The sequence below is a fragment of the Nocardia sp. NPDC047648 genome (assembly GCF_040642815.1).
GTDB lineage: Bacteria > Actinomycetota > Actinomycetes > Mycobacteriales > Mycobacteriaceae > Nocardia > Nocardia gamkensis.
In genome coordinates, this window is sequence record NZ_JBEYSX010000006.1 from 1 (window position 1) to 228,311 (window position 228,311).

Annotated in this window: 219 protein-coding genes, 2 tRNA genes and 1 pseudogene (1 of these 222 running past the window's edge); 142 read left to right on the forward strand and 80 right to left on the reverse strand. The window is 68.6% G+C overall.

The window, feature by feature from the left end:
- Positions 1-279 precede the first annotated feature (279 nt).
- From ABZ803_RS14500 to ABZ803_RS14530, 7 genes are all read right to left on the reverse strand, one after another.
- Positions 280-2,403, reverse strand: a complete 2,124-nt coding sequence (locus ABZ803_RS14500) for a RecQ family ATP-dependent DNA helicase (protein ID WP_357037204.1) — start codon at positions 2,401-2,403, stop codon at positions 280-282.
- A gap of 70 nt (positions 2,404-2,473) precedes the next feature.
- A complete protein-coding gene (locus ABZ803_RS14505) occupies positions 2,474-2,959 on the reverse strand; it encodes a hypothetical protein (protein ID WP_357037207.1) in 486 nt (161 codons plus the stop codon).
- Between the two features lie 115 nt (positions 2,960-3,074).
- On the reverse strand, positions 3,075-4,007 hold the full coding sequence (locus ABZ803_RS14510) for an alpha/beta fold hydrolase (protein ID WP_357037210.1): 933 nt from the start codon (positions 4,005-4,007) through the stop codon (positions 3,075-3,077).
- Positions 4,008-4,053: 46 nt separating this feature from the next.
- A complete protein-coding gene (locus tag ABZ803_RS14515; RefSeq protein WP_357037213.1) occupies positions 4,054-5,277 on the reverse strand; it encodes an RtcB family protein in 1,224 nt (407 codons plus the stop codon).
- A gap of 93 nt (positions 5,278-5,370) precedes the next feature.
- A complete protein-coding gene (locus ABZ803_RS14520) occupies positions 5,371-6,450 on the reverse strand; it encodes an amidohydrolase family protein (protein WP_357037215.1) in 1,080 nt (359 codons plus the stop codon).
- 1 nt (position 6,451) lies between these two features.
- Positions 6,452-7,822 (reverse strand): glutamine synthetase family protein, encoded by a 1,371-nt coding sequence (locus ABZ803_RS14525; protein WP_357037218.1) that lies wholly within the window; start codon positions 7,820-7,822, stop codon positions 6,452-6,454.
- Between the two features lie 51 nt (positions 7,823-7,873).
- Positions 7,874-8,752: a ribokinase gene (locus ABZ803_RS14530; protein ID WP_357037221.1), complete on the reverse strand. Its 879-nt coding sequence runs from the start codon at positions 8,750-8,752 to the stop codon at positions 7,874-7,876.
- 110 nt (positions 8,753-8,862) lie between these two features.
- Here ABZ803_RS14530 and ABZ803_RS14535 point away from each other — a divergent pair, with 110 nt between their 5' ends.
- The 15 genes from ABZ803_RS14535 to holA all read left to right on the forward strand — a co-directional run bounded on the left by ABZ803_RS14535 (position 8,863) and on the right by holA (position 27,026).
- The gene (locus ABZ803_RS14535; protein ID WP_357037224.1) at positions 8,863-10,128 is read left to right on the forward strand and encodes a glutamate-5-semialdehyde dehydrogenase; all 1,266 of its coding nucleotides are present in this window, start codon (positions 8,863-8,865) and stop codon (positions 10,126-10,128) included.
- Between the two features lie 83 nt (positions 10,129-10,211).
- Positions 10,212-11,117, forward strand: coding sequence for a MoxR family ATPase (locus tag ABZ803_RS14540; protein WP_357037227.1), 906 nt, complete (start codon positions 10,212-10,214; stop codon positions 11,115-11,117).
- A gap of 3 nt (positions 11,118-11,120) precedes the next feature.
- Positions 11,121-12,548, forward strand: coding sequence for a VWA domain-containing protein (locus tag ABZ803_RS14545; RefSeq protein WP_357037230.1), 1,428 nt, complete (start codon positions 11,121-11,123; stop codon positions 12,546-12,548).
- A 9-nt stretch (positions 12,549-12,557) separates the two neighbouring features.
- Entirely contained in the window at positions 12,558-12,899 is a 342-nt protein-coding gene (locus tag ABZ803_RS14550; protein WP_357037233.1) for an MmcQ/YjbR family DNA-binding protein, read from the forward strand.
- A 53-nt stretch (positions 12,900-12,952) separates the two neighbouring features.
- The gene (locus ABZ803_RS14555) at positions 12,953-14,803 is read left to right on the forward strand and encodes an HSP90 family protein (protein WP_357037236.1); all 1,851 of its coding nucleotides are present in this window, start codon (positions 12,953-12,955) and stop codon (positions 14,801-14,803) included.
- A 2-nt stretch (positions 14,804-14,805) separates the two neighbouring features.
- Positions 14,806-16,767, forward strand: coding sequence for a hypothetical protein (locus tag ABZ803_RS14560; protein WP_357037239.1), 1,962 nt, complete (start codon positions 14,806-14,808; stop codon positions 16,765-16,767).
- Between the two features lie 103 nt (positions 16,768-16,870).
- On the forward strand, positions 16,871-17,512 hold the full coding sequence (nadD, locus tag ABZ803_RS14565) for a nicotinate-nucleotide adenylyltransferase (RefSeq protein ID WP_084499312.1): 642 nt from the start codon (positions 16,871-16,873) through the stop codon (positions 17,510-17,512).
- A gap of 28 nt (positions 17,513-17,540) precedes the next feature.
- On the forward strand, positions 17,541-17,951 hold the full coding sequence (gene rsfS / locus ABZ803_RS14570) for a ribosome silencing factor (RefSeq protein ID WP_040865522.1): 411 nt from the start codon (positions 17,541-17,543) through the stop codon (positions 17,949-17,951).
- The gene (locus tag ABZ803_RS14575; protein ID WP_040865576.1) at positions 17,945-18,607 is read left to right on the forward strand and encodes a histidine phosphatase family protein; all 663 of its coding nucleotides are present in this window, start codon (positions 17,945-17,947) and stop codon (positions 18,605-18,607) included. The genes rsfS and ABZ803_RS14575 overlap by 7 nt, the downstream gene beginning before the upstream one ends.
- Before the next feature lie 748 nt (positions 18,608-19,355).
- Complete coding sequence (gene octT, locus ABZ803_RS14580; protein ID WP_357038105.1) at positions 19,356-20,051, forward strand: diglucosylglycerate octanoyltransferase; 696 nt, start codon at positions 19,356-19,358, stop codon at positions 20,049-20,051.
- 3 nt (positions 20,052-20,054) lie between these two features.
- Positions 20,055-20,897: a DegV family protein gene (locus tag ABZ803_RS14585; protein WP_357037243.1), complete on the forward strand. Its 843-nt coding sequence runs from the start codon at positions 20,055-20,057 to the stop codon at positions 20,895-20,897.
- Positions 20,898-20,969: 72 nt separating this feature from the next.
- Positions 20,970-21,455 (forward strand): GNAT family N-acetyltransferase, encoded by a 486-nt coding sequence (locus ABZ803_RS14590; protein ID WP_357037246.1) that lies wholly within the window; start codon positions 20,970-20,972, stop codon positions 21,453-21,455.
- Positions 21,456-22,351: 896 nt separating this feature from the next.
- A complete protein-coding gene (locus ABZ803_RS14595; RefSeq protein WP_357037249.1) occupies positions 22,352-23,185 on the forward strand; it encodes a ComEA family DNA-binding protein in 834 nt (277 codons plus the stop codon).
- 59 nt (positions 23,186-23,244) lie between these two features.
- The gene (locus ABZ803_RS14600; RefSeq protein ID WP_357037252.1) at positions 23,245-25,959 is read left to right on the forward strand and encodes a ComEC/Rec2 family competence protein; all 2,715 of its coding nucleotides are present in this window, start codon (positions 23,245-23,247) and stop codon (positions 25,957-25,959) included.
- A gap of 95 nt (positions 25,960-26,054) precedes the next feature.
- Positions 26,055-27,026, forward strand: coding sequence for a DNA polymerase III subunit delta (gene holA / locus ABZ803_RS14605; protein WP_357037255.1), 972 nt, complete (start codon positions 26,055-26,057; stop codon positions 27,024-27,026).
- Positions 27,027-27,398: 372 nt separating this feature from the next.
- Here holA and ABZ803_RS14610 read toward each other — a convergent pair whose 3' ends face one another.
- Entirely contained in the window at positions 27,399-28,031 is a 633-nt protein-coding gene (locus tag ABZ803_RS14610; RefSeq protein WP_357037258.1) for a maleylpyruvate isomerase family mycothiol-dependent enzyme, read from the reverse strand.
- A gap of 615 nt (positions 28,032-28,646) precedes the next feature.
- Complete coding sequence (locus ABZ803_RS14615) at positions 28,647-29,717, reverse strand: aldo/keto reductase (protein ID WP_062976549.1); 1,071 nt, start codon at positions 29,715-29,717, stop codon at positions 28,647-28,649.
- Between the two features lie 123 nt (positions 29,718-29,840).
- Between ABZ803_RS14615 and ABZ803_RS14620 the strand changes: the two genes are divergently transcribed.
- Positions 29,841-30,896 carry a helix-turn-helix transcriptional regulator gene (locus ABZ803_RS14620; protein WP_357037263.1) on the forward strand — a complete coding sequence of 352 codons (1,056 nt, stop codon included), beginning with the start codon at positions 29,841-29,843 and terminating at the stop codon, positions 30,894-30,896.
- A gap of 7 nt (positions 30,897-30,903) precedes the next feature.
- On the opposite strand, the gene ABZ803_RS14625 is transcribed toward ABZ803_RS14620, so the two are convergent.
- Together ABZ803_RS14625 and rpsT are read right to left on the reverse strand one after the other, a co-directional pair.
- Positions 30,904-31,149: a hypothetical protein gene (locus tag ABZ803_RS14625; protein WP_040865529.1), complete on the reverse strand. Its 246-nt coding sequence runs from the start codon at positions 31,147-31,149 to the stop codon at positions 30,904-30,906.
- Positions 31,150-31,324: 175 nt separating this feature from the next.
- A complete protein-coding gene (rpsT, locus tag ABZ803_RS14630; RefSeq protein ID WP_063053356.1) occupies positions 31,325-31,585 on the reverse strand; it encodes a 30S ribosomal protein S20 in 261 nt (86 codons plus the stop codon).
- A 604-nt stretch (positions 31,586-32,189) separates the two neighbouring features.
- Between rpsT and ABZ803_RS14635 the strand changes: the two genes are divergently transcribed.
- Entirely contained in the window at positions 32,190-32,978 is a 789-nt protein-coding gene (locus ABZ803_RS14635; RefSeq protein WP_357037268.1) for an aquaporin, read from the forward strand.
- A gap of 42 nt (positions 32,979-33,020) precedes the next feature.
- Here the strand turns inward: ABZ803_RS14635 and ABZ803_RS14640 are convergent, their stop codons facing one another.
- Both ABZ803_RS14640 and ABZ803_RS14645 read right to left on the reverse strand, forming a co-directional pair.
- Positions 33,021-33,425, reverse strand: a complete 405-nt coding sequence (locus ABZ803_RS14640; protein ID WP_357037271.1) for a DUF5360 family protein — start codon at positions 33,423-33,425, stop codon at positions 33,021-33,023.
- A gap of 7 nt (positions 33,426-33,432) precedes the next feature.
- Positions 33,433-33,984 carry a type II toxin-antitoxin system PemK/MazF family toxin gene (locus ABZ803_RS14645; RefSeq protein WP_357037274.1) on the reverse strand — a complete coding sequence of 184 codons (552 nt, stop codon included), beginning with the start codon at positions 33,982-33,984 and terminating at the stop codon, positions 33,433-33,435.
- Between the two features lie 373 nt (positions 33,985-34,357).
- Here ABZ803_RS14645 and lepA point away from each other — a divergent pair, with 373 nt between their 5' ends.
- Complete coding sequence (gene lepA / locus ABZ803_RS14650) at positions 34,358-36,259, forward strand: translation elongation factor 4 (protein WP_357037277.1); 1,902 nt, start codon at positions 34,358-34,360, stop codon at positions 36,257-36,259.
- A 4-nt stretch (positions 36,260-36,263) separates the two neighbouring features.
- Here lepA and ABZ803_RS14655 read toward each other — a convergent pair whose 3' ends face one another.
- Both ABZ803_RS14655 and ABZ803_RS14660 read right to left on the reverse strand, forming a co-directional pair.
- Positions 36,264-37,511, reverse strand: coding sequence for a HAMP domain-containing sensor histidine kinase (locus ABZ803_RS14655; protein ID WP_357037280.1), 1,248 nt, complete (start codon positions 37,509-37,511; stop codon positions 36,264-36,266).
- A complete protein-coding gene (locus ABZ803_RS14660; protein ID WP_040865535.1) occupies positions 37,508-38,200 on the reverse strand; it encodes a response regulator transcription factor in 693 nt (230 codons plus the stop codon). The genes ABZ803_RS14655 and ABZ803_RS14660 overlap by 4 nt, the downstream gene beginning before the upstream one ends.
- 396 nt (positions 38,201-38,596) lie before the next feature.
- Between ABZ803_RS14660 and ABZ803_RS14665 the strand changes: the two genes are divergently transcribed.
- Complete coding sequence (locus ABZ803_RS14665) at positions 38,597-40,792, forward strand: hypothetical protein (RefSeq protein WP_357037284.1); 2,196 nt, start codon at positions 38,597-38,599, stop codon at positions 40,790-40,792.
- An 81-nt stretch (positions 40,793-40,873) separates the two neighbouring features.
- On the forward strand, positions 40,874-42,679 hold the full coding sequence (locus tag ABZ803_RS14670) for a dynamin family protein (RefSeq protein WP_357037287.1): 1,806 nt from the start codon (positions 40,874-40,876) through the stop codon (positions 42,677-42,679).
- Positions 42,680-42,738: 59 nt separating this feature from the next.
- Here the strand turns inward: ABZ803_RS14670 and ABZ803_RS14675 are convergent, their stop codons facing one another.
- Positions 42,739-44,739, reverse strand: a complete 2,001-nt coding sequence (locus ABZ803_RS14675; RefSeq protein WP_357037290.1) for a glycoside hydrolase family 15 protein — start codon at positions 44,737-44,739, stop codon at positions 42,739-42,741.
- Positions 44,740-44,851: 112 nt separating this feature from the next.
- On the opposite strand from ABZ803_RS14675, the gene ABZ803_RS14680 reads away from it, so the two are divergent.
- The 10 genes from ABZ803_RS14680 to ABZ803_RS14725 all read left to right on the forward strand — a co-directional run bounded on the left by ABZ803_RS14680 (position 44,852) and on the right by ABZ803_RS14725 (position 54,039).
- Entirely contained in the window at positions 44,852-45,130 is a 279-nt protein-coding gene (locus tag ABZ803_RS14680) for a hypothetical protein (RefSeq protein WP_357037293.1), read from the forward strand.
- Positions 45,131-45,420: 290 nt separating this feature from the next.
- Positions 45,421-45,510, forward strand: a complete 90-nt coding sequence (locus ABZ803_RS14685; protein WP_312038717.1) for an Ms4533A family Cys-rich leader peptide — start codon at positions 45,421-45,423, stop codon at positions 45,508-45,510.
- Between the two features lie 206 nt (positions 45,511-45,716).
- Positions 45,717-46,763 (forward strand): sulfate ABC transporter substrate-binding protein, encoded by a 1,047-nt coding sequence (locus ABZ803_RS14690; protein WP_357037296.1) that lies wholly within the window; start codon positions 45,717-45,719, stop codon positions 46,761-46,763.
- A 126-nt stretch (positions 46,764-46,889) separates the two neighbouring features.
- Complete coding sequence (cysT, locus tag ABZ803_RS14695; protein ID WP_174315480.1) at positions 46,890-47,690, forward strand: sulfate ABC transporter permease subunit CysT; 801 nt, start codon at positions 46,890-46,892, stop codon at positions 47,688-47,690.
- Positions 47,687-48,493, forward strand: a complete 807-nt coding sequence (gene cysW, locus ABZ803_RS14700; protein ID WP_062976531.1) for a sulfate ABC transporter permease subunit CysW — start codon at positions 47,687-47,689, stop codon at positions 48,491-48,493. Before cysT ends, cysW begins: the two co-directional genes overlap by 4 nt.
- Complete coding sequence (locus tag ABZ803_RS14705; protein ID WP_040865543.1) at positions 48,490-49,485, forward strand: sulfate ABC transporter ATP-binding protein; 996 nt, start codon at positions 48,490-48,492, stop codon at positions 49,483-49,485. Before cysW ends, ABZ803_RS14705 begins: the two co-directional genes overlap by 4 nt.
- Positions 49,486-49,653: 168 nt before the next feature.
- Positions 49,654-49,974, forward strand: a complete 321-nt coding sequence (locus ABZ803_RS14710) for a hypothetical protein (RefSeq protein WP_357037301.1) — start codon at positions 49,654-49,656, stop codon at positions 49,972-49,974.
- A 193-nt stretch (positions 49,975-50,167) separates the two neighbouring features.
- Positions 50,168-51,274 (forward strand): Hsp70 family protein, encoded by a 1,107-nt coding sequence (locus ABZ803_RS14715; protein WP_357037304.1) that lies wholly within the window; start codon positions 50,168-50,170, stop codon positions 51,272-51,274.
- A gap of 164 nt (positions 51,275-51,438) precedes the next feature.
- Positions 51,439-52,446 (forward strand): diiron oxygenase, encoded by a 1,008-nt coding sequence (locus tag ABZ803_RS14720; protein ID WP_062969780.1) that lies wholly within the window; start codon positions 51,439-51,441, stop codon positions 52,444-52,446.
- Between the two features lie 6 nt (positions 52,447-52,452).
- Complete coding sequence (locus ABZ803_RS14725) at positions 52,453-54,039, forward strand: FAD-dependent oxidoreductase (protein WP_357037307.1); 1,587 nt, start codon at positions 52,453-52,455, stop codon at positions 54,037-54,039.
- 65 nt (positions 54,040-54,104) lie between these two features.
- On the opposite strand, the gene ABZ803_RS14730 is transcribed toward ABZ803_RS14725, so the two are convergent.
- Entirely contained in the window at positions 54,105-54,866 is a 762-nt protein-coding gene (locus ABZ803_RS14730) for an SDR family oxidoreductase (protein ID WP_357037310.1), read from the reverse strand.
- 535 nt (positions 54,867-55,401) lie between these two features.
- Between ABZ803_RS14730 and ABZ803_RS14735 the strand changes: the two genes are divergently transcribed.
- Together ABZ803_RS14735 and ABZ803_RS14740 are read left to right on the forward strand one after the other, a co-directional pair.
- Positions 55,402-57,657 (forward strand): Hsp70 family protein, encoded by a 2,256-nt coding sequence (locus ABZ803_RS14735; RefSeq protein ID WP_357037313.1) that lies wholly within the window; start codon positions 55,402-55,404, stop codon positions 57,655-57,657.
- 97 nt (positions 57,658-57,754) lie between these two features.
- Complete coding sequence (locus ABZ803_RS14740; RefSeq protein WP_357037316.1) at positions 57,755-58,549, forward strand: HAD family hydrolase; 795 nt, start codon at positions 57,755-57,757, stop codon at positions 58,547-58,549.
- Positions 58,550-58,571: 22 nt separating this feature from the next.
- Here ABZ803_RS14740 and ABZ803_RS14745 read toward each other — a convergent pair whose 3' ends face one another.
- The gene (locus tag ABZ803_RS14745) at positions 58,572-58,976 is read right to left on the reverse strand and encodes a VOC family protein (protein ID WP_040865585.1); all 405 of its coding nucleotides are present in this window, start codon (positions 58,974-58,976) and stop codon (positions 58,572-58,574) included.
- A 99-nt stretch (positions 58,977-59,075) separates the two neighbouring features.
- Between ABZ803_RS14745 and ABZ803_RS14750 the strand changes: the two genes are divergently transcribed.
- Positions 59,076-60,035, forward strand: coding sequence for a YafY family protein (locus tag ABZ803_RS14750; protein ID WP_357037320.1), 960 nt, complete (start codon positions 59,076-59,078; stop codon positions 60,033-60,035).
- Between the two features lie 5 nt (positions 60,036-60,040).
- On the opposite strand, the gene ABZ803_RS14755 is transcribed toward ABZ803_RS14750, so the two are convergent.
- Positions 60,041-60,724 carry an SGNH/GDSL hydrolase family protein gene (locus tag ABZ803_RS14755; RefSeq protein WP_357037323.1) on the reverse strand — a complete coding sequence of 228 codons (684 nt, stop codon included), beginning with the start codon at positions 60,722-60,724 and terminating at the stop codon, positions 60,041-60,043.
- 8 nt (positions 60,725-60,732) lie between these two features.
- On the reverse strand, positions 60,733-62,145 hold the full coding sequence (locus ABZ803_RS14760; protein ID WP_357037326.1) for an MFS transporter: 1,413 nt from the start codon (positions 62,143-62,145) through the stop codon (positions 60,733-60,735).
- Between the two features lie 102 nt (positions 62,146-62,247).
- Between ABZ803_RS14760 and ABZ803_RS14765 the strand changes: the two genes are divergently transcribed.
- Positions 62,248-62,880 carry a TetR/AcrR family transcriptional regulator gene (locus tag ABZ803_RS14765; protein WP_357037329.1) on the forward strand — a complete coding sequence of 211 codons (633 nt, stop codon included), beginning with the start codon at positions 62,248-62,250 and terminating at the stop codon, positions 62,878-62,880.
- On the opposite strand, the gene ABZ803_RS14770 is transcribed toward ABZ803_RS14765, so the two are convergent.
- From ABZ803_RS14770 to ABZ803_RS14800, 7 genes are all read right to left on the reverse strand, one after another.
- Positions 62,808-63,563, reverse strand: coding sequence for a hypothetical protein (locus ABZ803_RS14770; RefSeq protein WP_357037331.1), 756 nt, complete (start codon positions 63,561-63,563; stop codon positions 62,808-62,810). The genes ABZ803_RS14765 and ABZ803_RS14770 overlap by 73 nt on opposite strands.
- A 99-nt stretch (positions 63,564-63,662) precedes the next feature.
- Entirely contained in the window at positions 63,663-64,484 is an 822-nt protein-coding gene (locus ABZ803_RS14775) for a sirohydrochlorin chelatase (RefSeq protein ID WP_357037334.1), read from the reverse strand.
- Entirely contained in the window at positions 64,484-65,779 is a 1,296-nt protein-coding gene (locus ABZ803_RS14780; RefSeq protein WP_040865592.1) for a GTP-binding protein, read from the reverse strand. Before ABZ803_RS14780 ends, ABZ803_RS14775 begins: the two co-directional genes overlap by 1 nt.
- 1 nt (position 65,780) lies before the next feature.
- Positions 65,781-66,707 (reverse strand): sulfate adenylyltransferase subunit CysD, encoded by a 927-nt coding sequence (gene cysD / locus ABZ803_RS14785; RefSeq protein WP_357037337.1) that lies wholly within the window; start codon positions 66,705-66,707, stop codon positions 65,781-65,783.
- Positions 66,704-67,420 carry a phosphoadenylyl-sulfate reductase gene (locus tag ABZ803_RS14790; protein WP_062969769.1) on the reverse strand — a complete coding sequence of 239 codons (717 nt, stop codon included), beginning with the start codon at positions 67,418-67,420 and terminating at the stop codon, positions 66,704-66,706. The genes cysD and ABZ803_RS14790 overlap by 4 nt, the downstream gene beginning before the upstream one ends.
- 20 nt (positions 67,421-67,440) lie before the next feature.
- Complete coding sequence (locus ABZ803_RS14795; RefSeq protein ID WP_357037341.1) at positions 67,441-69,255, reverse strand: nitrite/sulfite reductase; 1,815 nt, start codon at positions 69,253-69,255, stop codon at positions 67,441-67,443.
- 125 nt (positions 69,256-69,380) lie between these two features.
- Complete coding sequence (locus ABZ803_RS14800; protein ID WP_357037344.1) at positions 69,381-69,473, reverse strand: Ms4527A family Cys-rich leader peptide; 93 nt, start codon at positions 69,471-69,473, stop codon at positions 69,381-69,383.
- A gap of 213 nt (positions 69,474-69,686) precedes the next feature.
- Between ABZ803_RS14800 and ABZ803_RS14805 the strand changes: the two genes are divergently transcribed.
- The 3 genes from ABZ803_RS14805 (at position 69,687) to ABZ803_RS14815 (ending at position 71,836) form a co-directional block, all read left to right on the forward strand.
- On the forward strand, positions 69,687-70,094 hold the full coding sequence (locus ABZ803_RS14805) for an SgcJ/EcaC family oxidoreductase (protein ID WP_357037347.1): 408 nt from the start codon (positions 69,687-69,689) through the stop codon (positions 70,092-70,094).
- Positions 70,095-70,349: 255 nt separating this feature from the next.
- Positions 70,350-71,513 carry a radical SAM family heme chaperone HemW gene (gene hemW / locus ABZ803_RS14810; protein ID WP_357038110.1) on the forward strand — a complete coding sequence of 388 codons (1,164 nt, stop codon included), beginning with the start codon at positions 70,350-70,352 and terminating at the stop codon, positions 71,511-71,513.
- Positions 71,510-71,836, forward strand: a complete 327-nt coding sequence (locus ABZ803_RS14815; protein ID WP_357037350.1) for a hypothetical protein — start codon at positions 71,510-71,512, stop codon at positions 71,834-71,836. Before hemW ends, ABZ803_RS14815 begins: the two co-directional genes overlap by 4 nt.
- A gap of 3 nt (positions 71,837-71,839) precedes the next feature.
- Here the strand turns inward: ABZ803_RS14815 and ABZ803_RS14820 are convergent, their stop codons facing one another.
- Positions 71,840-72,805 (reverse strand): helix-turn-helix domain-containing protein, encoded by a 966-nt coding sequence (locus ABZ803_RS14820; RefSeq protein ID WP_357037352.1) that lies wholly within the window; start codon positions 72,803-72,805, stop codon positions 71,840-71,842.
- Positions 72,806-73,046: 241 nt separating this feature from the next.
- Here ABZ803_RS14820 and ABZ803_RS14825 point away from each other — a divergent pair, with 241 nt between their 5' ends.
- The 5 genes from ABZ803_RS14825 (at position 73,047) to ABZ803_RS14845 (ending at position 77,912) form a co-directional block, all read left to right on the forward strand.
- On the forward strand, positions 73,047-73,868 hold the full coding sequence (locus tag ABZ803_RS14825) for an alpha/beta hydrolase (protein ID WP_357037355.1): 822 nt from the start codon (positions 73,047-73,049) through the stop codon (positions 73,866-73,868).
- A gap of 14 nt (positions 73,869-73,882) precedes the next feature.
- Positions 73,883-74,686, forward strand: coding sequence for an alpha/beta hydrolase (locus tag ABZ803_RS14830; RefSeq protein ID WP_357037358.1), 804 nt, complete (start codon positions 73,883-73,885; stop codon positions 74,684-74,686).
- Positions 74,687-74,836: 150 nt separating this feature from the next.
- Entirely contained in the window at positions 74,837-75,868 is a 1,032-nt protein-coding gene (gene hrcA, locus ABZ803_RS14835; protein WP_062969765.1) for a heat-inducible transcriptional repressor HrcA, read from the forward strand.
- A gap of 151 nt (positions 75,869-76,019) precedes the next feature.
- The gene (gene dnaJ, locus ABZ803_RS14840) at positions 76,020-77,171 is read left to right on the forward strand and encodes a molecular chaperone DnaJ (RefSeq protein ID WP_040865605.1); all 1,152 of its coding nucleotides are present in this window, start codon (positions 76,020-76,022) and stop codon (positions 77,169-77,171) included.
- A complete protein-coding gene (locus ABZ803_RS14845; RefSeq protein WP_357037363.1) occupies positions 77,172-77,912 on the forward strand; it encodes a 16S rRNA (uracil(1498)-N(3))-methyltransferase in 741 nt (246 codons plus the stop codon).
- A gap of 40 nt (positions 77,913-77,952) precedes the next feature.
- Here ABZ803_RS14845 and ABZ803_RS14850 read toward each other — a convergent pair whose 3' ends face one another.
- Positions 77,953-79,197, reverse strand: coding sequence for an MFS transporter (locus ABZ803_RS14850; protein ID WP_357037366.1), 1,245 nt, complete (start codon positions 79,195-79,197; stop codon positions 77,953-77,955).
- A gap of 100 nt (positions 79,198-79,297) precedes the next feature.
- Here ABZ803_RS14850 and ABZ803_RS14855 point away from each other — a divergent pair, with 100 nt between their 5' ends.
- From ABZ803_RS14855 to era, 6 genes are all read left to right on the forward strand, one after another.
- Positions 79,298-80,200: a LysR family transcriptional regulator gene (locus ABZ803_RS14855; RefSeq protein WP_357037369.1), complete on the forward strand. Its 903-nt coding sequence runs from the start codon at positions 79,298-79,300 to the stop codon at positions 80,198-80,200.
- 152 nt (positions 80,201-80,352) lie between these two features.
- Positions 80,353-81,414: a PhoH family protein gene (locus ABZ803_RS14860; RefSeq protein WP_357038113.1), complete on the forward strand. Its 1,062-nt coding sequence runs from the start codon at positions 80,353-80,355 to the stop codon at positions 81,412-81,414.
- A 62-nt stretch (positions 81,415-81,476) separates the two neighbouring features.
- Complete coding sequence (ybeY, locus tag ABZ803_RS14865; protein ID WP_357037372.1) at positions 81,477-82,031, forward strand: rRNA maturation RNase YbeY; 555 nt, start codon at positions 81,477-81,479, stop codon at positions 82,029-82,031.
- Positions 82,028-83,392, forward strand: coding sequence for a hemolysin family protein (locus ABZ803_RS14870; protein WP_357037375.1), 1,365 nt, complete (start codon positions 82,028-82,030; stop codon positions 83,390-83,392). Before ybeY ends, ABZ803_RS14870 begins: the two co-directional genes overlap by 4 nt.
- Positions 83,389-83,775: a cytidine deaminase gene (locus ABZ803_RS14875; RefSeq protein ID WP_357037378.1), complete on the forward strand. Its 387-nt coding sequence runs from the start codon at positions 83,389-83,391 to the stop codon at positions 83,773-83,775. The genes ABZ803_RS14870 and ABZ803_RS14875 overlap by 4 nt, the downstream gene beginning before the upstream one ends.
- A complete protein-coding gene (gene era, locus ABZ803_RS14880) occupies positions 83,768-84,676 on the forward strand; it encodes a GTPase Era (RefSeq protein ID WP_357037381.1) in 909 nt (302 codons plus the stop codon). Before ABZ803_RS14875 ends, era begins: the two co-directional genes overlap by 8 nt.
- A gap of 58 nt (positions 84,677-84,734) precedes the next feature.
- Here era and ABZ803_RS14885 read toward each other — a convergent pair whose 3' ends face one another.
- The 6 genes from ABZ803_RS14885 to ABZ803_RS14910 all read right to left on the reverse strand — a co-directional run bounded on the left by ABZ803_RS14885 (position 84,735) and on the right by ABZ803_RS14910 (position 90,996).
- Positions 84,735-85,178 (reverse strand): hypothetical protein, encoded by a 444-nt coding sequence (locus ABZ803_RS14885; protein WP_357037384.1) that lies wholly within the window; start codon positions 85,176-85,178, stop codon positions 84,735-84,737.
- Between the two features lie 734 nt (positions 85,179-85,912).
- Positions 85,913-87,334 (reverse strand): amidase, encoded by a 1,422-nt coding sequence (locus ABZ803_RS14890; RefSeq protein ID WP_357037387.1) that lies wholly within the window; start codon positions 87,332-87,334, stop codon positions 85,913-85,915.
- Between the two features lie 80 nt (positions 87,335-87,414).
- Positions 87,415-87,876, reverse strand: a complete 462-nt coding sequence (locus tag ABZ803_RS14895; protein WP_357037390.1) for a hypothetical protein — start codon at positions 87,874-87,876, stop codon at positions 87,415-87,417.
- Positions 87,876-88,388 (reverse strand): nucleotide exchange factor GrpE, encoded by a 513-nt coding sequence (gene grpE / locus ABZ803_RS14900; RefSeq protein WP_357037393.1) that lies wholly within the window; start codon positions 88,386-88,388, stop codon positions 87,876-87,878. The genes ABZ803_RS14895 and grpE overlap by 1 nt, the downstream gene beginning before the upstream one ends.
- The gene (locus tag ABZ803_RS14905) at positions 88,385-89,479 is read right to left on the reverse strand and encodes a tetratricopeptide repeat protein (protein ID WP_357037396.1); all 1,095 of its coding nucleotides are present in this window, start codon (positions 89,477-89,479) and stop codon (positions 88,385-88,387) included. The genes grpE and ABZ803_RS14905 overlap by 4 nt, the downstream gene beginning before the upstream one ends.
- A gap of 2 nt (positions 89,480-89,481) precedes the next feature.
- Complete coding sequence (locus ABZ803_RS14910; RefSeq protein WP_357037399.1) at positions 89,482-90,996, reverse strand: Hsp70 family protein; 1,515 nt, start codon at positions 90,994-90,996, stop codon at positions 89,482-89,484.
- Between the two features lie 597 nt (positions 90,997-91,593).
- Here ABZ803_RS14910 and ABZ803_RS14915 point away from each other — a divergent pair.
- Entirely contained in the window at positions 91,594-92,334 is a 741-nt protein-coding gene (locus ABZ803_RS14915) for a response regulator (protein WP_357037402.1), read from the forward strand.
- 35 nt (positions 92,335-92,369) lie between these two features.
- Here the strand turns inward: ABZ803_RS14915 and ABZ803_RS14920 are convergent, their stop codons facing one another.
- Together ABZ803_RS14920 and ABZ803_RS14925 are read right to left on the reverse strand one after the other, a co-directional pair.
- Complete coding sequence (locus ABZ803_RS14920) at positions 92,370-93,101, reverse strand: response regulator (RefSeq protein ID WP_357037405.1); 732 nt, start codon at positions 93,099-93,101, stop codon at positions 92,370-92,372.
- Positions 93,102-93,316: 215 nt separating this feature from the next.
- Entirely contained in the window at positions 93,317-97,090 is a 3,774-nt protein-coding gene (locus tag ABZ803_RS14925; protein WP_357037407.1) for a hypothetical protein, read from the reverse strand.
- A gap of 161 nt (positions 97,091-97,251) precedes the next feature.
- On the opposite strand from ABZ803_RS14925, the gene ABZ803_RS14930 reads away from it, so the two are divergent.
- The 8 genes from ABZ803_RS14930 (at position 97,252) to recO (ending at position 103,879) form a co-directional block, all read left to right on the forward strand.
- On the forward strand, positions 97,252-98,691 hold the full coding sequence (locus ABZ803_RS14930; protein WP_357037410.1) for a phenylacetate--CoA ligase family protein: 1,440 nt from the start codon (positions 97,252-97,254) through the stop codon (positions 98,689-98,691).
- Positions 98,688-99,818, forward strand: coding sequence for a ThiF family adenylyltransferase (locus ABZ803_RS14935; protein WP_357037412.1), 1,131 nt, complete (start codon positions 98,688-98,690; stop codon positions 99,816-99,818). Before ABZ803_RS14930 ends, ABZ803_RS14935 begins: the two co-directional genes overlap by 4 nt.
- 251 nt (positions 99,819-100,069) lie before the next feature.
- Positions 100,070-100,318: a hypothetical protein gene (locus ABZ803_RS14940; RefSeq protein ID WP_357037414.1), complete on the forward strand. Its 249-nt coding sequence runs from the start codon at positions 100,070-100,072 to the stop codon at positions 100,316-100,318.
- 68 nt (positions 100,319-100,386) lie between these two features.
- On the forward strand, positions 100,387-101,253 hold the full coding sequence (locus ABZ803_RS14945; protein WP_357037416.1) for an alpha/beta hydrolase: 867 nt from the start codon (positions 100,387-100,389) through the stop codon (positions 101,251-101,253).
- Positions 101,240-101,845 (forward strand): TetR/AcrR family transcriptional regulator, encoded by a 606-nt coding sequence (locus ABZ803_RS14950; protein WP_357037419.1) that lies wholly within the window; start codon positions 101,240-101,242, stop codon positions 101,843-101,845. The genes ABZ803_RS14945 and ABZ803_RS14950 overlap by 14 nt, the downstream gene beginning before the upstream one ends.
- 162 nt (positions 101,846-102,007) lie before the next feature.
- The gene (locus ABZ803_RS14955) at positions 102,008-102,421 is read left to right on the forward strand and encodes a hypothetical protein (RefSeq protein ID WP_357037422.1); all 414 of its coding nucleotides are present in this window, start codon (positions 102,008-102,010) and stop codon (positions 102,419-102,421) included.
- Entirely contained in the window at positions 102,418-102,618 is a 201-nt protein-coding gene (locus ABZ803_RS14960; protein WP_357037425.1) for a DUF6186 family protein, read from the forward strand. Before ABZ803_RS14955 ends, ABZ803_RS14960 begins: the two co-directional genes overlap by 4 nt.
- Positions 102,619-103,108: 490 nt before the next feature.
- Positions 103,109-103,879 (forward strand): DNA repair protein RecO, encoded by a 771-nt coding sequence (recO, locus tag ABZ803_RS14965; protein ID WP_040865627.1) that lies wholly within the window; start codon positions 103,109-103,111, stop codon positions 103,877-103,879.
- Here recO and ABZ803_RS14970 read toward each other — a convergent pair.
- Complete coding sequence (locus tag ABZ803_RS14970; protein WP_051174996.1) at positions 103,836-104,216, reverse strand: DUF1870 family protein; 381 nt, start codon at positions 104,214-104,216, stop codon at positions 103,836-103,838. The genes recO and ABZ803_RS14970 overlap by 44 nt on opposite strands.
- A gap of 121 nt (positions 104,217-104,337) precedes the next feature.
- Between ABZ803_RS14970 and ABZ803_RS14975 the strand changes: the two genes are divergently transcribed.
- Positions 104,338-105,156, forward strand: coding sequence for an isoprenyl transferase (locus ABZ803_RS14975; RefSeq protein ID WP_357037430.1), 819 nt, complete (start codon positions 104,338-104,340; stop codon positions 105,154-105,156).
- 14 nt (positions 105,157-105,170) lie between these two features.
- The gene (locus ABZ803_RS14980) at positions 105,171-105,581 is read left to right on the forward strand and encodes a hypothetical protein (protein ID WP_062969797.1); all 411 of its coding nucleotides are present in this window, start codon (positions 105,171-105,173) and stop codon (positions 105,579-105,581) included.
- A gap of 17 nt (positions 105,582-105,598) precedes the next feature.
- Here the strand turns inward: ABZ803_RS14980 and ABZ803_RS14985 are convergent, their stop codons facing one another.
- The gene (locus tag ABZ803_RS14985; protein WP_357037434.1) at positions 105,599-106,216 is read right to left on the reverse strand and encodes a TetR/AcrR family transcriptional regulator; all 618 of its coding nucleotides are present in this window, start codon (positions 106,214-106,216) and stop codon (positions 105,599-105,601) included.
- 103 nt (positions 106,217-106,319) lie between these two features.
- On the opposite strand from ABZ803_RS14985, the gene ABZ803_RS14990 reads away from it, so the two are divergent.
- Entirely contained in the window at positions 106,320-107,291 is a 972-nt protein-coding gene (locus ABZ803_RS14990; protein ID WP_357037437.1) for a hypothetical protein, read from the forward strand.
- Between the two features lie 449 nt (positions 107,292-107,740).
- On the opposite strand, the gene ABZ803_RS14995 is transcribed toward ABZ803_RS14990, so the two are convergent.
- The 3 genes from ABZ803_RS14995 to ABZ803_RS15005 all read right to left on the reverse strand — a co-directional run bounded on the left by ABZ803_RS14995 (position 107,741) and on the right by ABZ803_RS15005 (position 109,622).
- On the reverse strand, positions 107,741-108,706 hold the full coding sequence (locus ABZ803_RS14995; protein ID WP_357037440.1) for a hypothetical protein: 966 nt from the start codon (positions 108,704-108,706) through the stop codon (positions 107,741-107,743).
- A gap of 127 nt (positions 108,707-108,833) precedes the next feature.
- Entirely contained in the window at positions 108,834-109,268 is a 435-nt protein-coding gene (locus ABZ803_RS15000; protein WP_040865631.1) for a Fur family transcriptional regulator, read from the reverse strand.
- Positions 109,269-109,271: 3 nt separating this feature from the next.
- On the reverse strand, positions 109,272-109,622 hold the full coding sequence (locus ABZ803_RS15005; RefSeq protein ID WP_040865632.1) for a metalloregulator ArsR/SmtB family transcription factor: 351 nt from the start codon (positions 109,620-109,622) through the stop codon (positions 109,272-109,274).
- Positions 109,623-109,817: 195 nt separating this feature from the next.
- Here ABZ803_RS15005 and ABZ803_RS15010 point away from each other — a divergent pair, with 195 nt between their 5' ends.
- Positions 109,818-111,209, forward strand: coding sequence for a glycine--tRNA ligase (locus ABZ803_RS15010; RefSeq protein WP_357037444.1), 1,392 nt, complete (start codon positions 109,818-109,820; stop codon positions 111,207-111,209).
- 47 nt (positions 111,210-111,256) lie between these two features.
- Here ABZ803_RS15010 and ABZ803_RS15015 read toward each other — a convergent pair whose 3' ends face one another.
- Positions 111,257-111,646, reverse strand: coding sequence for a DUF1707 domain-containing protein (locus tag ABZ803_RS15015; protein ID WP_357037447.1), 390 nt, complete (start codon positions 111,644-111,646; stop codon positions 111,257-111,259).
- Between the two features lie 14 nt (positions 111,647-111,660).
- Entirely contained in the window at positions 111,661-112,290 is a 630-nt protein-coding gene (locus ABZ803_RS15020) for a transcriptional regulator (protein ID WP_357037450.1), read from the reverse strand.
- A 70-nt stretch (positions 112,291-112,360) separates the two neighbouring features.
- Here ABZ803_RS15020 and ABZ803_RS15025 point away from each other — a divergent pair, with 70 nt between their 5' ends.
- On the forward strand, positions 112,361-113,623 hold the full coding sequence (locus ABZ803_RS15025) for an acyltransferase (RefSeq protein WP_357037453.1): 1,263 nt from the start codon (positions 112,361-112,363) through the stop codon (positions 113,621-113,623).
- Between the two features lie 18 nt (positions 113,624-113,641).
- Here ABZ803_RS15025 and ABZ803_RS15030 read toward each other — a convergent pair whose 3' ends face one another.
- Entirely contained in the window at positions 113,642-115,615 is a 1,974-nt protein-coding gene (locus tag ABZ803_RS15030; RefSeq protein ID WP_357037456.1) for a TPM domain-containing protein, read from the reverse strand.
- 30 nt (positions 115,616-115,645) lie between these two features.
- Here ABZ803_RS15030 and ABZ803_RS15035 point away from each other — a divergent pair, with 30 nt between their 5' ends.
- The 3 genes from ABZ803_RS15035 (at position 115,646) to ABZ803_RS15045 (ending at position 118,338) form a co-directional block, all read left to right on the forward strand.
- Positions 115,646-116,323 carry an MBL fold metallo-hydrolase gene (locus ABZ803_RS15035; RefSeq protein WP_357037459.1) on the forward strand — a complete coding sequence of 226 codons (678 nt, stop codon included), beginning with the start codon at positions 115,646-115,648 and terminating at the stop codon, positions 116,321-116,323.
- Positions 116,324-116,393: 70 nt separating this feature from the next.
- Positions 116,394-117,074 carry a YdcF family protein gene (locus tag ABZ803_RS15040; RefSeq protein WP_357038116.1) on the forward strand — a complete coding sequence of 227 codons (681 nt, stop codon included), beginning with the start codon at positions 116,394-116,396 and terminating at the stop codon, positions 117,072-117,074.
- Between the two features lie 4 nt (positions 117,075-117,078).
- A complete protein-coding gene (locus tag ABZ803_RS15045; RefSeq protein WP_357037462.1) occupies positions 117,079-118,338 on the forward strand; it encodes a deoxyguanosinetriphosphate triphosphohydrolase in 1,260 nt (419 codons plus the stop codon).
- 12 nt (positions 118,339-118,350) lie between these two features.
- Here the strand turns inward: ABZ803_RS15045 and ABZ803_RS15050 are convergent, their stop codons facing one another.
- Entirely contained in the window at positions 118,351-118,923 is a 573-nt protein-coding gene (locus ABZ803_RS15050; RefSeq protein ID WP_357037465.1) for a hypothetical protein, read from the reverse strand.
- Between the two features lie 2,877 nt (positions 118,924-121,800).
- Between ABZ803_RS15050 and ABZ803_RS15055 the strand changes: the two genes are divergently transcribed.
- From ABZ803_RS15055 to dnaG, 3 genes are all read left to right on the forward strand, one after another.
- Positions 121,801-122,955 carry an FIST N-terminal domain-containing protein gene (locus ABZ803_RS15055; RefSeq protein WP_062969729.1) on the forward strand — a complete coding sequence of 385 codons (1,155 nt, stop codon included), beginning with the start codon at positions 121,801-121,803 and terminating at the stop codon, positions 122,953-122,955.
- On the forward strand, positions 122,952-123,701 hold the full coding sequence (locus ABZ803_RS15060; RefSeq protein ID WP_357037468.1) for a Mut7-C RNAse domain-containing protein: 750 nt from the start codon (positions 122,952-122,954) through the stop codon (positions 123,699-123,701). Before ABZ803_RS15055 ends, ABZ803_RS15060 begins: the two co-directional genes overlap by 4 nt.
- A 154-nt stretch (positions 123,702-123,855) precedes the next feature.
- Entirely contained in the window at positions 123,856-125,775 is a 1,920-nt protein-coding gene (gene dnaG / locus ABZ803_RS15065; RefSeq protein WP_357037471.1) for a DNA primase, read from the forward strand.
- Between the two features lie 72 nt (positions 125,776-125,847).
- Here dnaG and ABZ803_RS15070 read toward each other — a convergent pair whose 3' ends face one another.
- Positions 125,848-126,093, reverse strand: coding sequence for a hypothetical protein (locus ABZ803_RS15070; RefSeq protein WP_357037474.1), 246 nt, complete (start codon positions 126,091-126,093; stop codon positions 125,848-125,850).
- Positions 126,094-126,296: 203 nt separating this feature from the next.
- Here ABZ803_RS15070 and ABZ803_RS15075 point away from each other — a divergent pair.
- Positions 126,297-126,369 (forward strand) — tRNA-Asn (locus ABZ803_RS15075).
- A gap of 582 nt (positions 126,370-126,951) precedes the next feature.
- The gene (locus ABZ803_RS15080) at positions 126,952-128,415 is read left to right on the forward strand and encodes an MDR family MFS transporter (RefSeq protein WP_357037477.1); all 1,464 of its coding nucleotides are present in this window, start codon (positions 126,952-126,954) and stop codon (positions 128,413-128,415) included.
- A 109-nt stretch (positions 128,416-128,524) separates the two neighbouring features.
- On the opposite strand, the gene ABZ803_RS15085 is transcribed toward ABZ803_RS15080, so the two are convergent.
- Positions 128,525-128,923: a hypothetical protein gene (locus ABZ803_RS15085; RefSeq protein ID WP_357037480.1), complete on the reverse strand. Its 399-nt coding sequence runs from the start codon at positions 128,921-128,923 to the stop codon at positions 128,525-128,527.
- Positions 128,924-129,239: 316 nt separating this feature from the next.
- Between ABZ803_RS15085 and ABZ803_RS15090 the strand changes: the two genes are divergently transcribed.
- From ABZ803_RS15090 to ABZ803_RS15150, 13 genes are all read left to right on the forward strand, one after another.
- The gene (locus ABZ803_RS15090) at positions 129,240-130,490 is read left to right on the forward strand and encodes a helix-turn-helix domain-containing protein (protein ID WP_357037483.1); all 1,251 of its coding nucleotides are present in this window, start codon (positions 129,240-129,242) and stop codon (positions 130,488-130,490) included.
- 603 nt (positions 130,491-131,093) lie between these two features.
- Positions 131,094-131,693, forward strand: coding sequence for a toll/interleukin-1 receptor domain-containing protein (locus ABZ803_RS15095; protein ID WP_357037486.1), 600 nt, complete (start codon positions 131,094-131,096; stop codon positions 131,691-131,693).
- 2 nt (positions 131,694-131,695) lie between these two features.
- Positions 131,696-132,022, forward strand: a complete 327-nt coding sequence (locus ABZ803_RS15100; RefSeq protein WP_040865663.1) for a hypothetical protein — start codon at positions 131,696-131,698, stop codon at positions 132,020-132,022.
- Between the two features lie 228 nt (positions 132,023-132,250).
- On the forward strand, positions 132,251-132,535 hold the full coding sequence (locus ABZ803_RS15105; RefSeq protein WP_357037490.1) for a helix-turn-helix transcriptional regulator: 285 nt from the start codon (positions 132,251-132,253) through the stop codon (positions 132,533-132,535).
- Between the two features lie 521 nt (positions 132,536-133,056).
- Positions 133,057-134,631, forward strand: coding sequence for a hypothetical protein (locus ABZ803_RS15110; RefSeq protein ID WP_357037493.1), 1,575 nt, complete (start codon positions 133,057-133,059; stop codon positions 134,629-134,631).
- The gene (locus ABZ803_RS15115; protein ID WP_357037496.1) at positions 134,529-135,881 is read left to right on the forward strand and encodes a KH domain-containing protein; all 1,353 of its coding nucleotides are present in this window, start codon (positions 134,529-134,531) and stop codon (positions 135,879-135,881) included. The genes ABZ803_RS15110 and ABZ803_RS15115 overlap by 103 nt, the downstream gene beginning before the upstream one ends.
- Positions 135,878-137,827, forward strand: a complete 1,950-nt coding sequence (locus ABZ803_RS15120) for a vWA domain-containing protein (RefSeq protein ID WP_357037499.1) — start codon at positions 135,878-135,880, stop codon at positions 137,825-137,827. Before ABZ803_RS15115 ends, ABZ803_RS15120 begins: the two co-directional genes overlap by 4 nt.
- Positions 137,828-138,000: 173 nt before the next feature.
- Positions 138,001-139,161: a hypothetical protein gene (locus ABZ803_RS15125; protein WP_357037502.1), complete on the forward strand. Its 1,161-nt coding sequence runs from the start codon at positions 138,001-138,003 to the stop codon at positions 139,159-139,161.
- 8 nt (positions 139,162-139,169) lie between these two features.
- The gene (locus ABZ803_RS15130) at positions 139,170-139,484 is read left to right on the forward strand and encodes a hypothetical protein (RefSeq protein ID WP_357037505.1); all 315 of its coding nucleotides are present in this window, start codon (positions 139,170-139,172) and stop codon (positions 139,482-139,484) included.
- Positions 139,485-139,613: 129 nt separating this feature from the next.
- A complete protein-coding gene (locus ABZ803_RS15135) occupies positions 139,614-140,285 on the forward strand; it encodes a hypothetical protein (RefSeq protein ID WP_357037508.1) in 672 nt (223 codons plus the stop codon).
- Positions 140,285-141,283 (forward strand): protein phosphatase 2C domain-containing protein, encoded by a 999-nt coding sequence (locus tag ABZ803_RS15140; protein ID WP_357037511.1) that lies wholly within the window; start codon positions 140,285-140,287, stop codon positions 141,281-141,283. The genes ABZ803_RS15135 and ABZ803_RS15140 overlap by 1 nt, the downstream gene beginning before the upstream one ends.
- Before the next feature lie 11 nt (positions 141,284-141,294).
- Positions 141,295-143,361, forward strand: coding sequence for a hypothetical protein (locus ABZ803_RS15145; RefSeq protein WP_357037514.1), 2,067 nt, complete (start codon positions 141,295-141,297; stop codon positions 143,359-143,361).
- On the forward strand, positions 143,361-144,602 hold the full coding sequence (locus ABZ803_RS15150; protein WP_357037517.1) for a serine hydrolase domain-containing protein: 1,242 nt from the start codon (positions 143,361-143,363) through the stop codon (positions 144,600-144,602). Before ABZ803_RS15145 ends, ABZ803_RS15150 begins: the two co-directional genes overlap by 1 nt.
- Here the strand turns inward: ABZ803_RS15150 and ABZ803_RS15155 are convergent.
- From ABZ803_RS15155 to ABZ803_RS15165, 3 genes are all read right to left on the reverse strand, one after another.
- Positions 144,569-145,822: an acyltransferase gene (locus ABZ803_RS15155; RefSeq protein WP_357037520.1), complete on the reverse strand. Its 1,254-nt coding sequence runs from the start codon at positions 145,820-145,822 to the stop codon at positions 144,569-144,571. The genes ABZ803_RS15150 and ABZ803_RS15155 overlap by 34 nt on opposite strands.
- 13 nt (positions 145,823-145,835) lie before the next feature.
- Positions 145,836-146,696: an SGNH/GDSL hydrolase family protein gene (locus ABZ803_RS15160; RefSeq protein ID WP_357037523.1), complete on the reverse strand. Its 861-nt coding sequence runs from the start codon at positions 146,694-146,696 to the stop codon at positions 145,836-145,838.
- Positions 146,697-147,345: 649 nt separating this feature from the next.
- Positions 147,346-147,741, reverse strand: a complete 396-nt coding sequence (locus ABZ803_RS15165) for a DUF6010 family protein (protein ID WP_357037526.1) — start codon at positions 147,739-147,741, stop codon at positions 147,346-147,348.
- A gap of 243 nt (positions 147,742-147,984) precedes the next feature.
- Here ABZ803_RS15165 and ABZ803_RS15170 point away from each other — a divergent pair, with 243 nt between their 5' ends.
- Positions 147,985-148,236: a CsbD family protein gene (locus tag ABZ803_RS15170; RefSeq protein WP_062969707.1), complete on the forward strand. Its 252-nt coding sequence runs from the start codon at positions 147,985-147,987 to the stop codon at positions 148,234-148,236.
- 85 nt (positions 148,237-148,321) lie between these two features.
- Here ABZ803_RS15170 and ABZ803_RS15175 read toward each other — a convergent pair whose 3' ends face one another.
- The gene (locus ABZ803_RS15175; RefSeq protein WP_357037529.1) at positions 148,322-149,512 is read right to left on the reverse strand and encodes a lipase family protein; all 1,191 of its coding nucleotides are present in this window, start codon (positions 149,510-149,512) and stop codon (positions 148,322-148,324) included.
- A 197-nt stretch (positions 149,513-149,709) separates the two neighbouring features.
- Between ABZ803_RS15175 and ABZ803_RS15180 the strand changes: the two genes are divergently transcribed.
- Positions 149,710-150,708 carry a YdcF family protein gene (locus tag ABZ803_RS15180; RefSeq protein ID WP_357037532.1) on the forward strand — a complete coding sequence of 333 codons (999 nt, stop codon included), beginning with the start codon at positions 149,710-149,712 and terminating at the stop codon, positions 150,706-150,708.
- 1 nt (position 150,709) lies between these two features.
- On the opposite strand, the gene ABZ803_RS15185 is transcribed toward ABZ803_RS15180, so the two are convergent.
- Positions 150,710-151,453: a glucose 1-dehydrogenase gene (locus ABZ803_RS15185; RefSeq protein ID WP_040865675.1), complete on the reverse strand. Its 744-nt coding sequence runs from the start codon at positions 151,451-151,453 to the stop codon at positions 150,710-150,712.
- A 175-nt stretch (positions 151,454-151,628) separates the two neighbouring features.
- On the opposite strand from ABZ803_RS15185, the gene ABZ803_RS15190 reads away from it, so the two are divergent.
- Positions 151,629-152,525, forward strand: a complete 897-nt coding sequence (locus ABZ803_RS15190) for an alpha/beta hydrolase (RefSeq protein ID WP_357037536.1) — start codon at positions 151,629-151,631, stop codon at positions 152,523-152,525.
- Between the two features lie 48 nt (positions 152,526-152,573).
- On the opposite strand, the gene ABZ803_RS15195 is transcribed toward ABZ803_RS15190, so the two are convergent.
- A complete protein-coding gene (locus tag ABZ803_RS15195; RefSeq protein WP_357037539.1) occupies positions 152,574-153,965 on the reverse strand; it encodes a wax ester/triacylglycerol synthase family O-acyltransferase in 1,392 nt (463 codons plus the stop codon).
- 198 nt (positions 153,966-154,163) lie between these two features.
- On the opposite strand from ABZ803_RS15195, the gene ABZ803_RS15200 reads away from it, so the two are divergent.
- Genes ABZ803_RS15200 through ABZ803_RS15210 form a run of 3 tightly spaced genes read left to right on the forward strand, consistent with a single transcriptional unit; the run spans position 154,164 to position 157,968 of the window.
- Entirely contained in the window at positions 154,164-155,066 is a 903-nt protein-coding gene (locus ABZ803_RS15200; protein ID WP_357037543.1) for a metal-dependent hydrolase, read from the forward strand.
- Positions 155,063-156,160, forward strand: a complete 1,098-nt coding sequence (locus tag ABZ803_RS15205) for a PDR/VanB family oxidoreductase (protein ID WP_357037546.1) — start codon at positions 155,063-155,065, stop codon at positions 156,158-156,160. The genes ABZ803_RS15200 and ABZ803_RS15205 overlap by 4 nt, the downstream gene beginning before the upstream one ends.
- 29 nt (positions 156,161-156,189) lie before the next feature.
- Complete coding sequence (locus tag ABZ803_RS15210) at positions 156,190-157,968, forward strand: SDR family oxidoreductase (RefSeq protein WP_357037549.1); 1,779 nt, start codon at positions 156,190-156,192, stop codon at positions 157,966-157,968.
- On the opposite strand, the gene ABZ803_RS15215 is transcribed toward ABZ803_RS15210, so the two are convergent.
- Positions 157,969-158,445 (reverse strand): hypothetical protein, encoded by a 477-nt coding sequence (locus tag ABZ803_RS15215; protein WP_357038119.1) that lies wholly within the window; start codon positions 158,443-158,445, stop codon positions 157,969-157,971.
- Positions 158,446-158,802: 357 nt separating this feature from the next.
- Complete coding sequence (locus ABZ803_RS15220) at positions 158,803-158,958, reverse strand: hypothetical protein (protein WP_357037552.1); 156 nt, start codon at positions 158,956-158,958, stop codon at positions 158,803-158,805.
- 76 nt (positions 158,959-159,034) lie between these two features.
- Here ABZ803_RS15220 and ABZ803_RS15225 point away from each other — a divergent pair, with 76 nt between their 5' ends.
- On the forward strand, positions 159,035-160,030 hold the full coding sequence (locus tag ABZ803_RS15225; protein WP_357037555.1) for a zinc-binding dehydrogenase: 996 nt from the start codon (positions 159,035-159,037) through the stop codon (positions 160,028-160,030).
- Between the two features lie 64 nt (positions 160,031-160,094).
- Positions 160,095-160,259: a hypothetical protein gene (locus ABZ803_RS15230; protein ID WP_357037558.1), complete on the forward strand. Its 165-nt coding sequence runs from the start codon at positions 160,095-160,097 to the stop codon at positions 160,257-160,259.
- Here the strand turns inward: ABZ803_RS15230 and ABZ803_RS15235 are convergent.
- Positions 160,244-160,693: a nitroreductase/quinone reductase family protein gene (locus tag ABZ803_RS15235; protein WP_357037561.1), complete on the reverse strand. Its 450-nt coding sequence runs from the start codon at positions 160,691-160,693 to the stop codon at positions 160,244-160,246. The genes ABZ803_RS15230 and ABZ803_RS15235 overlap by 16 nt on opposite strands.
- Before the next feature lie 106 nt (positions 160,694-160,799).
- Between ABZ803_RS15235 and ABZ803_RS15240 the strand changes: the two genes are divergently transcribed.
- The 3 genes from ABZ803_RS15240 to ABZ803_RS15250 all read left to right on the forward strand — a co-directional run bounded on the left by ABZ803_RS15240 (position 160,800) and on the right by ABZ803_RS15250 (position 162,506).
- Positions 160,800-160,873: transfer RNA gene (locus ABZ803_RS15240), tRNA-Ile, on the forward strand.
- A gap of 97 nt (positions 160,874-160,970) precedes the next feature.
- Entirely contained in the window at positions 160,971-161,903 is a 933-nt protein-coding gene (locus ABZ803_RS15245) for a tyrosine-type recombinase/integrase (RefSeq protein ID WP_357037564.1), read from the forward strand.
- A 72-nt stretch (positions 161,904-161,975) separates the two neighbouring features.
- Positions 161,976-162,506 (forward strand): HD domain-containing protein, encoded by a 531-nt coding sequence (locus tag ABZ803_RS15250; RefSeq protein ID WP_357037567.1) that lies wholly within the window; start codon positions 161,976-161,978, stop codon positions 162,504-162,506.
- 18 nt (positions 162,507-162,524) lie between these two features.
- Here ABZ803_RS15250 and ABZ803_RS15255 read toward each other — a convergent pair whose 3' ends face one another.
- Both ABZ803_RS15255 and ABZ803_RS15260 read right to left on the reverse strand, forming a co-directional pair.
- A complete protein-coding gene (locus ABZ803_RS15255) occupies positions 162,525-162,995 on the reverse strand; it encodes an NUDIX domain-containing protein (protein WP_357037570.1) in 471 nt (156 codons plus the stop codon).
- 6 nt (positions 162,996-163,001) lie between these two features.
- Positions 163,002-163,742 carry a helix-turn-helix transcriptional regulator gene (locus ABZ803_RS15260; protein WP_357037573.1) on the reverse strand — a complete coding sequence of 247 codons (741 nt, stop codon included), beginning with the start codon at positions 163,740-163,742 and terminating at the stop codon, positions 163,002-163,004.
- Between the two features lie 149 nt (positions 163,743-163,891).
- Between ABZ803_RS15260 and ABZ803_RS15265 the strand changes: the two genes are divergently transcribed.
- From ABZ803_RS15265 to ABZ803_RS15360, 20 genes are all read left to right on the forward strand, one after another.
- A complete protein-coding gene (locus tag ABZ803_RS15265) occupies positions 163,892-164,104 on the forward strand; it encodes a helix-turn-helix domain-containing protein (protein WP_357037575.1) in 213 nt (70 codons plus the stop codon).
- Positions 164,101-164,373, forward strand: coding sequence for a hypothetical protein (locus ABZ803_RS15270; protein WP_228783076.1), 273 nt, complete (start codon positions 164,101-164,103; stop codon positions 164,371-164,373). The genes ABZ803_RS15265 and ABZ803_RS15270 overlap by 4 nt, the downstream gene beginning before the upstream one ends.
- Positions 164,374-164,518: 145 nt before the next feature.
- A complete protein-coding gene (locus ABZ803_RS15275; RefSeq protein ID WP_357037579.1) occupies positions 164,519-164,860 on the forward strand; it encodes a hypothetical protein in 342 nt (113 codons plus the stop codon).
- Positions 164,861-164,880: 20 nt separating this feature from the next.
- Positions 164,881-165,189 (forward strand): hypothetical protein, encoded by a 309-nt coding sequence (locus ABZ803_RS15280; protein ID WP_357037582.1) that lies wholly within the window; start codon positions 164,881-164,883, stop codon positions 165,187-165,189.
- Complete coding sequence (locus tag ABZ803_RS15285; RefSeq protein WP_357037585.1) at positions 165,186-165,596, forward strand: RRQRL motif-containing zinc-binding protein; 411 nt, start codon at positions 165,186-165,188, stop codon at positions 165,594-165,596. The genes ABZ803_RS15280 and ABZ803_RS15285 overlap by 4 nt, the downstream gene beginning before the upstream one ends.
- Positions 165,593-166,654: a hypothetical protein gene (locus ABZ803_RS15290; protein ID WP_357037588.1), complete on the forward strand. Its 1,062-nt coding sequence runs from the start codon at positions 165,593-165,595 to the stop codon at positions 166,652-166,654. Before ABZ803_RS15285 ends, ABZ803_RS15290 begins: the two co-directional genes overlap by 4 nt.
- Positions 166,651-168,654 (forward strand): hypothetical protein, encoded by a 2,004-nt coding sequence (locus ABZ803_RS15295; protein WP_357037591.1) that lies wholly within the window; start codon positions 166,651-166,653, stop codon positions 168,652-168,654. The genes ABZ803_RS15290 and ABZ803_RS15295 overlap by 4 nt, the downstream gene beginning before the upstream one ends.
- 37 nt (positions 168,655-168,691) lie before the next feature.
- A complete protein-coding gene (locus ABZ803_RS15300) occupies positions 168,692-169,315 on the forward strand; it encodes a hypothetical protein (RefSeq protein WP_357037595.1) in 624 nt (207 codons plus the stop codon).
- A gap of 23 nt (positions 169,316-169,338) precedes the next feature.
- The gene (locus ABZ803_RS15305) at positions 169,339-169,704 is read left to right on the forward strand and encodes a hypothetical protein (protein ID WP_357037598.1); all 366 of its coding nucleotides are present in this window, start codon (positions 169,339-169,341) and stop codon (positions 169,702-169,704) included.
- A 36-nt stretch (positions 169,705-169,740) separates the two neighbouring features.
- Complete coding sequence (locus tag ABZ803_RS15310; protein ID WP_357037601.1) at positions 169,741-171,297, forward strand: hypothetical protein; 1,557 nt, start codon at positions 169,741-169,743, stop codon at positions 171,295-171,297.
- Position 171,298: 1 nt separating this feature from the next.
- Positions 171,299-171,718: a hypothetical protein gene (locus ABZ803_RS15315; RefSeq protein WP_357037604.1), complete on the forward strand. Its 420-nt coding sequence runs from the start codon at positions 171,299-171,301 to the stop codon at positions 171,716-171,718.
- A gap of 3 nt (positions 171,719-171,721) precedes the next feature.
- A complete protein-coding gene (locus tag ABZ803_RS15320) occupies positions 171,722-172,057 on the forward strand; it encodes a hypothetical protein (RefSeq protein WP_357037607.1) in 336 nt (111 codons plus the stop codon).
- A 2-nt stretch (positions 172,058-172,059) separates the two neighbouring features.
- Complete coding sequence (locus ABZ803_RS15325; protein ID WP_357037609.1) at positions 172,060-173,097, forward strand: toprim domain-containing protein; 1,038 nt, start codon at positions 172,060-172,062, stop codon at positions 173,095-173,097.
- Between the two features lie 28 nt (positions 173,098-173,125).
- Positions 173,126-173,533: a hypothetical protein gene (locus tag ABZ803_RS15330; protein WP_357037612.1), complete on the forward strand. Its 408-nt coding sequence runs from the start codon at positions 173,126-173,128 to the stop codon at positions 173,531-173,533.
- Between the two features lie 3 nt (positions 173,534-173,536).
- Positions 173,537-174,457 (forward strand): DUF2637 domain-containing protein, encoded by a 921-nt coding sequence (locus tag ABZ803_RS15335; RefSeq protein WP_357037617.1) that lies wholly within the window; start codon positions 173,537-173,539, stop codon positions 174,455-174,457.
- Positions 174,454-174,654, forward strand: a complete 201-nt coding sequence (locus ABZ803_RS15340) for a hypothetical protein (protein WP_357037620.1) — start codon at positions 174,454-174,456, stop codon at positions 174,652-174,654. Before ABZ803_RS15335 ends, ABZ803_RS15340 begins: the two co-directional genes overlap by 4 nt.
- A 1-nt stretch (position 174,655) precedes the next feature.
- On the forward strand, positions 174,656-174,835 hold the full coding sequence (locus ABZ803_RS15345) for a hypothetical protein (protein ID WP_357037623.1): 180 nt from the start codon (positions 174,656-174,658) through the stop codon (positions 174,833-174,835).
- Positions 174,836-175,528: 693 nt separating this feature from the next.
- Entirely contained in the window at positions 175,529-176,434 is a 906-nt protein-coding gene (locus ABZ803_RS15350) for a hypothetical protein (protein ID WP_357037626.1), read from the forward strand.
- A gap of 248 nt (positions 176,435-176,682) precedes the next feature.
- The gene (locus ABZ803_RS15355; protein WP_357037629.1) at positions 176,683-178,125 is read left to right on the forward strand and encodes a PIN-like domain-containing protein; all 1,443 of its coding nucleotides are present in this window, start codon (positions 176,683-176,685) and stop codon (positions 178,123-178,125) included.
- A 1,306-nt stretch (positions 178,126-179,431) separates the two neighbouring features.
- Complete coding sequence (locus ABZ803_RS15360) at positions 179,432-179,749, forward strand: hypothetical protein (protein WP_357037632.1); 318 nt, start codon at positions 179,432-179,434, stop codon at positions 179,747-179,749.
- 129 nt (positions 179,750-179,878) lie between these two features.
- Here ABZ803_RS15360 and ABZ803_RS15365 read toward each other — a convergent pair whose 3' ends face one another.
- The gene (locus tag ABZ803_RS15365) at positions 179,879-180,805 is read right to left on the reverse strand and encodes a helix-turn-helix transcriptional regulator (protein ID WP_357037635.1); all 927 of its coding nucleotides are present in this window, start codon (positions 180,803-180,805) and stop codon (positions 179,879-179,881) included.
- A 396-nt stretch (positions 180,806-181,201) separates the two neighbouring features.
- Between ABZ803_RS15365 and ABZ803_RS15370 the strand changes: the two genes are divergently transcribed.
- Positions 181,202-181,354: a hypothetical protein gene (locus ABZ803_RS15370; RefSeq protein ID WP_357037638.1), complete on the forward strand. Its 153-nt coding sequence runs from the start codon at positions 181,202-181,204 to the stop codon at positions 181,352-181,354.
- Between the two features lie 105 nt (positions 181,355-181,459).
- Here ABZ803_RS15370 and ABZ803_RS15375 read toward each other — a convergent pair whose 3' ends face one another.
- From ABZ803_RS15375 to ABZ803_RS15385, 3 genes are all read right to left on the reverse strand, one after another.
- Positions 181,460-181,684 (reverse strand): DUF6374 family protein, encoded by a 225-nt coding sequence (locus tag ABZ803_RS15375; protein ID WP_357037641.1) that lies wholly within the window; start codon positions 181,682-181,684, stop codon positions 181,460-181,462.
- Between the two features lie 122 nt (positions 181,685-181,806).
- On the reverse strand, positions 181,807-181,950 hold the full coding sequence (locus tag ABZ803_RS15380) for a hypothetical protein (RefSeq protein WP_357037644.1): 144 nt from the start codon (positions 181,948-181,950) through the stop codon (positions 181,807-181,809).
- On the reverse strand, positions 181,947-182,612 hold the full coding sequence (locus ABZ803_RS15385; protein ID WP_357037647.1) for an LLM class flavin-dependent oxidoreductase: 666 nt from the start codon (positions 182,610-182,612) through the stop codon (positions 181,947-181,949). The genes ABZ803_RS15380 and ABZ803_RS15385 overlap by 4 nt, the downstream gene beginning before the upstream one ends.
- A gap of 293 nt (positions 182,613-182,905) precedes the next feature.
- Between ABZ803_RS15385 and ABZ803_RS15390 the strand changes: the two genes are divergently transcribed.
- The 3 genes from ABZ803_RS15390 (at position 182,906) to ABZ803_RS15400 (ending at position 185,363) form a co-directional block, all read left to right on the forward strand.
- Positions 182,906-183,850 (forward strand): ATP-binding cassette domain-containing protein, encoded by a 945-nt coding sequence (locus ABZ803_RS15390; protein WP_357037650.1) that lies wholly within the window; start codon positions 182,906-182,908, stop codon positions 183,848-183,850.
- Positions 183,847-184,608 (forward strand): ABC transporter permease, encoded by a 762-nt coding sequence (locus ABZ803_RS15395; protein ID WP_357037653.1) that lies wholly within the window; start codon positions 183,847-183,849, stop codon positions 184,606-184,608. Before ABZ803_RS15390 ends, ABZ803_RS15395 begins: the two co-directional genes overlap by 4 nt.
- 110 nt (positions 184,609-184,718) lie before the next feature.
- Entirely contained in the window at positions 184,719-185,363 is a 645-nt protein-coding gene (locus ABZ803_RS15400) for a hypothetical protein (protein WP_357037656.1), read from the forward strand.
- A 117-nt stretch (positions 185,364-185,480) separates the two neighbouring features.
- On the opposite strand, the gene ABZ803_RS15405 is transcribed toward ABZ803_RS15400, so the two are convergent.
- Entirely contained in the window at positions 185,481-188,654 is a 3,174-nt protein-coding gene (locus ABZ803_RS15405) for a BTAD domain-containing putative transcriptional regulator (protein WP_357037658.1), read from the reverse strand.
- Between the two features lie 240 nt (positions 188,655-188,894).
- Between ABZ803_RS15405 and ABZ803_RS15410 the strand changes: the two genes are divergently transcribed.
- Both ABZ803_RS15410 and ABZ803_RS15415 read left to right on the forward strand, forming a co-directional pair.
- Positions 188,895-189,095, forward strand: a complete 201-nt coding sequence (locus ABZ803_RS15410) for a ferredoxin (RefSeq protein WP_357037661.1) — start codon at positions 188,895-188,897, stop codon at positions 189,093-189,095.
- Between the two features lie 41 nt (positions 189,096-189,136).
- Positions 189,137-190,363 (forward strand): cytochrome P450, encoded by a 1,227-nt coding sequence (locus ABZ803_RS15415; protein WP_357037664.1) that lies wholly within the window; start codon positions 189,137-189,139, stop codon positions 190,361-190,363.
- Between the two features lie 51 nt (positions 190,364-190,414).
- Here ABZ803_RS15415 and ABZ803_RS15420 read toward each other — a convergent pair whose 3' ends face one another.
- Positions 190,415-191,017, reverse strand: coding sequence for a hypothetical protein (locus ABZ803_RS15420; protein WP_357037667.1), 603 nt, complete (start codon positions 191,015-191,017; stop codon positions 190,415-190,417).
- A gap of 57 nt (positions 191,018-191,074) precedes the next feature.
- Between ABZ803_RS15420 and ABZ803_RS15425 the strand changes: the two genes are divergently transcribed.
- The gene (locus ABZ803_RS15425; RefSeq protein WP_357037670.1) at positions 191,075-191,992 is read left to right on the forward strand and encodes a hypothetical protein; all 918 of its coding nucleotides are present in this window, start codon (positions 191,075-191,077) and stop codon (positions 191,990-191,992) included.
- A gap of 231 nt (positions 191,993-192,223) precedes the next feature.
- A complete protein-coding gene (locus ABZ803_RS15430) occupies positions 192,224-192,682 on the forward strand; it encodes a hypothetical protein (protein WP_357037673.1) in 459 nt (152 codons plus the stop codon).
- 26 nt (positions 192,683-192,708) lie between these two features.
- On the opposite strand, the gene ABZ803_RS15435 is transcribed toward ABZ803_RS15430, so the two are convergent.
- The 3 genes from ABZ803_RS15435 to ABZ803_RS15445 all read right to left on the reverse strand — a co-directional run bounded on the left by ABZ803_RS15435 (position 192,709) and on the right by ABZ803_RS15445 (position 197,709).
- Positions 192,709-194,565 (reverse strand): DNA/RNA non-specific endonuclease, encoded by a 1,857-nt coding sequence (locus ABZ803_RS15435; RefSeq protein ID WP_357037676.1) that lies wholly within the window; start codon positions 194,563-194,565, stop codon positions 192,709-192,711.
- 158 nt (positions 194,566-194,723) lie between these two features.
- The gene (locus ABZ803_RS15440) at positions 194,724-196,595 is read right to left on the reverse strand and encodes a KUP/HAK/KT family potassium transporter (RefSeq protein WP_357038122.1); all 1,872 of its coding nucleotides are present in this window, start codon (positions 196,593-196,595) and stop codon (positions 194,724-194,726) included.
- 139 nt (positions 196,596-196,734) lie between these two features.
- Positions 196,735-197,709 (reverse strand): helix-turn-helix domain-containing protein, encoded by a 975-nt coding sequence (locus ABZ803_RS15445; RefSeq protein WP_357037679.1) that lies wholly within the window; start codon positions 197,707-197,709, stop codon positions 196,735-196,737.
- 138 nt (positions 197,710-197,847) lie between these two features.
- On the opposite strand from ABZ803_RS15445, the gene ABZ803_RS15450 reads away from it, so the two are divergent.
- From ABZ803_RS15450 to ABZ803_RS15465, 4 genes are all read left to right on the forward strand, one after another.
- Positions 197,848-198,273, forward strand: coding sequence for a VOC family protein (locus ABZ803_RS15450; protein ID WP_357038125.1), 426 nt, complete (start codon positions 197,848-197,850; stop codon positions 198,271-198,273).
- A 109-nt stretch (positions 198,274-198,382) separates the two neighbouring features.
- Positions 198,383-198,874: a DUF4254 domain-containing protein gene (locus ABZ803_RS15455; RefSeq protein ID WP_357037682.1), complete on the forward strand. Its 492-nt coding sequence runs from the start codon at positions 198,383-198,385 to the stop codon at positions 198,872-198,874.
- Between the two features lie 228 nt (positions 198,875-199,102).
- The gene (locus tag ABZ803_RS15460) at positions 199,103-199,540 is read left to right on the forward strand and encodes an anti-sigma factor (protein WP_040865700.1); all 438 of its coding nucleotides are present in this window, start codon (positions 199,103-199,105) and stop codon (positions 199,538-199,540) included.
- Positions 199,533-200,342, forward strand: a complete 810-nt coding sequence (locus ABZ803_RS15465) for an RNA polymerase sigma factor SigF (RefSeq protein WP_040865701.1) — start codon at positions 199,533-199,535, stop codon at positions 200,340-200,342. The genes ABZ803_RS15460 and ABZ803_RS15465 overlap by 8 nt, the downstream gene beginning before the upstream one ends.
- Before the next feature lie 16 nt (positions 200,343-200,358).
- Here ABZ803_RS15465 and ABZ803_RS15470 read toward each other — a convergent pair whose 3' ends face one another.
- On the reverse strand, positions 200,359-200,853 hold the full coding sequence (locus ABZ803_RS15470; RefSeq protein WP_357037687.1) for a MarR family winged helix-turn-helix transcriptional regulator: 495 nt from the start codon (positions 200,851-200,853) through the stop codon (positions 200,359-200,361).
- An 86-nt stretch (positions 200,854-200,939) separates the two neighbouring features.
- Here ABZ803_RS15470 and ABZ803_RS15475 point away from each other — a divergent pair, with 86 nt between their 5' ends.
- On the forward strand, positions 200,940-203,045 hold the full coding sequence (locus ABZ803_RS15475; RefSeq protein WP_357037690.1) for an MMPL family transporter: 2,106 nt from the start codon (positions 200,940-200,942) through the stop codon (positions 203,043-203,045).
- Between the two features lie 111 nt (positions 203,046-203,156).
- On the opposite strand, the gene ABZ803_RS15480 is transcribed toward ABZ803_RS15475, so the two are convergent.
- From ABZ803_RS15480 to ABZ803_RS15490, 3 genes and pseudogenes are all read right to left on the reverse strand, one after another.
- Positions 203,157-203,330 (reverse strand): CsbD family protein, encoded by a 174-nt coding sequence (locus ABZ803_RS15480; RefSeq protein ID WP_174189293.1) that lies wholly within the window; start codon positions 203,328-203,330, stop codon positions 203,157-203,159.
- 205 nt (positions 203,331-203,535) lie between these two features.
- Complete coding sequence (locus ABZ803_RS15485) at positions 203,536-204,351, reverse strand: hypothetical protein (RefSeq protein ID WP_357037693.1); 816 nt, start codon at positions 204,349-204,351, stop codon at positions 203,536-203,538.
- A gap of 300 nt (positions 204,352-204,651) precedes the next feature.
- Positions 204,652-204,797: pseudogene (locus ABZ803_RS15490) on the reverse strand (PLP-dependent transferase); the annotation flags it as partial.
- A gap of 73 nt (positions 204,798-204,870) precedes the next feature.
- Here ABZ803_RS15490 and cutA point away from each other — a divergent pair.
- Positions 204,871-205,197 carry a divalent cation tolerance protein CutA gene (cutA, locus tag ABZ803_RS15495; RefSeq protein WP_357037696.1) on the forward strand — a complete coding sequence of 109 codons (327 nt, stop codon included), beginning with the start codon at positions 204,871-204,873 and terminating at the stop codon, positions 205,195-205,197.
- Between the two features lie 72 nt (positions 205,198-205,269).
- The gene (locus ABZ803_RS15500; RefSeq protein WP_357037700.1) at positions 205,270-205,584 is read left to right on the forward strand and encodes an antibiotic biosynthesis monooxygenase; all 315 of its coding nucleotides are present in this window, start codon (positions 205,270-205,272) and stop codon (positions 205,582-205,584) included.
- A gap of 5 nt (positions 205,585-205,589) precedes the next feature.
- Here the strand turns inward: ABZ803_RS15500 and ABZ803_RS15505 are convergent, their stop codons facing one another.
- Positions 205,590-205,853 carry a hypothetical protein gene (locus ABZ803_RS15505; protein WP_357037703.1) on the reverse strand — a complete coding sequence of 88 codons (264 nt, stop codon included), beginning with the start codon at positions 205,851-205,853 and terminating at the stop codon, positions 205,590-205,592.
- Between the two features lie 541 nt (positions 205,854-206,394).
- Between ABZ803_RS15505 and ABZ803_RS15510 the strand changes: the two genes are divergently transcribed.
- The gene (locus tag ABZ803_RS15510) at positions 206,395-206,835 is read left to right on the forward strand and encodes a hypothetical protein (protein WP_357037706.1); all 441 of its coding nucleotides are present in this window, start codon (positions 206,395-206,397) and stop codon (positions 206,833-206,835) included.
- Positions 206,836-206,858: 23 nt separating this feature from the next.
- Entirely contained in the window at positions 206,859-207,359 is a 501-nt protein-coding gene (locus ABZ803_RS15515; RefSeq protein WP_357037710.1) for a hypothetical protein, read from the forward strand.
- Positions 207,360-207,408: 49 nt separating this feature from the next.
- Here the strand turns inward: ABZ803_RS15515 and ABZ803_RS15520 are convergent, their stop codons facing one another.
- From ABZ803_RS15520 to ABZ803_RS15530, 3 genes are all read right to left on the reverse strand, one after another.
- Complete coding sequence (locus ABZ803_RS15520; RefSeq protein WP_040865707.1) at positions 207,409-208,704, reverse strand: bifunctional o-acetylhomoserine/o-acetylserine sulfhydrylase; 1,296 nt, start codon at positions 208,702-208,704, stop codon at positions 207,409-207,411.
- A gap of 48 nt (positions 208,705-208,752) precedes the next feature.
- Positions 208,753-209,268, reverse strand: coding sequence for an OsmC family protein (locus ABZ803_RS15525; protein ID WP_357037714.1), 516 nt, complete (start codon positions 209,266-209,268; stop codon positions 208,753-208,755).
- An 84-nt stretch (positions 209,269-209,352) separates the two neighbouring features.
- Positions 209,353-210,489 carry an AI-2E family transporter gene (locus tag ABZ803_RS15530; protein ID WP_357037717.1) on the reverse strand — a complete coding sequence of 379 codons (1,137 nt, stop codon included), beginning with the start codon at positions 210,487-210,489 and terminating at the stop codon, positions 209,353-209,355.
- Between the two features lie 137 nt (positions 210,490-210,626).
- Between ABZ803_RS15530 and ABZ803_RS15535 the strand changes: the two genes are divergently transcribed.
- Positions 210,627-212,084 carry an SDR family oxidoreductase gene (locus ABZ803_RS15535; protein ID WP_357037720.1) on the forward strand — a complete coding sequence of 486 codons (1,458 nt, stop codon included), beginning with the start codon at positions 210,627-210,629 and terminating at the stop codon, positions 212,082-212,084.
- 7 nt (positions 212,085-212,091) lie between these two features.
- Here ABZ803_RS15535 and ABZ803_RS15540 read toward each other — a convergent pair whose 3' ends face one another.
- On the reverse strand, positions 212,092-213,156 hold the full coding sequence (locus tag ABZ803_RS15540; RefSeq protein ID WP_357037723.1) for an alpha/beta hydrolase family protein: 1,065 nt from the start codon (positions 213,154-213,156) through the stop codon (positions 212,092-212,094).
- Positions 213,157-213,387: 231 nt separating this feature from the next.
- Between ABZ803_RS15540 and ABZ803_RS15545 the strand changes: the two genes are divergently transcribed.
- The 4 genes from ABZ803_RS15545 to ABZ803_RS15560 all read left to right on the forward strand — a co-directional run bounded on the left by ABZ803_RS15545 (position 213,388) and on the right by ABZ803_RS15560 (position 218,810).
- The gene (locus tag ABZ803_RS15545; RefSeq protein WP_357037726.1) at positions 213,388-214,809 is read left to right on the forward strand and encodes a condensation domain-containing protein; all 1,422 of its coding nucleotides are present in this window, start codon (positions 213,388-213,390) and stop codon (positions 214,807-214,809) included.
- On the forward strand, positions 214,806-216,527 hold the full coding sequence (locus tag ABZ803_RS15550) for an MFS transporter (protein ID WP_357037729.1): 1,722 nt from the start codon (positions 214,806-214,808) through the stop codon (positions 216,525-216,527). The genes ABZ803_RS15545 and ABZ803_RS15550 overlap by 4 nt, the downstream gene beginning before the upstream one ends.
- Positions 216,524-217,429, forward strand: coding sequence for a glucosyl-3-phosphoglycerate synthase (locus ABZ803_RS15555; RefSeq protein WP_357037732.1), 906 nt, complete (start codon positions 216,524-216,526; stop codon positions 217,427-217,429). Before ABZ803_RS15550 ends, ABZ803_RS15555 begins: the two co-directional genes overlap by 4 nt.
- Positions 217,430-217,514: 85 nt before the next feature.
- A complete protein-coding gene (locus ABZ803_RS15560) occupies positions 217,515-218,810 on the forward strand; it encodes a VWA domain-containing protein (RefSeq protein ID WP_357037735.1) in 1,296 nt (431 codons plus the stop codon).
- A 109-nt stretch (positions 218,811-218,919) separates the two neighbouring features.
- On the opposite strand, the gene ABZ803_RS15565 is transcribed toward ABZ803_RS15560, so the two are convergent.
- On the reverse strand, positions 218,920-219,195 hold the full coding sequence (locus ABZ803_RS15565; protein WP_040865712.1) for a hypothetical protein: 276 nt from the start codon (positions 219,193-219,195) through the stop codon (positions 218,920-218,922).
- A gap of 294 nt (positions 219,196-219,489) precedes the next feature.
- Between ABZ803_RS15565 and ABZ803_RS15570 the strand changes: the two genes are divergently transcribed.
- The 5 genes from ABZ803_RS15570 to ABZ803_RS15590 all read left to right on the forward strand — a co-directional run bounded on the left by ABZ803_RS15570 (position 219,490) and on the right by ABZ803_RS15590 (position 225,111).
- Entirely contained in the window at positions 219,490-219,783 is a 294-nt protein-coding gene (locus tag ABZ803_RS15570) for a hypothetical protein (protein ID WP_040865713.1), read from the forward strand.
- 216 nt (positions 219,784-219,999) lie between these two features.
- Positions 220,000-221,409, forward strand: coding sequence for a DUF1254 domain-containing protein (locus ABZ803_RS15575; protein WP_357037739.1), 1,410 nt, complete (start codon positions 220,000-220,002; stop codon positions 221,407-221,409).
- Between the two features lie 154 nt (positions 221,410-221,563).
- The gene (locus tag ABZ803_RS15580; protein WP_357037741.1) at positions 221,564-222,970 is read left to right on the forward strand and encodes a DUF1254 domain-containing protein; all 1,407 of its coding nucleotides are present in this window, start codon (positions 221,564-221,566) and stop codon (positions 222,968-222,970) included.
- A 177-nt stretch (positions 222,971-223,147) separates the two neighbouring features.
- On the forward strand, positions 223,148-224,377 hold the full coding sequence (locus ABZ803_RS15585; RefSeq protein ID WP_357038127.1) for a cytochrome P450: 1,230 nt from the start codon (positions 223,148-223,150) through the stop codon (positions 224,375-224,377).
- A gap of 8 nt (positions 224,378-224,385) precedes the next feature.
- A complete protein-coding gene (locus ABZ803_RS15590; protein ID WP_357037744.1) occupies positions 224,386-225,111 on the forward strand; it encodes a TetR/AcrR family transcriptional regulator in 726 nt (241 codons plus the stop codon).
- A gap of 7 nt (positions 225,112-225,118) precedes the next feature.
- Here the strand turns inward: ABZ803_RS15590 and ABZ803_RS15595 are convergent, their stop codons facing one another.
- Complete coding sequence (locus ABZ803_RS15595; RefSeq protein ID WP_357037747.1) at positions 225,119-227,146, reverse strand: TerD family protein; 2,028 nt, start codon at positions 227,144-227,146, stop codon at positions 225,119-225,121.
- 85 nt (positions 227,147-227,231) lie between these two features.
- Here ABZ803_RS15595 and ABZ803_RS15600 point away from each other — a divergent pair, with 85 nt between their 5' ends.
- Positions 227,232-227,732, forward strand: a complete 501-nt coding sequence (locus ABZ803_RS15600; RefSeq protein ID WP_357037750.1) for a hypothetical protein — start codon at positions 227,232-227,234, stop codon at positions 227,730-227,732.
- A 19-nt stretch (positions 227,733-227,751) separates the two neighbouring features.
- On the opposite strand, the gene pabB is transcribed toward ABZ803_RS15600, so the two are convergent.
- Positions 227,752-228,311, reverse strand: the final stretch of a protein-coding gene (gene pabB / locus ABZ803_RS15605; protein WP_357037753.1) for an aminodeoxychorismate synthase component I. 1,657 nt of this gene lie beyond the right edge of the window; only the last 560 of its 2,217 coding nucleotides appear in the window; its start codon lies off the right edge, out of view; its stop codon occupies positions 227,752-227,754.

The following is a 228,311-nucleotide window of genomic DNA, read 5'->3' on the forward strand; positions in this document are numbered from 1 at the left end:
CGCTTGCTCCTTCGTCGCCTACGCGACGGCCGCGCAAACGCGAGCCGGGCCGCGAACGGCGCATGCTCGGTCTCGCTTCGCTCGAAACCGGGAGTCGGGGTGAGCGGGGCGCGTAGGACGGTAGCCGTGCCACCTCGATGTGCCGCCGTAACGCCGGTGGGATTGCCGCTGGGCTTCGTAGCGTATATGTGGCGAACGATTCGACGGACGCCGGTAAACGTGTTCGACGTGCGGGGTGACTCTCTCTGGGGCGGTAGGAGACCGGTCTAAGTCGGCAGACTACGTCGGCGTGGCCAACGCGAACGGGAGGATGGCGTCGGCGCCGACCGCTCGGAGGGCGTGGGCGGCGACGGTGAAGGTCCAGCCGGTGTCGGTGATGGTGTCGACCAGCAGGATCGGGCCCGGCACGTCGGTGAGGTCGGGGATCTCCCAGGAGTCGAACAGTCCGGCTACGCGGTGTGCTGAGTTGGCCGCCGAGACGGGTGGGCGGTCGGGGCGGGTGCGCAGGGTGCCGAGGTCCCGCAGGCGGCCGACCTCGGCCAGCCGGGCGGCGAGGGTGGCGGTGAGCACGGGATAGCGCGGGGATTCCAGTGCGAGTACCGACCTCGGGCGGTTGGCCCAATCCCATTCGCGCAGCACGGCGACGCAGGCGTCGAAGACCGCGTCGGGGACCGGATCGTCCGGGCTGTCGAGCAGCGCGCGCAGTCGCTGCCCCCAGCCCAGGTCGGTCAGCCTGCCGAGGACGCGGCCGGTCTCGGCGCCGCCGGTGATCTTGCCGGACAACGGGATTCCCAGCTTGGCCATGCCGGTGGGCCACTGTTTTCGGGGCGCGAGATCGATGCCGGGGCGGTCGAGCCGGGCCTTGGTGGCGGCCACCGCGTCGGCGGCGACGGTGCGGTCGGGGCGGCTGCCGGTGCAGTTGTCGCAGCGGCCGCAGCCGGGCGAATCCGCCGCGTCGGCGGACAGTCCCGGGTCGTCGAGCTGGCGGCGCAGGAATTCCATCCGGCAATCGGTGGTGGACTGGTAGTCGATCATGGCTTGCTGTTCGGCCTCGCGGGCGATGGACAGGCGCTCGTAGCGCTCGGTGTCGTAGGTCCACGGAAGGCCGGTGGCGATCCAGCCGCCGCGCACGCGGCGCACCGCTCCGTCCACGTCGAGCACCTTCAGCACCATCTCCAGCCGGGAGCGATTCAGCTCCACCAGCGGCTCCAACGCCGCGGTGGACAACGCGCGGTCGGAGTCCAGCGCGTCGAGCACGGCGCGCACGATGTGCTCCCGGGGGAACGCGACGGAGGCGAAGTAACTCCAGATGCGCGCGTCCTCGGGGCCGGGGAGCAGGATCACCTCGGCCCGGTCGGTGCCGCGCCCGGCGCGTCCGACCTGCTGGTAGTAGGCGATGGGGGAGGACGGCGCGCCGACGTGCACCACGAACCCGAGGTCGGGTTTGTCGAAGCCCATGCCCAGCGCGGAGGTGGCGATGAGCGCCTTCACCTCGTTGTTCAGCAGCGCCGCCTCCAAAGCCTCGCGTTCGGCGGGGTCGGTCTGCCCGGTGTAGGCGGCGACGGTGTGGCCGTGTGAGTTCAGTACGTCGGCGAGATCGTGCGCGGCGGCGACGGTGAGCGTGTAGACGATGCCGGAGCCGGGCAGCCGGTGCAGATGGCCGCTGAGCCAGGCGGTGCGTTCCACGGCGTCGTCGAAGCGGACCACCGACAGGTGCAGCGATTCGCGATCCAGCGTGCCGCGCAGCACCAGCGTGTCGGTGCCGATCTGGGTGGCGACGTCGGTGACCACCCGGTCGTTGGCGGTCGCCGTGGTCGCGAGTACCGGGACGTCGGAGCCGAGGTCGGCGATCAGCGTCCGGATGCGCCGGTAGTCCGGCCGGAAGTCGTGGCCCCAGTCCGAGACGCAGTGCGCTTCGTCGATCACCACCAGCCCGGCGTCGGCGGCGAGCCGGGGCAGGACCTGATCGCGGAAGTCCGGGTTGTTCAACCGCTCCGGGCTGACCAGCAGCACGTCGACCGCGCCCGCGGCGACGTCGGCGTGGATCTCGTCCCACTCGGTGACATTGCCGGAGTTGATGGTCGCCGCGACCACCCCCGCGCGCTGCGCCGCCGCCACCTGGTTGCGCATCAGCGCGAGCAGCGGCGACACGATCACCGTCGGCCCGCGACCCGCCCTGCGCAGCAGCTTCGCGGCGATGAAGTACACCGCCGACTTTCCCCAGCCGGTGCGCTGCACGACCAGCGCCCTGCGCCGCCGTACGACGAGCGCCTCGATCGCGGTCCACTGGTCCTCCCGCAGCCGAGCGCCCGCACCGGCCAGCTCGCGTAGCAGCTGTTCGGCGTGCTCGCGCAGGTCGGGGGCGGTGAGATCGATCGAAGACGCGCCGGTGGCCGTGGTCATGCGCTCCATCGTGCCCGACGACTCCGACAGGTCGCCGCGTGCCCGACCGCCGCCGCGCCGGGCTCGCCCACTACCGGGTCAGCCGGGCGGCGCCTTCCGGCCACACGATCTCGACCGGCACGTCACGCCGGCGAGCGAGCGCGACCACGGATCCGGTGCCGCCGCGCTGCCCAGCCGCGCCGTCCCATATCGCGATCAGCCGATCACACGACGCCAGCATCGTCTCGTTCGCCGCTTCGTAGGCCTCGAGCCCCGCGTCGTCGAAGTCCATCACCCGTACCGCCGTCGCGCGATCGACCAGTTCGTCGAAAAGGCAGGCCTGGTCGGGCCGCACCTGCGCTTCGCGGTAGTTCCGCGACGGCAACACCACTTCCAGTCGCCCGCCGGCATCCAGGACGGCTTTCGCGAACATCGAGTCTGCGCCGCGGGCGAGGCAGCTCACGCCGACCAGGTCCGGGGCGGCGTACGCGGCGAGAAGAGCACCGATCACGGCGGACACCAGCGGCTCGGTGGCAGGCGTGAAGTTCGTATGCCCGGTGACCCCGATGCGCACCATGCAGGTTTCTCCTATGCCGTCATCACCTGCGGTCTCGCAGCTCTGTCCCGAGTTTCACATAGTCACCGGGTGAGCATTCTTCCCACGCGGTCGTCGGCTCGCCGCCGGTCGGACCTCAAGCGGGACGCGCGGTCGCCGCCGCCAGCTCGGCCAGCCGGGCGCGGACCAAGTCCGGGCGTTCCTCGACGATGAAGTGGCCGCAGTCGCGGACCAGTTCGAGCCGGTAGTCGTCGGCGCGGGCGGTTTCGGCGGCGGCGAGCGACGGATGGATCGCCGCGTCCTCGACGCCGAACAGGGCCAGGATCGGCACCCGCGCTCGGCGTTGTTCGCCGCGCCCGGCCGATCGGGGCACTTCGCGCAGCAGGAAGGTGCGGTAGGTGTCGGTCGCCGTGCGGGCACAGACGGGGTCGCGGAAGCGGTCCGCGTATGCCCGGATCACCTCGGGTCCGAACGCCTCGCGATGGCGTACGGCGCCGGCGAAGACGAACTGCTCCAAGAAGCGGGTACGCCGGTGCAGGTAGGTGCCGAACGCCGCGACGGCGGGCTGGTAGAGCAGGAACCGCCACGCGTGCGGGAGGAAATCGCGCGGCGTCTGCCACGGGTGGGCGATGTTGAGCGCCAGCAGCGCGTCGAAGCGCTCCGGCTCGCGCAGCACGAGCAGGTGGGCGATGTAGCCGCCCCAGTCGTGGCCGGCCAGCAGGACGCGGTCCAGGCCGAGCGCGTCCAGCAACGCGAGCAGGTCGGAGGCGACGTCGTCCTTGGCCCACCGGTGTGGCGGGGGACCCGACCAGCCGTACCCGGGCAGATCGGGCGCGATGATCCGCAACCCGGCCGGTGGATCGGCGAGCAGGTGACGGTAGGCGTAGTGATGCTCGGGCCAGCCGTGCAGCGCGAGCACCGGGCGTCCGTCCGCAGGACCCGCCTCGGTGACGTGAAAACGCACGCCGCGGGCGGTCACCTCCGACCGGCGCACGCCGGGAATCTCCGGCGGCCCCGCCGCCGGGTCGGAACCCGGAGCGGGGGCGAAGAAGGACGGCCGCCAAGGCATACCCGATGGTATCCAGGAAGCGGCCGACGGATCCAGACCGCGACGGTCAGCCCTTCACGCAGAGCACCTGACGCAGCGTCGCGACCACGTCGACCAGGTCGCGCTGTGCCTCGATGACCTCGTCGATGTCCTTGTACGCGGCCGGGATCTCGTCCACCACGCCCGCGTCCTTGCGCGACTCGACGCCCTCGGTCTGGGCGATGAGATCGGCCACGGTGAACTGCTTCTTGGCCGCGTTGCGGCTCATCCGCCGTCCCGCGCCGTGCGAAGCCGACTGGAACGAGGCCGGATTCCCCTTGCCGCGCACCACGTACGAGCGAGTACCCATCGAGCCGGGGATCAGCGCGAGATCACCCGCGCCCGCGCGCACGGCGCCCTTGCGGGTGACCAGCATCGGCACACCGTCGATCAGCTCCTCCGCCACATAATTGTGGTGGCAGCTGATGGGCTGCTCGAAACGCACTCCCCGCTCGGCGAATTCGGCGGCGACCGCACGGCAGACCAGGGCGAGCATCACCGCGCGGTTGCGCGCCGCGTACTCCTGCGCCCAGGTGAGGTCGCGGCGGTAGGCCTCCATCTCCGGCGTGCCGGAGACGAAGACCGCCAGGTCGCGGTCGGGCAGATCGATGTTGTGCGGCAGCGTGCGCGCGATCGCCATGTGCCGCTCGGCGAGTTCCTTGCCGATGTTGCGGCTGCCGGAGTGCAGCAGGATCCACACCCGCTGCTCCTGATCCAGGCAGACCTCGATGAAGTGGTTGCCGCCGCCGAGCGTGCCCATCTGCTTGTGCGCCTTGGACTCGCGCGGCTGTACCCGGGCGTCCAGCGTGCCGAACGAACCCCAGAAACGCTCCCAACCGGCCCGCAGCGTCGTAGTGCTCGCGCCGAGCCCGGCGACCTGGGAGCCGAGCCGGGTGACGTCCACGGCGTCGTGATGGGCCTGGAAGCCGACCGGCACCGCCGCCTCGATCCGCGACCGCAGCGACCGCAGGTTATCGGGGAGATCCGCGGCGGTGAGGTCGGTGCGCACGCTCTCCATGCCGCAGCCGATGTCCACGCCGACCGCGGCGGGCGACACCGCATCCTTCATCGCGATCACCGATCCGACCGTGGCGCCCTTGCCGAGGTGCACGTCGGGCATCACGCGGACGCCGTGGACCCATTTCAGCGCGGCGATGTTGCGCAGCTGCTGCAGCGCGGACTGCTCGACCTCGTGCTCGTGGGCCCACATGAGCGTCTGCGCCTTGGTGCCGCGCAGCTCGACGGGAAACATGGTCTCGATCCTTCCGTTGGTCTTCACTGTCAACGGTAGGTACCGGCGGCACCCGGCGCACCCGAATATCCGACCGACCGGGACGGTGGACGGTCAGCCCACGGGGTGTTCGAATCGTGCCCGGTAGACGCGCTCGGCATTCCCGTGGGCGATGGCGTTGACCAGCACTTCGGCGTCGGCGACGGTGATCGCGTCGTCGGCGATCCACTCGTCCATGAGCTTGCCGAGCCCGCGCCGCCAGAGCAGGGCGCCGAGGTAGTGCAACTCCGGTAGCCCGTAGCCGTCCGAGGAGTAGCACAGCGCCCGGAACGGGGCGAGTTCCAGCGTCTCGGCGAGCACGGCTCCGGCCCGCTGCCCGACGTAGGGAATGGTCAGGCCGAGATCCAGGTGGACGTGATCGAAGACGTGCGCGAGGTAGGCGGCGTGGCGATGGAAGGGCCAGCAGTGCAGCAGCATCACCGACAGCCCGGTGCCCGCGGTCCGGCGCAGGAAATCGGTGAGCAGCAGCGGGTCACTGTGCCGCAGGCCCAGATCGGGGTCGCCGAACCCGGTGTGGAATTGCAGGGGCAGACCGAATTCGGCGCCGATCCGCGCCCCGAGACCGACCAGCCAGCCGAGCACGTGCGGATCGGTGAGCCGGTGTTCGGGCGCGAAGCTGGTCGGCGGGTGATCCCGCACCGGGAAGTCCAGACCGCACCGGTAGGCGACGATCGTCTTCAACCCGACGGCACGGGCGGCCCGCGCGCGCAGTTCCGCCTCGATCCGCTCGTAGACCCCGGACACCGCGCCGACCTGGGCGACGACCCGCTCGGCCACCTCCTCCAACCGGACCACCTCGCGTACCTCGCCGTCCACCAAGGCGGCGAAATCAGCCGTGCCGCCGCCGATTCCGGTGTCCAGGTACCACCGGGTCACCCCGGTGGCGCGCAACAGTCGCGCGGCGACCTCCCCGGCGCCGAGCCGGGTGCGATGACGCAGGTAGACATCCGGGCTGACATGGGCGGGCAGGTCGAGCGCGGGGGCACACCAGCGGCGCACCGCGAGCCCGATCGCGGAATCGAAACTTCCGTGCGCGCCCTCGCCGAGCAGGCGCTCGAAGCCGCGCCGGTCCAACTTCCCGGTGTGGACGCCGTGGCAGTGGTGATCGGTGAGCCGCACCCCGTCGGTGAGCATGTCAGAACCGCCAACGTGTCAGGGCGACCAGTTCTTCGGCGCTCGCGGCGGCGTACCGCTCGGCCTCCGCGCGGCGCACGGTGAGCAGCGCGTCGTGCAGTTCGGCGCCCATGGCGTCGGCGAGCACCTCGGACGCGGCGAGGTGGTCGGCGGCTTCGGCCGGTGTGGTGGGTAGGCGGCGCACATCCGACATCATGCGTGCTTCGGCGTCGAAAGACGCGGGGTCCCCGGTGATCTCGACCGGAAGGCGTAAGCGTTCGGCCACACCGGCGAGCCCGGCCGCGATCACCGACCCGACGATCAGGTACGGGTTACCGGTCGCGTCGAGACATTTGATCTCGGCGTTGGCGGCCCACCCCTCGGTGCCGCGGACTCCGGTGACGAAGCGCAGGGCGGCCTCCCTGGTCTCGCGGCCCCAGCACTGCCAGACCCCCGCCCAGCGCGACGGCGCCAGCCGCAGGAAGCTCGCCGGGTTGCCCGCACCGACCGCGACCAGCGCGGGCAGTTCCCGCAACACTCCCGCCAGGAACGCCTCACCGGTCCGCCGCATGCCGTGCGGGCCGTCGCCGCCCGCGAACAGGGGGCCCTCCTCGTCGGTCACCGACAGGTGCAGGTGCGCTCCGGAACCGGCGCCGCCCGGCTCGATACAGGGTGCGAGCAGCGCCCGCCAGCCGTGCCGCGCGCTCATCTGACGGATCGTATGCCGCACCAGCACCGCCTGGTCCGCGGCGGCGACCGGCTCGGACGGTTCGACCGACAACTCCAATTGCGCGAGCGCGTATTCCGGATGGAACTGCGCCACCGCCACACCTTGCCGTTCGAGCGCAGCGACCAGGTCGGCGGCGTATTCGGCGACCTGCCCGAGCCGCACGATGCCGTAAGCCGGGCCGTGGATCGCGGGTGTGAAGCCCTCGGTGCCGTCGGCGCGGCCCACTGCCCATTCGGTTTCGAAGGCCATGGCCAACCGCAGTCCGGCGGCCTGCGCCGCAGCCGTCTGACGTGTCGCGAAGTGGCGCTGACAGGCGACGAAACGGGTGCCGTCCTGGGTGTATTTGTCGGTGGGCGCCCACGCCCAGCCGGGCTGGCAGGCCAGTTCGGTCAGCCCGGCCGGATCCGGGATGAGCCGCAGATCGCCGTCGGGGCCGCCGAGATAGCGCCCGACCGCCATCACGTCGTCGAAGGCGAAGGTCTCGAAGCACGGCGAGACCCCGACGCCGTACCGGGACGCGCGATCCAGCCGCTTCGCCGGGACGGCTTTCACGCGCGTGATGCCCGCGTTGTCCACGAAGCTCAGGGCGACCATGGACGCGTCGACCCTGTGTATCGGAGCGGTGTCGCCGTCGGCGGGGATGCGATCCGGCGTGGTGGCCATGCCCTCACGATATCGGCTCGGGCGCAGCGGGAGCCGTCGTGGCGCGCGCCGTTACTCCGCGGCCAGGGCGGCGGTGATCTCCTCGCGGGCGGGGATCGAACTGCTCGCGCCCAACCGGGTCGTCGCCAGCGCTCCGGCTGTGCACGCCCAGGTCAGCGCCCATTCCGGGCCGCGATGCCAGGCCGCGGCCAACGCGCCGGTGAACGCGTCGCCCGCCCCGGTGGTGTCGACGACCTGCACCCGCGGGCTGGGCCGGGACAGGCGGGCGCCATCCGGTCCGCGATAGTCCGCGCCCGCCGCCCCGCGGGTGACGACCACGTGCGCGACCGCGTCGAGAGCCGCGCCCAGTTTTTCGGCCTCACCCGAATTCACCACGGCGACATCGATATTCGCCCACAGTTCGGCGGGCGATGGGCGCACCGGCGAAGGGTTCAGCAGCACCGTCGTGTCGTGCGCACGGGCGTGGCGGGCCGCGGCGGCGACCGTTTCGACCGGAATCTCCAACTGGCACAGCAAGATATCGGCGGCCGCGATCGCCGTCAGGTCGTCCTCGGTCAGCTCGGTCATCCGCGCGTTGGCGCCCCCGACGACGATGATGCTGTTCTCGCCGTCGTCGTCCACCACGATGGTGGCGATGCCGCTCGGTCCGGCGACGGTGCGCAGCCGGTCGGCCGACACCCCCGCGGCGGTGAGTGCGCCGCGCAGTTCGCCCGCGAAGACGTCGTCGCCGACCGCTCCGAGGAAGCGGACCGCGCCACCCGTTCGCCGCGCGGCAATGGCCTGATTGGCGCCTTTCCCGCCCGGCACCATGGCGAAGCCGCTGCCGAGGACCGTCTCGCCGGGGACGGGCCTGCGCGCCGTCGTGGTTACCAGATCCATGTTGACGCTGCCGAGCACCGCGATCGCGGGAGCATCCGGTTCGACCGTCATATCGCCGGACGGTAGTCGCCCGGCCCGGGCCGCGCACGTGACCCGCGCGCCCGCGTCTGCGCGGCCCAGCGGGTGGGATCGGCGCTGTGCCCCTTGCGTAGGCTGTACCCATGACGGTAGGAACGACCACCCAACCGGATGTCCGTGCGGTGGTGCACGAGGCCGCGCGCAAGGCCAGGGTCGCATCTCGGGCGTTGGCCCAGCTGACGACCGCGCAGAAGAACGACGCACTGCACGCCGCCGCCGACGCGCTGCTCGCCGCCGCCGATCGGGTGCTGGCGGCCAACGCCGAGGACATCGCCGCGGCGCGGGCCGCGGGCACCGAGGAGTCGCTGCTGGACCGCCTGCGGCTGACCGAGCCGCGCATCGACGGCATCGCCTCGGGGTTGCGGCAGGTGGCCGGACTGCCTGATCCGGTCGGTGTGGTGGTGCGCGGCTCGACCCTGCCGAACGGGCTGGAGATCAGGCAGGTGCGCGTCCCGCTCGGCGTGGTGGGCATGGTGTACGAGGCCAGGCCGAACGTCACCGTCGACGCGTTCGGGCTCGCGCTCAAGTCCGGTAACGCCGCCCTGCTGCGCGGCTCGTCCTCGGCGGCGCGATCCAATGCCGCGCTCGTCGCGGTGCTGCGCGAATCGCTTGTCACGCAAGATATCCCGGCCGACGCCGTGCAGCTGCTGCCGAGCGAGGACCGGTCCAGCGTCACCCATCTGATCCAGGCCCGCGGCCTGGTCGACGTCGTCATTCCGCGCGGCGGCGCCGGGTTGATCAGCGCGGTCGTCCGCGACGCGCAGGTGCCCACCATCGAGACCGGCACCGGCAACTGCCACGTCTACGTGCACGCCGCCGCCGATCTGGCCATGGCCGAGCGGATCCTGATCAACGCCAAGACCCGCCGTCCCAGCGTGTGCAACGCGGCCGAGACCGTGCTGATCGACGCCGCCATCGCGGACACCGCGCTGCCGCGGCTCACCGACGCGCTGGAGCGGGCCGGGGTCACCATCCACGGTGACCTCCCCGGCCAGGTTCCGGCCACCGACGCGGACTGGGGCGAGGAGTACCTCACCCTGGACATCGCGCTCAAGGTCGTCGACGGCCTGGACGCGGCGGTGGAGCACATCAACACCTGGGGCACCGGCCACACCGAGGCCATCGTCACCGGCGATCTCGCCGCGGCGCGCGAGTTCACCGGCCGGGTCGACGCCGCCGCCGTGATGGTGAACGCCTCCACCGCCTTCACCGACGGCGAGCAGTTCGGCTTCGGCGCCGAGATCGGCATCTCCACCCAGAAACTGCACGCGCGCGGTCCGATGGCCCTGCCGGAACTGACCTCGACGAAGTGGATCGTCTGGGGCGAGGGGCAGATCCGGCCGGTCTGACCGGTGGCCGGTCTGCCCGGTATGCGCGGCGGCCGCGGAGGATGCCGAGTCGGTGTCCGCGCCGCGCTGCCGTAGCGTGGGGGATGGTTCGGAAGAAAGGTGCCCGGGTGGTGTCGGAGAGCGCAGTACAGGAGCCGGTCTTCTCGTCGGTGGAAGACGTGCTCGAACGGTTGGCGAGCACGGGCTACCTGGCGGACAAGGCCACCGCCACCTCGGTGTTCCTGGCCGATCGCCTGGGCAAGCCGCTGCTGATCGAGGGACCGGCGGGTGTGGGCAAGACCGAGCTGGCGCGCGCTGTCGCGCAGACCTCGGGCGCGGAGCTGGTGCGGTTGCAGTGCTACGAGGGCGTCGACGAGGCCCGCGCGCTGTACGAGTGGAATCACGCCAAGCAGATCCTGCGCATCCAGGCCTCCAGTGAGAACGACTGGCAGGAGACGAAGGCCGACGTCTTCACCGAGGAATTCCTGCTGTCGCGCCCGCTGCTGACCGCGATCCGGCGCACCGATCCCACGGTGCTGCTGATCGACGAGACCGACAAGGCCGACGTCGAGATCGAGGGCCTGTTGCTGGAGGTGCTCAGCGATTTCGCGGTGACGGTGCCGGAGCTGGGCACGATCACCGCCAGCCGCAAGCCGTTCGTGGTACTCACCTCGAACGCCACGCGGGAGCTGTCCGAGGCGCTCAAGCGCCGCTGCCTGTATCTGCACCTGGACTTCCCGGACGAGGAGCTGGAGCGGCGCATCCTGGCCAGCCGGGTCCCGGAGCTGTCGGCGGCCGTCGCCGCGCAGCTGGTGCGGATCGTGCACGTACTGCGCGGCATGCAGTTGAAGAAGCTGCCCTCGGTCGCCGAATCGATCGACTGGGGCCGCACGCTGCTGGCGCTGGGCCTGCGTGACCTGGACGACACGACCGTTCGCGCCACTCTCGGTGTGGTCCTCAAACACCAGAGCGACCATCAGCGCGCGCTGGCCGAACTGAAGCTGGCCTGAGCCGTGGCGGCCGGGTCGGTCCCCGCCGAGGTCGCGTCGCTGAGCGCGCCGCACGGTATTCCGGGGCATCTGGTCGGCTTCGTGGAGGCGCTGCGGGCGCGCGGCATACCGGTCGGCCCCTCGGAGACGGTCGACGCGGGCCGTGTGGTGACCGTGCTCGACCTGATGGACCGCGAGGTCCTGCGCGAAGGGCTGGCGTGCTCGTTGCTGCGGCGCACCACCCACCGGGCGACCTTCGACGGTCTGTTCGACCTGTGGTTCCCGGTCGCCGTCGGGGAACGCGCCGCCGCGGAGGACGAGATCGAGATCCCGCACACCCGCTCGGGTGATGTGGACATCCCCGCCCTGCGCGAACTGCTCGCGCAACTGCTGGCGCAGGAGTCGGCGACCCCGCAGCTGGAGGCGCTGGCCGCGCAGCTGGTCGAGCAGCTGGGCCAGTACCAATCCGCCCGAGGCCCGTCTTTCTCGTCGTATCAGGCGCTGAAAGAAGTGCAGCCGCAGACCTTGCTGGCGAAGATCCTCGCGGGTATGGCCCTCGGGCCGGACGCGAGCGAGTTCGACGCCGAGATCGCCCGCCGCGCGGCCCGCCAGCGCATCGCCGGTTTCCGCGCGACCGTCGAGGCCGAGACCAGGCGGCGGGTCGCCGAGCGGATCGGCCGCGAACGTGTGGCGAGCTACGGCGTGGCCCGCCAGGCCGAAGAAGTCGATTTCCTGCGTGCCTCCGAAGCCGAACTCTCCGAACTCAAGCGCAGCACCCAGCGTTTGGCTCGCATCTTGGCCGCGCGCCTCGCCGCGCGCCGCAGGCACGCCCGCCGCGGTGCCATCGACCTGCGCCGGACCCTGCGCGCGTCCATGTCCACCGGCGGGGTTCCCATCGATCTGGTGCACCGCAAGCCGCGCCCGGGCCGCCCGGAACTGGTGCTGCTGTGCGACGTCTCCGGTTCGGTGGCCGGCTTCAGCAACTTCACGCTGCTGCTGGTGAGCGCGCTGCGCGAACAGTTCTCCCGGGTGCGCATCTTCGCGTTCGTCGACCAGATCGACGAGGTGACCCGATTCTTCGACCCGCACACCCAGCTGGATCGGTCGATGGCCCGGATCTTCGGTGAGGCGAGCGTCGTCGGACTGGACGGGCACTCCGACTACGGCAACGCGCTTGCCGGGTTCGCCAGGGATTACCCGGATGCCGTCACCAGCCGCAGCTCGCTGCTGATCCTCGGCGACGCCCGCACGAACTATCGTGACCCCGAGTTGAACACGCTACGGTCGCTGGTCGAGGTCGCCAAACACGCGCACTGGCTCAATCCGGAACCGCGCAGCCAATGGGGCTCCGGCGATTCCGCCGCCGATAAGTACCGCGACGTGATCGAGATGCACGAGTGCCGCTCGGCCAAACAGCTCACCGCGGTTGTCTCGCGGCTGCTGCCGGTGTAAAAGACCGGCATGGACGATGCCGCGCTGCTGAGCTACTGCCTGGCCAAGCCGGGCGCCTGGCAGGACGAGCCGTGGGAGGGCGACGTGGTCGCCAAGGTCGGCGACAAGATCTTCGCCTTTCTCGGTGCGACGTCGGTCGGCCTCAAATGCGGACGCACTCGCGAGGAGGCCGACGAACTGGTCCGGGTGTATCCGGACGACGTGGCGGCCTCCGCCTACATCGGGCGATACGGCTGGAACGTCATCCAGTTCGGCGGCGCCGTGTCGGATAACGAACTGTACGAGCTGGTCGATCTCTCCTACGAGGCCGTCGTGCGCAAGCTGCCGAAGAGCAAACGCCCGACCGCCTGATCGAAAGGGTTCGTTAAGCGAACCTTTGGCGTGCGCCGACAAGATCGGCGGCCATGGTGAACAGAACGCCGCACGATCCGGCGGCGGTGCACAACAACTATTCGTTCCAGGTCGACCTGCGCGGGATAGTCGATCTGCTGTCGCATCACCTCTACTCCAGCCCTCGGATCTATCTCCGTGAGCTGTTGCAGAACGCTGTGGACGCGGTCACCGCTCGCAACCGACTGGATCCGCTGGCGCCTACCGCGATTCGGCTCACCGTAGGCGAAACCGGCTTGCGGATCAGCGATCCCGGCATCGGCTTGACCGAGACCGACGTCCACCGGTTCCTCGCCACCATCGGCCGCTCGTCCAAGCGCGACGACATCGAAGGCGCACGACGGGAATTCCTCGGGCAGTTCGGGATCGGCCTGCTGGCCTGCTTCACCGTCGCCGAGACCATCCGAGTGGTCAGCCGATCGGCCACCGACCCGACGGCGGCGCCCGTCGAGTGGCTGGCCTCGGCCGACGGTACCTATTCGGTGCGCGCGCTCGACCCGGCGGACTACGCCGAGCCGGGCACCTCCGTATGGCTCACCGCGCGTGGGGGAGCGCGGGAGTGGTTCCAGCCGCGGCGGGTGACCGATCTGGCGCGTGAGTTCGGGTCGCTGCTGCCCTACGAGGTGACGGTGGAGTCGGACGCAGGGGCGACGACGGTCACCGAGGGTGTCCCGGTCTGGCGGCGCGTATTCCCGTCGGCGGATCAGCGCAGGACCGCCCTGCTCGAATACGGGCGCCGGACGCTGGGCTTCGCCCCACTCGACGTCATCGAACTCGAGGCCGGTGCGGCCGGGGTCAGCGGCGTCGCCTATGTGCTGTCCCAGCCGGGAAACCCGTCCGACAGCAGCGCGCACCGGGTGTACCTGAAGGGCATGCTGCTCGGCGACGCGGTGCGCGGCGTACTGCCGGACTGGGCGTTCTTCGTGCGCGGGGTGATCGACACCGACACGCTGCGGCCCACCGCGTCGCGGGAGGGGCTCTACGAGGACGAGCGGCTCGCCGTGGTGCGTGAGGTGCTCGGCGATCGGATCCGGGACTGGCTCACCGAGATCGCCGCCGAACAGCCCCAGCGGCTGGCCGCGTTCCTGTCCGTACACGCGCTCGGGGTGAAGGCGGTGGCCAGGCATTCGGCCGACCTGCTGCGGATCATGCTGCCGCATCTGCATTTCGAGACCACCGACGGGCGCGTGCCGCTCACCGAGTTCACCCGCAACCACCGCACCGTGCGGGTGACCGCGACCGTCGAGGAGTTCCGTCAGGTGGCGGCCACCGCCGCCGCGCAGGGGATCGGCGTCGTCAACGGTGGCTACGCCTACGACCGCGAGCTGGTCGCGCAGCTGCCCCGGCTGATACCCGGCGTCGAGGTGGTGGACCTGGACGCGGGCGCGATCACCGCGGCGCTCGACCCGGTCGACCCCGGCGAGGAATTGGCGCTGGCCTCGGTACTGGCGCTGGCGCGGACCGTGCTCGACCCGCTCGCGTGCGATGTGATCGTGCGCGCTTTCCACCCGGTCACAGTGCCCGCGCTCTACCTCGACGGCCGCGCCGCCCGCAACGAACGGGCCAGGGCGCAGACCGCCGAGGACGCCGACGAATTGTGGGCCGAGATCCTCGGCGCGTTGGCGGTCACGACGCCGCGTGCTCAGCTCGTGCTCAACCATCACAGCCCGATCGTGCGCAGGTTGTCCCGCATCGGCGACCCGGCCTTCCTGAGAACCGCGGTCGAATCGCTCTACGGCCAAGCGCTGCTGATGACCCACCGTCCGCTGAGCGCGGCCGACACGGCGTTGCTCAACCGCGCCTTCGGCGAATTCCTCGGCTGGGCCACCCAACGCGCCGCCGGCCGCGGCGAAGAGACGGAGTGAGCATGGACGCCGCCGAGATCAACGCCGCACTGGCGCACATCTACCCGCTGCCGCACGGCCGGACGCGGACCGAGCGACTGGAGACCCTGGCCGCGGCCGCGAAAACCGGTCCGGATCGCGCGCTCGAAGGCAGGGTGCTGCTGGAGCTGGCGCAGTCCTACACCTACGCGGGCGAACGCGATCTGGTGCCCGTGGTCTACGGCAGGTTGCTGCGCGTCTACGACGATCATCCCGCCGAACTGGGCCCGATGACGCATTCGGTGCACTGGTACCTGAAATGGATGACCTGGGGCATGATCGACAACCCGGCGATACCGCTGGCCACGATCGATCGCTGGTTCGACGAGCTGGACAACCGCTACCGGCAGCGCGGCTACAGCCTTCGCCCGGTGCTGGCGCTGCGCTCCGAACTCGCTCGCGAGATCGGTGACACCGCGGCCGCCGCCGCGTGGCTGGCGCAGGCCATGGCCGCCGCGCGCGACAGCATGTCCGACTGCGACGCCTGTGAGCGCAGCGAATGGGGTGTGACGAGCGTGTACCTCGGCGACGACGAGGCCGGGCTGGCGCGGTGGAAACCCGTGCTCGACGGCGACCGGTCGTGTGCCGAGGAACCGCACCGCGTGCTGGCCGAGGCATTGCTCCCGCTGGTGCGCACCGGGCGCGTCGCGGCCGCGCGCGGCGCGCACCTGACCGGGTACCCACTGGTCCGGCACACCGAGGACCTGCGTCCGTCGGTGGCGTTGCACGTGGAATTCTGCGCGCTGACCGGCAACGAGGCGCGCGGGCTGGAGATCCTCGCCGAACACGCGAGCTGGCTGGCCGATCCCGGCGCCGACGCGGGCGCGCGGCTCGCGTTCGCGACCGGTGTGTGCGTGCTGCTGCGCAGGCTGGTCGCGCTGCGCCTGGGCGATCTCCCGCTGGCGGACGGGACGGTGGAATCGGTGCGCGCGAGGCTGGAAACCGAGATCGGCGCGCTGTGCGCCCGCTACGACGCCCGCAACGGCAACAGCGCGGTCAGCCTGCGTACGGCCGCCCGGCTCGCCGCCGAGCCGCTGCTCGAGCGGTTGCCGCTCGGTGTCCGCAGCACGCTGCCTCGCGCCGCGCACATGCCCGACAGCGCTCCGGCGGCCGACGACTTCTCCGGCGATCGAGCCGGTGAGGTGCGCAGGCTGGCCGAACTCGGCGCCGCCCGGCTCGCCGATACGCCCGAGGAGGCGGAAGCGCATCTGCGGGAAGCGCTGGCGCTCGGCACGCCGGTGCTGACGGGGGAGGAGGCTGCCCGGCTCGGCGCGCAGCTGGTCATCGCCATCGCGAGCCAGCCGGACCGCGAGCTCGATCTGGCCGACGCCGCGGTGCGCGCCGCCGCGCGCTGGGAGGGACTGTCCGAACCGGACGTGCTGCACCACACTGTGGTCGCCGCGCGCGCGTTCCACCGCGCCGAGCGCCACGGCGAGGCGGTCGCCCTGTTCGAACAGGCGCTGGCCGGCGGCGCCATCCCGTATCCGTCCGGTGAACTGGCGGTGGTGCGCGCGCAGTTCGGCCGCTCCCTGGACGCACTCGGCCGCCCGCGCGAGGCCGCGCGGCGGTTCCTCGAAGGGGCGCGTCTGGTCGAGCACGATCCGGAACGGACGAAGCTGCACGCCGAGCTGGCGTGGTCGGCCGCGGGCGCGCTCGAGCACTGCGGGCAGGACGACGAGGCGGTGGCGGCCTACCATCGCGCCGCCGAGCTGTGGGGCCGCCTGGGCGCGGTGGCGGCGCGGGCGGCCTGTCTACGGTCGGCGGCCTGGCTCCAGGTGTCGCCCGGAGCCGACTCCGAGCCCTGGCTCACCTCCATGCGGGCGCTGACCGCCGAGCTGGCCGTGCTGGCCGAACGGTCGGCCGAGGCGGCGGAGGAACTCGCGCACACCCGCGAACAACTGGCTCGCATGCTGCGAATCGGCGGCGTCCCGGAAACCAGCGCCTGAGGCTTGCGGCGGACCGGACTGCGGGCGGGTGTCCCCAGTTCGGTGCCCGCCCCTCGCTGACCGGCCCGTGCGGGCCGTGCGCGACCCGTTAAGCTCGGCAGTCATGCACGAGAGAGGTCGGCGCGGCCGCAAGCTCGGGGTGATGGGCGGCACGTTCGACCCCATCCACCACGGGCATCTGGTCGCCGCCAGCGAGGTCGCGCACCGGTTCGACCTGGACGAAGTGATCTTCGTCCCGACCGGGCAACCGTGGCAGAAATCGCACAAACAGGTCAGCCCGGCCGAGGATCGGTATCTGATGACCGTCATCGCGACCGCGTCCAATCCGCGGTTCTCGGTGAGCCGCGCGGACATCGATCGCGGCAAGATGACCTACACCGTCGACACCCTGCGGGAGATGCAATCGGCGCACCCCGGTGCCGAGCTGTACTTCATCACCGGTGCGGACGCGTTGGCCAGCATCCTGACATGGCAGGATTGGGCGGAACTGTTCGACCTGGCGAAGTTCGTCGGGGTGAGCCGTCCGGGGTACGAGCTGAACATCGATCACCTTCAAGAGCACCTGCGGGATCTTCCGGCGGATGCGGTGACCATGATCGAGGTCCCCGCGCTGGCTATCTCGTCGAGTGAATGCCGTCGCCGCGCCGCCGAGAACCGGCCGGTGTGGTACCTCGTCCCCGACGGCGTGGTGCAGTACATATCGAAGCGGCACCTGTATGTGCCCGGAGCAGCGGAAGGTAGCTGAGCGTGAGCGAGCGCAGCGAGGTGCGGGCATGACGGCGTCGACCGAGTCGGTGGAGATCGCGCAGGTCGCCGCGCTGGCCGCGGACGAGAAGCTGGCGTCGGACGTGGTGGTGCTCGACGTGTCCGAGCAGCTGGTGATCACCGACTGCTTCGTGATCGCGTCGGCGCCCAACGAACGCCAGGTCAACGCCATCGTCGACAACGTGGAGGAGAAGCTACGCGCGGCCGGGCACAAGCCGGTCCGGCGCGAGGGCACCCGCGAAGGCCGCTGGGCGCTGCTGGACTACGTCGACGTCGTCGTGCACATCCAGCACAACGACGAGCGCAATTTCTATGCGCTGGAACGTTTGTGGAAGGACTGCCCCGTCGTGCCGGTCACCGGCCTCACCGGGCCTCCGGAGACACGCTCGGCGGCGACGGAGGACGAGGCGCGATCGTGAGCAGACATGCCGGCGTGCGCACCTTGATCCTGTTGCGCCACGGGCAAACCGAATGGAACGCCGCCGACCGGATGCAAGGCCAGATCGACACCGATCTCACCGAACTCGGTCGCAGACAGGCCAAAGAGGCCGCCCGCGAACTGGTTTCGCGCAACGCCATCGCCATCCACTCCTCGGATCTGCGCAGGGCCTTCGACACCGCGACGGCACTGGCCGAGCACACCGGCCTCACCGTCGTGCCCGACACCAGGTTGCGGGAGACCAACCTCGGCGACTGGGAGGGCCTGACCCACCTGGAAGTCGATGCCGACTACCCGGGCGCGCGCATGACGTGGCGGCTGAACGCGGACTACACCCCGCCCAACGGCGAGAGCAAACTCGAGGTCGGCGCACGGTCGCTGCCGGTGGTGCGGGAGTTGCTGGTCGAGCGGCAGGACTGGCCCGGCCGGACTATCATCCTGGTGGCGCACGGCGGGCTGATCGCCGCCCTCACGGCCGCGCTGCTCGACCTGCCGCCGCAGAACTGGCCGATCCTCGGAGGACTGGCCAACACCAGCTGGGTGCAGCTCAGCAGTCACGGCCCGAGCATCGAACAGCCCGGCTGGCGTCTGGATGTGTGGAACGCGGCGGCGAAGGTAGCACCGGATGTCCTCTGAAGAGCCGATCAGATCGGTCCCCGACGAACTGTTCCGTAAGGTGTCGGCCAAGCCCGAACGGCAGTTGCCGGACGCGTTGTTCGGCGGCCCGACACCGGCATCCCGCGAACCCGAGGCAACGTCCGAGGACGCCTCCGGCTCGGCCGTGGAAAACAACGGCCGGTCCGAGTCCGTCGAGGAATCCGACGCGGAGGACGACGTATCCGGCGGCATCGTCGCCGGAGCGGAGCCGCGACCGCACGCCGACACCTCGCCCGTCGCCGTTACGAGCGACGCCCCGGAACCGGTCGCCGAGTTGACGGAAGCGCTCGGCGAATCGGTGGCCTCGGCTGCGAGCGGAGCCGGGGCAGCGGACGCCGCATCTTCCGCCGCAGCACCGAATAAATCCGCGGAGTCCGGCGAACCGGTTGCTACGAACGCGGTGGCGGCGACCGCGGAATCGGTTGCCGCGGTGCCGATCGGGTTCACAGCAGAGTCGGGTGAACCGGTGGCTATGGCGGCGGACGAGCTCGCGGCCGACGCGCTCGCCGAAGCTGTCGCGCCGGATGGCCCGGCAGCAGTGCTCGGCGAATCGGTGGCGGCCGAAGCGATCTCCGCGCCCACCGACGCCGTGATCGAACCCGCCACAGCGCCGAACGGGCCCGCCGTTTCAGCGGAAGCCGAACTCGCGGCGTCCGAGCCGGCCGCTGCCGCTGCGGAATCCCTTGCCGCCGACGATCCGGCCGAAACACGCGAAGTCGCGCGCCCGGTGCTGCTGGTGATCGCCGACTCGCTCTCCTACTTCGGGCCCAAGGGCGGACTGCCCGCCGACCATCCGCGCATCTGGCCGAACCTGGTTGCCGCCGAGCTCGATTGGGACGTCGAATTGGTCGCGCGGATCGGCTGGACCTGCCGCGACGCCTACTGGGCGCTGATCGGCGATCCCCGTGTATGGGCCGCGGTGCCGCGTGCGGGTGCGGTGGTCTTCGCGGTCGGCGGTATGGACACGCTGCCCTCGCCGCTGCCCACCGCCCTGCGCGAGCTGATCCGCTATGTGCGCCCGCCCGCTCTGCGCCGCGTCGTGCGCGCCGGCTACAACTGGTTGCAGCCCAAACTGTCGAAACTCGGCAGGCCCGTGGCGCTTCCGCCGAAGGTGAGCGTCGACTACCTGGAACAGTCCCGTACGGCGCTGGCGCAGTTGCGCCCCGGCCTGCCCGTTGTCGCGGTACTGCCGTCGGTGCACGACTGCGCGGCCTACGGTCGCGTGCACTCCGGTAGGCCACGGGCCGTCGAGGCACTGCGTGCCTGGTCGGGCCGGACCTCGGTGCCGCTGGTCGACCTCGGTGAAGCGGTGCGCGACAACATCTTCTCCGGCGAGGCGAACCCGGACGGCATCCACTGGGGCTGGGACGGGCACACGGCGGTGGCCAACGCGATGGTGAAGACCCTGCAGGAGGTTCGGTAGTCCGTGGCAGTCGTGGTCGTCACCGATTCGTCCGCCGGCCTCCCTGCCGAACACCTCGACGAACTGGATATCGCCGTTGTCCCGCTGCACGTCCTGGTCGGTGACCGGGCGATGCGGGAAGGCGTGGATCCCGTCGACGTCGACTATGCCTCCGACACGGTGACCACCTCCGCCCCCTCACCCGGGGAGCTGCGCGAGGTCTACGAGCGGGCCTGGGAGCGCAGCGGCGGCGACGGCGTTGTCGCGGTGCATCTTTCCCGTCGGCTGTCCGGGACCTGGGAGGCCGGGCGGCAGGCCGTGCGCGACATGGACGCCGCCGACCGCGTCCGCCTGGTCGACTCGCTGGGGGCGGGGCTGGCCACCGGGCTGCCCACGCTGGCCGCCGCGCGCCGAGCCTCGGGCGGGGCGCCGCTGGACGTGGTCTACGACGCGGCGGTCGCCGCCGCCGCGCGTGCCCGCACGTTCATCCTGGTCAATCGCACCGAGCAGCTGCGCCGCGGCGGCAGGCTGTCGTCGGCGGCCACGTTCTTCGGCAGCGAGCTGGTCACCAAGCCACTGCTGCACATCGTCGAAGGGCGGCTGGAACTGCGCGAGAAGGTCCGGACGCGCTCCAAGGCGTACGCGAAGCTCGTCGCCGCGGCGGTCGACGCGGCAGGCGAGGACGGCGCCGCGGTGGCCGTGCAGCACCTCGGCGCCGAGGAAGCGGCGCAGACCGTCGCGGGCCAGTTGCGCGAACTCGTGCCCGGCATCAGAGAACTCATCGTCGCCGAATTCGGACCCGCGCTGGCGGTGCACTTGGGGCTGGGGGCGCTGGGTGTGCTGGTGGTGCCGGGCGGGTGCCACTGAACGTCGCCGAACACAGCAATCTCGGTGATCCGAATAGGGGCGGGCTGTTCGTCCTGTGGTTAGCGTCGGGGCATGAGTGTGTCGAGGCCGCCGCTCCGTTCGCCGCTCACCGTGACCTCGGTGGACTGGGATCATCCTGACGCGGTGACATTGCGCGCGGAGATGGCTGCCGAGGTCGGGCCGCGCTATGCCCACTTGGCGAAGCAGTTGTCCACGAATCCGAACGCCGTCGACCCGGCCACCGTGCACAGCACCTTCGTCGCTTACTCCGGCGGTCCGGTCGGCCATGCCGCCCTGCGGTGGAACGCGGGGGAACTCGAGGTCAAGCGGATGTTCGTCCGTCCCGCGCACCGTGGCTCTGGCGCCGCGGCCGTGCTGCTCGCCGCCGCCGAGGATGCCGCCCGCAGGGCCGGGCAGCCGCGCCTGATACTGCAAACCGGTCACCTGCAACCGGAGGCCGTTCGCTTCTACGAGCGCAGCGGCTATCACCGTATTCCGATTTTCTCGCCGTACGAGGTACTGCCTTTGTCGAACTGCTTCGCCAAGGATCTGGGCTGAGCCGGGAATTCCTTCGATCCTCCGCAGGCAGAGTCTGCCGCGGCATCGGCGAGGCCGGTCATCCGCTCGCCGTGTTGCGGTGCCGCATGGTGGGCGTCGACGAGGTTAGCTGACCAAAAGGTTCCGGTCGGAGGCACAGTCTGCTCGACGCGTCGGCCCCGATCCGGCGGGCTCGGTGCGCTCGGCCGGAATCCACCGAGCCGTGTCCCGGGAAGTTGGTATGCGAACTACGCGGCGTGTTCGGAGGAATGCGCCAACCGCTCCAGGGCGAGTTGTGCACAGCGCTCCGGTTATCAACAGGTTCGTCGAATCCGCTGGTCGGACAGATTTTCCGGCCGTGTGGCGGCACTACCGTCGCCGCCATGTCACGACAGGACGAACGCGAGCGGGTACGACGGCGATTGGGTGAACTGACCGCCCGGGTCGGCGCGAGCAGAACGGCCGGTGTGGGCGCCGAGACGACGTCGCCGGAAGCCGAACGGGCAGCGTCTATTCGGGCGAAGGCACGATTCCACAGCGGCGAATCCGGACGGATGATCGGGCAGCCGGATCGTGCGGGCGAGTCGAGTGCCACCCGGGCAGCCGCCCAACGCGTGGGGCGGTCCGGCGCGGGGGCACGTTCGCCGTTTCCCCGCGAAACCTCCTCACTCGCAGCGGTTTCAGGATCGGTGATTCGCACACCGCAGGTCGATCGTCCTCAGCCGGTGACTGGGGAAGCGCCGTCCACATCTCGTTCTGGCGGGACAGCGGTGGACACCCGGGCGACCGGATCCGAGGAGGACGAGGACTGGCGCGGATCGACACACGAAGGGGGCTTCGCCGATGGTGTTACGCGACAGGGTGAACCAGGGCCGGACGATAGTTCCGGCGGGGCGGGGAAATGGAATCTCCTGCGGTTGCCCGGCCATCCGGCCCCCGACCGGGAGTCCGAAGACGATGTCGGTCGCGTTCGGTCCCCCGGCTGGCTGGCGGAGCCGGTGACCGGGCCCGACTGGCGGCACCGCCTGGTGCCCGAACGATTGCGGGGCATCCGATTCGATCCGGGGCGTCACGGGGTGCGTGCGCTCGCGCTCGTCGGGCTCGCCGCGATGGTCGTCGCCGGCGTGATCGTTTTCCGCGATCGCCCGATCGCCCAGCCGGTGCCACCGTTGGCGCTCGGGCAGGCCGTTGCCTTGGCAACACCGGGTACTGCCGCTTCGGCGAGCGCCGTCGCAGCACCACGGGAGCGCGTCGACCCGCCCCCGCCGACGCCCGAATTGGTCATCAGCGTGGTCGGCCTGGTCCAGCGCACCGGTTTGGTCCGCCTCCCCGAAGGGTCGCGTGTCGCCGACGCGCTCGCCGCGGCGGGCGGCCCGAGCGCGGGCGCGGACACCACCGGCCTGAATCTCGCGCAGCGGTTGTCGGATGGCGACCAAGTGCTGGTCGGACCGGTCGCTCCGAGCCCCGGCGGGCCGCAGCAGAGCAGCAGCACGATCGGTGCGGGCGGGCGACCGTCCTCCGGATCCGCCGCCACACCGAATCGCCCGTCGGGCCCGTCGGGTCGGATCGACCTGAACACCGCCTCCGAGTCCGACCTCGACGCTCTTCCCGGTGTCGGGCCGGTCACCGCCCGCGCCATCGTCAGCTGGCGTGCGGCCAACGGACGTTTCACGTCCGTCGAGCAACTCGGCGAGGTCGACGGCATCGGCCCGGCCCGGCTGGCCCGGCTGCGGGAGCTGGTCCGGGTATGACCGCCGACGGTTCGATCGAGCTGGCCCGCCGGAGGCTGGGCTCTAGTGTGGAGTCGCCGGTGGCCGGCACGGGCGCAGGCGTTCGAGGTTCGGAGCAGGGCGTCGCGGCGGAGGATCCCGGTACTGGCCAGGTGCTGGACGCCCGCCTCCTACCGGCCGCGCTGTCGTGTTGGGGCGCAACGATCGTGGCTGTGACGGCGGGGTGGCGAGCCGGGGTGGGACTGGCGGCCGCGTTGACAGTTTCGGCCATCGGGTTGTGGGTTCTGCTGCTGTGGGCGATCGCGCACCGTGGCGAACGTCGGCGAGCGGTAGCGGTGGTGGCCCTCGCGGCTGTGGTTTTGGGAGCGGGCTTCGCGGCTGCCGCGGCATGGCGGGAACATCGGGTGGCGAACCATCCGTTGCGGGCGGCCGCGGGGCAGTCGCTGCGCGTGGTGGTCACCCCGACGGACGACCCGAAACCACTGCGTGCCAAGGTCGCCGGTGCGGACCGGCAATGGGTGGTCCGGGCGGATCTGCGCGAATACCGGCGCGGGGGTGTGACGGTGCGGGCCGGTGGCGCGGTGGTCGTCCTGGCTTCCGGACCGGAGTGGGCCGACTTGTCGCCGGGCGGCCCGGTCGAGTTCCGGGCCCGGGTGGACCAGCCGCGGCGGCCCGACCTCACCGTCGTGACGTTGCACGCACAGGGAGCGCCGGTCGCCGCGGGGCCGCTGCCCTGGTGGCAGCGCATCGCCGATTCGGTGCGTACCGATTTCGCGGCATCGGCCATGCGGGCACTGCCGCCCGACGCCGCGGGATTGTTGCCCGCGCTGGTCGTCGGTGACACCTCGGCGCTGTCCGGACAGGTGCGCGAGGACTTCGAGATCGCCGGGCTACAGCACCTGACCGTGGTCAGCGGCGCGAATTTCACCATCCTGCTGTCCGTCGTGTTGTTCGTCGTGCGCGTGCTGACCCTCGGCCCGCGCGGCGCGGTGGCCGTCGCCGCGGCGGCGCTGCTCATGTTCGTCGTCGTCGCGCGGCCGGACCCGAGCGTGCTGCGCGCCGGTGCGATGGGCGCGATCACCCTGCTGGCCGTGCTCACGGGTCGTCGTAAGCAAGCGCTGCCCGCGCTGTGCGCCGCGATCATCGCGCTGCTCGCCCTGTGGCCCGGGCTCGCCGTGAACGCCGGGTTCGCGCTGTCGGTGATCGCGACGGGTGGCCTCATCCTGCTGGCGCCGAGCTGGGGCGACTGGTTGCGTGCCAGGGGATGGTGGCGCGTGCCCGCCGAGATAGTCGCCGTGTCCGCCGGGGCGTTCGTGGTGACGACGCCGATCGTGATCGCGCTCACCGGACGGCTCAGCCTGGTCGCGGTGCTCGCGAATGTCCTTGTCGCCCCGGTCATCGCGCCGATCACCGTCGTCGGGGCGGGTGGTGCGGTGCTCGCGAGCCTGTGGTCGCCGCTCGCCGACCTGGTCTTGCGTTGTGCTACGCCGCCGCTGTGGTGGTTGCTGTGGGTGGCCCGCCACGCGGCCGCGCTGCCCGGCGCATCCGTCGCGGTGCCGGGTGGTGTGGCGGGCGGGCTGATCGCGGGTGCCGTCGTGGCGGGCGCGATCGCGGGCATGCGTGCCCGAGCCGTGCGGCGGATCGCCGCCGCGATGGTGCTCGGCGTCGCGGTGGTGCTGGTCCCGGTGCGGCTCTGGCATCCGGGCTGGCCGCCGAGCGGTTGGATTCTCGCGGCATGCGATGTCGGCCAAGGCGACGGCCTCGCCCTGTCGGTCGGTTCCGGCGCCGCCATCGTCATCGATGTCGGACCGGATCCGCGCCCGATCCGCACTTGCCTGGATCGGTTGGGCATCGCGCGCATCCCGCTGCTGATCCTCACCCATCCGCACGCGGACCACATCGACGGGCTCACCGGAGCACTGCACGAGCGTGCGGTCGACGCGATCGCCGTCGGAATCCACGAGCTCGACGGTCTTGCGCCGCCTACTCCGCCCGGCCCCGGCCGGCCGACTTCCGAAGTCGAGCCCGGCTGCGGCTCCGTGCCGACCGCTGCACCGGCCGCGAATGCACCGGCGCTCATCGGTGCCGCGACGCGCGATGCGGAGAATCATCGCACCCCTCCGACCGGCCGGAGAGACGCGCGAAGGCTGGCGCCGGGCATCTACGAGCACTCCTCCTACGGGAGCACGCGCGAGCAACTCCATTGTGATGCAGCCGAATTCGAGAGCAAACGGTCGGTGCGCCCATCGGGTGACGCCCGTACTCCTGCCTCGGGGCTCGCCCAGGTCGCGGCCATCGCCAGAAGCGCGGGAGTGCCGCTGCTGGAGTTGTCGGCCGGGCACCTGCTGAGTTTCGGGTCGATCGAACTCGAAGTGCTCGCGCCGTCCAGAAGCGGGCCGCGACCCGTCCGGGGCGCCGAAACCGAGGATGCCAACGACCGTTCGGTGGTCGTCACCGCCCGCACGCCCGCGGGCCGGATCCTGCTCACCGGGGACATCGAAGCGTCCGCGCAGCGGGCTCTGATGCATGCCGGGATCCCCATCCAGGCGGACATCCTCAAACTCCCGCACCACGGATCACGTACAACAACCAAAGAATTCCTGGACGCAGTACGGCCCCGTCTGGTGCTCGTCAGCGTCGGCGCCGACAACACCTTCGGCCATCCCAACCCCGCCGTCCTCGCGGACCTGTCCGCCCTCGGCGCCATGGTGTCCCGAACGGACCGGGAAGGCGACATCGTGGTGTCCGGCAGCAGCGGACACCTACGCGTGACGAGTTCACGAGGTGTCGGTTGAGAACCGTAGGATCGGGCTGTGGACGAGCGCGGCGGATGGAGCAATGCGGCGGTTCCTCGGGGCATGACGCCCTCCGGTATCGAGGAGGCGCTGTCGTGAGCGAGCGGCCCGCGTCGGTGCACCTGGTGCTGGGGGAAGAGGAACTGCTGATCGAGCGGGCGCTGGGGGCGCTGACCGCGCAGGTGCGGGCGTTGGCCCCGGACCCGGACGCGGTGCCGGTAGATCGCTTGCGCGCGGGGGACGCGAGCACCGCGGAGCTCGCGGAACTGCTTAGCCCGTCGCTGTTCGCCGAGGACCGGGTGATCATCCTCGAGGCCGCGGCCGAAGCGGGTAAGGACGCGGTCGCTGTGATCACCGAGGCGGCTCAGAGTCCGCCCGAGGGTGTGGTGCTCGTCATCGTGCATTCCGGTGGCGGGCGAGCCAAGGCGCTCGCGCCCGCTTTGCAGAAAGTCGGCGCGGTCACCCACGACTGCGCCAAGCTGACCAAGGCCGCGGAGCGAGTCGAATTCGTCCGCGGTGAGTTCCGCAACGCCGGCGTGCGAGTGTCGGGCGAGGTGGTCCAAGTGATGCTGGAGGCGGTGGGTTCGGACCTGCGTGAGCTGGCGGCGGCGTGCGGGCAGCTGGCCTCGGACACCGGCGGGAAGATCGACGTGGCGGCCGTGCGCCGCTACTACTCGGGCAAAGCCGAGGTCTCCGGCTTCGACGTGGCCGAACTGGCGGTGGCGGGGGATCGCCCCGGCGCGATGGAGGCGCTGCGCTGGGCGAACGATCGCGGCGTGCCGCACGTCCTGCTCGCCGACGCGCTCGCCGACTCGGTGCACACCATCGCGCGCGTCGGCTCGGCCGGGCGCGGTGACCCGTTCAAACTGGCCCAGCAACTCGGCATGCCGCCGTGGAAGGTGAAGAAAGCGCAAGCCCAGGCCCGCAACTGGACTCCCGCGACCATCGGCTCCGCCCTCCAGGTGGTCGCGACCCTCAACGCCGACGTGAAGGGCGGCGCCGCCGACGCGGGCTACGCGCTGGAACACGCCCTCACCCGAATACTCGATCTGCACGGCGCGGGCTGATCGGGGCCGGTTCGGTCATCGCGCTGGCCTCGCGTGAGATCGAGTGGCCCGCTCGATACGGAGGCGGGTAGTGGTCGGTGCGGACACTTGCGGCAGGGCCCGCCGCATCCTGCTTGCCGAGAATGGGCGTGCTCGGTCACATCAGGGCCAGTTCGCTTCGGCCGGTGAGGACGTCGTGACCTGGCGGATCGAGACGACCATCGGTTCCGAGCACTGGGAATGACCACGTCGACCAGGCCGCGTGTCGTGATCAAGTGAGGTGTTCGCGCTTACGAGCCGCCAGCCATTCGCCAGGCACCGTGCCACCGCCGACCAGAATGCGCGCCGCTCCGCCTCGTGATCCATGTCTGCGCATCCCGACCGGCTCGACCGCTACAGCGCGCGGGCGAGGTTTTCCACACCCGCGCCCGTCAATCCGGCGAGCCCTGCCGCACGTCCGGTCGCCACGAGCAGCAGATCGCTCAGCGGTCCCTCGATCTCCGCCGTGCCGGTGTCGGAGGACCACTCCGCGTCGGTGGCAACCAGGCGCAGACCGCGCAGACGCTTCTTGCCCCCGTAGAACGGGCTGCGCAGCACGTGTTCCAGTGCGACGACGGCCTGCTCGAGGGGCATGGTGTGTCGCCTGCCGAGCGGGCGGGCGATGTCTTGCCCGTGAATCATGGTGTCGATCAGAGGATCCAGTGGCCCGGCTCCCGGCGCCCGCCGAGTCCAGGCGGCGCCTTCGCGCAGTTGCGCGATCAGCTCGGCGGGTGAGTAGCGGCTCGCGCGGTCGCGTGCCATGCGCTCCGTCATCCGATTCCAGTCGCCTCGCGCCCGGAGGATTCCCGCGATCGTCGCACCGAAGGTGACTCGATTGGACAGGGTCAGGTGAGCCGAGACGTCGTGCACGGTCCAGCCGGGGCACAACGAGTCGGCGGTCCATTCGTGGTCGTCCAGGTCGTCGAGGAGGTCGGCGATGGCGAGACGTTCGGCGCGCGTCCACATCGTGATCTCGTCCAGGTCCATGGCCACTCTCCTCGGTCGTTGCGGTCAACGATGTGGACGGTGCGGCGCACCCGAACTGATCGAACTGTGAGTCTCGTCACTTTCGTCGGATCAACGGCCACGTGAGCGTCTGAGGGAGATCGGTGAGTACACTGCGCGATGGCCGCGATGGCCGCGATGGCCGCGATGGCCGCGATGGCCGCGATGGCCGCGATGGCCGCGATGGCCGCGATGGCCGCGATGGCCGCGATGGCCGCGGCTCCCCGGATCGGCGATAGGGCCCATGTGATCCGTGCTGACGAGTTCTGCGGCATCGCCTCGGCGCGGAATCCCGGGGGCGCGGCGCGCCAGTGGCGCGGACGTGCAGACGATCACCCTGTCGCGGCGATCCACGTGCGCGATGGGCGGGTTCGCGCTGGTCGGGGCGTCGTTCGTCCGTCCAGTACCCGCCTGGGACCATCACACGCCGAGACACCGCCGGTGCTCGGCCGGGCGATGCAGGTCAGGAGGTCAGCGGCCCCGAGTACGAGCCCGGTGCGCCGTAAGCCGAGGCGTGCTCGGGAAGTGCGCGACGCCGAGGTCACAGCCCTGTGCGGCGGCGCGGTTCCAGTTCCGCACCGCCGCACGGGTCGACGATCAGGCGCGCCCTTCGATCTTCAGGTCGCCGAAGGTGACGCTCTGGGTCATGGGGCGGTTCAGGAACTCGTGCGGGAAGCCGAGGTCCACCGCGCTGGCCTGTTCGAGCCGGGCGAGCTGAGCGGCGTCGAACTCCACATCGAGGGCGCCGAGGTTGTCCTCCAGTTGCGCCGCGGTGCGGGCGCCGATGAGTGGCGAGGTGACCGCGGGGTCGCGCAGCGTCCAGGCCAGCGCGACTTGCGAAGGCGTCTTGCCGATTTCGTCGGCGACCTGCTTGACGACATCGGCGATGGCGAGCCCGCGCTCGGTGAGCGAGCCGTTGGCGGCGGCCACGTTCTTGCGGCTGCCCTCGGGCGAACCGTCCGCCTCGTGGGCGAGATCGGCCCGGCTGTACTTGCCGGTGAGCACGCCGCTGGCCAGCGGCGACCACGGGATCACGCCGAGGCCCAGTTCGCGCGCCATCGGGATGAGGTCACGCTCGACGGTCCGTTCGATCAGGCTGTACTCGATCTGCAGTGCGATCAGCGGCGACCAGCCGCGCAGGTCCGCGATGGTCTGCATCCGCGCGATCTGCCAGGCCGGTGCGTCGGAGATGCCGAGGTAGAGCACTTTGCCCGAGCGCACCAGATCGTCCATGCCGCGCAGGATTTCCTCGACGGGGGTCAGGAAGTCCCAGGCGTGCAAGTAGAGCAGGTCGATGTAGTCGGTGTTCAGCCTGCGCAAGCTGGCCTCGACCGAGCCGATCATGCTCTTGCGATGGTTACCACCGGAGTTCGGGTCGCCCGGGCGGCGCAGCATGGTGTATTTGGTGGCCAGCACCAGGCTTTCGCGGTTGTCCGCGGTGAATTCGCCGAGCAGTTGCTCGGAGGTGCCGTTGGTGTACTGGTTGGCCGTGTCGATGAAGTTGCCACCGCGCTCGACGTAGGTGTCGAAGATCTTGCGGGCTTCGTCCCGGTCCGCGCCCCAGCCCCAATCGGCGCCGAAGGTCATGGTTCCCAGGGACAGCGGAGAAACTCGAAGTCCCGAGCGGCCGAGCAGCCGGTAGGTGTCGAGGGTGCGGGCTCCGGACATGTCCAGCTCCTTGTGTTCGCGATGCCGTGTTGTCGATAGCCAGTTTTCAACGGCGCGCGAAGCCGAGTAAGGGAAGCTTCATCCTGGGAAGGCCAGTCCTAGGCAGCCGTAGGATCGACGGTGATGACTGGCACGGTGAACTCCACCCAGCGCCGCGAGCTCGGGCCCGGCGGTAGCTCGCGCACCCAAGCGCCCGGGAACGGCGCGGATTCGACTCGGCGCCGCGACCTCGGATCCGACGGCGGCAGCCCACGTGGTCAGGGGCAGCCCGAGAGCGCGGCGGATCCGACTCGGCGCCGTGCTGCCTCCGGCGGCGGCACTCCCGGTGACCGCGCAGGTCGCGGCGGCGCGGATCGGGTGCAGGAAATGGGCGCCTTCCTGCGAGCCCGCCGGGAGCGGTTGACGCCGGAGGATCTCGGCTTGCCGCAGCGCAGGCAGGCCCGCCGGACACCGGGGCTGCGCCGGGAAGAGGTCGCCGAACTCGCGGGCGTGAGCACCGACTACATCGTGCGGCTGGAGCAGGGGCGCGGCCTGCGTCCGTCGGTGGAGGTGCTCAACGCGCTGGCGCGAGCACTGTGCCTGAACGACGACGAGCGTGCCTATCTGTTCGATCTGGCGCTCCAGCGGCAGCCGGACCATGGCAAGCCGAGCACCGCCCCGGCGCCCGCACTGGCCATGCTGGTGCGTGATCTGTCGCCGCTGCCCGCGATGCTGGTGAACCACCGCTACGACATCCTGGCCTGGAATCGGGAGATGGCGGCGCTGATCACCGATTTCGGCGCGCTCCCGGAGCGGCAGCGAAACTCCATGTGGTTGTGCCTGCTCGACCCGAGCATGCGGGATTTCTATGTCGAGCGCGAACGCGTCATTCGTGAGGGCATCGCGGATCTGCGCGCGGCATGGGCCGCCCACCAGGACGACCGCGCATTGGCCGAGCTGATCGCCGAGTTCACCGCGCACAGTCCGGAGTTCGAGCAGGCGTGGGCCCGCCACGACGTGCGGGTGCAGGGACGAGGGAACAAGCCGCTGCGGCATCCGCTGGTGGGTCCGCTGGTCGTCAGCTACGAGGTGCTGATGCCTGTGCAGGATCCCGACCAGCGGATCGTCATCTACCGCGCCGCCGACGCCGATTCCCAGGCGGCGCTGGACCGGCTGGTCGCCGCTCTGGACGCGCCGTGACCAGGGGCTATTCCGCGGAACTCAGGATCAGTTCACCATCGTCGTCGGCGTCCTCGTAGCGGCCGTCCCACTCCTCGTAGGCGGGCACGTCCTCGTCGCGCGTGACGATCCACTCCAACGAGTAACCGCCGTCGTCGTCGGGAACGAGCACATTCTCGATCTTCAGTCCGAAGCCGAGCACCTCGGCCGCGCGGATCACATCCGGCAGATCCTCGGCGCGAACGACCGTCTGATTGGCATACACGGTTACCATGCGCGGAATGGTAGCTGGAACCTCTGACACGGCGCGGGCCGAATCCCGAAACCCCAGGTAGAAAGGGCGGGACGCACTGTTGCCATCGGGGCACGACAAAATCCGCCGTGGTCGTCGAGGCCACGGCGGCTGCGTCACAGCACGAGCGCGGTACCGGCGTGCGGTACCGAGTGGATCAGAGCTTGTTGAAGGCCAGCGACAGGGCCGACTTCTTGTTGGCGGCCTGGTTGGCGTGGATGACGCCCTTCGAGGCGGCCTTGTCCAGCTTCCGGCTGGCGAACTGCAGGCGCTCGGCGGCGGCGTCCTTGTCGCCGGCGGCCGCGGCCTCGCGGAAGCTGCGGATGGCGGTGCGCAACGCGGACTTGACCGACTGGTTGCGCTTGCGCGCCGCCTCGTTGGTGCGGATCCGCTTCAGCTGGGACTTGATGTTGGCCACGCCGGTTCCTCGTGTTCCTGTCTGGTTGGTCTGTCCTGGGAAAGTTCGTCGAGCGCGCGACATACCCGAGGTGGACGGGTAACGCAGCGCCGAAGATCGAGGTTACCAGTCGCCGTCCTGCGCACGAAATCGACACTCGACCGGTCGGACGGCCGCCGCTCGGATAATCGCCCGTCGGGCGATCGGGCTTCCGTCCTGCGCGGGTTCGTGCTGCCGACCTCTACCTGCGCTCCGGAGGGCATCGCAGCCGTGCGCCCGGCATGCTGCCGCGCAGAGGGCGCCCCTGACGCGGGGTGGATTTCTGGCTACCCCGGTTGCCTGGCACGCTCCCGACGATGCCGAGACATCGGAGTCGGCCCGGCGCGAACGGCGGCATAACCCTGGAGACCAGCATTTTTCCTCGAGTCCACCCTCGATCGACGCCGACGTTCCGCTGTTGACTGCTCCCTTCCCGGGGACGGCTCGGCGGACCCCCGAAGTCGTTGTAGAGATCACTCGACTCGCGTAGCGTCCTCAGAGCAACCGTTGCTCTTCGAGCGGCTCTGTTGTCGAAGCGGTACCACGACTAGTCCGAGCGCAGGTCTGGAACGCGGAAGGTGGACAGATGTCTCCAACGGCCCAGGAAGTAGTCGAAGAGGCTGTCGAGAACAAACCGATTCCCGAGAGCAAGAAATGGGGCGCCGAGGCGCTCGGCACCTTCGTCCTGGTGATCGGTGGCGTCGGCACCGCGGTGCTGGCGGGGGAGAAGGTCGGTCCGCTGGGCGTCGCGCTCGGCTTCGGCCTGTCGCTGATGTTCCTGGTCTATTCGATCGGGCCCATCTCCGGCTGCCACGTCAATCCGGCGGTGACCGTGGGGCATCTTCTGCTCGGCAGGCTCAGCGGCGTGTCCGCCGCGGGATATGTGATCTCGCAACTGATCGGCGGACTCCTCGCCGGACTCGTGCTGTTCGCGTTGGCCAAGAACCTGCCGTCCTACGATCGGCCGGTCGACGGGCTCGGCGCGAACGGGTGGGGCAAGCACAGTCCGTCGGCGATCCGGGGACCGCTCGGCGAGGTGGTGGTGCAGAACGGGTACGGGGTGGCCGCCATGATCATCGTCGAGGTGATGCTGACGGCGCTGCTGGTCTTCGTGGTGCTGTCCTCCACCGACCAGATCTCCGACGTGCCGCTGGCCGGGCTGTCCATCGGCGTCACGCTGGCGGTGATCCACCTGGTGTCGATTCCGGTGGACAACACCTCGGTCAACCCGGCCCGCAGTCTCGCCGTGGCGCCCTATCAGGACGGTGCGATGGGGCAAATCTGGGCGTTCATCGTCTTCCCGCTGATCGGCGGCGCCCTCGGTGCGCTGCTGTACGGCCTGCTGTACGGCCGCTCCCGCGAGATGATCTCCTGACGCGGTTCCCCGGGTCATCGATCCGCAGGCGCGTCGGCATCGTCAGTTCGCCGATTGCTCCTGCGGGCCGTCGCATACCAGGGTGACCAAGGCGGGGAGGGGGAACAGCAGCAGGAAGAGGTTGGGCGCCCACCACACCGGGTTGAAGTCGCCGCGCAGCGTCCAGAACGCGAGTGCTTGCAGCCCGGCCACGCTGGTCAGAGTCAAGGAGATGGTCATCAGGGTGCGCCCGCCCGGCCCGCTGCACAGGCTGGCCAAGCCGGTGGCGCTCGCGGCGAGGTCCAGCACGACGAACGAGTAGTTCCAGTCGCCGAGTATCGGGTCGGCGTAGTCCTTGTAGGCCCATTCGGGGGGAATCAACTGGGCGAACGCAATCGCCCAGTAGAGGAGGAAACCGACATCGGTGACCAGCATGGCGATCTTGGTCGGCCCCGCTACGCGTGACATTTCGTCCTCAGTGCCAGGCGTACTCGGCGCAGAGCCGGTGGGCGACCAGATCGAAGGTCTTGCGCGGCAGGATGGCGCCCTCCCGGCGGATGCCCGCCTCCGGCACGTCGAGCACCCGATCGAGTCGCACCCAGCTGGGGCGGCCGTCGTGGTCCCACGCACCGCTGCCGATGCCGATCCAATTGCGGTCGTAGGCGCGTTCCGGATTCGACGACAGCATGAGGCCGAGCAGCGTGCGACGGTCGCGGCCGACCACCAGCACGGGCCGGTCCTTGCCGTTGCCGGGATCCTCTTCGAACGGCACCCAGGTCCACACGATCTCGCCGGGATCGGCACGTCCGTCCAGTTGCGGCGAGTAGACGATCTGCCGGGCCCGCTCCGCGGTCGGCACCGGCCGGGAGGCGGCGGGCCGCACCGCGACGCCGGTCGCGCGCCGCTGGGCCAGCGACCCCACCAGCCGGTCGACCAACCCGGGCCGCTGCTGCTTGACGATCTCGGGACCCTGTTGTTTGGCGATCAGACCGATCTGCTTGCCGAGGGTGTTCCAACTTCGGGCCATCCCTGGAGAATAACGGCGCACCCGCCGCTTCTCACCCGCATGGGACTCGTTGTGTCGTCCGGACTATCGACCGCGACGTAACCACTGGCCCCAACATCGCACGTTGTCGGCCCCGCCTCTCATGCCATGAGGGGCCGCTCGACGAACAGCCCGCCCCCCGCTCGACCGCACCCCAGCCCCCGCCCCGCTCGATCGCACCCCAGCCCCCCGAGTGCGAGTCTTACGAGCACCGTTCGCGGCCCGTCTCGCGTCCGAGTGACCGAAGCGCATGCGACGAAGTCGCGAGTCTCGGTCGCTCGGACGCGAGACTTTCCGGGGCCGTGAACACGCAGCGCCGCAGGCGCTGCAAAAACCAACACAGCATCATGGGACGATGGACGGCAGTTTGCCGATACCCATGAGGAGTGGAGTGCCCGCCAGCTTCGCCGACACGACGTTCACCGATCCCGCCCGGATCCGGAACTTCTGCATCATCGCGCACATCGACCACGGCAAGTCGACGCTGGCCGACCGGATGCTGCAACTGACCGGTGTGGTCGAGGAGCGGCAGATGCGTGCGCAGTACCTGGACCGGATGGATATCGAGCGCGAACGCGGCATCACCATCAAGGCCCAGAACGTGCGGCTGCCCTGGAAGCCCCGGACCGGAGAGCACGCGGGCACCGATTTCGTGCTGCACCTCATCGACACACCGGGCCACGTGGACTTCACCTACGAGGTGTCGCGCGCCCTGGAGGCGTGTGAGGGCGCGATTCTGCTGGTCGACGCTGCGCAGGGGATCGAGGCGCAGACGCTGGCCAACCTGTACCTGGCGTTGGACAAGGATCTGACGATCATTCCGGTGCTGAACAAGATCGACCTGCCCGCCGCTGACCCGGACCGTTACGCCGCCGAGCTGGCGCATATCGTCGGCTGCGACCCGTCGGACGTGCTGCGCGTCTCCGGCAAGACCGGCGAGGGCGTGACCGATCTGCTCGACCAGGTGATCGCGCAGGTCCCGCCGCCGGTCGGCGAAGCCGACGCGCCCGCCCGCGCGATGATCTTCGATTCGGTCTACGACACCTACCGCGGCGTGGTCACCTACGTCCGCGTGGTGGACGGCAAGCTCACCCCGCGCGAGAAGATCAAGATGATGTCCACCGGCGCCACCCACGAGCTGCTGGAGATCGGCATCGTCTCGCCCGAGCCGAAGCCGACCCAGGGTCTCGGCGTCGGCGAGGTCGGCTATCTGATCACGGGCGTGAAGGACGTGCGTCAGTCGAAGGTCGGCGACACGGTGACCGGCGCGCGCGGCGGCGCGAGCGAACCGCTCACCGGGTATCGCGAGCCGCGCCCGATGGTGTACTCCGGCCTCTACCCGGTGGACGGCTCCGACTACCCGGACCTGCGCGACGCGCTGGAGAAACTGCAGCTCAACGACGCCGCACTGACCTACACGCCGGAGACGTCGGTGGCGCTGGGGTTCGGTTTCCGCTGCGGCTTCCTCGGCCTGCTGCATATGGAGATCACACGCGAGCGCCTGCAGCGCGAGTTCGATCTGGACCTGATCTCGACCGCGCCGAACGTGGTGTACCGGGTGGAGATGGAGGACGGCACCGAGCACGTGGTCACCAACCCCTCGTACTGGCCGGAGGGCAAGGTCAAGACGGTGTACGAGCCGGTCGTGAAGTGCACCATCATCTCGCCGAGCGAGTTCATCGGTTCGATCATGGAGCTGTGCCAGTCCCGCCGCGGCGAGCTCGGCGGCATGGACTACCTCTCCGAGACGCGCGTCGAGCTGCGCTACACGATGCCGATGGCGGAGATCATCTTCGACTTCTTCGACTCGTTGAAGTCGCGCACCCGCGGCTACGCGAGCCTCGACTACGAGGAGTCGGGCGAGCAGGAGTCGCAGCTGGTGAAGGTGGACATCCTGTTGCAGGGCGAGGCGGTGGACGCGTTCAGCGCGATCGTGCACCGCGACGCGGCGCAGGCCTACGGCCACAAGATGACCACCAAGCTGCGCGAGCTGATCCCCCGCCAGCAGTTCGAGGTGCCGATCCAGGCCGCGATCGGGTCGAAGATCATCGCCCGCGAGAACATCCGCGCCATCCGCAAGGACGTGCTGGCCAAGTGCTACGGCGGTGACATCAGTCGTAAGCGCAAGCTGCTGGAGAAGCAGAAGGAGGGCAAGAAGCGGATGAAGACGATCGGCCGCGTCGACGTCCCGCAGGAAGCCTTCGTGGCCGCGCTGTCCTCCGACGCCGCTTCGGACAAGCCGAAGGACAAGAAGTAGGCGGCTAACCCGCCGCGTGCAGCCGGACGCGCAGGCGCGCTCCGCCCAGCGGGCTTTCGCCGAGTTCGGCAGTGCCGGAATGCAATTCGGCTTGCTGGCGGACCAGGGCCAGGCCGAGTCCGGAGCCGGGGGAGCCGGGGCCTTTGACGAAGCGGTCGAAGGCGTCGGCGCGCAGCGCCTCGGGGATGCCGCGGCCGTCGTCGTCGACGTCGATCTCCACGATGTCCTCCGGGCCGGATCGGGCGCTGACGGCGACGGTTTCGGCCCGGCCGTGTTGCACGGCGTTGGCGACGGCATTCGTGACGATGAGCCCGACGCCGCCGGGCGAACCGGTCACCGTGACCGGAGCGCATTCGGTGAGTTCCACCCGCACCCCCGGGTGCCTGCGCCGCGCGTCGTGCACCGCCCGGTCCAGCACGTCGCAGAGGTCGAACGGTTCGAAGACGTCCGGGCCGGTGAGTTCGCCGATCGCGAGGCGTTCCAAATCGGTCAGCGTGTTCTCGATGTGCTGTTCGGCGAGGAGCACCTCGGACATGATCGCGCCGCGCTGCTGCTCCGGAATCTCCTTGGTGGCCAGGACCTGCAGGTCGGTGCGCAAAGCCGTGAGCGGCGTGCGCAATTCGTGCGCGCAGACCGCGGCGAAGTCGCGTGCGCCGGTCAGCGCTCGCTGGGTGGCGCGGTGGGCGGCTTCCAGCCGGGCGAGCATGCGGGTGATCGCGTCGGAGAGTTCCTCGGCTTCCCGTGCGCCGCGGCCGGACAGCGGCGGCAGTTCCTCCAAGGTGTCGATGCGGTGGGTGGCGTCGGCCAGACGGCGCAGCGGGCGTGCGGCGAATCCGGCGAGGAACCAGCCGAGCAGGGCGGCCAGCAACGCGCCCGCCACTCCGATGCCGAGCCCGATGCGCTGACTGCGATGAATGGCCGCCTCCACGACGTCGCGATCGGGATCGAGCGCGACCAGCACGCCGGGCAACCCGTCGACCCGGGTGATCGCGGCGTCGGCGGGCACGCCCGGCCGCCGCGCGTCCGTCGGCGCCTGCTCGGGAGACAGCGTGGCCGCGGACGGTGGTGCGGGAGCCGCTTCGAGGGGCGCGGCGATCCGCACCGCCATCGACGAGACGGTCTGGTCCAGCTGACGTTCGCCGGTGGCGCCGAGCAGGGTGGCGAAGGTGATCGTCAAGGTGAGCGTGACCAGCGCCGCGACCACCCCCGACACGACGGCTACCCGGGTGCGCAGCGACGGTGACCCGCTCATGGTTCCTCCCTGAGGACGAAGCCGACGCCGCGCACGGTGTGCAGCACCCGGGGCACGCCGTCCGCCTCCAGCTTGCGCCGCAGATAGGAGACGAACACGTCGACGACGTTGGTGTCGGTGGGGAAGTCGTATCCCCACACGGCGGACAGGATCTGCTCGCGGCCGAGTACGACGCCGATGTGCTCGGCGAGCAGGGCGAGCACCTCGAATTCCCGCTTCGTCAGCTCCACCGGCTTGCCCCCGGCCAGCACCCGGTGCCCGGCCGGGTCGATCCGTACCCGCCCGACCGTGCGCACCTCCTCCGGCCGCGGCGCCGGTTTCTGCCTGCGCCGCAGCAGCGCGTTCAACCGGGCGACGAGCTCGCCCAGATCGAACGGCTTGGTGAGGTAGTCGTCGGCGCCGCGCTCCAGGCAGGCGATCCGGTCGCTGACCGCGGTGCGCGCGCTGAGCACGCAGATCGGGATGTCGTTGCCCATCGCCCGCAGCGCGGTGACCACGCCGACACCGTCGAGTTCGGGCATGTTGACGTCCAGGACCATCGCGTCGGGCGTGGTGGCACGGACCATACTCAGCGCCTCGGCGCCGTCGGCCGCGGTGACGACCTCGAAATCGGAGAGTTCCAGTCCCCGCCGCAGCGACGCGAGGACGCGAACCTCGTCGTCCACGACCAAGATTCGTTGTCCGGCCATGGTGTCAATCTAATCCCACAGTCTGAGATGGCGGGTTCGTGTCTGCCGAATGGCCGTTTCATCGAATTCGACGGTACGGAGCGGATCTTCAGCACTCCTTCGGCAACTCTTAGAGTTCTATTAGTTTTCCCGTCGCGTCCGCCGCCACGCAGGCAATGATGCGATCGGACCTGGTGAGGGTGCGTATCGGAGACTGCGCGCGGTCTGGAAAGGCCATCGGAAATGGGGCTTCCGATCCGGTAATTCGGATGGCAAGGTTGTGTTGCTCACCACAGTGGCATTCTCTCCAGTCCTGGAGAATGTGACAGGCGAGTATTCCCGAAATACTGTTGGGGTGATCTTCACTCGGTCGGACCGGCGCGGTGAGGATGCTGGACAATCGAGAGTGGAGCTTCTATGACGCGTGATCTGCCCTTCGACGACGACACCGAAGGCGCCGACCGCGCAGGCGACACCGCCTACCGGGTGGCCACCGGCGTCGCACGGGTCGCGCGAGCGGGCGCCTATGTCACCGGCGGCGCCTTGGTGGCCGCCAACGGCGGCGGCGTGCCCGCGCAACCGGGCGAATCCCGCCTCGACAGCTGGCACACCGGCTGGGCGCACAGCACCGATCCCGATCCCGATCAGCCGAGCCCGGTGATCACCTTCCCGGACCCGGTCGTCGAGCCCGCGCCGTTCTCCTCGCACGGCTCCAACAGCCCCGTCGCCCATGGAAATACGGCCCCGGTCAACCCGGCCCCCGGGTTCACGTTGCCCGGCATCGGCGCAAGCCCCGCGGGATCGCTGCCCTCGCTCGGCGAATACAGCGGTACCGACGCCGGGATGCCGCTGCCGACGCTGCCCGGCGGCGAGTCCGGCGCACACGGGATGCAACTGCCCGGACACTCCGAAGGCGGTGTCCCCGGGCTCGGCGGCATCCCCGGCACGGACGGCGGTTCCGGATCCGGATTGACCATTCCGGGGACCGAGGGCAACACCTCCCACGGCTTCTCGTTGCCCGGCGTCCGGTCCGAGGCAGCGAGCGATGTCGACGCACCCGGCGGCCACGGGTTCGGCCTGCCCGGCCACGGACTCGGCCAAGCCGGGCACGGGTTCGGCCTGCCCGGCTCGAACGGCTTCGTCGCGCCCGGCTCCACCGTCTTCGACCTGCCCGGAAACAGCGGCGTCGGCGCGGCGCCGACGGCGGGCGATCCGTTCGACGGCGTCGGCGCGGGCAGCGATCTCGGGGCGTTCGTCGGCACGCAGTGGCAGGTCGACTTCGGTCTCGGCCCGAACGGGATCTACTTCACCTCCGAGATGAAGGTCGATATGGCGGTCGGTCACGTCGGCGATCAGCTCGACGAGTACACCGACTGGCTGGCCGACGGCATCCACGTGCCGGACGGCATCGATCACCCGGTCACCGAACCGCATGGGCCCGGCCATCCCGGACTGCTCGGTGGACTCACGTCACCGGGCTCGTCCGCGACGCAGTCGTCGGCGGCCTCCGGCGCCACGCAGTCCTCTTCGGCGGGCATGGCGCAGTCGTCGGGCGTCGCGCAGCCGCTCGCGGCCTCGGCACCGGCCGCTCCCGCCGCTACGGTCGCGCCTGCCGCGTCGGTTGCTCCTGCCGTCGCCCCGGCGCCCGCGCCCGCCGCGGTCGCCGCCGCTCCGGTCGTCGCGGTCACTCCGCTGCAGACCACGATCCAGCCCGATGTCGCCTCGACTCCGATCGCGAATGTGTTCGCCGCGCCGGAGGGGCCGTCCGTGCTGACCGCTCCGGCGGCGGCCGTCCCCGCGCTGTTCGATGCCGTGCGGCCGACGCCCGCGGTGAAGCCCGCCCCGGTGACCGATCCGCATCCGTCCCATTCGACGCATCCGACCCAGCCGCCCGCCTCGACGGTGACGCTCCCGACGACGATCGTGAAGACCACGCCGACGCCGAGCGTTCCGGGCGATGTCACCGCCCCGTCCGTGCCGAAGACGCCGGATATCGACGTCACAAAGCTCCCCGGCGCGACCACGGCGCCGCACGGCGGCATCACCACCGCGCCGGACGGGCCGACCACCAAGACCCCGGGCGCGACGGTCACCCAGACCCCGGCGCCGCATGCCCCGACCACTCCGGACGACGACGTGACGACACCGGGCGGCGGCACCGGCCGCCCCAGCACCGGCGGCACCTCACACGACACCCCGCCGACCAACCACTTGCCGACCGACGACGTACCGACCGTCAGCAGGCCGGCGCAGCCGACGTATACGGCCCCGGACCAGCCCACTTACACCGCGCCGGACCAGCCGACCTACAGCGCCCCCGCGCACGCTCCCACCGTCGAGCCGTACACTCCGGCGCCGACCATCAACGCTCCCGCGCCCACCCAGGCGCCGATCAAGCCGCAGGTGATCGACCCGAAGCCGCACGGCATCTCGGCGCCGCTCACGGTGGACCACTCGGCCGATTCCGGTTTCGCGGTCGCCGAGCACACCTACGATCACTCCGCGCTGACACTGGCCTCGAGCGGCGGCCTCTCGAGCGCCTTGCTGCCGGAATCGGCCATGGCGGAAACGCATCACTACGCGTCGGATGTGTCGGACATCTCATTGATGTAGCCGGTCCGCGAGCGGATCCGAGGACTGCGGAGCGACCGCAGGGGGTACCAGAACGAAAGTCACCGAGAGTAAGGAGGAGGGTTGTCTGCCGCTGCCGGGCTGAAGGCTGCGACCGTGAAACATCCGGACGCGATGGCCCCGCTCATCCGAATACTCGACGAGCTGCGGGAGACGGCCCGATCCGCGGGACGCGACGACCTCGGCAGCCGATTGGGCATGGTCCACGCCAGGGTGAGTGATCCCCGGGTACGGCTCGTGGTCGTCGGCCATCCGAAGAACGGCATGAGCACGCTGGTCAACAGCCTGGTCGGCGCCTCGGTCAGTGCGACGAACAGCGATCTGAGCGTCCCGGTGATCGTCGAATACGGGCCGGAGCCGACCGCGACGCTGGTGCGGCAGACCGAGTACGGCCGCACCGAACGCCAGTCGGTCGACCCGCTCGACCCCGGTCCGGCGCTGGCCACCCAGGGCGTCGTCCGCGCCGAGTTCACCCAGCCGAGCCCGTTGCTCGCCGATGGTGTCGTGGTCATGGACGCACCGGGTGCGCTGGGCGACAACCGCACCACCTGGTCGATGATCGCCGCGGCCGACGCCGTGCTCTACGTCGGCGACGCCGGTACCGAGCTGACCACGGAGCAGATCGCCGAACTGAAGCGCATCCAGCAGATCTGCCCGACCGTGATCTGCGTGCTGAACAAGATCGACGTGTTCCCGCACTGGTCGCGCACCCAGCAGCGCAACCGCGAACTGCTGGACGCCGCGGGACTCGGCTTCGCGGTGGCGCCGGTCTCCGCCGAGCTGCACCGGCAGGCCGGGCTGACCGGTGACTATCAGCGCGACATCGAATCCGGAGTGCCGCAGCTGATCGATCACCTGCGCGACTACGTGGTGGCACGTGCGGACGCGGTGGCGTTGGAAGCGGCGGTCCAGGACATCCGCCTGGTCTGCGACCATCTCGCGCTGACGTTGCGCACCGAGGCCGAGGCGCTGCGCGACCCGCGGCGGCGGGCCGAGATCACCGATCAGCTGGCCCGCGCCCGCGACGAGGCCGACCAGCTGCGCCAGCGCACCGCGAACTGGCAGGTCACGCTGGTCGACGGCGCGACAGAGCTGATGGCCGACATCGAGCACGACCTGCGCCACCGGCTGCGCAGCCTGATCCGCGACGCCGAGACCGAGATCACCCGGACCGATCCGGCGCGCCGGTGGAAGGAATTCGGCGCCGATCTGGACGCGCGCATCTGCGAGGCGGTCGAGGAGAACTTCGCCGTGGCGCACTACCGCTCGATGGAGCTGTGCGAGCAGGTGGCCGCCAAGTTCCCGGCCGACAACCGGACCCCTCCGCTACCGGACCTGCGCTTGGCCAACCCGGGGGAAGTGCTCGAGGCGGTGCAGCCGCTGGAGCCGCTGGAGAGCGCGAAAGCCGGTGTCACCCAGCAGTTCCTGACCGGACTGCGCGGCTCCTACGGCGGCATCCTGATGGTCGGTCTGGCTACCAGCCTGCTGGGTATGTCGCTGGTGAACTGGTACTCGGCGGGCGCGGGCGTGCTGCTGGGCGTCAACGCGCTGTGGGACGACCGCAAGAACCGCAAGCTGCGTCGCCGCGCCGAGGCGAAGGTCGCGGTCGCCCGCCTGATGGACGATGTGATCTTCCAGGTCGGCAAGGAGTCGCGCAATCGCTTGCGCGCCATGCAGCGGGTGCTGCGCGACCACTTCACCGACATCGCGACCGAGGTCTCGCGCGCCGCGGACGACGCGCTGCGGTCGGCCGAGGAGAACTACGGCAAGTACGGCGACCGCAGGCCGGAACGGATCGCCGACCTCGAGGCGCGGCTGGGCAAACTGCGCGCGCTGCGCGAGGAGGCCGACGGACTCGTCTCCGTGTAGGCCGTTCCCGTCGGGTCGGACCGGGTGGCCGTGTGGTGTCGGGTCGGGGCCACCCGATATCAGACCGGATGGCCTTGTGGCGTGTGCGCGGGCTGGAACCGGCCCGCGTGCCGGGAATCCTCGGCGCGGATCACGTGGGTGACGGCGTTGATCAGCGCCAGGTGGGTGAACGCTTGCGGGAAGTTGCCGAGGTGACGGCCGCTGCGCGGATCGATCTCCTCGGCGTACAACCGCAGCGGGCTGGCGAAGCCGAGCAGTCGCTCGCACAGGTGCCGCGCCCGCTGGATCTCCCCGATCTCGACCAGCGCGGAGACCAGCCAGAAGGAGCAGATGGTGAACGCTCCTTCGGTGCCGCTCAGACCGTCGTCGGTGGTCTCGGTCCGGTACCGCAGCACCAAGCCGTTCTCGGTGAGCCGGTCGGCGATGGCCAGTACGGTGGCGCGCACGCGGTCGTCCTCGGGCGGCAGGAAGCGGGTGAGCACCACCAGCAGCAGCGAGGCGTCCAGGGTGTCACCGCCGTAGACCTGGGTGAACACGCCTTCGGAGTTGACGCCGTTGGCCAGGACGTCGGCCTTGATCTCCTCCGCGATCGCGTACCACTCCTCGGCGTGCTCGTACTGGCCGTGCAGCTCGGCGAGTTTCGCGCCGCGATCCAGCGCCACCCAGCACATCACCTTGGACGAGGTGAAGTGCTGCGGCTCGCCGCGCACCTCCCAGATGCCCCGGTCGGGCTCCTTCCAGTTCTCGATGGCGGCGTGCACCTGGCGGACCAGCAGCGGCCACAAGGTCTCCGGCACCTGCTGGCGCGACTTCACGTGCAGGTACACCGCGTCGAGCATGGTGCCCCAGATGTCGTGCTGGTCCTGCCGGTAGGCGTTGTTGCCGATGCGCACCGGCCGCGACTGGTCGTAGCCGCCGAGGTGATCGAGGATGATCTCGTCGAGCTGTCGTTCGCCGCCGATGCCGTAGAGCACTTGCAGTGGGACCGGCTCGCCGTTCTCGCCGGTGGTCGCGTCGTTGAGGAACGCGAAGAAGTCGTCGGCCTCCCGGTCCAGACCGAGGGTGTACAGACCCCACAGCGCGAAACTGGAATCCCGCACCCAGGTGTAGCGGTAATCCCAATTGCGTTCTCCGCCAGGCGTTTCCGGCAGGGATGTGGTCGGTGCCGCCATCAGGGCGCCGGTCGGGGCATAGGTGAGGCCCTTGAGGGTGAGCGCGCTGCGCTGCAGGTAGTTGCGCCACGGGTGATCGGGGAACTTGCCGAGGGTGATCCATTGGCGCCAGCACTCGGTGGTCTGCCACATCTTGTTGGCCGCCTCGTCGAAGGTGCGCGGCGCGGGCAGTTCCGACCAGGTGAGCGCGACGAACACCTCGTCGCCCTCCTTCATCCTGGTGCGGGCCCGCGCCTCCCTGCCCTCGAGTCCGAGGCGTAGATCCGTGGTGAGCACCAGCGTGGGCCCGGCGCTCGGATCGTCGCTGCGCACCGCGGTCGCCTCCTCGTACACCTTGCCGGTGTACTCCCAGCGGGCGGTGGCCCGGTGGTAGTCGAACGCGGGCTCGCAACTCACCTCGAGCTCCACGGTGCCGTTCACGCATTTCACCGTGCGCAGCAGTTGGTGCTCGGCATCCCAGTCCATCGGGGTGCGCCGATGGGTCTTGCTGCGCTGATCATTGTTGTGCCAGCGCCCGAGCACCAGCGCGTCGCGCACGACCAGCCAGCCGGTGCCGGTCTGCCAGGTGGTCTCCAGAATCATCCCGCCGGGCAGGTAGCGGCGGGCGGCGGGCACGTTGACGCCGTACGGACCGACCCGGAAGTGACCCGCGCTGCGGTCCAGCATCGCCCCGAAGATGCTCGGCGAATCCGGCCGCGGCACACACATCCATTCCACCGCGCCGTTGCTGGCGACCAGGCAACTGGTCTCGCAGTCGGACAGGAAGGCGTAGTCGTCGATCGGCGGGTAGGCGCCGTGACGGTGCGGGTAGGTCGCGCCCGTCGGCTCGGCCAAGCTCGTCGGCAAGCCGTCGGAGTCGTTGAGGGTGAGGTCATCGGAGGACGCCATACCCCAATCTTCGGGCCGACGGGCGCCCGGCGTCCACCGCGCGGCTTCCCGGCTGCGCCGCCGTGGCCGACGGACTCGTGGAGCCGGAAGGCGAACCGACTAGGCTGGAGCCGTGCATCGCATCGCAGGTTGGTGGGACGGCTTCGAGCTGTGGGTCGCGGGGCTGCCGTTCATTCCGCAGTTCCTCGTGGTCCTCGTCGGCATGGTCCCGATCAGCTTCGCCATCGCCTACGGGCTCGATCGTGTGCTGCGCGCCGTCCTGCGCATCCTGGATCGCCGGTACAGCGCCCACCCTTCGCCGGTGCGGCCGGCCCCGGCCGGCGCGCCGGTGATGCTCGAACCCGAGCAGGTGCCCGAGCGGCGCACCCCGGTGCAGAGCGGAGCGCACTGATGCCACGGTCGCGGGTTCAGCTCGCCCTGGTCGCCCTGCTGGTGCTCATCGTCGTCGCCTGGTTGATCGCCCGCTGAGGTCGGGCTCGCAATCCCGGCAGTGTGCGCAGCACCACGTCCGACCCCGCCCGGTGACCCCGAGGTAACCAGCGCGGTGCGCTCCACCTGCGGGTACCGATGCGGTGGAACCGGCGCGTACACGATCGGGGCCGGTTGGTCATGGGATGAAACCGCCCTCTTCCTGGGACTCTTCGATTCGAACTCCGTCGTCGGCTCTGCTAAAGTCTGCCCGTGTCTTCGAGTGCCGTGCCGCAGGTCCGCCATGAATTGGCGTTGATTGCTGTCGGTGATCTCGCGGTCGCGGACATCTACTGTCGCTGATCGGCAACCGGGCACGTCCGCGTCTCGTTTCCCAGTAGACCGGCGCGCTTTGCGCAGATGTGCCTGCCCTCCCCAACGGCCCGTTGTGGCCGCTAGTCGCGCCGCTGCCGTATCACCCGATCGGCAGGTCTGCTGAATCAAACAGATGGTCGCCGCCACCGATGAATTACCGGACAACTGGCGGTCCGCAGGAAAGGTCCACTTCGATGGCTCGCAAATCTTGGCTTTCGCCGCGTCGACGCTACAGCGCCGTTGCCCTCGCCGCACTCGCGGCGGTCGCGCTAACCGCGTGCGGCGGCGGAGCCAGCGACACGACCGGAGGAGACCGCGCGGACGGCAGCGGCGGCACGCTGAACCTCTATGCCTACGCCGTGCCGAAGCCCGGCTTCGACAAGGTGATCCCCGAGTTCAACAAGACCGAGCAGGGCAAGGGCGTCCAGATCCAGCAGTCCTACGGCGCCTCCGGCGATCAGTCCCGCAAGGTGAAGGACGGGGCCGAGGCCGACGTCGTCAACTTCTCGGTCGAACCGGACGTCACCCGTCTGGTCGACGCGGGCCTGGTGGACGCCAGCTGGAACGCCGACGCCACCAAGGGCATCCCGTTCGGTTCGGTGGTCACGATCGTCGTGCGCAAGGGCAACCCGAAGGGCATCAAGGACTGGGACGACCTGCTGAAGCCGGGCGTCGAAGTGGTCACCCCGAACCCGTTCAGCTCCGGTTCGGCCAAGTGGAACCTGCTCGCGCCGTACGCGGCCAAGAGTGACGGCGGCAAGAACCCGCAGGCGGGCCTGGACTACCTGAGCAAGCTGGTCTCCAAGGACCACGTGAAGGTGCAGCCCAAGTCCGGCCGCGAGGCGACCGAGACCTTCCTGCAGGGCACCGGTGACGTGCTGCTGAGCTACGAGAACGAGGCGATCTTCGCCGAGCGCAACGGCGACCCGATCGAGCACATCGTCCCGCCCGTCACGTTCAAGATCGAGAATCCGGTCGCGGTGCTGAAGAACAGCAAGAACCAGCAGAAGGCCGTCGCCTTCCGCGACTTCCTGTTCACCGCCGAGGGCCAGCAGGCCTGGGCCGCCGCCGGTTTCCGTCCGGTCGACCCGAAGATCGCCGCCGACTACGCCAAGGACTTCCCGACCCCGCAGAAGCTATGGACGATCGCCGACCTCGGCGGCTGGAAGACCGTGGACAAGGAGCTGTTCACTCCGAACACCGGCTCGGTCGCCGTGATCTACGACAACGCGACCAAGTGACCTGGTGACCCCCGTTACACCGGATACTGGACGACTGTGACAGAGAGCAGTAACGCCGGGACCGCGCAGGCCGGTCCCGGCGTCTCCGACCCCGCGCGCCCGGCCCCCGGCAGGAACTGGTCGTGGCTGCGCGTGACCGGCTCGGTGGGCCCGCTCGGCATCGCCACCGCGGTGCTGTGGCTGAGCATCATCGTGCTGCTGCCGCTGGCGGCGCTCACCGTGACGAGCTTCGAGGACGGGTGGTCCGGCTTCTACGACGCCGTCACCGCTCCTGCCGCGCTGGATTCGCTGCGCATCACCGTGCTGGTCTCGGTGGTGGTTGCGGTGATCAATGTGGTGATGGGCACGCTGATCGCCTGGGTGCTGGTCCGGGACGAGTTCCCCGGCAAAAGCGTCGTCAACGCGCTGATCGACCTGCCGTTCGCGCTGCCGACGATCGTCGCCAGCATCGTGCTGCTCTCGCTGTACGGGCCGCAGAGCCCGATCGACATCCACCTGAACGCCACCCAGCCGGGCCTGGTGGTCGCGCTGGCGTTCGTCACGCTGCCGTTCGTGGTGCGTTCGGTGCAGCCGGTGCTGATCGAGGCCGACCGCGAGGTCGAGCAGGCCGCGCTCTCCCTGGGCGCGAACAACTGGACCACGTTCCGCAGTATCGTGCTGCCCGCCCTGACGCCCGCGATCATCAGCGGTGGCGGCCTGGCCTTCGCCCGCGCGATCGGTGAATACGGCTCGGTGGTGCTGATCGGCGGCGCCATCCCGCGCAAGACCGAGATGGCTTCCCAGTACATCCAGAAGCAGATCGAGATCGACCGGCCGGTGAACGCGGCGGCCGTGTCGGTCGCGTTGCTGGCCATCTCGTTCGCGACGCTGCTCGTGCTGCGGCTGCTCGCCGAACGCAGCGCTCGCAAGGAGCAGGCGGCCCGATGAATCTGCATCCGTTGACCCGCATCTCGTTGCGGACGGTGGCGCTCGGCTACCTGCTGGTGCTGCTGGTGCTGCCGCTGGTCATCATCCTGTGGCGCACATTCGAGCGCGGGATCGGCGCGTTCGCCGACTCGATCAGCACGCCCGCGGCGATCTCGGCGTTCCAGCTGTCCATCCTGATCGTCGCGATCACCGTCCCGGTGAACGTGATCTTCGGCATCGTGACGGCGCTCGCGCTGGTCCGGGGAAAGTTCCCGGGCCGCAACCTGGTCCAGGGCATCGTGGACCTGCCGTTCGCGGTCTCGCCCGTGGTGGTCGGCGTCTCGCTGATCCTGCTGTGGGGCGCGGGCGGGTGGTTCGGCGGCCTGGAAGAACTGGGCTTCAAGGTCATCTTCAACCTGCCGGGCATGGTGATCGCCACCATCTTCGTCACGCTGCCGTTCGTGGTGCGCGAGGTGGAGCCGGTGCTGCACGAGATCGGCGACGACCAGGAGCAGGCCGCGGCCACCCTGGGCGCGTCGAAGTGGCAGACGTTCTGGCGGATCACGCTTCCCGCGATCCGGTGGGGCCTGACCTACGGCGTGGTGCTCACCGTTGCCCGCGCGCTCGGTGAGTTCGGCGCCGTGATCATGGTGTCCTCCGCGCTGCCGGGCAAGTCGCAGACGCTGACGCTGCTCGTGCACGGCCGGTACATCAACGACCACAACACCTTCGGCGCCTATTCCGCCGCGACCTTGCTGATGGGCATCGCCCTCGTCACCCTTCTGCTGATGACCATCCTCGAACGTAAGCGGGGCACCAAGTGATCACCGTGACCAACGCGAACAAGAACTACGGCACGTTCGCGGCCCTCGACAACGTCACCATCGACATTCCCTCCGGCGAGCTCACCGCCTTGCTCGGCCCTTCGGGCTCGGGCAAATCGACGCTGCTGCGCTCGATCGCCGGACTGGAATCGCTGGACTCCGGTGTGGTCAGCATCGCAGGACGCGACGTCACCCGGGTGGCGCCGCAGAAGCGCGACATCGGCTTCGTCTTCCAGCACTACGCGGCGTTCAAGCACATGACCGTGCGCGACAACGTGGCGTTCGGCCTGAAGATCCGCAAGCGCCCGAAGCACGAGATCAGCAAGCGGGTCGACGAATTGCTCGGCATCGTGGGACTGGACGGCTTCCAGCACCGCTATCCGGCCCAGCTGTCGGGCGGGCAGCGGCAGCGCATGGCGCTGGCCCGCGCGCTCGCCGTCGATCCGCAGGTGCTGCTGCTGGACGAACCGTTCGGCGCGCTGGACGCCAAAGTCCGTGCCGATCTGCGGACCTGGCTGCGCCGGCTGCACGAGGAGGTCCACGTGACCACCGTGCTGGTCACCCACGACCAGGAGGAGGCGCTCGACGTCGCCGACCGGATCGCGGTGATGAACAAGGGCCGCATCGAGCAGATCGGCACTCCGGAGGACGTGTACGACCGGCCCGCCAACGAGTTCGTCATGTCGTTCCTCGGCGCGGTGGCCCGGCTCAATGGACATCTGGTGCGGCCACACGACATTCGCGTCGGCCGTGACCCCAGCATGGCCCTCGCCGAGCACGAGGGCACCGCCGACTCGGCGGGTGTCACCAGGGCGACGGTCGAGCGTGTGGTCCATCTCGGGTTCGAAGTGCGCGTGGAGCTGCGCAATGCCGCGACCGGCGACCTGTTCTCCGCTCAGGTCACCCGCGGCGACGCCGAAGCGCTGCGGCTCTCGGACGGCGAGACGGTCTACGTTCGCGCCACTCGGATTCCGGAACTCCCCACCCACTGAGGTTTTTCGGTCGCTGAGCTGAGAAGTTGCTGCGGTCGCTGACATTTCGGGTTCTGGCACGAGAAGCGTGAATCCCGGGTGACGCGTCGTGCCGGATCGGGCCGGGCAGGATCCTGATGCCGCAACCTCGGCGGGCGCGATGCCTACGCCCCGAGTCCTGTCAGGATTATGCGTACCGAGCACCCGCAGGTCCGTATGGCGGTCGGCATCGGCGTACCCGATCCGGTGCTCGGTGAGATCGGCCGCTACTACGTTGTCCTCACGCCGGAGGCTCAGCTCACCGAAGGCGAGCTCGAGCATTTCTGCGCGGGCAAAATCGCGCGGCTAATCGCCCGCACCGCGCTGTGTGGACTCGTCAAGGGGTGTCTCCCGATGTGGAGAGGTGTCGCCGAGGAAGGTTCGGGCCGGGAACCGGAAACCGGCAAACTTCCGCCGGGCACCACCTATCCCCGCGTGTCGCAAGGAAATCCGACTGGACGGAATGTGTAGCGCTGGTCGGCCAGGTGAGGGCGTCGGCGAACGCGGAAACTGCCCGGTCGAGCACAGGCGGCTTGCGGACAATCGGTTGTCCGGACTTGGCACGAAGATCGCGGGGTGGTTGCCTGAACGACGTTCGAAGCAAATCGGCACGGCGATCGGGTGGATTGCGATGGCGGTTGGTCTCGGGTTGAGCATCGGTACGGTGAACACGGTTTCCGTTCTCGCGGAGGAAGGTTCGGCCAAGGCTCCGCCGGGGCGACGCAAAAAGCAGCGGGCGCAGCCCATCACGCGCCGGACCACGCTGACCTTCGACAGCACCGGCGTGGCCAGAGTCGGCATGATTTCCCGGCACGGGCGCGCGGTCACCGAATTCGCCGATCTCACGCAGCGTTCCAGCACGTGGGCGCGGGTGGGTAACCGCGCGCTCGCACCGGCGGACCTGGTCGCCACGGTGGCCAAGTGCCTGATCGACGAGGTGGTGCGGGACCATCCGGAATGCGGAACCGGCCTCGGTATCGCGGTGACCTATCCCGCCCGCTACGCCGACGAGCAGGTGGACGCGTTGCGGGCGGCGCTCGATGGCGTCGAACTCACGCAGGTCGCCCTGGTCGCCGAACCCGTCGCGGCGGCGGCCTGGCTGGAAGCCGATCGCGGTCCGCTTATGCCGGGACTCACGCTGGTCTACGACCTGGGCGGCGCCGGGCTCGACGTCACCTTGGTCCGGGTCGGCGCGGGATGCCCGCGCAATCCGATCGTCGGCGTTCCGTTGCGTTCGACCGAATTCGGCGGACGCGCGTTCGGCGCCTTGATCGCCGAGCACGCCGGACCCGGCCTGTCCTCGTCCTCGGTCTCCGAGTCGGTCGCCGACACGATCGCCGGAGAATTGCGCGCCCGGCACGTCCGGGAGTCTCTCGAAGTGGTCTACCGCTGCTTGCGGGTCGCGGACGTCACCATGGCCGATGTCGATCGAGTCCTGGTGGTCGGTGGGGCTGCGCGCCCGGCGGAGGTGGCCGAGGTCCTCGCGGCGGAATTGGCCAGGCCGGTGATCGCAGGCGCGGACCCGGAGCGAACCACCGCCGACGGCGCCGCGATCATCGGCCGCAGGACCGCGGTCGCGGCCGAGGTGGTGGCCGAACAGCGCCGGATTCGGCGCCGCCGCACCCGTCGTCGTGCCGCTACGCGGGCCTTGATGCTGTCGCGGCGGACCCGTCGGCGGCTGGGCCGGGTGGTCGCCGTGACGAGCATGTCGGCGGTCTTCGGTTTCGGGACCTCCCTCTTGGCGGCCGGTGACGGGGTGCTCGTGAGTTAGGGCTCCGGCGAGGTCCGGGAAGAACAGGGGCCGTCCGGCGGTGCGCGTGATGAGGGCGCGCGCCGCCGGACGGCCCTGGCAACTGTTGGGTTGACGTGACTCTCCGTTGGTGTAACTATGGGATACAGTTAAATGGTTCCATCGAGGAGAGGGCAGTGACGACGATGTCTGCAGCCGTGACACCCGCAGTCGATCCCGATCTGGAGAAGGCACAGGAGTACGCCGCGAAGCTGCTGCTGCTGTCGGAGGGATCGGTCAACAAGCACTTCGACCCCTTCGAGGACATCGACTGGGACAATCCCGACTTCGCCGCCGACGCCGGTGAGGAGCGCTGGATCCTGCCCGAGTCGGCCGATACCGTGGCCCGCCACCCCTGGTACCAGGCGCTGTCCGAGGAACAGAAGATCGCGGTCGGCAAATACCGGCAGGCGAATATCGCCAAGGTCGGCCTGCAGTTCGAGTCGATCCTGATCAGTGGCATGGTCATCCACAACTTCGGCTTGCCGAACGGTTCGCCGGAGTTCCGGTACTGCTCCCACGAGATGATCGAGGAGCACAACCACACCCTGATGTTCCAGGAGATGGTCAACCGCATCGGCCTGGACGTGCCCGGCATGGGCCCGCTGGTCAGCAAGTTCAAGTACCTGGGCGCGCCGGTCGCGGCCTGGTTCCCGAACCTGTTCTTCATGGCCGTGCTGGCCGGTGAGGAGCCGATCGACCACATCCAGAAGCAGATCTTGCGCTCCGGCGAAGACGTGCACCCGATCATGCGCGGCGTGATGGCGATTCACGTCGCGGAGGAGGCGCGGCACATCTCCTTCGCGCACGAGTTCCTGAAGAACCATGTGCCGGAGGCGAAGCCAGCGCAGAAGTTCGTCCTCTCGCTGGCCATGCCGCTCGTCATGTGGATTCTCGGCCGCGCGATCGTCACTCCGCCGCGGTCGTTCTTCACCGAGTTCGGCATCCCGGACGAGGTCCGCAAAGAGCTGTTCTTCGGTTCGAAGGAGGCCAAGCGGGTCTTCAGCGACTACTTCTGCGACGTGCGCGCCCTGGCCAAGGACATCGGGCTGATGAACCCGGTCGCCAAGGCGTTCTGGAAGGCGCTCGGGATCGACGGTCCCAGCACGCGGTACCGGTCGGAACCGCTGCGCGCGGCGAGCAAGGTCGCCTGAGCCGGCATGCCGTACGTCGTCACCCAATCCTGCTGCAGCGACGCGTCCTGCGTGTACGCCTGCCCGGTCAACTGCATCCATCCCACGCCCGACGAACCGGACTTCCGGACGGCGGAGATGCTGTACGTGGACCCGAAGGCGTGTGTGGACTGCGGCGCCTGCGCCACCGCGTGCCCGGTCGACGCCATCGTGTCGGCGAAGAAGCTGACCGCAGAGCAGAAGCCGTTCATCGAGATCAACGCCGACTTCTACCGGCAGGCCCGGCCGCGCCCACTGCTGGCGCGACCGGTGCCCGCGGCGCGGATCCACACCGAGCGCACGCCGCTGCGGGTGGCGATCGTGGGATCGGGACCCTCGGCGATGTACGCCGCCGACGAACTGCTGACCCAGCCCGACGTATCGGTCACGGTGCTGGACCGGCTGCCGGTGCCCTACGGCCTGGCCAGGCACGGCGTCGCGCCGGATCACGACAAGACCCGCAAGGTCGGCGAGCTGTTCGACGTCATCTCCGCGCAACCGGGTTTCGGTGCATACCTGAATGTCGAAGTCGGCGCGCACATATCGCACGCCGAGCTGCTCGACCATTTCCACGCCGTGATCTACGCGGTCGGCGCTTCGTCGGATCGCAAGCTCGGCATTCCGGGTGAGGGCCTGGCGGGCACGGTGTCGGCCACCGACTTCGTCGCCTGGTACAACGGCCATCCCGATCACGTCGACCATGCCTTCGACCTGTCCGCCCGGCGCGCCGTGATCGTCGGCAACGGCAATGTCGCGCTCGACGTCGCGCGCGTGCTGACCTGTGACCCCGCGACACTGGCGGGCACCGACATCGCGCCGTACGCGTTGCGGGCGTTGCGCGAGAGCAAGATCGAGGAAGTGGTCGTGCTCGGTCGGCGCGGCCCTCTCGAATCCGCCTTCACCGTACCGGAATTCGTCGGCCTGCTGGGCTGCGATGTGGACATCGTGGTCGAGGGTGAGCTGCCCGAACTCGGCGCGGAACTGCCCTTCCACGTCGAACAGAAGCTGCGGCTGCTGCACAGCGTGCGCACCCGGCCGGTGGGGGAGCGCAAGCGAATCGTGTTCCGCTACCTGGCCGCGCCCACCGAGATCCAGGGGACCGATCGGGTGACCGGACTCGAAATCGCCCGCACCGAACTCGTCACCGATCCGGACGGCCGCGTCCGCGCCGTGCCGACCGGGCAGACCGATCGGCTCGACGCGGGACTGGTGCTCACCTCGGTCGGCTACCGCGGCGTCGCGGTGCCGGGCCTGCCGTTCGACGAGCAGGCCGCGGTGATCCCGAACCAGGTGGGCCGGGTGCTGGAGCGCCCGGACGGCGCCGTCGTCACCGGCACCTACGTGACCGGCTGGATCAAGCGCGGGCCCACCGGCTTCATCGGCACCAACAAATCCTGCGCGCAGGAGACGGTGCGGCAGCTGGCCGCGGACTTCAACGCCGGGCGCCTGCCCGAACCCGCAGGTTCCGCGACGGATTTCGATCGCATGGTGCGGGTGCGACAACCGGCGGTCCGAGCCACGGGAGCGGCGGAAGCCCGTCCCGGCCGAGTCCGCCGCTTGCTGGCTCGCGCCTGAGGAACCCCGCCTCGAGATACCCCGGCCGCGCGCCGGTATCTCGAGGCGGTCCCCAGGCCGGCGGGTCAGCGTGCGGTGAATCCGCCATCGATGGCCAGTGCCGCGCCGGTGACGAAACTCGCTTCGCCACTGAGCAAGTAGGCGCAGAACGAGGCGATCTCCTCCGGCGTCGCGATGCGGCCCACCGGGTGCAGCGCCGCGATGGCGGCCTCGCCTTCGGGCGTCGCGCCCATGGAATTCCGGAACGCCGGGGTGTCGACAGCTCCGGAGACCAATGCGTTCACCCGTACCCCCTGCTCCGCGGCCTCGAGCGCCACGGCCCTGGTCAAGCCGACCACCCCGTGCTTGGCCGCCACGTACGGCGCCACCGAACCCATGCCGACCACGCCGAGATTCGAGGCGTTGTTCAGGATCGCGCCGCCGCCGGAGGCCGCCAGCGCGGGAACCTGATGCCGCAGGCCGTAGAACACGCTGGTGAGATTGAGTTCCAGATCGGCGCGCCAGCCCGCCTCGTCGATCTCCGCGACCGGACCGAAGGCGCACACCGCGCCCGCGTTGTTGAATGCCGCGTCCAGGCGGCCGAATTCGGACAGCGCGGCGTGGGTCAGCCGGGCCACGTCCTGTTCCACCGTGACATCGGTCGGCACGAACAGCGCGCGGCCACCTGCCGCGCGGATGTCGGCGGCCACCTGATCACCCGCGTCCTTGCCCCGGGCGCCGAGCACGACCGCGGCGCCTTCGCTCGCGACCCGCAGCGCCACCGCCTTGCCCACACCCGAGGTCGCGCCGGTGATCAGTACGACCTGCTCCGCGAACCGTGTTGCCATCGTTCGATTCCCTCTCCACTCTCGCGATCTCACCTCCGTGGTGGACCGCTATCGAGTCAAGCCGGACGCGCACCGCGACGCTGGCGAGTATCGGACATCTAGTTGATGTGTCATACGACTTCCGGAAGTGGCGACCGGCCGAAATGCGCAGTTGTGGCAAGCATCTGGTTACCGACCGGTTGGTGTCTATCTCTCGGTGTGCTTTTCGCCCGCTGAACCGGCGTTCGGTTTGGTTTGCTTCGATATTTCGTGATCGCTGTGTGGTAGCGGAATCGTCTAGAGCGCAGGATGATTCACCGTGTCGAGTGGACTGGACGCTCATGCTGTCTCGTATCTACCTGGTATTTCGGACGATTATTGCTGAAAGTAGAACGATCCGTATCAATTGCGCATCCGTATGAACCCGAAACAGCTAACCTGTGGTGGCTGTTTGGAAGACGACCGCGGCCACAGGGGAACTCCATGTGATGGACGTGGTCACGGTGCGTTGACGGGATAGCGAATGACTACAGGGCTGGGTTTCAGCATTGGTTCAGTGAACTCCGTGACGGCTTCGGTCAGTGCGGACCGACCACGTCCGGCGGTGCGGTCGCGGCGCACCGCGGTGACCTTCGACAGCGCGGGCGGGCTGCGCTTGGGCGGGATCGCGCAGTTCAGCATGGCGGTCACGGATTTCGCCGATCTCGCCCGTGATCCGGAGGCGGTGATCGTCGGCGGACGCATCTGGTCGCCTGCCAATCTCGTCGCCGCGGTGGTCGGCGAACTCCGCGCGATCGAGCCGGGCGCCTCCGAGGCGGGCGTCGTGACCACCTATCCCGCCGTGTACTCCGACAAGCAGGTCGCGTTGCTGCGCCAGGCGCTGGACCTATCCGGGGCGGGCGACGTGCTCCTGGTACCCGAACCCGTCGCGGCCGCGGAATGGCTGGAGCACGAGTACGGCCCGCTGGAAACCGGCTTCGTCTTGATCTACGACCTCGGGGGCACCAGCCTCGACGTGAGCATCGTGCGGGTCGGTCCCGACTGGGACAACCATCCGATGATCGGTAAGCCGGTGCGCTCCTACGACTTCGGCGGCAGACCGCTGGGGTCGATGATCGCGCGCTACGCCCCGGACGTGCAGCCCGGGTCCGCCCGACTGTCGATGACGTCCATCGTCGATATCGACGGGTTGCGCACGGCACACGTGCAGGACTCGCTCCAGCTGGTTCGCGAGTGCGTGCGGGAATCGGGTATCACCCTGACCGATATCGGCTGCATTCTGCTGGTGGGAGGTGCGTCGCGTCCCGCGGAGGTGGCGCGGACGCTCGCCGAACTCGGCCCTCCCGTGCTGATCTCGGCGGACCCGGGGCAGGCGACCGCCGCGGGCGCCGCCCTCATGGCGGCGCGCACGATGGCGCTCGGCGCCTCGGACGGCCGATCCGCCGCGCCGCGGGTGGCGGTGTTCTCCAGTGCCGCGGTGGTCTCCGCGGTCGCCATGTCGGCGGTCACGGTCTTCGGTGGACCTACGGTTCCCGAGCTGTCGCCGCTGCTCGAGCGTCTGCCGGAACTCGGTGTGCCGACCGACAGCCTGCTGGTCGATGTCGGAAACGAGCAGTTCGCCGACGCCTGGTCCACGATGTCCGCCACCACCTGGAACTCGGGCCGGGCCCTGCTCGCGCAACGGACCTCCGCCTATACCCGATTCATCACACCGGCCGCACGCGGCGCCGGTTATGGACCTTCGGTGGCGGAGTCGCGGCTCGGCTCGCATCGGGACCCGCGAAACTGCTGCGCCCCGGGCGGATTCCGCTACCGGGGATACGGCGATCCCGCCTACTTCGTGAATCCGCTGCCGTTCGCACCGGTCGTCCGCCCCGCACCGGGGGACATCGGGCAGCTTCCCGGGCAGCCTGCGCACCCTGGTCAGCCCGGACAGGTACCCGGCCGGCCGCCCGCGCCCGGAACCGGGACGCCGCCGGGCTCCGGTGTTCCCGCGCCGCAGAACGGTTCGACGCCGGCGGAGCCCGGTCCGGCGTCCGGCGGGAGCGCACCGGGCAATCCGTCGACCGGGACGTCCGACGCACCGGGCACCGGTACGGGCTCGGACGAGCACGGCGGCTCAGGCTCGAATTCGTCCTCCTCCGCGGGCACGTCCCCGGGGGGCTCTTCCCCCGGGGACGCCGGGGGTACTTCCTCCGGCGCAACCGCATCGAGCAGTGGGTCGACGAGCGACTCCTCCGCGAACGGATCGTCCGGCGAGTCGCCGGGCGGGTCGTCGTCGGGCGGGCCGGCAGGCCACTCCTCGACGAACGGCTCATCCTCGGCCGGTGATTCGTCGTCGGGCGGTTCGTCTTCGGCCGGGTCGGCGGGTAATTCGTCGTCGGATGGTTCGTCCTCCGGTGGGTCGGCTGGCAACTCCTCGACGCACAGTGCGTCCTCCGGTGGGTCGGCGGGCAATTCGTCGTCGGGCGGGTCCGCTGGCAACTCCTCGACGCACGGTTCGTCCAACGGTGGATCGGCGGGTAACTCGTCGTCGGGCGGTTCGTCGTCGGGCGGGTCCGGTGGCAACTTGTCGGCGCACGGTTCGTCCAACGGTGGGTCGGCGGGTAACTCGTCGTCGGGCGGTTCGCCCTCGACCGGCGGCTCATCGAACGGGCGCCCGGGCGGAGCGTCGTCGGCGGGTGGTCACTCGACCGGGAACTCCTCGGGCGCTTCGTCATCCGGTGGATCGCGGGGTCGTTCCGGTTCGGTGGGTGGGTCGTCCGCGGGAGGTGCCGGAGGTGCGGGCGGCGGTGGAGCCCGCGGTCGGTAGCTGTGCGGGCGGCGACGCCCAATTGACCAGCGCGCGAGCGGGTCTCGGCACGCCGGAATCGGCGACGGGTGCGCCGCCGCCGAGGCACAATAGGTTGATGGCATCCGGGGGTCCCCAGCTGATCGCGCTGGACGTGGACGGGACGCTGCTGGACACGGGAACACCGATCAGTACGCGTGTGGTCGCGGCGGTGCGCGCGGCCGTGGCAGCGGGTGCGCACGTCGTGGTCACGACGGGACGCACCCTGCTGACCACCCGTCCGGTGCTCACCGAACTCGGCCTGCTCGAAGGGCATGCCCTTTGCTCGAACGGAGCCGTGCACATCGACGTGGCCAGGGGGGAACCGGTCGCGATCCAGTCCTTCGACCCCGCACCCGCGATCATGGCGTTGCGCGCGCTGTTCCCGGCGATGATCTTCGCCGTGGAAAAGGTCGGCATCGGCACATGGGCCACCGGAGCCGGTCCCGGCGAGTTCTCCCTCGGCGACTACCTGCTCGTCGACCACCACGCGTTGAGCAGCGAGCCGACTCCGCGGCTGAACGGCTGGCTGCCGGACGGTTCGCTGGAGGAGATGCTGCTCGCGCTGCGCTCTCTGCGAGTGCCGGGTGCGAGCTGGGTGCACGGCGAGTACGGGCCGTGGCTCACCGTATCCCGGCAGGGCGTGTCGAAGGGGTGGGCGCTGGAACAACTCCGCATCGCCCTCGGTGTGCCGGACGAGGCGACGCTGGCCATCGGTGACGGTTACAACGATCGGGACATGCTGCGCTGGGCAGCACATTCGGTCGCGATGGCCAACGCGCCGACGGACGTCCGTGAACTCGCGGACGAAGTGACCGGCCATGTCCTCGAAGACGGCGTCGCCACCGTGCTGGAGCGCTGGTTCCGGCCCTGACCCGACCGGGACGGTCTCCGGCCTACGCGGGACCGGTCTCGGCGAGGACCGCGAGGTAGTGCGGGTTCGACATGAAGCCGAGAACGTTGCCGAAGGGATCGACCACGGCGGCGGTGACGAAGCCGTCGCCGCGCGGGGTGATGGGTTCGTAGACGGTCGCGCCGAGTTGCAGCAGCCGGTCGAACGTCGCCCGCAGGTCGTCGACGTGCCAGTTGACGATCGCGCCGCCGGGCGCGTTGCGTGCTCCGGCCGGGGCGTACGCGCGGTTCACGATGCCGAATTCGTGCTGGTAGTCGCCGATGCGGAACTCGTAGTAGCCGTCGGGCACGTGGTAGTAGGGCTCGACGCCGAAGAACTCGGTGTACCAGTCCTTGGCGGCCTCCAGATCGTCGGCGTAGAAGGTGCTCGTCGCCATTCCGCGCAGCATGGTGGTTCTCCTTCGAGTCGTTGTGTTTCGTGCTGGTAGAACCATCATCCGATCAAAAGTGCGCACCGAATGAGCACTTTTGACGGCAGAATTGTGCCCATGCGAGCGGACCGGTTGGTGGCGATCCTGCTGATGATGCAGACCCGGGGCCGGGTGACGGCCGCGCAGGTCGCGGCGGAGCTGGAGACTTCGGTCGCCACCGCCCGCCGGGATCTCGAAGCGCTCTCTTCGGCCGGGGTACCGGTGTACCCGCAGCCCGGGCGCGGCGGCGGCTGGTCGCTGGTGGGCGGTGCGCGCACGGATCTGAGCGGGCTGACGGCGGGGGAGGCCCGCGCGTTGTTCCTCCTGGCCGGTCCCTCCGCCGGTGCGGTACCGGAGGCGAAGTCGGCGCTGCGCAAGCTGGTCCGCGCGCTGCCGCAGACCTTTCGGGGCGACGCGCAGGCGGCCGCCGATGCCGTGGTGATCGATCCGGCGCGCTGGGGTGCGACCGACCGGGAGTTGCCACCGGTGGTGGCATTGCTGCAACGCGCTGTCGTGCAGCGCGCCAAGGTGCGGCTGCGCTACGCGAACCGCACCGGCGAGCCGTCCGAGCGTCTTGTCGATCCCTGGGGACTGGTGGACAAGGATGCCGTCTGGTATCTGGTCGCGGGAACCGAGCGGGGGCAGCGCACGTTTCGCGTCGACCGGATCGCCGAGGCGTCGCTCACCGGCGAACCGGCCCACCGCCCGGACGATTTCGACCTCACCGCCGCCTGGGCGCAGGTGGTCGAAGAAATGGAGCGGCGGCGCGCCACCACCGCCGCCACCGTGCTGATCTCCGAACGCCTGCTGCCGATCCTGCGCGACCAGCAGGGCAGGAACTGCGTCGTGGACGGCCCGGCCGACGACGGTCGTATCCGGGTCCGCGTCACCGCCCCCACCGCATGGATGCTGGCCCAGCAGCTGGCCGGCTGGGGCGCCTCGATCGAGGTTCTCGGTCCCGCCGAGGTGCGCGCCGAACTGGCCCGCCTCGGCGTGGAGTTGCTCGACCGCTACGGACCGGACGGTGCGGCATCGTGACCGAATCAGCGGGGTGCGAGCACGTGGTCGGCCAGGGTGCGCACCATGTCCGAGGCGAGTACGGCGTGGCCGCTCATGCTGAAGTGGATGAGGTCGGCGCTCATCAGGTCGGGCCGCAGGCGCAGCGGGTGGTCCCAGAGTTCGAGCAGCAGCGCGTCGTAGCGGGTGGCGAGCTCGCGGGTCAGGTCGTTGAGCTGGGCCATCCGCTCGCGCATCGGACGCATCGGCGCCATGCGCTCGACTTCCCAGACATCGGCCAGGGTGAAGGTGACGATCTGCGCTCCGGTGCGGGTCAGCGTGGCGAACATCGTATCCAGGTTCGTCCGCAGTTCGGTGAGATCGCCGCCGGGCAGGAACAGGTCGTTGCCGCCGCAGCTGAGATGGACGAGATCCGGGCGGAATTCGAGCACGCCGGGCAACTGTTCGGCCAGAACCTGGGCGGAGGTGGCACCGATCCGGCCGGTGTTCAGGTAGGCCAGATCCGGGCGGGCCGTGGTGAGCACGGCCGCGACACGGTCGGCCCAGCCCACCGGTTCGTACCCGGGGCTGGGGTCGCCGACGCCCTGCGCGATGGAGTCGCCGAGCACCGCGTAGCGCTGCCAGGGGGCGTCGACGAGCAGACGCCGCTGTTCTTCGGGCGGCAGCACCAGGGGATCGTTGGCTTCGGTGCGAAGAGTGTTGTCGCTCACTGTGTTTCCTAGCTTTCAGAAGAGAATGACGGGGTACGGGCGGGGAGGGCGGCCAGGCAGGCGGCCACGGCGGCAATGCCCGCGCACACGGCGAAGAGGGTGTGGAACGCGCCGAGCGGATCGTCGGGCCGCGCCGCGAACACGGCGGCGAGTACGGCCACGCCGAGTGCGCCGCCCACTTGCCGCGCGGTCAGATTCATGCCGGTTCCGGCGGCGAACTGCTGGGGCGGAAGCGAACTGGCGGACGCGGTGCCCAGTACCGTGACGACGAAGCCGATGCCGCCGCCGCCGAGCACCCCGGCCGGAATCCACGCCGCCCACAGGTTCGGCGTGGCGCCGAAGGCGTCCGTGCTCATCCACACGGTGCACGCGACGAACATCGACGCCCCGAGCACGCCGAGCCATCGCCTGATGACGGGCGAGCCGACCCGGCCCGCGACGGTCGCCGTCACCATCGACGCCACCGCTCCGATCGTCATCGCGCCCGCGGAGCCGAGCACCGAGTAATCCCAGATCGCGTCCAGGAACAGCGGTCCCGCCAGCAGCCAGGCGAACATGGCGGCGCCGAAGACGAACGAGGTCGCGTTGGCCAGCGCGTACGACTTGCTGCGCCACAGCTCCACCGCGATCGCGGGATCGTGGTGGCGCGCCGAACGGGCGAGCGCGGCGACGACCAGCAAGCCACCGCCGATCAGCGTGGTCAGCGTCCCCACCGAGGTCCAGCCCCAGCGCTGCCCCTTCGTGACGCCCGCGACCAGTCCGCCGAGACCCAGCGCGACCGCGAGGGTGCCGAGGGGATCGGGCAACCCGCCGCCCGCCCGACGGCCCTCCACGGCCGGGATGCGGGCCGCCGCCGCGATCAGCAGCAGCGCCACCGGCACGTTGATCACGAAGACCGCTCGCCAGTCGAATCCTTCGACCAGCGCGCCACCGAGCGCGGGGCCGACCACCGCGGCGAACCCGCCCGCGGCCGACCAGGCTCCGATGGCCGCGCCGATCCTTTCCCGCGGGGTGACGGCCAGTACCAAGCCGAGCGCGGACGGCACCATCAGCGCCGCGGTGCCGCCTTGCAGTACCCGGCCCGCGATGAGCCAGCCCGCCGTCGGCGCGAGCCCGCACAGCAGGGAGGTGAGGGCGAAACCGGCCAGCGCGCCGAGGAACAGCCTGCGGCGTCCGAGCGCGTCGGCGAAGCGTCCGGCCGGGGTGAGCAGCGCGGCGAAGGCGACCGCGTAGCCGCTGACGACCCAGGTCAGCGTGGTGGTGGCCGTGCTGGGGTAGTCCCGGGCGATCGAGGGGAAGGCGATGTTGACTACCGAGAGATCCAGGAAAGCGATGAAGGCCGCGCCGCAGGCGATCAGCAAGGTGCGGGTAGCGGCGGGCGCGGTCGGCGGGCTGTCGAGCCGCACGGACGCGTCGGTCATGGGAAGTCCTTAGAAGCAGGGAAACAAAACGCACGATCGTTCGTTCACTTAAAATACGACCATACGTTCGTATGTGCAACAGTGGAGTGGAAGAATGGGGTCATGACCGAGTCCGTCACCGCGGGCGACCCGCCGCGCGGCACCGATCAGCGCTTGGCGAAAGGCGCTCGGGCGCGGGCGTCGATCGCGCGCCGCGCCGCCGACGTGGCGTCCGTCGAAGGATTGAACGGCGTCAGTATCGGCCGATTGGCCACAGATCTGGGACTGAGCAAGAGCGGGATCGCCACCCTCTTCGGCAGCAAGGAGAGCTTGCAGATCGCGGCGGTGAAATCCGCGCGGCAGGTCTTCATCGATGAGGTCATCACGCCGAGCCTGAGCGAGCCCGCCGGACTACGGCGCCTGCGCGCCCTGGTCGAGCGCTGGATCGGTCAGGTGGTCCAGCCCGCGTTTCCCGGTGGATGCTTCCGCGTAGCGACCCTCGCCGAGTTCGACAGCAGACCGGGCCCGGTGCGCGATGCCATCGTCGAAGACCGCAGGGACTGGCTCGCGTTCTTGGTGGAGCAGATTCGCCGGGCCCAAGAGCAGGGGCATCTCGCCGGCCGCACGGCCGACGCCGTGGCGTTCGAACTGGACGCGGTGATCGGCGCGGCGCACACCGCCCGTCAGATGGGCGATGAGTCGGGGGTCGCGACCGCGCGCGCCGTCGTGGCGGATCTGCTCGCGACGTCCGGCTGATCGCTCGGCGAACCGTTGACCAGGTAGTCCAGGTAAGAGCCGGGGATAGGGGGCAGTTCAACGCCGTCCGCGTCCACGATGTGGGGCCGGATGGTGCCGGTTGGCGTGATCTCGGGGCTTTCGATCAGCACCGTCGTCGCGACCGGGAGGGCGAAGAACTGCACCGCGAACGGCATGGCGGCGGCCAGTTCGAGCAGGGTGGTGTAGTACGACGCGCGGTGCGCGTGGTCTTCGAAGCACTCGACCGACCAACCGGAGGAATCCGGGTCCTTCGTCGCGGTGCGGGCCAGCACCAGTACCGGCGACTCGAGCCCGCACGACGAGACGATCGCCTGCTGATCCTCGCCGGGAAAGTCGAGGTGGTCGGCCAGGCCGACGCCCGCCGCGACTTCGCGCTGGAACCAGACGTCACGCAGGGTGCGATCGACCTGCTCGACCCAGTTCTGCGCATCGGTGCGTTCGGCCAGCCCCAGTGTGCCGTCGTCGCGGCCGCGTACCCGGACCAGATTCCAGCCGATGCGGATCGTCTCGCCGGGCTGGTATCGCGTGCCCGCCGCGACGGTGGATTCCAAGTAGGACAGCAACCAGGTCTCCATGCCGGTCAGCTGCGGCTCGGTGAAAACGACGGTGAACTCGGGGTGTCCGTGGCTGGCGCAGGAGGTGGTGCGGAACGACTCGGCCATGCCTTGTTCCTAGCATGCGGCACCGCCGGCGGAACGGCGGCATAGTCGCCGGGAGAGAGAGAACAGGGCCGTCGTCCGCGGCCGTTCTCGCGTGCGCCCTCAGGCCGAAAGCGCGCGCGTCTCCGCGATCGCCGCGTGGTAGCGATCCAGGACGATCTGGGTGAGGGCCGGATGCGCGCCGAGCACATCGGCGTGGGTGGCCTGCGGCGCGGCGTGGGCCAGGCGATCGGTCAGCAGGCCGGGTGCGAGGAACCACGGCGCGACCAGCACGTGCTGCGCGCCGCGGGCGTGCAATCGCGAGACCGCCGCCGAGACGGACGGTTCGGTGGTCGCGAAGCAGATCTCGGTCCGCCAGCCGGTGCGGGCGGCCAAGCGGGCGGCCACTTCGGCGGTCCTGGCATTGGCCGCGGCCGACGACGATCCGACCGCCGCGACCGCGATACCCAGATGCCGGGCCGCTGCGGCGTGCACGGCGCCATCGGCGGCGAGGACCCGGTCGCGCAACGCACCGACCAATCCGGCGTCCACGCCGAGCACATCGGCTTGGGTCAACCGCAGCCCGGGATGGCGTGCGCCTGCCGTGGCGAGCAGTCCGGGCAGGTCGACCCTGGCGTGGAAGGCGCTGCCGAGCAGCAGCGGTGTCACCACCGCATGCGTATGACCTTCGGCGGCAACGGCATCCACGACCTGTTCGACCGACGGGGCGGTGAGATCGAGGAACGCCGTACGGACGTCGAGCTCCGGCCGCGCGGCCGCGACCGCCCCGACCACCTCCGCGACCGTCGCGGCCGAGCGCGGGTCACGACTACCGTGGGCCACCGCGATCAGCGCGGGCGGTCGCGGTGCGCTCCCGCCGAGCCCGGCCCGGGCGGTCGCGCGGCCCGCAGGCGGGGTGCCGAAAAGTGCTCGCCGCGCTGCCATCAGGCTCCGGTGCCGACCTCTACGGCGGACAGCACATCACCGACCAGACCGGCCGCCAGGGTGTTGCCACCGGCCGGGTCGATCAGCAGGAAGCTGCCGGTGTGCCGGTTCGCCCGGTAGTCGTCGGCCGGGATGGGCTCGGCGACCCGCACCGAGATGCGCCCTATGTCGTTGAGCTCCAATGCCTCCGGGCTCGGATCTGCCGCGAGCCGCTGCTCGTCGAAGCGCTCCAGCAGCGTGCCGACGATCGCCTGGGTGGTGCGGGTGCCGTGCTTGAGCAGCAGTCGCGCACCCGGCCGCAGCGGCTTGTCACCCAGCCAGCAGACGGTGGCGTCGAAGGTGTCGACCGGTTCCGGCGCGTCGGCGGCCGAGGCGATGATGTCGCCCCGGGAGATGTCGACGTCGTCGGCCAGGATCAGCGTGACGCTGCGCCCGGTCTGCGCCACCGCGAGTTCGCCGTCCGGGGTGTCGATCCGCTCGACGGTCGTGCGGATGCCCGAGGGCAGCACCACGACCTCGTCGCCCGGAGCCACCGCGCCCGCCGCGATCTGTCCGGCGTACCCGCGATAGTCCGGGTATTCGGCAGTGCGCGGCCGGATCACGTACTGCACGGGGAACCGCAGGCCCAGCGCGTGACTGCCGGTGCTGTCCGCGTCCACCGGCACCGATTCCAGGTGCTCGATCAGCGAGGGGCCGTTGTAGTACGGGGTGTTGTCCGACCGGGAGGCGATGTTGTCGCCGTGCAGCGCCGAGACCGGGATCTCCAGCACGTCCTCGCTCGACCAGCCCAGCGTGCTGGTGAGTTCGTTGAACTCCGCGGAGATGGCGGCGAACACGGCGGCGGCGTCGTCCACCAGATCGATCTTGTTCACCGCGAGCACCAGCTTCGGCACGCCGAGCAGCGCGAGCACGGCGGCATGCCTGCGGGTCTGCTCGATGACGCCCTTGCGCGCGTCCACGAGCAGGATCACCAGCTGCGCGGTGGACGCGCCGGACACGGTGTTGCGGGTGTACTGCACGTGCCCCGGGGTGTCCGCGAGCACGAAAGAGCGGCGAGGAGTGGCGAAGTAGCGGTAGGCGACATCGATGGTGATGCCCTGTTCGCGTTCCGCGCGCAACCCGTCCACGAGCAGCGAGAGATCCGGTGTGGCGAGACCCTTGTCCACCGACGCGCGGGTGACGGCGTCGATCTGGTCGGCCAGAACGGATTTCGTGTCGTAGAGCAGGCGTCCGACCAGAGTGGACTTGCCGTCGTCGACAGAACCGGCGGTGGCCAGCCTCAATAGGTCGGACATGTCAGAAATAACCCTCTCGCTTGCGGTCTTCCATCGCGGCTTCGGAAACCCGGTCGTCGCCGCGGGTCGCACCACGTTCGGTCAGTCGGGACGCGGCGACCTCGGCGAGGATCGCCTCGTTGTCGGCCGCGTCGGAAAGGATGGCGCCGGTGGTGGAGCCGTCGCCCACGGTGCGATAGCGCACCGACCTGGTCTCGGGCACCTCGCCCTCGCGCGGGCCGCCCCACACGCCGGGCGTCATCCACATGCCGTCGCGCAGGTACACCGGACGCTCGTGCGCGTAGTAGATGCTCGCCAGATCGATGTCCTCGCGGGCGATGTAGCGCCAGATGTCCAGCTCGGTCCAGTTGCTCAGCGGGAACACCCGCACGTGCTCGCCCGGCGCGTGGCGCCCGTTGTACAGGTTCCACAGCTCGGGGCGCTGGCGCTTCGGATCCCACTGGCCGAAGGCGTTGCGCAGCGAGAAGATGCGCTCCTTGGCGCGCGAGCGCTCCTCGTCGCGGCGTCCGCCGCCGAACACGGCGTCGAACCGGTGCTCGCTGATCGCGTCCAGCAGCGGGACGGTTTGCAAGGGATTGCGGATGCCGTCCGGGCGCTCGGTGAGCCTGCCGTCGGCGAGGTAGTCCTCCACCTTCGCCACGTGCAGGCGCAGGCCGTAGCGCTCGACCACCTTGTCCCGGAACTCCAGCACCTCCGGCAGGTTGTGCCCGGTGTCCACGTGCAGCAGCGCGAACGGCAAGGGCGCGGGCCAGAACGCCTTGAGCGCCAGATGCAGCAGCACGGTGGAGTCCTTGCCGCCGGAGAACAGGATCACCGGCCGCTCGAACTCGCCCGCCACCTCGCGGAAGATGTGGATCGCCTCGGACTCCAGTGCGGCGAGGGTGTCGAAATCACTGATGCCGAGGGAGCGTTGGATCATTTCGGTCATGCTGTGTGCAACCCGCATTCGGTCTTGGCGAGGCCGGCCCAACGGCCGCTTCGCGGATCGGCTCCCGGCTCCGGCTTCCGTGTGCACGGAGCGCAGCCGATGGATGGATACCCCTCCTCCACCAGAGGGTTGACGAGGATGCCGTGCTTCTCGATGTAGTCCTGCATCTCGTCGTCGGACCACGGCGCGATCGGGTTGATCTTCACCAGTCCGAACGCCTCGTCGAACGAGACCAGCGGCGCGTTCGCCCTCGTCGGCGCCTCCACCCGGCGGATGCCGGTGACCCAGGCGTTGTACCCCGCGAGCGACTTCTGCAACGGGACGACCTTGCGCAACCGGCAGCACTCGTTCGGCTCACGGGCGAACAGATCCTTGCCCAGCAGCTGATCCTGTTCGGCCACCGTGTGTTCCGGCCGCGCGTTGATCACGTTCACCCCGTACACGGCCTCCACCGCGTCCCGGGTGCCGATGGTCTCGGCGAAGTGGTAGCCGGTGTCCAGGAACAGCACGTCGACGCCGGCGCGGATGCCCGCCGCGAGGTGCACCAGCACTCCGTCCTGCATGTTGGAGGCCACGATGTAGTTCGTGCCGAAGGTGTCCTCGGTCCACTGGAGGAGTTCGGTCGCCGAGGCGCCGTCGAGTTCGGCGGCACCGCGCGCGGCGATGGCGCGGAGCTCGTCCTCGGACAGCTTTTCCGCGAGTTGGGTTGTCACAGTTGATCTCCCGTCGACACTTATCTCAGGTCGGCCTCGTCGGCGCGGACCGCCCACTGGGCGAACCTTTCGCCGTCGGTACGTTGCTTGACGAAGTTGCGCACCACACGGTCGATGTAGTCGCCCAGTTCCTGGGTGGTCACCTTGTGCTGGCGCAGTTTGCGCCCGAAGGCGCTGTCGAAGCCGAGGCTGCCACCGAGGTGAACCTGGAAGCCCTCGACGTGATTCCCGTTGCCGTCGTCGACCAGCTGTCCCTTGAACCCGATGTCGGCGATCTGCGAGCGGGCGCAGGAATTCGGGCAGCCGTTGATATTGATCGTGATCGGGACGTCCAGCTGCGCGTTCAGATCAGCGAGCCGCTCCTCCAGCTCCGGCACCAGCGCCTGGGAGCGCTTGCGGGTCTCGGCGAAGGAGAGCTTGCAGAACTCGATGCCGCTGCAGGCCATCAGATTGCGCCGCCACAGCGAGGGCCGAGCCTGCAGGCCGAGCGGCTCGAGCTCGTCGATCAGCGCGTCGACCTTGTCGTCGGGAACGTCGAGCACGATCAGCTTCTGATACGGGGTGAACCGGACGCGATCGGAGCCGATCCGCTCCACCGCGTCGGCCACCTTGGTCAGGACGGTGCCCGACACCCGGCCCGCGATGGGGGAGAAGCCGACGGCGTTGAGCCCGTTGCGCAGCCGCTGCACACCGACGTGGTCGATCGGCTTGGTCGGCTGCTGCGGCGCGGGACCGTCGATCAGCTTGCGCTTCAGGTACTCGTCCTCGAGCACCTGGCGGAATTTCTCGATGCCCCAGTCCTTGATCAGGAACTTCAGGCGCGCCTTGGTGCGCAGGCGGCGGTAGCCGTAGTCGCGGAACACCGACACGACGGCTTCCCACACGTCCGGCACCTCGTCCAGCGGCACCCACACGCCCACCCGCTGGGCGAGCATCGGGTTGGTGGACAGGCCGCCGCCGACCCACAGGTCCAGGCCGGGGCCGTGCTCGGGGTGCTCGACACCGATGAACGCCACGTCGTTGATCTCGTGTACCACGTCCTGCTGGCCGGAGATCGCGGTCTTGAACTTGCGCGGCAGGTTGGAGTACTCCTTCTTGCCGATGTAGCGGCGCACGATCTCCTCGATCGCGAGCGTCGGGTCGATGACCTCGTCCAGCGACTCGCCCGCCAGCGGGGACCCGAGCACCACGCGCGGGCAGTCGCCGCACGCCTCGGTGGTCTTCAGTCCGACCGCTTCGATGCGCTTCCAGATCTCGGGGACGTTCTCCACCTCGATCCAGTGGTACTGCACGTTCTCCCGGTCGGACAGATCCGCGGTGTCGCGGGCGAACTCGGTGGAGATCTGACCGAGCGTGCGCAGTTGCGCGACATTCAGCGCGCCGCCGTCGCAGCGCACGCGCATCATGAAGTACTTGGCTTCGAGCAGATCGATGTTCTCGTCACCGGTCCAGGTGCCGTCGTAGCCCTGCTCGCGCTGGGTGTACAGGCCCCACCAGCGGAACCGGCCGCGCAGGTCGCCCTTGTCGATCCCGTCGAAGCCGGTCTTGGCGTAGATGTTCTCGATCCGCGCGCGGACGTTGAGCGGGTTGTCGTCCTTCTTGGACTGTTCGTTCGGGTTCAGCGGTTCGCGGTAGCCCAGCGCCCACTGGCCCTCGGCCTTGCGGCGAACGGGCTTGCCGGTGCGCACGCGCGGGCCGGTGGAGGTCGCCTCGGGACGCGGGCGATCCGGGCGGACGCGGCGTTCGGAGGCCGGCCGGTCGGGACGCGCGCGATGCCCGGGCTGGGATTCGGGCGTGGGCTGATCGTTCGGACCGGCGTCGGTGCTCGACGTCATGGGGTCGCTCCTGCGGGGTGGGTGGTACATCCTGCTGAAGGGCGTGAGGGGCTGACTCACGCCTGCGGTGTCAGCGGGCCGATGAAGTCGGGATCGCCGGGGACCCGGGATCGGGGCGCGCTGAACTACCGAGGGGAACGAGGCAGACAGCAGGCGCTACACACGCGCTTGTAATCGACGTGGCGACGTGCCACAAGTCGAATCTCCAAAGCGCGCATGCGGCCTATTGTGCCACGTCAGCGAGGGCCTTCCGACCCCCCGTCCGGTATTTCCCGGCTTTTCGCGGGAAATCCCCTGGACGTTCGACCCGGTTTGTGACGGCAGTCATAGTTCGAAGCCCGAACCGGGCGTGTGATACGACCGCCGCATCGTTCGTGACGCTGAGCACGCCGCTTGACCTCGAGTCGGCTCGAGGTAGCACGCTGGTCGCCATGAGTACCCCAGCGGTCGATACCGCCGCAGAGACCGAGGCCATCCGTGCGGTCGTCGCGAGCGTCCAGCACGCCCAGCGGAACGAACTCGTCGACGAATTCGTCGCGCTGTTCCGGGAGGACGCGATCTGGACCACCGGACACGGCAGGCGACTCTACGGACGCGACGCCATCGCCGAATTCACCGCCCGGGTGCTGCCGGGGGCCACCGCGCACGGCTCGGCGACCTACGAGGTCGAGCACGTGCTGTTCATCCGGCCCGACGTGGCCGCGGTCAAGGTGCGCCAGCGCTACTTCACCCCGGACGGCGCGCTGGACAGCGAAGGCAGTCCGATGTACGTGATGTCCAAGGAGGACGGCCGCTGGTTGCTCACCGCCAACCAGAACACGCCGGTCGTGTCGGACTGAGACGGTCGCCATCGGTCCGGGGCCGGGTCATGCCCGCGACCGAAGGGGTCATCGGCTCCTGATCCAACGGTGCACCACGGGTCCCGATTCACCGAGTACGACGGCCGAGCGCTCACTGCGCGAATCGGCCCGAGCCGGAATTCGAGGTCGCTGGGCGCGCGGCGGAGTCCCGGGCGTCGGCGCGCGGCCGGCGACGTTCACACTGGACAGGTGAATTCTTCCGTCGCGTCCGCGAGCACCGACACGTCCGTGCCGGTGCTGCGCGATTTCGGCGGCGGGCCGTTCGGGATCTATGTGCACGTGCCGTTCTGCGCCACGCGCTGCGGCTACTGCGACTTCAACACCTACACCGCGGGCGAACTCGGTACCTCCGCGTCGCCGCAGTCCTGGGCGGCGGCGTTGCGGGAGGAGCTGGCCGCCGCCGCGCGGGATTTCGCCGCGCTGCCGAGCCCTGCGCCGGAGGTCTCCACCGTCTTCGTCGGCGGAGGGACGCCCTCCCTGCTCGGCGGTGACGGGCTCGCCGAGGTGCTGGACGCCGTGCGCGCCGAGTTCACCCTCGCCGCCGGTGCCGAGGTCACGACGGAGTCCAATCCGGAATCCACCTCGCCGGATTTCTTCGAGCGCATCCGGGCGGCCGGGTTCACCAGGGTCTCGCTGGGCATGCAGTCCGCCGCGGCGCACGTGCTGAAGGTGCTCGATCGCACGCACACCCCCGGGCGCGCCGTCGCCGCCGCGCGCGAAGCCCGCGCCGCGGGATTCGAGCACGTCAACCTGGACCTGATCTACGGGACGCCGGGCGAGCGGGACGCCGATCTCGACGCCAGCCTGGACGCGGTGCTCGCCGCTGGCGTCGATCATGTGTCGGCCTACTCGCTGATCGTGGAGGACGGCACCGCGCTGGCCCGGCGGGTCCGCCGTGGCGAATTGCCCGCGCCGGACGAGGACGTGCTCGCCGCCCGCTACGAACGGATCGACGCGCGACTGCGGTCGGCGGGGCTCGACTGGTACGAGGTGTCGAACTGGGCCGCGGGCGACGCCGCGGTCTGCAGGCACAACCTCGGCTACTGGGACGGCGGTGACTGGCTCGGCGCCGGTCCTGGCGCGCACAGTCACATCGGCGGCGTGCGGTGGTGGAACGTCAAGCACCCCGCGCGGTACGCGGATCGAGCCGCCACGGGCGCGTTGCCCGCCGCGGGCTGGGAAGCCCTCAGCGCGGACGAGCGGTACACCGAGCGGGTCATGCTCGCCGTCCGGCTGCGCACCGGCCTGCCGCTGGCCGATCTGGCCTCCTCCGGCCTCGTCGCCGTCGACCGGGTGGTCGCCGACGGCCTGGCTACCCGCACCGCCGACGACCGGCTCGTCCTCACCGACCGCGGCCGCCTGCTGGCCGACGGTGTGGTCCGCGAGCTGCTCGAATGATCGCGGTGGAAGATCACGAATTCATCGAGGCGACGAACTTTATGTCTCGTTGCGGTAACGCGGCGCCGACCGGCCGCGTAGTCTGCGACCAACCCCCAAGGAGACTCATGGCGTCGGCACGGCACATCACCCTTATCCATGAACCGGGCGAATTCGCGGAAGCGCGAGCGGCGGAGAAAGCGGAGAATGCGCGCCAGTGCGCCGTCGCCGCGCGCACCGTCGCCAGCTACGCGCAGAACGCCACCGACTGCGAATCGCTGCTGGCGATGCTCGGCCTCGACGCCCTCGCGGGCAAACAGGCGAGAACCGCCGATCGCGGCTGACCGCTACGGCTCGTCCGTGGCGAGCGCGATCCTGCGCCATTCCCGAGGCGAGCGTCCGTAGGCGGCGCGAAAACGCCGGGCGACATGGCTCGGATCGCGAAAACCCCGGCGCCGCGCGATCATCGCGATCGTCCGGTGCTTCTGATCCGGTCGCGCCAGATCGTCGCGCACCTGCTCCAGCCGCTGGCTGATGATCCACTGCTCCAGGCTGTACCCCGCGTTCGCGCAGATCTTGTACAGCTGCCGGACCGACATGTTGTGTGCCTTGGCGATCTGTTGCGCGCCGAGGTCGGGATCGGCCAGGTTGCGCCGGACATAGGCGCGGATGCCCGACAGCAGGATGTCGGTCGGGACGACGGACCCGTTGCCGTCGTCGCCGCCCGCCGACAACAGCAGCCCACGGATCAACTCGATGCTGGCGCAGCCGGACAGCGCGGCCGCCGGGTCGGCGCTGAGCGCGTCGGCGTCGGCGGTCAGCTGGACGATGTGGTTGGCGACCAGCCGGTAGTGCGGGCTGTCCTGCACCCTTGTGGCGGCCTGACCGATCAGCTCGGCGGGCAGGCCGAGTCGATCCAGCGGCACGTGCAGGCAGGTCGAGGCGCCCTCGCCGCGCCAGCCGAACTCGTAGGGCGCGTTCAGGTCCATGACGTGCAGATCGCCCGGTCGCACCACGCGCCGGACGTCACCCTGGTCGTATCGGCCCTCGCCGTCCTGCTGCACCGCGACCGCCAGCATCGGCGCGGGTGAGGTCCGTACCTGCTTCGGCGTCCGGACCAGCTGGACGGCCGAGGTCCGGGTGCGGAAGATGCTCGCCTCGCCGAACCGCCACAGGTCGACCGTGGCGTGCACACGCTCGTCCGGCCCGTCCAGCACCACATGGGACGGGACCGATGCCTCCTGTAGCGCCGCGGCCACTGCGGCCATTCGCTCGTGCGGCGCGATGGTGTCCGAATCGAACACGACCGTCATCACAGCCTCCGTCGCAAATGAGACAGATTCGGCAATCCTCGCACGCGCACGCTCGATCCGGCCGTGCATTCTGAGCCGAAGATCGTGCACGGAGAGTCGTTTTTCCGGCGGTCGCCCGTCATACGCTGTCGAACGGCGATCGACCGAGCCCGGCTCCGGTTCGGCCCGGGGGGCGCGCCGGTGCGGCCACGAGTCCGGTGACGCGTAATCCGACCATCCAGCCAGATCGAAGGGAACTGCCATGCCGACGATCACCACCACCGATGGCGTCGAGATCTACTACAAGGACTGGGGAGCGGGACGTCCCGTGGTGTTCAGCCACGGCTGGCCGCTGAACGGCGATGCCTGGGACAACCAGATGAACCTGGTGGCGAGCAACGGCTATCGCGCCATCGCGCACGACCGGCGCGCGCACGGCCGCTCCAGCGACGTGTGGGACGGGCACGACATGGACCACTACGCCGACGACCTCGCCGCGGTGCTGAACGAGCTGGACGTCAAGGACGCGACTCTGGTCGGGCACTCGACCGGCGGCGGGGAGGTGACCAGGTACCTGTCCAGGCACGGCACCTCGCGCGTCGCCAAGGCCGTGCTGCTCGGCGCCGTTCCGCCGTTGATGCTGCGGACCGGCGGCAATCCGGAAGGCACGCCGATCGCGGCGTTCGACGACATCCGCGCCGGTGTGGCCACCGATCGATCACAATTCTGGAAGGACCTGTCGGTCCCGTTCTACGGCGCCAACCGCGCGGGATCGAAGGTCTCGCAAGGGCTGCGCGACCACTTCTGGCTGATGGGCATGCAAGTCGGCCTCAAGGGGGCGTTCGACTGCGTGAAGGCGTTCTCCGAGACCGATTTCACCGCCGAGCTGCCGAGCATCGACATCCCGGTGCTGGTGGCGCACGGTGACGACGACCAGATCGTGCCGTTCGCCGCCGCGGGCGCCAAGACGGCGAAATTGCTGCCCCGAGCCCAGTTGAAGGTGTATCCGGGCGCCCCGCACGGCCTGTGTGGCGACTACGAGAAGGCGTTCGGCGCCGATCTGCTGGACTTCCTGAAGCAATGAGGAGGACAGAACCGATGACGAGCAAACATTGCCTGCGCCGCGCCGTGGTCGCGCTCGCCTTCGCGCTCGCCGCCACGGTGTCCGCCGGGCCCGCGCAGGCGCAGCCGCTGCCCACCATCGTGCTCGTGCACGGCGCCTTCGCCGACACCACCAGCTGGGACGGCGTCGCCGCCGTGCTGCGCGAGCGCGGCTATCGCGTCGTCACGCCGGACAACCCGCTGCGCGGGCCCGCCTACGACGCGGCCGCCGTGCAGCGCACGCTGGACACGATCAGCGGTCCCGTCGTGCTGGCCGGGCACTCCTACGGCGGTTTCGTGATCAGCAACGTGCGCGATCCGAAAGTCGAATCCCTCGTCTACATCGCCGCGTTCGCACCCGTGCAAGGCGAGGTTGCCCAGGCGGCGCTGGACCCGATCCGCTTCCCGGGCAGCCAGCTGCTGCCGCCCGCGTTGCAGGTGAAGGTCGTCGACGACGTCACGGGTGTCGCCGGGAAGAATGTGGACGGTTATGTCGCGCCCGACAGCTTCAACGCCGTCTTCGCCCAGGACGTCGGGCCTGCGACCGCGGCCGACATGATCGCCCATCAGCACTCCATCGCGGTGAAGGCCAATCTCGAGCCCTCCGGGCCGCCTTCCTGGTCGGGCACCCCGAGCTGGTATCTGGTCTCGGCGGCGGACCGGGTGATCCCGCCGTCCTCCCAGCGCTTCATGGCCCAGCGAATGGGGGCGCGAACCAGTGAGATCGACGCCTCGCACGCCTCCCTGGTCTCCCGTCCCGATGCCGTGGCCGCGCTGATCGACGGCGCCGTCCCCCGCTGATATGGGAGGCGTTGCAGGCGAGCGCTCCGGGTACCGACAATTAGACTGACGGAACGGACGAACCGTGATTCGCCTGCGATGCGTGGTGGCCGCGGTGCGTCGGCGCCGGGTACGGCGTGATCGGAGACGAAGAGCGAGGAGGTGGGGCCGATGTCGAGCACCGAGGATCGGCGCTTCGAGGTCCTGCGCGCGATCGTCGCGGACTATGTCGCGACCAAGGAGCCGATCGGGTCGAAGACGCTGGTCGAGCGGCATAACCTGGGTGTTTCCAGCGCGACGGTGCGCAACGACATGGCGGTGCTCGAGGCCGAGGGTTACATCACCCAGCCGCACACGAGTTCCGGGCGCATCCCCACGGACAAGGGCTATCGGCAGTTCGTCGATCGGATCTCCGAGGTGAAGCCGCTGTCGGCGGCGGAGCGCAGGGCGATCATGGAGTTCCTGGAGTCCGGCGTCGATCTCGACGACGTGCTGCGCCGGGGCGTCCGTTTGCTGGCCCAGCTGACCAGGCAGGTCGCCGTCGTGCAGTACCCCACGGTCTCGGCGTCCACGGTCCGCCACATCGAGGTGGTCGCGCTCAATCCCGCGCGCCTGCTGCTGGTGGTGATCACCGATACCGGCCGGGTCGACCAGCGCCTGGTGGAACTCGGCGCGCTGATCGATGACGAGGACCTGGCCGCGCTGCGCGGCATGCTCGGCGGCGCGATGGACGGCAAACGCCTGGCCTCGGCCTCGGCGGCGGTCGCCGAGCTACCCGAGCACGCGCCGGTGCGGCTGCGCGACGTGCTGGTGCGGGTGTCCACGGTGCTGGTGGAGACCCTGGTGGAGCACCCGGAGGAGCGATTGGTGCTCGGCGGCACCGCCAACCTCACCCGCAACGCCGCCGACTTCGGTTTCCCCGGCTCGCTGCGCGCGGTCCTGGAGGCGCTGGAAGAACAGGTCATCGTGCTCAAGCTGCTCGCCGCGGCCCAGCATCCGGGGACGGTCACGGTGCGGATCGGCGAGGAGACGCAGGTAGAGCAGATGCGCGGCACCTCGGTGGTGTCCACCGGCTACGGCGCGGCGGGAGCGGTGCTCGGCGGAATGGGGGTGCTCGGCCCGACCCGGATGGACTACCCGGGCACGATCGCGTCGGTGGCGGCCGTGGCCCGATACATCGGTGAGGTCCTCGCCGAGCGCTGACCTGACCAGCGCGGGGAGCGGCCACTGCTACGCTCGACCTTTCGGCCGGATAAAGTTGAGTGCACAAGACTAATGCTGTTGCCGGCGCGCTTCGAACGCGGCGCGGGCACCGGCGGCACCGTCGAGAACGACCAAGGACTAGAGAACTCAAGTGGCACGGGACTACTACGGACTGCTCGGCGTCGCGAAGAACGCGACCGATCAGGAGATCAAGCGGGCCTACCGCAAGCTGGCGCGTGAGCTCCACCCCGACGTCAACCCCGACGAGGCGGCGCAGGCCAGGTTCAAGGAAGTGTCGACCGCCTACGAGGTGCTGTCGGACCCGGAGAAGCGGCGCATCGTCGACATGGGCGGCGACCCGCTGGAATCCGGCGGCGGCGGGGCCGGATTCAACGGCGCGGGCTTCGGCGGGCTCGGCGACGTGTTCGAGGCGTTCTTCGGCGGCATGAGCGGATCGGCCGGCGCGCGCAAGCCGCGCGGCCGCGTCCAGCCCGGCGCCGACTCGCTGATTCGCACCCGGCTCAGCCTGGCCGAATGCGCGGTCGGCGTGACCAAGCACCTCACCGTGGACACCGCGATCCTGTGCGACATCTGCCAGGGCTCCGGCACCAACGGCAACTCCAAGCCGGTGCGCTGCGAAACCTGCGGCGGCGCGGGCGAAGTCCAGTCCGTGCAACGGTCCTTCCTCGGCCAGGTGCTGACCTCGCGCCCGTGCCCCACCTGCCGCGGCGCGGGAGAGACCATCCCCGACCCCTGCCACAAGTGCGGTGGCGACGGCCGGGTGCGGGCGCGCCGCGAGATCGCCGCCCCGATTCCCGCCGGCGTCGCGAACGGCATGCGGGTGCGGCTGGCCGCGCAGGGCGAGGTCGGCCCGGGCGGCGGTCACGCGGGTGACCTGTATGTCGAGATCGTGGAGCAGCCACACGACGTCTTCGTCCGGGACGGCGACGATCTGCACTGCACCATCCGGGTACCGATGGTCGACGCGGCGCTGGGCACCACCGTCGTGATCGACACCATCCTCGACGGCCCCACCGAGCTGACCATTCCGGCGGGCACCCAGCCCGGCGAGATCTCGGTGCTGCGCGGGCACGGCATGCCGCGGCTGCGCTCCGGCGCGCGCGGCGACCTGCTCGCGCACCTGGACATCGTGATCCCGGCTAAGCTGGACAGCAAGCAGACCGAACTGCTGCGCAAGTACAAGGGAATGCGCGAGCGCGAACGCGCCGAGGTGATGTCGGCGCAGTCGGAGCACAACAGCGGCCTGTTCGCGCGGCTGCGTGCCTCGTTCAGCGGGCGCTAGGTGGCCGCGACGGTCTTCTACCTCGACGAGGTGCCCGAGCCGGGTGCGGTCGCGGTGCTCGACGGGCCGGAGGGCAGGCACGCCGCCACGGTGCGCCGTATCCGGGTCGGCGAGCCGATCACCCTCTCCGATGGTCGCGGCGTGCTCGCCGAATCGGAAGTCGTCGCGGCACACCGTGACCGGCTCGAGCTGACGGTGCGCGACCGGAGGCTCGCGGCCCCGCCGACGCCGCCCGTGACCGTCGTGCAGGCATTGCCGAAATCCGACCGTTCCGAGCTGGCGGTCGAGCTGATGACCGAGGCGGGCGCCGACGCCGTCATTCCCTGGCAGGCCGCGCGCTGCGTCGCGAACTGGGAGGCCAAGGCGGCCAAAGGGGTGGACAAGTGGCGGGCCGCGGCGCGTTCGGCGGCCCGGCAGTCCCGCCGCGCCTACATCCCGGAGGTCGCCGACCTGCACCGCACAAAAGAGCTGCTGGAGCTGGTCCGGAAGGCCAAGGCCGCCGGTGCGATCGTCGCGGCGCTGCACGAATCCGGTACCGCTCGCTTCACCGAATTGCCCTTCGCCGGCGCCACCGAGATCTTCCTCGTGGTCGGTCCGGAAGGCGGGCTGGACGACGCGGAACTCACCGCTTTGAGCGAGGCGGGCGCGGACGTGACCTTGCTCGGTCCGACGGTTCTGCGTACCTCCACCGCGGCGGCGGTCGCGCTCGGCGCACTCGGCGCGCTGACACCGCGCTGGTGACGCTTCCCCCGTGTGGCGCGACACGCGGCGCGGTGCTCGGTCAGACCCGGACAGGTGCCGCTTCCGAGGCGGGAGCGGCACGCATCGCCGCCTCGCGTTGCGCTCGATGCGATACGCCCAGCAGTAGCGCCGCGAGGACCATCAGGAAGCCGATGCCGCAGGTCAGGCCGAGCCATCCGGCTCGGGCGTAAGCGATCCCCGCCGCGCCGCCGACCAGCGCGCTGCCCAGGTAGTAGGCGAACAGATACAGCGACGACGCCGCGCCCCGATTGCCTTCGGCCATCGCGCCCACCCATGCGCTCGCCGCGGTGTGCGCACCGAAAAACCCCGCGGTGTAGAGCAATACGCCGAGTATGACGGGACCGAGGTGATCGGGAATCGTGAGGACGAGCCCGATTGCCATCGCCACCAGTGAGATCGTGAGCACCCACTGCCTGCCGATCCGATCGGTCAGCCGTCCGGACGCCGCCGAGGCCGCTGTCCCGGCCAGATACAGCACGAACACCAGCCCCGCCAGCGCTTCCGGCAGGCCGAACGGCGCCCTGGTCAGCCGGTAGCCGAGATAGTTGTACATCGAGACGAACCCGCCCATCAGCACGAACGCCAGCCCGAACAGTGCGAGCAGTCCGCGATGGCGCAACTGGCCGCCCAGGTCGGCGAGCACCGTGCGGATCCCGGCGGGCCGGGGGACGAAGCCGCGAGACGGCGGCAGCCACCGGACGAACCACACGGTGCAGGCCGCGGCGGCGAGGGAGGCCACTGCCAGCGCCCACCGCCAGGACGCGAGGTCCGAGGTGAACGCCGGAATCAACCGCCCGGCCAGCCCACCGATCGTGGTGCCCGCCACATAGACGCCCATCGCGGCGCCCAACCCGTCCCCGCCGATCTCCTCCGCCAGATATGCCATAGCCACCGCGGGCACACCGGCCAAGGCGACGCCCTGAAGCGCTCGCCCGGCGAGCAGCACATCCAATGAGGGGCTCAGCGGTAGCAGCAGTCCGATCACCGCCGCCGTGATGGCGGAACCGGTCATCACCCTGGTCCGGCCGATCCGTGACGAGAGCGCACTCACCGGGATGATCGTCAGCGCGAGGAATCCGGTCGTGAGGGAGACCGCCAGCGCCGCTCGCGCAGGCGTCGCGCCGAACGCGGCCGAAAGGCTGGGCAGCAGCGCCTGGGCGCTGTACATGGAGGCGAAGGTGGTCAATCCGGCCGCGAACAGCGCGGTGGTGATCCTGCGGTCGTGGGCGGCGTCCCGTGCCACCCCGCTCGAAGTCGTGGACATGGCTTCCTCCTTTCGACCAGCATCGCCAGCCCTCATTGAGAACGGAAATGAATAATGAGAGCCGAGTTCATGCGCTGATCGCATATAGGGAGGCCCGAGCGTGCTGAGTGAGGATCTGGAGTGGTTCACGACACTCGCCGAACTGGAGCGGGTGGGTGCGGCCGCGGACCGGCTGCACCTCGCGCAGCCGACGCTGTCGCGCATGCTGGCCCGATTGGAACGCAGGGTGGGTGTCGAACTGTTCGATCGGCACGGGAAGCGGATCACCCTCAACGAGTTCGGGCGGATCTATTACGAGCACGCCCGCCGCGCGCAAGCCGAACTGGACGCGGCGAAACAGGCGCTCGCCGATCGGTCCAATCCGGCCGGGGGCGTGCTGCGGCTGTCGTTTCAGCACTCTTTCGGCGGCTCGCTGGTGCCGCAGCTGATCAGCGGTTTCCGGCGCGCTTCCGGTCGGATCACGATCACCCTGTGGCAGGGCGCGGCCGAAGCGGTGACCGAGCGGGTGCTCGCGGGCGAAGCCGATCTGGGCATCGTCTCGCCACGCCCCGCCGCAGCGGGCATCGGCTGGCGCGCCGTGCTGCGCCAGCCGCTGGTCCTCGCGGTGCCGCCGGAACATCGGTTGGCCGGGCGGCGGCAGGTCCGGCTCGCGGAGGTGGCCGACGCGGAGTTCGTCACCATGCACCACGGCTTCGGTATGCGGCGCATCTTCGACGAACTGTGCGCCGCCGCGGATATCCGGCCGAGGATCGCGTTCGAATCGAGTGATCTTGTCACCGTGGCCGGGCTGGTGTCGGCCGGGTTGGGGCTGGCCATCCTGCCGGGCGAGGACCCGCTGTCGGCGGGACCGCTGTCCGGCCCGGCCACGGTGCCGCTGGCGGACGCGGGCGCCGCTCGCGCGGTGGGACTGGTCTGGTCCGCCGCGGCGACGCCGCCGGACGCGGTGCGACGCTTTCGTGACTTCACCGAGGATTGGGCGCGCCGACGTGGGGGAATCCCGTGAGGACCTGATTGCGCCCGGAGCATATTCACTGGGCGGTGTCGGTGGGGCGGGTTAAACTTCTCTCCATACAGCAGTCGAGACCGGAAAGCAGGCTATAGCCACTTTTGAGAACACAAGGCGAGATCGGCGACCCGGCCACCCCAGCGGCGGGCATCGGCGCCGGCGACAACGGTTCGGGTCCCGCAGCGCGCACCGTGCGCTCGAGTATCGAACTCGCTCCCGAATCCGTGTTCCCCTTCCTCGGTTCGGCCGACCAGAATCTTCGTGAACTGGAAACGCTGCTCGACGCGGACATTCACGTCCGCGGCAATTCCGTGACCCTCACCGGCAAGGCGGCCGATGTCGCGCTCGCCGAGCGGGTGATCGAGCAGCTCGTCGCGCTCACCGGCCGCAACCGCGTGGTGACGCCCGAGGCCGTCCGGCACACCGTGTCCATGCTCACCGAGGGCTCCAGCGACTCCCCGGCGGAAGTGCTCAGCCTGGACATCCTGTCCCGGCGGGGCAAGACCATCCGGCCCAAGACGCTGAACCAGAAGCGCTACGTCGACGCGATCGACGCCAACACCATCGTGTTCGGCATCGGCCCCGCCGGTACCGGCAAGACCTATCTGGCCATGGCCAAGGCGGTTCAGGCGCTGCAGTCCAAGTCGGTCAACCGGATCATCCTCACCCGTCCCGCGGTCGAGGCGGGGGAGCGGCTCGGCTTCCTGCCCGGCACGCTGAACGAGAAGATCGATCCGTATCTGCGCCCGCTCTACGACGCGCTGCACGACATGATGGATCCGGAGGCCATTCCGAAGCTGATGGCGGCCGGTGTCATCGAGGTCGCACCGCTGGCCTACATGCGCGGACGCACACTGAACGATTCGTTCATCATCCTGGACGAGGCGCAGAACACCACCGCCGAGCAGATGAAGATGTTCCTCACCCGCCTCGGCTTCGGCTCGAAGATCGTGGTGACCGGTGACGTGACCCAGGTCGATCTGCCGACCGGCGCGCGGTCCGGCCTGCGCGCCGCCAGCGAGATCCTCACCGAGATCGAAGACATCCACTTCGCGGAACTGACCAGCAGTGATGTGGTCCGCCACCGGCTGGTCTCCGACATCGTCGACGCCTACGACCGTTTCGAGGCCCAGACGCGCCCGCAGGTCGCCCCGCATTACGCGGGCAACCGGGCGCAGCGCCGCGCGGCGAACCGGTCGGACCGGCGATAACTCGTTTCGCCGGGCGGGGCTCCGCTCCGCCGACGCGATAGCGGGGATCGTAGGCTGTTCGGGTGAGTATCGAGATCGCCAACGAGTCGGGTATCGACGTACCCGAAGAAGAGCTGGTCAGCGTCGCGCGCTTCGTGATCGCGCGGATGGACGTGCACCCGGCCGCGGAGCTGTCGATGGTGCTCGTCGATCTCGACACCATGGCCGATCTGCACATGCGCTGGATGGACCTACCCGGCCCGACCGACGTCATGTCCTTCCCGATGGACGAGCTCGAGCCGGGCGGGCGGCCCGACAGCCCCGAACCCGGCCCGTCCATGCTCGGCGACATCGTGTTGTGCCCGGAGTTCGCCGCCGGGCAGGCCCGCAAGGCGGGGCACTCACTGGATCACGAACTCGCCCTGCTCACCGTGCACGGCGTCCTGCACCTGCTCGGCTACGACCACGCCGAGCCGGAGGAGGAGAAGGAGATGTTCGCGTTGCAGGCCCGGCTGCTCGAGGAGTGGTACGAGAGCCTGCGGGAAGCTCAGCGGCGCGCCGAGCTGGCCGAACGCGACGCGCGGTTGCTGGGCAAGGCGGGCTTCACCACACCGGGTGACTCCTCGGGTCGAGCGTGAATTCGCTGAGCCTCGTTCTGCTCGCGGTCCTGCTCATCTCGGTGGGTGGGGTCTTCGCCGGTGTCGATTCCGCCCTGAACACGATCTCGCCCGCCCGCGTCGACGACATGATGCGGGCCGACCGGCCCGGCGCGGTGCGATTGAGCCGGGTCGTCGCCGACCGGGCGCGCTACGTGAATCTCATGGTGCTGCTGCGCATCCTGTGCGAGATCGGCGCCACGGTGCTGCTGGCGGCGGGGCTGATGACGGTCTGGGGGAAGAACTGGGCGCTGCTGGTCACCGCGCTGGTGATGGTGCTGGTGTCCTACGTGGTGATCGGCGTCGGCCCGCGTACGCTGGGCCGGCAGCACGCGTACTCCATCGCGCTCGCCGCGGCCTTGCCGCTGCAGTTCATCGGCGCGCTGCTCGGCCCCCTGAGCAGGCTGCTGATCCTCATCGGTAACGCGATCACCCCGGGTAAAGGTTTTCGCAACGGCCCCTTCGCTTCCGAGATCGAGCTGCGCGAGGTGGTCGAGATGGCCAGCGAGCGCGGCGTGGTCGCCGACGACGAACGGCGCATGATCCAGTCGGTCTTCGAACTCGGCGACACGCCGGCGCGCGCGGTGATGGTGCCGCGCACCGAGATGGTGTGGATCGAAGCGGACAAGACCGCGGCGCAGGCGATGTCGCTGGCGGTGCGTTCCGGGCATTCGCGGATCCCGGTGATCGGCGAGAACGTCGACGACATCCTCGGCGTGGTCTATCTGAAGGATTTGGTGCCGTACACCGATCGCAGCCGCAAGGTACGGGTGCGCGAGGTGATGCGGCCCGCGGTGTTCATGCCCGACTCCAAACCGCTGGACAGCTTGCTCGACGAGATGCAGCGCAGGCGCAACCACATGGCGTTGCTGGTGGACGAGTACGGCGGCATCGCGGGCCTGGTGACCATCGAGGACGTGCTCGAGGAGATCGTCGGTGAGATCGCCGACGAGTACGACACCGACGAGACCCCGCCCATCGAGGATCTCGGTGACGGCCGCTACCGCGTCTCGGCCCGGTTGCCGGTGGAGGACCTCGGCGAGTTGTACGGATTGGAGATCGACGAGGAGGACGTCGACACCGTCGGCGGTCTGCTCGCACACGAGCTGGGGCGCGTGCCGCTGCCCGGGTCGAAGATCGAGGCGCACGGGCTGGTGCTGCGCGGCGAAGGCGGCGCGGACGCGCGGGGCCGGATGCGGGTGAACACCGTAGTGGTACGCAAAGCGCGCGAGAAGGTCCCCGCGGGGAAGACCAACGGGGACAATGCCAATGGCAAGCGCAAGGCCAACGGATCGGAGCGGGAGATCCCTGCCGATCGCGACGAGGACGGAGACAGCGAATGACCGAACTGGACGCCGAGGACAACAAGCTGGTGGTACTGGCCAGGGGCGCGCTCGGCCGTACCGGCGGGGCGAGCGGAGCGGCGATCCGGGATACCGACGGCCGCACCTACGCCGCCGGTGAGGTCATGTTGACCGCACTGCGGCTGACGGCGCTGCAAGCCGCCGTGGCGGCGGCGTTGTCCAGCGGCGCGGAGGGATTCGAGGCGGCCGTCGTGGTCGGCGGGCGGTTGTCCGATTTCGGTGTGACCGCGGTGCGTGAGGTATCGGCGGAGGCGCGGATCATCTTCACCGACCGCGACGGCGCGGTGTTCGAGGTCGTCGACGACTCCGCGGACGCGGCCGACGCGGTGAGCGCCGAGTCCGGCGAGGTTCGCGGTGGCTGACGCGCGGGAATTCCGTTCCGGATTCGTCTGTTTCGTCGGTCGCCCGAACACCGGCAAGTCGACGCTGACCAACGCGCTGGTGGGTGCGAAGATCGCGATCACCTCGTCGCGCCCGCAAACCACCAGGCACACGATTCGCGGCATCGTGCACCGCGAGCACACGCAGTTGATCCTGGTCGACACCCCCGGCCTGCACCGCCCACGCACCCTGCTCGGTCAGCGGCTCAACGACCTTGTGCGCGACACCTATTCAGAAGTCGACGTGATCGCGCTGTGCATCCCGGCCGACGAGAAGATCGGTCCGGGCGACCGCTGGATCGTGCAGCAGATCAGGCAGATGGCCCCGAAGACCACGCTGCTCGGCGTGGTCACGAAGATCGACAAGGTGAGCCGCGACCAGGTCGCCGAACAACTGATGGCCGTCTCCCAGCTCCTCGGCCCGGATGCCGACGTGGTGCCGGTGTCGGCGGTCAAGGGTGAGCAGGTGGAGGTCCTCGTCGACGTCATCGCCTCGAAGATGCCGGAGGGCCCGGCGTTCTACCCCGACGGCGAACTCACCGACGAGCCGGAGGAAACGCTGATGGCCGAGCTCATCCGCGAGGCCGCGCTCGAAGGCGTACGCGACGAACTGCCGCACTCACTGGCCGTGGTCATCGAGGAAGTCCTGCCCTACGAGGAGCGCGAGGACATGCTCGACGTCCACGCCCTGCTCTACGTCGAGCGCCCCAGCCAGAAGGCCATTGTCATCGGCAAGGGCGGCTCCCGCCTGAAAGAAGTCGGCACCAACGCCCGCAAGCAGATCGAACACATCCTCGGCACCCGGATCTATTTGAACCTGCACGTGAAGGTGGCCAAGGACTGGCAGCGGGATCCCAAACAGTTGGGCAAACTCGGGTTCTGAGCGGTTCGGTCGTCGGTTGCCATGGAGACCTTCTGGGGATGGAGATGGCTGTCGCTGCTCATGTCGCCAGGAAGGTTCTGATCGCTTCGTCGCTGGAGAGATGGTTGGCGCCGGTGGTGACGTCGATCGTCGGGTAGTTCCTGCGCACGGCGTCGGCGACGGTGGCGAGGCGATCGGCGACCACCGCGGGATCGCGTAGCGCCTGCTGACTCAGGCCTTCGAAGCCGGGGAACCCGTCGGCGACAAGGGTTACCTCGGGGTTGGCGATGATGTCGTCGTAGGTCTGGAACTCGACGCTGACGATCTTGGATGTGTCCACCTTGCCCGGAGTGGTGAATACGCGGTCGCTGACGCCTTCGATGAAGTTGGCCGCCGAATGCCCCTCTTCGATCATCGGATTCACCCGGATACGGTTGGCGTCGATACCCAGGACCATGCCCGCGGGGTGGAACCGCATCGTGCCGTCGCGGACATCGGTCCAGCTCGTGATCGTTCCGTACACTCCGGCGATGTCTGTGCCGTCGGTCAGGTATACGACGTCTCCGGCGGTGCTGTGCGACGCCGTACGGATGTAGCCATCCTCGGCTGAGGCTTCTCTTCCGCGAAAAGCCCTTGGAAACACCTGATCGACCTGCCACAGGCGCGCTCCGTTGTAGAAACGATCCGGCGATGTGGACGCTGGTCCCGACAGGGGATGCGGGAATGACGGGTCGCCGGTACCGAATTCGTGGCGAAGACCTCTGTCGGCGTCGGTGAGTACTCGAGCCGCACCCTCGGCTTCCCGAGCGAACGGCCGGACGCCGTGTTCGGCGTCAACCCTCGCGAGCCTCTCGAGCTCGTTGCTCAAGTGTTGGGCGAAGCGGGTATACGCCCGTGCAATCAAGTCGGATCTGCTCAGCAAGACAACGCCCTCGGCCCGATCGCATCATCTAAGGCGTCACTGGCTTGCGGATACGTCTCCGCGGTGCTGAGGCGGCAGTAGTTCCTCGTCGAGCACCACCGGGACATGAGCGTCTACCGAATGATGGTCGGCCATCGGGGCCCTCCTCGCTTTCCGGGTTCGGCCGAGAGTCGTGGCATCGGCGCGCGGAACCCGCGAGGGCACTGCGGCGGCCGTACCGACACATGCGTGCACTCGGCGCATCCCACAAGGTACATCGCGCAGGTGGGCGCCGAGCCTGATTCGGCGCGTCGCTCAATCGGAACCGGCACGGCCCGAGCGGGATTCGAGGCGGATCACCACCACGGGTCAGGGTGGTGGCGGTGCCATCGGAGTTCCGATTCGAGCTGGGCGGCCAACGAGATCAGCAGGGGTTCGGAATTCGCCGTGCCCATCAGTTGGGCGCCGACGGGGAGACCGGCCGCGGTGAAGCCGGCGGGGACGTTGATGCTCGGCCAGCCGAGGACGTTCCAGGGCCAGGTGTAGGGGCAGGCCGCGGTGATGAGGTTGTTGGTGGCGTTGACGCCGATGCCGTCGATCTCCTCGGCGCGCGGCGGGGGAGTCGCGGTGGTGGGTGCGAGGACGACGTCGTAGTCGCGGAAGAAGTGGCCGATTCGCCTGTGCAGCAGGGGTTCCAGTTGCCGTGCCGCATAGAGGGCGGGGCCGTCGAGTACGCGCCCGATCCGGGCGTTGGCGGCGGTGCGCGGGTCTACCTCGAGGCCGGGCATGCGGTGGAATACCCGCCGGATTCCGGCGAGCGAACGCGGGAGGAACGAGGCGCCGATCAGGATGCCGTAGTGCAGGTCGGCCACGGTCACGGTATGCCCGAGTTCGCGCAGGGTGGCGGCGGTGCGTCGCACGGCTCGCTCGATCTCGGGATCCAGGGCGGTTCTGGTCGCGGTGAACGGAATACGCAGCGAGAGGGCGATGCGCAACCGGCCCGGATCGCGGCCCACCGCGTCCGAGGCGCTGATCGGCTCCGGCGTGTGCGAATCTCCCGGGTGCGGACCGGCCGCCGCGTCCAGCAGGAGCGCCGCGTCCGCGACGGTGCGCGCCAGCGGTCCGTTCACGGTGAGGCCGTAGAACGCTTCGGGTTCCGGCCAAGTCGAGATGCGTCCGCGCTGTGGCTTGATGCCGACCAGATTCGTCCAGGCGGCCGGGATGCGGATCGAGCCCGCGCCGTCGGACCCGAGGGCGGCCGGGACCAGTCCGGCCGCGACGGCTGCCGAAGCGCCGCCGGAGGACCCGCCCGGCGTCCTGGTGCGGTCCCAGGGGTTACGGGTGTGCCCGAACCACGCTGCGCTGGTGAACGGCCACTGGCCCAGTTCGCAGGTGTTGGTCTTTCCGACGATCACCGCACCCGCGGCACGCAGGCGGCGGACCGATTCCGCGTCCTCGGTCTTCGGCGCGAAATCGCCGCCGCAGCCGAACGCGGTCGGCTCACCCGCGACATCCGTGTCGTCCTTCACCGCGACGGGCACCCCCAGCAGTGGCAGCCGTTCACCCGCGGCCGAGCGCCGGTCGGCGTCGGCGGCCTCGGCCATCGCCCGCTCGCGGCGCACGATCCGGAAGGCGTTGAGCGTGCCCTGGGCCGCGTCGATCCGATCCAGCGCCTCGCCGACCGCCTCGGTCGACGTGATCGCGCCGCCGGCGATCGCGGCCGCCAATTCGGCCAGCCCCAGCCGCCGCGTGCCGTGTGCGGGATCGGACACCGTCATGTGAGCTCCGTCTCGTCGTTATCCACCAGACGGTAGCGCGAAGTTGGTCAATCGTCCATATCGGTGCGCGGCCATGGGGATCAGCGAATGTGCTTGCACTCGCCGTAGGGCACGCCCTGGGTGAGGTCGGGCCTGCCGAACATCCGGCCGACCAGCGCGTTGAACGCGGCCACCGAGAACCTCTCCATGTCGTTGCAGAGGAAATCGTTCTTGGTGCCCGAAACATCTTTGGATTTCAGCGATTTCGCCCACTTCTGCGGTGTCCCCCCACACCCGACGTGCACCTGGTAGTCGCCACCTTTATCGAGCACGAAGGAATAGTCGACCTTGGAGTGGCCGCCGAGCCGGACGGGGAGCTTCGTCTGCGCCCAACCCGATTTCGACGTCTTGGCCTGGACCCAGACCCCGACCGGCGAGGCGCTGTTGATGCACCCGATGGTGCCGCTCACGGTGGTCGGCGCCGCCGACGCGCTCGGCAGGCCGAGGCCCAGGAATGCCGCCGAAGCAGCGAGCACGACGGCCGTGCGGAGGGACTTGCGCATTATTCGAACCTTTCGATAGGGGATTCCGTCTCGACGGACTCGGATCGCGCCGAGCGAGCCGCGACGACGACTTGTTCCGGTCGCAAGAGACGCGCACCCATGACGTATCCGGGGCGTACGACCCGCAGCACCGAGCCCGGCGATCGGCCGGAAGCCTCGGCGGCGACCGCTTCATGGATGTCGGGATCGAAGTCGGCTCTGGCGGGCACGCGCCGGACGCCACGGCGTTCGAGAATCTCGTGCAGTTCGTCGACGATGCTGCCGAGCACCTCGTCGTGCTCGTCGTTCAGCGACGCCACGCGATCGACGAGCATGAGCAGTTCGCGGAACAGCGGGGCGAGCAGCTGTTCGGCGAACCCTCCGCGGGCGAGGGAGAGCTGCTCGTGCAGCTCGTCCAGGGCTCGATTCTTCGCCTTGTCCTCGAGCAACCGGCGGTGGAACAGGTCGCGCAGTTGGGCGACCTCTCCGGCCAGCGTTGTCAGCGGATCATCGGTACCTGGCGGGGCCGTCATATGCCGCGCTCGACGATGTCGTACCGCTTCGAGTTGTGCTTCCAGACCGGCATGCGATGGGTGAGCGTGTAGCCGGCGACGACGGCGGCGACGATCAGCAATCCGATGCCCTTCACGGGTATCAGGGCCAAGCCGATGATGAGGGCCACCGCCCACGGGCCCATACCGGTGTGGAACCACCTGGCCTCGGCGGCTTTGTCGGCGAGTTCGATGTTCTCTTGCAGCGAGGCGCGCAGCGGACCGTCGTCGAACCGGAGTTTCAACGCGCGGCCGGACATGTCGCGGGTGACGGCGATCTGAGCCTCGGAGGTGATGCAGTACGCTCCGCTGCGCACCTGCGACCACATGCCGAGGTTCACCTGTTCCAGCGCGAGTGCCAGGTAATACTGGAAGATCTGCTCGTTCGGATGATGCCGGACCACGTCCTCCATCAACTCCAGCGCCTTGTCGTTCTTGTTCTGCTGCAAGTAGACGTTGGCGATGGCGGTCCGGTAGAGCGGCTCCCCGGGCGCGAGACGCAGTGCCGTCTCGTATTCGCCGAGCGCTTCGTTCACCGCGCCGGTGGCCAGAAAGGCTTCGGCGTAGTCGAAGTGGTATTCCGGGCTGTCGGGCTTGAGACTGATGGCTTCCCGGAACTCGAAGCCGGCGTCCTTGTAGTTGCCCATGACGAACGACGAGTTCGCGCGCACCGCCCACGCCTCGTGGTTGGCGCCGTTGACCGAGATCGCCTCGCGGGCACAGTAGTACGCGGAGGGCGCGTTACCGCGCTCGAAGTATTCACGGGCGAGGCCGAGCCAGTCCCGGCCGCTCTGCGCCACCGGCGCCGGTTGATTGCTCGTCGGCCGATACTGCCTGGCCTGCTGGTCGAATTGCCGTCGTCGGTTCGCGTCGAGCAGCACGCGTTCGGCCTGACCGAGGTGGCGTACCCGGGCTTCGGCCTGCGCGCGTTTCACGGGATCGGACTGGCCAGCGCGCTTGTTCCACATTCTGCGCTGTTCGCGGATGGCCGTCTTGATGGCATCCTCGTCGGCGGTCTCGGCGAGGCCGAGAATTTCGTAGTAGTTGACGAACTCTTCGGTTGTCGTGGTCATGCTCAATTCACCTCGAGATTTTCGTTCTTCATGCGGGCGGCACGGATGTCGGTGGCGCTGAGATTGGCGACGTTGTCGACCTCGAACGTGCCGAGTGATCTGTCCGCGGTGAGGTCGGTGATTTCGACCTGGATGGTCTGATCCATGTCGTAGTGGAAGGTGATCAGGACCGGAGCGTTCGCCGGGTAAGGCGGAATGGCGAAAAGCTGCCCGCCGTCGGGCCATTTTCCTTTGGTGACGAACCGGACGTGGTCGATGTCCTCGTCGTCGCCTTGGGTGACGCAGATCCGCACTTCGGTCTGGCCGTCGGCGACGGTGCCGAACACCTTGCTCGCCTTGGCGGGGATCTTGGTGTTGCGCGGGATCACGATGCTGTTGCTCGGCCGCGAGCTGTCGTTCAGCGCGACCGTTCCCAGCGCCTGCGAAGTGACGTCGAGGATCACCGGCTTGCGCGCCGCGCTCGACGACGTCTCGGCTTCGGCCCGCAGCGCCGCGCCGAGCGCCACGAGCTCGTCGGGGTTTCCGGCCCGCAGCGGTGGCTTGCCGGTCAGTTCCTCGAGCATCGTCGCCACCATGGGCATGCGCGTGGACCCGCCGACGAGCAAGGTGTGGTCGATGTCCGCGAACCGCAGGCTCAACTCCTCCACGAGGGAGTGCGCCAGGTCCCGCGACTGGTTGAGCAGGTCGCTGGTGAGATCTTCGAACGTTTCGCGCGTCACGGTCAGTGTGCGGGTGACGCCGCCGTGGCTGAGCACCACTCGGGTGGAGCGGGTCGAACTGAGCGTGCGTTTGGCGAGTTCGGCCTTCTCACGCAGGTCGGCTTCGGTCTCGAACGCGTCGGTGAGATCGCCGCCACCCTGGGCCATGTACTCCTCGTTGAGGTGCTGCATCAGCCGGTTGTCCCATTCGAAACCGCCCAGTTCGTGCAACCCGTCGGTGCCGAGCACGTCGAACACGCCGTCGCTGATGCGCATGACGGTGACGTCGAACGTGCCGCCGCCCAGGTCGTACACCATGACGGTGCCGCTGCCGCGATCGAGTCCGAAGGCCAGCCCGGCCGCTGTCGGCTCGTTCACCACACGCAGCACGTTGAGACCGGCGATCGTGCCCGCGTCCCTGGTCGCCCGTCGTCGCGCGTCGTCGAAGAACGCCGGGACCGTGATCACCGCGTCGGTGACCTGCCCCTGCCCCAGGACGAGTTCGGCGTCCTCCTTCAGTCGTTTGAGGATCATCGCCGACACTTCCTCGGCCGAGTAGGCGCGGTCGTCGGAGGTGACGAATCGGTACTCCGGGTTACCCATCTGCCGTTTGACGAACTGCGCGACATCCAGCGGCGCGGTCACCGTGGACCGTTTGGCCATCGAGCCGACCAGCACGCTGTCGGAGTCGAAGAAGACCACCGACGGTGTGAGTCGCTCGCCGTCCCGGTTGACCAGGATCTCCGGCCTACCGCTCGCGCCGACGACGGCGACCGCTGAATACGTGGTACCGAGATCGATACCGACGGTATGTGCCACTGTTTGCCCTCCCGATGCACCTGTGGACGGTGCATGAAAACGGATACTGCGAAATATTCGAACCCGTGCGGCTGCTGTGGTGGCACGCGGCGGCTTCGGACGCGCGCCACGCACCGGGCAGCCGGCGGGAACGGTCAGGGATTCGGCGCCTTCCATTCGAATTTGCACATCTGGCACTGGTATTTCTGCCAGCCCTGGCGATCCTTCTCGCCGATGTCCATTCCGGTCTTCTTGCTGCATTGCGGACACACTTCAGCCATTATCGGCCTTCCGGTAGTGGGAACTGTGCTCCAGAGCCATCGGGGGTGCACAGGTTTAGAATCATATAAGTCGGGGAGGGCAAGTAATCAGCGAACTTCGCAGTGATTTCCGGCCCGTATTATCGGCGGCGGACCGAATTGTTGCCGTGCCCCGATGATGTCGCTGGATTATTGCTCGGAGTGCCCCGTACTCGGCAAGATCTTGCTGTCGGGGCTCGTATCCCGGTCTTCTGCTCGGGTTGCCGATCTCGCTTCGGTCCGCGCGCTATGAAACCTACTGGTTCGAAAGACGTTCGATGTCTTGCCGACGCGTATCACCAGCGATGAAGATCGCGATATGGAACCGAGCTTGCGAGTACTCGTCGCCTCGCCCCTGGGGGGAATCATCGCTCCCACACTGTCGCAATATTTTCCGGCATCGACCGTCGCGGTCGCCTCCGATGTCGACGAGGTTCGCACTCAAATCGTGGGACGTTTTCGGTTCGACGTGGTCATCTCGGATCTGATCTGGAACAAACCCGAAATGGAGTACCGTTTCGACGGTTTGGATGTTCTGGACTTGCTCCGTGACACCAAACGGCAGAGCGAGGTTCTGCTCGCCGCGCAAGGGCACAGTATGGAGAGCGATCACCTGGACGAGGCCCGGCTGCGCGCGGCCGAGATCGCCGAGTTCTACGACAAGTCATCCGGCGTCCCCGCGCTGCTCGCGGCCATCCAGCGCGCCGCGACCGGCCGCAGTGAACAGATCGCGCTCCCGCGGCAGGGGCCGCCCGCACTGTGCGCGCTGTTCACCGAACAGCGTGGTGAGACGGCGGGCCGGTTGGCCGGTGCGATCGCGGCCAAATCCGCTTGGGACTACAACTCTCTCGCCCAAGTCGCCCGGGTGGGTCTCAACACCGCCAACAAGGCCACCAACACCTATATCGGGCCGATCATTCTCGCCCGCAAGGAGTTGCCGGAGGGTACGCCGTTGACCCAGGGGGCGGTCTTCCGCTGGTGCGGTGAGCACGCGCATTATCTGATCAGTTGGTGCCGCCGCAACGGCCATGCCGATGTCCTCGGCCCGCGATTCACGTGACGGCACGATCCGCACCGGGAGTCCGCAGATCGCCATCAGCTCTCGTCCCCATGCGTCAGTACCTCCATGTGCCCGTTGCGGCGACACCAACTCATCAGATAGCGCGCGTGTAATCCACACCAGCGGTACACGACGGCGGACGTCAGCTCCCCGTGGGATTCGTTCTCGCGCCGTTGCGCGATGATTCGTCCGAGATAGCCGTCGGCGAGCGAATAGGCCGCGTCGATATCGACTTCGGCCGCGGCTGCCAGGGACGCGGGGTCCCACGTGCGTCCGGAGGCGATCGCGCCGGCGAGCCGGCCCGCGATTACTCCGTCTCGTCCGGTGAAAAGTTCATAGAGCGACGGAATACCGTTCGTCGCGCGCCGATTCGGCAGGCGTTCGCCGTCGGCCGCTTGTCGTATCGCCGAGAGCAGTGCCGCTACCCCCGTGGCTTTCTCGTGTACACCCGCGATCTCGTCCGCCCGGTGGTACGCCTCGTCCAAGTGATCCTGCTCCATGCTGTGCCCTTGGCCTGCCAGCACAACGGCAGTGCCCGTCCGGCTCGCGCGCACCATGTCCAGGACATCCAACCCGTCGAAGCGGAACTCTTGCTCGGGGTCGTTCCAGACCAGGTCCGCGATCACCACGTCGAGTTTCTCGATGCCGGTGACAGCGTGGACCACCTCCGCCCGGTCGCGGGCGACGATGACCTTCGCCGCCGGGAAGGACGCCGACAGCGTCGGTTCGATGACGTCTCCGAGCGGTGAAGCGACGAGAAGTCGCATGAATCGTTTCCCCTCTCGTGATCCCGATGGAAACTTTCCGTCCCGCGGCGAGAAGACAAGTATGGGCCTCGCGCAGACGCGCACGGGGAGATCATCGACGCCGGATCTGGCACTCCGTCCGGCTCTGTCGGCCCGTAATGGCCGCCCCGCGAGATTTTTTCGTCGATGGTTGCCTCCGTGCGGTAGAGGGGTGCAACATCTTGCCCGGCAGTGCGCTACTGCGGGCACAGACCGTGCTGGGCGATGGTCGGAAGGTAGCGCTGCCACTCGGTGGCGGTGATCGGCCCGCTGCCGCTGTCGCAGAGTTCGGCGGCGACCTCGTCGACGTCCGTCGCCCAGACTCGCACGATCCGGTCGGGTCCCGCCGCGAGCAGCGAATCGCCGCCCAGCGCGTAGACGGCATCGTTGACCCGACCCGTGTAGGCATTGAGCACCGCCAGCCGCCGCGGGTCGCGCGGGTCGGTGATGTCCCAGACCCAGATGCCGTTGTCACTGGCGCCGCCGACCAGCCGCGTGCCGTCGGGGCCGAAATTGACGGTGATGATCGCGTCGGCGGCGCCGATCAGCGTGGCGAGATGCCGGGGCGCCTGCGGGTCGGACAGGTCGAAGAGTTTGACGGTGTGGTCCATGCTGCCCGCGGCGAGGATCGGCGCGGTGGGGCTGAAGGCCACGGCGGCCAGATCGTTGGTGAATCCGGAGAGCTCGGGCAGTTTCCGCGGGCGGGCGCGATCACGGATGTCCCAGCGGAACACCGACTCGTTGGACGTGGCGATGGCGAGTTGGGCGCCCGCGGCGTCGACGGCGGCGATGCCCGGCAGGCCGGGACCGGTGGAGACCGCGCCGAGCGATCGCGGGGCGGCCGGGTCGCCGAGGTCCCACAGCGTCACAGTCGGATCGTCCTGGCCCGCGACGACCAACGTCTTGGCGTCGGGGGTGAAGGTCATGGCGGAGACGATGCCGTTGACGGCGGCCACCTTCGATGTCAGCCGGGGGTGCGCCGGATCGCGCAGGTCCCACAGCAGCACGTGCCCGGCACGGGTGCCGACCGCGGCCGTCGAACCGTCCATCGCCAGCGCGACCGCTCCGCAACTCTTCTCATCCGCGCCGACGGGCAGCGCGGCGTATTCGACGGGTACCGCGCGATCGCCGAGGTTCCACAGGTGGGCGCTGCCGTCGCCCGCGCCGGTGCCGACGAGCAAGAGCTTCCCGCTGCGATCGATCGGTGTCTGGAAGACCACGCTCTGGGCGCCACGCAGGACCGGGCCGGGCAGCGGCCAGATCCGGACGGTGCCGTCGAGACTGCCCGTGATCAGTGCGTGCGCGTCCAGGGCGAAGCGCACCGACACCACGATGACCGGGTTGGGCAGTTCCATCTCCAGCTGGTCGGTGTCCAGGCGCCACACGCGCGTCTTGTTGTCCGAGCTGACCGCGGCCAGCCGTGTGCCGTCCGGGCTGAAGGCGACGTCGTTGACATAACTGGTGAATCCGCGCAGCGCGGGCAATGGCGCCGGGGCGGCCGGATCGCGTACATCCCAGCGACGTACCTCGTTGGCGCGTCCGGGGACGGCCAGGGCGGAGCTGTCCGGACTGAATCGCAGCGACAATGCCTGCGCCGTGGAACCGTCGGGCGGAATGTCCGTCAGCGGAACGTCCCGGTCGGTGGCCCAGATCCGCAGTGCGCCCGCGTTTCCCGCGGCGGCGAGAAGTTTCCCGTTCGGGGCGAACGCGATGACGGGTGCGCCCGCGGGAAGTTGCCAGGCGGGCAACGGAATCGGGTGCATGGCGTCGGTGATGTCCCACCGGACGATCTCCGCTGTGGTGGTCGTCGCGGCGAGGGAGCGCTTGTCGGGACCGAGATCGAGGGTGCGGTACTGGACGCCGGTTCCGGCGAGGGTGGCCAGCGGCCGGGGTGCGTCCTGGTTCGCGATGTCCCAGAGATCGATGTGGCCGCCGAATGCCGCGGCCAGCAGTGCGCCGTCGGGAGTCATCGTCACGGAGCCCAGAACCGCGCCCGGCCGGGGCGCGGGAATCCGGCTGCGGAAATCCGCCGACCCGGGCCGTCCGGAACGGGTGCTCCGGTGCAGGTGGTGCAGGTGGTGCAGGTCGATCGTGGCGTCGCTGCGGCCGACGGCGAGCACGACTCCGGAACGGTCGGTGGCCACCAGCGTGCCGCCGTCGGGTCCGAGCAGCCGAGTCGGCGTCTGCACCGCGGTGCTGTCCAAGAGCGCGGAGCGGGCTTCGAGGGTGGGTTGGATGCGGAAGGCCGCGAGCGCGAGCTGCGCCGACAGCGCGGGATCGGTGCCGCGCAGTCGCTCCGCTTGGAGCGCGATCTGGCGCGACAGCGCCTCGTCTCGCGCGTGCGCGGCGTTCGACCGGGCCACCAGTGCGACACCGGTCAAGACGATCGTCGCGATCAGCGCGGTCGCCAAGCCGGCGACCATCCGCTGCAAGATCCGGGTGCGGCGGCGCTCTCCGGCCCGGATCTCCTCCCGGTGGGCGATACTGGCGGCGATGTAGTCGCGTTCGTGCTGGTTGAGGTCTCGCCGATGTCCGTCGTCGCGCGTCCACTCCTGGACGAACTCCAGCCTCGCGGGTCCGAGCAGCGCGCTGGGGTCCTCGTTGTTGTCGAGCCAGACCTGGGTGGCCTGGGTCAGCCTGCGGTGGACGGCCAGGCTCTCACGATCCTCGTCGAGCCACCGGTGCATCCGGGACCAGGCGCCGATCAGCGCCTCGTGCGTGATCGCGACGGTCTCTTCCTCGACGGTGAGCAGGCGGTGCGTGGCGAACCGCTCGATCACGGTGTTCACGTTCGCGACGGAGTCGTGGTCGAAGAACAGCTCCTGGCGTTGTACCCGGCGACGGGTGGTGACATCGTCGTCGATGTTGAGCAGCCGCAGGAACGTGCGGCGGGTGATCTGCCGCTGCGGCTCGGTGAGACCGCGATACACGGTCTCGGCGGTCTGCTCGATGGCGCCCGCGATTCCGCCGACGGCGTTGTAATCGGCCACGGTCATCTTCCGGCGGCTGGACCGCTGCCAGGTCTCCAGCAGAGCATGCGACAGCAGAGGGAGAGCGCCGGTGTCGTGAGCTTCGGCGGACCCGCGCGGCGCGAGTTCCACGATCAGCAGCTGCACGAGTTCGTCTTCCACGGTCCAGTTCGCTTTGCGGGCCGGCTCGATGATGACGTCGCACAGCGCCTGCTTGCTCAGGGGTCCGACCAGGACCGAATGATGCGCCAGCGCGTGGTGCAGGAACGGCTCTTCCGCGGCGTGGCGATAGAAATCCGCGCGCAGTCCCAGCACGTGGGTCCGGCCGCTCGCGTCGCCCGCGAGCGCGGCCAGGAAGTCGGCTCGCTCGCCGTCGTCGAGGCACAGGGTCCAGGTCTCCTCGAACTGATCGATGACCAGGACGTCGGCGGGGTCCTGGAGTACCTGTGCCGGATGGGCGCCCGGGGTGACCACCGCGGCCGTGCGGCCTTCGCGCCGGAGCGCGGGTAGCAGTCCGGCGCGCAGCAGCGAGGACTTCCCCGAGCCGGACGCGCCGGTGACGATGAGTATCCGCTGCTCGGATCCGGCGAGCGACGAAACGCGCTGTCGCAGCTCCGCCGTGAGTTCGGCACGGCCGAAGAGCCATTCGGCGTCATCGGGTCGAAAAGGTTCCAGGCCCCGGTAGGGCACAGGTCCCTGGCTACGCCTGCGCCCGCTCGTCGGACGCACCTGCCGGACCGCCGCGAGCCACCGCTGTTGCCCCTCCGGGTCACGAACGCCGCACGCCGTCAGCACATCCCGGAACATCCGCTCGTTCTGCTCGGTCGGCACATGGTGACCGGCGAACCATCCGCTAACCGTGCCGTGCAGGCCTCCCGAGTCGTCGACGACCTGGCGGACGGTCAACCCGGCGGTGGTGCGCAGCCGTGTGAAGGCCGCCGCGAATTCCTCTCGGGTGGAGATGGATCGAGGATCCACCCGCCTCCCGCCCCCATCGGTCATGACCGGAGTCTAGCGAGATCCGGGCGGCGGCGCGGCGTGTCGTATGGACCTTGTATTGACTTCTTTCTCGTCCGTACGCACTGCTCAGAGGCTATTTCCCGAACCCACGCCGCGACCGTGCTCCGCGCATCGCCGCAGTGGGAGGAAAGGAAACAGTCACCATGTCCGCACCATCACTGTCGTTGCCGACCCGGCCGAGACCCGGATTTGGCCGCGCCCTCGATACCTTCCACCGGGCGGCGATCCACGTGCCGGCCTACGCCGACTTCCTCGCGCGCCGCGGAATCGAACCGGCAAACATCAGAACCGCCGATGACTTCGCCGCGCTGCCACCGATGACCAAAGCGGAGTACCTGCGGCACTACCCGTTGCGCATGTTGCTCTGGCACGGCGACGTCGCTTCGGCCGGGACGTGGTCGTGCAGTTCCGGCTCCACCGGCCGGCCCAGCTATTGGCCGAGGGACCTCGTCGCCCAGGAAGAGGCGATCGAGCTCTACTCGCGGGTGTTCCGCGACAGCTTCCAGACGCGGCAGCGGTCCACGCTGTTGGTCGTCGGCTTCGCGATGGGCAATTGGATCGGAGGCACCTACACCTACGCGGCGGCCACCGCGATGCGTCAGCGCGGGCACCGCATCTCGACCATCGCACCCGGCATCGAACCGGAGACGATCCTGGCCGACATCGCCGAACTGGGCCCGCACTACGACCAGGTGGTTCTGGCCGGTTACCCCCCGTTCGTCAAGGATGTGCTGGATCGGGCGCCCGCCGAGGTACTGCGCCAGAACCTGCGCATTCTGCTGGCAGGCGAGGCCATCACCGAAGAATGGCGGGACTACGTGCTCGACCGGATCGGCAAGCCGGGGCAGCCGGGCGAGATCCGCGTCGTCTACGGCACCGCCGACGCGGGCATCATGGGTTGCGAGACGCCCACCAGCGTCGCCGTCCGCCGCGCGGCCGGCGCGGATCCCGCGCTGGGCGAGGCGTTGTTCGGCGAGGCGCACCCGCAGCCGACCTTCGTCGAGTACGACGCGGAGTATCGGTATACCGAAGTCGACGCCGAAGGGCGTTTCCTGTTCAGCGCCGATACCGCGATCCCGTTGCTGCGCTACCGGATCAACGATGTCGGCCGGATCCTCTCCGCCGCGGAGCTCGCCGCCGTCCTCGATGCGCACGGTCACCGGCTGCCGGTGCGCACCTCCACCGACTCCTGCGGGTTCCTCGCCCTGCGCCGGCGCACCGACGTCGCCGCGTCGTTCTACGCGCTGGAGATCTACCCGGAGAACATCCGCGCCGCGCTGGAGGACCCGGACGTCGGTCCGACGGTCACGGGAAAATTCGTGCTGGTGACCGACACGGACGCGCGATTCGAGCAGACCTTGCGGCTGCGCGTCGAACTCCGCGACGGTGTCTGCCCCACGGGCGGATTCACCGCGCTGCTGGAGCGGAAGGTGGTCGATGCCCTGCTGCGCACCAACAGCGAGTATCGCCGCCTGCACCGGGCGCTCGGCTCGGCCGCCGAACCGCGGATCAGCCTGCACCGGCACGGCAGCGCGGGCTTCGAGACGGGCGTCAAGCACCGGTGGACGGGAGCGCGGTCATGATCGAAATCCTGCATCCGGCAGACGACGAGCGGCGCATCGCCGAACTGTGCGCCCCCGGATCCGGGTACCGGCTGGTCGACGGCTGGGCGAGCGCGGCAAGGGAACTCGCGCTGATCGAGCGGCCCGAACTCGCCGCGGGGACGCCGGCCGCGGCGGCAGCGCTGGAGGACTACCTGACCTCCGTACGGGACGGTGCGGCCGTAGACCGGATCAGCCGCTACATCGTGTACCCGTGGCGCCGGACCATCGTCGAACTGCCCGACCGCGAGCAGTTCTGGCGGTTGCGCACGGCCAGGAACCGGCACCTGCTCACCGGCGACGAGCAACGGGCCTGGTCGGACGCCGTGGTGGGAGTGGCCGGGCTCAGCGTGGGCGCATCAGCGCTGGCGGTCTGCGCGTTGTCCGGCGCCCGGCGGTTCCGGCTCGCCGAGTACGACACTCTCGGATGCACCAACCTCAACAGGCTCCAGGCCTCGGTGTGCGATCTCGGCGAACCCAAACTGACTCTGGCGCAACGCCGTACGTTGGAGCTGGACCCCTATTGCGAGATCGCCGCCTTCCCCCAGGGGTACCGGCCGGAGAACGCCTCGGACTACCTGGGCGGGCCGGGAGGCTCCGCGCCCTTGACCGTCGTCATCGAGGAGATGGACGACCTCGCGCTGAAAGTGGACATCCGCAAGCGCGCCCGCGCGCTCGGCATCCCCGTGGTGATGGCGACCGATCACGGCGACAGCTCCTTCGTCGACGTGGAGCGCTACGACTTGGAACCGGACTATCCGCTCCTGCACGGCCGGGCCGGCGATCTGACCGACCTGACGGCGGCCGAGCTGCGCGATCCGGCGCGACGGATCGAGCTGGCCACCGCCATCGTCGGCAGCGACGTCACGCCGCGGACGCGCTACTCGCTGACCGAAGTCGGCCGCAGCCTGCCCTCGTGGCCGCAGTTGGCCACCGCGGTGACGCTCGCGGGGGCGCTGGCCGGCCTGGCCGCACGGTTGATCGCCTGCGGTAGCAGCTTGTCCTCCGGCAGGTATCGAGTGGATCTCGACACGCTGCTGCGGGGTACGCGGGAGCGGTGGAACGATCTGGGAGAGGCGGAGTTCCGCGCGATGCTGGGCATCCCCTAGTGCTCGTGCAAGATCTTGCCGACAAGGATTCGTGTCGAGCCGAAACGAACCCGGATACGGCGATGCCCGGCCATACCTGGCACGGCTTCCGGGTTCCGCTCGGCTCGACCCGAGCCGGATGTTTGGCTGGCGAGGTGCGATGCGCCGAGTGTCAGCATTTCAACCGCCACGGCTACCCGTTCTGCGGGAACTGTGGTGTGCGTGCCCGACGGAGGCGGACCGGCGGCGACGGTACTGCCCCATCGAATGCGGTGGAGGATCTGCGTTCTTCGCTGAGCGATCTGCTCGCCCGGATCAGTGGGTGCGACATCGACCTGGAGGACCGGCAGCTGGTCGAGGAGACGACTCGGCGCGCGGCGGTCGAGGCGGCGAAGGATCGGCCGAACCGGATCGTTCTCACCGGTGTGCTGTACGCGGTCGGAGAGTCCGTCGCGGGCGTCGCCTCCTTGGCGACCGCGGTGATGGCCTCGAAGAACGCGGTCGAGGCGGTCTTCCGCTGATGCCGTCTCTAGACATACATACGGTATGTATGTAACAGTGGACGGGAACCCGACCACTGGGAGGACCCATGGCAACCAGCACAGCTCTCGGCCGCACCCACGAGGTGGATCTGCCCGGCGGCCGCATTCGCTATCACGAGACGGGGGAGGGCGCTCCGGTCGTCTTCGTGCACGGCCTGCTCGTCAACGCGGACATCTGGCGCAAAGTCGTGCCCGTGGTCGCCGCGGCCGGATACCGCTGCCTGGCGCCGGACTGGCCGCTGGGCTCGCACGAGATCCCGGTCCCGGACGCGGAACTGACCCCCATCGGCATCGCCGATCTCATCGCCGCGTTCCTCGAACGCCTCGACCTCACCGATGTCACCCTGGTCGCCAACGACACCGGCGGAGCGATCACCCAGGTGCTGCTGACCCGCGACCGGTCCCGCGTCGGCCGCGTCGTGCTCGTCTCGGTGGACAGCTACGAGAGCTTCCTGCCGCAGCCGTTCACCTCGCTTCCGCTGCTGGCGAAGATCCCGGGATCGCTGCGCCCCCTCACCGAGGCGCTGCGGATCCGGGCGCTGCACCGCCTGCCGCTGGCCTTCGGATGGGTCACCAAGCGGCCCGTTCCGCCCGAGATCGTGGACTCCTATCTGCTGCCCAGCCGCGATTCCGCCGCGATCCGGAAAGACCTGCGCCGCTTCCTGAAATCGGCGCATCGCCGCTACACGCTGGAAGCCGCGCGCCACTTCGCCGACGTCGACATCCCGGTGCTGTTGGCCTGGGCGCGCGAGGACCGGCTGTTCCCGATTTCGTTCGCCGAACGCCTGGCCCGCGACCTGCCGGACGCGCAACTGAAGCTCATCGACGACTCCTACACCTTCGTGTCGGAGGACCAGCCCGAGTTGCTCGCCGAATCGATCCTGGAGTTCACTCGGCTGCATGCCACGCCGTAGCCAGGAAGACCGGTCTCGCGCAACCAGGGCCGCGCTCGAACAGGCGGGACGCCGCCTGTTCACCGAGCGCGGCTTCGCCGGAACCTCGGCCGAAGGGCTGGTCACCGAGGCAGGCGTCACCCGGGGCGCGCTGCACCACCACTACGGGGACAAACGGGGACTGTTCCTCGCGGTACTGGAGCAGATCGAGGGCGAGATCACCGAGGAGATCGAGAACGCCATCGCGGCGGTCGATTCCGAGGACGTGATGGCCGGAATGGCGGTGGGGCTCGCGCTTTTCCTGGAGATCTGCCAGCGCCCGGCGATGCTGCGGATCGCCCTCACCGACGCCCCCGCCGTGCTCGGCTGGCAGGCCTGGCGTGAATTCGAATCCGCGCACGGCCTCGGCCTGATCACCAGGCAACTCGAGCGCGCCCGCGCCGCCGGGTTGATCGCCGACGCCCCCATCCCCGTACTGGCCCAGCTCGTCGTCAGCGTGATCAGCGAGGCCTCCTTGATCGTCGCGCACGCCGAAGACCCCGATCGCGCCCGCGCCGAGGCCCAGCAGTCGGTGCTGTTGCTGATCTCCGGACTCATGCGCACCAGCGGTTGAATTGCTCCGGCCGTGCTCGGCGCGCATCGGTCTCGGACGGCGCCGCTCGCTCGCGAGTCCATATGACCGCGCGGGTTGTGCCAGGACAGCGCCCGACACGTCGACATGAGGTAGGCGCCTTGCCTCCCCGAATCCGGCCACGCACAGCCTTATCCTGCGCACGTGACTGAGCAACCGGCGCGCTCGGCATATCGACTCCCGTGGCGTGCGACGGCGCTGACCGTGGGTCTCGCGCTGGCCGCTGGTGGAGCCGCGACCCGCCCCTTCAGCAGGCCGGCGACCGCGATCGTGGCAGTGGCGGCGCTGGGCGCTCTGGTGCTGGCGTTCCGCGGGCGAAGCGCGCGGCCGCCGTACACCCCCCGGCTCGGACGCGGCGTGGCTGTGTGGTCGGCGCTGCTGGTCGCGGTGTCGGCGTGGGAGGTCTACGCATTGTCGCGGCAGCCCGCCCTGAATCAGCCGAGCGATGAGCACCCGACACTGTCCACACTGCTGGATCCGGCGCTCGAACAGTGGCCACTGCGGCTCGCCGGCTGGCTGGTGTGGCTCGGCGCCGGATGGTGGCTGGTGTCGAGATGAGCGACCGAGCCGTCATCCTCCTCGGATTCGGCCTGATCGCGGCGGCCGCACTCGTCGCGATCCTGCTGACGCGGTTGCGCCGGGATCCGGTCGCGTCCCTCGGCGAAACGATCGCGTACCTGACCGGCACGCGAACAACGAGAATCACCGCCGTGCTCATCTGGGCATGGCTCGGCTGGCACTTCCTGGCCAGGTGAGGACCACACACCGAACTGCCTGAGCGCGTGCGTCGAGCGGCCGGACTTCCGCGACGAACCGTCCTCGGGGCTGTCGGTTGTCCGGCTGGGGCCGCGTGCCTGCTGTCCGGAGCTCGCATGCCCGCGCCTGGCTGACCGCGATTCCTGCTTTCGAGCGAAGCGAGACCCGGCAGCGCTGTTGACACCGGCAGAAGGCAACTTGCCCCCGATACATGGGCGGCCGGATTGCACGACGAACCGTCCTCAGGGCTGTCGGTAGTCCGGTTGGGGCCGCGCGCCCGATGTCCGGAGTTCGCATGCCGACGTGCCCGGCTGACCGTAACTCCCGGTTTCGAGCGAAGCGAGACCGAGCATATTCCGTTCGCGGCCCGGCTCGCGTTTGCGCGGCCGTCGCGTCCGCGACGAAGGAGCAAGCGGCGGTCGCGCAAACGCGAGCCATAAGGGGGCCGCGAACACGCAGCGCCGAAGGCGCTGCAATTAGACTCACCACGTGCGTTTGTATCGGGACGAAGCGGTTGTGGTGCGCCAGCACAAGCTGGGTGAGGCGGACCGCATCGTCACGCTGCTCACGCGGCAGCACGGCCTGGTTCGCGCGGTCGCCAAGGGGGTGCGGCGCACCAAGTCGAGGTTCGGGGCCCGGTTGGAGCCGTTCTCCTACATCGACGTGCAACTGCACCCCGGGCGCACGTTGGACACCGTCACCCAGGTGCACACGATGGAGGCGTTCGCCGCCGACATCATCGACGACTACGGGCGCTACACCACCGCGTGCGCGGTGCTGGAGACCGCCGAGCGGCTGGCGGGGGAGGAGCGCGCGCCCGCGCCCCGGCTGCACGCGCTCACCGCGAGCGCCCTGCGCGCCATCGCGGCCAAACAGCGTCCGCACGAACTGATCCTGGACGCGTTCTTGTTGCGCGCCATGGGTTTCGCGGGCTGGGCGCCCGCACTGGACGAGTGCGCCAAGTGCGCGACACCGGGTCCGCATCGCGCTTTCCACGTCGCGGCGGGAGGCGCGGTGTGTGTGCATTGCCGTCCCCCGGGTGCGGCGACGCCCGCGCCGGGGGTGCTGGACCTGCTGGTCGCGTTGTTGCGGGGGGAGTGGGAGCAGGTCGAGGCGACGCCGGAGGCGGTGCGGCGACAGGCCAGCGGCCTGGTCGCGGCGCATTTGCAGTGGCATCTGGAACGTCAGCTGCGGACGCTGCCGTTGATCGAGCGGTCTACTCCACGAATTGAAGCTCTACCTGGGGCAGCTCGATCATGACCCGGGCGCACACGGCGCGATGCCAGGTGGCCGGGTAGCGGGTGTCCGGCTCGTGCTTGCAGTAATCGTCGTTGGTCCGGTAGGTGTGCAGGCGGGGCGAGATCTCCCCGGCGTCGATGGCGTCGACCATGGCCTCGACCACCTGGTCGGTCTCGTCCGCGATGGAGGCGAGTTCCCTGGCCACGATGTCGGGAATCTGGAAGGCGCCCTTCTCCCACCGCTCGACGGTGCGTTCCGCGACCGCGAAGAACCGTGCACACCATGGAACCGGAAGGCCGAGCAGTTCACGAGTGGCCCGGAAACCCGCCGCGGTCGCGGTGCCTGGTAAATCGGTCACGTTCGAGAAACCCCTCCCCAGTATCACGATAGGGAAAAGAATAAGTCACCGGCGCCGGTGGAGCCGCGGAATTCGGCAGGAAGCAACGCGGCGGTAGGGGCGGCGGAAGCGATCAGGCAGGATGGAGGCCGTGATCCGCCGCCGAGATTCCGCCACCGCGACCGCGCCCGAGCACGCGGGCGCCGTCCGCCCGCCCGCGCCGCACCCGTCGGGAGCTCGGCCGCCGCAACTGCCGCCGGAACTGGTGCCCAACCACGTCGCGCTCGTCATGGACGGCAACGGGCGCTGGGCCCAGGAGCGCGGGCTGCCGCGCACCGCCGGGCACGAGCGCGGCGAGGCGGTGCTGATGGACACCGTCGAGGGCTGTATCGAGATCGGCGTCAAGTGGCTGTCGGCCTACGCGTTCTCCACCGAGAACTGGCGGCGCAGCCCCGAGGAGGTGCGCTTCCTCATGGGCTTCAACCGCGACGTGATCCGCAGGCGCCGGGACGAAATGCACGAGATGGGTGTGCGAGTGCGCTGGGCCGGTCGGCGACCGCGCCTGTGGCGCAGCGTGATCAAGGAACTGGAGATCGCCGAGGAACTCACCCGGCACAACACGGTGATGACGCTGACCATGTGCGTCAACTACGGTGGCCGCGCCGAAATCGCCGACGCGGCAAGGGAGATCGCGCGCCGGGTGGCGGCGGGTGAGATCGATCCGGAGAAGGTCACCGAGGCGACGGTGGCGAAATACCTCGACGAGCCCGACATGCCGGACGTGGACCTGTTCCTGCGCCCGTCGGGCGAGTTCCGCAGCTCGAACTTCCTGCTCTGGCAGTCGGCCTACGCCGAATTCGTCTACCAGGACACGCTGTTCCCCGACTTCGATCGGCGCAACCTGTGGGAGGCGTGCCTCCAGTACGCTTCCCGGGACCGCCGTTTCGGCGGCACCAAGTGAACGGCGGGTCGGACATGGACGCAGCGGTGACGCCGGATCGGGAACTCCAGGCGCGGGCCGGGGCGTGCCTGTCGAGTTACGGCATCGACGTGCGGGTCGACCCCGAAGGGTCGCTGGGATTCGAGTACGAGGGCGCGCTGTGCTCGCTGCGCGCGGTGACCTTGGCGCCCGGCTTGGACGTGCTGAGTCTCACCTGTGTGCTGGCCTGGGATCGCCCGCTGAAGGCGCAGCTGCACAAGCGCGTCGCCGAGCGCAACAACGCGCTGCAATTCGGTTCGCTCACCGTGATCGCCCGCGGCGGGCTCGCCGATGTCATCCTGCGCTACACCTTCCCCGCCGCGGGCTTGGACGATCAGGCTCTCACCACCATGCTGCTGCTCGTGCTGTCCAACGCGAGCCGGGCCAGGCAGGGTCTGCTGCCCTGAGGAGGGCACGACGGCCGTCAGCCGGCGCTCGTGCCGGTGGTTTCGCCGTAGGGCAGCAGGGTGCGTACGCCGCGAGCCAGCGTCTGCGGGTCGAGGTCCTCGAGGATGAGGTGCTGGAGGATGAATCCCGGCAACAGTCCGATGATCGCTTTGGCCACGGCGTCGAGGTCGGCGTCCTCGGGTAGCCAGCCCTTGTCGCGCATGCGCTCGGCGTAGGTCACCCAGAGCGCGCGCATCGAGATCATCGTCTCGCGCACCATCACCGCCGCCACCGGATGTACCAGGGCCAGCGCCCAGGCTTGCGGCGCCAGTCGCACCGGGCCGTCGGGTCCGCTGCGCCGCACGACCTCCTCGGCGATCACGGTGATCAGCTCGGCGGGCGTTGGCAGCGGGTCACGGCCGATCGCGTCGGCCATCGCCACGCGCAGGGACACCGTCGTCTCCGTGGCGAGCGCCGTGATCAGCTCGTCCTTGCTTTTGAAGTACCGGTAGACCGCACCGGCCGACAGCCCCGACTGCGCGAACACGTCCTGCATGGACGTCTCGTAGAACCCCTTGCGGGCGAAGCAGAGCCGCGCGGCGTCCAGAATCTGCTGCCTGCGGCGTTCCATGTGCTCTTCGCTGACTCGGGGCATAGGCCAAAAATAAAACGAATATCCGTTCTTGACAACTTTCCGGCACCGTGCGACCGTAGGCCCAACTAAAAAGAACGAGCATTCGATTTTTAGGGAGAAGGTCATGAACACCACGCAGCGGGCGTTCGCGCTGGGCATCGGCGCCGCTCTGCTCCAAGCGCTGATGCTGATCGCTTTCGCCTGGCCGGCCGCGAACATCGCGCCTCGCGACCTGCCGCTGGCCGTCACCGGGCCGCAGGCCGCGATGGTCACCGGCAAGCTCGCCGAGCACAGCCCGGGCGCCTTCGAAATCACCACCCCCGCGGACGAGGCCGCCGCTCGCGCCGCGATCGAGGACCGGGAGGTCTACGGGGCGATCGTCACCGGCGACGGCCCGCCGCGCGTGCTGGTCGCCTCCGGTGCCAGTCCCGCTGTCGCACAGCAACTCACCCAGATCGGGCAGCAGCTCTCCGGCGCACCCGCCGCCCGGGTCGAGGACGTGGTGGCCGCCGACTCGGACGATCCGCGAGGCACCGCGTTCGGTGCGATGGTGTTGCCGCTGGTGATGTCCGGCATCGCTGCGGGCGTGCTGCTGTCGCTGCTGATCCCGGGAATCGGAGGCAAGCTGGTCGGGCTGGCCACCTTCGGTGTCGCGGGTGGACTGCTCGGGATGGCGATCATCCAGGGCTGGATGTCGGTGGTGCCCGGGTCCTACCCGCTGCTCGCGGCGGTGGCGGGGCTGGTGTCGTTCGCGGTCGCCGGTGCGGTCGTGGGCCTCGCCGCAGTGCTCGGACGTGCCGGAATCGGTATCGCCGCGCTCACCATGCTGCTGATCGGCAATCCGTTCTCGGCGGCCACGTCCGCACCGGAACTGTTGCCGCAGCCGTGGGGCGCCGTCGGGCAGTTGCTGCCGCCGGGCGCCGCCGCGTCGTTGCTGCGTTCGGTCGCGTTCTTCGATGGCGCCGCCGCGACCGGACCGCTGGTGGTGCTGCTGGTGTGGAGCGCGCTGGCGCTCGCACTGCTCGGAGTGGCCGCACTGCGCGGTCGCCCGGCCGAGACGTCTGCGTCGGCTCGGGCCGCGGTACCGGTCGGCTGAACCGAGCACGGGCGCGGAGCCGTACTGTGTGTCGGGTTCATGCGGTCGTCGCAACACTCTCTAGCCGGGAGGTTGCGGCGACCGCCTCGTTTTCCGAGGTGGCCCGGCAGTGGCAGGGCAGTACGGAATGTGAGACGTCCTCGGCCGTGCGGCCGAAGCGCCTGGGCCCCGGGGGGTGGAGAGTATCCACCCCCCGGGTGGGTGGGCACCCGCAGGGGGTGGGCGCCTTGACCCAACTCGGACCGTAGCGGCTCGCCGGTCGGTCCCGAGGTATTTTCACTGCGGCGTTGCACGTGACATGTCGTTGTCCCCATCGCCTCTCTCGCACTGCGGCAATCCTTCGGCAAGTGAATGCGCTCGGCTCGGACGCCTGGTCTCGGCGCAGCTGCCCCGCTGCCCCTCGCGATGGGCTCGGGGACGGTCCGCCGAAAAGGCGGCGGGCGAGCGGATCAGCCCACCGTGAACGACAGTGTGGGCGCGCCGGCCGCGCCCTCTTCCTTCTGAGCGTTGTACGTCAACGTGTAGGGGCCGGTGCCGGGAGAGGGCACCACGAAGACGACGTAGTTTTTCGGGTTGTCGATGGTCTCGTCGGCGTTGAGCAACTCGTTGATCGGGCCGCGGATGTCGGCGGCCACGGTCCGGCCGTCAGGGGTCCGGACGGTGAAGTAGTCGTAGTAGATGTTCGTCCCGCCCGCGGGGATGCCCCCTCCGCCGACGAGCGCGATGCGCAGCGCCAGATCGGATTTGCCGTTCTCGTTCTCGGTGTAGCTGGGGCTGATTCTGCCGCCGGTGATCCGGATGGTCGTCTGGTCCTGCACCAGCGTGCCGCTGATCGGCAATGTCCTCGGCTGGACGCTGTCCACCTTGCCCGCCGCGGCGAGCGGGATCTTGGTCTGGTTGTCCGCGGCCTTGCCGTACACGATGGTCATCGTGTCGATGAGGTGCTCGGCGTCCTTGGCCGACGCGACGGACGTCGTCGCGGTGCCCGTGGCCGAGCCGTTGCCGGGCACCGCCGGGCTGTCGAAGATCGCCCCGCCGTCCACTTCCCTGCCGACCAGCAGCGACGGCGTGATGCTCAGGGTGTGGTCGTCGAGCGTGGTGTTCTTGTAGGTGATGTCGATGCGCACCTTCGCGCCGCCGTATTCGTCCGGCACGACGGTCGCCTTGTCCACGGTGATTGCGAATCCGTCGTACCAGCCGGTCTTGCCGACGGTGCGGACGGTCGACTGCCCGCTGTCGGAGCCCGGCCGGACCGCGACCGCGGACGTGGGTGTCGGGGAGACGGCCACCGGCGTGCCGTCCTTGTCCTCGCACGCCGAGAGGAGCATCGCCGAGACCACGACGAGCGCGGCCCCGGCGACGGTCACGGCCCGGCGGCGCACCGGGCGGATGGATGAGTCGGTGGTCGTTGACACGCTGCCTCCCCAGCAGATGGCGGATCCTCCGTGTCGGGCTCGGCTCGGCCCGGGCGTTCGAGGATCTCGCCGGTGAATCTCCGCTCGTGGAAGCCGCGTTAACCGGACACGCCGGGAATCGGGTGGATCAGCCGTCGCGTCGGCGCGCCGCCCCGCATGTCGTGCAGGTGCCGAACACCTCGAGGGTGTGGCTGATCTCGCTGAAGCCGTGCTCGCTCGCGATGGCCTCGGCCCATGCCTCCACCGTCGGGCCCTCCACCTCCACGGTGTGGCCGCAATGCCGGCACACCAGGTGGTGATGATGGCCGGTGGAGCACTGGCGGTAGACCGACTCGCCGGAGTCGGTGCGCAGCACGTCGACCATGCCCGCGTCGGCCAGCGACTGCAATGTCCGGTAGACCGTGGTCAGCCCGATGCCCTCGCCGCGCTTGCGCAACTCGTCGTGCAGGTCCTGGGCGGAGCGGAACTCATCGATGTCACCGAGCAGCGCGGCGATGGCGCTGCGCTGCCTGGTACTGCGGATACCGACCGGTTTCGGTGGAACGGTCGTGTTGTCTGGCACGAATCACCCTTCCTCGGCGTGCGCGACGGCGTCGACGACGATGTGCGCCAGATGGTCGTCGACGAGTTCGTAGAGCACCTCGCGACCCGAACGCTCACCGTGCACGACACCGGCGGCCTTGAGGATACGCAGATGCTGACTGACCAGTGGTTGCGTGACACCGAGCGCGTCGACCAATTCGTGCACACACCGCGGTGACTCGCGCAACTGGAGCACGATAGCAATCCGAACCGGCGCTGCCAGCGCCCGCAACAACTCACCCGCGTCCTCCAGCACGGATCGTGCGGGTACCGGCGCCGGGCCGGGCGACCGATACGGGTTGTGCGGCGGTGCCGGGGCGGTCTCGGCGGTCATGTCACCAACTCCTTAATGGAAAGCATTACCAGTTTGCGTATGCACAGGTGCGCATGTCAAACGGGCGCGCCGAACCGTGCGGTTGAAACCGGCACCGGGCCTGCCGATAGGCTGGGCACAATCGCAGCATCGACACAAAACTATCGTGTTCATGCAATGCAAAATTCCGACTCGCAGTGGATGGAGAATTCTCGCGTGGCACCCAAGTCGAAGGTGGACACCGTTGCCAACCTCGCCAAGCGCCGGGGTCTGGTGTACCCGTGCGGTGAGATCTACGGAGGCACCAAGTCGGCATGGGATTACGGGCCGCTGGGTGTCGAGCTCAAGGAGAACATCAAGAAGCAGTGGTGGCGCGCCATGGTCACCGGCCGCGAGGACGTCGTCGGTCTCGACTCCTCGGTGATCCTGCCCCGCCAGGTGTGGGTCGCCTCCGGTCACGTGGGCGTGTTCAACGACCCGCTGGTCGAGTGCCTGAACTGCCATCACCGCTTCCGGCAGGACCACCTGCAGGAGGCGTACGCGCTCAAGAACAAGATCGATGATCCGGATACGGTCTCGATGGAACTCATCGCGTGCCCGAACTGCGGCACCGTCGGCCGCTGGACCGAGCCGCGCGACTTCAACATGATGCTCAAGACCTACCTCGGCCCGATCGAGTCCGAGGAGGGCCTGCACTACCTGCGCCCGGAAACCGCCCAGGGCATCTTCGTGAACTTCGCCAACGTGATGACGACCGCGCGCAAGAAGCCGCCGTTCGGCATCGCGCAGATCGGCAAGAGCTTCCGCAACGAGATCACGCCGGGCAACTTCATCTTCCGCACCCGCGAGTTCGAGCAGATGGAGATGGAGTACTTCGTCAAGCCGGGCGAGGACGTGGAGTGGCACAAGTACTGGATCGAGACGCGGTTCTCCTGGTACACCGACCTCGGCATCGCCGCGGAGAACCTGCGGCTGTTCGAGCACCCGAAGGACAAGCTCTCGCACTACTCGGCGGGCACCACCGACATCGAGTACCGCTTCGGCTTCCAGGGCAACGAGTGGGGTGAGCTGGAGGGCATCGCCAACCGCACCGACTTCGACCTCAAGACGCACTCGGAGCACTCCGGAACCGAGCTGAGCTTCTTCGACCAGACCACCAACGAGCGCTACGTCCCGTACGTCATCGAGCCCGCGGCGGGCCTCACCCGCTCGCTGATGGCGTTCCTGGTCGACGCTTACGCCGAGGACGAGGCGCCCAACGCCAAGGGCGGCGTGGACACCCGCACGGTGCTGCGCCTGGATCGCCGCCTCGCGCCGGTGAAGGCGGCGGTGCTGCCGCTCTCGCGCAACGCCGACCTCACGCCGAAGGCGAAAGACCTGGCCGCGCAACTGCGCAAGAACTGGAACGTCGAGTTCGACGACGCGGGCGCGATCGGCCGCCGCTACCGCCGCCAGGACGAGATCGGCACGCCGTTCTGCATCACCGTCGACTTCGAGACGCTCGAGGACCAGGCGGTGACCATCCGTGAGCGCGACACGATGACCCAGGAGCGCATCGCGCTGGACAAGGTGGAGGGCTACTTGGCCCAGCACCTGATCGGAGCCTGAGTCCGCCGCGGCGCCCCGTGGTCGTGATGGCCACGGGGCGCCGGCGTTCAGGGGCTCTTCTTGCGGGTGAGCATGCCGATCGTGGTGGGGATCAGCAGCGCGAGTCCCCACGGCACCGCGACCCAGAACGGCCAGATGTAGCCCGCGCCGGTGGCCAGATAGATCACCACGCACAGCACGTTGACGAACACCCACGGCGTCCACATGATCGTGATCCACTGCGGGATGCCGGTCGCCCGCTCCGGCTGCGGTTCCCGTTGTGCGGGAAGGTCGGACAGTAACGGCGTCAGTTCGCCATAGGTCTTGGCGGCATATACCTGTTGCAACCGTTCGTCGAATTCGGGCAGCGACAGCCTGCCCTCGTTCATCGCCTGACGCAATCGGTCGACGATCTTCTCGCGATCGGCGTCGGATGCCCGCACGTGGTCCTGACTCACGTTGTCAGCGTAGGTCACTCATCGGTGCCGGACGGATTCAGCGGAACGTCCCAGAACGCCAGTTCGTGCCGCAACCCCTCGCGGAACAGCTCCTCCGCACGGGCCGGGTCGACTCCGGATTCATCGATCATCTGCGCGCAGCGGCGGGTGAGGGCGGCGAAACCGGGATCGGCGTAGGTGTCGACCCAGCGGCGGTAGCGCGGTTCGGCGGGCGGGCGCTGTGCCAGTCGCGCGCCCAGCGTGGAGTACCCCCACATGCACGGATAGAGGGCGGCGAGCCCCGCACCGTAGGACGCGGCGGAGTCCAGGAGAAACGCGGTGTACGCCGCGCACGGCGCGCCTTTGGTGGCGCCGTCGAGATCCGCGCCGAACTCGGCGGCCAGCGAGCGGTGCAGCGACAGTTCCTCGTGGTAGGTGGCGTGCGCCAGGTCGACCAGGTCGCCCAGATGAGCCTGCGGAGCTTGCCATGCCAGGCGGGCGAACACCCGCACGTAGTCGAGCAGGAAGAGGTAATCCTGCTCCAGCCAGGACCGGAAGACCGGTTCGGGCAGGGTGCCCTCGGCGATACCCACCACGGTGGGATGGTTGAGCTGTTCCTCCACCGAGGACAGGCCGAGGATCTCCAAACGCGCCGCGAGACTCATACCGGCAGTCTTCCGCATCCGTCCGCCCGGTCGGTTTGCACCCGTGGCGGTGGTGCCGCACCCTTGCGATGTGTTGTGGGATGAGGATTCTGTGGTTCGGATGCTGGCGCCGTCGGAGCAGCGGTTCGTGCGGCACGGCACCTACACGGGCCGGTCGGTGTCGGTGCGGGGAGCGCTCGACGTGACGGCGCTGCGGGAGGCGTTCGCGACGTTGCGGCGCGGGTATCCGGTGATCGGCTGCAGAATCGTGGAAGACGCCGCAGGACAGGGCTATCTGCTCGCCGGGGACGAGGCGGCGTGGCCCCCGGTCTCCGTGCGCGAGGGTGACGTGGCGGTGCTCGACGTTCCCGCGGTGGATCCGGCGGCGCGCCTGGCCTATCTGGACGTCGTCGGCTCGGGCGCGGACGAATGGCGGGTCACGCTGTTCGCGCACCACAGCGTCGCCGACGCGGGCCACTGCGTCGAGCTGTTGTCGCGACTCTGGGACTGCTATACCGGCATCACCGAACGGCAATCCATAGAGTTCGCGCCACAGGAGATTCCGCGATCATTGGAGTGGCATGTCGCGGCGCGCGGCATCACCAGAACCACTACATCCGGCTTCGAGGACGTGACCAAGCCGCTTCCGCAGCAGGCGCGGGAGCTGCCGCCCGACAGCGCGCCACCGGCGCCGAGCACGCTCGCCCGTCCGGTCCGTGTGCGGCTGAACCGGGAGGCCACCGCCCGGATCGTCGAACTCGGACGCAGAGCAGGCGTGACGGTGAACGGCTTGCTCACCGCCGCTCTGCTACGCGCTCATGCACGCGAGACAGTCGGCGGCGCGGCACATTCGGGCTGTCTGTATCCCGTCGACCTGCGTACCCGGCTGGAGCCGCCGGTGGCCGCGTCGGCGGGCACCAACATGGCCGGTCTGGCTTCCTTCGCCGCGGAGGTGGATCCCGCGGCCAACCCGCTCGAACTGGCACAGCGCATTTCGGCCCGCCTGACGCGCGACCTGGCCGACGGCGTCGTGCAGCAGTCCGTGCTGCACTTCCCGGATTACTACGGCGCGACCAGGATTCACTCGCTGGCCGGGCACATCGCGGTGACCAACACCGGCGTCGTCCCGGTGTTCCGCATGCCCCCAAGCCTCGAGTTCACCGACTACGAGATCGTCTACGTCTCGGCGCATCCCCGCCCGTCCGCGGGCGCGTCGGCCGCGGTCACCTTTCTCGCCTACACCTTCGCAGGCGAGTTGGCCGTCGGGGTGCTCGGCGGCGGCGCGCACGCCGAGGGCCTGCCAGAGGCGGTGCGGGCGGAGCTGACCGCGTTGGCGGCGGTCGGCGCCCGCTGATCCGGCGTGCCCACCCGATCAGAATCTCCCGCCGCGACCGATCCGCCGGGAGCCGGACGAACCACCGAACGAGCCCGGGCTCCAGCCGCCTCCGGAGTGGCGCGCGCCACCGGCCGCCCCGCGCAGCAATCCTTCGAGCAGGATGCCGCCGAGCACCGCCCCCGCCTGCGCGCCACCGGAGGGGGCCCGCTGCGCCTCCCATACCCGCACGCTGGCCTGAGCCGCCTGGAGGGAGCGCCCGGCCAGATCCGCCGCCGCCTGCGCGTGCCGCAGCGCACGGGCCGGATCGCTCGCGCCCACCCGCAGCGCCTCGTCGAGGTTGCGCTGAGCTTCCGAGAGGCGGGTGCGCGCTTCGGCATCGATGCCGCCGCGCCGAGTGGTCACATAGTCGGCGGCCGCGCCGATCCTGGCCCGCGCGTCGCCGAGTGCGCCGTCGAGCCTGCGCCGCAGATCCTCGACGGCGAGTTTGCGGTCGGTGGCGGCGGCGAGGGCGCGGTCGAGATCGGCGTCGGCGGTGACCGCGTCGTGGAAGGCGCTCAGCGGATCGGTGTCCGCCGTGGACGTCGCCTTTTCCAGCGCGGACTGCGCCTCGGTGCGGGCGTCCGCCAGCTCCGGCCCGCCGTAGGCGGAGAGTTCGGTGGCGGAGGTGAGGTCGCGGCGCAGCTCGTCCAGCACAGCCGGTAGGCCGTCGCGGGCCTGCTGGATGGCGCTCGAGGCGTTGTCGACCGCGTCGAGCAGCGCGCGGGCCTGCCCGATCGCGGCTTCGGCGGAACGAATGGCGGCCACCGCGCCGCCTTGCTCGCCGACCGGCTCGGCGAGCGCCGACCGGCCCGCGTCGATGTTCCGCTCCGCGAACGCGATGCGCTCCCGCGCCATCCGCACGTTGTCCGCGATCGGCGCGAGGACACCGGCCGGATGGGTGGCGGCGAGCCGGTTCAGCTCGGCTTCCGAGCCGGGTGTCCGGGCGGTGACGTCGACGATGTCCCGGGTCAGCGCGTCCAGCCGGCCCGCGGCGTCGAGCAGCAGATCACGCATGGCGTCGAATTCGGCTACCTGCGCGTCGAGTTCGCGGTCGGCGCGCCCCACCGCGCCGATCAGCTCGACCAGCAGCGAGCGCTGTTCTTCGGGGGTCTCCGGGATCGCGTCGTCGAGGCGCTGCCGGATCGCGAAGGCCTCGGCGGCAGCGGCTTTCGCGTTGTCGAGCGCGGTGCGGAAGGGCGTGGTGGCGGTGGCGCCGAACTCGCCGGTGGCGAGTTCGAGTTCCTCGCCGCTGGTGCGGATCGCGTTGTCGATCTCCACCAGCGTCTCGCGGGAGCGGGCGTGCAGCGCTTCCAGCGGCAGCGCCGCCAGCGCCGTCGTGTTCTCCGGATCCAGTTGCCGCGCCGCCGCCAGCTCCGCCTCGGCTCGGTCACGACGCCGTTTGCGCGCGTACCAGACGAGGCCCGCCGCCACCAGAACCACCAGCACAGCGATGACGAGCAAGGCGCGCACGCTCACCCCGCCGCCGCGCATGGCCGCGTCCAGCCCGTCGGCCGTCGCGATCCCCGCGTCGGCCCACCGCCCGTCGCGCAGGGCGGGCTCGACCTCGCCGATCAGCATGCTGTCGAGTTCGGAATCGCTGACGCCGCCGGGCAGTTCACCCTCCAGCCAGTACGCGCGGTCCTCGGTGGCGACCGCGAGGAGCAGGTCGCGCCCGCCGAACCCGGAGATCGAGGCCGTGCGCTGCGCCCACTTCTGCGGATCGAGCCCGTCGAAGCCGCGTACGTACACCACCCATAACCGGATCTGCTGGTCGGCGTAGAGCTGGTCCACCGCACCGCGCACCCGATCGAGCTGCCCTTGATCCAGCGCGCCTGCGGAATCCTCCACGTAGGTGCTCATCCGCGACGGCGGCTCCGCCGCGCCCTCCGGAACGCCGAGCAGGGCGATCGCGGCCAACAGGACGCTGGTCGCGAGCAAGCGAACGAGGCCGATCCGCGGCGGCAGTGACATGGCACGAATCTAGCTCGCTAGCATCGTTTCGTGATCACCATCGATCGCTCCTACAGCGGCCACGTGTCCCCGGATTCCGATCCGCAGCAGCGCGACGTCCCCGGCGCCCGCATCGTCAAGATGTCCGTCGGCGGCATGAACAACAACTGCTACCTGGTGCAATGCACCGGCACCGGCGCGGCCCTGCTCATCGACGCGGCCAACGAGGCGCCGCGCATCACGGCGCTCGTCGAGCAGGAGGCGCCGGGGCAGGTGCGGCTGATCGTCACCACCCATCAGCATCGTGACCACTGGATGGCGCTGCGGGAGACCACCGCCGCCACCGGAGCGCCCACCGCGGCGCATCCGCTCGACGCCGACCCGCTGCCGGTCCGCCCCGACCGGCTGCTCGACGAGGGCGATACCGTCACGATCGGCGACCTGGTCTTCGAAGTCATCCACCTGCGTGGGCACACGCCGGGCTCGATCACCCTCGCGCTCACCGACGGGGCGGGACGCACCCACCTGTTCACCGGGGACTCGCTGTTCCCCGGCGGCGTCGGGCGTACCACCGCCCCGGAAGACTTCACCTCCCTGTTCACCGATGTCTCGGCCAAACTCTTCGATCGCTACCCCGACGACACCGTCGTCTACCCCGGCCACGGCGACGACACCACCCTCGGCGCCGAGCGCCCCAGCCTTCCGGACTGGCGAGCGCGGGGCTGGTAACCGGCACCGGTGGTTGCCGGTCCGGGGTCGGCGCCGCTCCTGGCAGACTTGGGGAGTGGATTTGCCAACGATGCGCACCCGGGCTCTCCCGGCTCCCGACCCTGCCCGGCCGCACGGCTTCGGCGCCGGGTTGCTGCGCTGGACCCGGCGGCTGGTCATCGGGTCGGTGGTGATGGGCGCGGTGCTGGTCGGCGGGACCGCTTTGCGCGTGTGGCAGGTCGCGCGCGTCGATGACTACACGAAGGCCGACGCGATCGTCGTGCTCGGCGCGGCACAGTACTCCGGGACCCCGTCCTCGGTGTTCGAAGCGCGACTCGATCAGGCGTACAAGCTGTTCCGCGCCGGTGTCGCGCCGCGCGTCATCACCGTGGGCGGCAAGCAGGAGGGCGATCTGTTCACCGAGGCCGCCTCGGGCAAGAACTACCTGCAGGCGCGCGGGGTGCCGGGCGACAAGATCCTCGCCGTCGAGACCGGATCCGACACCCTGCGCAGCATCGAAGCGGTGGCGACGGCGATGCGGGCGCGGGACATGTCGTCGGCGGTGCTGGTCAGCGATCCCTGGCACTCGCTGCGCACCCGCACCATGGCCAGGGACGAAGGTCTGTCGGCGTGGACCGCGCCCACCAGAACCGGCCCCGCCGTCTACACCCGCGAATCCCAGGCGCACGGCATCGCCCGGGAGACCGGCGCCCTGCTCTGGTATCAGCTCACCCACTTCGCAGCGGACTTCCCCTACACGGCGGGACAGTGAGACCTTGAGCGCCCGGTACACCGACCACGACACCGAACGCCTCGTCGTCGAGCGCGCCAAGACCGCGGGGCTCGGCCCGCCGCGCGATGAGTTCGAGATCGGCCACCGGACCGAATTCGCGCGCGACCGGGCCCGCGTGCTGCACTCCGCGGCATTGCGCAGGCTGGCCGACAAAACGCAGGTCATGGGTCCGCGAGAGGCCGACACCCCACGCACGCGGCTCACCCACTCGCTGGAGGTCGCCCAGATCGGCCGCAGCATCGCCGACGGACTCGGCTGCGATCCGGACCTGGTGGACCTCGCCGGTCTCGCCCACGACATCGGCCATCCGCCCTACGGCCACAACGGCGAGAAAGCCCTCGACACCTTCGCCGACGCGTTCGGCGGGTTCGAAGGCAACGCGCAGAACCTGCGCATCCTCACCCGCCTCGAACCGAAAGTACTCGAACTCGACGGTGCCAGTGCGGGCCTCAACCTCACCCGTGCCGCGCTCGACGCGGCGATCAAATACCCCTGGGGCCGAACGGGTCCCGGCACCAAGTTCGGCGCCTACGAGGTCGACACCGAGCGTCTGGAATGGATCCGCAAGGGAGCGCCGGACCGGCGCCGCAGCCTCGAATGCCAGATCATGGACTGGTCCGACGACGTCGCCTACTCGGTGCACGACGTCGAGGACGGCGTGATCGCGGGCCGCATCGACCTGCGCGCGCTGGCCGACCCGGCCGAACAGGACGCGCTGGCGGCACTCGGTCAGTTCCAGCACTCGCTGGCCGCCGACGAGCTGATCGCCGCCGCGCAACGACTATCGGAACTCCCGGTGGTCGCGGCGGTGACCGCATACGACGGCACGTTCACCGCCTCGGTGGCGCTGAAGCGCCTGACCAGCGAGCTCGTCGGCCGTTTCGCCACCGCGGCGATCATGGCGACGAGGGAGGTGGCCGGTCCGGAACCGGTGTCCCGCTACGCGGCGGACCTGCAAGTACCGCGCATCGTCGCCGCCGAGGTGGCCTTGCTGAAGACCGTCGCGTTGCGTTACGTCATGTCCGACCCGGCGCACCGGTTGCGGCAGGCCGCGCAGCGCGAACGCATCCTCGCCGTGGCCGATCGTTTGCTGGCCACCGCCCCGCACAGCCTCGATCCGCTGCTGCTGCCGTTCTGGAACGCCGCGATCGACGACACCGCTCGCGTGCGCGTCGTCGTGGACCAGATCGCCTCCTACACCGAAAGCCGCCTGGAACGGGTCGCGGTGGAACTGAACGTCTGAGACCGGGTGGCGTCACGCCGACAGGCCGTCGGTGGACTCCGCTCGAGCCATCTTGACCAGCGCCGCGTGCAACTCCTTGGCCGACGCCCCCGCTCGCTCTCCCCGCAGGACCACCTCGGTGAAGCCGTCGACCAAGGCCCGGCCGGGATCCAGCAGCCCGGCACCACCCCCGCCGCCGCGCAGGGACTCGTTGATCAACGTCCGCAACGCTTCTTGCCGAGCCCGGAAACCACCCGCCAAGTCCAATGCCCCCGCGAATTCGCGGACGACCGCCTTGTACACCGGCCGCTCGGCGGGCCCACGTCTACGAAACACTCTTCGCGTCTCCACCGGTGCCGCGCGCGGCGGATTCAGGGCTGCCCGGTCCAGGACGATCCAGATCGCGGACTCCGCCGCCTGCTTCGCCGTCGGCGTGCGATCCGGCCTCGGGCGAGATTCCGCGCCGTCGGTCAGCTCGACGCCCTGCAGCGGCAGCGGGTATTTCGCGAGCAGCTCATCGATGGCGGACGCGATCTCACGGACCACCTGAACGTCCACGTCCGCCGCGTCGAACCCGACGACTTCCACCCCGTGCCGCGCCGACATCTCCCGGACGATCCGAAGCGCCTCGGGCCCGTCAACGGTCTCGGTCCGCTCCGCGACGGCGGGGCGTGATGTGGTGTTGCTCGGCTCGACGTGTGCGGGCCTGTTTCTCCGAGCGGCCGCGGCGTCGCCGGTCCGTTGGGCAGGAGCGCCGGGGCTGGCGATCGGCGAGACGGCCTCGCGCGCCTGTGGCGGCCGTGTGCCTTCCCGAGCAGCGTCGACAGCGGCGGAGCCGGCAGCGGTGGTCGTCCGCTGAGCAGGTCCGGGCCCGTGGTCTGTAGCAGTGTCGTCGATCGGTGCAGGCGGTCGAGGGGCGTCGGTTCGTCGGCTGAGTTCGGCCGCGTCGGTGCGGTCGGGCGAATCAGTTCGACGGCCGGTTGCCTGATGAGTCGTGCGGCCGGTCTTCCGGTCGGCTTCGATGTCGTCGGTGCTGCTGCACTGCCCAGGTGTGATGTCGGCCCGCACGATGTGTTCCGGAGAAGACCGGGGGCCGATGCGTTCCATGGAGGCACTGTCGGTTCGCTGGGCCGGGGTGCGGTCGTCCGCATCGCCGGTCGGCGGATGCGGTCCGGGGTCCCTGCGGGGGACCGAGGAGCCTTCCGCCGATTCAGCACTCGGCGGGGGGACCAGTGCGCCGCCGCGCGCGGCGTCGATCCAGGAAAAGCGCAGTGTGTCGAGCCAGGGGAGAGCAGCGGGGGTGGTGTCGGTTCGTCGGCGCGACAGGGGTTCGTCACCGGGGTCGGTCTGCTGGAGGGGCGTGGAGCCTATTCGCGGATCGGCCACCCTGGGATCCGCCACGTCGGTCGGGTGGATATGGGCGGAGTGGCGCGCGGCATCGCTCTCCGGTGCGGAGGTCGAATCTTCGGCAGCGACCGCCCCTACCGCGCCGTGTGCGCTGGTCGTCGGCTGCCTGCGGGCGAGCGGCTCCGCAGTCTCGATCGGCGGGCTGGGTGCGGCGGTAGCTGGGGAACCATTCGGCGGATCGCTCGGGAGCGCGGCGTCGGTCGACCGGGCGGGGGCGTCTCTTCGCAAATGGGTGGAGTCGCCTGCCATCTCGGACGCTGGGGCGGCCGGGGAATCGGTAGCGGTGTCGCTTCGATGGGCGGTCGACGGAGGGTGCGGAATTCCGCTCGTCTCGGTGCCCCCTGTGTCTCCGGTGTCGATGGGGGAACGCTGCCCGCCGTCCGCCGGGACGGGCCCGCGGGCCTCGGGCATGTCGATCTGGCTGAGAAGGTCCGCGTCTGTCGTTGGTGCGGCGGGTCCGGGTGGTGCGGGCGCGGCTGCGGGCGTGGACTCGGGCTGCGGGGTGGTTGCGTTGTGTGGTGTGGGTGTGGAGTCGGGGGTGGTTGCGTTGTGTGGTGTGGGTGTGGAGTCGGGGGTGGTTGCGTTGTGTGGTGTGGATGCGGACTCGGGGGCAGGAGCGATATCTCGCTGCGGTGCGGACGTCCCAGCTGAATCCGTGGGAGGGGCCGGTTGCGCGTCGCTGGTCTGCCGTATCGGTTCGTCCTGGGCGACCTCGAGGAACTGCGCCGTCTCGGGATGAGGTGCGTCGTCGAGCTCGAGGATGTCCGGGGAGTCGGTACGGGCCGAGGCGGAGGAACCGGCGACTTCGGTCGGTCGAATCGGTGCGTAGCCGCTCGGCGCGCCTGGGGCGGGGTCTGCCGGGGTCGGTAGCGGTGTCGAGTCGTCTGCGATGTCGACGTGTCGGCGAGGCGTGAAACCGTCGGCGCTGTCTGCTCGCGGGGCTGATTCGCGGTGGTGCGTAGTCGGGGGCTGGGGCAGGGGCTCGGGGTGGTGCGAGAAATCTATTTTCGGGACCGATGGCGGCTTCTGCACTGTCACATCGATCTGTGGGCGCCCGGCCGGCTCGTCGGTCCTGTTCGCCTGCCTCGAGCCCGGGGTGCGACTCTCGACCGGCGGGGCGGATGCGGTTCCGGTCGGCCCGATCGCTGTGGAGTCGTCAACGGCATTCGTCCGGCGGACGGACACGTCGTCGGTTCGTGGGATGGGGGCCGGGCCCGGCCTCTGGATCAGCGCCGAATCGACGGTGATGGCTTGCGGAGTGGAGGGAGGGCTGTGTGCGATATCCGTGCTCCGGACGGATATCGGGTCGTCAACGGCATCCGTCCGACGAGCAGCGGGGTCGAATTTCGAGTAGCGCGCGGCGGCCGGTGGCCGTGCAGGCGCGGGCACTTCCGCCACCGCATCGCCCGGCGCGGGTGCCCGAACCGGCGCACTCGGCGCCGTCGGGCACGGTCGGACGACCCGCCTCGACCACGGCGTCGACGCCGAGGCTCTTCGGGCCCACGGGGTCGGCATCGCCTGCCGCTCGGGCGCGGCCGATGCTTCGGGCACAGCCTCCGGAGCCAAGGACTCCGCTACCGGGGCAGAAAGTGCGCTCGCATGGTCGAGTTGGTCGCTGAGCTGCGCCTCGGCGGACGCGATGGCGGCCTTCAACGCGCCGACCGTCCGGGAGGCATCGGCGATGAGCCGCTCCAGTGTCGATACCATCGCCCGCAGTTCGCCCGTGTCGATCCGCGACGGCTGACTCACGATGTCTCCCGCTTGTCCTCATCAGGTCGTGCCGCGGTGCGCCGACATGCTGATCTCGCGTGACCGTAAAGCAAACTGTGATCGCGTCATTGTCGCTCAGACCGGCCGGACCTCTCGGGGCTGGGAAGATCGACGATGGGTCGCGAGCCGCCGAACAGCTATCGAATCGCAACCTGCCCGCATCCCTATCGCCCTGCTCTCGATGCCGAAGGGCCGGGCGGTCGACTCACGCTCGCCGCCCCCGGCCCGGTGCTGTTCATCGCTATGATGAACTGCCTTGTGCGGCAATGGTATTCGTTACAGCTTCCAGTTGGCTACCATGGAGGGGTGCGGATCGGAGTAGGGCTCTCCACCGCGTCCGAAGCGCGGCGAGCGGGCCGGGAAGCCGCAGCGCGCGCCCGCGACCAGCTCGCGGGCGAAGCGCCGTCGCTCGCTGTGCTGCTCGCCTCCCGCGTCCACACCGACGATGCCGTGGAGGTGCTGTACGGCGTCCACCGGACGGTTCGGGTGCCCGCGCTGATCGGATGCGTGGCGCAGGCCATCGTGGCGGGTCGCCGCGAGATCGAGGACGAGCCCGCGGTGGTGGTGTGGCTGGCCTCCGGACTGCCCGCCGCCGAGACTTTCCAGCTGGACTTCCTCCGCACGGCGAGCGGCGGGTTGCTCGCCGGTTACCGCTTCGACAAGGCCGCCCGCGACTTCCACCTGCTGCTGCCCGACCCCTACTCGTTCCCGGCCGATCTCCTGCTGGAGTACGTGAACACGGATCTGCCCGGCACCGTCGTGATGGGCGGGTTGGTCAGCGGCGGACGGGGCCCGGAAGGCAGCCGTCTGTTCCGCGACCACACCGTGGTGACCTCGGGCGCGGTCGGCGTGCGCCTTCCCGGCCTGCGCAGCGTGCCGATCGTGTCCCAGGGCTGCAGGCCGATCGGCTATCCCTACACCGTCACCGGCGCGGACGGCACGGTGATCACCGGGCTCGGCGGCCTGCCCCCGATCGAGCGGTTGCGCGAGATCGTGGCCGTGCTCCCGCTCGCCCAGCAGGAACAACTCGCGCGCGGCCTGCAGATCGGATTCGTCGTCGACGAGCATCTCGCCGAGCCCGGCCAGGGTGACTTCCTGATCCGCGGCCTCCTGGGCGCCGATCCGTCCAGCGGGGCGATCGAGGTGGGTGACGTCGTGGAGGTCGGCACGACCGTTCAATTCCAGGTCCGCGACGCGATCGGCGCCGACCAGGACCTGCGTGCGGCCCTGGCGCGGGCGCGCACCGATCTTCCCGGGCGTCCGGCCGGTGCGCTGCTGTTCACCTGCAACGGACGCGGCAGGCGGATGTTCGGGGTCGCGGATCACGACGCCACCACGATCGAGGACCTGCTCGACGGCATCCCGCTCGCGGGATTCTTCGCCGCCGGCGAGATCGGGCCCATCGCGGGCCGCAACGCGCTGCACGGATTCACGGCGTCGATGGCGCTGTTCGTCGAATGAGCGTCGACCTGCGGGTCTACGCCGAGCTGAACGACTTCCTGCGGCCCGGCGAGCGGTACACCGTGCTGCGGCGGCCCTACCGGCCGCACCAGACCGTCAAGGACGTCATCGAGGCCGCGGGCGTCCCGCACACCGAGGTCGACCTGGTCCTGGTCGACGGACAACCGGTGCACTTCGACCATCACCCACGGCCCGGCGGGCGGATCACCGCGTATCCCGTCTTCGAGACGCTCGACATCGGCCGCGTGACCAGGGTTCGCCCGCACCCGTTGCGTGAGCCGCGGTTCCTCGCGGACGTGAATCTCGGCGGCCTCGCCAAGCTGATGCGGCTGATGGGCCTGGACGTGCGCTGCCGGTGGGAGGCCGCGGACGCCGAACTCGCCGAGCTGTCGGCGGCCGAGCACCGGATCCTGCTCACCCGCGACCGCGGCCTGTTGAAGCGCCGCAATGTCACACACGGCGTCTACATCCGGTCGGATCGGCCGGTCGACCAGGTCGTCGAGGTGATCCGGCGGCTCGATCTCGTCGCGCGCCTGGATCCGTTCACCCGCTGCCTGCGCTGCGGCGGCGTCGTCGACGAGGTCGCCAAAGCCGAGGTCGAGGATCGGCTGCAACCGCTCACCCGTCGGTACTACGACACCTTCCGGCGGTGCCGCGACTGCGGCCGGATCTACTGGCAGGGCTCCCACCAGGCACGACTGGCCGAGACGATCGGGGCGATCCGCGCGGGGCTCGACCGCTCCTGACACTCGCGCGATCGATTCCGGTTCGACCACGCGATGACCCCGTCGAAGCGCGGGCACCGAGCCGCCGTGGCCCGCTCGTCGGCAGGCGCGAGCGGAACTCGCTGTGCGGAGCCGCCCGGGCGCGTCGGCCTCGCGTTCGCCTAGACTCTCTGCCGTGGCCGGACGACTTCCAGATCGCGATATCGCGGCAATACGCGAACGCGTCCGGATCGAAGATGTGGTGGGGGAGTACGTCGCGCTCAAGCGCGCCGGTGCGGACTCCATGAAGGGCCTGTGCCCGTTCCACGACGAGAAGTCGCCGTCGTTCCACGTGCGGCCCAATCACGGACTGTTCCACTGCTTCGGCTGCGGCGAGGGCGGCGACGTGTTCGCCTTCATGCAGAAGATCGAGCATGTCGGGTTCGTCGAGTCCGTCGAGCAGTTGGCCGACCGGATCGGTTACCAGATCAACTACGAGGGTGGCGGCACCTCGGTGCAGCGCGACCGGGGCACCCGGTCCCGGCTGGTCGCGGCGAACGCGGCCGCGCACGAGTTCTACGTCGCCCAGCTGCGCGAGCCGGGAGCCGAAGCCGCGCGCAATTATCTCACCGAGCGCAATTTCGACGCCGCGGCCGCGCACACCTTCGGCTGCGGCTACGCCCCCGCCGGATGGGACACCCTCACCAAGCACCTGCTTCGCAAGGGCTTCGACTTCAAGGAGCTGGAGGCGGCCGGACTGTCCCGGCAGGGTCAGCGCGGCCCGATCGACCGCTTCCACCGGCGGCTGCTGTGGCCGATCCGGAACCTGTCCGGCGACGTCATCGGGTTCGGCGCCCGCAAGCTCTTCGACGACGACACCATGCCCGGCAAGTACATCAACACGCCGGAAACGCTGCTGTACAAGAAATCTCAGGTGCTGTTCGGCCTGGACCTGGCCAAGCGCGAGATCGCCAAGGGCCATCAGGCGGTCGTGGTCGAGGGCTACACCGACGTCATGGCGATGCACCTGGCCGGGGTCAAGACCGCCGTCGCCTCGTGCGGCACGGCCTTCGGCGACGAGCATCTCGCCCTGCTGCGCCGCCTGATGATGGACGACAATTTCTGGCGCGGCGAGATCATCTACACCTTCGACGGCGACGCCGCGGGCCAAGCGGCGGCCCTGAAAGCCTTCGGAGGCGATCAGAAGCTGGCCGGTCAGACCTACATCGCGATCGCCCCGGACGGACAGGACCCGTGCGAACTGCGGCAGCACTCCGGCGACGCCGCCGTGCGCGACCTGGTCGCCCGCCGAACCCCGCTGTACGAGTTCGTGATTCGCGGCCTACTCGCCGACCACAACTTGGACACCGCCGAGGGTCAGGTGGAGGCGCTGCGCCGCGCGGTGCCGGTGGTCGCGCAGATCAAGGACAACGCCCTGCGCAAGGCCTACGCCACCAAACTCGCGGGCTGGGTCGGCTGGGACGACATCCAGACCGTGGTGCGCCGCGTCGGCGAGGAAGCCAAGCGGCACCGCAACGGCGGCGGCACCACCGGCGTCGGGCGGGCGCCCGCGCCGCGCGAAGTGGTCGCCGAACATCCTGCGGCACGGCCGAATCCGAACGATCCCACGCTCTTGCCGCAACGTCAGGTGCTGGCCGCCGCATTGCAGTACCCGGCGATGGCCGGAGCCGGTTTCGACGCGCTCGAGGCCGAAGCCTTCACCCATCCCGCCTACGCCGTCCTGCGCGCCCTGATCGCCGAGGTGGGCGGTACGGCGATCGGGCTGGGCGGCGCCGAGTGGGTCAATGCCGTCGCCGACCGCACCGACGACCTGACGGTTCGCGCCCTGCTCTCGGAGCTGGCCAACGAGCCACTACCGGTGAAAACGGAAGCCGACATCCCGCGCTTCGTCGCCGGTGTCCTGGCGCGCACCCAGGAGGCCTGGGTCGGCAGGCAGATCGCCGAGCTGAAGTCCAAGCTCCAGCGGGTCTCCTCGACCGAACAGCCGGACGCCTACTTCGCCCTCTTCGGCGACCTCGTCGCCCTGGAGCAGTACCGCAAGAGCCTGCTCACCCAGGCGATGGGCAGCCACGGGGACTTCGCCACCGGAGCCTAGCGTCCGGCCGCGTCGGTGCAGGTACGCGCGGAATTCCTCGCACGGCGCGGGAAGGTCTTAGGGTGCGGCGGGTCAGCGGCGGAGCTGGTCGTGCGGCACCAGCACGGTGGTCCGCTCGTCGAGCGGCTCCATCGGCTCCAGGCGGGGACGGGTGCTGAGCTTGTCCGACAATCTCTGCCTGCCGACGAGCACGAGCTTGCGAGTCACCGGGCTCTCGGTCAGCGCGCGGGTCGCGGCGCTGATCTGTTCGTAGCGAGCCCGCCCGGCCTTGCTGCCGAGTACGTACCCGGCCGCCACGCCGATGATCAACCGCAGCATCTCGATGTGCTCCTCCCAGTTGCCAGTTCGCCGCCCCCATCCTGCCCGACGCCCCACGCGCCTGTCGATCCGGACACCCGATAGCTCCGCACCACGCCCACCCGGACAAGTCGCAGGTAGCGACACGATTTGGGCTCCCGCCCAGCGATACGCTAGAGTTTCTCCTCGGCCCGCCCGATACCAACCGGACGAGCCAAGGGCAATCCCCTATAGCTCAATTGGCAGAGCAGCCGACTGTTAATCGGCAGGTTTCTGGTTCGAGTCCAGATGGGGGAGCTGTGACCAGGGCGAACGTATCAGTTCGACCCTGGTTTTTCCGTTTCGGGGGGAACAGCAGGTTTCAGTCGGCGAACTGTGGGCCGTGCGGCACTGGACGAACATGAACAAGCAGTGTGGTCGTCCTATGGGTGCACGCTGTTGTCCGAGGGGTGGGGCAGTTCGACTGAGGCGAAGTTGTCGCTAGGTTCTGTTCGCCGACAATTGACCGGCACCGCCGAGCCCGAGATCGCCGGGCGAGTCGAGGATGCTCTCGACGACATCGCGGTCTTCGTCCGCAGGTCGGCGTGGGGAGCGGGCGGCGAGCCCGAAACCAATGGTTCGCGGGCAGTGACCAGGCTCACGATTCGGTCTCGGCACCTGGTGGGAGCGGCTGCTGAACAGCGGTTTCTGGTAGGCGTGTGAGGTGGGTCGGCCGGAAAATCGGGTGATTTCTGTCGGTGCCGACCGGAATACTGACCCGCGCCCGATGAGTTCGAGCAATCGACGCCGTCTCTACTGCTGTGGCGCCGGGACCCGATCCGGTGACTCGGCGCAGGGCCACATGTTCTTGTCAACGACCCATTGCCCCGGAGGTATCCGATGTCCGCCGAATTATCCGCTCCCGCCTCGGGAGGGCGGACACCGACCGTCATCCGGGTGCTGGTACTCGCGACTTTCGTCGTGATCCTGAACGAGACCATCATGATCAACGCGATTCCGCGGTTGATGGAGGACCTCGCGATCACCGACCGGGCGGCGCAATGGGTGTCGACGGCGTTCATGCTGACGATGGCGGCGGTCATCCCGACCACGGGCTGGTTCTTGCAGCGCGTGTCCACCCGGCACGCTTACGCCGCCGCGATGGGCGTCTTCCTCGCCGGTACCGCGCTGTCGGCGGTCGCCCCGTCGTTCGCGGTGCTGCTGCTCGGGCGAGTCGTTCAGGCGTTCGGCACCGCGGTGATGATGCCGCTGTTGATGACCACGCTGATGACGGTGGTGCCCGAGCAGGACCGGGGCCGGGTGATGGGCAACGTCACCCTGGCTATTTCGGTCGCGCCCGCGATGGGTCCGGTGATCTCCGGAGCGGTACTGCAGATCGGTTCGTGGCGTTGGCTTTTCGTGCTGGTGCTGCCGATCGCCGGGATCATCGCCTGGCTGGGTCTGCGTCAGCTGGAGAACGTCGGTGAACCGCAAGCCGGGCAGATCGACGTGTCCAGCGTGGCGCTGGCGGCGCTCGGATTCGGTGGTCTGGTATTCGGGCTCAGCCGGTTCGAGAGCGGCAACCTCACCGGCCCGGCGCTGATCGTCGCCGCGGGCTCGGCGCTGATCGCCGGGTTCGTGTGGCGTCAGCTGCGCCTGCAGCGCACCGGCACGCCGCTGCTGGATCTGCGGGTCCTGCTGTCGGGCACCTACGCCAAGGCGCTGATCCTGATGTCGGTGGCGTTCATGGCGATGCTCGGATCGATGATCCTGCTGCCGTTGTACCTGCAGAACCTGCGTGGTCTGAGCCCCTTGGCCACCGGCTTGCTGGTGATGCCGGGCGGATTGGCGATGGGCCTGCTCGGACCGACGGTCGGCCGCCTGTTCGACCGGTTCGGCGGGCGCCTGCTGGTGATTCCGGGCTCGATCGGCATCGCGGTGTCGCTGGCCGGGTTCACTCAGATCTCGATGACCATGCCGTACTGGCAGCTGCTGGCCCTGCACATTCTGCTGATGGTGTCGCTCGCGGCGGCGTTCACCCCGGTGTTCACGCTCGGTCTCGGTGCGTTGCCGCAGCAGTTGTACTCGCACGGCAGCTCCATGCTCGGCACCTTGCAGCAGGTCGCCGCGGCGTTCGGTACCGCACTGGTGGTGACGGTGATGTCGGCGCACGCCACCACCCGCGCCGCGGAAGGCGCTGATCTCGTCACCGCCCATCTCGACGGCATGCGCCTGGCCTTCCTTGTGTCGGCGGCTCTGGCGTTGCTCGTGATCGTCATGGCCGTGCTGTTGCCGGGCAGGGCCGCCGCCCCTGCGGAAGCCGACGAATTCGAGGCCGCGACTCCCGAACTCGCCAAGCACTGAGCGAATCCGGTACGGCGAAGCCCTGGCAGCATCGACTGCCAGGGCTTCGCCGTATGCGGCCGGGACCGGTGGTGTGACGGGGGTAGGTATACCCGTGCGCGGCCGCCGCTCAACCGTTGATGATCGTGACTATCCGGTAGCCGATGATCAGGGCGGTCAGCACAGCGGGAATCGCGGCCACGCTGGGGGTGACGACCGCTCGCGCGAAATCGCGAGCCGGACGGCCGGAAGCGGGGGTCATGTCGAACAGAAGCGATCCGGTCGCTGCCGGGTCTCGCAACTGCTGGGCGACGGAGGCGAACAGCTGACGGTAGCGGCGTTCCAGGCTCAGGTAGTACCCGTCGAGACCCCAGAAGATCCAGGTGGGCGCCAAAGCCAGCAGTATCAGGCCCGATCCCTGCCGAGCCTGCGCGGTGAGCAGCGCGAAGATCACCGAGACCAGAGTCACCGACCATCCGCGCACCGTGAACGACTGCTGACTCAACCGTGCGATGATGGATTGCAACATCTCGAGGTGCTTGACTCGATGATCCGTATCCATTCCGTCCCCAATTCTTCTCCGGCGGAAAGCAATTCACGTCCGAGTCGCCAGGGTACGGCAGTAGGAGCGGGACGTCCGCGATGGACGGATCAGGGCATCGGCGCATCGACTGTACGGGCATTGTCCGACAACGAATTCGCGTACCGCGAGAAGCGGTGGACGGTAGACTCGCAGCAACAAGGGGTGTGGTAGCCGGTCGGCCCCGGCTCGAAGGGGCAGTTGCAGGTTCGTCGGAGTATCTCGTCGTGGACGAAACGCCCCGGCAGGCAACGGATCCGAGGTGATGATGGCAAGTGCTGAGTTCGGTCCGGAGCTGCGCAGACGCCGAGTCGAGCAGAAGATGACCCTGGGGAAGCTCGCCGAACGCGTGCACTACAGCACGAGCCACCTGAGCAGAATAGAGAACGGGCACAAGTCGCCCTCCGCGGCGCTGGCGCGCATCTGCGACACGGTCCTGTCCGCCGGCGGCGATCTGCTGATGCTCGCTCCTCCGGAAGCGCAACCGGATGGCGATCCCGAGATCGATGACGGCATCTACTCGGAGGCCGAATGGCTCGTCCGATTGCAAGTGGATGGTTCCGGTGCATTCCACCTCGGGGAGTCGCACGCGCCGCCGGTGACCGCGTTCCCTCCGGTGCTCACCGGCTCCGCCGTCGTGTTGCCCGGCCTGAGCGCGATGTTCGAGCAGACGAGACAGCTCGGCCGGACCAGCAGCCCGAGCATCGTGCTGCCGATGGTCGTCACGCAGACGCATGCCGCGGTCACCTCGGCGCGGCGGAGCACCGGCGAGCTACGTCAGCGACTGCTGCTGCACGCCGCGCGTACCGCGGAGTTCGCCGGATGGATGGCGCAAGAGTGCGGTGACGAGCGGGGCGCCTTGTGGTGGACCGATCAGGCGGTCCTGCACGCCTCTGCCGTCAGTGACGAACACATGACCAGCTACGCGCTCGTCCGCCGGGCGGTGCTGAGCTTGTATCGCGGCGATTCCTCCGCGACGACCGGCCTCACCGAACAAGTGCTCGCCGACCACGCCGTCCACCCTCGGATCCGCTGGCTGGCCGCGCTCGGAGCCGCGCAGGGGTACGCCATCGGCTTGGACGATTCGAGTTCGATGCGAGCGCTGGACAAGGCCGCGAGCCTGTACGACGCGGCACACCGCACCGGGGACAACGCGCTGGGGCCGTCAGCGCTGCATGAACGGCCTGTGCTCATCGAGGCCTGGTGCCACTACGACCTCGGCAATCTCCGGGAAGCCGCCGTTCTCTTCGATCGTGCGTTGTCGCAGAACTTCGAGCAGTCCGACCGTGACCGTGCTCGGTTCGGCACCCGCCGGGCGTTGGTGTACGCGGCGCTCGGTGAGCTGGACCGAGCGTGCGCACTGATCGAGCCGTTGCTCGACATCATCAGTGCGGTCGACTCGATGACCATCCGCGCCGATCTGCGCGAGTTCGCTCGCACGATCGGACGCTACCGCGGGCACTCCGCGCTGCACGACATCCAACCGGCTCTCATGTCCGCCCTGTCGAGGCGTTGAACGACTGGTTGTCCGTTGCCGTTCGCAGCGGCAACGGACAACCACTGTTGCCGGTCGGCTGCCCGCTGGATGCTGGAGAGCGAGCCGTAATTCGCGGCTGGAAATCCTGGGCCGCCGGCGCAGGCGGTATCGCGCTGGGCGGCATTGTCTTCGGACCGGATACGTCGGGGGCGACCATGAGACGACAACGCCGCTTCGATGCGTCGCGGCGACGAGGAAGGAATACGCCGACCTACACTGAACATCGACACGTGGCTCAGCGTGGGGTCGACTGCCGAGCGCCGGTGGCGGGAAGTCGACCAAAGTAGGGAAATAAACCAACCAGAATCTTTCGCGGCGAGGTCGTTTGCTGCACCCGGTCGGGTATATGACCGAACGTTTGCTGTTCCGGTCGCCCGGATCTGGGTTCGAGTGCAGACTTGTATTCGAAAACCGTGGTGTTTCGGTCGAGGACGAGATTTGTGACCGCGAGACATCCGGAAGGATGTCACGCGAGGGGTACAACGAACTGGTCGGTTTAATTCCTGTCTCCGCTATTCCGCATCATAAATCTTCACCATCGCGCCGTGCTGCGCTGATAACCGTCCTCGAGGAGTGCCCCAGTTGACGGAGATATTCTTGAACTACCGCATCGTCGACAGCGTCTACGCCGTCAACGAGATATCGAAGCAGATGGCCCACCATCTCGGCAGGGCGCGCGTCTTCCGGGACGAGGATTCCCTGGCTTTGGGCGTGTTGTACGCACGCCGGATACGTCGGGCGCTCCAGCAGTGCGACACGATGGTGTCGGTGATCGGCCCGCATTGGCTCGAGGCGCGCGACGGCCGCGGACGTCGTCGGATCGACAACCCGCGCGACTGGGTGCGGCTGGAGTTGTGCACCGCATTCGAACGCGGGATACGTGTGGTCCCCGTGGTGCTGGACGACACGCCGCTGCCGAGCCGGGAGCAGCTTCCGAATGACATTCGCGACCTATCCGGTTTGCAGTACTGGCGTATTCGCTACCGGACGCTCGAAGAAGACGTCCGCGGCCTACTCGGGCGACTCGCCCCGCAGGTCGAAAGCAGGCCTGACGATCGGCAGCGGGCGGCCGCGCCGGGTACGCAGAACAACCAGGTCAACGTCGCGAGTGAAGGCGGCATCGTGAACGCCAATCAGAACGGGACCCAACGCATCAGGCTGGACGGCCCCGGCAGGAGATGAAAATGCACCCTTCGCCGGGATCGAACAACAATCCCAACGCGAACAATCAAGTCAACATGGCCAACAACGGCGGCAGCATCTTCGCCAACAATGGTGGCCGACAGCGGATAAGCATCAACCACGGCCCGCGGCGGCGCCTCTGGACCTGGTATGTGCTGGCGGGGATGTTGCTCCTCGACATCGCGTACTTCTTCTACGGCCAGTCCGCCTATACGGGCAACGCCGGGAACTCCGGTGATCTATCGCGTGCGCTGATCTTCTTCACGCTGTTCGTCGGGACCGTTGCCCTGTTGCGGGTCTGTCTGCGCGATCTGTTCGGACGGCGGTAGGCGTCCGCGACCCCGGCCGGTCGGGTCGCTGTCGTCCACCGGCCGGCGGATTCGTCGTTGTCACGAATCCTGCTCTGTTGTCCACCGGTTCCTCTCGCGAGACACGTTTCGGCTGGTCTCGCCGCGAAGCAGGGGTGAAGAACTGTGGCGCGCCGAGTTCCCGTGGAATCGGCAGCGCGCCTTCGAGTAGCTCTAAAACAATATCGAAGTGTTGTAAAGGAAGAATTCATGAGTGTCGCGTTCGACCACAGGAACGACCCGCTGCCCGCCGCGTTGGGGGCGCGGGAGCGTCCGGCGCTGAGCGGTCGGGAGATCGAGGTGCTGCTGGCGTGGATCGCGTCGGACTCCAAACTGGAAGTCAGTCGGCGCCTGTACATCTCGCTGGGAACGGTCAATACCCATCTGGCTCGGATCAGGGACAAGTACGCCGCGGTCGGCCGGCCCGCGCCGACGAAGGCCGCCCTCGTTGCCCGCGCATTGCAGGATGGGCTGATCGACATCGAGGACCTCTGACCGCCGAATGTCCCTGGCTGTCCCCATTGGACCGTCCGGACGACGTCGCGGCACCGAAGGTCCTGGCGACTCGACGGGTTCGCAGCTGTCCGTCGCGGACCGCGTCGACCGAGGCTGCCGGGACGGCGGGACCGTTCGCGCCCGCCCGGGATCCGGGTGTGGGTGTTCGGGTATGACGCTGCTGACGCCGGTCGGGATTCTGCCGGGAATTGCACGGACTCGGCAAGATATTGCTCGATACGCGTCGAAGTCGGCGATATATGACTCCTCGCAGGCGCCTCCCTCCGAGTAGCTCAGCGGTAACATTATCGGAAGTATGATCGGCGACGGGACGTGAACGTTCGCATCGCCGCCGGGGTGATGAGGTATATATTGTGCTCGTAAGCGCCTACAGAAATGCTCCATTACGGCATCGAATTCTGAAGGGCTACGTAATCGTCGCAGACGATATCGACGAAATGCATCGAAAGTTGCAACGGTCATCCAGCGCGTTGTCCGGTTCTGGCGGGGGGTTTCCGCGAGTGTGTTTCAATGCGAACCGGCCGGGCTGTCTGTGGATCGATACCGGACCGGTGTGGATCAGCGATCCCGCGCAGCGCTCCGCGCTCGTCGGCGCATTGGCCGACGTCGTGTCCGCCGCCGCGGAACAGGTGCGGCAGGCCGGTGGGACGCTGTTGCCGTCGGGCATCTCCTGGGGCGGCCCGTCGCATCGTCGGCTGTGCGAGGACGGGCATTCCGTCGAAGTCGCCGACGACTTGCAGCGGGAGATTCTCAGCAACCTGATCCGGCGCTACGTCCCCGAACTCGTCGCGCTCAGCGGGCGCGCGCTGTTCGTCGCGGGCCGCGTCAACGGGCGTGGTTCGCTACGTCTGGCGGAATCGAAAGACCAAGTCTCCACTCGCTATATCGCGTCAGCGTCCGTCCGGCACCTGCGGCGGGTGGAGCAGGCGTTGCGCCGCGACGACCGCGTATCGGGCTTCGCGGTGATGGATGTGAATCCGGTCGGTGACACGGAATTGGCGATCCCGAATGTCAGCGTTCGATGCCTCGACGCGCAGATCTTCCCGAGTTCGGCCGTCGCGCAGGCGGTCGTGCTGCAAGCACTCGCGGTACGTGCGCGGATGATGGAGCGCGACGGCCGGCGTATGCCCGCCGTTCCGCAACGGATGCTCGATAGGAATCGATCGAACGCCATCGCCAGGGGCATGGGCGGGGAGTTCGAGCGTGAGGCGGACGACCCGCGGAAGGCGCGGGAACAGGCGACCGTCCGCCGCTCGGCGGCCGAGTCGGTGTCCGATCTGCTCGACGACCTCGATGCCGAACTGCGCGCGATGCAGATCGAGCCGCGCGAGATCCTGCCCTTGCTCTCCGCTCCGGAACTCGCGAAGCTGCACCCGGAATACGCCCAGACCGAGAACGACTTGCTGGCCGTCTGGAGCCGGCAGCAAACATTCGGAGTCGAGCAGATCGCGGCACTGCTGCGGGACCGGGCGACGCTCGCGGACGACCAGCTGACCAGGCACAACAGGCGAGTCGCTCCGGGCAGCATGGGAACCTTGGAGGCGGCCTGGCGAACCAAGCTGACGGCCCGGCCGCGACGTTCGACGCCGAACGGGCACAGGGGGCAGGCTCGCCCCGCTCGTCAGCGCCGGTCGGACGACGAGATCATCCGCGAGTTGGACCAGTTGACCGAGCAGCGTGACATGGATGAACGGCTGCGCGCTCTGCTGGCTGGTCGCCCGCCGCGCAATCTGGCTCCGGCGCTGTCGCGCCTCGGTCGCAGCAAGGAGATTCGCCGCGTGCTGCGGCAGCCGAACGCCACGGTGCTCGAACTGAGCGCGCCGGAGGAACTCGGCGATGGCGTGCCGGACGAGCTGGGCAGCCGGTTGTCGCGGAACAACCGGGTTTGCGTGCGTCTCGATGTGGCCGAGGCCGAACGGAAATCCGCGGTGGACGCGCTGATGGATCTGGCACGCAGACTGCCGAGGGGAGCGTGTGCCGGATTGATCACCAACCAAACCTACGCACGCAGATCCGACCGCCGCGCCAGCATCGAGATGATCATCTTGGGCTCCACCGAAGGGGCGCGGTCGTGAATCAGCCTGTCAATGTCGTGCTGGATATCCGGCAGACGAGCAATCCGCCCACCGACGCGGCCGAGTTGCGGGCGCTGTGGGCGCAGATCGAACAGCATCTGAACGGCGCCAGTCTTCGCGACGCCGAGAGGGTCGTTGTCCCGCTGCGGGACAACCGGACATGCGTCCTGTGGATACAGGATCGGCTGCGCGCTCCGGAACGGGTCGACGACACCACGGCCTTCTCCATCCGGGGCGTCCTGGAGCCGGCCATGGTCCGGCACAAGTGCACGACCTGCTCGGCGGAAGGCAAGGTCACCTACGGGCCCTTTCTGTGCACCGGGTGCGGCCGAGAGGATCGGCCGGGACGTGTGTGCGACGAGCACGCCGTCGTCATCGAAGGTCGGATGACCGCGACCTGTGCGCGCCACCGGCCCGGCTGCGCGTGCGGGGCGGCGGCCACGTTCTGGTGCAACGGGGAGATATGCCGGGGACGCAACGCGTTCTGCGACCGGCACCGGGTCGGGCACCCCGGCGGCGCCGACATGTCGTACTGCCCCGATTGCTATCGAAAGGAATTCCCGGAATGCGCCGGCCCGGGATGCAATTCGACCGGAAGCATCGCTTGCGAGTTCGTCGTCGATGGCAAGCGCGCGACTTGCGGAAACGCGGCATGCGCCAGGCACGCGTATCGCTGGCAGATCTTCGGACCACATAAACGAGGGCTCGGGCTGTGCCCGGATCACGCGCGGCGGCTGAAGTCGCTGGAGGACAGCCAGATCGTCTTCCAGATCGTGGCGGGAACCGCGAATCGGCGGCGCGGTCAGCGCTCCGAGGCGAGGCGCAGGTTGGTCGGGCTGCCTCGGCTGACGATCGTCCGGCATATCTTCATCAATTCTCGTTCACGCAAGCTGGACATGGTTTCCATCGACCGGATGTTCGGTGAGCTGCAGCACGACAGCCGCACCGACAACGCTGTGCGCCGTCTGTTGCAGGAGCACGAGAAGATACGCAAGCAGGACGTGGCCGTTTTCGAAACAGACGAGGAACGCGGTCGCGAACTCTTCGACAAACTCACCGCTTGGTTGCGGGCCCGCGGCCGCGCCGAGGTGGCGAACCACATCAGCTTCGCGGACTACCGGCCTCGGTCCAACCTGCTGTTCGTCGACGTCGAGCCGGAATACATGGGCAGATTCATCGGACGCGGCGGCGCGGAGAAGCGAGCGGCGTCGAACGACCTGGGGGTCAGGGTCGAAGTGGAGCGGAAATGACATCGACCGAATGGGACAGCAGGCGGCACACGTTGCAGGTCGCCAAGGGAAATGGGCTGGTCACCGCGAATATCGTCGCCGTAAGCGCCGAGGATCGTCAGGGTACGTCCGGCCGGGTCGAAACCGCACGGGTCGGTCTCTTCGAGGTGGGCGCCGACTCGTCGCGGCGGGCACCGGTGCGGATCGTCGCCTCGCCGTCGGTCGCGGAGGGATCCGTCGTCGTCAGCACGGATCTGGTGGACGAGCTGCGGCTGGGCGTGATCGACGAGCACGGTTGGCGCTTGAGCGCGATGGCGTGCGATCCGGCTGCGCGGATCGTCCTGGAACCGCTCACCGAGAACCGTCTGGACGAGGTCTGCCAGCAGTTGCGGAACGCGAAGGGCATCGTGGGCCAGCAAGTTCATCTCGGCGGAGGCGACTCGTGGGTATACGCCGACGGGGAGTCCTTCCGGGTGCGCCAGGTCTTCGACCGCTCCGGGCGGGAGCGGACGGACCTCTGCTACATCGACGCCGAGACCGAAATGGACGTGTTCCTGGCCGGCAATCGCAATGGGGTCGACATCGTGATCCTCGCCGATTGCAGCGGTTCGATGAGCTGGGACGACATCGAGGACCGCGCCGACGTCGTCCGTCTCGGATCGCGCCGCAGATCCGCCTACATATCGCGGATGGATGCCCTGAAGCGCTCGCTCATGGATATGGTCGAGATCCGCAGGCACGTGACCGGGCGGGTGGCCCGTATCGCGTTGGTGAAGTTCACCACCACGTCGATGTGCGTCTTCCCGAGGTCGGGCTCGATGGCCGAGATCCAGGGCCCCGACGACGAGCGGACACTGCGGGACTTCCAGGGCGCCATCGGCCTGCTGCGGCCGGAGAACGCGGCGACCGACATCGGACAGGCCCTGCATTTCGCGTCCGACCTGCTGCACCGCCACGGTGTGCCGGGTAACGACCGATTGATCGTTCTGGTCAGTGACGGAGCCGACTGGAAGGAGAAGGGCGAGGAAACCGCGGGCGAGGCCGTGGTCGCGATCGCCGATCCCGTGTCGCTGATGGAGGAACTGCACGAATTCCTGAGCATCAACCTCCATGCCGTCGGAATCGGCGATCGCGACACGTTCATGCGCTGGTGGCAGACGAATCGTCCACCGGGCGAGCGTGATCCGCATATCAGTGTGATCCCGAACCACGCGTTGCTGCGGGAACTGGTGCGGGTGGGTGGTGGCGATCCGAGCCGGACCGGCGGGGTGGACGTACTGCACAGCTATTTCGCGGATCTGGGCACCGGTGTCGCGCATCATGTCGGCAAACCGTCCGGTCCCGGCGGCGCCAGGCTGCAGTCGACGATCGACACGCTCCATCCCGCGGGTCGCCGCGTCGACCGCGAAGTGCGGCGGAGACTCGGGGATCTTTCCGAGGAGCTGCTGGACTTGCGGACCCAGTTGAACGACCTCTCGCGCCGATGCGGTGAAAGCGATCTGTTCGGCCAGGTGCACCACAGCAAACTGCTCGATCTCGGACGTCCGCTGCACGGTGCGCGCGATTTCACGTCATGGATCATGGATTGTCATCAGGCGTTCGGTGAGACGTTGGACCGGCGGCTCAAAGGCGAGCAGCCCAAGGAGCCCAAGGACCGGTACGGCGTCGACGGCGTCTACGAGAAGATCCGGGATTGGCGGATGGACGCGGTCCGGCGGTTCCGCAACAGCGACGGGCACGCGTTCATCGAGAGTCGTGATGCCGAATTGCTCGGTGCGGTCTGCCTCAAGTTGACCGGACGGAAGGTCCTCGCCGACGACGACGCCGACTCGTGGACGAAGTTGCAGGTCGGTTTGCTGGCCGGTGTCGTAGACGTGCTGCGCGAGGTCAAGATCGTGCTCGAGAACGCACCGCTGTCCGCGCGAGCCGAGCAGTATGCCGACGCGTTCTCCATCGAAGGCTACTAGGCCCGTGACCACTGGACGCAGGAGAAATCGTGGCCGCTGACGTATTCGCGTGCCTGATCTTTCGGGTGCGCTGGAAGGCCGATCGAGTGCCATCGGCCTGTGGCTGGTTCCCGGGCCCCCTCCCGGTGCCGATCCCGAGGGCCGGTGCTGCGGTCGGCCGCGGGGGTGAAGCGATGGTCGCCGACCGAAACGCCCGGACCGCGTACTTCTCGGCCCGCGTGCACGACGCGCTGTACGGCGCGGCGGACTCGATGGCGGCCACCGGCCGTTGGCACAGACGGACGACCGGTGAGCCGCCGGACCGGCGGGGTGCGATCGTCCACGGCTGGGAATTGCTGTTGGACGAAGAAGGCGGTTACGCCGTCGCGCATGTGGAGCTGTCGAAGCAGCCGGTCGATGTGTTGTCCGAACTCACCGAGGTGCGGGGGGAGGGCCGCCGATGGTTGTCCGGCCTTGTCGACGACGTATCGTTCGAGTCCGGGAGGCCTCGCGTCGTCACCCACCTCCGCTGGACGAACGAGTCGATGCCGGAGCCGATTTCCGAGCCGACGGCACTCGGTTCCTGGTCCACGGTGCAGCGATGGCAGTGGTTTCTGGCGTCTGGCACGTCGGTGGCGGACGGCCTGCCCGACCCCGGCGATCCCCGGATCTTCGCCGGCGTCGTCCATCTGTCGGGGGATTGGCGCGCGTTGGTGCTGCGCGACGGCGTGGCCTACACGGCACTGACATCGACCGACGCCACCGAATTCCACACCGTCGCACGCGCTTACGTGCGGTCGATCCACGTGGACGCCGTTCTGCTCGGCTTGCTGCAACTGAACGCCCTGCACCGCATCGCGGATCGGATCGCGGACATCCGGGTCGACCGCACCGGCGCGGGGCCGGTCGAGTCGCTGGAAGCCGAGATCCTCGACACCCGCGCGAAGCTGTGGTGGAACAACATCTCCGAGCGTGGGGCGCAGGTCGCGGACGTGCTGCGCGCCTTCCAGAACCAGCATCGGATGACCGACCTCTACGCACAGGTCGTGGCGGACCTGGACGACATCTCGCGGTATCTGCAAGCCCGTCGCGCTCGACTGGACGACGAGGCGATCGCCGAAGCGCAGGCACGCAGGCGCCGCAGCGAGGAGCGTCATCGGGTGTCCGAGGACCGCGATCGCCGCAATCAGACCACCATCGCTGTCATCTCGTTTCTGCTCCTACCCTTCGCCGTCACCTTCAGCGGTGCCGCTGTGCTCACCGATCCGAGCACGACCGCCTTCGCTTGGAGTATCGCCGTGGCCGTCGGGTTGTCTCTGGTCCTCCTCACCGTCTCCGCCCTGCGCGACCGGTGACGTGCGAAATGATCGGTGGACGCTACGGCCGAGCCGTGCATACCGTGTGGATCGCCGATGCCTCGTTCGGGGATCGGCTGGGAACGTTGGTCTCCATCGCCACCGTCATCGGAATCGTATTACTCCTGGGCGTTGTCGCACTCGTCGCATTTCTGGTGCTGGCCGAGTACGGGCACATCATTATTTCCTATGCCGGTGGTATCGGCCTGCTCGCGCTGGCGATCGGGTATCTCACGAATAGCGACATCGTCATGGGGATCGGTGGTATCGGTATAGCCGTCGCAGTCGTGGTGCTGATTCTCTTCGGATGGCTCGACCCGTGACGATCGGCGACGCGTACGGAAAATCGGCGACGCCGAACGTGTTTGTCGGTTGAACGGCCGACAGTGAATTCTCCTGGGAAAAGGTAGCATTGGCACGCCCGGGTGGCAGGTGAAAGGGAGTGGCACCTAATGAGTGAACCGAAGGCGACGATTCTTCCGGTGTATTTCGTCGCGGACGAATCATATTCGATGGTCGACGACGTAGCGGATCTGAACACGGGCCTGACCAGCCTGCTCGACACCTTGCAGGGTGAATCCATGGCCGCGGCGAAGGTACGTTTCTGTGTGCTGGGGTTCTCCGACACCGCGGTCTGCTATCTGGAGCCCACCGATCTGCGGCATCTGGACGCCATGCCGGAACTGCGGGCTCGTGGTTCGACGTCGTTCGCCGCGGCATTCGCCGAACTGACCGATCGGATACCGCGCGATATCGCCGCGCTGAAATCCGACGGCTATATGGTGAACCGGCCTGCGGTGTTCTTCCTCACTGACGGTGCGCCGAATCCGGGAGACGGCTGGGAGAGCGAACACGCGCGTTTGACAAGTTTCGCGGCGCGTCCCAACATTCTCGCGTTCGGCATCGGTCAGGCCGACGCCAACGTTATCAGGCGGGTCGCCACGAGCCCGAACTACGCGTTCATCACCGCCGCCGGGACCGACACAGGCGTAGCGATCTCGAAATTCATCACCGCGCTGACGCAATCGGTGATCAATTCGGGTCAGGCGTTGGCGACCGGCCAGGCGACGCTTCAGGTGGAGAAGCCGGACAACTTCGTCTCGCTCGCGGTGGACACGGTGTGATGCGCTTTCTGAGCAAGCGAGACAAGCAAGTGCCGGACGACTCCGCGCCGGCGGACCCGGTGGATGTCGCGAATCCGGAACCCGCAAGTGAGCAAATCGCCGCGGCCCTACCCAGCCGGTTGTCGAGTGCGCCGATCGTCGTCGGTGATCCCACACCGGCGTTCGAGCCGAAAGCCGTCGGCGACGAATACGGCAGGACGCCGTACCGCGCGGACACCATGATCGACGGATGGTCGCGCGGGCCGTTCACGATCCGCGCGGCATCGGTGCGCGGATACCTGCACCGGTACAACGGTGCTCCGCGCCAGGACGATTTCGCCGTCACTGCCGCGCCGGATCGGGAACGACTGATCGTGGCCGTAGCCGACGGAGTGTCGGCGGCGCGGCATTCGCACATCGGCTCGACCACCGCCGTGCGCTACGCCACGCAGTGGCTGGAAGAGCAGCCCGCGCAGGAACTCGGCGACATCGGCTGGCACTCGCTGTTCCAGAACACCGCGTGGATGTTGACCGAGCGGGCCGCGGCCGTCCTGTCGCTGCCGCAAGCGGATGCCGAGCAAGCCGAGCAAGCGCTGGCGACGACGCTGACGTGTGTGGTGTGCGAGCAGCACGCCGACGGCGGGCTGTCGGCGACGCTGGCAGGGGTCGGCGACTCCGGTGTGTGGTTGCTCTCGGGCGCGAGTTTCATTCCGGTGCTCGGCGGTAAGCCGGCTTCCGGCTCCGGGTTGACGTCATCCGCGGTGAGCGGGCTGCCCAGGGTTCCGAACGAAGTCGAGCCCATCTCGGTGATCGTCGAGCCGGGCCAGGTGTTGCTGGTGGGGACCGACGGATTCGGGGATCCGCTCGGGAGCGGCGACGGCGACGTCGGCGCGTTGTTCGCCTCGGTGCTCACCGGTCGAGTGCCTTCACAGCTGGAATTCGCGCACGCCCTGGATTTCTCGCGGGAGACCTTCGACGACGACCGCACATTGGTGGCCATCTGGCCGAGGGAGAACTGACGGGACGGGCAGTGACACAGCAGCGAGTGAAGGTCGGTCAGCTGGGCCCTTTGACCAAACTGGCTTCCGGTGGTCAGGGGGTGGTCTACAGCGCCCCCGGTGCGCGGATGAAATACGCGAAGGCGGTGGTGTACAAGGAGTACAAAGCCGCTGTGCTGCCCAGCGTCTCGGTCGACGTGCTGGACGAGATGCCTGCCTACCTGGAATCGCTGCCCTTCGCCGAGGGCATGGATCTGCTCTCCCGGGTGGCGTGGCCGTGCCGGCTCGTGGAGGCGGACAACTCCATTCAGGTCACCGGGTTCGTGATGCCCGCGATCCCGGACGAGTTCTTCATCAAGATGACCATGTCCTCGGCGGTGCAGTCGAAGACCGCGGAATTCCAGCACCTGCTCAACGGTGACACCTTCCTCGCGAGGCGGGGCATCCCCTTGACCGAACGGCACCGTTACGAATTGCTGGCGGACGCCGCCGAGGCGCTGACCATTCTGCATCGCCACCACATCGCGGTCGGTGACTTGTCGCCGAAGAACCTGCTGTTCTCGTTGCAGCCGGACCGGAAGGTGTACTTCATCGACTGCGACGCCATGCGACTGCGTTCCCGGTCGGTGTCCGTGCAGGTCGAGACTCCGGACTGGGAGGTCCGGGTGATCAATCCAGGCGAGGAACTGGCAACCGCCCAATCGGATGCCTACAAGCTCGGATTGCTCGTCCTGCGGCTGCTGGCCGGAGACCAGAGCACCCGCGATCCGCACCGGTTGCCCGCCGCCGCACCGAGTGCGGTCCGGGTGCTGGTCGACGCGGCCTTGTCCGCCACGCCGGGGCAGCGGCCCCGCCCGGCGGACTGGCTTCCGGCGCTCACCGACGCGGCCACCAACGCGACGACCCGAACGCCCGCACCACCACCACGAACAACGCGCACACCACCATGGCGCGGCCCGGCCCCCACCGGCGCGGCCGGTGCGCCGGTGCTACCGACCGCGCCGGTGGCTCCGCCTCGGCCCGCTCGCCGCCGCCCGTTCTACCAGCGCGTTTCGACGCGCGTGAAAGTGATCGCCGGGATAGCCGTCCTTCTCGTCATCGTGGGCTTGCTGACCAGCAAGACCTCGGGCGGCAACAATCCCGGCCCGGCAGGCGCTCGGGCGGCGGGCGCGGCGGCGATCCCGGCGACGGTGACTTCGACGATCGCGGTGGGGGCGCAACCGTGGGGCGTCGCGGTCGATCCGAACACCGACAGCGTGTTCGTCACCAACAGCGCGGGCAACTCGGTCTCGGTGATCAACCCCCGGACGTCCGCCGTCGCGTCGGTCACCGCGCCGGGCATGGTGAAACCGGCCGCGGTCGCGATCGACGCGGCAGCGGGCATCGCCTATGTCACCAATGCCGGAAGCGGCTCGGTATCGCTGATCAATACGCGTAGCCGGGCAGTGGTCGGAAGTATCGCGGTCGGGGCGGGGCCGTACGGCATCGCCGTCGACTCCGCCGCGCACACCGCCTTCGTCACGAACTTCGAGGCGAACACGGTGTCGGTGATCGACACCGGATCCAGGGTGGTCACCGCGACGATCCCGGTCGGCAGCCATCCCTATGGCGTGGCCGTGGATCCCGGTACGCGCGGCGCCTTCGTCGCCAACGCGGGCCCGCCCGGCGCAGTCGATCACACGGTGTCGGTCATCGACCCCGTCGCGTCGGCCGTGGTCGCCACCATCAATGTCGGTAACCAGCCGTGGGGTGTGGCGATCGACGCCGATACGCGAACCGCGTACGTCACCAATCACGCCGACGGCACCGTCTCGGTGATCGACATCCGAACCCGCGCGGTCACCGCGACGCTGCGCGTCGGGCTCGGCCCGGTCGGTGTGGCGGTGGATCAACCCGGGCGGACGGTGTACGTCACCAACCACGGTCTCGATGACGCGCGCACCGGCAACACCATTTCTTCGATCGACACCCGGACCGGCAAGGCAGGCAATTCGATCCGGGTCGGGGCCCGCCCGCACGGTGTCGTCGTCGATCCCGCCGGCAGAAACGTCTATGTCACGAATTTCACCGACGGCACACTGTCCGTGATCGGTGACTGATGCCGATACCCACCATCCACAAGGGGAGAACGCGCTGGTCACGGCTCGGTGTGGCAGTGGTCGTCGCGTACGCGGCCGTTGTCGTCGCGGGCAGCGGAACCGAGTCGGGCACGCACGAGTTGCCCGCGGAACCGAATGAATCGACTGCCCTCGGCCGGAGGCTGGAGCCGATCGTGCGCGGCGTTCTCGATTCGATGCTCGTTCCCGGCGCGGTGGTCTACGTGCGCACACCGGACACCGTCTGGCGTCAGGCATTCGGGACGCGGACCGTCGGGCAGGACGACCCGATCACGGTGGACGATTTCTTCCGGGTCGGTTCGACTACGAAGACGATGGTCGGCACCGTCGCACTGCAACTGGTCCGGGAAGGCAAGCTGGCACTGGACGATCCGGTGTCGAAGTACCGGCCGGGCGTTCCGAACGGCGCGCAGATCACGATCACCGAGCTGCTGAACATGCGCAGCGGGTTGTTCAGCTACAACGAGGCGCCGCGGCTCGCGCGAGCGATGGACGAGGATCCCGGGCGCGCATGGCGGCCCGAAGAGCTCTTGCGGCTGGGTTTCTCGTCGCCGCCGTATTTCGAACCCGACGCGGAATTCCGCTATTCGAATACGAATACGATCCTGTTGGCCTCGCTGCTCGAGCAGATCACCGGGGAGGATATCCGCTCGTTGCTGATGGATCGGATCTTCCGCCCGCTCGGTTTGGCGAAGACGTCCTTTCCGGCGCCCGGTGACGCGTCCCTGCCCGCGCCGTCACCCCATGGATACCTGTACGGCACCAACGTGGAGGCGCTCGCGTCGCCGCGGTTGCCGGACGACGAAGTCCTGGCGGCCCGAGCGGGCACCTTGCTGCCGACCGATGTGACGAATCTCGATCCTTCGTGGATCGGGGCCGCGGGAGCGGCGATCTCGACCGCGGAAGACCTGGCCGCCTACGTCCGGAAGCTGGTCGGCGGCGACGAATTACTCGGGTCCCCGCTCCAGCGACAGCGCCTCGACAGTGCGGCTCCGCTGAACCGGAGCGATCCGGCGGGCATCCATTACGGTCTCGGGCTGGAGTCGTTCGGGCCGATGATGGGCCACGACGGGGCCATTCCGGGTTTTCAGACGTTCATGGGCTACGACCCTGTCACGGACATCACCATCATCGTGCTGTGCACGTTGCGCGACGGGCCCGCCGGGGGACGGCCCGCGAACGAGATCGCCTACGGCTTCGTCCGCACGCTGATCGGTGGATGACTCGGAGTCGCGGTGGCCGAGCGTCTGCGCTCGCGGGCCGAACGTCCGGCGAAACGGTTCATGATCGGCTTGTCGATGCCGTGATAGATGGTTGCCGCGGCAAGGATGGATGCCACGAGTGTGACCGTCGCCCACATCGCCCAGCCGCCGATCGAGTATCGCCGGCCGCCGATGAACAGCCGGGTGATGATCACCATGACCGGGAACTGGATCATGTAGAACGCGTAGGAGATGTCACCGAGCCAGATCAGTGGGCGGCGGGCGTTGAGACCGCAGACGCCCGCGAGGTCGCGGGCGGCCAGGGTGGCCACCACCGCCGCCATCGGACCCACCAGCAGCGCCGACATCTTGTAGTTCACCGGAACGAACCAGGTGGCGGCGTAGCCGAGCGCGAGCGCGGTCAGCGGCATGGTCAGCCGGGTGTTGCGCCACAGCCCTTCGGCGACCAGGCGAGCGGCGAGGACTCCCAGGTAGAACTCGGGCAGTCGCGATGCCGGGAAAAGGTAGCTGAGCCAATACGACGGCGGTATCGGAATATCGCGTTGCGCGAACCATTGTGGTGAGGCGTGGATTTCGAACTCGGGGGAGACCTCACCCCGGAGCAGTCTCGGAGCGAAGGTGTTGGCGATTCCCTTGGGCCCGTCGGCCCAGAGGTAGAAGCCGGTGTGCAAGGCGAGGATCAGGACGAGCAGCGCCGCCACCGCCCACCACAGTCTGTGCCGCGGAATCCGGGCAACAGCCGGTGCGACAAGGGGAAAACTGAGGTAGAAGAGCAGTTCCGCACACAACGACCAGGACGGCACATTGAGCCCTCCCAGCGTGGTCCATTTCGGCACCCAGGTGTGCACCAGCAGAAGGTTCGGCGCCCACACCACCGGACGGGACAGCGGTACGCCCGCCGCGACGACGAATACCACTGCGGCGACCAGGTGGGTCGGGTAGATCTTCAGGATCCGGCGGCGATAGAACAGCCGCACCGACTTACCGTCGCGGCACGACCAGTAGATGACGAAGCCGGACAGCACGAAGAAGAAGGTCACCCCCGCCGCGCCCAATTGCATCGGAACGAAGCCGTGGATGGTGCGGAACAGCTGTGACTTCTGGAAGGGGTAGACCGGAAGGAATACCAGTGCGTGCAATACGAATACCGCGAAGGCCGCCCACCATCGAGCGCCGGTGAGGGCGGGCAGTTCGGCGCCTGGACGATGGTCGGGCAGCATGGGCGAGGCCTGCTCAGAGCCCGAATTGCTGTCGCATCCGGTCGGCGACGACGCCGTTGCCCCGCGCGTTGGGATGTACCGGAGCGCCGTCGAACGGTGAGTCGGTGCCGGCGAGGCCGCTGATCCACGGATCGTCCGAACAACTGGCGTGGCCCGCGGTGACGCCGCGCACGTCGACGAACTCGATCCCCAACAGCCCCGCGGCCGTCCGCTGCGCGTCCTGGACTCGATCGAGGTACGCGATATAGCCTTCCGCGCGCGGCTGGACGACCCGCCCGGCCACAGCGAGATCCATGCACGCGGTCGACTGTCCCGGCGGGAACACTTCCGGATACCCCACGAGTGCCACCCGCGCCTTCGGTGCGTAGTAACGCACGAACGTGACGACCTCGCGTACCCGATCGGCGTAACCGGAGCCGGTTACCGCGCGGTAGTCGGGCAGCCGGTTCTGATCGGCGGCGTCGAACCCGCACCCGGCCACGATATTGAGTAGACAGTCGGTCGAGGGGAACGCCGTTCCGGTCGAGTTGCCCCACACGTCGTTCAGTCCCGCTTGGATCAGGACGACCCGGGTGTCGGGCCCGAAACCGCCCTGCGCGAACGCCTTCCGTGCCTGGTGCACGAGCGTCCAGCCGTTGCCGGTGTCGATCGTGCCACCGTTGCAGGACACGTCGAGGAATTGGGCCGTCGCGGACAGCTGTGTCGCCGCCGCGAGTTGGTTCGGCCAGGAAGAGGGCGAACGGGTGCATCCGTCGTCGGCGTGGCCCAGGACGGGGGCGGTCGCCGTGAACGAATCACCCAGAACGACCAGTGCGGTCCCGCCGGCCGGATCGGCCACGGCGGTCGTGTCCGGGATCAGGACGGCCAACGACACCGCCGCGAGTATCGCGGTGACCGTCGACCTCCCTCGGAGCGACCTCATCACACACCCAATCTTTCGATGGCACAGGAGGATCCAGTATCGCGTCGCCGCGCCGCGCGCCGCTGTCGGTCGAACGGAGGACTGCCCTCGACGGGGTGCGCGATTAGCCTGGCACCGTGCGCACCAGCCGATTCGGATCTCGCCGATTGCTGATCGCGACCGGTATCGCCGCCCTCGCGGTCGGTGGGTGCGGCGAGCCGTCCGAGCCGTCGCCCGTCGGCGCTGTCTCGCCCACGTCGGTTACGGATCCGGCGCCGGTCGCGGAACCCGCGCCGCCGACCGTTTCGGAAGCCGCGAACCGGCCGCCGGAAGCCGCTGCGCCCGAAGCCGTAGTGCCGGAGGTCGTCGCAACGGAAGCTGTCGTACCGGAAGCCGCTGCTCCGCCGCCGGTCGAGGCCCCCGTCGTACGGGTTCCGCAGCCCGCGCCGCAGCCGAAACCCGTGCAGCCGCCGCCGGTCGAGCCGCCCTCTCTTCCCGACCCCGGCTTCGAGCCGCGTTCTGGCTACTGATCGGCCGCTCGTCCGGCGATTCACGCGTAGTAGCGGGAAGTGACTCGTCCGGCTCGACGCGGCATCCGTCAGGTCACCCGCGACGGCAGCGGTCAGGAAACGGCGGCCTCGCGGCGCAGACGAAACAGCGAGGGTCCGCCGTAGAGGCACCAGGCGGCGATCACCGGATCGCAGATCGCGCAGCCCAGGGACGAGTCGTGCGCGAACGGGATGATGGGACTGCCTTTGAGATGGTGCAACAGGTCCCAGGCGGTATGCAGGAGCCAGGCGATGCCGATGAACGTCCAGGACTCCAGTCCCCGGTAGGCGCAGTAGGTGACGGCGGCGGTGAAGACGAATTCCCAGCCGCCGAATCCGCCCCCGCTGAGGTAGGCGGCTCCCGCGCCGGCGACCATGACGGCGTTGAAACGACGGCGACGCGGCTCGGGAATCGCCGACATGGCCAGCGCGTACAGGACGCCGATCAGTATCGGCGCGACATAACTCATGATCGGCGAACTCCTTGTGAGCAGGGCCTTCGGCGAATCGAATGTATCGATGAGGCCCGTTGCCGCCCAGTGGCATTCGAGCCACGTCCCACCGGGAATTCGCCAAACGGCGCGGTCCTCTCCGTCGGATGACGGCGTCTGGCGGTTGTGGATGTGGCAGGTGGTGGGAGTCACAGGACGATTGATGAGGGCGGGGACGGGTATGCGGCGGATGTCAGCCGACTAATCAATGGGAGGTATGTGATGCCGGAGCATCAGAGCGGACCCCGGGAAGCTGTCGAGGGTGTCGTCGAGGACATCAAGGGGAAGGCGAAGGAAGCCGCTGGCGTCGTCACCGGTGACGAGAACCTGAAGAAAGAGGGTCGCGCCCAGCAGGACAAGGCCGAGTCCCAGCGGGACGCGGCGCAGAAGGAAGCCGAGGCCGAAAAGGCCCGTGCGGACGCGGATCTCGACGAGGCGCGGCAGAACGCGTACGAGAGCGGCAAGGACGTCTAGTTCCCTGCACGCGAGATCCGATGTGGCGGTGTGGCGGAGCGATCCGTTCCCGGTCGGCGGTGAATTGCCGCCGCCCGGGCCGCCCTCAGCAATTACTCGGTGCGGGCACGTCGTGCAGGCGCGCGTCCAGCCAATCGAGCGCGGCCGGGATTCCGAGTACGGCGGCGGACAAATGGTCCGGGCTGAGGAATTTCTCGTATTGCACGCGCACACCCGCCCGGCAATACCGCCCCAGCGTGGCATCGACCGACTCCACCGGGATCAGCGCGTCGTTCTCCGCGCGCCATTGGTAGAGCGGCACGGCCGGAATACCGTCGTAGAGTTCCAGACTGTTCTCCTCGAGCACCCCGCGAGCGCGCGGGTCGTCGGCCAGCGAATTCGAGGCCGCGACGTCCACGATGCCGCGCCCGGCACCTGCCAGGAGGATCTCGTTCGTGCAACTGTCGGCGATCCTGTTGCGGACCGCCAATCCGACCGAATTCAGTTGCTCGCTCACCGGCAGCCGGGCCGGGTATTCCCGCTCCAGTCCGAGGGCCGCCGCGAAGGCGAGGCCGAATGCCGCGTGCGGCGCGTAGCCCAGACCCTCGATCATCTTGACCAGATTCATCGGCACCCCGCCCGCCGCCACCCCGGTGAGCGGCAGTTCCGGCGCGTAGGTCGGCGCCAGCGCGGCCGCCCACGAACTCGCCATGCCGCCGCCGGAGTAGCCGAGCAGAGCGATCGGGCTGTCCACCAGTCCCAGTTCCGCGACCCGCCGGGCGGCGCGCAGACCGTCCAGGGTGATCATTCCGCCGAGTTTCGCGGCACCATAGGCGCTGGTCGGGCCCAGGTGATCGGGGAGGGCGACCGACCAGCCGCGCAGCAGCAGGGCGTTGAGCGCGGGTGCTTCGCGCACCGCCAGGTTGGGATCGCTGGTGTAGAGCACACGCGACACCGAGCACTGGGTGCCGAGTGCGTTGATGATGTGCTGGTAGGACAGCAGCGGCCGACCCGGGGTGGGATTCGGCGGAGTCAGCACGGTAGTGGTGGCCGCGATCGGGTCGCCCACGGAGTTGGTGGAGCGGAACTTGATCATCGTGACCGTCGAGCCCGGGAACACTGGCAGTGCGGGCATCTGCCGTACGGCGAGGACATCGCCGGGTGCGGCGCGATCCAGGTCGGCCGGGGTGGCGTAGAACGGATCCGGATCGGGTGCGGGATAGATCGGCTGCGCTGCGGCTTGCGGTGTGATCACGCAGAGCGCGGCCGCGGCGGTGGCGATGACCAATCGAAGCATGGTTTTCGACGACTCCCATTCATCACGACGTGCTGTTCCGTAACGCTGGTGTGCTGAAGTCGAATGCTCCCGGCCGCCGGTCGCTTTGACCGATGCCCGGACCTGCACACTGTAGGGGACGATCGGAAAAAGCCGAGGTAGCCGCGCCGCTTGTGGACCCGGGGGCGCGCCGTCCCCCGGTCGGCTACCGTGGCCCGGTGCTTCTGCTGGTCGGTGTGGTCCTGCTCGGTGTATTCGCGGTGCGATTCGGCAGGGACCGCAGGCGGCTGGGACACGGAGTGCTGCTGCTTCTCGGGGCGGGGTTCGTCGGCGCGTGGGCGGTGGGCCGGGTCGCCGAAGGTGATCTGCCGGTGGTGCTGGCACCGCTGCTGGTGCTCCTGTCGCCGCTGCTGGTCTTGGTGCTCGCCGGGTTGTCGATCGCCAACGGCGCGCAACTGGTGCGTCGAGAGGGGTGGCGTCTGCCGAATCTGCTGCCGCTCGGGCTCGGCTTCGGGCTGCTGGTGCCCTATGTGGTGCTGGCTCTCGCCTTGGTGACCGAAAATCGCTGGCTCATAGTGCTGCTGGCGTCGCTGACGATGGCGATCAGCTACGTCGGGTTCCTGTTCGCGGCGTTCCTGTTGTATTCGCTCTGCTACGGCCTGCTGTCCTACCGTCCCGAGATGGACGCGATCGTGGTGCACGGCGCCGGGTTGGTCGACGGCGAGGTGCCGCCGTTGCTGGCCGCGCGCTTGGATCGCGCGATCGAGGTCTACCGTGGCGAAGCCGAGGCGGGACGCGCCCCGCTGTTGATCGCCAGTGGCGGCAGGGGTTCCGATGAGGAGGTTTCCGAGGCGTCGGCGATGGCGGACTACCTGATCAGCCATGGGGTGCCCGAAGACAACGTGGTGCTGGAAGATCGCTCGGAAACCACCGAGGAGAATCTGCTGTTCACCAAGCGGCTGCTCGGCGAGCGCGGCGCCACCACGCGCATGGTCCTGGTGACGAGCAATTTCCACGTACTGCGCACGGCGATCCTGGCGCGCCGCCTCCGCCTCGATGCCGAGGTGACGGGCGCCGGGACCGCCTTCTACTACCTGCCGAGCGCTTTCCTGCGCGAATTCGCCGCGTTGCTGGTGGCCTACAAGTGGAGCAATGTGCTCATGGGCCTCGCGCTGGTGGCGCTGCCACCCCTCGTGCTGCTGGCCACCGGCCGATGACTCAGCCGAAGCTCTTGTGCGGAACGCCCACGGTCAGCCCGCCGTCGACGATGAACTCGGCGCCGGTGGAGTACGACGACTCGTCGCCGGCCAGGTAGGTCACCAGCGCGGAGACCTCGGCCGGGTCGGCCGCGCGACCGAGCGGGATCTGCAGGAAGTCCTCGGGGATGTTCTCCGTCATCGGAGTGCGGATCATGCCGGGATGCACGGAATTCACCCGGATCTTGTACTGCGCCAGCTCGAGCGCGGTGGACTTGGTGAGCCCCCGCACGGCGAACTTGGTGGCCGTGTACCCGTGCAGGCCAGGGCTGCCGCGCATGCCCTCGACGGAGGAGATGTTGATGATCGAGCCGCCGCCCGCCTCGATCATCGCGGGCGTGGCGGCCTGCATGCCGAGGAACGTACCGGTGAGGTTGATGTCGATGATCCGCTGCCATTCGGCCAGCTCGAACGCGACGAGCAGGTTGCCGTTCACGATGCCCGCGTTGTTCACCAGGACGCTCAGCGACCCGAACCGCTGCACCGCCTCGTCGACGGCCTTGCGCCAGTCGCCCGGCTCGCGCACGTCGAGGTGGACGTAGGCGGCATTGTCGCCGAGCTCCGCGGCGACCGCGGCGCCCTCGTCGTCGAGCACGTCGCCCAGCACCACGCGCGCGTCCTCGGCGACCAGGGCCCTGGCGTGCGCCGCGCCCATGCCGCGCGCTCCGCCGCTGATCAACGCCACTTTGCCGGTCAACCGCCCCATCCGGGGTACCTCCGTCTCTCGCACTGTCTGTAACACGTTACAGACACGCGCCTGGTGGCGGCGCGTCCCGCGACAGTAACCCAGGTGATCGCTCCGGGGTTGCGCGCGGATGTGACATGATCGTGTAGAACGCGTTCTAAAACTGGCCACGGTATGAGCGCTCGGGAGGTGCGTCATGACGAACCCCGGCCGAAGTGCGACACGGTTCGGTGGACGTTTCCGGGTGCCCGACATCGCCGAGGTGCCCGGTGGCCGCCTGGTCGAACTGCCGGGCCGGGGCCGGACCTACGTCGTCGACATCCCGGGCCCGGAGGGCGCGCCCGCGCTCGTGCTGCTGCACGCCACGGCCTGCACCGCGTACCTCACCTGGTTCCCGTCGCTGGCGGCGCTGGCCCAGCGGTACCGGGTGATCCTGTTCGACCAGCGCTGGCACGGGCGCGGCATCCGCTCGGAGCGGTTCACCCTGGAGGACTGCGCCGACGACGTGGTGGCCGTGCTCGACGCGTTGCGACTGGACCGGGCCATCTGCGCGGGGTTCTCGCTGGGCGGGATCGTCGGCCTGCTGGCGGCGCATCGCCATCCGAACCGGGTGAGCGGACTGGTGCTCTGCGCGACGCCCTACCGGTTCCGCGAGAAATGGCGCGAGCACGCTTTTCACCGAACATTCGAGGCCTTCGCCGCCGCGGTGGGGCCCTACTCCTACCGCCGGGCCGAGAAGCTCGCCGGGCGTCTGCCCGAGCTCCCGGTGGTCACCTGGACGCCGGGGCGATCGGATCGCTGGGCGCTGGGCGAGTTCCGCAGTACCAGCGGTTGGGCGCTCACCCAGGTGCTCGCCGCGGTCGGGCGCTTCGACGCGACCGCGTGGCTGCCGAACCTGACGATGCCGACCGCCGTGGTCGTCACGACCCGCGACCGGGCGGTTCCGGTCTACCGTCAGGTCGAGATGGCGACCATGATCCCGGGGGCGAGCACGCACCGTGTCGCGGCCGGGCACGCGTGCTGCGTGCTCGAGGCCGATCGTTTCGTCCCGGTGTTGCTCGAAGCCTGCGAGGCCGTCGTGGCGAAGATCTGACGGGTGCTCGGTGCTGTCCGGCGGCGATGGCGGACAGTCGACCGGCACTCAGCCCGATGTCCGCGCCGCGGAGAGCAATTCGGAGACCACGCCGGGAATGGCGTCGGTGAGCGCCCCGATGTCGGGCACCAGTTCCTTGCAGGCGATGAAACCGAAGTTCAGCTTGTCGTTGTTCGACAGCACGGTCACCGTCAGGCCCGCGCCGTGGAACACCGGCCCGAACGGGTACATCCCGTCCACCCGGAAGCCGAGGAAGTACAGCGGCATCGGGGGGCCGGGCACGTTGGACACCACCAGGTTGTGCACCACGGGGTGCACCTCAGCCAGCTTGAGCGACGAATACATCCGCGCCGCGAGCCGGAAGGTGTTCGGCGGAGCGTATTTCGACCAGTCCTGCAGGAAGTCGGCGCCTATCACCTCGTGCTCTTCCTTGGCCCCGCGGTTGGCCTCGGCCACCTCGCGCAAGCGTTCCACCGGGTCGGCGATGTCGGTGCCGAGCGTCGCGAACAGCGCGGAAACCTTGTTGACGCCCGCGGTGTGCCGGGTCGACTCGTGCACGGACACCGGAACGGAGGCGATGAGCGAGCGATCCGGCAATTCGTCGCGTCCGGCCAGATAGGTGCGCAGCGCACCGGCGACGACGGTCAGCACCACGTCGTTCACCTTGACGCCGAACGCGGAGCGGATCTCCTTGATGGCGTCGAGTTCGGCGTCGGTGAACGCGACGGCGCGATGCGGGGTGATGGCGAGATTGAAGGGCGTGCGGGGAGCGGAGAACGGTACCGCCATGCCCGCCTTGTTCTTGCGGCGGCGCTGGGCGAAACTCGCGACGATGCCGACGGTTTTCGGCAGCATGCCGACGATGCCCGCCCTGGCCGGGAACTTCACCACCGCTTCGGCGAGCAGTTGCCAGTCGTTCGGTTTCGGGTCGGGGCGCCACTGCTGGTCGGGGATCTCTTTGGCGGCGCCCGGCTCCGGATCGCACAGGTGCATCATCAGATTGGCGCCGGTGATGCCATCCACGGCGGCATGGTGGTATTTGCAGACCACCGCGACCTTTCCGTCGTCCAGGCCTTCCACCACCGACATCTCCCACAGCGGCCGATCGCGGTCCATGGGGCGGCTGGCGATGTCCCCGACGAGTTCGGCGAGTTCCCGGCGCCCGGCCGGGGGCGCGATCGCGATTCGGCGCACGTGATAGTCGAGGTCGAAATTCGCGTCCTCCACCCAGACGGGATGGTCGAGATTCAACGGCACCTCGTACACGCGACGGCGCATCTGCGGAATCAGCGGAATCCGCCGGGCCAGTTCGGCTTTGAAGCCCTCGAACGAGTAGTCACCCGACGACGGGTCGAGGATCAGCAGCGCGCACACGTGCAGATGCTGGGTCCCGGTTTCCAAGTAGAGAAAGCTGGCATCCAATCCGGTCAATCGTTCCATAGCAAAAGCCTACTAGAACATGTTCTAGTTTTGTGGCGATCGCGGCCGGTGTGACGACTGTCGCGAACTGATGCCACCGTACAGCGGCGGGTAGCCGCTTTGTGTGTTACCGAAGGTTCCATATATGTGTATGATGCTTGCTACGGATATGTAGGAAACGCGCGACGAGTGCGGGCGCGTGCGGATCGAGGAGTATCGATGAAGCTACTTCGCAGGGCAGGGCGGCGGCCCGAGATCGACCCGGGCGCGGTCGCGCTGCACGCGCGCAACGTGCGTTTCGACTGGTCGGACACTCCGCTGCGCTGGATGCCCACCGAACCCATCGCCTCGCACCTGATCAACTCGCTCAATCTGCTACTGCCCGAAGGCGAGCGCATGTTCTGCGCCGCGTACGCCGAAGCACTGCCGTACGTGCGGGACGAAAAGCTGCGCGAGGCGATGCTCGAGTTCATCGGCCAGGAATCGATGCACGCCGAGACGCACGACAAGGTGCTGCACGAGGTGCTCGCCGTGCACGGCATCGATCCGGAGCCCTATCTGCGGCAGGCCGAGTACCTGTTCCGCCGGACGCTCGGGCCGCGTGATGTGGACGGCGTGGCCGAACGGCAGGTGCTGGTCGAGCGGCTGGCTTTCATCGCCTGTCTGGAGCACTTCTTCGCCTACCTCGGTGACTGGGTGCTCAACGCGGATCTGGAGCGGTTCGGCGCCGACCCGCGCATGGCCGACCTGTTCCGCTGGCACGGCGCCGAAGAGGTCGAGCACCGGCATGTCGCGCACGACGTGGCCGTCTACTTCGGTGCCGGCTACCTGCGGCGCGCCGGGCTGATGCTGCTGGTGTTCCCGATCTTCCTGACCTTGGTGGTGCGCGGCACCAAGTTCCTGGTCCACCAGGACCGCGATCTGCCCGATCTCGGTTACCCCCGGTTGCTGGCGAGAGTCTTCGGCGCGATGTGGCGCGGCGCGCTGCCCGGAGTCCCCTCACTGCTGCGCAGCGCACTGAGCACCTTCGAGCCGGGCTACAACCCGGAGACGGTCGGCTCCACCGCGCAGGCGGTGACCTACCTGGCCAAATCCCCTGCGGCGCGGGCGATTGCCTCGTGACCGTCCCCGACCACCTGCCCGCTGATCTGTTCGGTAGGCGCGAGGTCGATCGCACCGTGCGGATGTTCGACGCGGTCGCCTCGGCGCGATTGCGCTGGACCACGCTGGTCAACCGGCGCGATCCCCGTCCGAAGGCGGACGACCAGCGGATGACGCTGGTCGTCACCGAACGCCGGATCGAGGCGCACGACCAAGACGTGGTCGGCCTGCGGCTGGCCGCCCCCGACGGACGCGCGCTGCCGCCTTGGCGCCCCGGCGCCCACCTCGACCTCGAACTGCCATCCGGCCGCCTGCGCCAGTACTCGCTGTGCGGCGATCCGGCCGACGTCCGCGCCTACCGGGTGGCGGTGCGCCGGATCCCGGAAGGCGGCGGTGGCTCGGTGGAGGTGCACGACTCCCTTCCGGTGGGCTCGCCGATCGTGGTGCGCGGTCCACGTAACGCGTTCCCCTTCGCCGTGCCCGGCCACGGATCTCCCGCGACGCGACTGCATTTCGTCGCGGGCGGCATCGGCATCACGCCGATCCTGCCCATGGCCAGGCTGGCGCACCGGCTCGGCATCGAGTGGTCGATGGTGTACACCGGGCGCAGCCGCGCGACACTGCCGTTCCTCGACGAGATCGAGGGCTTCGGCGACCGCGTCGTGGTGCGCACCGACGACGAGCACGGGCTTCCCGACGCGGGCGCCCTGGTGCCCGGCGTCGGTCCCGATACCGCGATCTACAGCTGCGGTCCGGCGCCGATGATCGCCGTGATCGCCGCCGCCGTGCGCGAAATGCCGTCCGTGGAACTGCATTCCGAGCGGTTCTCGCCGCCGCCGATCGTGAACGGCAAGCCGTTCGAAATCCGATTCGCCTCCACCGGTGAGGTCGTCGAGGTCGGCGCGACGCGCACCGCGCTCGACGCCATCCTCACGTCCCGGCCCGACCGTCCGTACTCGTGCAGGCAAGGTTTCTGCCGCACGTGCAAGGTCCGAGTGCTGGCCGGCGAACCCGACCACCGCGACAGCGTGCTCACCGCCGCCGAACGCGAGGCGGGCGCGATGCTCGTCTGCGTCTCGCGCGCCGATGGCGGACGCCTCGTGCTCGATCTGTGATCCGGCCTCCCGATCGGCCAAGGAGAATGATGACCACCACCGAAATCGCCGAACTCCCCGCGATCGAACGAACCGTGCGCAGCGGCGAGTTCGACCTCGCCGTCTACGAATACGGCGACCCGGCCGCCGAGACCGTCGTGCTGGTGCACGGCTGGCCGGACACCCATCACCTCTGGGACGCGGTCGTGCCGCGGCTGGCCCGGCGATTCCACGTCGTCGCCTACGACACCCGCGGGCACGGCCGTTCCACCCGCACCCGGCGCACCGCCGACTTCCGGCTCGATCGTCTGGCCGCGGACTTCTACGCGGTCGCCGACGCGGTGAGCCCCGACCGGCCCGTGCATGTACTCGCCCATGACTGGGGTTCGGTGCAGGTATGGGAAGCGGTGTGCGAGCCGCGCGCCGCCACTCGGGTCGCGTCGTTCACCTCGGTGTCGGGGCCGAACCTGGACCACATCGGCAAGTGGATCCGCAACCGGCTGGCCCGTCCGACCCCGCGCAACGTGTGGCAGCCGTTCACCCAGCTGCTGTCGTCGGCCTACACCTTCTTCTTCATGACTCCCGGGCTGCCGCGCGCCGCCTTCGGCCTGGCCGGGACCGAACGCGTGTGGCAGCGGGTGGTTTCGATCATGAACGAGACCGCGCCGTCGAACGTGCGGCTCGGCCCGACCTTCCGCGCCGACATCGTCGACGGCCTGTTGATCTATCGCGCGAACATCGTGCAGCGCATGCTCGCCCCGCGCGAGCGGCACACCGAGGTGCCGGTGCAGCTGATCGTCGCCGGACGCGACATCGCCGTGCGGCCCGCGGGATTCGACGACGAACACAAGTGGACCGGGCGGCTGTGGCGGCGGGACGTGCCCGCCGGGCACTGGATGCCGTTCTCGCATCCGGAACTATTGGCCACCGCGACCACCGAACTGATCGACACGCTCGGCGGCTCGGCGGCGCCCCGGACGCTGCGCCGCGCCGAGGTGGGGCGCACCGGGCGGCCGTTCGACGATCAGCTGGTGGTCATCACGGGCGCGGGCAGCGGTATCGGCCGGGCGACCGCGCTCGCCCTGGCCCGTCGCGGGGCCGAGATCGTGGTGTCCGACATCGATCTCGCCGCCGTGAAGGAGACCGCCGAGCTGATCGCCGCCGAACACGGTGTGGCGCATGCCTATCCGCTCGATGTCGCCGACGAAGACGAGATGCGGGCGCACGCCGAGACCGTGCTGGAGACCCATGGCGTGCCGGACATCCTGATCAACAACGCCGGAATCGGACAGGCCGGGGGATTCTTCGAGACGTCGGCGGCGGAATTCGACCGGGTGATGCGGATCAACCTCGGCGGCGTACTGAACGGCTGTCGCGCGTTCGGCCCGGCCATGGCCGAGCGCGGCCTCGGCGGGCACATCGTGAACCTCTCGAGCATGGCCGCCTACAGTCCGCAACAAGGGTTCAGCGCCTATTCCACCAGCAAGTCGGCGGTGTTCATGTTCTCCGACTGTCTACGGGCCGAAATGGCCGGGCGCGGGATCTCGGTGCACACCATCTGCCCCGGCATCGTGCACACCGACATCGTGCGGCGCACTCGGTTCTCCGGTGTCAGCGCGGAGGAGGAGCAGCGCAAGCAGGAGCGTTACGACAACCTCTATCGGATGCGGCGTTACGGCCCGGAGAAGGTGGCCGAGCGGATCGTGCGCGCCATCGAGGGCGATCGCAGCGTCGTGCCGGTGACGCCGGAGGCCCACCTGCAATACCACTTCGGGCGGCTCGCGCCCGCCGTCGTCCGATTCCTGGCGGCGCGGGTGAAGCTGACCTGATCAGGAGGCGAGGGCACGGGCGAGTTCGGCCTGCACGGCCACGACTCGCTCGGGCTCGACGCCCCACGGCTGCTCGACGCCGACCCGGCGGTCCAGATCCCACAGCACGCATTCCTCGCCAGGAGCCGCCACGAACGACCACGCCACCACCGTGCGGCCGAGCTGCTCCGCCATGCTGCCGTGCGAATCGACCGGCGGCCCGGCGCCTTCCGGGAAGTGGTGCAGGAAGCGACCGTAGGCGGTCGCGCAGAACTCCGCGTAGCGCTCGGTGCACAGGATGAACCCGTGCCATGCCTCGTCCACCGCGTGCGACGGCATGCCGATCACCTGGTCGTCCCGCATGGCGGCGCCGCAGCACAACAGCCACTGCCGCAATCCCTTGTCCACCAATTCCCTCGGCTGCCACGGGCAGGTTTTGTAGACGGCCTCGGGCAGTTCCAGCGCGTCGACGGCGGCGCGCACGGTCGCCAGGTCGATCTCGCGCGCCGGAGATCTACGGAACCTGAAGTTCACCACAGTTCACTGTACGTGCGCGCCGACGGGCCGCTACCGTTCTGACATGAGCGCACTCATCCTTCTGTTCATTCTTTTGATGGTGCTGCTCCTCGTGGCGGTTCCGATCATCATCGTGGTCGTCGTCATCCGCTCGCAGCGCAACCGGTTCCTGCCGCCGCCCCCATATGGTGGGTGGGGCGTCGGGAATCGAGGCGGGGGATATCACGAGGGGGGTTCCACGGATCCGTTCTGGGCGGCCGGCGGCGCCGGTTTGATCGGCGGGTTCGACCAGCCGAGCGGCTGCGGGGGCGGACATCATCATCACCACGATCATCACCATCACGGCAGTAGTTGCGGTGGGGGGAGCGGCAGTGGTTGCGGTGGGGGAAGCAGTTCCAGTTGCAGCGGAGGCAGCAGTTCCAGCTGTGGCGGGGGTAGTAGCTCCAGTTGCGGCGGGGGCAGTAGTTCCAGCTGCGGTGGCGGTTCCTGACACACGATTTGACCTCAACATGCCTTGAGGTTCCATGCTGATCTTCGTCGATGGACGGCAAGGAACGACGAAGGGTGTGTCATGAGGGCTGTACAAGCCAGTGAGTTCGGTGGGCCAGAGGTGCTCGCGGTGCGGGAGCTGCCGGAGCCTACGGCCGGGCCGGGTGAGGTGGTCGTCGACGTGGCCGCCGCGGATGTGATGTTCCTGGACACTCGGCTGCGTTCCGGCTGGGGCACCGACTTCTTCGCGATCGAGCTGCCCTATGTGCCCGGCGGCGCGATCGCCGGTGTGGTGGCGTCGGTCGGTCCGGGCGTCGATCCGTCCTGGGTCGGCAAGCGAGTGTCGACGCCCACCGCGGCCAGCGGCATCGGCGGAGGCCTGCCGATCGGCGGATACGCCGAGAAGGCACTGGCCAAGGCGGACACGCTGGTGACTTCGCCCGAGGGGCTGACCCCGGCGCAGGCCGTCGCGCTCACCCACGACGGCAGGACGGCGCTCGCCGTGTTCGATCGCGCCGCTGTCCAACCGGGGGAATGGGTGCTGATCACCGCCGCGGCCGGCGGACTGGGCGTCCTGTTGATCCAGCTCGCCCGCGCCGCGGGCGCGAACGTGGTCGCCGCCGCGCGTGGCGCCACGAAGCTGGAACTGGCCGCGCGGCTCGGGGCGACCGCGGTGGTCGACTACTCCGCGCCCGATTGGGCGGCCGAGGCGCGCGCGGCGACCGGGGGAGCGGGCGCGCACGTGGTGCTCGACGGCGCGGGCGGCGCGCTCGGCGAAGCCGCCCTCTCGGTCGTCGCGGACGGCGGGCGCTTCCTCGGATACGGCGCTGCCGCAGGTGAATTCGCCACACTGGACCGGGACGACGCTGCGGCGCGCGGTGTCACCGTCTACGGGCTGTTCGACATCACCGGTTCGGATGTCGATTGGCAGGCGCTGGCCAGGCGCGCCCAGGACGAGGTCGCCGCCGGGCGCTTGGAGGTCGTCATCGGCCAGACCTTCCCGCTCGACGAAGCCCATCGGGCGCATGCCGCCATCGAGTCCCGAGCGGCCGTGGGGCGCACTTTGTTAACAGTGTGAACAAAGCGGCGAACTGGACAATTGACGTAGTGCGAGGTCCCGGCGACGGCGCTAGGGTGCCGGGGTGGAGACTCTGCTCGTCGTCGGTATCGTCATCGTGGTCCTCGGCTTCGTCGTCGCTGTCGTGGCGTTCGCCAGCCGGCCACCCAAGGAAGCCGAGCCATGGGACGACCGGGACGACGCCGACGACTACGAGGACGACTGGGACGAGGACTATCGCGAGGACTGACCCCGCTCCGCCGGGGTCAGCACCACCACCGCGATGGGCCGCTTGGTCAGCTTCTGATAGGCGCTGTAGCGACCCTTGTTCACCCTGTCGACGAGCGCCCACCGCCGGGCGTACTCGGGATCATCCGGCAACGTCGCCCGGGCCCGTACCGTCAGTTTCCGCCGGCCGACTTGGATCTCGCACTCCGGCCGCGCCTTCAGATTCGCCAGCCACCCCGGCGGCCGCGGCGACCCGCCGTTGGACGCCGTCACCAGATAGTCCCCGCCGTCGCGCGCATACGTCAGCGCCGAAGTCCGCTCCGCACCGGACTTACGCCCCACCGTCCGCAGCAGCAGCGTCGGATTCCCCAGCAGCAGCCGATGCCCCACCAGCCCACCACTGTTCTCGTACACCCACTGATGCGCCTTCAGCACCTTCGTGAACAGACCGGCCATACCTGACCCTCCAGTAAGTTTCCGAAGCCTCCACCCTAAGCCAGGCGACTGGTTTCCACCCCTCAGGACCCGGTAGCATCCACAACGCTCGCGGTTCCCGCGGCACGGGGCGGTAGCTCAGTCGGTTAGAGCCGTGGACTCATAATCCATTGGTCGCGGGTTCGAGCCCCGCCCGCCCCACAAAGGCCCTCTGAACTGCGGAAATGTTGAACTCGACAGCCGAGTTGATCCAGAACAGTGCTCCGACAGCAATGTATTTTGCCGGTAGAATCCGGACATGGGGCTGGATCTGGACGACATCCGAGAACTTGCGGAGGACTTCGCGACGGAGCTGCGTCGCAAGAACCGGAGCAAGCAGACCATCGACGGCTACCTCACCCGGATCAGGTACTTCGCTGCCTACCTCGAGGAGCGCGAGCTGCCGACTACGGCGCCGGACATCACTCGTGCCCATATCGGCGGCTACATCGAGGATCTGCTCACGCGGCCCAACCGGCGCAGCGGTGAGCCGCTGTCGCCGGAGTACGCACGCGGCCAGTACCGATCGCTGCAACAGTTCTTCAAGTACCTCGCGGCCGAGGAGATCATCGATGCGAATCCGTTCGACAAGATGAGCCCGCCCGCGGTACCGGATCGGCAGGTGCCCGTGCCGAGCATGGACGCGGTGAAAGCGCTTCTCGCAGAGTGCGATGGGGTCGATTTCGCCGACCGACGCGACAACGCCATCATCCGGTTGTTCGCCGACACGGGGATGCGCTGCGGCGAACTTGCACCGCTTGAGGTGGACTCGCTCGACTTCAACGAGAACACAGTACTGGTGATCGGCAAGGGCGGCCGCCCGCGGACATGTCCGTTCGGTGACAAGACCCGAACGGCGCTGCGGAGATACCTTCGGGTCCGTGCGAAGCATTCAGGCGCGAAGAACGACAATCCAGCTCTGTGGCTCGGTTACTCCGGAGTGATGACCGACTCCGGTATCCGCCAGATGCTCCAGCGTCGATGCGACGCGGCCGGCATCGAACGTCTGCATCCTCATCAGCTCCGCCACTTCTTCGCGCATACCTGGCTCGACAGCGGCGGCCAGGAGCAGGACCTGATGATGCTCGCCGGATGGCGGTCGCGTCAGATGCTTGCACGATACGGCGCTGCGGTGGCCGACAGCCGTGCGAAGTCGGCGCATCGGCGGGCACGGCTGGGAGACAAGCTGTAGGAGCGGGGGCCAGCCCCGGTGCAGCTCCCGGGGCAACAGCAGGTCATGCAGCAAGACGTTACGGTTGCCTGTATGACCGATGACCTCGTCGCGTGGGCTGCGCAGCTGGCGCGGGACAATCTTGTCGGCATGTCTCGGCGGTGGCAGCACGTCCAAGGCGTCGCTCGGCATGCTCGGCAGGCCGTCGACGTGGTTGACGATTCCGATCTATTGCTGGCCGCGGCGTGGCTGCACGACATCGGCTATGCACCATCGATCCGCAGAACTGGATTCCACCCGGTGGATGGTGCCGACTTTCTGCGGCGTGAAGGTGTGTCGGAGCGTCTGTGCGCTCTGGTCGCCAACCATTCGTGTGCCCGTATAGAGGCGCGAAACCGTCATCTCGCGATCGACTGGCCGGATGAGCAGACAGCACTGCGCGATGCGCTGTGGTGGGCGGATATAACTACGACCCCAACCGGTGAGACGACAGATGTGCTCAGTCGCATTGCCGAGGTCCGCGAGCGGTACGGCCCGGACCATGTCGTAGCCAGGTCATTGGCTGAGGCAGCACCTGAGCTGATCGAAGCAGCCGACCGCACCGAGAAGTTACTCCGTGAATAGTGAGACTCTGTTCGTCTGTCACGTGTAATACGGTCCTGATGAGGGATTCAGACCCTGATCTATACGAAGGGCAATCGAGGGATGTACATCCAGAGATGAAACATCGCTCGGTGCAACCCATCTGACTTCCTTCGACTCCGAACTGGTTCGGAGTTGACCTCCGACTGGGTCGGCGCGAAAGCAGATCGAGAACTCTTGGCGCACTTCACCATCGTCGTATGCGATGACGTGCTCCGGATTCGAGAATATTCCGATGAGGCCGGTCACCTGGACGTCGATCCCGGTTTCTTCTTTGACCTCTCGTACGAGCGCCTCTGTGACCGTTTCGCCCGCCTCCAGCCCGCCTCCGGGGATCGAATAGCGATCGTTGTCGGTGCGGTGGATCATCAAGATTTTGCCCTCCGAGTCGCGCACAAGGGCACTAACGGCGACCTTGATGCTGTTCGGCGTGGGCGCGTCGGGGTCGTGGAAATAGTCGGTCCGGGCCATAAACGATCACCTTTCGGGGCTCGCGTTCGACCATACGTGCTCGAAGCTGGTCATATACGTCTCGAACATGTCGCCAGCGGGCAGCTGGCGAAGATGAAGCGCGGGTGCGTGTGCGCCCGGCAGTCCGTAGACGTGCATGTTGACGATCATCTCGTTGTCGAATCGGAACACTGAGTTGTAGAGCGTCGTGTCGTGGTATCGAAGTTCGACACCGTCGATCTCGGCCAGCGGCTCGATCAGTGCGAGTGCGTTGTTGATACGTGAGGGCACGGTGCCTGCCACCAGACGTTCCTCGGCGCTCCGCTTGTCGGCTTCCGCCGCGGTCGGGCGACCGAACAACAGTCGAACTTTCAGCCCCTCGCGTGTCTTCTTGCGCAAGGTGCGTGTGAACTCGGGCTCCTCGGCAAGGAACAAGCCCGCGAGCACGAGGACGTCGAGTTGTTCGCTCGCGCTCGACAGCAGCCGCTTCCACAGGTCACTTGGAATTGCACTGCGGTGTGGGTAGACCGTCAGGACTTCTGATTGTGCAACCTCGACCTTCCGTTCTGGCGCGAGAGCATCCGGCCACAAGTAGTTCTCGGTTTCTCCAACCAGCGCGGCGACCGCATGCCGGTGCTTCGGGTAGGGCACGCGGCCCTTCGTGATCCACCGTTCGACGGTCTTCGGCTCCACACCGGCCTTGTCCGCGACGTCCGGGATGTCGAGGCCAGCCTGCTGCATCGCATTGCGAAGGCGTTCGTTCGCCATTTCGCCTCCAATTTCAGGGACGTCTAGGGACTTCTACAACGGTACCTGAGACGTCCAGGCATGTCCACCTATGCGGTCATTACGCCTGCCTTTTCAGCGAAAAGTGAGGAACTGCAAGGAATTTCCCACTTTCGAAGGAGCGGGCATTGATGGACAGGACGTCTACTGAGGCGCGGAATCTGATCAGCCTCAAGACCGCGGCGGCGCTCGTCGACGTCGACACCAAAACGATCCGGAACTGGATTGCGGCCGGTGATCTCAACGGGTTCCGGGTGAACGGCCGCCTCTTGCGGGTAGAACGCGACGAGGTGCTGGCGCTCATTCGACCCGCCGCGACAGTCGTACACGGCGGTGTGGCATGAGCACCCCCGTCGAGCGGACGTTGCAGGCGCGTATCGCCGCACACGAGTCCTGGGCGAAAACTTCCGATCGCGCGGCGCGCACCGCGAAGGCGCGGGCGGCGATGGCAAGCAAGTTCGACCGCATTGTCGACCCCGATGGGCTGTTGAGCCCGGAGGAGCGCGCGTACCGCGCTGACCAGGCTCGGAAGGCTCATTACACGCGGCTCGCGTTGAAGTCTGCGCAGGTCCGCCGCCGTCGCGGTCGGAGCCGCAAGGGCGGTGAGTGCTGATGCGGGCGCGGACGTTCGGTCTGGCGGTCGCCGCAGTCGCGGTCGGCTACCTCGTGTTGACGGCGCCGGAGATTGTCGGTTTCACGGTGATGCTGCTGGGTGCGCTCGCGTTTTGGCGGACGTCGCGGCGGTGGAGGGTCCGGCGATGAGCGCGCCGTGGCGGCAGGACCCGCCTGTTCAGGGGTACACGGTCACCCACTTCGACCGCCGTGGCGGACACAACCCGCTGCATTCGATGGCCGGTCCGGAGTTCACCGGCACGAGCGCGGTGTTCGCCCCGCTGGGGTTGTTGCCGCCGCTGGTGCAGGTGGCCGCAGTCGGTGTGCTGCTGCTCATCGGGATGGGCGGCTGCACCGCGGCGTGGATCGATCATCAGGACTACGTGCCGTCGCCGAACATCTGCCGCCCGCTCGACGCGGGGGTTCCGCCGGAACCAGCGGGGTCGTGTGTGCCGCGCTCGCAGCTGCCCGAGGGCGTGGCGCGATGAGCGCGCCGGACCGTCGCCGCGTGCGTGCCGAGTTGGAGGCGGAGAAAGCTCGCTTGGACCTCGTTCACGACGTGCTGGCCGACATGGTGTTCACCGCTGGCGACGTGTCGGAGACGAAGGGATACCGCGACAACGACTTCGAGATGTCGAGGACGCAGCACGTCGGTGAGCATCAGGCGCAGGTTCACGCCGAGCGAACTGCGGTGTGGGACCGGTTGCTCGACTACCGCCACGATCCGGCGACGGCGGCGAAGATCCGCGCCCAGCTCGCAGCTGATCGGGACCGTCTGCGGCGGGAGCGTTCCCGCGGGATCGAGCGTTCGCGATGAGCCGTTTTCACGATCCGGATGGCAAGCGTTTCGGTATTCCAACGTGGCCGTGGGGTTTGGCGCCGCAGCATCTGCGGACCCGCCGCCAGCTCGCCCGTGAGGGCAAGAGCCCCGGCGGTGAGTACGAGGCGCAGGTGCTGCGTGCTCGGGGTGGTTCGCGGGGTCCGCTGAAGGCGCACCTGTACGACGCGGAATCGGCGGTGCCGAAACGAGTTTCGAGTGAGGCGCAGCTGGAGGCATTGCAGCTTGCGCGGTGGACGCGCTCGGCAATGGCCGCGGAGCGGCGAGGCGTGGACGCGATGGAGATGCGCGAGTTCATCGCGCAGGCCCGCGCCGATATCGCCGAGCGCCGCCGCGCGGCCGGTCACAGCCGCAGCTCGCGGCAGGGAAGGGAGCAAACCCGATGAACCACAACAAGGAGAGTCACGGCGCGGATCTCGACGAGTCCATCACCGCGTTGCGCGCCTCGGGAATGGGCTACCAGAAGATCGCCCGCACCCTGGGCATCCGTGCCCGTCGGGTGGAGGTGACGCTCGGGGAGGTCACGCGATTGCACGGTCGCGGCCTCAGCCAGGCCGAGATCGGGCGTCGAGTTGGGCTGCCTCGCACCACCGTTCAGGCTCTCATCCCTGACCGGCCGCAGCGGTCGACAGCACGGAAGACATCGGTGTTGGCGGCGTTGTCGGAGATGAACGGGATGCAGCGGGACACGTTGGGCTGGTTCCTGGGGATGGAGCGCAACCACGTGTACGCGCTGGTCGCCGACCTCGTCCGCGACGGCGACGTGTACGAGCCGGAAGAGGTTCAGGCGGGTGAGAAGTGGGTGGTGCCCACCCGCGTGACCGCGGCCCGCTTCTTGGGTTGGCGGCCCAGTGATTGGCGTCCGCGGTTGGCGTTGGCCGAGCACTACCGGGCGGTGGCACAGGCCCGGGTAATGCTGGTCGGTTCCGATCCGCAGCTGTGGGTGTCGGAGCGGGTGCTGCGCCACCGTGTGCAGTCCGCCGAGGGCGGACCGCGGTCGAAGACCCCGGTGCCGGTGTCGACCGGTCGCGAGCCGCAACTGGGACGCACCCACATCCACGACGGCCGGTTTCTCGGCGCTCGGGAGGGTGTCCACGGTTGGTGGGCGCTGGAGGTCGAGCTGTCCAAGAAGCAGCCGGAACACATGGACATCGCGTTGCGGGGGGCGATCCGCGCCGCCCGTGACAGCGACGTCGAACCGATGGTCGGCGTGCTCTACCTGTGCCGGTCCCGAGCGGTCCGCGACAACGTCAACGCCGCCTCCGATCGGCTGCCAGACCACGAGTTCGGACGACTGGAACTGCACCTGGTGGTCAGCGATTTCGACGCGGAATGGGCCGCGTGGCTCGAGAAGTACGCGCAGTTGCGCGAGGCCAACAAGGCGGCGAGCCCGAATCGTCGGCGCCGCAACCTCATTCATCTCTCCCAACAGGAAGCATCATGAGCAATCCGAACTGCCAGCCGATTCTCACTCCCCACGATTGCGGCCCCCTGGGAGCCTCGCAGGTACCCGCATCGCCGGAGCAGACCGCTCCGCCGGTGGAGCCGGGCGCCGGTAGCGGCCCGATGGTGCCGCAGGCGCCGCCGATCCGCCATGTCGAAGGCTGGGATCTGCCGACGCTGGACTTGTCTGCGGTCGGTGACGCGGCCTCGACAGCGACGGTGTGCGGTGTCGTGATCGTGGCGATGCTGGTCATGATCGTGGCCGTTGCGGCGCGCTGGCCGTTGGCGCCGCACCGGTTGCGCAACTTCGCGATCGGGTCGCTGCTGCTGCCCGCGGCCTCGGCGATGGCCGGCGGATCGTGGATCACGCCTGCCTCCCTGTTGTGGTCGGGTGCGGCGCGGGTCGCCGAGGGCGACCTGGGCGGGCTGCGCACGATGGTTGTGCTCGGCGCCCCGGTGGCCGCGCTGGCGGCGACGTACTGGTGGGCGTCGTTCGTGCACAAGACCAACACCGTCGGGTTGAAGAACCTGGGCCGCACCGAGCGGGTGCAGGCGGCGCTGGCCGCACGGCAGTTCGCCGGGGCCGCTCGGGCGGCACGGTCGGTCGGTGCCCCGTTCACCACAACGGACGGGATCGTGCTGGGGCCGCTGGCGGACCGGCGCTCGGCGAACCCTCTCGGTTTGTGGTCGGAGCTGACCGCGCGGCATCAGGCGTGGATGGTGGTGCCGCACAAGGAAGCGCGCCGCCAGATGGCCGCGTTCGGCACGACCGGTTCGGGCAAGACGGAGCTGATCAAGCGGTACGCGGTCGGGATGCTCGAATACGAGTGGAACGCCTGGCAGCGGTGGAAGGACGTGCCGGGCATGCGGGGCAAGCACCCGCGCCCGCTGCTGGTGGTCGTGTCCTGCAAGGGCGGCAACGACGACAAGGTCTTGGGCCACGAGTTGCGCGAGATCGCCCAGCGCCGCGGGATCGCCGCCGACCGCATCGCCGAGGTTCCCCACGGCGCCCGCCTGAACGTGTGGGCGATGCGCGCCCGCGACCAGCGCGCCGTGCTCGGCGACATGCTCAACGCCGGACAGGCGTCGACGTCGGAAGGCCAGCACTTCGACGAGCTGCGCCGCCGCATCGTCTCCCTCGTGGTCGATGCCCCGGCCGGGCCGCCCCGGTCGAGCCGGGAGTTCCTGGAGCGTCTGAATCCCGAGACGCTGCTCGATCTGTGGGGCAACGCCCCGGACGTGAAGCGGATGGTCGAAGCCCTCCAGTCGGAGAAGGTCGACCAGCTCGCCGACATGCTGATCAAGGCATCCAACCTGTTCGACAGCCTCCAGGGTGAGGACGGGCGGATGGTGTTCGACGGCGGCGTCGACCTCGACGACCTCGACGTGCTGTATGTGACCGTGCCCGGCCTGGACAAGGACGCCGCCCGCGCCCAGGTCGCCGCCATCCTGCGGATGCTGATGCAGCGCGCGGCACGCACCGCCAAGGACCAGCGTCGCAGCGTCACCCTGATCATCGACGAGCTGAGCGCGCTCACCACCGGCCAGGGCTCGATCGGACTGGAAGAGGTGTGCGAACGGGGCCGCTCCCAAGGCGTGAGCGTGCTGTTCGCCGCCCAGAGCCCTGAGGGTGTCGCCGGGGATCAGTGGGCGCTCGACCGGATCTTGAAGTCGTGTGCGGGTGGGGTGCTGCTCGGCTACGTCGAGAACGCCGGAGAGCTGTGCAAGCACTTCGGGTCGGTCCGGCACATGCTGCCGTCGCGGCACCTGATCAAGGGCCAGCGCACCGGCGACGAAGGTCAGGTGTCGGTCGGTGAGAAGTGGCTGGTCGACCCCGACCGCGTCCGCCAGTTCGACACCGGCCAGTTCGTCTACGCCAAGGCCGGACGCGCCCAGTTCGGGCACGTCGTGCCCGTCGACCCCGCCACCGTGCGCCCCTTGCCCGGCACCACCAGCGCCGATCCCGAGGCCGAGCCCGTCACCGCCGACGCGCCCGCCTGACCCCCTATTTCTCCGAAACCCATTGAAAGGCAACCCAATGCGCATCATCCGACCCCACGACGACAACGACGACAACGAGGGCCAGCGGCGGCCCGACCCCGCCGCGACACCGACCGATCCTGCGATCGCGGGCGAGCTGTTCGCCGACGAAGTCGAGGACTGGCTGGCGGGTATCGCCGACCTCGACACCGCCCCGACCCCGACACCCGCACAGACCGAACGGCCCGCCGCCGACACCAGGCCGGTGCGCCGGGCGGCGCTGATCGTCGTTCCCGACCTCGATGACGGACCCGACGCACAGGCCACCGCCACGTCGGCGCCGGTCCCGGCACGGTCGCGGGCGCAGACCGCGCGGCGCACCGCCGCAGCTTCCGCTGCTGTGGTCGGCGCAGCCGTGACCGCCGGATGGGGCGAGGGGCCGCTGGTGGTCGGTCCGCTGGCCGTCTACGGCAGCGCGTGGGTGGCCTACCTGTGGTGGAACGCCGCCCACCGCCCGCCTCTGCCGCAGGCCATCGGCACCGTCACCGCCGGAATCAGCCACGCCGTCGCCGCCGTCGCCACCGCCATCGTCGGGCTGCTGCGAGCCCTGGTCGAGCGCATCGACCGCGCCCGCACCCAGCACGAGAACAACCGCACCACCACGACCACCCCCGCCCAGTAACCAACCACAAGGAAGGAAAACCGTTGAGCACCAACCCACTCCCCGAAGACCCGATCCGCACCGCGCCGGTCGATCTGTACGAGCGCCTGCACAACGTCGACGACCGGCTGTTCCAGCTGCGCCGCGAAGTCAGCGAGATCCGGCGCGAGTACGCCGCCCTGCGCCGCCACCCCGACGCCTTGGCGGTCGACAACCTCGGCGACCCGATCGACCCCGCCGACGCCGCGCTCGGCGCGGAAACCGCGCTGGCGATGGCGGACGAGAAGTTGGACGCCGCCGACATCTGGCTGACCCGCGCCCGCGGCCGGTACGCGACCCGCCTCAAGCTCACCGACGCCGCCGCCGACGAACTCGACCGCCGAGGCAACCGCGTCGAGCGCACCCGATGAGCACCGAAACCAACCCACTGAGAGGAATTCACCGCAATGACCGACCGTAGCCCTGAGGACGAGATGATCGCCGAGGCCCGCAAGTTCGCGCGATCGCTGCCGGAACTGACCCGCCTGCACGCCCAGGCCCGCAACTTCTTGGAGCGCCGCACGATCCGCAAGGAGATCAGCCGGACGCTGCGTGAGCAGCGCCGCGAGGCCGAGGTGATGCGCAAGCATCAGCTGACCTGGACCAGCCAGGCTATCGACCGCTACCGCGTACACGTCCAAGCGGTCGCCGAGCGCGCGAACGACCCGAGCGTGGACCATGACCGGCGCGCCCGTGACGCTCACGCGCTGGCCGAACACCGCAACCGCCTGGCCCACGGCTTCATCGGCAACGAGCACCTGACCCGCACCGAGCAGGGCATAGCCCTCGACGGGTTGGACTCGGCGACGATCTTCCCGCATTTCAAGGTCGGCAACCTCTTCGCCAAAGCACACAAGGTCCGCGGCATCGACGCGCTGCGCTACCGCGCCCACGTCGCTCGTGAGACGGTCAACGCCCGCCAGCGCGCCGGGGCGGAGCGTGAGCAGGGCTGGCAGCACAGCCTGGACGCCGCGCGCCGAGCCAACGCCGAGGAGTCGCTGCTGGCGCGTATCGACGCCGCCCAAGCCGACCGTCACCGCTACACCGCGGAAATGACGTGGACCGACCCGGACGGCGGGAAGCTGACCGAATCCCGCTCGTTCGCCACCGAGCACAGCGCCACCAGTTGGTTGCAGCGCAACATCAGTGGCACGTCGTGGTCGGACGGCACCACCCTGGCGGTCGAGACCCGCGACACCCTCACCGCCGCGAAGCAACACGCCGATAGGGGCCGTCCCGAGACCGTCGCCGAGCAGCTCGCCGACCGGGAGACCGTACTGCGTGAGCGGACGTTGTCCGGGCAGGTGCACCGCGAGCAGCCCACCGCGGCGCAGGCCGGCGAGGGCGCCCGACAGCGCGAGAACACCGACCGCGAACGCCCGCCCGACACCGCCGGCGTTGACCGGCTGACGCAGGTGGAGCGCCAGTTGAACGACATGGCCGCCGACCGGGACCGGTTGGAAAACCGGGTCGGGATGCTGCAACGCGGCCTGGACTCGGTCACCGCCGACCGCGACGAGATCCGCCGCAAACTCGACACCGCCGAAGGGCACATCGAGGCGTTGAAGAACCGCAACCTGCGCCTGTCCGCGGAGGTCGACGCATTGCGCGCTCGGCCGGGCGTCGAGCAGCTGACCGCGGAGCGTGACCAGCTCAAGCAGGAACGCGACGAAGCGGTGCGCAAGCTCGTGCAGTCCACGCCCGAGCAGGAGCGCTACGGCAACCGCTCACGCCGCACCGCCGCCAACGGTCACGGGGCGGAGCAGGAGGAATCGAACCCGACGCTGGATGAGCTTCGCAACTCGGTACAGCCGGGCAACGACACCAGTCCGGTGGGCAAGCGCGCCAGCTACCTGCGCGACCTCGCCGGGACCGGCCGCGAGCAGGCCGGGCCGGACACCCAGTCCTGGCCGCGTCCGGAGCGCAACGGCAACGGCCGCAACGGTATCGAGAGGAGCCGTTGACATGGAACGCGAGCACGAGGAAGCGATGCGCATCGAGTTCGCCCGCTACACCCAGCTCGGCGAAGACCTGTCCCAGCCGCAGGCCACCGACGCCGATCGCGACCGCATCACCGCCCAGCGCCGCGAGATCGGCCAGCGGTGGGCCGACGGCCCGCACGCCGAGCACTGGGGCTACCTCGATGACGCCTACGAGGATTGGCGGCGCTCGCCGGAGCCGATGTTCCGGCTGGTGGACAACATCGTCTACAACGACGGCGCCGGAGCGACCGAGCTGCAATACCGCAGCTTGCAGCACTCGCTTCATCTGGCGATCCGCGACAGCCAAACCGTGCGCGACGCCTTCCACCGCCACACCAACCCCGGCATCGAACAGCAGCAGCCGCAGCCCGTGCGTGGGCGCGGTGTGCAGCGGGGGCGGTGAGTCATGCACATCGAGCACGAGGAAGCGATGCGCGAAGCGTTCGCCGAGGTCGACCGGCTGTCGCGGCTGCGGGACCGGCCGGGCGCCGGCGAGGCGGAGATCCACAGCCTCTACGCCCAGCAAGAAGCCCTCGACCAGGGGTGGCGCAACGGCCCGCATCCGGGGGAGTGGAAGTACCTGAAGGACGTCCACGACTTGTGGTCTCGCTCGCCCAGTGCTGTGCGGCGGATGCTGTCGTTGCCGGGCGCCGATTCGTTGAGCGAGGTGCAGCGGCGCAGTATCGAGCAGGCCCGCATCCTCACCGCCGCTCAGCGGCCCGAGATCGAGCGGGGGCGGTGACGATGACCGAACCGACACCGCAGCAGGGCCGCTCCTACGAGGTCGTCACCGCGGCGTTGATTCGCCGGGTGGGCCCGGCCAAGTGGCCGCGGGAGCCGCAGCAGTGGACGAACTATCTCTGCCCGGTGCACGAGGGCGACGGCCACCACCACAACCCCAGCCTGGGTGTGCGGTACGACCCCCGGCAGGGCAAGACGATGGTGCGCTGCTGGGCACGCTGCGACGACCAGGACGTGCTCGACCGCATCGGGTTACGGGTACGCGATCTGTGGGACCGGCTACCGGAACGCACCAACCAGCAGGGTTCTGCTCGTCGGCCGTACGCGGGCGGCGGGCGGCCCGCCCGCCCGGTGAGCGTCGCTTCGCCCGTCGAGAAAGCCATCCTGGCGGCCCGGTTTCCGCTGCCCGCCAAGCGGGATCTGGGTGCCCAGATCGGGGAGCCCGAGGCGGTGGACACCTACGTCTACCGGTGGCCGGGCGGTCGCGTCGAGGGCGCGGTGGTGCGGCTGCACACCCCGCACGAGCACGGGCACGCCAAGAGCTTCTATCAACGGCGCTGGACCGGAACCGAGTGGGTGAACACCGGCTTCGCTCCGCTGCCGTGGCAGCTCGCTGACGTGCGTGAAGCGCTCGACACCGGGCGCGAGTTGTACGTGTGCGAGGGCGAGAAGGACGTGCAACGAGCCCGCCAGGCCGGGCAGCTCGCGACGTGCAACGCGATGGGCGCGGGGAAGTGGACCGACGACCACGCCCGCTGGCTGCGTGGCGCTGGCCGGGTGATTGTTGTCGCCGATCGTGACCGGCCCGGCTACCGCCACGCCGCCCAGGTCGCCGAATCCCTCGCCGACCGTGTCGGCGAAGTCCGGGTGTTGCAGGCGCGCGACGGCAAGGACCTCTGCGACCACCTCGACGCCGGACACGACCTCGACGAACTGGAACCGGTCGCCTACCTCGACCGGCCCCGCTCCCAGCGCAGCATCCACGACCTGCACCCCACACCGACCAGCCGCGACCGGGCCGACCGGACCCGCACCCGCTGAACACCACAACAGGAAGGACCCATCCATCATGAGCACCAACACCTTCGGACAGCGTTTCCGCCGTGCCGCCCGCCCGGCGTCGGCGTTCACCAAGACCAGCAAGCCCGGCACCACCGTCTACGGCCGCATCGTCGCCGCCGTCGAGGAGCCGAAGCTGAAGTTCGGCGGCGCGCCCGGTGAGGTCGAACTCGACGACGACGGCCAGCCGGTCATGCAGACCGTCGTCACCCTCGACACCGGCGCCGGACCGCGCAACCTGTATGTGTCCTGGCGCATGGAACAGGCCATCGGGCTGGCGCTGGAGAACGCTGGCAGCGAGGACTTCGAGATCGGTGCGACCCTGTCGGTCACCTACACCGGACCTGACCCCGAGTACTCGCGGGCGCGGCTGTTCACCGCCGTCTACACCCCGGCCGCGGCGAGCAAGGGTGCGTGAGCCGTGACCGGACTCAGCTCCAGTGCGGACGCGGTGCGCAGCAGCGATCCTGCTGCGCACCGCAGCGCACCAGACGATGCACAGGCCGGTGCACGGACCCGCGAGCAGGTATCGGCGATCCGGTTCTTCTGGGGTGAATTGCTGTTGGTCGCGGCGATGTCGATCGCGGGCAACCTCGTGCACGCATGGATCAATGCACCGGACGGCAAGCAGCCGGTCGCGGCGTTCGTCGCCAGTTTCCCGCCGATCGCGTTGCTCGCAGCAACCCACGGTGTTGGGCTGCTCGTGCGCGCCCAGAACAAAGCACGCCTCGCGTACTGGGCTGTTGTCGCACTTACCGCCGCTATCGCGGTGGGCGCGTTCCGGCTGTCGTTCGACGCCCTGCGGGAGCTGTCGATTCAGGTGGGGATGAGCGAACACCTGGCATGGCTGTTCCCGCTCATCATCGACGGCGCCATCGGACAGGCCACCGTCGCCCTACTCGTGCTCGCACGCACCGACGGCGCCAGCCCCGAACCGGCGCTGCGCACCGAGCCGGAACCAGCGCACCGGCCCGACCCGGTACGCACCGTGTCGGTGCGCGAGGTTCACACCGAGACCCGGTCGACCTCGACCGAACTCACCGCGCAACAGGCGCCCCCGCAGCTGCGCACCGCCGACCAGACCGCGATCGAAGCCTCCGCGCACCATGCACCGGCACCCGTTGCGGAGGTCGACCGGTGGGCGCGGGTCGCCGAGCTGCTGTGCAGCGCTGACCCCTCGGGGCGGCGTGACCCGGAGAAGGTGACCGAGATCCTGCGCCTGCGTCACGAACAGAACTGGTCGCACGCGCGCATCGCCGAACACGTCAGCCTCAGCTCGTCCTCGGTGACCCGCACCCTCACCGCGGCCCAGGAACACCTCCAGGAAGGAGCCCACCAGTGACCAGCGTGGTCAACGTCCGACTGTCCGGCAGCGCCGACGCCGTCGCCGCGGTGACCGCGATGCTCACCGCCGCTGGATTCGATGCCCGGTTCGGCGAACGTATCTATCCCAACCGCAACAGCTTCGGGGTTCGCGCATACGGTGAGATTGCCGTAGCCGATGCCGTCCCAGTGTCTCGAGGGAGAGGGGAACCCTGACATGAAGATCATCTCAAAGCCGGTGACGTACGAGCCGCCGCCAGAGGCGGACAGTTTACGGTTCACACGCATCAGGTTTGTTGTGGCAGGTTTCGAACTCATCGACATCACGATCGAGTCCGGCGTTCGTCCGGTGGTCAGCGCTGGAACTGTCAGCGCAACCGACGAGGACGATCAATAGACACAGCGGAGGTTGCCAACTTCAGCCCCTTGGACTCGCTCGAATCGCACCTGAATAGCCGAAGGCCCGTCAGCCCGCCTGACGGGCCTTCGGCTGTGTCCGGACCCCGTACTTGCCGGGACACTGCCGGGACATTGACGGGACTTCGCCGGGACAGTGCCGGGACATACCAAGTCCCGGCACTGTCCCGGCACCTCGGCGTCGAAATCGCCGTGAGCTGGGGTGTTTGGCGTCGTCTTCCTCCCCACCCGGCCGACACTCTCTATGGCTTCGCTGTTCATAGAGAGTGTCGGCCGGGTGGGGAGGAAGCCAACACCAAACATTGGGGGAGGGAAAGGACCAGAAGAGAGAGACCACAAGGAAGGGAGGACCACAAGAGGGTTGAGTGGGTGGTTGCGTCAGGTGTCGAAGCTAGGTCTAGAGCCGCGCCACCTACGGTGGCGTGTTCGCGCGCCAGGACGCGCTCAGTGCGGTCGGGAATCGAGTGCGCATGGGCGGTTAACGACATGCGATTTCCGGCCGGGAGCGAGCACGTAGCGTCCGGGTGTGCGACGCAGGGTGAGAATTGACCACAAGAGGGGGCTGTGGCACCCGCATCGAAGGTCGGCCAGCGCTTCCCTCGCGTCATCAGCAACGCGGCGAAGGTGGTGAAGTACGAGCGAGCGGTATCCGGGAGTGCTTACGATTCTCAACATGGGCAAACCGCCGAAGCGCCAGGCATTCACTCATGAGCAGCGGATCAAGGCGTTCGTACTTCGTGCTCGCCGGATCGTCGCTCATTCGCTGTGGCGTGAGCACCGCGACACGATGGAGAAACTGCGTACTGCCGAGATGAAAGTCAACATCACACAGAACCTTCTGACCGGCGAGACTACCTACACCCACCGCGAGGAGTTCCCCTCCGAGGAACTTCTCGAGTCGCTCGCAGCTCGGGTACGTCCGCTCATCCTTGAGTCCGAGGAGTTGTATTACCCCAAAGTTCTTGACTCTATAGCTACCCTCGTGCCCGCAGCGAACTTCCCGGACTATGTGTTACCGATCGAAGACTGGCATACGCTTTGGGCCTCAGTGGCAACTCGTGACGAGTCAGCTCAGGCGTACTACATCGTGACCGACGGAGGTGCTGCCTCGGATCAGGACCTCATGTACGCGTGGTTATACGGCGACGTCGTACACGCCGACGACAAGGAAGCCGAGGCGAAGGGCCTCGGCATCGAACAGCGGTACAAAGCAGCCGCAGGAATCGTGACAAGGATCGTCGAGTGTGTAGAGTCGACTCTTCTCCTCGTGCAGGAGCTTATTGCTGAGCAGGTGTTGACGGTCGACCAAGAACTGTTCGAGCGCGAAGTCGTTGTGAAGCGGACTGTCTTTGAGACGCCGCTTCGACAGGCGCGCGTAGCAGATCGTGAAACCCCGTTGCCGTTGCACGTTGGCCCGCTCGACCACAGCATTTGGACTGACATGGCTGAGTTCGTCGCGCCGGGCATTCAAGCGGCGAAGTGTGCCACCTGGTGGAAAACTCGAGGTCTTCCCGGACCTCCGTCGCAATCGCGGCCTTTCCCCAGACAACGTGTAGTTCTCGAGGACTTCGATTCATGACCGGGCACACTGCGCCGATCCAAGGGCGTGGGGCGGCTCGACGTCGGCGACAGATGTGCTCAGCCGGTCGGACTTCGTCCCCAGGCGAGGACAGTCCGAACATGCGTGCGGCGGTTGCGCCGAAGCGGAGCACCGACATGCGCGCGGCCTGGCCCGGTTGATGCATAGCGACAACTGATGTCCGACCCGGAGGGAAACCTGTTGTCCCCGATGACTTGTTGCGCCTGCGGACGTACTACAGTGCCTGGATGGCCGATGCAGGGTCGCCGTCAAGGCGCCGGTTCGTAGATGAATTTTCCGCTTGGCTGAAACTGGAGGATCCGGCCAAAACGGGGAGCAAGATATATTTTGAGACTGCCATGATAGTGGTGGACACCAATGTGCTACTGGATCTTTATCGCGTCTCTTCTGCTACCCGCCAGGAGATTGTCGATGTTCTATCTCGAATCAAAGAACAGCTGTGGATACCATATCAGGTCGCATTAGAGTACAGTAGGAATAGGCGCAAAGCGGTAATAGATCGGAACAAGCAGTTCTCGGAAATTGGGAGTGTGCTGCGTAATTCCGAGAATGGTGCCATAGAAAAGCTCGAAGATGCATTAAGTAAGTTCTTAAAATTCCGAGAAAAGAATAGATCGAGTAGGGTTTGGGATCCTGTTACCTTCGGCGTCGACAAAGAAGGAATACGCGGCAGAATAAGAGGTATATGGCAGGAGGCACTGAAAGAGCTGGGCGAGCTTGAGGCTGAGATCGACTTATCAGTCGAAGACCTGGCGGCCGACCCAATTCTCGCGCAGCTCGATGACCTACTCACCGGCAGGGTGGGCGATTTGCCGTCGGCGAAAGATCTGCAAGAGCACGTTGAACATGCGTTGGAATTTAGGTACCCGAACAAAATTCCGCCTGGTTATGCCGACGTCAACGACAAGGACACGCCAGTTCGCCAAGCTGGTGACTATTTAGTCTGGCGTCAGCTGATCGACCATCTGAAAATCCAAGATACGACAGGTGTGCGGCGGGTCATGCTGGTAACGGGTGATTCAAAAGCTGATTGGTGGGAGCTGGACAGAGCTGGTAATCCAATCAACCCGCGGCCAGAGTTAGTGCATGAACTACGGCATGAGGCAAATGCCGAACTTCTGCTACTTTCCTTGACGCAACTTCTACAAGGCGCGAAAGACCACCTCGACTATCAAGTCTCCGACGCCGCCATATCGGAGGTGCAGGAGCAGGAAGAGGCGGACCAGTTAAGGGCATTGCTGCCGGATATCGTCCTCAATAGCAATGGTCCGATAAATCTCACCGACCTGCATCATATTGCGCTAGAGAAAATAGTCATGTACTTCCTCGTGTCGATTGGATGGGAGGTTTCGCGCCACGTTCTCGGTGCATCCTCAAGGGTGGATTTCATTGCCATTGATAGCGATGGACAGCGTGTTGCGATAGATGTGAAAATGCGCCGTAATGTCAAAATGTTGGATATTGACATAAAGCAACTGCAATATGCTGCTCAACATATGGATCATGAAAACCCGATCGACCGGTGTCTGCTTGTAACTACGGCTGCTATCACTCCCGCTGTGAGCAGATTTCTGGAAACTTTAGATAAGGTGGAGGTAATCGATGGACCGGCGCTGTGTAATTTACTCAAGGTGTATTGCGGATTGGATGTGTACATATCCGGTATATGACCTTCGTCCTCAACAGGGTGATTCGCAGTCGGCCTGACAACACTGGTTGCCCCATCAAGTCTGGTGTCGTGGACTACCGACAGTATGGACAGGGCGCATGTGCGCCCTTTGGAAGCAGCATGGCGAGTTGAACCATCTCTGTATGCATTCTCGGGTAGGAGGTCACGCACTTCAGGTCCGTGGCGTCCAGTTGGTTGCGTGACACCCCGGCAAAACATGGAGCGAGCGTGGTGGGGCGGGCGGGGCCGTAGAGGATCGGCGGGCGGAAGGTGTGAGGACAGCTTGCTATGGAACGGCGCTCCACTGCGGACGACTATCCGCGTCGTGAAATCGCAAGGTGCAGTGAAGCGCGCCCGCACGGCCGCGATGCCCCGTCGCGTCGGTGCAGTCGAACCGCCGCCGGTCGGGCGAGCTTACTGCCGATCTCGGGCGGGCTCAGCCCCGTACTGCCCGATTCGGACTCCACGCGTCGGCGTCGTTGCCACTGTCGGCTGTGTCTATCTAGGCGATACTTGGGATTGCGCCTATGCCAACGTCTGGGTGTTCAAGATCAACCATGCCCATAGCTCGACACCAATGTATTTTGCTTCTACGGTTGCGACTGACCAGTGTTTTACCAGGTCAGGACAGTGTTCGGAGTGTTTGATCTCATAATCCATTGGTCGCGGGTTCGAGCCCCGCCCGCCCCACAAATACCCGCTGACCAGCGCGTTTTCTTCCCGCGAGAGGTTTCGATCCAGAACGGCGCTCCTGTTCACCAATGGATTATCGCGGTAGCGCTGGGGCCATGGGGACCGCTCCCCTGGACGACACCCGCGAGCTGGCCGACGACTTCGCGACCGAGCTGCTGAGGGAAGATCCGCGGCATCCGGCATGCGACTCCGGAGGGCTCGCTGTAGTAACCGGCCGGTTGACTGCCGCGCCTTCTGCGCGAACACCCCGTTGATAGCCGGGTGTCCTACCGGCCTACGGACCGAGCTTCGCTATATCGGAGCATCCTGACCTGTCTATGCGCGTGCTGTGCAGCATTCACGGCCTGGGGCAAGCCGTTTCACTCGCCTCTCGCCAGTACCGCGTCGAGTGCCGTCCCGCCCGAAATCGGAAGGGAAATGAATCAATGCTGTACGCGCACAGGACGATTACCGCAGTTTCGCTCGTGCTGTACATGTGTATATCGCCATCGCACGGTTCAGTTCACCTCCGACGCCAAGGGCTAGGTGCCCCTGTAGCCATAGGTGGTGATGTCTCGTTTGGGGCGGTTCGACGCGGTGGCGCTACGATCACGCTAACATTCTGAGAGGAAATCATGACCAAGTCGACGGCCTTCGCCGCTGTGTTCTCTGCGGCCGCTGCCGCTCTGTTCTTCCTGCCCGCCGCACCCGCGCATGCCCAGTCCCCGCACTGCGCCAAGGCGATCGAGCTGATCAACATCGCGATCGACTCGAACGGCGGCACCTTGGACGGGGCGACGGCGGAAGCGCTGTCCGGCAGGCTCAGTGGCCTCGCCGATCTGGCCCAGGGTGCGGAGAAGGATGTCATCTCCGCCTATGCCTACGCGCTGGTAGATGAGAACGTCACCGATCTCAACCCCTACACCGACGAACTCAATCGCGTCTGCGCCTGACGGCCGACCAGACCCGAGGCGATGCTTCGACCTGACTGGGGATTCCTGGCTCTGCGGCCCGGATCCCCAGCGGGCCTGCTCCTTCGGTGAGACCGACCTGGATGGTGGAGGTGGCCGAGCATGAGCGCACTATGTGCCGCTCATCTCCGGGTCGATTCGGCGTAGCGCGGATGCCAGCCATTCGCTCTCGCGGTGCTCGGTCGGCATCGAGGCCAGTCCATGTGTCGCCTCGGCCACCGCTTCGGCCGTTCGCCCCAGTAGAGCCAGGACGCCTCCACGCTGTACGGCCCCGAATCCGGTACTCCACCAATACATCGACGCGGGGGGCTCGATGCCGTCCGCCGCTTCCGTCGCCGCGTCGGCCATCGACAGCGCGCGCTGTGCTTCGCGCCTCTCTCCATGCGCAGCCAGCAGTTCAGCTCGCCGCATTCGCCCGTAAGCGCTGACGATGGGGTGCGCATTCCGTACGGCCAATGCGGCGTCCGACAGTGCGACGACCTCCCCGAAGTTTCCCGCGCTGACAGTCACGTAGCCGAGGAATCCCAGGCTGTGCGCAAGCCGGTCCGGATCGCGGGACTCCTTCGCCAGGCTCACTGCTGTGCCGACGCTACGCCGTGCGGCAACGTCGGCGCCGATCGCATGCTCCAGCCATCCCCGATACTGCGTGACCTCTGACGCGAGAGCCGCCGCCTCGATCTTCGCCGTGCGTGCCTCGCGGGCAAATTCCTCGGTCATGGCTGACATGCCTCGCACCGCCGGGAGTACCGTGACCGCCCCGGCCGCGTCCTCGATGCGGCGCGTAGCCGCCAGCATCACCGCCACGTCGGACAGCGCGGTGGTGTCCACGCCGGCCGGTCTTCGCGCCACCGTCGTCAGCCGCTCCAGGTCCGCGCCTAGCACCCTCTCGTAGGCGGCGGAGACACCGGCAGGTACCGGACGCCGACCGGTCTCGATCAGCGACAAGTAAGCCTTGCTGTAGTAGCTCCGCTCGGCCATCGCCCGCAGCGAGATACCCGCTGCCTCGCGTGCGGCACGCAGGAGCGCACCCGGTTCCATTACTCCAGCCTAAGGGTTCGCCGAAGGATGTGGACGCCTGTGAACAGCGAAATTGTATGCGGCCCAGCTGTTGTCTCATAGTGTCGATCGCAGCCCCGCTGCCGAGCGGACAGTTGCCTCGGCGGCGGGAGCTCATCAACGACAGGGGACGAGGGGCAGGGGAATGCACGCACTCGGCTGGATAGATCCGACATCGCCGACACCGGAATGGGACCTCGCGCAGGTGCGCCGCTTGGCGCGGCGGTTGGGATACGAGCTGTGCTTGGCCGACCCTGGTTCAGAGCTAGGTCTTGTCGGACAGGCTGCGTCTTCGGGGGTCGAAGTGGTATTGCTACCGTCCTCGGCGCATGTGGATGCCGTGGTGCTGGACCGCTTGATGGCGATCGTCGAGGTGGAATGCGCGACGCCGCGAGCGTCGTTCGGGCGCTGGGCACCGGTGGGCGGGGTGCGCCGGTGAGCGCGGCGGAAGTCGGACTCGTCTTCGTTGTCGGCATGCCGCTGGCGGTCGTCGTCGCAATGATCCTCTGGCCGTCCGATTATGACGACTGAGCTGCCAACAGCGGCGACTCTCCGCCGGGCCCTGCGAGGTCGGCGAGTCTGCCCACCCGCCGTGCCGGCCCCATCGGCAGCGCTGGGCGCTTCGATCGCGGACCGTCAGTGGTTGCGTCCTCGGTAGTCGAGGCAGGCTCGGCCGCCGGTGGGTGGGGTGGTGGGTGTCATGGCTTCGGTGTAGGCGCGCAATCCTTCGGCGAGCTTGCCTGCCATGTTCTCCAGGTGTTCGGGGCGGAGGTGCTTGCCGAAGGCGGCGGCATCGAGCAGTTGCCTGCGTACGGCGTTGATCTGCGAGTAGGCGAACTGGGTGGGCTCGAGGTCCGGCATGCTCCGGCACCCTACCTCGAGTCGAACATGTTTTCGATACACGCGGGGTCTGGGGCGTCGGGCTTTCTGGCCGGGCACAGCGCTCTCGAAACCGGTGGGCTCGCATCTCACGCAGCGCCCGACTAGCGTCCGGCGAGCTCGGCGACGATCGGAGCGAACCTGTCGGCGAAGTCGGCGCCGAAGACGAAGTAGGAGAAGCCGATCTCCTCCCGTCGCCGCTGGATTTCCTCGGCGGCGGCCGCCGGATCATCCGGAAGTACGGTCACCGAGTCTGCCGCGCGAAGTGCCGCGGGTCGGTGTCGGGAGGCGCCATGAACGGCGCGACAGTGTCACCGATAACCGGCACGGCGAGCGCGAGCTCGACCTTCCCGTCGGTGCGGAAGTCGCGTGCCAGCCGCTCGACATCGCCCCGAGGCTGGTCCCCCAGCGGGAAGGTGACCGTATCGGCGACCTCGGCCGCCAGCGCCCGGGCCTTGGGACCGTAGACGGCCATCGCCACGGGCGTGTGACGGTCGGGGCCGTCGAGATCTCGCAGCCTCGTGACCGTCTCACGTACCTGTGCCAGCCGCTCGTTCGGCGGTGGTACTGCGGGCAGTCCCTTGTCGCGGAGCTCGTCCTCGATTCCCGGTCTGCCGGTGCCGATGCCCATCTCGAAGCGACCGTCGGTCAGCAGCGACAGCGAGTGCGCTTCCCACGCCGTCAGCCAGGCCGGGCGTAGCGGAGAGGCGTACACCCACGTGCCCACGCGCAGGTCGGTCAGGGCCGCGACGGTGGCCAGCATGGGGCCGGGCGCCGGTTGCAGCTGCGGAAAGTCGGGCACCAGCAGCGTCGAGTAGCCGCTGTCGGCGATGCGGCGCACGCGATCTCGCCACGTCGGCAGATCGGTTCTGAGCGGGGCAACGACCCCGAATCGAAACGGTCTCGTCATGTCCGGACTCCTGTCATTCGGTCTCTTCAGAGGAATCGACGACCGATCCATCCGAAATTCATCGGTGCAGCCGGAATCACGCTCCTGCGAACGTCCTGAACTCGGCATCAGGAGCGGTCGTGAGTGACACCCGTGTGGCAAGGAAGATCTTGCCGGACGAGTTGACCCAAGACGGCGGTACCCGGGTGTCCACTCGGCCGACATTCCCGCTGTGACCAGGGCTAACACCGTGTCAGTGGACGTGTCAGGCCGGTATCAGGCCTGTGTCAGCCATCCTGGCGACAGTTGTCCACATGAACAGCACAGCGATCGCGGCTTTCGGGCTGCGGAAGGCATACGGGGACAAGACGATCCTCGACGGCATCGATTTGAATATCGGTGCAGGGACGATTTTCTCGCTGCTCGGTCCGAACGGGGCGGGTAAGACGACGACGGTGAACGTGCTGACCACCCTGCTGAAGGCCGATGGCGGCACGGCGCGGGTGGCCGGGCACGATATCGCGACCGAGCCCAAAGCGGTGCGCGCGGCCATCGGGGTCACCGGTCAGTTCGCGGCGGTGGACGATCTGCTGACGGGGGAGGAGAACCTGTGGCTGATGGCGGATCTGCATCATCTGCGGGCCGCCGAGGGCAAGCGGGTGGTCGCCGAATTGCTGGAACGGTTCGATCTGGTGGAATCGGCGCGAAAGCCGGCGTCGACCTATTCCGGGGGTATGCGCCGGAAATTGGACCTGGCGATGACGCTGGTCACCAAGCCGGCCATCGTTTTCCTGGACGAGCCGACGACCGGACTGGATCCGCGCAGCCGTCGCACCATGTGGGAGATCGTCCGGGAGTTGACGGACGGCGGTGTCACGATCTTCCTCACCACCCAGTACCTCGAGGAAGCCGATCAGCTGGCCGACCGGATCGCGGTGCTCGACCAGGGCCGCATCGTCGGCCAAGGCACACCCGAGGAACTCAAGCGCCGCGTGCCCGGCAGCCACATCCGGCTCCGGTTCACCGACGTCACGGCGCTCGATGCGGCGGCGCGGATCCTGCCCGGCGCCACCCGCGACGACGAGGCTCTGACTTTGCGGGTCGCGGGCGACGGCGGCACGAAATCACTACGGGACCTGCTGGACCGGCTCGCCGAACACTCGATCGACGCCGACGAGGTCTCCGTCCACACCCCCGACCTCGACGACGTTTTCCTTTCCCTGACCGGTCACGCCACCACGGAGGCTGTCGCACAATGAGCACCATTACCGCACCGCTGGCCGATTCGTCGATCATGTTGCGTCGCAACTTCAAGCACATCGCCCGGAGTCCGGTCACCATATTCAACGCGGCTTTCATGCCGGTCGTGATGATGCTGATCTTCGTATACGTATTCGGCAACGCGTTCGATGTCGGCGAACAGTACATCAACTACGCGACCCCGGGCATGATCCTGCTGGCCATCAGTTACGGGTTGTCGGGCACCGCGGTATCGGTGAGTTCCGATATGGCGAAGGGCATCATCAACCGTTTCAAGGTCATGGACGTCTCCCGCAGCGCCGTACTGACCGGCCATGTCGCGGCCACCGTTCTGACCAACGTGATAGCCATCGCGGCCGTGCTCGGCGTGGCATTCCTGCTGGGCTTCCGGTCGTCGGCGACCGCGCTCCACTGGCTCGGCGCGATCGGCATCATGGCGGCCACATCGTTCGCCGCCTCCTGGCTCACGGTCGCACTGGGCATGGCCGCGAAGACTCCGGAATCCGCGGGCATGACCGTGGTGCCGCTGATCATGCTGCCGTTCGTGAGCAGCGCGATCGTGCCCGCCGACCAGATGGGACAGGGTATCCGGCAGTTCGCCCGGTATCAGCCCTTCACCCCGATCATCGAAGCCTTGCGCGGGTTTCTCGGTGGCCATCCTTCCGGCGGCTACACGGCGGCCGCGCTCGCCTGGTGCGCCGGGTTCGCCCTGGTCGGATACCTGTGGTCGCGGGCCACGTTCAACAAGCGCGCGTAGTCGCCCGGCTGACCGCGCTGATCGGGGCGCGTCCGCGATGCGCCGAAAGCGGCGTCACCGGCCGGGTCCGCCATTCATTTCACCCACCGAACAATTTCGAGGAGACAGCCATGCCCACGTTCGAGACACCGAAGCCGATCGTCGTCACCGTCGACGTGCTCTCCGGCAACGTCACTGTGATCGCCTCCGACCGTACCGACACCGTCGTCGAGGTCCGGCCGGCCGATGGGTCCAGAAAGGGTGACGTGCGCGCCGCCGAGCAGACCGAGGTCGCTTTCGCCGCAGGCATATTGACCGTCAAGACGCCGAAAGACTGGCGGACCTACAGCCCGTTCGGCGGCAACCCGTCGATCGAGGTGACCATCGAGGTACCGACCGGCTCCCGGCTGAAGGGCACGGCCGCTGTGGGCCGATTGCAGGGCACCGGCGAACTCGGCGAGTGCGACCTGGAGATATCCGCCGGCGACATCACCGTCGAGCGCCCGGGCGGTTCGGTGACCGCGAAAACCGCCAAAGGCGACATCCGCATCGGCGAAGCCTCCCGCGGCGTGCTCCGCTTGGAGACATCCATGGGTGAGCTGGAGGTGGGTATCAGCCCGGGCAGCGCGGCGCGGCTGGAAGCCGACGCCCGCTCCGGCGCCGTGCAGAACCTGATGCGACCGGTCGACCGGCCGCAAGGCAAGGAGGACACCGTGGAGGTGTACGCACGTAACTCCTACGGCAACATCATCATTCGGCACGCCACCGCCGCCTAGCTCATCCAGCTCAGCAGCCCAGCCACCCGCACCCCACGTCAGCGTGGTGACCACCGCACCCCGGTGCACGACTCCATGTCGGGTCGTGCACCGGGGTGCGGCCGTGTTCCGCAATGCTCAACCAGCGAGCGTCGTCGCGACCAGCTCACTCCAATTCGCCTGCGCACCTTCCCTCGTCGCCTCGGTGAACCGTGCTTCTCCGAGGCGATGTCGTGCTGTCTGCTCGATCCGAGCCACGTCCGGTTGAGAACGATCGGGCAGTCCGCGTACCGCGGCACTCGCCGCGAGCAGTCGCACGGCCTGTTCGTCCTGGCCGTCGCGCAGCGCCAGATCCGCGACACCGACGAGGATTTGGGCGATGAGGGGCGCGTAGCCCGCCGCGGATGCCGCCTGGAAGGCCGCGGCACGTTGTTCGCGGGCTTCGTCGAGACCGTCCGCGAGGTAACCGAGCAGGTCGTGTGTCACCGCCTTGACGTAAACCTGCTCCGCGTCGCTGCCCAGCATGGTCGTCGCGAGCTCGATCTCCCGGTGCGCCTGTGCGGTGTCGCCGTTCCAACGAGCCAGTTGCGCCTTCGCGAAGGCGAGTTCGGCCAGTGCGTTCTGCCAGGCTGACCGGTCGGCGTACCGCTGCCCCGCGGCGATGGCGGCCGCACTCGCCTCCGCATCACCGAGCAGCCAGTACAGCTGAGCCTGCCTGGCCCGCATCAGGAAAACGTCCTCGATCGCGCCGACTTCGGTGACCACCGCGATCGCCTGGTCGAGGTGTTCGCACGCGGCGGCGAACTCGCCGCGCATGGCGATTCGATTCGCCAGTTCGGTCAGCGCGAACGACATTCCCCAGCGCTCGCCGATGGCCCGGAACTCGGCGAGCGCCGTCTCGAGATACGTGTCCGCCTCCCGGCCCTCCTGGCCGAGTGCGATCCGCGCCTTGCCCAGTTGGAGCCGGGCCAGTGCCCGCACCCAGGGATCGTCGTCGGCGAGCAGCGGTTCGAACGCGGGCAGCAGCGCGTCGGGCCCCTGCAACATGCGTTCCATCGCGGCGACGAACCCCAGCAAGGGGTATCGGCTCTTGCTGCGCCGGCTGAATCGGTATGCCTGGTGGATCCATTCCTCCACTTGGTGCTCGTCGGTCGGCCCGGAATTCATGAAATGCACGACCAGTCCGTACACCCTGGCGCGGATCTCGTCGTCCACCTCGCCGGGCAGCTCCGCGGCCGCGGTGATCAGCTCCATGCCTTCGGCCTTGTGCCCGCTGAGCCACCAGTACCAGCCCGTGGCCGCCGCGAGCCGCATCGCCTCGGCCGCGTCGCCCGCCGCGAGCGCGCCACGCATCGCGACGGCGATGTTGTCGTGCTCGGCTTCCAGCGTGGCGAGCCACTCCAACTGCTCGGCGCGGCGCAGGTGCGGCTCCGCGCTGTCGGCGAGTCCAGTGAAGTAGGCGAGATGCGCCCGGCGCACCGCGTCCGATTCCCCCGCCTCCGCGAGCCGGTCGAGGGCGTACTGCTTGATCGTGTCGAGCATCCGATAGCGCGGTTCGCCGTCCCCGGCGGTGAGCAGCGATTTCTCGGTCAGCGCGGTCAGCAGCTCGAGCATCTCCCATTGCTCGACCACCATGTTCTTCGCGCCCGCCTGCCGTTCGGGCCCGCTCTCCGTGCCCGCGCAAACCTGCTCGGCCGCTTCCAGGCTCGCGCCGCCGGAGAACACCGCGAGTCTGCGCAGGACCATCCGTTCGGCGTCGGTGAGCAGCTCCCAGCTCCAGTCGACCACCGCGCGCAGTGTCCGATGCTGCGGAAGCGCGGTACGGCTGCCGCCGGTCAACAGGCGGAACCGATCGTCGAGGCGGGTGGCGAGCTGATCGAGGGACATGGTGCGCAGCCTGGCCGCGGCCAGTTCGATCGCCAGCGGGATTCCGTCGAGCGCCCGGCAGACGCGCGCCATGGTCGACAATGCGCGGGCATCGGCCGCGAGATCCTTGCGCACCGCACCGGCCCGGTCGCGCAACAGCTGAACGGCCGGGGAGGACTCGATCTCGTCCGGGCCCGCGTTCTCGGTGGGCAACGCCAGCGGCTCGACCTGCCATATCGCCTCACCCGTGATGCCGAGCGGTTCTCTGCTCGTCGCGAGGATCCGCAACCGGTGACATTCGCCGAGCAGCCGGTGCGCGAACGCCGCCGCGGCCTCGATCACGTGCTCACAGTTGTCCAGGATCAGCAGCGTTTCGCGCTCGCGGATCGCGGCGACGAGCCGGTCCATCGGCTCCGCGTTCGGTGCGCCGCCGAGCAGTGCGTCTCGCAGCCCGAGCGCGGCGAGCGCCGACTGCGACACGTCACCACTCGCGCCGACCGACGCCAGCTCCACCAGCCATGCCCCGTCCGGTAGGTCGTCGAGCATGGTCCGCGCGGTTTCCATAGCCAGCCTGGTCTTGCCGGAGCCGCCGGGCCCGGTCAACGTGGTGAGCCGATGGTCGGCGATGAGTTCGCGCACGACGGCGACGTCGGCGTATTTGCCGACGAACTTGGTCAATTCGGCCCGCAGGTTCGTCTTGCGGTCGGTTTCCCGCGCGCCCACTTCGCCGCGCAGCAGCGCGACGTGCAGGGCGGAGAGTTCCGGTGAGGGGTCCACGCCCAACTCGTCGGCGAGTGCCTCCCGGGCCTGCTGGTACACGACCAGTGCCTCGTTGCCGCGACCCGCGGCGCCGAGCGCGCGCATCAGCGCGGCCACGAGCCGTTCGCGCACCGGGTGCCGGGCCACCAGTTCGGTGAGTTCGGCCACCAGTTCCTGACCCCGGCCGAGGCGGATCTCCGCTTCGTACAGATCTTCCATGGCGGCCAGGCGCAGCCCCTCGAGCCGGGTGACCACCGCGTCGAAAGCTTCGCTGTCCTGGATACCGATGTCCTGCATCGGTGCGCCGCGCCACAGGTCGACGGCCTCGCGCAGCAGTCCGGCCTGCCCCGCGTCCGCACCGCCGCGTGCCTGGTCGAGAAGCTGTTCGAATCGCACGGCGTCGACAGCGCCGGGTTCCACCGTCAGCCGGTAGCCGCCCGCCTGCGCGTCGAGCAACCCGTCCGGCAGCAACTTGCGCAGCCGGGAGACCAGCGCCTGCAAGGCATTCGCGGCGTCGGAGGGTGGCTGTGCACCCCAGATCCGGTCGACCAGCGTTGTTTTGGCGACCACGCGACCGGGCTCGAGCGCGAGGGCGATCAACAGGGCCCGCAACCGAGCGCCCGGTACCTCGATCGATCCGCCGTCGTCCAGTCGGATCTCGAGCGGTCCAAGCATCCCGATTCGCACCGGCCCATTCTGCCGTGGACGATCGGCAGTCGGCGGGCCGCCCGTCCCCGGGGTGATAACCGGTCCGACGGCATCGACCGGCAACGACCAGGACGGTTTCCCGCCGTCGAAAACCGTGTCAGCGGACGTGTCAGGTCGGTGTCAGGGCGGTATCAGCCGGGCCGCCGACAGTATCCCTGTGAATAGTTCAGCGATCGCAAGTGGCGGCATGCGCTCCCTGCCCCGCACCGGGGGTTACCAGTGGAACTGAGGGTGGATCGTGAGCGCTGCATCAGCGCGGGCATGTGCGCATTGACCGCCCCCGAAGTGTTCGACCAGGACACCGTGGACGGCCGGGTGGTCTTGCTGAACCGCACGCCCGGGCCCGACCAGGGATCTGCGGTCCGCGAGGCCGCACAGGTGTGCCCGTCCGGCGCGATCACCCTCGTCTCCGGCGACTAGTCCACAGCTCCGGCACAACAACCGCAACGAAGGGAAACCTGATGACTCGAGCAGTTCCCATCCCGAACGGCCTCCCCATGGAGCGCGACGCCGGCCCCTTCGACCCGCCCCGCGAAATCACCCGGCTGCGCGAGACCCGCCCGGTCTGCCCCTTGATCTTCCCCGACGGTCACGAGGGCTGGCTCGTCACCGGCTACGACGCGGTCCGCAGGCTCATGGCCGACACCCGGTTCAGCTCCCGCCAGGACATCGGCATTCTCCACGTGCCGTTCCCGACCCCGGGCATGCCCGCCGCTACCGAACCGTCCCCGCAGGTGCCGGGCTTGTTCGTCGCCATGGACCCGCCGGACCACACTCGGCTGCGGCGCAAGCTGACCGGCGCCTTCACCGTCAAACGCATGAAGCAGCTCGAAGAGCGCATCGTCGAGATCACCGAACGGCAGCTGGACGAGATGGCGCGGCTGACGCCGCCGGTGGACCTGGTCGAGGCGTTCGCGCTGCCGGTGCCCTCGCTGGTGATCTGCGAGCTGCTCGGCGTCCCCTACGCCGATCGGGAGACCTTCCAGGTCAATTCCGCCAAATTCCTGGTCAAGGAACAGTCGCTGGAAGAGAAGATGGCCGCCTACGGCGCGATGACCACGTACCTGGCCGGACTGGTCACCCGTAAACGCGCCGAACCCGGCGAGGACATCCTGTCCGATCTGGCCCGCCACGACGACCTCACCATCGAGGAGCTGACCGGCATCGCCTTCCTGCTGCTGCTCGCGGGCCACGAGACCACCGCCAACATGCTGGCCTTGGGCACCTTCGCGCTCCTGGAGCACCCCGAACAGCTGGCGCAACTGCGCGCCGACCCGGATCTGGTGCCCGGCGCCGTCGAGGAATTGCTGCGCTACCTGTCCGTCGCCGACATCTTCTACCGCTACGCGACCGACGACATCGAACTCGGCGGCGAGACCATCGGCAAGGGCTCGACCGTCGTCGTCTCGTTGCTGGCCGCCAACCACGACCCCCAGCGCTTCGACAACCCCGACACCCTGGACATCCACCGCACGGCCCGCGGGCTGGTGTCCTTCGGTCACGGCATCCACCAATGCCTGGGCCAGCAATTGGCCCGCATCGAGATGCGCGCCGGTTTCACCGGTCTGCTGCGCCGCTTCCCGGCCCTCGAGCTGGCCATCCCCGCAGGCGAAGTGAAACTCAAGACCGACATGAATATCTACGGCGTCCACGAACTGCCGGTCACCTGGCCGGAAACGGCCCGGTAAAACGGAAGAACCTCGGGCGGGGATTCGGTGGATCCCCGCCTCGAGGACCGGTCAAGACAGTCGCGCCCCGATGGTGTGCGCGGTGGCTTCGATGATGATGCGGAGGCGGGATTCGGACAGGGCGGAGTCGGGGAAGAAGACTTGCCGGTTGACCAGTCCGTCGATCACGGTGACGCAGAGTTCGGCGGCCGTGGTGTCCACGGTGTGGCCGGCTTCGGCGCACCGGTCGTGGATCACTTGGACGAATGCGGCCCGTGCCGTCTCGAAGTGGCGGTGCAGTTCGGCGTCGGCGCGGGCTTCGGCGAGCAGATGGTGTCTGGCGAGCACCCGGTGCCGGGCGTGTGGCGCCGTCATCTCGAGGACGAAGTTCACGGCGATGTCGGACAGACTCGGTGCGGGGGATTCCGGGGTGTCGAAGTGGCGGGCGGCGACAGCCATGTCCTGGGCGAACAGTTCGTCGGAAGCCATGTGCAGCAGTCGTTGCCTGGTGGGCGCGTGGTAGTTGACCGAGCCGGACGGCAGTCGCGCGGCCGCGTCGACCGCGCGATGGGTGAGGCCGCGCGGACCGTGTTCGCCGAGCACGCGCAGCGCGGCCTCGGCGATGACGGCGCGCCGCTGTGCCGAGTCCTGCCGCTGCCGCCTCGGTTGTGTCATGTCACGAAACCTACCCATCCCGGGCCGGGCCGCCGCGAGCCCCGCTAGTCTCAACACATGTTGAGATTATCGACCCGCCGTCGCGCGCTGTCGATCGCGGCGGCTGCCGCGGGCGCGTTCGCTGTCGTGACGACCACCGCTTTCGCCCGCGCGGAGAACCGCCAGGACAACAGCCGTTATGCCGGATACTCGGCCGGGGATCGGGCCGAGCCGTACGCGCGGTTCATGGCCGAGCGCACGGCTCCACCGCAGCCCGAGGTCACCGCCGCCTATGCGGCACCGGCGACCCCGAGCGAGCGGATCCCGGCGTTCTCGTCCTTGGTCGCCGATCTCGCGCCGACAGGATATTCGCCGATCGAAACCGGGTACGGGCAAACCGATTCGGGGATGGTGTGGGTCGCGGTACGCACCGAGATGCCGCGTGTGACGGCGGCGATGTGGGATTGGTGGTTCGGCTGGCACATGGTCGAGTCCGCTCGGTACAAGCTGTGGCATCCGGACGCGCATCTGTACAGCGAGGTGGCCGTCGACCGGCTCGGCGCACCGATGGCAGACCGGGAACGGTACGTCGGAAACATCTCGTACGTCGACGAATACATCGGCCCGAAGCTGCAACAGCTCGCCATCGCATTCCATGATCCGGTCTCCTACGGCTTCACCGTTCCCGGCGATCACACGGTGATTCTCGGCCGCGTCGGCAGCAGCGTGGCTCCGGTGGATCTGGGCTGGTTGGCACACCAGGTGCGGCCCATCCCCGGAGGCTGCGAAATGCGCAGCCGTTTCTACCTCGGGCTGTACGGGCCGCACGCACCCGATTCGCTGCACACCGCGCGTGCGATCCAGCGCGGCGCCGCCGCCGACGTGCGCGATCTGCTTCCCGGCCTGGATCTGGCCCGGGACCTGATGATGCACTGCGGCCAGGAAATGAACCATCTCGCCCAGTTCCTGCCGGAGTTGTACCGCGAATTCGAGTGAGGATTTCTCCTGGACGCGTCGGCGTCGCCACCCGCGGATCCCCTTTGATACTCGCCGGTAACTGTTACAACTCCCAATAGCTTCTAGGTAGCTGACTACTTATTTTCAACCCTGGGGAGCTTCTGACATCGGCGTTCGCGCTTAGCCGGTGATTGCGGGCGGCGAACGTATTGACGAATGCGAACCGCCCCGGGCAGAATCGGCCGGGTCGGAACAGGGGGTGGAGGAGTTATGCGCGTTAAAACGGATATATATTTCGACGTCGCTGTCGAACCCGCCCAGGTCTTCGATGCTCTCGCGGCCATCGAAATGCTCCCCGAATGGTCGGCGTATTCGGATGCGCGCGTGGCCACCCGCGGCGAATCCGGTCGGCCACAACGGGTTTACGTGACCGCCGATACTCTGCTCGGCAGGTCCGATCTGCAGGTGCTGGAATACGAGTGGACCGCTGACCGGGTGTCGTGGCAGGTCGTGGACAGCTGTGTCGGCCTCGGCGGCGGCGGATGGTTCGAAGTGTCCGAGGACCGTGCGGGAGCGCAGGTCTGGTATCACACCGAGTTGCAGTCCTCTCTGCTATTGCCGGGGCTCCTCCTCAAACGCAGCGTGCGCCGGGAGAGCGAAAACGTCGCGCGCAACTTCATCCAATTCGCGGAGGGTTTCGCCGCGCCTCCGCAATCGCGCGCGGTATAGCGGTCAGGCAACGAACCGGTTAGGGCTCACCACTGGATGTCCGCGACCGAGTTCAACGGGGCTTCTACTTCCTCCGGCGCCAGCTGGAGATCCGCGTCCCGCAGCGCTTGCGGGAAGTGGAAGCCGGCGCGTTGCTCGATCTCGTTCAACGGGACCTGGAAGACGCGGAACTCGTCGAGGTCGAGGGCCTCGAGCTGGTCGAGGCTCTGGCTCAACAGGAAGCCACGGGCCTTCAGCTCACCGTGTTCCTCGAACGCGATGACCTTCCAGAACTCGCGGGGAATCTTGACCTGCCGGAATTCGCGGTCGTCCGCGGTGAAGACCGGGCCGCCGAAGGCGCTGACCTTGAGATCGTCGACGGTGGCGTCGGCGAAGACGGCGTCCTCGAGTCGCCCCCACACCCCGTCGCGCATGCTCTGGTTGAAGTCGTCCATCTGCGGGGTGATGTTGGTGTAGAAGAACGAGTCCTTGTTGGCTTTCGCCGCTTCGGGCAGGCTGCCCCACAGCAGATCCGCGCGTCGCGCGAGATGGCCGCGATCGAGCCGGTTGTCGCGGTACAACTCGTTGCCGACCTGCGCGTCCGCGTCGAGTCGCGGATCCTTGACGAAGTCGATCTTCTTGCGCGAGAGCTTCTTGATCGAGGCGCCGTCGATGTTCCAGGCCACCCAGATGGCGAAGCGGCGTGAGCGGCGCATGGCGAGGGAGAAATGCGTGTAGTGCAGGACGTCGGCGCCGTCGAGGGCTGTCGCCACGTCGGGGCGCAGCTGCGCGTCCACCTCGGGCAGCGGTATCGGCGACGCGAGGAACCGCGGATCGTATCCGGCCGCCACCGCGACCTCCTCCGCAGGCGGCGGGGTCAAGCTGATGCCGAGCTTCTCGAACACCGATTGCGGCAGGCAGGCCAGCGCGTGCTCGTCGGTATCGGCGCCCGTCTCACCCGCGAAATGTAACCCGGCCAGTACGGTGCTGGTCCGGCCGTCGGCCGATTCGAACAGCCACGCCGACCCGGAGTCGCCGCCGCTGCTGATCTCCCCGTCGGCCGCGGGATGAGCCGGATCCGGTCCGATCTCGAAGCCGCCGATGCCCTTCGGGCCGACCCCGCGGTAATCGATCCGGGCGATCACGTCGACGCGCCGCACGATGCCGTGGGTGACCGCGGTGGTCCGGCCGCTCTTGATCACCTTGTCGCCCAGCTCGGGTTCACCGAGACGGTCCGGAACGACCTCCAGCCCGGTGATCTCGGCGCTGAACCGCCGGTCCTCGATTGCGGCGACGGCGCAGTCGCCCGCCGTGCCGAGATGAGACCTGACGAGCTTGCCGAGCCGATTGCGGTCGATTCGATTGTCGTCGCGCGGGCCGGGCTGCACGACCACGTCGCCGAGTGCGCCCGCCGCGGTGTGCAGGACGTGCCAATTGCTCAGGACGTACGGCGTCCCGTCGTCTCGGTCGTAGACGACGCAACCGATCGTTCCGGCCGTGGTGGTGGGATGGCCGACGCTGATGCCGGGAACGATCGGATCCAGGCGCGTCTTGCGCTGCGGCGCCACCGCTTCGGTGACCAGCCGGAAGGCGGGCTCGAACCTGCGCTGCAGGACATCGGTGGGCACCTCGAACCCGTCGACGGTGACCGTCTCCGGAATCGTCGACGTGCCGAGCGCTTCGAGCTCCTCCGGCTCGGACACTTTCTCGTTCACCGTGAACTGCACCGCGATCTCGTCCGTCGGTTTTCCGTCGACTTGCTTGTAGCCGACGCCGATCGAAGAGATATTGGGGTCTTCGAGGAAGCTTTCCCCTTTGCCGCGGATGAATGTGCGCAGCGCGGTGAGCAGATCGTCGTTTTCGGTCTTGGACGGATGGGAAGGTGAGTTCTTTTTCGCAGGCATCGGGGACTCCGTGTTCGAGGTGAGCGGGGGTGACGACGTCGTCGTCGCACCGGCTGTTGCCATCGTCGGGTCACGGTGCCCACAGCACACGAGTAGCGAACTACCCGGAACGCCCGGGCGTAATTGCCGCAACCAAGCACGGCGGCCAGTCGCAGCGCCTATATCTCGATGTGCGCGCCCATGATGACGGTGCGTTCGCGGGGCAGGCCGAACTGCTCGGCGGCGTCGGCGGTGATGTAGGAGGTGGCGATGAACAGGCGTTTGCGCCACGCGGCCATCGTCGGCTCGGAGCCGGCGCGCAACTCGATCTTCGACAGGAAGTAGGACGCCTGGTCCAGCTGCAACGGCCCCTCGGTGACGGCGGGGTCGAGCAGCGCCAGCGCGCCGGGCACGTCCTGGGGTTCCATGTAGCCGAACCGGGCGCGGACGTGGATGATCCCGTCTTCGGTGTAGCCCAGGGAGTCGACGCTGATCCGCTGATCGGCCGGAACGCGGGGCACGGGCTCGGTCTCGATCGACATGATCACGACGTGCGCGTGGCGTACGTGATTGTGTTCGGCGTTGGCCCGCATGGCCAGCGGCGCGGTTCGCTTGCCGCGGTTGAGGAAGACGGCCGTGCCGGGGACCTGGCGTATCGACGGGTCGTCGCCCGCGTGCAGATGGTCGACGAATTCGCGCAGCGACCCTTCCCGTCGTTCGCGTTCGGCGCTGACGATCTCGCGTCCGCGTTGCCAGGTGGTCATGACGGTGAACGCGGTCAGCGCGATCAGCAGCGGCAGCCACGCACCGTGCACGAGCTTGGTCAGATTCGCCGCGACGAACAGCAGGTCCACCGACACCAAGGGGACGGCACCCAAGGCGAGCAGCCACAGCGGGATGTTCCATCTGCGGCGGGCGATGTAGAAGAACAGCAGGGTGGTGATGGTGATCGTGCCGGTCACCGCCATGCCGAACGCGTAGGCGAGCGCCGCCGAACTGCGGAAGGCGAACACCAGGGTGAGTACCGAGACCATCAGCAGCCAGTTGATCCACGGGACGTAGATCTGGCCGACGGTGGCCTCGGAGGTGTGCGCGATCCGCAAGCGGGGGAGGTAGCCGAGCCTGGCGGCTTGGGAGGCCACCGAGTACGCGCCGGTGATCACCGCCTGGGAGGCGATCACCGTCGCCGCGGTGGCCAGCAGTACCAGCGGCAGCCGGCCCCATCCGGGCATGAGCAGGAAGAACGGGCTGCTGACGTGGCGGGAATCGCCGAGGATCAACGCGCCCTGGCCGAAATAGCTGAGGATGCACGCCGGGAAAACCATGATCAGCCAGGCCCGGGTGATCGAGCGGCGGCCGAAGTGACCCATGTCGGCGAACAGTGCCTCCGCTCCGGTCACCGCGAGGACGATCGCGGCCAAGGCGAAGAAGGCGGTGCCGAAATGACCGAACAGGAAACCCAGCGCGTAGGTCGGTGACAGGGCCCGCAGGATCTGCGGATGAGCGGCGATGCCCGCCACCCCGCACGCGCCGATGGTCAGGAACCACACGATCATCACCGGTCCGAACACCCGGCCCACCGCCGCGGTGCCCCGGCGCTGCACCAGGAACAGCGTCACGATGATCACCGCGGTGATCGGCACGACGAATTCCCGCAGCGACGGCTCCACGACCTCGATTCCCTCGACGGCGGACAGCACCGAGATCGCCGGAGTGATCATGCTGTCGCCGAAGAACAGCGAAGCGCCGAAGATGCCCACCGCCGCCAGCACCGCGGTCTGGCGCCGCCCGCGTTGCGAGCCCCACCGGCGCAGCTGCGTGATCAGCGCCATGATGCCGCCCTCACCGTCGTTGTCGGCGCGCAGGGCCAGCAGGATGTAGGTGATGGTGACGATGATGGTCACCGACCAGAAGATCAGCGAGACCACGCCGTACACGTTGTCCGTGGTGACGGGCACCGGATGCGGGTCGCGCGGGTTGAACACGGTCTGGATGGTGTAGATCGGGCTGGTCCCGATGTCGCCGAATACCACGCCCAGTGCGGCGATCACCACGCTCAGCCGCGCGGTGTCGTGCGCGTTCGGCCCGCCGGACGCCGGGGATCGGGCCTCGTCGGATGTGGTCGTGTACTGCTGATCGGTCACGGGGATCCTCCTCGCGCGGGTTCCTCGGCCGCTTCCGGCGCTCGACTCAATACGACACGCGCGTCATGCGGATCTCGGAGATCGACATGCCCCGACGGCGGCGGAACAATCCGCGCAGGGTTCCGGCGTTCAGATAGCCCACCTTGGCGGCCACCGCGTCCACCGTGAGCGCTGTGGTGCGCAGCAGGTGCACGGCCCGTTCGAGGCGGATGTCGTGCACGAACTCCGTGGGGGACATGCCGAGTTCGGCGTGCGTGGCCCGTTGCAGGCTGCGTTCGGTGACACCGATGGCGCGGGCGGCGTGGGCGATCCGGAAATTCTCGCCGAGATGTTCGCGGACCCAGCGTTCGAAGGCGGCGGTGACGGAATCGCCCCTGGCGATCACCTCGGGAACGATGAACTCGCGTTGCGGTCGTCCCGCGCCGACCGCGAGATAGCGCATCGCGCGCTCGGCCAGCGCCGGGCTCCTGGAGGCGATCAGCGACAGCGCAAGGTCCATGTGCGACAGCGCCGCGCCCGCGGTGGTGACGCCCTGGCCGCGGCACAGCGTCCGGCCCTCGTCCAGTTCAACGTGCGGATAACGGCGCCGGAAGCTGGGGCCGAGCCACCAGCTCGTGGTCGCCGCGGAACCGTCCAGCACGCCCGCCTCGGCCAGGAAGAACGTTCCGGTGCAGGCCGCGGCCAGATGAGCTCCCCGATCCCGTGCGGCGACGAGCCGGTCGAGCACGGGACGGCTGGCCGGTGCGGAGATGAGCTCGATCAGCGCCGCGGCCTCCAGCACGTTCACCGCGGGCACGATCATCAGCTCGAATTCGTCGCCGAGCTCGTCGAGCGGGATGGTGGGCACAGTGTTGCCGTTACCCGACCGCACCGTGGTGCCGAACGACGCGCTGCGGATCCGCCACGGCTGCGGCGGGTCGGCCAGTTCGGTGCGCACGGCGTTGGCGGTGTTGAAGGTCTCCAGCAAGGCGGCGTATCCGAAATCGGCTACCCCGTCCACCACGAAGACAACGACGTCCATGTCGGAAACGGTACCGAAGATGTCGTTCACGACACTCCGTTCCGCGGAAGTTCTGTCCTACTGTCATCGCGAGACGGCTCGCCGCCGGCGGAGTCGTTCGAGCCCGCAGTACCTCGACGCTTGGGAGTTCGCGTGACCATGATCGAAACCACCGGGACGCACCACATCCGGTTGACGGTGACCGATATCGAGCGGTCCCGCGCTTTCTACCGAGATGTGCTGGGCTTCCCGATCGCGGCCGAATCCCCTGGCAGCCCGGACGATCCTGCGGTGCGCGTCGACCCGATGCGCCTGTTCGGCGGGGTGGTGTTCCAGGCCAACGGGATGCTGCTCGGCCTGCGCCCGGTGGCCGCCGCGACGGATCGATTCGATTCCGAGCGTGTGGGATTGGACCACCTCAGCTTCGCCGTCCCCGCGCGGGACGATCTGGTGGCCGCGGCCGCCCGCCTGTCCGAGGCGGGCATCGAACACGGGAAGATCACGGAAATGGCCGATTTCGGCATCGCGATCCTGTCGTTCTCCGATCCCGACGGCATACATCTCGAACTCACTGCGCCACTGTGAGTTTGCATGCGCCCAGCGCGGGCATGCCCGATCCGGAATGAACGCTGTCCTGATGAAGGCTTCGACGACCGGCCGCGGCATCGGTGTGGTCGTGCCGAGGAGGTAGCCGATGCTGGTCCAGCGTGCGCGACCACGAAAGCCGTCCGAGAGTTCGGCGTTGCCGAGCCCCAGCGCACTACTGTGCGCGCTGGGCGGTCAGCACGTGCAGGGCCCGGTGAGCCGGTGGGCGCGCGAGCTGACCGAACTGCACCGGCAGCGGCGTGAGCAGGCGCGGGACCTGGGCGAGCTGGAGCGGCGCCGTGCCGAGTTGGTCGACCGGATCGACACGTGGGCGACGTTGCAGCTGCCGTCCGCCGCGCCGGGTGTGCGGCTGCACGACGTCAGCCTGGGCGTGATGATCGACCGGATGGCCGCCGTGGCGGAAGAGGCGTTCCATCTGCTGATGAACGACGATCCGGGTGGCGAGCGCATGCACGCGGCATGGACCCGGCTGGCGGAGTTGGAGATCGCCTACACCGATCTGGTGCGTGCGGTCGGAGACGGACGTCGTCGTCTTCCGCCGAAACGGGTAGGGCCGTTGCCTGCCCCGGGAGCCGAATGATCCGGGCGGGAGCGATCGAGCGCCGGACCCGAGGAGGCGCAGGCTGCCACGCGGGGGAAAGTGCAGGTCATCCGGATTGTCGACGGTGGTGGGGAGCCGGCGCGGGCCGTCGTGACCTGTCGCCGCGGGCGAAGACGCACGCGTTGTGCCGTGGCCGATCGAAGCGAATGGACGAGAGGGCGTAGGCTGAGCGCTCCGACGGACGGCGCGACTTTCTGGGAGCGGTGCATGAGCAAGGGTGAGGGGACTCCTCCCGCTACTACGCGGACCGGCACGATCAGCGTGCGGGTGCCCGCGGTCTCCGAACAGCTGGCGATGCTGCGTGCCTTGGCCGAGACCGTCATGCTCATGGCCGATTTCGGCATCGATGAGGTGACCGATATCCGGCTGGCCCTCGACGAGGTGGCCAGCGCGCTGGTGCTGGACGCCGTGGACGGGGCGGAACTCGAGTGCGGGTTCGGCTTCGAGGACGACGCGGTGGAGGTGCGCGTGTCCACCGTCACGGTGTCGGACACCAGCCCGGACGAGTCCGGCTTCGGCTGGCACATCGTCGCGACGCTGACGGATTCGGTTTCGGCCACCCGAGGCGCACACGACTCCGCCGCGGGCGGCTACCCGACTGTCGTCGACTTCCGTTGGGTCCGCGGCGGCTCGAATAATGAGTAGCGAGTCGAATCCGGCCGGTGCCAAGCGCAAATCGCGGGGAGACAGCTACGACAATATCGAGCCGCTCTTCGCCGAACTGGCCGCGTTGGCCCCGGACGATCCCCGCCGGGAGGCTGTGCGTGCCGAGCTGATCGAGCGCTGCCTGCCGCTGGCCGAACACATCGCCCGCAAGTTCAGCGGGCGCGGCGAGAGCTTCGAGGACCTGCTGCAGATCGCCCGGGTGGGCATGCTCGCCGCCGTCGACCGCTTCGATCCGGGGCACGGCGCGACCTTCCTGTCGTTCGCGGTGCCGACGATCATGGGCGAAGTACGCAGGCATTTCCGCGACTACGCCTGGTCGGTGCGAGTGCCGCGTCGGCTCAAGGAGATCCAGTCCACCATCGGCCCCACCGTGGAGATCCTGTCGCAGCGGCTGGGCCGGATGCCGCGAGCGCGGGAGATCGCCGAGGAACTGGGCGCCGACCTGAACGAGGTGACCCAGGCGCTCATCGCCCGCAACGCCTACCAGACCTCTTCGATCGATGCCGCCTCCGACACCGACGATTCGGAATCCGGCGGCCCCTCGCTGCTGGACTCGCTCGGCGCCGAGGACCCGGATTTCGGCACCGTGGAGAACTACCTGGCGGTGAAGCCGCTGCTGGCCGCGTTGCCGGAGCGCGAGAAGCAAGTGCTGGTGATGCGCTTCTTCGACTCGATGTCCCAGGAGCAGATCGCCCAGCGGATCGGCTGTTCGCAGATGCAGGTCTCGCGGATTCTGTCGAAGACGTTGAAATCGCTGCGCGAGCAGGCTCTGCGGGACTGACGTACGCGCGCGGCGTTCAGTCGCCGGTCAGCTCGTCGTGGTACTCGCGCATCGCCTGGACCACGGCGACCAGGACGCGATGCGCGCCGGCCAGGTCCGCGTCGGGCAGTTCGGCCATCGCGGCGCGGGTCTGCCGCCCGAGCGGGGTGAAGAAGCCGCGGGCCACGTCCATGCCGTGCTCGTCGTAGTGCAGGATGACCCGTCTGCGGTCGGCCGGGTCGGCGGCGCGGCGCAGGTGACCGGACTCGATCATGCGCTCGACCAGGTAGGTCACCGCCGATGAGGAGATTCCCATCAGCTTGCCGAGCCCGCCCGCGGTGAGCGGAGCGCCCTCGATCTCGGCGGTCGCGACGTGCATCAGCGCGCGAAAGTCGTTGGCGCGCAGTTGGTGTGTTCGCGCGAAGACCTGGCCGATCTGCTCGGAGATCGCGGTGAGAGCGCGGATGTCGGCGGCGATGCCGGCTTCCAATCCATCACGGTCCGGCCGGCCCGCGTTCGGCTCAGGGGTCAACGGCGCATCCTTTTCCACACGGGGGTCAGCGTAGTTCAGTCGATGTCTCGATTGCTTAATATTTCAGTTTCTGAGAGAGTTGCGGGGTGAGCGCTTGGGATCGCTATGCGTCGGTGGTGACCGCCCGGACCTCGTGGGTGCTGCTGGTGGTGCTCGCCGCCGCCTCGGTAGGCCTGATCGGCGCGGTGGGTGAGAACGAGTCCGCCGGGCAGGCCCCGACCGCGCTACCGTCCTCGGCGGAATCGGCGCACGTCGAACAGGCGCTGGAGGAGTTCCCGGACGCCGAGACGGCCGCCGCCATCGTCGTCGTCACCCGTGCCGACGACGGCGAACTGACCGACGACGACCGGAACGCCACCGCTGCGGCGGTTTCCCGCGCGGCGGGACGCCCGCCCGGTCCGGGCGACCTCCTCGCCGCGCCGGACCGGAAGGCGGCGATCGGGCAGGTTCCGGTGAACGCCGACCTGAACGGATTCGCGCTGACCGACCGCATCGACGAAATCCGTTCCGCCGCGCGGGACGGCTTGCCCGACGGGCTCGTTCTCCAGGTCACCGGTGGTCCGGCCTTCGGCGCCGACATCGCCGACTCGTTCTCCGGCGCCAACGTCACGCTGCTGGCGGTGACCGCGATGGTCGTCGCGGTGCTGCTGATCGCGACGTATCGCTCACCCGTGCTGTGGCTGGTGCCGCTCGCGGTGGTCGGCGCGGCCGACCGGGTGGCCACCGGCGCGGGAACCGCGCTGGCGCGCGTGACCGACCTGACCTTCGACGGGTCGACCTCCGGTGTGACGAGCGTGCTGGTGTTCGGCGCGGGCACCAACTACGCGCTGTTGCTGGTATCGCGCTATCGCGACGAACTGCACCGGGAATCCGACCACCGCGCGGCGCTGCGGCAGGCGGTGCGGCGCGCCGGACCCGCGGTCCTGGCCAGCAACGTGACGGTGGTCGCCGCGCTGCTCGTGTTGCTGCTCGCCTCGGTGCCCAGCACACGCAGTCTCGGTGTGATGGCCGCGCTCGGATTGCTGGTGGCGGTGGTGTTCGTCCTGCTCGCGCTGCCCGCCGCGCTCGCGTTGTGCGGGCGCAAGGTGTTCTGGCCCTTCGTGCCGCAGGCAGACGACCGCGACACGGCGGAGGAGGGCGTCTGGCACGCGATCGCCGCGCGGGTGGTGCGCAGGCCCGCGCTGGTCGCGGGCAGTGCGATTGTGGTGCTCGCGGTCTGCGCGACCGGGTTGCTGTCGACGCAGGTGGGACTCTCGCAGACCGAGCAGTTCCGGGTCCGCGCGGAGTCGGTGGAGGGATTCGACGCCCTCGCGCGGCATTTCCCCTCCGGCGCTTCCGATCCCGCGATCGTCCTCGCGCGCAGCGATGCGGCGGCGGGAATCGATGAGGCGTTGCGCCGCACGGATGGCGTGGTGCTGACCTCGCAGACGGGAACCTCGCCGACCGGACTGACCCGGTGGTCGGTGGTGATCGACGCGCCACCGTCTTCCGCGCGCGCCTTCGACACGATCGAGGCGCTGCGCGCGTCGGTCGCGCGGGTGCCAGGAGCCGAGGCAATGGTCGGGGGCACCGACGCCCAGGCGCTGGACGTGCAGACCGCCGCGAGCCGGGACCGCAAGGTGGTCATTCCGCTCATCCTCGTCGTCGTGCTCGTGGTGCTGCTCGCGCTGCTGCGCGCGGTGCCCGCCGCGCTGCTGCTGGTCGCGGTGACCGTGCTGAGCGCGCTGGCCGCGCTGGGGTTGGGCAGCTGGATGAGCGAGCACGTGTTCGGATTCCCGGCACTGGACATCAGCGTGCCGCTGTTCGCGTTCCTGTTCCTGGTCGCCCTCGGCGTCGACTACACGATCTTCCTGGTGACCAGGGCGCGCGAGGAGACGCCGCGGTACGGCACCACGCGCGGCATGGTGCGGGCGGTGGCGGTGACCGGCGCGGTGATCACCAGTGCGGGCATCGTGCTGGCCGCGGTGTTCTGCGTGCTCGGCGTGCTCCCGCTGATCACCCTGACCCAGGTCGGCATCGTGGTGGGCCTGGGCATTCTGCTCGACACCTTCGTCGTGCGCACGGTGGTGATCCCGGCGCTGTTCAGCCTGATCGGACGCAAGCTCTGGTGGCCGAGCGAGCTGCGACTCGTCGAGGGGGACGACGCCGCCGATTCGACGCGGCGCACGGAAGGCGCAGCGAAAAGCGGATGACCGCTGGTGCGGCCATCCGCTCGGGAAGGCATTTCTCTGCCGGAATCTCTGCCATCGCTGCGACCATGCGCGGCGCCGGGGACCACCTCCCGCGGCGCCGTTCGACAGTGGTCAGTGCCTGAAGGCGTCCTTCACCTTCTCGCCCGCGTCCTTCAGATCGGACTTGACCTTGTCGGTGCGGCCTTCGTCGCGCTTCCCCCGGTCGCCCGTCGCCTCGCCGACCTTCTCTTTGGCCTGACCAGCGACTTTATCGGCCTTGTTCTTCGCCTTGTCGACTGTGCTCATGTCACAACCTCCTTGTGAAGAGACCGGCCGACCATCTTCAGCCGGTCTTCTTCGCGATAGCCCGTTATCGAGAAGCCAAACGTCCGGCCTTTCCGCGGAAAGCGGAAGGCCCGGTCGAAACCGGGTCTTCGCGAAATTCGGGCGTATCGAAACGACGAGACCGCGCGGCGTTCTCCGGCCGCGGAGCACGTCGGAAAGCGAATTACTAGGCGGGCACCGTGGGTGGTGTGAGAAGCCCCTGGAGCACACCGACACCCGCGCCGACAGCCGCGCCGACGGCGATGGCCGGGGACGCGACGAACCCGTAACCGATGGCGGCGCCGAACGCCATGACGGCTACCGTCCCGGTCGGGAACATCGGCAGGCCCGCGATGGCGCCGCAGACGGCGCCGATGACCGCGCCGATCGAGGCGACCGGCGAGGCCACCATGCTGCCCACCGAGGCGCCGATGGCGGTGGAACCGAGGATGTCGGCGGCGATGGCGTCGGAGCGCGACGGCTCGAAGCCCGCCGAGTCCAATGTCTGCGCGATGCCGGCTTCCGGGCCCGCGATCGCGTCGTTGAACATCTTGCCCTGCTCGGGAGTCAGGAAGTCCGGCCTGCCGATCACCACCGAACCGACGCGCAGGGTGCCGGGAGGCGCCTCGATGGGCGCGACCGAGGGTGCCGGGGCGGCAGGGTTGGGCAGGTGCAGCCGCTGCGGGACGATCGGGGCGAGCACGTTGGGATCCGGCATCGGCCGGTTGACGCTCAGGTCGTTGCGGCCCGCCGAAACCGGGGGCGCGGGCGGAACGGCCTCGGGGGGAAGGGCTCCCGGGTCCGCGGGATCGGCCACCGGGGTGATGACGCCGACGGCGGGCACCGGAGCGAACGGGAGCTGGACGGAGACCTCCGGCAGCAGCGGATCAGCGGTGGCCGTCGCCGCGCCGACCACGGACAACGGGATGGCGCCCGCGACGACCAGCGTGGCGGCGCGCCGTAAGAAGGGGTGTGCTGGAGTTTCGGGTACTGCTATGCCCATGGACTTACCCACCTCATTCTGAAGAGGACATATACCTACCTTTCTAGTTCGATTCAGAAAGCCTTACGGATGCGCAAAATTTGGATTTCTTTTCCGATAGCGGGGAACCGCTCCACGTGCCAATCGAATCCGTGCGGCGGTATCGAATATCGGTGGCGCCGTACGGCAACCGATGAAGTTCGCGATTGCGGCCCAATTGCTGACGGAGATCAGGAAACCGGCGGGGAAACGGGTTTCGGCCCCGCTGCAAGGCTTCCGGTCCGCATCACGGCCGAGCAGTGCGCCCCGGGGCGCACCGTGTCAGGAGGCTGCGGCGAATCCGGCGCGCAGGTCGGCGAGGATGTCGTCGATTCCCTCGATGCCGACGGCGAGGCGGACCAGGCCGGGGGTGACGCCCGCGGCCAGTTGTCTTCGGGTGTCAGCTGTGAGTGGGTGGAGGTCATCGGCCGCCGCCGCCCGACGCGGACGACCGCTATTGATCGCCGGTCCGTGACTCGTGCTGTCCCCTAGTCTGTCGGAATGGCAACTCCGAGTGTGTGGACCGTAACGACCACTACCCCCACCGAAGAAGCTGCCCAATCCATCGCTCGCGCCGCGGTAACGGAGAAGCTGGCGGCGGGTGCGTTCATCACCGGCCCGATCGAGTCGGTGTTCTGGCATCTCGGCGAATCCGGTGAAGGCCAGGAGGGGCGCGTCGAGCTGCGAACCTCCGATACCACCCGGGACAAGCTCGCCGCCAGGATCAAGGAACTGCACCCCTGGGACAACCCGGAGCTGACCGGCCAGCCCATCGCATGGTGCCCCGATGAGTACGCGGACTGGGTGGACCGCTCGACAGTGGCATAGCTGCATCTGCCGGTACGGTGGCCGTGTCCCGAATCCTCATCCGGTCGGGGCGCACTGTGCGGAGGAGGGGTCATGTTCGCGCTCGTCGTGAGGTTCGACCTGCAAGACGCCGGGAAGGCGACCGAGTTCGACAAGTTGGTGGCGGAAACCGTTCGAGCGGTAGCCGACTTCGAACCCGGGACGCTGGTGTACGCCACGCATACCGTCGAGGGTGAGCCGCTGTCGCGGATCTTCTACGAGGTGTACCGCGATCGTTCGGCCTTCGAGGAGCACGAGCGACAACCACACACGCGCCACTTCCTGAGCCAGCGGGAAAACTACGTCGATTCGTTCCGGGTGGAGTTCCTGTCGCCCGCCGATACGAAGGGCCTGCCCGCGGCGGGCTGACGGGATCACAGGCGCGCGGCAATCCCGCACCATACGGCGAAGCCGTGGACGGTGTCGACGCTGCGTGCTTCCGCACGAGCCAGCGCCCGCACGGTCTCGTGCACCATCGGATTCCAGCGAGTCTGCGCCGGGGCAATCGCTTTCGCGGTAAGCAGCACATACCCCTCCGGTACCTGATCAACCTCGCTCCGGTGACCGGGATAGACCGGAGGCGGTGGCTCGGTGACCGCGATGGCTAGGCCGACAACGGTTTTCGCGGACGCACCCACGACAATCCTGGAGACTCCGGTGGCACGGTGTCGCTTCTACCGAAACGTCTGCGGGCTACCGGCGCGCATCGATCCCGAGCTGGGCCGAATCTTCATACCGTCGGGCAGTGTCGGCGCGATCACCGTGCCTGCGCAATTGGGGGCGATGGTGAAGATACGAATGCGGAAACTCGGTAGTCCTGCCGGACCGATCATCTCGCACCCGCGTTCGAAGCGGTGGACCTTCTTGGTGGCGCCGGATATCCCGCACGACATGCCGCTGTTCTCCGAGTTGTTCCGGCTGAACGCGACCCTCGCACCAATCGGTGCGCAGATCGCGTTGCCGTCACCCGCTGATGGTGTCGGTGACCGGTTCCGGGCGCGGGCTCCGAGCGACTCTTACCGGCCGTCCGCGCTGGCGGTGATAGGTGCGATCCGGGATTGCGTGCCGGCCCGGATACGGAGGTAGCGCGGGTGGGCTAGCAGCGCACAACGGAAGACACGACTAAACGATCCACACACGCCCTCGAGAACCCGGACACCGCCGGAACGGGAGGAATCCATGATCATTGCTATCGCGATCCGCGTCACCGTATTCACCACCGCGTTGGTGCTCGGCACGGCCAGCATTGCCAACGCCGAACCCGTTCGCCCCGCGAACGACGAGATCGTGTGCTTCGTCCACGCCATCGAGCCGTGGAAGACCGACCACGGGTCGATGGCCCCGATCAACTACGGGTTCAAGGTGCACTGCACCGGTCGGCCTGCGATGCGCAGCGTCACCACGAAGCTGTGGCGTTACGATGCTGCCGACGGGAAGTGGTACAAGCACGCCGAACGCATCGACACCAGCACCGACCCCGACGTGCAAGCGTTGTACTCCGCGTCGTGCTCGTCTGCGGGAATTCTCTACGGGTTCCATACCCAGGTGGAGGTGACCGCGATCGCCGGTACGTGGGACGACGGCGGCGACAACAGTGCCACCATTTCCGCGATCTGCTGACACGACAGGGAAGGGCACAGCCGATGGGCACACTGGACCATCCAGCCGTCAGCGTGGCGCTCGATGCCCTCGCGGCCGCTGACTCGAGCCTCGCCCCGATCAGCGTTATCGTCCGGGACGAGATCGTCGCAGTCCTCGTAGACGGCGACCGGGGCCGCTATATCGTGTTCGTCCACCCCGACGGCGACCAGTGGAAGACGCGCGGAACGATGTTGGGCGCACCCCGTCCGGCCGGTCCTCGGCACGAGCACACCCCGGCCTGGGAGGCGCTGCAACGACTCGGCACCCGGTTCCGGTCGGCCACCGCCGACCGGTTCGGTGAGGGCTGGTTCGCGGTGATCGGCCGAGCCGCCCACGACGCGGTGTCCCTTTCGGTTACGTCCTCGTTCGAGGAATGCGTCGTGCCGATCGGCGCGGACGGTCTCGCGTTCGCGGTCATCCGCGCGACCGGCAGCGAGACACCGCGGGTTACCGTGACCACTCGCGACGGGCGAGCGATCACGGTCGGGCCGCTCGCGGCCTGAACGGAAGTCATCCGACGCCCCGGGGCCGATCACCCCGGGGCGCACCGTGTCAGGAGGCTGCGGCGAATCCGGCGCGCAGGTCGGCGAGGATGTCGTCGATTCCCTCGATGCCGACGGCGAGGCGGACCAGGCCGGGGGTGACGCCCGCGGCCAGCTGCTCTTCGGGTGTCAACTGGGAGTGGGTGGTGGAGGCGGGGTGGATGACCAGCGAGCGGACGTCACCGATGTTGGCGACGTGGCTGTGCAGCCGCAGTGCCTCGACGAAGCGCTTGCCTGCGTCTACGCCGCCGGCCAGTTCGAAGCCGATCACCGCGCCGGTGCCCTTGGGTGCGAGGGCGCGGCCGCGCTCGTACCACGGGGAGGACGGCAGGCCCGCGTAGGACACCGAGGTGACTTCCGAACGGCCGGTGAGGAATTCGGCCACCGCCTGCGCGTTCTGCACGTGCCGTTCGATCCGCAGGCTCAGCGTCTCCAGGCCCTGGCTGATCAGGAACGCGTTGAACGGCGAGACCGCGGCGCCGAGGTCGCGCAGCAGTTGCACGCGCGCCTTGAGCGCGTAGGCGGGCGCGCCGAGCTCGGCGTACACGACACCGTGGTAGCTCGGGTCGGGTTCGGTGAAGCCGGGGAACCGGCCACCGGTCCAGTCGAACTTGCCGCCGTCCACGATCACGCCCGCGATGGCCGCGCCGTGTCCGCCGAGGTACTTGGTCGCCGAGTGCACGACGATGTCGGCGCCGTGGGCCAGCGGCTGGATCAGGTACGGCGTGGCGACGGTGTTGTCCACGATCAGCGGGACGCCGTTGTCGTGGGCGACGCCCGCGATCCCCGGGATGTCGAGGATGTGATTCTGCGGGTTGGAGATCGTTTCGCCGTAGAGCGCCTTGGTATTCGGGCGGATGGCGGCCTTCCACTGCTCGAGGTCGTCGGGATCGTCGACGAAGGAGACTTCGATGCCGAGCTTGGGCAGCGAGTAGTGGAAGAGGTTGTAGGTGCCGCCGTAGAGCCGGGGACTGGAGACGATGTGGTCGCCCGCTCCGGCGATGTTGAGGATCGCGAAGGTCTCCGCGGCCTGCCCGGAGGCCAGCAGCAGTGCGGCGACGCCGCCTTCCAGTGCGGCGATACGCTGCTCCACCGCGTCCTGGGTGGGGTTCATGATCCGGGTGTAGATGTTGCCGGGCTCGGCCAGACCGAACAGCGCCGCCGCGTGCGCGGTGTCGCGGAAGGTGTAGGAGGTGGTCTGGTAGATCGGCAGCGCGCGAGCGTTCGTCGTGCCGTCCGGAATCTGTCCGACGTGGATCTGCTTCGTCTCGAAGCTCCAGTTCTGGGACAGGTCGGGTTCGGTCATCGGGGAGGTCCTCCTTCTGGTGGGTGATCGATCGGGGTGGGGCGGCGGCTAATCGGTGATCAGGGTGGTGTCGACCGGTGTGCGCCCGGTGGTGAGATCCAGCACGGGGCAGTGCGCGTCGACGGCCTGCTGGAGTTCGGCATAGCGCTGCTCGGTGTCGGGTCCACTGATGCGAACGGTCACCCGCACCGCTTGGAACCCGGCGCGGACGTTGTCATCCAAGCCGAAGAATCCGCGTACGTCGAGATCGCCTTCGGCGCTCACCGACAAATCATCGATCGTGATGCCGAGGCGCTGCGCCCAGAACCGGTAGGTCACCACTTGACACGAGATGAGCGACGCCAGATACACCTCGACCGGATTGGGCGCGGTGTCCGCGCCGCCGAGCGCGGGCGGTTCGTCCACGCGCACGGTGTACTTGCCGAGGGTGATCGCGCTGCCCACCGCCCCCTCCGTGGTTCCGGAGGCACGGAACACCACCAACGCGTTCGCCGCGTCTTCCGCGACGGCCCCGGCCGTCGCGTCGGCGATGTCGTTGAGCGGGGTGCTCACATCAGTTGTCATGTCCAGTGACGCTAGGAACCGCGGCGGGCGACGGCGAGAGTTACATTCGGACTGAGTGCAACGATGGCGTTTCCCGCGACGCGGTCAGTCCGCGGTCTCGGGCTCGGGCTCCGGCGGCGCGGTGGCCGCGTCGATCTGCTCGCCGATGTACCGCAGGACGACCGCGGCCATCGCGACCACGGGGACGGCCAGGAACGCGCCGACAATCCCGTACAGCGAGCCGCCCGCGGTGACCGCGAGCAGCACGATGACCGCGTGCAGCTGCATGCTGCGGCTTTGCAGCACCGGTTGCAGCACGTTGCCTTCCAACTGCTGCACGGCGATGACGATGCCGAGCACGATCAGCGCGGTCACGAAACCGTTGCCTACCAACGCGACCAGCACCGCCAGCGCACCCGCGACGAACGCGCCGACCATCGGGACGAATCCGCCGAGGAAGGTGATCACCGCGAGAACCAGTGCCAGCGGCACTCCGAGGATGACCAGCCCGGCCCCGATACACACCGCGTCGACCAGGCTGACCAGCGCCTGTGTGCGGATGAACCCGCCGAGCACAACCCAGATCCGGCCGAGCACCTCCTCCAGGTGCTTGCCGCCGCGGCTGCCGGAAACGCCGTGCAGCCAGGGCAGGAAACGCGGTCCGTCCTTGACGAAGAAGAACACCAGCACCAGCACCAGGAACAGCGTGACCAGCACCGACGTCGCGGTGGACACACCGCTGAACACGCCGCTCGCGATCTGCTCCGAACTCGACTTGAGCCGGGAGACGATCGCGTCCACGGCCGAATCCAGTTGCTCGTCACGGATTCTCAGTGGCGGGCCTTGCAGCCAGTCGCGCACCTGTTCGACACCGGCGCTCGACTTGTCGGCCAGTTCCGGCGCCTGATCCACGACCGACGGCACGATCAGCGCGATGATGCCGGCCAGCACGCCGACGAAACCGAGCACCGCGATCGAGGCGGCCGCGGCGGGCGGCAGGCCGCGTGCGGTGAGCCAGCGCACGGGCGGCCACAGCACGGTGGCGACGACGATCGCCAGCGCGACCGGCAGGATCACCACCCACAGCCGGGCGACCAGGAATCCGAGCACCCACGCCCCCGCCGCGATAGCCACGATGCACAGCGCCCACTTGGCCAGCCACACCAGGCCCGCACCGATGACCTCGCCGCGATCGCGCGGTGCGGGCTTGTCCGGTCCGTGGCTTTTGCTACGTTCGCTCACCGGCCCAGTCTGGCACGTGAGGACCCGATCGATCAGGGCTCGCGGCCGCCCACCCGAGCCGCACAGCTCGGGAACGCGCTGTTTGACCCGGCAGCCCGGGGTCATCACCTGAGCAGGTCATCGGAAGGGTGGTTGCCGTGCGTTGTGTGGTGTTCGGTGCGACCGGCTACATCGGCGGCCGCCTGGTGCCCGAGCTGCTACGCGCCGGGCACACGGTGCGGGTGCTGGCTCGCACACCGGGCAAGCTCGCCGACGCGCCCTGGCGCGATAGCGTCGAGGTGCTGGCCGGTGACGTGACCTCCGCTGCCGATGTGCGCGCCGCACTGGACGGCCAGGACGTGCTGTACTACCTGATCCACTCGCTGACCCGGGCCGACTTCGCCACCGTGGACCGGGAGGCCGCCACCCTGGTCGCGGCAGAGGCGGCGGACGCCGGGCTGACCAGGATCGTCTACCTGGGCGGCATCGTGCCGGACGCGCAGCGGCTGTCGCGGCACCTGGCCTCCCGCGCCGAGGTCGGCGAGATCCTGCGGGCGGGTTCGGTGCCCGCCTTGGTGCTGCGGGCCGCGGTGATCATCGGTTCCGGCTCGGCCAGCTTCGAGATGCTGCGCTACCTGACCGAGCGCCTGCCGATGATGGTCACCCCGCGCTGGGTGCGCAACCGGATCCAGCCGATCGCGGTGCGCGACGTGCTGTATTACCTGACCGAGGCGGCGACGCTGCCCGAAGGCGCCGGCGGCGCGTTCGACATCGGCGGTCCGGACGTGCTGACCTACGTGCAGATGATGCGCGGCTACGCCGAAGTGGCTCAGCTGCCGCGACGACTGATCGTGCCGGTGCCGGTGCTGACGCCGTGGTTGTCCGCGCAGTGGGTGAATCTGGTGACCCCGGTGCCCCGCGCGATCGCGGTGCCGTTGATGGAGTCCCTGATCAACGATGTGGTCTGTCACGACCACGCGATCGCCGACCTCATTCCCGACCCGCCGGAAGGGCCGACCGATTACCGGCGGGCGGTGACGCTGGCGTTGCAGAAGATTCGCGATCTGGACGTGCCGACCAGGTGGTCGGACGCCCGTTCGCCGGGCGCGCCGTCGGATCCACTGCCCACCGACCCGGCGTGGTCGGGCGGTTCGCTCTACCGGGATGTGCGCGAACGGCACACCGACGCCGACCCGGCGACGCTGTGGCGGGTGATCGAGGCGATCGGGGGCGAACACGGCTGGTATTCGTTCCCGCTGGCCTGGTCGCTGCGCGGATGGATAGACCGGCTGGCCGGCGGCGTCGGTCTGGGCCGTGGCCGCCGCGACCCGCACCGGTTGCGCGAGGGCGAGGCGCTGGATTGGTGGCGGGTGGAGCGGCTGGAGCGACCGCGGATGCTGCGTTTGCGCGCCGAGATGCGGGTGCCGGGTCGCGCGTGGCTCGAGCTCACGGTCGAGCCGGACGGCCCGGGCGCCACCTATCACCAGTGCGCGTTGTTCGAACCGCACGGGCTGGCCGGGCACCTGTACTGGAAATCCATCGCGCCGTTCCACGCGGTCATCTTCGGCGGGATGGCGCGCAACATCACCGGCGCCGCGGAATCGTCCCGCACGTGATGCCCCGCTAACCGGGAGCGGGGGAGTCCTCGATCGCCAGCGCCGCGGCGATCACCGGCCAGGAGTTGTGCAGGTCCTGCTGCCAGTAACCCCAGGAGTGCGTGCCGAAGGGGCGGAAGTCGAAGGTGGCGGGGATGGCCAGTTCGCCCAACCGCTTGCTCAGGTCGTGGGCGCACCGGTCGATGACGGCCTCCAGAAATCCGCCGGTGACGAGCTGGCTGATCAATTTCTCGCCGTTGCCGTCGATGCCCGGCCCGTCGAGGGTGTCGAGCGGGCCGGGTATGCCGGTGCCGGTGGAGACGTAGATGGCGGTGCCGCGCAGTTGTTCGGCGTGCAGGTAGGGGTCGTTGGCGGCCCATTGCGGGTCGGTGGGCGGCCCCCACATATTGAGTGTGTTGCCGCGCCAGCGGGTGACGACGGCGGTGACCATGGCCTGGCCCTGCGGGTCGCTGGTGCGCACGCACCCGCTGTAGGAGCCCAAGGCGCGGTAGAGCCCCGGTGCGGCCAGCGCGAGCTGGAACACCGAGGTGGCCGCCATGGAGATTCCGGCGACGGCGTTGGCGCCGTTGCCCGCGAAGGTGGCGTCGATCAGGGGCGGTAGTTCTCTGGTGAGGAATGTCGTCCAGCGTTGCCGGCCGAGCACCGGGTCGTCCACCCGCCAATCCGCGAAATAACTTCCCTCGCCGCCCATGGGCACGACGACGTTCACTTGTTTGTCGCGGAAGAAATCCTCGATATCGGTCTGCTTCGGCCAGTTGCTTCCTCCGGTGCCGCCGCTGGCTCCGTTGAGCAGATACAACACGGGCGCCGGTCTCGAAATATCCGGCGCGCGGATTACTTTCACCGGGACCGCGGTGCCCATCGCGGCGGAATAGACCCGCACGTCGGTCAGGCGGCCGGTGTCCTGGCCTACTTCGAGCACCCGTGATCCGTCGGAGGCCACCGGATCGGACGGACCCGTCTGCGCTGTAGCCGCAGGCCAACTGGGTAACAGTGTCGTGGTGGCGAGCGCGAGCGCCACGGCGAACGAAGTGACGATCGCGCCCGGCCTGCTTGTCGTCCGAACCCGCACGCGCGACCTCCGAATTCGGTTCGTGCACTGTAATGCTGGCGAACGTAGGGCGCGATCACGCTGTCCGGCAAGCGCGGAGGCGCATTCTTGGGATACTCGACGAGGCGCCGGAGCCGCGGTCTGGTGGTGGTCACAAAATTCGGCGGCAGCAATGGTGGTCCCATGATTTTGTCGTTAACTTTCAAGGGGTCGGTCGAGGATTCTCCTCACCCGCACGAATCGAGAACACCTGTGGTCAATTTCGGTTTCATCGACGAATGGCATCCTGCGGCGGGAAAGCTCACCAGTTGGCGGGCGGCACCGGAATCGCTCGCCGCGGCGCCCCGCGCCCCGGTGCATTCGGCGCCACCGTCCCATCAGCAGGAGGAGTATCTGCGCACCGCGCACCGCAATGCGAACGCGGGCTTGCGCGTTTCGCGAGTGTGCATGATCGCGTTCACGATTCCCGGTGCGCCGGACCACGCCGCGATGACCCGCACGGTCGAGGCCTTCCTGCGCAGGCACGACACGTTCTGGAGCTGGTTCGCCATCACCGCGGCGGATCGGGTGCAGCGCCGTGTTCTCGACCCCGGCGACATCCGGATGGTGCCCACCGAGCACGGTCTCTACGCCGACAGCGACGCCATCCGGGCGCACGTCCTCGCCGAGACGCCCGGTCCGCTGGACTGGGACTGCTTCGGTTTCGGGATCATCGAACACGCGGAGTCGTTCACGATGTACGCGGCGGTGGATCATTTGCACACCGATGGCGTGGCACAGGCGCTGTCGTGTGTGGACCTGTTGACGCTCTACGGCAGCGAATTGTCCGGCGGCAGTCTGACTCCCGCGCCGGTGACCGGTCACATCGCCTACTGCGAGCGGGAACGCCGCCGCAGCGCCGAGCTGACCGCCGAGTCGCCGCAGATCGCGGTCTGGCTGGAATTGTTGCGGCGCAACGGCGGTGACGTTCCCGGCTTCCCGGTGGACCTTTGGGTCGGCGACGACGAGCACGTCCGGGGTGCGCAGGTGACCACCGTCCTGATCGATGAACCGGGTGCGCTGCGTTTCGAGGAGGTCTGCCGAGCCCACGACGGCCGGTTCACCGGCGGGCTGTTCGCCGCGGCCGCGCTCGCGGAGGTCGAACTGGCGGGCGGCGACTGGTATTTCGGTCTCACACCGGTGAACACGCGCCGCACCGAGGGTGAGGCCGCCTCGGTCGGGTGGTACACGAATCTGACCCCGGTGGCTTTTCCGGTGGGCGCCGATCAGTCGTTCACACAGGTGGTCGCCGCGGCCCAGGCTGCCTACGACCAAGGCAAGGACCTGACCGACGTCTCCCTGCACCGCGCGTTGCAACTCGCCCCGGCCGAACTCGGGATCCGCACCCGGCCCGGGTGGACCGCCCGCATGCTGTCCTACCTGGACATCCGCAAGATGGCCGGTGTCGAGATGTTCGACAAGATCGACGGCGGAATGTTCGCCAACCGCGGCAGTTCGCGCGAGGTCTACATCTGGATCAACCGGTTCAACGATGTCACCACGCTCAGTCTGCTGTTCCCCGATACCCCGCAGGCGCATGAGGTGATCGGTCGCTACGTCGCCGCCATGCGGACGATCGTCGCCGACGTCGTGGCGAACGGCGACCGCGCGGTGCGGGTCGGCGCCCTTCCATGAGCACGGGGGCGCGCATCGTCACCGGCCCGCCACCGGTGGTCGCCGGCTCGGCGGCGTGGGCAACGCTGGGCGCCTGCCTGCTCGCGGTGTTCATGCAGATGCTGGACATGACGATCGTGAACACCGCTCTGCCCGGCATCGCGCGGGATCTGGCGGCGCCCGGCTCGGTCCAGGTGTTCGTGGTGGCCGGCTACAGCCTGGCTTTCGCGGGCACGCTGATGACCGCCGCACGCATCGGGGAGTCGATCGGGCGGCGGCGCGTCTTCCTCAGCGCCATGGCGGGGTTCACCGCCGCCTCGGTGTGGTGCGGCCTGGCGCACCTGCCGGGCGAGCTGATCGCGGCGCGTGCCGTGCAGGGCTTGGCGGCAGCCGCGATGTCCGCGCAGGTGATCGCCATCATCAGCGCGGTGTTCCCGAAGGGCGAGCAGGCGTTGGCCTTCGGGCTCTACGGCGCGGCCGCAGGCCTCGCGGCGATCGCGGGCCCGCTGCTCGGCGGGGCGGTCATCGCCTCCGATCCGTTCGGTCTCGGCTGGCGTGCCGTCTTCCTGCTGAACGTGCCGCCGTGCGTGCTCGGATTGCTGCTGGCGCACCGGCATCTGCAGGTGGGCAAGCCCGCGACCAGGGAACGGCTGGATGTCGCCGGCGCGCTACTGGTGACCTGTGGGCTGGTGGCCCTGCTGTATCCCCTCGCCGCCGGACGCGAACAGCGATGGCCGCCTTCGCTGTTCGGTCTGCTCGGCGTCGGGCTCGCGCTGCTCGCGGTGTTCGTCTGGCATCAGCGCAGGCGGCTGCGGTCCGGGGAGAGCCCGCTGCTGCGGATCGACCTCTTCGCGGACCGCGGTTTCGCGGTCGGCTCCGTGCTGACGCTGCTGTTCTTCGGAATCTTCACCGCGTTCTTGTTCACCGTGTCGGTGACGGTGCAATCGGGACTGGGGTTCACCGCCCTGCGGACCGGGATCCTGGTGCTGCCCTTCGCGATCGGCGGGGCGTGCGGCGCGCTGGCCTCACCGATCCTGGTGACGCGGCTGGGCAGCCGTGGGCTGACCCTCGGTGTGCTGCTGTTCGCGGCCGCCATCGCCGTCGTCGCGCTCACCGTCCATCCCGCCGACGCGTCGATCGATCTGCGGCGGCTCGCGGTCCCGGTGTTCGCCGCCGGAGCCGGTATGGGACTGTTCGCCGCGCCGCTGCCCGCGGCGATGATGACGGGCGTCGCCGAGCGGGCGACCGGCTCGGCGTCCGGAACGGTGCCGACCGTGCAGCAGATCGGTAGCTCGCTGGGGGTGGCGGCGCTCGGCGCGCTGTTCTTCCGCCGGGTCGACGCCGACACCGACCTGGGCGTCGGCCACGCGAAAGCGGTTCTTGCCGCGTCGCTGACGGATTCGCCGACGACGACCGCGCAGCGCGACCGAGTAGTCACCTCGTTCGCCGATTGCGCCGACTCGGCCTTGCGTTCGCCGACCCCGCGCCTCGACGCGCACACCTGTCCTGGCGCGGGGGCGGATCTGGCCGGACAGATCGCCGCAGCGCACACCTTTCTCGCCGCCTGCGTCACCATGCTGTGGGTGGTCGCGGGGACCGCGCTCGCGCTCGGCGTACTCAGTCTGGCGCTGCCGCCGCGGAACGGGGAGCCGGGAGCGACGGCGCCCGGCGAGGTGGGGGACACGGCCACCGCGAACAACACGACGGGCCACGGTCCGGGAAAGGACGCTCCCACATGAGCTCATCGGCGTCCGGTGTCGTCCTCTACGACCGCACGTGGTCGCACGGCGAGTTACTCGACCGCAAGGGGCACCGCAGCGTCTCGGTGGTCATCCCCGCCCTGAACGAGGAAGACACCGTGGCGGGCGTGGTCGCCTCGATCCGCGACCTGGTCGGCACGCTGGTCGACGAGTTGATCGTGCTCGACTCCGGTTCCACCGACCGGACCGCCGCCAGGGCGCGAGTTGCGGGCGCGACCGTCTACTCCCGCGAGCAGGCGCTGCCCGCCGTGCCGCCGTGCCCGGGCAAGGGCGAGGTGCTCTGGCGGTCGCTGGCGGTGGCCTCGGGCGACTTCATCGTGTTCGCCGACGCCGATCTCGTCGCTCCCGACCCGCGGTTCGTGCCGTCGCTGCTCGCGCCGCTGCTGTCCGACGACGAACTGCGCTTGGTGAAGGGGTTCTACCGCCGCCCGCACGGTGACGCGCCGGACGGCGGCGGACGCGTCACCCAGCTGGTGGCCCGGCCGCTGCTCACCGCGCTCGCCCCGCAGCTCGCCGAGTTGCGCCAGCCACTCGGCGGCGAGTACGCGGCCACCCGGGAACTGCTGCGTGCGTTGCCGTTCGCGCCCGGCTACGGCGTCGAGATCGGTCTGCTGATCGACACCTGGCGCAGGCACGGCGCAGGCGCCATCGGGCAGGTCGACCTCGGCACCCGCGTGCACCGCAATCGCCCGCTGCACGAGCTGGCCGAGATGAGCAGGCAGGTGATCGCGACGCTGCTCGGCAGGCTCGGCATCCCCGACTCGGGAGCGGCGCTGACGCAGTACCTCCCGCACGGCTCGGGCTGGCGCATGGCGCCCGGCGCGGTGCCCACGGCCGACAGGCCACCGATGGTCACGCTGACCGCTGCGGGTATTCGATGACGCTGCGAACGCCCCGCATCCTTCCGGTGGTGGACTTACGCTGATCCCGGTGGCGATTTCGGAGTGACGACGGCTGGGAGTCTTGGTGGGCGCGGCATTGGTCAAAGGTCAGAACGGGACATTGGATGTCGCGCGCGTGCTGGTGTCGGTGCGCACCGAGGCCGCGGTCGATGTGTCGGCGCTGCTGGTGACCGAAGCGGGGAGGGTGCGCTCGGACGCGGACTTCGTGTTCTTCAATCAGCCGAGCGCACCGGGCGTGTTGCTGGGGCAAGGAACGCCGGGCGCGCTGTCGGTTTCGCTGAGCGACCTGCCGGTGGATATCGCGCAAGTACGCGCGGTGCTCACTCTCGATGATCCGGCGCAGACCTTCGGCGGGTTCGCGCCTCCGGTCGCCACGGTCGCCGACGCGGCGGGAAACGTGCTCTACGAGTACCGCATCGAGGGCTTGGGCAGCGAGTCCGTGGTGATCGCGCTCGAACTGTATCGCCGCCAGGGCGGATGGAAGGTGCGAGCGGTCGGGCAAGGTTATGCGGGCGGATTCGCCGCGCTGGTCACCGATCACGGCGTGAGCGTGGACGACGCCCCGGCGGTAGCGGCCTCGTCCGCGATTCGAACCGAGCCGGTCCCGACGGCAGGGCACACCCCGGCGACAGACGTGTTCACCGTCCCCGGCGAGGCGCGGCTCTCCTTCGAGAAGCGGGCGAAGCTGGACCTGCGCAAGCGGGAGGTCGCGAAAGTCCTCGTCGACAAGAACGCTTTCGGCATCCGCGCGCGCGTCGTTCTGGTCGTCGACAAGACCGGCAGCATGAACCGGCAGTATCGCGACCAGGTGGTGCATCGCGTCGTGCAGCGGATGATCCCGGTGGCCACCCAGCTCGACGACGACGGCACCCTGGAGGCGTACCTCTACGCCCGCTCTTTCGCCAAGCTGCCCGACATCACGGTCGAGCGCGGTGAGGAGTGGGCGCGAACCTACTTGCACCTCACCGGCACCCACGGCGGCATCGACTACGACGCGCTCGGCGCCCGCAACGAGGAGCTGCCGATCATGCGCGACATCATCGACTCGTTGCGCCCCGGCGGTCGCCCCACCCTCGTGTTGTTCTTCACCGACGGGGGCTTCGCCAAGAAGCGCGAGATCGCCGCGCTCATGCGGGAGGCCTCGCTGCTGCCCGCGTTCTGGCAGTTCGTCGGCCTCGGGCGCGCCAACTACGGTCTGCTGCGCACCCTGGACGAATTGTCCGATCGGGCGGTCGACAACGCGGGGTTCTTCGCTCTCGACGACATCGATCAGGTCGACGACGCGCAGCTCTACGCCCGCTTGCTCGGCGAGTTCCCCGATTGGCTGCGCGCCGCGCGAAACGCGAACATCCTGCGCTGAACGCGCGGGGGCGTCATCGCCGCAGCGAGCCCGCAGCCGCCCTGCCCATGGAGCAGCGCCCGCTTGCCATAGCGAGAAGCTATGGCAGCGGCGATAGCTCCGCTGCGGCTCAGCCGATGACGGCGTTCATGATGGTGCCGGCGCTGGTGGCGATCACCCCGCCGATCATGGCTCCCGCCACCATCTTCGGCGACTCGAGCCCGCCGCCGGTCCACTTCTCCCAGGCGAAGCGCCCACCGGCGTAGATGATGCCGCAGATGCCCGACAGGAGGACGAACCACGTCAGGTAGCGGACCAGTTGGAGGAACTTGTCGGAGATCGGCGGCGCTTCTGGGGTGGGATTGCCGATCTGCGCCAAGGTGTCGAAAGCGGCGGCCATGATCATCGTCGTTCGCTCATTCTGGATTCGGGACAGGGGCAAGTGAATCGCTGAGAAGATCGTATCCGTTCGCTCGCCCCGATGCAGTCAGGTCGGTGCAGCGCAGGGAAGTTCGTGTTTCCCCTGCCCGCACCCGGGTAGCCGAACTCGTGTGCGGCCGCGGAGGATCCGCACCGTGCGCACACCGCGGCGGGCCGCATGCCCGTATCCTGGGCGTGGCCGAATTCATCGGTGGTCGAACAGTTTTCGCATAGCTGCTGGTCGACGCAGGGTTGCATTCGAGCGTAGAGGGAGTAGACGGTGAGCATCATTCTGGCGTCGGTCGGCGATTCGTTCACGACGTTGGCGCAGATCGGCAATCCGACCCCGGAGGCTCCGCCCCTGGCGGACAAGCTCTTACAGTTCGTGCGGTATCTGACCTGGTTCGCGCTCGCGTCCGGCATCGTCAGCATCATCTACGCGGGCGGCAGATTCGCCTGGGAGAAGTGGAGCGGCGGCGGATTGCAGTCGCCGAAGATGATCGCGGGGGCGATGCTCGGCGGGGTGGTCGCCACCAGCGCGGGCACCATCATGAACACCGTTCTGGAGTTCTGACCGCAGGCGGTCGCGGCGATCCTTGCGGCGCGCCTTCGTCGGTGACGACGAGCGTGCCGCGTGGGATCGCCGCCCGTGGCACTCGCCGGGGACTCCGCCGAACTCGGCTCCCCGTCCTACGATTGCCCCGCTGACCTGCGTTTTTCGCTGCGGAGGGCGGTTATACTCCGGTGCGGATCTCGCGGTGCCCGATAGGATCGGAGGCGGAGCAGGATCATGGACGACTGGACCGAGGGCGAGCTCACGGTGTCGCGGCGCACGGCGCTGGGCATCGCGGCGACATCGGTGGCCGCGTTCGGATTGGCGGCATGCGGCGAGGCCGAGCACCGGAATCCCGTCCCCCGGGACGCCGCCACGATCGCCAAGGACGCCTACGAATTCGGGTACCCGCTGGTGCTGATGGATGTCACCCGGATGGCGGCGCAGGCGTCCACGCCCGTCAATCGGTTCGAGCACGCGTCATCGCTGCCCACCCCGGCGCAGCGCGAGGTGGTGCGGCTGGACCGGGACACCTTGCGGTCGACCGCGTGGCTCGATCTGGCGAACGAGCCGATGGTCCTGAGCGTCCCCGCGATGGACCGGGGCCGGTTCTGGTTGGCGCAGGTACTGGACGCCTGGACGAACAACGTGCACAACCCCAGCGGTCGCCGTCCACAGGCGCGATCGGTATTGCCGCCGTACACCTACGTGGTGACGGGCCCGGGCTGGTCGGGTGACCTGCCCGCCGGGCTGACCCCGTTGCCGATGCCGACGCCGACGGTGTGGCTGATCGTCCGGATCCAGGTCGACGGCGAGAGCGATCTGCCCGCTGTGCGCTCTTTGCAGCAGCGCTTGCGGCTGGCTCCGTTGAGCGCGTGGGTGGCGGGCACCGAGCCGCCCGCCGTGCCACCCAGGGAGGGGATCGCGCAGCCACCCCCGGAGTGGGTCGACGAGATGGACCCGAAGGTGTTCTTCGATCGGATGTGCGCGTTGATGGCGGTCGATCCGCCCGCGCGTGCGGACGAGCCCGCCATGCGGCGCTTCGAGACGATCGGAATCCGCCCCGGCGGCGCGGTCGAAGGCCTCTCGGACGTGGAACTCGCCGCCGCGGTGGACACCGCCCAGCAGCAGATCCCGGTCTATCTGGGCGCGCGGACGGTCAATGAGAACGGCTGGCTCATCGACCCCGACGTCGGCCGGTTCGGCACCAACTATCTGCTCCGCGCCGCCATCGCGAGGGTGGCTCTGGGCGCCAGTCCGGCGGAGAACGCCTTCTATCCGACGCTGTTCGCCTCGACCGGCACCGGCGACGGCGGCACCGGCCGATTCCGGCTGCACTTCGCACCGGGTCAGCTACCGCCCGTCGACAACTTCTGGTCGCTGACTGCCTACGACGCCGACAGCTATCTGGTGCCCAACCCCGCGGAGATCTACGCGGTGGGCCATCCGGAGCCGGTGATGCTCAACCCCGACGGGTCCACCGACATCGCGTTGCAGTACGCCGATCCCGGCCCTTCTGTTCCCGCCGGGAACTGGCTGCCCATCCCCGAAGCCGGACAATTCTCGCTGACCCTGCGGATGTACGCGCCGAAGGAGGAGGCCATCCACGGCCGTTGGCGTCCGCCGCCGTTGCTGCCGGTGCTCTGACCCGCACTCCGCCCCGCCGCGCGTTCCCGGCCGCTCGCCGGTGCTCGGCGCGCGGACCGTTCAGGGCGCTGACCAGCTATTTTCCCGCCGGAGGTGGTTATACTCCGGAACGGACCGGCTCGGCGACCGATCGGATCGGAGACGGAACAGGATCATGGACGACCGGACCTACCGTGAATCCGCGCTGTCGCGGCGCACCGTGCTGGGGATGGCGGCGTCGGTGGCCGCGCTCGGCGTGGCGTCGTGCGGCGGATCGGACGAGGACGACTCGGCCCACCCGACGGTGACCAGCGAGGCCGGAGCGATCGCCAAGGACGCCTATGTGTTCGGCTTTCCGCTGGTGCTGATGGACGTTGCCCGGATGGCGGCGGAGGCGTCCACGCCCGTCAACCGGTTCGAGCACGAGACTTCGTTGCCGACCCACGCGCAACGGAACGTGGCGCGGCCGGACCCGGACACGCTTCACTCGACCGCGTGGCTCGACGTGACGAACGAGCCGATGGTGCTGAGCGTCCCCGCGATGGAAGGGGGCCGGTTCTGGCTGGCTCAGGTGCTGGACGCCTGGACGAACAACGTGCACAACCCGAGCAGTGTCCGTCCGCAGGCGCGGTCGGCGTCGGCGCCGTTCACCTACGCGGTGACCGGCCCAGGCTGGTCGGGTGCTCTGCCGGAAGGTCTCATGCCCTTGCCGATGCCCACGCCGACGGTGTGGCTGATCGTGCGTATCCAGGTCGACGGCGAGAAGGACCTCTCGGTGGTGCGCTCGGTGCAGGAGAGGTTGCGGCTGGTTCCGTTGAGTGCGTGGAGGGCGGGCGCCGAGCCGCCCGCGAGCGCGCCGCCCAGCGGGCAATCGGAGACGCGACGCCCGGTCGATCAGGTCATGGGGATGAACGCGCGCGATTTCTTCGATCGGATGTGCGCGGTGCTTGCGGTCGATCCGCCCGCTCCCGAGGACGAGCCCGCCATGCGCCGTTTCGCGGCGATCGGCATCCGGCCCGGCGGCGCGGTCGAGGGCATCTCCGACGGTGAACTGACCGCCGCGGCCGACACCGTGAAGCAGCAGCTCCCGGTGACCCTGGGGACGAACACGGTCAACGACAACGGCTGGGTTTCCGACCTCGGGGCGGGCCGGTACGGCACCGACTATCTGCTGCGAGCGGTCACCGCGTTCGGCGCGCTCGGCATCCCGCTGCCCGAGGACGCGCATTACCTCTTCACGGCGGTCCCCGCGGGCTCCGGTCCTTTCCGGCTGCACTTCGCCTCGGGCGAGCTGCCGCCGGTGGACGCGTTCTGGTCGCTGGCCGTCTACGATGCCGCCGATTACCTGGTGGCCAATCCGGCCGAGATCTACTCGATCGGTCACCATGTGCCCGTCGTGCTCAACCCGGACGGCTCCCTCGACCTCACGCTCCAGCACGATGATCCGGGTTCCGGCGTCCCCGGGGGCAACTGGCTGCCCATCCCGGAATCGGACCCGTTCTCGGTGACCCTGGCGTTGTTCGCCCCGAAAGCGGCCGTCTTGCAGCGGCGTTGGCAGCCACCGCCGCTGATCACGCTCTGACGATCCGGTCTGCGTGTCCGGCCCGGCGAGGCGGGCCGGGCCGGACGCCGAAAAAAGTAAACAGGTTTTACTAAACACTGTTCACGAAGCGTGGTTCTGTGGTTGCATCTCCTTGACCGTGTCCTCTGCATCGTTGTCAGGTCTGCGCCCAGACCGCCGTAGGAGTTAGCCGTGACCGTGACCACGCCCTCGATCCCCACGGGATTCGACTTCACCGACCCCGACGTGCTGGCCACCCGCCTGCCCATCGGAGAGTTCGCCGAACTGCGCCGCACCGCCCCCGTGTGGTGGTGCGCGCAGCCCGATCGGGCCAGCGGGTTCGACGACGGTGGCTACTGGGTCGTCTCCAAGCTCGCGCACATCAAGGAGATCTCGAAGAATCCCGAGGTGTTCTCCTCGCACGAGAACACCGCCATCATCCGGTTCAACGAGGAGACCACGCGCGAGCAGATCGACATGCTCGGCGACATGCTGCTGCTCAACCTCGATCCGCCCAAGCACACCAAGACCCGCCGCATCATCTCCAAGGGCTTCACCCCGCGCGCGGTGGAGAGCCTGCGCGCCGCGCTGACCGAACGCGCCGCGCGAATCGTGCACGAGGCGAAGAAGTCCGGCAGCGGCGACTTCGTCGAACAGGTCGCCTGCGAACTGCCGTTGCAGGCCATCGCCGAGCTGCTCGGCATCCCGCAGGAGGACCGGAAGAAGATCTTCGACTGGTCCAACCAGATGATCTCTTACGACGACCCGGAGTTCGACGGCGATCACCACGCCGCCACCGCCGAGGTGATGGGCTACGCCTGGAACATGGCCGAGCAGCGGCGCGCCTGCCCGGCCGAGGACATCGTCACCCAGCTGGTCAACGCCGACATCGACGGCGAGCACCTCGGCTCGGACGAGTTCGCGTTCTTCGTCATCCTGCTGTCGGTCGCGGGCAACGAGACCACGCGCAATTCGATCACCCACGGCATGAAAGCGTTCGTGGACCACCCCGAGCAGTGGGAGATCTACCGGCAGCAGCGCCCGCGCACCGCGCCCGACGAGATCGTCCGGTGGGCCACGCCGGTCACCGCGTTCCAGCGCACCGCGACCCAGGACACCGTGCTCGGCGGCCAGGAGATCAAGAAGGGCCAGCGGCTCGGATTGTTCTACAGCTCGGCCAATTTCGACGAGGAAGCCTTCGCCGATCCGTTCACCTTCGACGTGCTGCGCGATCCCAACCCGCACGTGGGTTTCGGTGGCACCGGCACGCACTACTGCGTCGGCGCGAACCTGGCCAGGCTGCAGATCGATCTGATGTTCAACGCCATCGCCGACGTGATGCCCAACCTGCGGCAGGTCGCCGAGCCGGTGCGGCTGCGGTCGGGCTGGCTGAACGGAATCAAGCGCTGGGAAGTCGAATACGCTTGAATCGATCGGTGCAACAGTCCAAACCACGGGGTCGCGCGCCGGTGGTGACCGACACCGACATCCGGCGGGTGGCCAGCGCGCTGCTGGTCGAACGCGGGCCCGATGCGGTCACCCTGCGCGCCATCGCGCGCGAACTCGGTGTCACCGCGCCCGCGCTGTACCGGTACTACAACTCGCTGGAAGACCTGTTGGAGCGACTGCGGCTGGACTTCTGCGCCGACCTGGCGGCGGAACTGACCGCCGAGATCGCCACGCTGCCCGACGACGGCGCCGTGCAGTTCTTCGCCATCTGCCGTGGCTTCCGGCGCTGGGCGCTGACGCACACCAGGGAGTTCACCCTGGTGTTCGCCTCGCCCGGCGCCGGGCAGGCCCGGGCGCTGCGCCGCTTCGACGAGCCCTTCGGCCGGGTCTTCCTGGCCACGGCGGGCAGGCTGCTGGCCACCTACGACATCGTCACGCCGTCCACCGACGTCATTCCACCGGAGCTGCGCGAGGACCTGGTGCACTTCCAGACCGAACTGCTGGCCGCGCTGTCGGAGTCGAGCCAGAAATTCCCCGCCGAGAAACTGGATCTCGGGGTGACGTATCTGATGATCCAGATCTGGGCGCGGCTCTACGGGCACGTCACACTCGAGGTCTTCGGGAACTACCCTATCCCGCTGGACAATCCGGAGATCCTGTTCGACGCGATGCTCGCCGATCTGGGCCGCACGGCGGGCTTGCTCACCGAGTGAGACCGGGCTAGATGCGGGCGCCCTTGGCCCGGTTGCACGCGCGGCACAGGATCTGGAGGTTCGCCGCGCTGGTCGCGCCACCGCGGCTGAGCGGAATGATGTGGTCGAACTCCAGGTAGTGCCCGTCGCCGCATTCGACGCACCGCCCGCCGTCGCGCTGCCACACCTGCGCCTTCACCTCCTGCGAGATGCTGCGGGTATCACGCTGGCCCGGAGTGAGGACGAGACGTTTGGCCACGCGCAGCGCGCCTTCCAGCGCGGCGGAGACGTAGTCCGGATCGTCGACGGCGAACGTCGCGCCGCCGCGCGCCGAGGTGGCGGCGACCACCACCGCGCCTTGCTCCGCGTGCACGGAAACCACCCTTGACCAAAGCATCTCGATACCGGTGTCGGCGCCGACGAAACGTAGCTTCTTGTTGCTGCCGATCAGCCTGCCCTCGGTGACCTTCGGGCCGCGCGCGAGCTGACGGACGTGCGTCGCGGGCAGGTCGAGGTGCACCGTCTCCTCGGGGTCGAGGTGCAGGCCGGGCGTGCGGACCACCGGCAGGTCGCCCGTGCGCAACCGATAGAGGGTGTTGCCGCGATGCATCCGTCTGCGCAGGTCGTCGATCAGCGGTCCGCCGAGGCCGAGTTCGGTGACCGCCTGCTCGAACAGTTCCAGCTCCGCGTCCCTGACCTCGCCGTCGGCGAAGGCGAAGGTGACCAGCCGCTCCACATAGCTGAGCGCCGCGTCGCGCAACGCCGCGCGTCCGGCTTCGGCGTCGATTCGCTGATAACGCAACGACGCCCACAGCGCCGCCCACTCGGGGCCACGCGGACCGTGGCCGGTGAGCACCCGCCAGGCCCGGGTGTGCCAATGGACGAGGTATTCCTCGATCTCTTCGGCGCACCTCTGGCACGGGGCGAACCCGCCGAAGAACTTGCGGCGCAGCGGACTTGCGCAGCGAGCGCAGTGGCGGTCGCCGCGCGGAGGGGGCAGATACCGGTCCTCGGTCCATCCTGCGCCGTCCCACCAGCGCATGCGCTGCGGGTTCTCCGGATCCGGATGCCAGTCCGCGCGTTCGGGATCCGGGGGCGGTGGGGGAGGTGCGCTTTCGGGGGTGTAGCGATTGAGATCGACCGGACGGGGAGTATGCGGGAGGGGAGCGGTGTCCGCGCGGCCGAGCACTTCGGTGCGTGGCCATGCGGGTGTGCCGGGGCGTGGTGCTTCGGGCCCTTCGGATCGCCCTGGCGGGTTCTCGGCCTGGTAGTCGTGCTCGCGGACGCGTTGCACCGGAGCATGTTCGGCGGCGGCGTTCGATGCGTCCGTTCGCTCGGCCGTAGCGAATTCGCCGTTCCTGCGCGACTGGCCGGAGGAGAACGACCCGTGCGGGACGTGCCGGGGCTGGGCGAAGTCGCGGCGATCGGCCCGTTCGGCCGAGTCGAGGCCGGAGTCGGCGGCGGCCTGAAGTCGTTCGCGAGGCGGTGCCACCGCGGCCGATCGGTGCACCCGGAACGGGTTGGTGGGATGGGTGGTGCGGGCGGGCGCCGACGGGTCGTCGACCTGCACGCCGAACTCGCCGACCAACCCGGCCAGCCCGCTGGACCAGCCCTGGCCGATCGCGCGGAACCGCCACTGCCCGTCGCGGCGGTAGAACTCGCCGAACATCAGCGCCGAGACCGCGTCCGCGTCGTCGACCTCGAACGCCGCGACCACCCCGTCGACCGAGTGCACGGCGACGGTCAGCTCCCGGATGTCGCCGAAGGTGCTGCCCTCCACCGATCCGGAGACGACGATGCGCTCGACGTCCGCTTCGGTGCGCGGCAGCGAGACGCTCAGCCGCGCGGTGCCCGGCGCGGGTTCCTGATCGAGCGTGACCGCCTGGGAGACGTGCCGCGGCGCGTTGTAGAACACCAGGTCCCGATCCGAGCGGACCGTGCCGTTCGCGTCCAGCAGCAAGGCGTGCGCGTCCACCGCGTGCTCCGATCGCCATGAAACAACCACGGCTAGAAGGGATGTCGGTACCGCTGCGTTCGCGCCCTTGCTGAGTTTCATTGTGCTCGAACTATGCCACGCCCCTCCGACACGCCGAACGCGCGAGGGGAGGTCCTTCGGCGGGGCGTGCGGCACAGTGTTCCCCATGACGAACCCGAAACGCCCGGGTCGTAAGCCGCCGACCCCGAGACTGCCCAGTGGGCGCGTGCCCGGCCCCGCCGACGTCCTCGCCGCCGCCCAGGCGGCGGTCGAAGCGGCGCAGACGGCCGCGGGCCAAGCGCTGGAAGCCGCCCAGCTCACCGCGACCTCGGCGTTCGACACGGCGGTGCGGCTGCCGCCCGCGTCCGCGCAGCTGGCCGCCCAACTGCCCGGCCTCATCGAGAACCTCTCGACCGCGATCGAGCGGCTCAACTCCACCATCGATCGGCTCGACCGCACGCTGGCCCTGGCCGATCCGGCCTTCGCGGCCTACGACCGGCTGCTGCCCCGGCTGGAAGCGATGATCTCGCTGGGTGAGGACGTGTTCGGGCGTCTGGCGAAACTGCCCGGCATCGCCTTGCTCGGCAAGCTGGCGGGCCTGAGCGCAGCCGAGGAACAACCCGCCGAGCAGCCCGCCCGGCGCAAGCCGACGAAGCGGCGCAAATAGTCGAGAAGGACGCTCGCGTTCAGTGGTGCGCGTGGTCGGCGGCCGCGCGCAACGTGGCGGCCGCCTTGAGCAGGACCTCGTGGTACTCGTCGGCCGGGTCGGAGTCGAGCACGATGGCGCCGCCCGCTCCGATCCGCCAGCGTCCGCCGTAGCGCACGGCGGTGCGGATCACGATGTTGAGGTCCGCGGTGCCACCGAGCCCGAGGAAACCGATCGTGCCCGAATAGACGCCGCGCGCTTTGGTTTCCAGCGCATCGATGATCTCCATGGTGCGCAGCTTCGGCGCGCCGGTCATCGAGCCGCCGGGAAAACAGGCGCGCAGGCAATCGACCACGCCGATCTCCGGGCGCAGCCTGCCGCGCACCGTCGAGACCAGTTGGTGCACGGTCGCGTACTGCTCGGTGGCCATCAGCTTCGGGACATACACGCTGCCGATCTCGCAGACCCGGCCCAGATCGTTGCGCAGCAGATCGACGATCATGAGATTCTCCGCCCTGGTCTTCGGGCTGTCGGCCAGCTCGCGGCGCAGGCGCTCGTCCTGCTCGGGTGTCGCGCCGCGCGGCGCGGTCCCCTTGATCG

Bases quoted from the DNA above. Each gene is read 5' to 3' on its own strand.
- ABZ803_RS14720 (WP_062969780.1), top strand. From the start codon at position 51,439: ATGTCTGCAGCCGTGACACCCGCAGTCGATCCCGATCTGGAGAAGGCA.
- ABZ803_RS14510 (WP_357037210.1), bottom strand. From the start codon at position 4,007: ATGCCTTGGCGGCCGTCCTTCTTCGCCCCCGCTCCGGGTTCCGACCCG.
- ABZ803_RS14725 (WP_357037307.1), top strand. From the start codon at position 52,453: ATGCCGTACGTCGTCACCCAATCCTGCTGCAGCGACGCGTCCTGCGTG.
- ABZ803_RS15555 (WP_357037732.1), top strand. From the start codon at position 216,524: ATGAGCTCATCGGCGTCCGGTGTCGTCCTCTACGACCGCACGTGGTCG.
- ABZ803_RS15090 (WP_357037483.1), top strand. From the start codon at position 129,240: ATGATGGCAAGTGCTGAGTTCGGTCCGGAGCTGCGCAGACGCCGAGTC.
- ABZ803_RS15140 (WP_357037511.1), top strand. From the start codon at position 140,285: ATGCGCTTTCTGAGCAAGCGAGACAAGCAAGTGCCGGACGACTCCGCG.
- ABZ803_RS15320 (WP_357037607.1), top strand. From the start codon at position 171,722: ATGCACATCGAGCACGAGGAAGCGATGCGCGAAGCGTTCGCCGAGGTC.
- ABZ803_RS15245 (WP_357037564.1), top strand. From the start codon at position 160,971: ATGGGGCTGGATCTGGACGACATCCGAGAACTTGCGGAGGACTTCGCG.
- ABZ803_RS14550 (WP_357037233.1), top strand. From the start codon at position 12,558: ATGGACGATGCCGCGCTGCTGAGCTACTGCCTGGCCAAGCCGGGCGCC.
- ABZ803_RS15200 (WP_357037543.1), top strand. From the start codon at position 154,164: ATGAAGCTACTTCGCAGGGCAGGGCGGCGGCCCGAGATCGACCCGGGC.
- ABZ803_RS14895 (WP_357037390.1), bottom strand. From the start codon at position 87,876: ATGCGCAAGTCCCTCCGCACGGCCGTCGTGCTCGCTGCTTCGGCGGCA.
- ABZ803_RS15255 (WP_357037570.1), bottom strand. From the start codon at position 162,995: ATGGCCCGGACCGACTATTTCCACGACCCCGACGCGCCCACGCCGAAC.
- ABZ803_RS14530 (WP_357037221.1), bottom strand. From the start codon at position 8,752: ATGACGGTCGAACCGGATGCTCCCGCGATCGCGGTGCTCGGCAGCGTC.
- ABZ803_RS15485 (WP_357037693.1), bottom strand. From the start codon at position 204,351: ATGGGCATAGCAGTACCCGAAACTCCAGCACACCCCTTCTTACGGCGC.
- ABZ803_RS15345 (WP_357037623.1), top strand. From the start codon at position 174,656: ATGAAGATCATCTCAAAGCCGGTGACGTACGAGCCGCCGCCAGAGGCG.
- ABZ803_RS15460 (WP_040865700.1), top strand. From the start codon at position 199,103: ATGAGCAAGGGTGAGGGGACTCCTCCCGCTACTACGCGGACCGGCACG.
- ABZ803_RS14805 (WP_357037347.1), top strand. From the start codon at position 69,687: ATGAGTACCCCAGCGGTCGATACCGCCGCAGAGACCGAGGCCATCCGT.
- ABZ803_RS15575 (WP_357037739.1), top strand. From the start codon at position 220,000: ATGGACGACTGGACCGAGGGCGAGCTCACGGTGTCGCGGCGCACGGCG.
- ABZ803_RS14690 (WP_357037296.1), top strand. From the start codon at position 45,717: ATGGCTCGCAAATCTTGGCTTTCGCCGCGTCGACGCTACAGCGCCGTT.
- ABZ803_RS14795 (WP_357037341.1), bottom strand. From the start codon at position 69,255: ATGACGTCGAGCACCGACGCCGGTCCGAACGATCAGCCCACGCCCGAA.
- ABZ803_RS15415 (WP_357037664.1), top strand. From the start codon at position 189,137: ATGACTCGAGCAGTTCCCATCCCGAACGGCCTCCCCATGGAGCGCGAC.
- ABZ803_RS15565 (WP_040865712.1), bottom strand. From the start codon at position 219,195: ATGATCATGGCCGCCGCTTTCGACACCTTGGCGCAGATCGGCAATCCC.
- ABZ803_RS14535 (WP_357037224.1), top strand. From the start codon at position 8,863: ATGACGGTAGGAACGACCACCCAACCGGATGTCCGTGCGGTGGTGCAC.
- ABZ803_RS14675 (WP_357037290.1), bottom strand. From the start codon at position 44,739: ATGGCGTCCTCCGATGACCTCACCCTCAACGACTCCGACGGCTTGCCG.
- ABZ803_RS15390 (WP_357037650.1), top strand. From the start codon at position 182,906: ATGAACAGCACAGCGATCGCGGCTTTCGGGCTGCGGAAGGCATACGGG.
- ABZ803_RS15250 (WP_357037567.1), top strand. From the start codon at position 161,976: ATGACCGATGACCTCGTCGCGTGGGCTGCGCAGCTGGCGCGGGACAAT.
- ABZ803_RS14710 (WP_357037301.1), top strand. From the start codon at position 49,654: ATGCGTACCGAGCACCCGCAGGTCCGTATGGCGGTCGGCATCGGCGTA.
- ABZ803_RS15060 (WP_357037468.1), top strand. From the start codon at position 122,952: ATGAGCGTCGACCTGCGGGTCTACGCCGAGCTGAACGACTTCCTGCGG.
- ABZ803_RS14905 (WP_357037396.1), bottom strand. From the start codon at position 89,479: ATGACCACGACAACCGAAGAGTTCGTCAACTACTACGAAATTCTCGGC.
- ABZ803_RS15450 (WP_357038125.1), top strand. From the start codon at position 197,848: ATGATCGAAACCACCGGGACGCACCACATCCGGTTGACGGTGACCGAT.
- ABZ803_RS14990 (WP_357037437.1), top strand. From the start codon at position 106,320: ATGAACACCACGCAGCGGGCGTTCGCGCTGGGCATCGGCGCCGCTCTG.
- ABZ803_RS15225 (WP_357037555.1), top strand. From the start codon at position 159,035: ATGAGGGCTGTACAAGCCAGTGAGTTCGGTGGGCCAGAGGTGCTCGCG.
- ABZ803_RS15210 (WP_357037549.1), top strand. From the start codon at position 156,190: ATGACCACCACCGAAATCGCCGAACTCCCCGCGATCGAACGAACCGTG.
- ABZ803_RS15425 (WP_357037670.1), top strand. From the start codon at position 191,075: ATGTTGAGATTATCGACCCGCCGTCGCGCGCTGTCGATCGCGGCGGCT.
- ABZ803_RS15175 (WP_357037529.1), bottom strand. From the start codon at position 149,512: ATGCTTCGATTGGTCATCGCCACCGCCGCGGCCGCGCTCTGCGTGATC.
- ABZ803_RS15285 (WP_357037585.1), top strand. From the start codon at position 165,186: ATGAGCCGTTTTCACGATCCGGATGGCAAGCGTTTCGGTATTCCAACG.
- ABZ803_RS15500 (WP_357037700.1), top strand. From the start codon at position 205,270: ATGTTCGCGCTCGTCGTGAGGTTCGACCTGCAAGACGCCGGGAAGGCG.
- ABZ803_RS15355 (WP_357037629.1), top strand. From the start codon at position 176,683: ATGGCCGATGCAGGGTCGCCGTCAAGGCGCCGGTTCGTAGATGAATTT.
- ABZ803_RS15395 (WP_357037653.1), top strand. From the start codon at position 183,847: ATGAGCACCATTACCGCACCGCTGGCCGATTCGTCGATCATGTTGCGT.
- ABZ803_RS15455 (WP_357037682.1), top strand. From the start codon at position 198,383: ATGCTGGTCCAGCGTGCGCGACCACGAAAGCCGTCCGAGAGTTCGGCG.
- ABZ803_RS14615 (WP_062976549.1), bottom strand. From the start codon at position 29,717: ATGTCCGGAGCCCGCACCCTCGACACCTACCGGCTGCTCGGCCGCTCG.
- ABZ803_RS14960 (WP_357037425.1), top strand. From the start codon at position 102,418: ATGAGCGACCGAGCCGTCATCCTCCTCGGATTCGGCCTGATCGCGGCG.
- ABZ803_RS14945 (WP_357037416.1), top strand. From the start codon at position 100,387: ATGGCAACCAGCACAGCTCTCGGCCGCACCCACGAGGTGGATCTGCCC.
- ABZ803_RS14920 (WP_357037405.1), bottom strand. From the start codon at position 93,101: ATGCGACTTCTCGTCGCTTCACCGCTCGGAGACGTCATCGAACCGACG.
- ABZ803_RS14825 (WP_357037355.1), top strand. From the start codon at position 73,047: ATGCCGACGATCACCACCACCGATGGCGTCGAGATCTACTACAAGGAC.
- ABZ803_RS14750 (WP_357037320.1), top strand. From the start codon at position 59,076: ATGCGAGCGGACCGGTTGGTGGCGATCCTGCTGATGATGCAGACCCGG.
- ABZ803_RS15030 (WP_357037456.1), bottom strand. From the start codon at position 115,615: ATGTCACTGCCGCCGCGGATCGGCCTCGTTCGCTTGCTCGCGACCAGC.
- ABZ803_RS14975 (WP_357037430.1), top strand. From the start codon at position 104,338: ATGGAGGCCGTGATCCGCCGCCGAGATTCCGCCACCGCGACCGCGCCC.
- ABZ803_RS14660 (WP_040865535.1), bottom strand. From the start codon at position 38,200: ATGGCCGGACAACGAATCTTGGTCGTGGACGACGAGGTTCGCGTCCTC.
- ABZ803_RS15370 (WP_357037638.1), top strand. From the start codon at position 181,202: ATGCGCGACGCCGCGAGCGTCGTTCGGGCGCTGGGCACCGGTGGGCGG.
- ABZ803_RS15600 (WP_357037750.1), top strand. From the start codon at position 227,232: ATGACGAACCCGAAACGCCCGGGTCGTAAGCCGCCGACCCCGAGACTG.
- ABZ803_RS15270 (WP_228783076.1), top strand. From the start codon at position 164,101: ATGAGCACCCCCGTCGAGCGGACGTTGCAGGCGCGTATCGCCGCACAC.
- ABZ803_RS14930 (WP_357037410.1), top strand. From the start codon at position 97,252: ATGTCCGCACCATCACTGTCGTTGCCGACCCGGCCGAGACCCGGATTT.
- nadD (WP_084499312.1), top strand. From the start codon at position 16,871: ATGCACGAGAGAGGTCGGCGCGGCCGCAAGCTCGGGGTGATGGGCGGC.
- ABZ803_RS14740 (WP_357037316.1), top strand. From the start codon at position 57,755: ATGGCATCCGGGGGTCCCCAGCTGATCGCGCTGGACGTGGACGGGACG.
- ABZ803_RS15190 (WP_357037536.1), top strand. From the start codon at position 151,629: ATGACGAACCCCGGCCGAAGTGCGACACGGTTCGGTGGACGTTTCCGG.
- ABZ803_RS14500 (WP_357037204.1), bottom strand. From the start codon at position 2,403: ATGACCACGGCCACCGGCGCGTCTTCGATCGATCTCACCGCCCCCGAC.
- ABZ803_RS15330 (WP_357037612.1), top strand. From the start codon at position 173,126: ATGAGCACCAACACCTTCGGACAGCGTTTCCGCCGTGCCGCCCGCCCG.
- ABZ803_RS15265 (WP_357037575.1), top strand. From the start codon at position 163,892: ATGGACAGGACGTCTACTGAGGCGCGGAATCTGATCAGCCTCAAGACC.
- ABZ803_RS15155 (WP_357037520.1), bottom strand. From the start codon at position 145,822: ATGCTGCCCGACCATCGTCCAGGCGCCGAACTGCCCGCCCTCACCGGC.
- ABZ803_RS14620 (WP_357037263.1), top strand. From the start codon at position 29,841: ATGACTGGCACGGTGAACTCCACCCAGCGCCGCGAGCTCGGGCCCGGC.
- ABZ803_RS14655 (WP_357037280.1), bottom strand. From the start codon at position 37,511: ATGAGCGGGTCACCGTCGCTGCGCACCCGGGTAGCCGTCGTGTCGGGG.
- ABZ803_RS15375 (WP_357037641.1), bottom strand. From the start codon at position 181,684: ATGCCGGACCTCGAGCCCACCCAGTTCGCCTACTCGCAGATCAACGCC.
- hrcA (WP_062969765.1), top strand. From the start codon at position 74,837: ATGTCGAGCACCGAGGATCGGCGCTTCGAGGTCCTGCGCGCGATCGTC.
- ABZ803_RS15290 (WP_357037588.1), top strand. From the start codon at position 165,593: ATGAACCACAACAAGGAGAGTCACGGCGCGGATCTCGACGAGTCCATC.
- ABZ803_RS15310 (WP_357037601.1), top strand. From the start codon at position 169,741: ATGACCGACCGTAGCCCTGAGGACGAGATGATCGCCGAGGCCCGCAAG.
- ABZ803_RS14645 (WP_357037274.1), bottom strand. From the start codon at position 33,984: ATGGCCCGAAGTTGGAACACCCTCGGCAAGCAGATCGGTCTGATCGCC.
- ABZ803_RS15125 (WP_357037502.1), top strand. From the start codon at position 138,001: ATGGTCGCCGACCGAAACGCCCGGACCGCGTACTTCTCGGCCCGCGTG.
- ABZ803_RS14980 (WP_062969797.1), top strand. From the start codon at position 105,171: ATGGACGCAGCGGTGACGCCGGATCGGGAACTCCAGGCGCGGGCCGGG.
- ABZ803_RS15005 (WP_040865632.1), bottom strand. From the start codon at position 109,622: ATGACCGCCGAGACCGCCCCGGCACCGCCGCACAACCCGTATCGGTCG.
- ABZ803_RS15430 (WP_357037673.1), top strand. From the start codon at position 192,224: ATGCGCGTTAAAACGGATATATATTTCGACGTCGCTGTCGAACCCGCC.
- ABZ803_RS15295 (WP_357037591.1), top strand. From the start codon at position 166,651: ATGAGCAATCCGAACTGCCAGCCGATTCTCACTCCCCACGATTGCGGC.
- ABZ803_RS15150 (WP_357037517.1), top strand. From the start codon at position 143,361: ATGCCGATACCCACCATCCACAAGGGGAGAACGCGCTGGTCACGGCTC.
- ABZ803_RS14560 (WP_357037239.1), top strand. From the start codon at position 14,806: ATGGACGCCGCCGAGATCAACGCCGCACTGGCGCACATCTACCCGCTG.
- ABZ803_RS15260 (WP_357037573.1), bottom strand. From the start codon at position 163,742: ATGGCGAACGAACGCCTTCGCAATGCGATGCAGCAGGCTGGCCTCGAC.
- cutA (WP_357037696.1), top strand. From the start codon at position 204,871: ATGGCAACTCCGAGTGTGTGGACCGTAACGACCACTACCCCCACCGAA.
- ABZ803_RS15100 (WP_040865663.1), top strand. From the start codon at position 131,696: ATGCACCCTTCGCCGGGATCGAACAACAATCCCAACGCGAACAATCAA.
- ABZ803_RS15580 (WP_357037741.1), top strand. From the start codon at position 221,564: ATGGACGACCGGACCTACCGTGAATCCGCGCTGTCGCGGCGCACCGTG.
- ABZ803_RS15080 (WP_357037477.1), top strand. From the start codon at position 126,952: ATGTCCGCCGAATTATCCGCTCCCGCCTCGGGAGGGCGGACACCGACC.
- ABZ803_RS14800 (WP_357037344.1), bottom strand. From the start codon at position 69,473: ATGCGCGCTTTGGAGATTCGACTTGTGGCACGTCGCCACGTCGATTAC.
- cysD (WP_357037337.1), bottom strand. From the start codon at position 66,707: ATGACCGAAATGATCCAACGCTCCCTCGGCATCAGTGATTTCGACACC.
- ABZ803_RS14745 (WP_040865585.1), bottom strand. From the start codon at position 58,976: ATGCTGCGCGGAATGGCGACGAGCACCTTCTACGCCGACGATCTGGAG.
- ABZ803_RS15020 (WP_357037450.1), bottom strand. From the start codon at position 112,290: ATGAGTCTCGCGGCGCGTTTGGAGATCCTCGGCCTGTCCTCGGTGGAG.
- ABZ803_RS15480 (WP_174189293.1), bottom strand. From the start codon at position 203,330: ATGAGCACAGTCGACAAGGCGAAGAACAAGGCCGATAAAGTCGCTGGT.
- ABZ803_RS15050 (WP_357037465.1), bottom strand. From the start codon at position 118,923: ATGTCGGCGCGGCACGGGGTGGAAGTCGTCGGGTTCGACGCGGCGGAC.
- ABZ803_RS15185 (WP_040865675.1), bottom strand. From the start codon at position 151,453: ATGGGGCGGTTGACCGGCAAAGTGGCGTTGATCAGCGGCGGAGCGCGC.
- ABZ803_RS14850 (WP_357037366.1), bottom strand. From the start codon at position 79,197: ATGTCCACGACTTCGAGCGGGGTGGCACGGGACGCCGCCCACGACCGC.
- ABZ803_RS14770 (WP_357037331.1), bottom strand. From the start codon at position 63,563: ATGGCCGAGTCGTTCCGCACCACCTCCTGCGCCAGCCACGGACACCCC.
- ABZ803_RS15365 (WP_357037635.1), bottom strand. From the start codon at position 180,805: ATGGAACCGGGTGCGCTCCTGCGTGCCGCACGCGAGGCAGCGGGTATC.
- ABZ803_RS14540 (WP_357037227.1), top strand. From the start codon at position 10,212: ATGGTTCGGAAGAAAGGTGCCCGGGTGGTGTCGGAGAGCGCAGTACAG.
- ABZ803_RS14760 (WP_357037326.1), bottom strand. From the start codon at position 62,145: ATGACCGACGCGTCCGTGCGGCTCGACAGCCCGCCGACCGCGCCCGCC.
- ABZ803_RS14730 (WP_357037310.1), bottom strand. From the start codon at position 54,866: ATGGCAACACGGTTCGCGGAGCAGGTCGTACTGATCACCGGCGCGACC.
- ABZ803_RS14590 (WP_357037246.1), top strand. From the start codon at position 20,970: ATGAGTGTGTCGAGGCCGCCGCTCCGTTCGCCGCTCACCGTGACCTCG.
- ABZ803_RS15070 (WP_357037474.1), bottom strand. From the start codon at position 126,093: ATGCTGCGGTTGATCATCGGCGTGGCGGCCGGGTACGTACTCGGCAGC.
- ABZ803_RS15300 (WP_357037595.1), top strand. From the start codon at position 168,692: ATGCGCATCATCCGACCCCACGACGACAACGACGACAACGAGGGCCAG.
- ABZ803_RS14515 (WP_357037213.1), bottom strand. From the start codon at position 5,277: ATGTTTCCCGTCGAGCTGCGCGGCACCAAGGCGCAGACGCTCATGTGG.
- ABZ803_RS15520 (WP_040865707.1), bottom strand. From the start codon at position 208,704: ATGACCGAACCCGACCTGTCCCAGAACTGGAGCTTCGAGACGAAGCAG.
- ABZ803_RS15445 (WP_357037679.1), bottom strand. From the start codon at position 197,709: ATGGACGTCGTTGTCTTCGTGGTGGACGGGGTAGCCGATTTCGGATAC.
- grpE (WP_357037393.1), bottom strand. From the start codon at position 88,388: ATGACGGCCCCGCCAGGTACCGATGATCCGCTGACAACGCTGGCCGGA.
- ABZ803_RS15195 (WP_357037539.1), bottom strand. From the start codon at position 153,965: ATGGAACGATTGACCGGATTGGATGCCAGCTTTCTCTACTTGGAAACC.
- ABZ803_RS14765 (WP_357037329.1), top strand. From the start codon at position 62,248: ATGACCGAGTCCGTCACCGCGGGCGACCCGCCGCGCGGCACCGATCAG.
- ABZ803_RS14985 (WP_357037434.1), bottom strand. From the start codon at position 106,216: ATGCCCCGAGTCAGCGAAGAGCACATGGAACGCCGCAGGCAGCAGATT.
- ABZ803_RS15350 (WP_357037626.1), top strand. From the start codon at position 175,529: ATGGGCAAACCGCCGAAGCGCCAGGCATTCACTCATGAGCAGCGGATC.
- ABZ803_RS14640 (WP_357037271.1), bottom strand. From the start codon at position 33,425: ATGTCACGCGTAGCGGGGCCGACCAAGATCGCCATGCTGGTCACCGAT.
- ABZ803_RS14890 (WP_357037387.1), bottom strand. From the start codon at position 87,334: ATGACGGTGTCCGATCCCGCACACGGCACGCGGCGGCTGGGGCTGGCC.
- ABZ803_RS14780 (WP_040865592.1), bottom strand. From the start codon at position 65,779: ATGTCCGACCTATTGAGGCTGGCCACCGCCGGTTCTGTCGACGACGGC.
- ABZ803_RS15465 (WP_040865701.1), top strand. From the start codon at position 199,533: ATGAGTAGCGAGTCGAATCCGGCCGGTGCCAAGCGCAAATCGCGGGGA.
- ABZ803_RS15525 (WP_357037714.1), bottom strand. From the start codon at position 209,268: ATGACAACTGATGTGAGCACCCCGCTCAACGACATCGCCGACGCGACG.
- ABZ803_RS15315 (WP_357037604.1), top strand. From the start codon at position 171,299: ATGGAACGCGAGCACGAGGAAGCGATGCGCATCGAGTTCGCCCGCTAC.
- ABZ803_RS14915 (WP_357037402.1), top strand. From the start codon at position 91,594: ATGGAACCGAGCTTGCGAGTACTCGTCGCCTCGCCCCTGGGGGGAATC.
- ABZ803_RS15135 (WP_357037508.1), top strand. From the start codon at position 139,614: ATGAGTGAACCGAAGGCGACGATTCTTCCGGTGTATTTCGTCGCGGAC.
- ABZ803_RS15235 (WP_357037561.1), bottom strand. From the start codon at position 160,693: ATGGCCGGTCTGTTCACGAAGGTGCTGAAGGCGCATCAGTGGGTGTAC.
- ABZ803_RS14950 (WP_357037419.1), top strand. From the start codon at position 101,240: ATGCCACGCCGTAGCCAGGAAGACCGGTCTCGCGCAACCAGGGCCGCG.
- ABZ803_RS15165 (WP_357037526.1), bottom strand. From the start codon at position 147,741: ATGAGTTATGTCGCGCCGATACTGATCGGCGTCCTGTACGCGCTGGCC.
- ABZ803_RS14830 (WP_357037358.1), top strand. From the start codon at position 73,883: ATGACGAGCAAACATTGCCTGCGCCGCGCCGTGGTCGCGCTCGCCTTC.
- ABZ803_RS14520 (WP_357037215.1), bottom strand. From the start codon at position 6,450: ATGCTCACCGACGGGGTGCGGCTCACCGATCACCACTGCCACGGCGTC.
- ABZ803_RS15325 (WP_357037609.1), top strand. From the start codon at position 172,060: ATGACCGAACCGACACCGCAGCAGGGCCGCTCCTACGAGGTCGTCACC.
- ABZ803_RS15360 (WP_357037632.1), top strand. From the start codon at position 179,432: ATGACCAAGTCGACGGCCTTCGCCGCTGTGTTCTCTGCGGCCGCTGCC.
- ABZ803_RS15105 (WP_357037490.1), top strand. From the start codon at position 132,251: ATGAGTGTCGCGTTCGACCACAGGAACGACCCGCTGCCCGCCGCGTTG.
- ABZ803_RS15435 (WP_357037676.1), bottom strand. From the start codon at position 194,565: ATGCCTGCGAAAAAGAACTCACCTTCCCATCCGTCCAAGACCGAAAAC.
- ABZ803_RS14875 (WP_357037378.1), top strand. From the start codon at position 83,389: ATGACCGAACTGGACGCCGAGGACAACAAGCTGGTGGTACTGGCCAGG.
- ABZ803_RS14815 (WP_357037350.1), top strand. From the start codon at position 71,510: ATGATCGCGGTGGAAGATCACGAATTCATCGAGGCGACGAACTTTATG.
- ABZ803_RS15170 (WP_062969707.1), top strand. From the start codon at position 147,985: ATGCCGGAGCATCAGAGCGGACCCCGGGAAGCTGTCGAGGGTGTCGTC.
- ABZ803_RS15400 (WP_357037656.1), top strand. From the start codon at position 184,719: ATGCCCACGTTCGAGACACCGAAGCCGATCGTCGTCACCGTCGACGTG.
- ABZ803_RS14625 (WP_040865529.1), bottom strand. From the start codon at position 31,149: ATGGTAACCGTGTATGCCAATCAGACGGTCGTTCGCGCCGAGGATCTG.
- ABZ803_RS14635 (WP_357037268.1), top strand. From the start codon at position 32,190: ATGTCTCCAACGGCCCAGGAAGTAGTCGAAGAGGCTGTCGAGAACAAA.
- ABZ803_RS15275 (WP_357037579.1), top strand. From the start codon at position 164,519: ATGAGCGCGCCGTGGCGGCAGGACCCGCCTGTTCAGGGGTACACGGTC.
- ABZ803_RS14935 (WP_357037412.1), top strand. From the start codon at position 98,688: ATGATCGAAATCCTGCATCCGGCAGACGACGAGCGGCGCATCGCCGAA.
- ABZ803_RS14925 (WP_357037407.1), bottom strand. From the start codon at position 97,090: ATGACCGATGGGGGCGGGAGGCGGGTGGATCCTCGATCCATCTCCACC.
- ABZ803_RS15040 (WP_357038116.1), top strand. From the start codon at position 116,394: ATGCGCACCCGGGCTCTCCCGGCTCCCGACCCTGCCCGGCCGCACGGC.
- ABZ803_RS15120 (WP_357037499.1), top strand. From the start codon at position 135,878: ATGACATCGACCGAATGGGACAGCAGGCGGCACACGTTGCAGGTCGCC.
- ABZ803_RS14775 (WP_357037334.1), bottom strand. From the start codon at position 64,484: ATGGCAGCGCGGCGAGCACTTTTCGGCACCCCGCCTGCGGGCCGCGCG.
- ABZ803_RS15130 (WP_357037505.1), top strand. From the start codon at position 139,170: ATGATCGGTGGACGCTACGGCCGAGCCGTGCATACCGTGTGGATCGCC.
- ABZ803_RS14555 (WP_357037236.1), top strand. From the start codon at position 12,953: ATGGTGAACAGAACGCCGCACGATCCGGCGGCGGTGCACAACAACTAT.
- ABZ803_RS15595 (WP_357037747.1), bottom strand. From the start codon at position 227,146: ATGAAACTCAGCAAGGGCGCGAACGCAGCGGTACCGACATCCCTTCTA.
- ABZ803_RS15550 (WP_357037729.1), top strand. From the start codon at position 214,806: ATGAGCACGGGGGCGCGCATCGTCACCGGCCCGCCACCGGTGGTCGCC.
- ABZ803_RS15385 (WP_357037647.1), bottom strand. From the start codon at position 182,612: ATGACGAGACCGTTTCGATTCGGGGTCGTTGCCCCGCTCAGAACCGAT.
- ABZ803_RS15085 (WP_357037480.1), bottom strand. From the start codon at position 128,923: ATGTTGCAATCCATCATCGCACGGTTGAGTCAGCAGTCGTTCACGGTG.
- ABZ803_RS14525 (WP_357037218.1), bottom strand. From the start codon at position 7,822: ATGGCCACCACGCCGGATCGCATCCCCGCCGACGGCGACACCGCTCCG.
- ABZ803_RS15510 (WP_357037706.1), top strand. From the start codon at position 206,395: ATGATCATTGCTATCGCGATCCGCGTCACCGTATTCACCACCGCGTTG.
- rsfS (WP_040865522.1), top strand. From the start codon at position 17,541: ATGACGGCGTCGACCGAGTCGGTGGAGATCGCGCAGGTCGCCGCGCTG.
- ABZ803_RS14820 (WP_357037352.1), bottom strand. From the start codon at position 72,805: ATGACGGTCGTGTTCGATTCGGACACCATCGCGCCGCACGAGCGAATG.
- ABZ803_RS14665 (WP_357037284.1), top strand. From the start codon at position 38,597: ATGACGCGTGATCTGCCCTTCGACGACGACACCGAAGGCGCCGACCGC.
- ABZ803_RS14505 (WP_357037207.1), bottom strand. From the start codon at position 2,959: ATGGTGCGCATCGGGGTCACCGGGCATACGAACTTCACGCCTGCCACC.
- ABZ803_RS14610 (WP_357037258.1), bottom strand. From the start codon at position 28,031: ATGGACCTGGACGAGATCACGATGTGGACGCGCGCCGAACGTCTCGCC.
- ABZ803_RS15420 (WP_357037667.1), bottom strand. From the start codon at position 191,017: ATGACACAACCGAGGCGGCAGCGGCAGGACTCGGCACAGCGGCGCGCC.
- cysW (WP_062976531.1), top strand. From the start codon at position 47,687: ATGAATCTGCATCCGTTGACCCGCATCTCGTTGCGGACGGTGGCGCTC.
- ABZ803_RS15515 (WP_357037710.1), top strand. From the start codon at position 206,859: ATGGGCACACTGGACCATCCAGCCGTCAGCGTGGCGCTCGATGCCCTC.
- lepA (WP_357037277.1), top strand. From the start codon at position 34,358: ATGGACGGCAGTTTGCCGATACCCATGAGGAGTGGAGTGCCCGCCAGC.